At 73.8% G+C, this 226,703-nt stretch carries 213 protein-coding genes and 2 riboswitches (1 of these 215 only partly in view); of the genes, 117 read left to right on the top strand and 96 right to left on the bottom strand.

The genetic code is table 11. The features are described 5' to 3' along the window. The 9 genes from M8C11_RS07330 to M8C11_RS07290 all read right to left on the bottom strand — a co-directional run. On the bottom strand, positions 1-1,788 hold the 5' portion of the coding sequence (locus M8C11_RS07330; RefSeq protein ID WP_252448944.1) for an amino acid adenylation domain-containing protein. Its footprint begins 1,338 nt before the window's first position; 1,788 of the gene's 3,126 nt are visible here — the first part of the coding sequence; its start codon is at positions 1,786-1,788; the stop codon falls past the left edge of the window. Continuing rightward, entirely contained in the window at positions 1,785-1,973 is a 189-nt protein-coding gene (locus tag M8C11_RS07325; RefSeq protein ID WP_120570202.1) for an MbtH family NRPS accessory protein, read from the bottom strand. The genes M8C11_RS07330 and M8C11_RS07325 overlap by 4 nt, the downstream gene beginning before the upstream one ends. A gap of 1 nt (position 1,974) precedes the next feature. Continuing rightward, entirely contained in the window at positions 1,975-2,928 is a 954-nt protein-coding gene (locus M8C11_RS07320) for a TauD/TfdA family dioxygenase (protein WP_252448943.1), read from the bottom strand. A 31-nt stretch (positions 2,929-2,959) separates the two neighbouring features. Beyond that, positions 2,960-8,410 (bottom strand): type I polyketide synthase, encoded by a 5,451-nt coding sequence (locus M8C11_RS07315; RefSeq protein ID WP_252448941.1) that lies wholly within the window; start codon positions 8,408-8,410, stop codon positions 2,960-2,962. Positions 8,411-8,439: 29 nt separating this feature from the next. Continuing rightward, positions 8,440-11,943, bottom strand: coding sequence for an amino acid adenylation domain-containing protein (locus tag M8C11_RS07310; RefSeq protein WP_252448940.1), 3,504 nt, complete (start codon positions 11,941-11,943; stop codon positions 8,440-8,442). Beyond that, on the bottom strand, positions 11,940-14,246 hold the full coding sequence (locus tag M8C11_RS07305) for a lantibiotic dehydratase (RefSeq protein ID WP_252448938.1): 2,307 nt from the start codon (positions 14,244-14,246) through the stop codon (positions 11,940-11,942). Before M8C11_RS07305 ends, M8C11_RS07310 begins: the two co-directional genes overlap by 4 nt. Continuing rightward, positions 14,243-17,353 (bottom strand): thioesterase domain-containing protein, encoded by a 3,111-nt coding sequence (locus tag M8C11_RS07300; RefSeq protein WP_252448936.1) that lies wholly within the window; start codon positions 17,351-17,353, stop codon positions 14,243-14,245. Before M8C11_RS07300 ends, M8C11_RS07305 begins: the two co-directional genes overlap by 4 nt. Continuing rightward, a complete protein-coding gene (locus M8C11_RS07295; RefSeq protein WP_252448935.1) occupies positions 17,350-20,811 on the bottom strand; it encodes an AMP-binding protein in 3,462 nt (1,153 codons plus the stop codon). The genes M8C11_RS07300 and M8C11_RS07295 overlap by 4 nt, the downstream gene beginning before the upstream one ends. 328 nt (positions 20,812-21,139) lie before the next feature. Beyond that, a complete protein-coding gene (locus M8C11_RS07290; protein WP_091427199.1) occupies positions 21,140-21,532 on the bottom strand; it encodes a DUF2267 domain-containing protein in 393 nt (130 codons plus the stop codon). A 146-nt stretch (positions 21,533-21,678) separates the two neighbouring features. Between M8C11_RS07290 and M8C11_RS07285 the strand changes: the two genes are divergently transcribed. After that, the gene (locus M8C11_RS07285; RefSeq protein ID WP_252448934.1) at positions 21,679-23,793 is read left to right on the top strand and encodes a molybdopterin-dependent oxidoreductase; all 2,115 of its coding nucleotides are present in this window, start codon (positions 21,679-21,681) and stop codon (positions 23,791-23,793) included. A gap of 95 nt (positions 23,794-23,888) precedes the next feature. After that, the gene (locus tag M8C11_RS07280) at positions 23,889-24,593 is read left to right on the top strand and encodes a CBS domain-containing protein (RefSeq protein WP_252448933.1); all 705 of its coding nucleotides are present in this window, start codon (positions 23,889-23,891) and stop codon (positions 24,591-24,593) included. Positions 24,594-24,638: 45 nt separating this feature from the next. Here M8C11_RS07280 and M8C11_RS07275 read toward each other — a convergent pair whose 3' ends face one another. From M8C11_RS07275 to M8C11_RS07265, 3 genes are read right to left on the bottom strand one after another with little or no spacing between them, the layout of a single operon-like run. Continuing rightward, positions 24,639-25,976, bottom strand: coding sequence for a hypothetical protein (locus tag M8C11_RS07275; protein ID WP_252448932.1), 1,338 nt, complete (start codon positions 25,974-25,976; stop codon positions 24,639-24,641). After that, positions 25,973-26,791 carry a sugar phosphate isomerase/epimerase family protein gene (locus tag M8C11_RS07270; protein WP_252448930.1) on the bottom strand — a complete coding sequence of 273 codons (819 nt, stop codon included), beginning with the start codon at positions 26,789-26,791 and terminating at the stop codon, positions 25,973-25,975. The genes M8C11_RS07275 and M8C11_RS07270 overlap by 4 nt, the downstream gene beginning before the upstream one ends. Next, on the bottom strand, positions 26,791-27,828 hold the full coding sequence (locus M8C11_RS07265) for a zinc-binding dehydrogenase (RefSeq protein ID WP_252448929.1): 1,038 nt from the start codon (positions 27,826-27,828) through the stop codon (positions 26,791-26,793). The genes M8C11_RS07270 and M8C11_RS07265 overlap by 1 nt, the downstream gene beginning before the upstream one ends. A 121-nt stretch (positions 27,829-27,949) precedes the next feature. On the opposite strand from M8C11_RS07265, the gene M8C11_RS07260 reads away from it, so the two are divergent. The 5 genes from M8C11_RS07260 to M8C11_RS07240 are packed head-to-tail and all read left to right on the top strand — an operon-like array spanning position 27,950 to position 32,426. Beyond that, positions 27,950-29,341, top strand: a complete 1,392-nt coding sequence (locus tag M8C11_RS07260; RefSeq protein WP_252448927.1) for an ABC transporter substrate-binding protein — start codon at positions 27,950-27,952, stop codon at positions 29,339-29,341. Continuing rightward, on the top strand, positions 29,338-30,297 hold the full coding sequence (locus M8C11_RS07255; protein ID WP_047891261.1) for a carbohydrate ABC transporter permease: 960 nt from the start codon (positions 29,338-29,340) through the stop codon (positions 30,295-30,297). The genes M8C11_RS07260 and M8C11_RS07255 overlap by 4 nt, the downstream gene beginning before the upstream one ends. Beyond that, positions 30,297-31,163 (top strand): carbohydrate ABC transporter permease, encoded by an 867-nt coding sequence (locus M8C11_RS07250; RefSeq protein ID WP_013285935.1) that lies wholly within the window; start codon positions 30,297-30,299, stop codon positions 31,161-31,163. Before M8C11_RS07255 ends, M8C11_RS07250 begins: the two co-directional genes overlap by 1 nt. Positions 31,164-31,185: 22 nt before the next feature. Further along, positions 31,186-31,788, top strand: coding sequence for a phosphatase PAP2 family protein (locus M8C11_RS07245; protein WP_252448925.1), 603 nt, complete (start codon positions 31,186-31,188; stop codon positions 31,786-31,788). Between the two features lie 32 nt (positions 31,789-31,820). Further along, positions 31,821-32,426 carry a bifunctional 2-polyprenyl-6-hydroxyphenol methylase/3-demethylubiquinol 3-O-methyltransferase UbiG gene (locus tag M8C11_RS07240; RefSeq protein WP_252448924.1) on the top strand — a complete coding sequence of 202 codons (606 nt, stop codon included), beginning with the start codon at positions 31,821-31,823 and terminating at the stop codon, positions 32,424-32,426. A 22-nt stretch (positions 32,427-32,448) separates the two neighbouring features. On the opposite strand, the gene eccB is transcribed toward M8C11_RS07240, so the two are convergent. Beyond that, complete coding sequence (gene eccB / locus M8C11_RS07235) at positions 32,449-33,858, bottom strand: type VII secretion protein EccB (RefSeq protein ID WP_252448923.1); 1,410 nt, start codon at positions 33,856-33,858, stop codon at positions 32,449-32,451. Between the two features lie 397 nt (positions 33,859-34,255). Between eccB and trxA the strand changes: the two genes are divergently transcribed. From trxA to M8C11_RS07185, 10 genes are all read left to right on the top strand, one after another. Then, positions 34,256-34,606: a thioredoxin gene (trxA, locus tag M8C11_RS07230; RefSeq protein WP_252448922.1), complete on the top strand. Its 351-nt coding sequence runs from the start codon at positions 34,256-34,258 to the stop codon at positions 34,604-34,606. Between the two features lie 53 nt (positions 34,607-34,659). After that, complete coding sequence (locus tag M8C11_RS07225) at positions 34,660-34,929, top strand: metal-sensitive transcriptional regulator (RefSeq protein ID WP_120570221.1); 270 nt, start codon at positions 34,660-34,662, stop codon at positions 34,927-34,929. A 139-nt stretch (positions 34,930-35,068) separates the two neighbouring features. After that, a complete protein-coding gene (locus M8C11_RS07220; RefSeq protein ID WP_252448920.1) occupies positions 35,069-36,469 on the top strand; it encodes an MBL fold metallo-hydrolase in 1,401 nt (466 codons plus the stop codon). A gap of 86 nt (positions 36,470-36,555) precedes the next feature. Next, on the top strand, positions 36,556-37,140 hold the full coding sequence (locus M8C11_RS07215; RefSeq protein ID WP_252448918.1) for a rhodanese-like domain-containing protein: 585 nt from the start codon (positions 36,556-36,558) through the stop codon (positions 37,138-37,140). Beyond that, positions 37,137-38,033 (top strand): sulfite exporter TauE/SafE family protein, encoded by an 897-nt coding sequence (locus M8C11_RS07210; RefSeq protein ID WP_252448916.1) that lies wholly within the window; start codon positions 37,137-37,139, stop codon positions 38,031-38,033. Before M8C11_RS07215 ends, M8C11_RS07210 begins: the two co-directional genes overlap by 4 nt. After that, the gene (locus M8C11_RS07205) at positions 37,972-38,580 is read left to right on the top strand and encodes a bifunctional 2-polyprenyl-6-hydroxyphenol methylase/3-demethylubiquinol 3-O-methyltransferase UbiG (protein WP_120570225.1); all 609 of its coding nucleotides are present in this window, start codon (positions 37,972-37,974) and stop codon (positions 38,578-38,580) included. Before M8C11_RS07210 ends, M8C11_RS07205 begins: the two co-directional genes overlap by 62 nt. 81 nt (positions 38,581-38,661) lie before the next feature. Next, positions 38,662-39,372, top strand: a complete 711-nt coding sequence (locus tag M8C11_RS07200) for a spermidine synthase (RefSeq protein WP_091427232.1) — start codon at positions 38,662-38,664, stop codon at positions 39,370-39,372. Between the two features lie 72 nt (positions 39,373-39,444). Beyond that, complete coding sequence (locus tag M8C11_RS07195; protein WP_252448914.1) at positions 39,445-39,624, top strand: hypothetical protein; 180 nt, start codon at positions 39,445-39,447, stop codon at positions 39,622-39,624. A gap of 101 nt (positions 39,625-39,725) precedes the next feature. Then, entirely contained in the window at positions 39,726-41,405 is a 1,680-nt protein-coding gene (locus M8C11_RS07190) for a long-chain-fatty-acid--CoA ligase (RefSeq protein ID WP_121683961.1), read from the top strand. Between the two features lie 86 nt (positions 41,406-41,491). After that, on the top strand, positions 41,492-42,583 hold the full coding sequence (locus tag M8C11_RS07185; RefSeq protein ID WP_252448913.1) for a winged helix DNA-binding domain-containing protein: 1,092 nt from the start codon (positions 41,492-41,494) through the stop codon (positions 42,581-42,583). A gap of 4 nt (positions 42,584-42,587) precedes the next feature. On the opposite strand, the gene M8C11_RS07180 is transcribed toward M8C11_RS07185, so the two are convergent. Continuing rightward, positions 42,588-43,352, bottom strand: a complete 765-nt coding sequence (locus tag M8C11_RS07180) for a class I SAM-dependent methyltransferase (RefSeq protein WP_252448912.1) — start codon at positions 43,350-43,352, stop codon at positions 42,588-42,590. A gap of 37 nt (positions 43,353-43,389) precedes the next feature. On the opposite strand from M8C11_RS07180, the gene M8C11_RS07175 reads away from it, so the two are divergent. Genes M8C11_RS07175 through M8C11_RS07165 form a run of 3 tightly spaced genes read left to right on the top strand, consistent with a single transcriptional unit; the run spans position 43,390 to position 45,512 of the window. Beyond that, positions 43,390-43,944 (top strand): AAA family ATPase, encoded by a 555-nt coding sequence (locus M8C11_RS07175; RefSeq protein WP_252448911.1) that lies wholly within the window; start codon positions 43,390-43,392, stop codon positions 43,942-43,944. Next, complete coding sequence (locus M8C11_RS07170) at positions 43,941-44,711, top strand: maleylpyruvate isomerase N-terminal domain-containing protein (protein WP_252448910.1); 771 nt, start codon at positions 43,941-43,943, stop codon at positions 44,709-44,711. The genes M8C11_RS07175 and M8C11_RS07170 overlap by 4 nt, the downstream gene beginning before the upstream one ends. 33 nt (positions 44,712-44,744) lie before the next feature. After that, the gene (locus M8C11_RS07165) at positions 44,745-45,512 is read left to right on the top strand and encodes a trans-aconitate 2-methyltransferase (RefSeq protein ID WP_252448909.1); all 768 of its coding nucleotides are present in this window, start codon (positions 44,745-44,747) and stop codon (positions 45,510-45,512) included. On the opposite strand, the gene M8C11_RS07160 is transcribed toward M8C11_RS07165, so the two are convergent. Beyond that, on the bottom strand, positions 45,513-46,439 hold the full coding sequence (locus tag M8C11_RS07160) for a LysR family transcriptional regulator (protein WP_252448908.1): 927 nt from the start codon (positions 46,437-46,439) through the stop codon (positions 45,513-45,515). Positions 46,440-46,522: 83 nt separating this feature from the next. Here M8C11_RS07160 and M8C11_RS07155 point away from each other — a divergent pair, with 83 nt between their 5' ends. Beyond that, positions 46,523-47,791, top strand: coding sequence for an MFS transporter (locus M8C11_RS07155; protein WP_256485589.1), 1,269 nt, complete (start codon positions 46,523-46,525; stop codon positions 47,789-47,791). Positions 47,792-47,808: 17 nt separating this feature from the next. Here M8C11_RS07155 and M8C11_RS07150 read toward each other — a convergent pair whose 3' ends face one another. The 3 genes from M8C11_RS07150 to M8C11_RS07140 form a co-directional block, all read right to left on the bottom strand. Further along, positions 47,809-48,453, bottom strand: coding sequence for an alpha/beta fold hydrolase (locus M8C11_RS07150; protein ID WP_252448905.1), 645 nt, complete (start codon positions 48,451-48,453; stop codon positions 47,809-47,811). 39 nt (positions 48,454-48,492) lie between these two features. Beyond that, positions 48,493-49,464, bottom strand: coding sequence for a DUF1152 domain-containing protein (locus M8C11_RS07145; protein WP_252448904.1), 972 nt, complete (start codon positions 49,462-49,464; stop codon positions 48,493-48,495). Positions 49,465-49,548: 84 nt separating this feature from the next. Further along, positions 49,549-50,130, bottom strand: a complete 582-nt coding sequence (locus tag M8C11_RS07140; protein ID WP_252448903.1) for a carboxymuconolactone decarboxylase family protein — start codon at positions 50,128-50,130, stop codon at positions 49,549-49,551. A 62-nt stretch (positions 50,131-50,192) separates the two neighbouring features. Between M8C11_RS07140 and M8C11_RS07135 the strand changes: the two genes are divergently transcribed. Beyond that, positions 50,193-50,849, top strand: coding sequence for an HAD family hydrolase (locus tag M8C11_RS07135; RefSeq protein ID WP_121683968.1), 657 nt, complete (start codon positions 50,193-50,195; stop codon positions 50,847-50,849). Here M8C11_RS07135 and M8C11_RS07130 read toward each other — a convergent pair whose 3' ends face one another. Then, positions 50,850-51,503 carry an NAD(P)-dependent oxidoreductase gene (locus M8C11_RS07130; protein WP_252448902.1) on the bottom strand — a complete coding sequence of 218 codons (654 nt, stop codon included), beginning with the start codon at positions 51,501-51,503 and terminating at the stop codon, positions 50,850-50,852. It lies immediately after the preceding gene. Positions 51,504-51,564: 61 nt separating this feature from the next. On the opposite strand from M8C11_RS07130, the gene M8C11_RS07125 reads away from it, so the two are divergent. The 3 genes from M8C11_RS07125 (at position 51,565) to M8C11_RS07115 (ending at position 53,152) form a co-directional block, all read left to right on the top strand. After that, on the top strand, positions 51,565-51,933 hold the full coding sequence (locus M8C11_RS07125; RefSeq protein WP_252448900.1) for a helix-turn-helix domain-containing protein: 369 nt from the start codon (positions 51,565-51,567) through the stop codon (positions 51,931-51,933). A gap of 140 nt (positions 51,934-52,073) precedes the next feature. After that, the gene (locus M8C11_RS07120; protein WP_252448898.1) at positions 52,074-52,517 is read left to right on the top strand and encodes a diguanylate cyclase; all 444 of its coding nucleotides are present in this window, start codon (positions 52,074-52,076) and stop codon (positions 52,515-52,517) included. 29 nt (positions 52,518-52,546) lie between these two features. Beyond that, positions 52,547-53,152, top strand: coding sequence for a YdeI family protein (locus M8C11_RS07115; protein WP_252448896.1), 606 nt, complete (start codon positions 52,547-52,549; stop codon positions 53,150-53,152). Between the two features lie 41 nt (positions 53,153-53,193). On the opposite strand, the gene M8C11_RS07110 is transcribed toward M8C11_RS07115, so the two are convergent. Further along, entirely contained in the window at positions 53,194-54,069 is an 876-nt protein-coding gene (locus tag M8C11_RS07110) for an alpha/beta fold hydrolase (RefSeq protein WP_252448895.1), read from the bottom strand. Positions 54,070-54,185: 116 nt separating this feature from the next. On the opposite strand from M8C11_RS07110, the gene M8C11_RS07105 reads away from it, so the two are divergent. Next, a complete protein-coding gene (locus M8C11_RS07105) occupies positions 54,186-54,410 on the top strand; it encodes a hypothetical protein (RefSeq protein ID WP_252448894.1) in 225 nt (74 codons plus the stop codon). A 14-nt stretch (positions 54,411-54,424) separates the two neighbouring features. Here M8C11_RS07105 and M8C11_RS07100 read toward each other — a convergent pair whose 3' ends face one another. Next, positions 54,425-54,889 carry a MarR family winged helix-turn-helix transcriptional regulator gene (locus M8C11_RS07100; protein WP_252448893.1) on the bottom strand — a complete coding sequence of 155 codons (465 nt, stop codon included), beginning with the start codon at positions 54,887-54,889 and terminating at the stop codon, positions 54,425-54,427. A gap of 113 nt (positions 54,890-55,002) precedes the next feature. Between M8C11_RS07100 and M8C11_RS07095 the strand changes: the two genes are divergently transcribed. Genes M8C11_RS07095 through M8C11_RS07075 form a run of 5 tightly spaced genes read left to right on the top strand, consistent with a single transcriptional unit; the run spans position 55,003 to position 58,582 of the window. Beyond that, on the top strand, positions 55,003-55,779 hold the full coding sequence (locus M8C11_RS07095) for a hypothetical protein (RefSeq protein WP_252448891.1): 777 nt from the start codon (positions 55,003-55,005) through the stop codon (positions 55,777-55,779). A 40-nt stretch (positions 55,780-55,819) separates the two neighbouring features. Next, on the top strand, positions 55,820-56,563 hold the full coding sequence (locus tag M8C11_RS07090; protein WP_252448890.1) for a cyclopropane-fatty-acyl-phospholipid synthase family protein: 744 nt from the start codon (positions 55,820-55,822) through the stop codon (positions 56,561-56,563). A gap of 58 nt (positions 56,564-56,621) precedes the next feature. After that, positions 56,622-57,119 carry a YcxB family protein gene (locus M8C11_RS07085; protein ID WP_120570242.1) on the top strand — a complete coding sequence of 166 codons (498 nt, stop codon included), beginning with the start codon at positions 56,622-56,624 and terminating at the stop codon, positions 57,117-57,119. Positions 57,120-57,160: 41 nt separating this feature from the next. Further along, entirely contained in the window at positions 57,161-57,481 is a 321-nt protein-coding gene (locus tag M8C11_RS07080) for a PadR family transcriptional regulator (protein WP_120573821.1), read from the top strand. Positions 57,482-57,514: 33 nt separating this feature from the next. Next, on the top strand, positions 57,515-58,582 hold the full coding sequence (locus tag M8C11_RS07075) for a hypothetical protein (RefSeq protein ID WP_252448888.1): 1,068 nt from the start codon (positions 57,515-57,517) through the stop codon (positions 58,580-58,582). A 12-nt stretch (positions 58,583-58,594) separates the two neighbouring features. Here M8C11_RS07075 and M8C11_RS07070 read toward each other — a convergent pair whose 3' ends face one another. Beyond that, complete coding sequence (locus M8C11_RS07070; RefSeq protein ID WP_252448887.1) at positions 58,595-60,001, bottom strand: alpha/beta hydrolase; 1,407 nt, start codon at positions 59,999-60,001, stop codon at positions 58,595-58,597. Between the two features lie 200 nt (positions 60,002-60,201). Here M8C11_RS07070 and M8C11_RS07065 point away from each other — a divergent pair, with 200 nt between their 5' ends. Beyond that, positions 60,202-60,396, top strand: coding sequence for a DNA-binding protein (locus M8C11_RS07065; protein WP_091427275.1), 195 nt, complete (start codon positions 60,202-60,204; stop codon positions 60,394-60,396). Positions 60,397-60,409: 13 nt separating this feature from the next. Continuing rightward, a complete protein-coding gene (locus M8C11_RS07060; protein ID WP_199733109.1) occupies positions 60,410-60,790 on the top strand; it encodes a VOC family protein in 381 nt (126 codons plus the stop codon). A 22-nt stretch (positions 60,791-60,812) separates the two neighbouring features. Here M8C11_RS07060 and M8C11_RS07055 read toward each other — a convergent pair whose 3' ends face one another. The 6 genes from M8C11_RS07055 to M8C11_RS07030 form a co-directional block, all read right to left on the bottom strand. Continuing rightward, a complete protein-coding gene (locus M8C11_RS07055) occupies positions 60,813-61,211 on the bottom strand; it encodes a VOC family protein (protein ID WP_252448885.1) in 399 nt (132 codons plus the stop codon). 50 nt (positions 61,212-61,261) lie between these two features. Beyond that, positions 61,262-61,993 carry an alpha/beta hydrolase gene (locus M8C11_RS07050; RefSeq protein WP_252448884.1) on the bottom strand — a complete coding sequence of 244 codons (732 nt, stop codon included), beginning with the start codon at positions 61,991-61,993 and terminating at the stop codon, positions 61,262-61,264. A gap of 240 nt (positions 61,994-62,233) precedes the next feature. Continuing rightward, positions 62,234-62,704, bottom strand: a complete 471-nt coding sequence (locus M8C11_RS07045) for a hypothetical protein (RefSeq protein ID WP_252448883.1) — start codon at positions 62,702-62,704, stop codon at positions 62,234-62,236. A gap of 82 nt (positions 62,705-62,786) precedes the next feature. Beyond that, on the bottom strand, positions 62,787-63,155 hold the full coding sequence (locus tag M8C11_RS07040; RefSeq protein ID WP_091427285.1) for a YciI family protein: 369 nt from the start codon (positions 63,153-63,155) through the stop codon (positions 62,787-62,789). Positions 63,156-63,313: 158 nt separating this feature from the next. Next, positions 63,314-64,171 carry a PhzF family phenazine biosynthesis protein gene (locus M8C11_RS07035; RefSeq protein WP_252448882.1) on the bottom strand — a complete coding sequence of 286 codons (858 nt, stop codon included), beginning with the start codon at positions 64,169-64,171 and terminating at the stop codon, positions 63,314-63,316. A gap of 2 nt (positions 64,172-64,173) precedes the next feature. Next, complete coding sequence (locus M8C11_RS07030; RefSeq protein ID WP_252448880.1) at positions 64,174-64,773, bottom strand: TetR/AcrR family transcriptional regulator; 600 nt, start codon at positions 64,771-64,773, stop codon at positions 64,174-64,176. 105 nt (positions 64,774-64,878) lie between these two features. Between M8C11_RS07030 and M8C11_RS07025 the strand changes: the two genes are divergently transcribed. Further along, a complete protein-coding gene (locus M8C11_RS07025; protein ID WP_252448879.1) occupies positions 64,879-65,256 on the top strand; it encodes a DUF4267 domain-containing protein in 378 nt (125 codons plus the stop codon). 28 nt (positions 65,257-65,284) lie between these two features. Further along, positions 65,285-65,752, top strand: coding sequence for an SAM-dependent methyltransferase (locus tag M8C11_RS07020; protein WP_252448878.1), 468 nt, complete (start codon positions 65,285-65,287; stop codon positions 65,750-65,752). A 26-nt stretch (positions 65,753-65,778) separates the two neighbouring features. Here the strand turns inward: M8C11_RS07020 and M8C11_RS07015 are convergent, their stop codons facing one another. After that, entirely contained in the window at positions 65,779-66,576 is a 798-nt protein-coding gene (locus tag M8C11_RS07015) for an SDR family NAD(P)-dependent oxidoreductase (protein ID WP_252448877.1), read from the bottom strand. A gap of 78 nt (positions 66,577-66,654) precedes the next feature. On the opposite strand from M8C11_RS07015, the gene M8C11_RS07010 reads away from it, so the two are divergent. Both M8C11_RS07010 and M8C11_RS07005 read left to right on the top strand, forming a co-directional pair. Beyond that, positions 66,655-67,059, top strand: coding sequence for a helix-turn-helix domain-containing protein (locus M8C11_RS07010; protein ID WP_252448876.1), 405 nt, complete (start codon positions 66,655-66,657; stop codon positions 67,057-67,059). 96 nt (positions 67,060-67,155) lie between these two features. Next, complete coding sequence (locus M8C11_RS07005) at positions 67,156-67,653, top strand: DinB family protein (protein ID WP_252448875.1); 498 nt, start codon at positions 67,156-67,158, stop codon at positions 67,651-67,653. 39 nt (positions 67,654-67,692) lie between these two features. On the opposite strand, the gene M8C11_RS07000 is transcribed toward M8C11_RS07005, so the two are convergent. Both M8C11_RS07000 and M8C11_RS06995 read right to left on the bottom strand, forming a co-directional pair. Next, positions 67,693-68,070 carry an MmcQ/YjbR family DNA-binding protein gene (locus tag M8C11_RS07000; protein ID WP_252448873.1) on the bottom strand — a complete coding sequence of 126 codons (378 nt, stop codon included), beginning with the start codon at positions 68,068-68,070 and terminating at the stop codon, positions 67,693-67,695. A 126-nt stretch (positions 68,071-68,196) separates the two neighbouring features. Continuing rightward, complete coding sequence (locus M8C11_RS06995; RefSeq protein WP_252448872.1) at positions 68,197-68,940, bottom strand: SDR family NAD(P)-dependent oxidoreductase; 744 nt, start codon at positions 68,938-68,940, stop codon at positions 68,197-68,199. Between the two features lie 144 nt (positions 68,941-69,084). On the opposite strand from M8C11_RS06995, the gene M8C11_RS06990 reads away from it, so the two are divergent. Further along, positions 69,085-69,789 (top strand): hypothetical protein, encoded by a 705-nt coding sequence (locus tag M8C11_RS06990; RefSeq protein ID WP_252448871.1) that lies wholly within the window; start codon positions 69,085-69,087, stop codon positions 69,787-69,789. Between the two features lie 33 nt (positions 69,790-69,822). Here M8C11_RS06990 and M8C11_RS06985 read toward each other — a convergent pair whose 3' ends face one another. After that, the gene (locus M8C11_RS06985; protein WP_252448870.1) at positions 69,823-70,338 is read right to left on the bottom strand and encodes a hypothetical protein; all 516 of its coding nucleotides are present in this window, start codon (positions 70,336-70,338) and stop codon (positions 69,823-69,825) included. A gap of 105 nt (positions 70,339-70,443) precedes the next feature. On the opposite strand from M8C11_RS06985, the gene M8C11_RS06980 reads away from it, so the two are divergent. Further along, positions 70,444-71,385, top strand: a complete 942-nt coding sequence (locus M8C11_RS06980; RefSeq protein ID WP_252448869.1) for a hypothetical protein — start codon at positions 70,444-70,446, stop codon at positions 71,383-71,385. 139 nt (positions 71,386-71,524) lie between these two features. Here the strand turns inward: M8C11_RS06980 and M8C11_RS06975 are convergent, their stop codons facing one another. Beyond that, entirely contained in the window at positions 71,525-72,277 is a 753-nt protein-coding gene (locus M8C11_RS06975; protein ID WP_252448868.1) for a GNAT family N-acetyltransferase, read from the bottom strand. A 458-nt stretch (positions 72,278-72,735) separates the two neighbouring features. Here M8C11_RS06975 and M8C11_RS06970 point away from each other — a divergent pair, with 458 nt between their 5' ends. After that, complete coding sequence (locus tag M8C11_RS06970) at positions 72,736-73,224, top strand: DinB family protein (RefSeq protein WP_120570259.1); 489 nt, start codon at positions 72,736-72,738, stop codon at positions 73,222-73,224. Positions 73,225-73,297: 73 nt separating this feature from the next. Continuing rightward, positions 73,298-74,278 carry a hypothetical protein gene (locus tag M8C11_RS06965; RefSeq protein WP_252448867.1) on the top strand — a complete coding sequence of 327 codons (981 nt, stop codon included), beginning with the start codon at positions 73,298-73,300 and terminating at the stop codon, positions 74,276-74,278. Positions 74,279-74,337: 59 nt separating this feature from the next. Here M8C11_RS06965 and M8C11_RS06960 read toward each other — a convergent pair whose 3' ends face one another. The 3 genes from M8C11_RS06960 to M8C11_RS06950 all read right to left on the bottom strand — a co-directional run bounded on the left by M8C11_RS06960 (position 74,338) and on the right by M8C11_RS06950 (position 77,188). Then, positions 74,338-74,919: a dihydrofolate reductase family protein gene (locus M8C11_RS06960; protein WP_252448866.1), complete on the bottom strand. Its 582-nt coding sequence runs from the start codon at positions 74,917-74,919 to the stop codon at positions 74,338-74,340. A 66-nt stretch (positions 74,920-74,985) separates the two neighbouring features. Then, the gene (locus tag M8C11_RS06955; RefSeq protein ID WP_252448864.1) at positions 74,986-75,564 is read right to left on the bottom strand and encodes a helix-turn-helix domain-containing protein; all 579 of its coding nucleotides are present in this window, start codon (positions 75,562-75,564) and stop codon (positions 74,986-74,988) included. Positions 75,565-75,970: 406 nt separating this feature from the next. Next, on the bottom strand, positions 75,971-77,188 hold the full coding sequence (locus M8C11_RS06950) for an MFS transporter (RefSeq protein ID WP_252448863.1): 1,218 nt from the start codon (positions 77,186-77,188) through the stop codon (positions 75,971-75,973). 102 nt (positions 77,189-77,290) lie between these two features. Between M8C11_RS06950 and M8C11_RS06945 the strand changes: the two genes are divergently transcribed. From M8C11_RS06945 to M8C11_RS06935, 3 genes are all read left to right on the top strand, one after another. After that, a complete protein-coding gene (locus M8C11_RS06945) occupies positions 77,291-77,884 on the top strand; it encodes an ABATE domain-containing protein (RefSeq protein WP_252448862.1) in 594 nt (197 codons plus the stop codon). A 112-nt stretch (positions 77,885-77,996) separates the two neighbouring features. Beyond that, complete coding sequence (locus M8C11_RS06940; protein ID WP_252448861.1) at positions 77,997-78,359, top strand: nuclear transport factor 2 family protein; 363 nt, start codon at positions 77,997-77,999, stop codon at positions 78,357-78,359. 133 nt (positions 78,360-78,492) lie between these two features. After that, on the top strand, positions 78,493-79,146 hold the full coding sequence (locus tag M8C11_RS06935; protein ID WP_252448860.1) for a Type 1 glutamine amidotransferase-like domain-containing protein: 654 nt from the start codon (positions 78,493-78,495) through the stop codon (positions 79,144-79,146). A 15-nt stretch (positions 79,147-79,161) separates the two neighbouring features. On the opposite strand, the gene M8C11_RS06930 is transcribed toward M8C11_RS06935, so the two are convergent. Both M8C11_RS06930 and M8C11_RS06925 read right to left on the bottom strand, forming a co-directional pair. Continuing rightward, positions 79,162-80,094, bottom strand: coding sequence for an AEC family transporter (locus M8C11_RS06930; protein ID WP_252448859.1), 933 nt, complete (start codon positions 80,092-80,094; stop codon positions 79,162-79,164). A gap of 160 nt (positions 80,095-80,254) precedes the next feature. Continuing rightward, the gene (locus M8C11_RS06925; RefSeq protein ID WP_199733111.1) at positions 80,255-80,599 is read right to left on the bottom strand and encodes a helix-turn-helix domain-containing protein; all 345 of its coding nucleotides are present in this window, start codon (positions 80,597-80,599) and stop codon (positions 80,255-80,257) included. A 165-nt stretch (positions 80,600-80,764) separates the two neighbouring features. Between M8C11_RS06925 and M8C11_RS06920 the strand changes: the two genes are divergently transcribed. Then, positions 80,765-81,349, top strand: a complete 585-nt coding sequence (locus M8C11_RS06920) for a GIY-YIG nuclease family protein (RefSeq protein WP_252448857.1) — start codon at positions 80,765-80,767, stop codon at positions 81,347-81,349. 20 nt (positions 81,350-81,369) lie between these two features. On the opposite strand, the gene pyrE is transcribed toward M8C11_RS06920, so the two are convergent. From pyrE to M8C11_RS30695, 3 genes are all read right to left on the bottom strand, one after another. Further along, the gene (gene pyrE, locus M8C11_RS06915) at positions 81,370-81,894 is read right to left on the bottom strand and encodes an orotate phosphoribosyltransferase (RefSeq protein WP_252448856.1); all 525 of its coding nucleotides are present in this window, start codon (positions 81,892-81,894) and stop codon (positions 81,370-81,372) included. A 26-nt stretch (positions 81,895-81,920) separates the two neighbouring features. Beyond that, positions 81,921-82,094 carry a hypothetical protein gene (locus tag M8C11_RS06910; RefSeq protein WP_252448855.1) on the bottom strand — a complete coding sequence of 58 codons (174 nt, stop codon included), beginning with the start codon at positions 82,092-82,094 and terminating at the stop codon, positions 81,921-81,923. A 211-nt stretch (positions 82,095-82,305) separates the two neighbouring features. Continuing rightward, on the bottom strand, positions 82,306-82,482 hold the full coding sequence (locus tag M8C11_RS30695; RefSeq protein WP_199733114.1) for a hypothetical protein: 177 nt from the start codon (positions 82,480-82,482) through the stop codon (positions 82,306-82,308). A gap of 401 nt (positions 82,483-82,883) precedes the next feature. Between M8C11_RS30695 and M8C11_RS06900 the strand changes: the two genes are divergently transcribed. Both M8C11_RS06900 and M8C11_RS06895 read left to right on the top strand, forming a co-directional pair. After that, positions 82,884-84,014 (top strand): DNA-binding transcriptional regulator, encoded by a 1,131-nt coding sequence (locus tag M8C11_RS06900; protein ID WP_252448854.1) that lies wholly within the window; start codon positions 82,884-82,886, stop codon positions 84,012-84,014. Then, the gene (locus M8C11_RS06895; RefSeq protein ID WP_252448853.1) at positions 84,011-84,589 is read left to right on the top strand and encodes an HD family hydrolase; all 579 of its coding nucleotides are present in this window, start codon (positions 84,011-84,013) and stop codon (positions 84,587-84,589) included. Before M8C11_RS06900 ends, M8C11_RS06895 begins: the two co-directional genes overlap by 4 nt. A 152-nt stretch (positions 84,590-84,741) precedes the next feature. Here M8C11_RS06895 and M8C11_RS06890 read toward each other — a convergent pair whose 3' ends face one another. The 3 genes from M8C11_RS06890 to M8C11_RS06880 form a co-directional block, all read right to left on the bottom strand. Further along, a complete protein-coding gene (locus M8C11_RS06890) occupies positions 84,742-85,227 on the bottom strand; it encodes a GNAT family N-acetyltransferase (RefSeq protein WP_252448851.1) in 486 nt (161 codons plus the stop codon). A gap of 39 nt (positions 85,228-85,266) precedes the next feature. Then, positions 85,267-85,893, bottom strand: coding sequence for a VOC family protein (locus M8C11_RS06885; protein ID WP_252448849.1), 627 nt, complete (start codon positions 85,891-85,893; stop codon positions 85,267-85,269). 76 nt (positions 85,894-85,969) lie between these two features. Beyond that, on the bottom strand, positions 85,970-86,569 hold the full coding sequence (locus M8C11_RS06880) for a TetR/AcrR family transcriptional regulator (protein ID WP_252448848.1): 600 nt from the start codon (positions 86,567-86,569) through the stop codon (positions 85,970-85,972). Between the two features lie 89 nt (positions 86,570-86,658). On the opposite strand from M8C11_RS06880, the gene M8C11_RS06875 reads away from it, so the two are divergent. Beyond that, entirely contained in the window at positions 86,659-87,717 is a 1,059-nt protein-coding gene (locus M8C11_RS06875) for an aldo/keto reductase (protein WP_252448846.1), read from the top strand. Between the two features lie 73 nt (positions 87,718-87,790). Beyond that, entirely contained in the window at positions 87,791-87,994 is a 204-nt protein-coding gene (locus M8C11_RS06870; protein WP_252448845.1) for a hypothetical protein, read from the top strand. 80 nt (positions 87,995-88,074) lie between these two features. On the opposite strand, the gene M8C11_RS06865 is transcribed toward M8C11_RS06870, so the two are convergent. The 6 genes from M8C11_RS06865 to M8C11_RS06840 all read right to left on the bottom strand — a co-directional run bounded on the left by M8C11_RS06865 (position 88,075) and on the right by M8C11_RS06840 (position 96,929). After that, positions 88,075-89,895, bottom strand: a complete 1,821-nt coding sequence (locus M8C11_RS06865) for an acyl-CoA dehydrogenase (protein ID WP_252448844.1) — start codon at positions 89,893-89,895, stop codon at positions 88,075-88,077. Between the two features lie 16 nt (positions 89,896-89,911). Next, complete coding sequence (locus M8C11_RS06860; RefSeq protein WP_252448843.1) at positions 89,912-91,372, bottom strand: 26S protease regulatory subunit; 1,461 nt, start codon at positions 91,370-91,372, stop codon at positions 89,912-89,914. Between the two features lie 159 nt (positions 91,373-91,531). After that, complete coding sequence (locus M8C11_RS06855; RefSeq protein WP_252448842.1) at positions 91,532-92,731, bottom strand: alanine--tRNA ligase-related protein; 1,200 nt, start codon at positions 92,729-92,731, stop codon at positions 91,532-91,534. A 285-nt stretch (positions 92,732-93,016) separates the two neighbouring features. Then, complete coding sequence (locus tag M8C11_RS06850; RefSeq protein WP_252448841.1) at positions 93,017-94,513, bottom strand: glycosyltransferase family 4 protein; 1,497 nt, start codon at positions 94,511-94,513, stop codon at positions 93,017-93,019. A 169-nt stretch (positions 94,514-94,682) separates the two neighbouring features. Then, entirely contained in the window at positions 94,683-95,822 is a 1,140-nt protein-coding gene (locus M8C11_RS06845) for an acyl-CoA desaturase (RefSeq protein WP_252448840.1), read from the bottom strand. Between the two features lie 15 nt (positions 95,823-95,837). Further along, the gene (locus M8C11_RS06840; protein WP_252448839.1) at positions 95,838-96,929 is read right to left on the bottom strand and encodes a ferredoxin reductase; all 1,092 of its coding nucleotides are present in this window, start codon (positions 96,927-96,929) and stop codon (positions 95,838-95,840) included. Positions 96,930-97,012: 83 nt separating this feature from the next. On the opposite strand from M8C11_RS06840, the gene M8C11_RS06835 reads away from it, so the two are divergent. From M8C11_RS06835 to M8C11_RS06780, 12 genes are all read left to right on the top strand, one after another. Next, positions 97,013-98,236: a CdaR family transcriptional regulator gene (locus tag M8C11_RS06835; protein WP_252448837.1), complete on the top strand. Its 1,224-nt coding sequence runs from the start codon at positions 97,013-97,015 to the stop codon at positions 98,234-98,236. A gap of 106 nt (positions 98,237-98,342) precedes the next feature. Next, complete coding sequence (locus M8C11_RS06830; protein ID WP_252448835.1) at positions 98,343-99,338, top strand: nitroreductase; 996 nt, start codon at positions 98,343-98,345, stop codon at positions 99,336-99,338. A gap of 35 nt (positions 99,339-99,373) precedes the next feature. Beyond that, on the top strand, positions 99,374-100,111 hold the full coding sequence (locus M8C11_RS06825) for a serine/threonine protein kinase (RefSeq protein ID WP_252448834.1): 738 nt from the start codon (positions 99,374-99,376) through the stop codon (positions 100,109-100,111). Positions 100,112-101,033: 922 nt separating this feature from the next. Beyond that, positions 101,034-102,347, top strand: coding sequence for a DegT/DnrJ/EryC1/StrS aminotransferase family protein (locus tag M8C11_RS06820; RefSeq protein ID WP_252448832.1), 1,314 nt, complete (start codon positions 101,034-101,036; stop codon positions 102,345-102,347). Continuing rightward, on the top strand, positions 102,344-103,525 hold the full coding sequence (locus M8C11_RS06815) for an MFS transporter (RefSeq protein WP_252448830.1): 1,182 nt from the start codon (positions 102,344-102,346) through the stop codon (positions 103,523-103,525). Before M8C11_RS06820 ends, M8C11_RS06815 begins: the two co-directional genes overlap by 4 nt. After that, positions 103,522-104,493 carry a sulfotransferase gene (locus M8C11_RS06810; RefSeq protein WP_252448828.1) on the top strand — a complete coding sequence of 324 codons (972 nt, stop codon included), beginning with the start codon at positions 103,522-103,524 and terminating at the stop codon, positions 104,491-104,493. Before M8C11_RS06815 ends, M8C11_RS06810 begins: the two co-directional genes overlap by 4 nt. A 4-nt stretch (positions 104,494-104,497) precedes the next feature. Then, positions 104,498-105,328, top strand: a complete 831-nt coding sequence (locus M8C11_RS06805; RefSeq protein WP_252448827.1) for an SDR family NAD(P)-dependent oxidoreductase — start codon at positions 104,498-104,500, stop codon at positions 105,326-105,328. A 29-nt stretch (positions 105,329-105,357) separates the two neighbouring features. Then, positions 105,358-106,197: a methyltransferase domain-containing protein gene (locus tag M8C11_RS06800; RefSeq protein ID WP_252448825.1), complete on the top strand. Its 840-nt coding sequence runs from the start codon at positions 105,358-105,360 to the stop codon at positions 106,195-106,197. A gap of 15 nt (positions 106,198-106,212) precedes the next feature. Further along, complete coding sequence (locus M8C11_RS06795; RefSeq protein ID WP_120570291.1) at positions 106,213-107,091, top strand: family 3 encapsulin nanocompartment shell protein; 879 nt, start codon at positions 106,213-106,215, stop codon at positions 107,089-107,091. A 13-nt stretch (positions 107,092-107,104) separates the two neighbouring features. Further along, complete coding sequence (locus M8C11_RS06790) at positions 107,105-108,385, top strand: FAD-binding oxidoreductase (RefSeq protein WP_252448823.1); 1,281 nt, start codon at positions 107,105-107,107, stop codon at positions 108,383-108,385. Continuing rightward, entirely contained in the window at positions 108,382-109,083 is a 702-nt protein-coding gene (locus M8C11_RS06785) for an aspartate/glutamate racemase family protein (RefSeq protein ID WP_252448821.1), read from the top strand. Before M8C11_RS06790 ends, M8C11_RS06785 begins: the two co-directional genes overlap by 4 nt. A gap of 104 nt (positions 109,084-109,187) precedes the next feature. After that, positions 109,188-109,358 carry a hypothetical protein gene (locus tag M8C11_RS06780; protein WP_162959107.1) on the top strand — a complete coding sequence of 57 codons (171 nt, stop codon included), beginning with the start codon at positions 109,188-109,190 and terminating at the stop codon, positions 109,356-109,358. Between the two features lie 51 nt (positions 109,359-109,409). Here the strand turns inward: M8C11_RS06780 and M8C11_RS06775 are convergent, their stop codons facing one another. Continuing rightward, entirely contained in the window at positions 109,410-109,670 is a 261-nt protein-coding gene (locus M8C11_RS06775) for a hypothetical protein (protein ID WP_252448820.1), read from the bottom strand. 19 nt (positions 109,671-109,689) lie between these two features. Beyond that, the gene (locus M8C11_RS06770) at positions 109,690-111,474 is read right to left on the bottom strand and encodes an N-acetylglutaminylglutamine amidotransferase (protein ID WP_252449009.1); all 1,785 of its coding nucleotides are present in this window, start codon (positions 111,472-111,474) and stop codon (positions 109,690-109,692) included. Between the two features lie 233 nt (positions 111,475-111,707). On the opposite strand from M8C11_RS06770, the gene glnA reads away from it, so the two are divergent. Both glnA and M8C11_RS06760 read left to right on the top strand, forming a co-directional pair. Then, the gene (gene glnA, locus M8C11_RS06765; protein WP_252448818.1) at positions 111,708-113,132 is read left to right on the top strand and encodes a type I glutamate--ammonia ligase; all 1,425 of its coding nucleotides are present in this window, start codon (positions 111,708-111,710) and stop codon (positions 113,130-113,132) included. 141 nt (positions 113,133-113,273) lie between these two features. Next, entirely contained in the window at positions 113,274-114,419 is a 1,146-nt protein-coding gene (locus M8C11_RS06760) for a glutamate--cysteine ligase (protein ID WP_252448816.1), read from the top strand. 34 nt (positions 114,420-114,453) lie between these two features. Here M8C11_RS06760 and M8C11_RS06755 read toward each other — a convergent pair whose 3' ends face one another. Then, positions 114,454-115,281: a PIG-L family deacetylase gene (locus tag M8C11_RS06755; protein WP_252448815.1), complete on the bottom strand. Its 828-nt coding sequence runs from the start codon at positions 115,279-115,281 to the stop codon at positions 114,454-114,456. 73 nt (positions 115,282-115,354) lie between these two features. Between M8C11_RS06755 and M8C11_RS06750 the strand changes: the two genes are divergently transcribed. Then, a complete protein-coding gene (locus tag M8C11_RS06750) occupies positions 115,355-116,068 on the top strand; it encodes a hypothetical protein (protein ID WP_047894629.1) in 714 nt (237 codons plus the stop codon). Positions 116,069-116,121: 53 nt separating this feature from the next. Here M8C11_RS06750 and M8C11_RS06745 read toward each other — a convergent pair whose 3' ends face one another. The 5 genes from M8C11_RS06745 to M8C11_RS06725 all read right to left on the bottom strand — a co-directional run bounded on the left by M8C11_RS06745 (position 116,122) and on the right by M8C11_RS06725 (position 123,195). After that, positions 116,122-118,938 carry a glycoside hydrolase N-terminal domain-containing protein gene (locus M8C11_RS06745; protein ID WP_252448814.1) on the bottom strand — a complete coding sequence of 939 codons (2,817 nt, stop codon included), beginning with the start codon at positions 118,936-118,938 and terminating at the stop codon, positions 116,122-116,124. Between the two features lie 152 nt (positions 118,939-119,090). Then, a complete protein-coding gene (locus M8C11_RS06740) occupies positions 119,091-120,107 on the bottom strand; it encodes a nitroreductase (RefSeq protein WP_252448813.1) in 1,017 nt (338 codons plus the stop codon). A 2-nt stretch (positions 120,108-120,109) separates the two neighbouring features. After that, positions 120,110-121,192: a hypothetical protein gene (locus M8C11_RS06735; protein WP_252448812.1), complete on the bottom strand. Its 1,083-nt coding sequence runs from the start codon at positions 121,190-121,192 to the stop codon at positions 120,110-120,112. After that, on the bottom strand, positions 121,189-121,629 hold the full coding sequence (locus M8C11_RS06730) for a DUF4188 domain-containing protein (protein ID WP_135239671.1): 441 nt from the start codon (positions 121,627-121,629) through the stop codon (positions 121,189-121,191). Before M8C11_RS06730 ends, M8C11_RS06735 begins: the two co-directional genes overlap by 4 nt. A 3-nt stretch (positions 121,630-121,632) precedes the next feature. Further along, the gene (locus M8C11_RS06725) at positions 121,633-123,195 is read right to left on the bottom strand and encodes a phenylacetate--CoA ligase family protein (RefSeq protein ID WP_252448811.1); all 1,563 of its coding nucleotides are present in this window, start codon (positions 123,193-123,195) and stop codon (positions 121,633-121,635) included. 182 nt (positions 123,196-123,377) lie between these two features. On the opposite strand from M8C11_RS06725, the gene M8C11_RS06720 reads away from it, so the two are divergent. After that, a complete protein-coding gene (locus tag M8C11_RS06720) occupies positions 123,378-123,764 on the top strand; it encodes a hypothetical protein (protein ID WP_252448810.1) in 387 nt (128 codons plus the stop codon). Positions 123,765-123,771: 7 nt separating this feature from the next. Then, complete coding sequence (locus M8C11_RS06715; protein ID WP_252448809.1) at positions 123,772-124,815, top strand: polyprenyl synthetase family protein; 1,044 nt, start codon at positions 123,772-123,774, stop codon at positions 124,813-124,815. Here M8C11_RS06715 and M8C11_RS06710 read toward each other — a convergent pair. The 8 genes from M8C11_RS06710 to M8C11_RS06675 all read right to left on the bottom strand — a co-directional run bounded on the left by M8C11_RS06710 (position 124,812) and on the right by M8C11_RS06675 (position 134,040). Further along, the gene (locus M8C11_RS06710) at positions 124,812-125,780 is read right to left on the bottom strand and encodes an acetylxylan esterase (RefSeq protein WP_252448808.1); all 969 of its coding nucleotides are present in this window, start codon (positions 125,778-125,780) and stop codon (positions 124,812-124,814) included. The two genes, M8C11_RS06715 and M8C11_RS06710, sit on opposite strands and share 4 nt — an antisense overlap. Next, positions 125,771-126,460, bottom strand: a complete 690-nt coding sequence (locus M8C11_RS06705) for an N-acetylmannosamine-6-phosphate 2-epimerase (RefSeq protein WP_252448807.1) — start codon at positions 126,458-126,460, stop codon at positions 125,771-125,773. The genes M8C11_RS06710 and M8C11_RS06705 overlap by 10 nt, the downstream gene beginning before the upstream one ends. Further along, positions 126,457-127,395, bottom strand: a complete 939-nt coding sequence (locus M8C11_RS06700; RefSeq protein WP_252448806.1) for an ROK family protein — start codon at positions 127,393-127,395, stop codon at positions 126,457-126,459. The genes M8C11_RS06705 and M8C11_RS06700 overlap by 4 nt, the downstream gene beginning before the upstream one ends. Positions 127,396-127,397: 2 nt before the next feature. Further along, positions 127,398-128,336: a dihydrodipicolinate synthase family protein gene (locus M8C11_RS06695; protein WP_151498879.1), complete on the bottom strand. Its 939-nt coding sequence runs from the start codon at positions 128,334-128,336 to the stop codon at positions 127,398-127,400. After that, the gene (locus tag M8C11_RS06690; RefSeq protein WP_252448805.1) at positions 128,333-129,400 is read right to left on the bottom strand and encodes an ABC transporter ATP-binding protein; all 1,068 of its coding nucleotides are present in this window, start codon (positions 129,398-129,400) and stop codon (positions 128,333-128,335) included. The genes M8C11_RS06695 and M8C11_RS06690 overlap by 4 nt, the downstream gene beginning before the upstream one ends. Beyond that, on the bottom strand, positions 129,397-131,355 hold the full coding sequence (locus M8C11_RS06685) for a dipeptide/oligopeptide/nickel ABC transporter permease/ATP-binding protein (RefSeq protein ID WP_252448804.1): 1,959 nt from the start codon (positions 131,353-131,355) through the stop codon (positions 129,397-129,399). The genes M8C11_RS06690 and M8C11_RS06685 overlap by 4 nt, the downstream gene beginning before the upstream one ends. Further along, entirely contained in the window at positions 131,355-132,311 is a 957-nt protein-coding gene (locus tag M8C11_RS06680; protein ID WP_120570310.1) for an ABC transporter permease, read from the bottom strand. The genes M8C11_RS06685 and M8C11_RS06680 overlap by 1 nt, the downstream gene beginning before the upstream one ends. Positions 132,312-132,414: 103 nt before the next feature. Continuing rightward, the gene (locus M8C11_RS06675) at positions 132,415-134,040 is read right to left on the bottom strand and encodes an ABC transporter substrate-binding protein (RefSeq protein ID WP_252448803.1); all 1,626 of its coding nucleotides are present in this window, start codon (positions 134,038-134,040) and stop codon (positions 132,415-132,417) included. A gap of 138 nt (positions 134,041-134,178) precedes the next feature. Here M8C11_RS06675 and M8C11_RS06670 point away from each other — a divergent pair, with 138 nt between their 5' ends. From M8C11_RS06670 to M8C11_RS06650, 5 genes are all read left to right on the top strand, one after another. Further along, positions 134,179-134,910, top strand: a complete 732-nt coding sequence (locus tag M8C11_RS06670; RefSeq protein ID WP_120570312.1) for a FadR/GntR family transcriptional regulator — start codon at positions 134,179-134,181, stop codon at positions 134,908-134,910. A gap of 123 nt (positions 134,911-135,033) precedes the next feature. Then, entirely contained in the window at positions 135,034-135,981 is a 948-nt protein-coding gene (locus M8C11_RS06665) for a hypothetical protein (protein ID WP_252448802.1), read from the top strand. A gap of 60 nt (positions 135,982-136,041) precedes the next feature. Then, positions 136,042-136,536: a hypothetical protein gene (locus M8C11_RS06660; RefSeq protein WP_121684065.1), complete on the top strand. Its 495-nt coding sequence runs from the start codon at positions 136,042-136,044 to the stop codon at positions 136,534-136,536. A gap of 116 nt (positions 136,537-136,652) precedes the next feature. Beyond that, positions 136,653-137,651: a helix-turn-helix domain-containing protein gene (locus tag M8C11_RS06655; protein WP_252448801.1), complete on the top strand. Its 999-nt coding sequence runs from the start codon at positions 136,653-136,655 to the stop codon at positions 137,649-137,651. 183 nt (positions 137,652-137,834) lie between these two features. Then, positions 137,835-139,544 carry an exo-alpha-sialidase gene (locus tag M8C11_RS06650; protein ID WP_252448800.1) on the top strand — a complete coding sequence of 570 codons (1,710 nt, stop codon included), beginning with the start codon at positions 137,835-137,837 and terminating at the stop codon, positions 139,542-139,544. A gap of 43 nt (positions 139,545-139,587) precedes the next feature. Here the strand turns inward: M8C11_RS06650 and M8C11_RS06645 are convergent, their stop codons facing one another. From M8C11_RS06645 to M8C11_RS06615, 7 genes are read right to left on the bottom strand one after another with little or no spacing between them, the layout of a single operon-like run. Continuing rightward, on the bottom strand, positions 139,588-141,180 hold the full coding sequence (locus M8C11_RS06645) for an amidohydrolase (RefSeq protein ID WP_252448799.1): 1,593 nt from the start codon (positions 141,178-141,180) through the stop codon (positions 139,588-139,590). A 31-nt stretch (positions 141,181-141,211) separates the two neighbouring features. Further along, positions 141,212-141,610 (bottom strand): monovalent cation/H(+) antiporter subunit G, encoded by a 399-nt coding sequence (mnhG, locus tag M8C11_RS06640; RefSeq protein WP_121684067.1) that lies wholly within the window; start codon positions 141,608-141,610, stop codon positions 141,212-141,214. Then, positions 141,607-141,870, bottom strand: coding sequence for a monovalent cation/H+ antiporter complex subunit F (locus M8C11_RS06635; protein WP_091425167.1), 264 nt, complete (start codon positions 141,868-141,870; stop codon positions 141,607-141,609). The genes mnhG and M8C11_RS06635 overlap by 4 nt, the downstream gene beginning before the upstream one ends. Further along, positions 141,867-142,469, bottom strand: coding sequence for a Na+/H+ antiporter subunit E (locus M8C11_RS06630; protein ID WP_120570319.1), 603 nt, complete (start codon positions 142,467-142,469; stop codon positions 141,867-141,869). The genes M8C11_RS06635 and M8C11_RS06630 overlap by 4 nt, the downstream gene beginning before the upstream one ends. Then, positions 142,466-144,037, bottom strand: a complete 1,572-nt coding sequence (locus M8C11_RS06625) for a Na+/H+ antiporter subunit D (protein WP_013477154.1) — start codon at positions 144,035-144,037, stop codon at positions 142,466-142,468. Before M8C11_RS06625 ends, M8C11_RS06630 begins: the two co-directional genes overlap by 4 nt. After that, complete coding sequence (locus M8C11_RS06620; RefSeq protein ID WP_252448797.1) at positions 144,034-144,501, bottom strand: Na(+)/H(+) antiporter subunit C; 468 nt, start codon at positions 144,499-144,501, stop codon at positions 144,034-144,036. Before M8C11_RS06620 ends, M8C11_RS06625 begins: the two co-directional genes overlap by 4 nt. After that, positions 144,498-147,332, bottom strand: coding sequence for a Na+/H+ antiporter subunit A (locus M8C11_RS06615; protein WP_252448796.1), 2,835 nt, complete (start codon positions 147,330-147,332; stop codon positions 144,498-144,500). Before M8C11_RS06615 ends, M8C11_RS06620 begins: the two co-directional genes overlap by 4 nt. A 190-nt stretch (positions 147,333-147,522) precedes the next feature. On the opposite strand from M8C11_RS06615, the gene M8C11_RS06610 reads away from it, so the two are divergent. Next, positions 147,523-148,473, top strand: a complete 951-nt coding sequence (locus M8C11_RS06610) for a hypothetical protein (protein WP_252449008.1) — start codon at positions 147,523-147,525, stop codon at positions 148,471-148,473. Positions 148,474-148,553: 80 nt separating this feature from the next. Continuing rightward, complete coding sequence (locus tag M8C11_RS06605) at positions 148,554-149,780, top strand: CdaR family transcriptional regulator (protein WP_252448795.1); 1,227 nt, start codon at positions 148,554-148,556, stop codon at positions 149,778-149,780. A 26-nt stretch (positions 149,781-149,806) separates the two neighbouring features. Here M8C11_RS06605 and M8C11_RS06600 read toward each other — a convergent pair whose 3' ends face one another. Beyond that, positions 149,807-150,037: a hypothetical protein gene (locus M8C11_RS06600; RefSeq protein ID WP_013285820.1), complete on the bottom strand. Its 231-nt coding sequence runs from the start codon at positions 150,035-150,037 to the stop codon at positions 149,807-149,809. A gap of 462 nt (positions 150,038-150,499) precedes the next feature. Between M8C11_RS06600 and M8C11_RS06595 the strand changes: the two genes are divergently transcribed. The 3 genes from M8C11_RS06595 to M8C11_RS06585 are packed head-to-tail and all read left to right on the top strand — an operon-like array spanning position 150,500 to position 152,638. Continuing rightward, on the top strand, positions 150,500-151,327 hold the full coding sequence (locus tag M8C11_RS06595) for a rod shape-determining protein (protein ID WP_252448794.1): 828 nt from the start codon (positions 150,500-150,502) through the stop codon (positions 151,325-151,327). A gap of 2 nt (positions 151,328-151,329) precedes the next feature. Continuing rightward, positions 151,330-151,641 carry a TraR/DksA C4-type zinc finger protein gene (locus M8C11_RS06590; protein ID WP_120570322.1) on the top strand — a complete coding sequence of 104 codons (312 nt, stop codon included), beginning with the start codon at positions 151,330-151,332 and terminating at the stop codon, positions 151,639-151,641. Positions 151,642-151,690: 49 nt separating this feature from the next. Next, positions 151,691-152,638 (top strand): acyltransferase domain-containing protein, encoded by a 948-nt coding sequence (locus tag M8C11_RS06585; RefSeq protein WP_252448793.1) that lies wholly within the window; start codon positions 151,691-151,693, stop codon positions 152,636-152,638. On the opposite strand, the gene M8C11_RS06580 is transcribed toward M8C11_RS06585, so the two are convergent. Further along, positions 152,639-153,214, bottom strand: coding sequence for an adenylate kinase (locus tag M8C11_RS06580; protein ID WP_252448792.1), 576 nt, complete (start codon positions 153,212-153,214; stop codon positions 152,639-152,641). A gap of 50 nt (positions 153,215-153,264) precedes the next feature. Further along, positions 153,265-154,488 carry a multidrug effflux MFS transporter gene (locus tag M8C11_RS06575; protein WP_252449007.1) on the bottom strand — a complete coding sequence of 408 codons (1,224 nt, stop codon included), beginning with the start codon at positions 154,486-154,488 and terminating at the stop codon, positions 153,265-153,267. Between the two features lie 469 nt (positions 154,489-154,957). On the opposite strand from M8C11_RS06575, the gene abc-f reads away from it, so the two are divergent. After that, positions 154,958-156,595, top strand: coding sequence for a ribosomal protection-like ABC-F family protein (abc-f, locus tag M8C11_RS06570; RefSeq protein WP_252448791.1), 1,638 nt, complete (start codon positions 154,958-154,960; stop codon positions 156,593-156,595). Between the two features lie 56 nt (positions 156,596-156,651). Here the strand turns inward: abc-f and M8C11_RS06565 are convergent, their stop codons facing one another. Beyond that, positions 156,652-157,680 carry a sensor histidine kinase KdpD gene (locus M8C11_RS06565; protein ID WP_121684077.1) on the bottom strand — a complete coding sequence of 343 codons (1,029 nt, stop codon included), beginning with the start codon at positions 157,678-157,680 and terminating at the stop codon, positions 156,652-156,654. Next, positions 157,677-158,375: a response regulator transcription factor gene (locus tag M8C11_RS06560; RefSeq protein WP_252448790.1), complete on the bottom strand. Its 699-nt coding sequence runs from the start codon at positions 158,373-158,375 to the stop codon at positions 157,677-157,679. Before M8C11_RS06560 ends, M8C11_RS06565 begins: the two co-directional genes overlap by 4 nt. 101 nt (positions 158,376-158,476) lie before the next feature. Between M8C11_RS06560 and M8C11_RS06555 the strand changes: the two genes are divergently transcribed. From M8C11_RS06555 to M8C11_RS06545, 3 genes are all read left to right on the top strand, one after another. Beyond that, positions 158,477-159,064, top strand: coding sequence for a DM13 domain-containing protein (locus tag M8C11_RS06555; protein ID WP_252448789.1), 588 nt, complete (start codon positions 158,477-158,479; stop codon positions 159,062-159,064). A 30-nt stretch (positions 159,065-159,094) separates the two neighbouring features. Next, positions 159,095-159,302: riboswitch (cobalamin riboswitch) on the top strand. Positions 159,303-159,432: 130 nt separating this feature from the next. Beyond that, on the top strand, positions 159,433-159,945 hold the full coding sequence (locus M8C11_RS06550; RefSeq protein WP_120570330.1) for an acyl-CoA thioesterase: 513 nt from the start codon (positions 159,433-159,435) through the stop codon (positions 159,943-159,945). 3 nt (positions 159,946-159,948) lie between these two features. After that, the gene (locus M8C11_RS06545; RefSeq protein ID WP_252448788.1) at positions 159,949-160,572 is read left to right on the top strand and encodes a LysE family transporter; all 624 of its coding nucleotides are present in this window, start codon (positions 159,949-159,951) and stop codon (positions 160,570-160,572) included. Between the two features lie 64 nt (positions 160,573-160,636). On the opposite strand, the gene M8C11_RS06540 is transcribed toward M8C11_RS06545, so the two are convergent. Continuing rightward, the gene (locus M8C11_RS06540; RefSeq protein WP_252448787.1) at positions 160,637-161,482 is read right to left on the bottom strand and encodes a PrsW family intramembrane metalloprotease; all 846 of its coding nucleotides are present in this window, start codon (positions 161,480-161,482) and stop codon (positions 160,637-160,639) included. Between the two features lie 120 nt (positions 161,483-161,602). Next, a riboswitch (cobalamin riboswitch) is annotated at positions 161,603-161,819 on the top strand. A gap of 113 nt (positions 161,820-161,932) precedes the next feature. Between M8C11_RS06540 and M8C11_RS06535 the strand changes: the two genes are divergently transcribed. Then, positions 161,933-164,329 (top strand): ribonucleoside-diphosphate reductase subunit alpha, encoded by a 2,397-nt coding sequence (locus M8C11_RS06535; RefSeq protein ID WP_374667312.1) that lies wholly within the window; start codon positions 161,933-161,935, stop codon positions 164,327-164,329. After that, positions 164,320-165,348 carry a ribonucleotide-diphosphate reductase subunit beta gene (locus M8C11_RS06530; protein WP_121684152.1) on the top strand — a complete coding sequence of 343 codons (1,029 nt, stop codon included), beginning with the start codon at positions 164,320-164,322 and terminating at the stop codon, positions 165,346-165,348. Before M8C11_RS06535 ends, M8C11_RS06530 begins: the two co-directional genes overlap by 10 nt. Positions 165,349-165,369: 21 nt before the next feature. On the opposite strand, the gene M8C11_RS06525 is transcribed toward M8C11_RS06530, so the two are convergent. The 3 genes from M8C11_RS06525 to M8C11_RS06515 are packed head-to-tail and all read right to left on the bottom strand — an operon-like array spanning position 165,370 to position 169,234. Further along, entirely contained in the window at positions 165,370-166,605 is a 1,236-nt protein-coding gene (locus tag M8C11_RS06525; RefSeq protein ID WP_121684151.1) for an MFS transporter, read from the bottom strand. 38 nt (positions 166,606-166,643) lie between these two features. After that, a complete protein-coding gene (locus M8C11_RS06520; protein ID WP_252448786.1) occupies positions 166,644-168,083 on the bottom strand; it encodes a condensation domain-containing protein in 1,440 nt (479 codons plus the stop codon). Between the two features lie 14 nt (positions 168,084-168,097). Continuing rightward, positions 168,098-169,234: a glycosyltransferase gene (locus tag M8C11_RS06515; protein ID WP_252448785.1), complete on the bottom strand. Its 1,137-nt coding sequence runs from the start codon at positions 169,232-169,234 to the stop codon at positions 168,098-168,100. 126 nt (positions 169,235-169,360) lie between these two features. On the opposite strand from M8C11_RS06515, the gene M8C11_RS06510 reads away from it, so the two are divergent. From M8C11_RS06510 to M8C11_RS06450, 13 genes are all read left to right on the top strand, one after another. Continuing rightward, positions 169,361-170,635: a DegT/DnrJ/EryC1/StrS family aminotransferase gene (locus M8C11_RS06510; protein WP_252448784.1), complete on the top strand. Its 1,275-nt coding sequence runs from the start codon at positions 169,361-169,363 to the stop codon at positions 170,633-170,635. A 40-nt stretch (positions 170,636-170,675) separates the two neighbouring features. Then, positions 170,676-171,896: an inositol-3-phosphate synthase gene (locus M8C11_RS06505; protein ID WP_252448783.1), complete on the top strand. Its 1,221-nt coding sequence runs from the start codon at positions 170,676-170,678 to the stop codon at positions 171,894-171,896. Between the two features lie 76 nt (positions 171,897-171,972). Beyond that, positions 171,973-173,217 (top strand): acyl carrier protein, encoded by a 1,245-nt coding sequence (locus M8C11_RS06500; RefSeq protein WP_252448782.1) that lies wholly within the window; start codon positions 171,973-171,975, stop codon positions 173,215-173,217. Further along, complete coding sequence (locus M8C11_RS06495; protein ID WP_252448781.1) at positions 173,214-174,713, top strand: class I adenylate-forming enzyme family protein; 1,500 nt, start codon at positions 173,214-173,216, stop codon at positions 174,711-174,713. The genes M8C11_RS06500 and M8C11_RS06495 overlap by 4 nt, the downstream gene beginning before the upstream one ends. Further along, a complete protein-coding gene (locus M8C11_RS06490; RefSeq protein ID WP_252448780.1) occupies positions 174,706-175,953 on the top strand; it encodes an alanine racemase in 1,248 nt (415 codons plus the stop codon). Before M8C11_RS06495 ends, M8C11_RS06490 begins: the two co-directional genes overlap by 8 nt. A gap of 5 nt (positions 175,954-175,958) precedes the next feature. Then, on the top strand, positions 175,959-176,213 hold the full coding sequence (locus M8C11_RS06485) for a phosphopantetheine-binding protein (protein ID WP_114920141.1): 255 nt from the start codon (positions 175,959-175,961) through the stop codon (positions 176,211-176,213). Continuing rightward, positions 176,210-177,370: an acyl-CoA dehydrogenase family protein gene (locus M8C11_RS06480; protein WP_252448779.1), complete on the top strand. Its 1,161-nt coding sequence runs from the start codon at positions 176,210-176,212 to the stop codon at positions 177,368-177,370. Before M8C11_RS06485 ends, M8C11_RS06480 begins: the two co-directional genes overlap by 4 nt. A gap of 79 nt (positions 177,371-177,449) precedes the next feature. Beyond that, positions 177,450-178,490: an acyl-CoA dehydrogenase family protein gene (locus tag M8C11_RS06475; RefSeq protein ID WP_252448778.1), complete on the top strand. Its 1,041-nt coding sequence runs from the start codon at positions 177,450-177,452 to the stop codon at positions 178,488-178,490. 67 nt (positions 178,491-178,557) lie between these two features. Continuing rightward, complete coding sequence (locus tag M8C11_RS06470) at positions 178,558-180,048, top strand: amino acid adenylation domain-containing protein (RefSeq protein WP_252448777.1); 1,491 nt, start codon at positions 178,558-178,560, stop codon at positions 180,046-180,048. Continuing rightward, positions 180,048-180,581 (top strand): flavin reductase family protein, encoded by a 534-nt coding sequence (locus M8C11_RS06465; protein ID WP_120570346.1) that lies wholly within the window; start codon positions 180,048-180,050, stop codon positions 180,579-180,581. The genes M8C11_RS06470 and M8C11_RS06465 overlap by 1 nt, the downstream gene beginning before the upstream one ends. Beyond that, positions 180,578-181,450 carry an inositol monophosphatase family protein gene (locus M8C11_RS06460; RefSeq protein ID WP_252448776.1) on the top strand — a complete coding sequence of 291 codons (873 nt, stop codon included), beginning with the start codon at positions 180,578-180,580 and terminating at the stop codon, positions 181,448-181,450. Before M8C11_RS06465 ends, M8C11_RS06460 begins: the two co-directional genes overlap by 4 nt. After that, on the top strand, positions 181,434-182,390 hold the full coding sequence (locus M8C11_RS06455) for a Gfo/Idh/MocA family oxidoreductase (protein ID WP_252448775.1): 957 nt from the start codon (positions 181,434-181,436) through the stop codon (positions 182,388-182,390). The genes M8C11_RS06460 and M8C11_RS06455 overlap by 17 nt, the downstream gene beginning before the upstream one ends. A 101-nt stretch (positions 182,391-182,491) precedes the next feature. Then, complete coding sequence (locus M8C11_RS06450; protein WP_252448774.1) at positions 182,492-184,345, top strand: AfsR/SARP family transcriptional regulator; 1,854 nt, start codon at positions 182,492-182,494, stop codon at positions 184,343-184,345. 55 nt (positions 184,346-184,400) lie between these two features. Here the strand turns inward: M8C11_RS06450 and M8C11_RS06445 are convergent, their stop codons facing one another. Next, the gene (locus tag M8C11_RS06445; RefSeq protein ID WP_047891062.1) at positions 184,401-185,438 is read right to left on the bottom strand and encodes a hypothetical protein; all 1,038 of its coding nucleotides are present in this window, start codon (positions 185,436-185,438) and stop codon (positions 184,401-184,403) included. 399 nt (positions 185,439-185,837) lie between these two features. On the opposite strand from M8C11_RS06445, the gene M8C11_RS06440 reads away from it, so the two are divergent. Next, the gene (locus tag M8C11_RS06440; RefSeq protein ID WP_252448773.1) at positions 185,838-186,728 is read left to right on the top strand and encodes an SGNH/GDSL hydrolase family protein; all 891 of its coding nucleotides are present in this window, start codon (positions 185,838-185,840) and stop codon (positions 186,726-186,728) included. Positions 186,729-186,783: 55 nt separating this feature from the next. Here the strand turns inward: M8C11_RS06440 and M8C11_RS06435 are convergent, their stop codons facing one another. After that, positions 186,784-188,085 (bottom strand): glycoside hydrolase domain-containing protein, encoded by a 1,302-nt coding sequence (locus tag M8C11_RS06435; RefSeq protein WP_252448772.1) that lies wholly within the window; start codon positions 188,083-188,085, stop codon positions 186,784-186,786. Between the two features lie 210 nt (positions 188,086-188,295). Here M8C11_RS06435 and M8C11_RS06430 point away from each other — a divergent pair, with 210 nt between their 5' ends. Continuing rightward, positions 188,296-188,448: a hypothetical protein gene (locus M8C11_RS06430; RefSeq protein WP_252448771.1), complete on the top strand. Its 153-nt coding sequence runs from the start codon at positions 188,296-188,298 to the stop codon at positions 188,446-188,448. Then, positions 188,448-189,413 carry an N-acetylmuramoyl-L-alanine amidase gene (locus M8C11_RS06425; RefSeq protein WP_252448770.1) on the top strand — a complete coding sequence of 322 codons (966 nt, stop codon included), beginning with the start codon at positions 188,448-188,450 and terminating at the stop codon, positions 189,411-189,413. Before M8C11_RS06430 ends, M8C11_RS06425 begins: the two co-directional genes overlap by 1 nt. A 50-nt stretch (positions 189,414-189,463) precedes the next feature. On the opposite strand, the gene M8C11_RS06420 is transcribed toward M8C11_RS06425, so the two are convergent. The 3 genes from M8C11_RS06420 to M8C11_RS06410 are packed head-to-tail and all read right to left on the bottom strand — an operon-like array spanning position 189,464 to position 192,319. Continuing rightward, complete coding sequence (locus tag M8C11_RS06420; protein WP_252448769.1) at positions 189,464-190,693, bottom strand: epoxide hydrolase family protein; 1,230 nt, start codon at positions 190,691-190,693, stop codon at positions 189,464-189,466. Positions 190,694-190,715: 22 nt separating this feature from the next. Next, a complete protein-coding gene (locus M8C11_RS06415; protein ID WP_252448768.1) occupies positions 190,716-191,618 on the bottom strand; it encodes a redoxin in 903 nt (300 codons plus the stop codon). Beyond that, entirely contained in the window at positions 191,615-192,319 is a 705-nt protein-coding gene (locus tag M8C11_RS06410; protein WP_121684139.1) for a thioredoxin family protein, read from the bottom strand. The genes M8C11_RS06415 and M8C11_RS06410 overlap by 4 nt, the downstream gene beginning before the upstream one ends. 176 nt (positions 192,320-192,495) lie before the next feature. On the opposite strand from M8C11_RS06410, the gene M8C11_RS06405 reads away from it, so the two are divergent. Continuing rightward, positions 192,496-194,721, top strand: a complete 2,226-nt coding sequence (locus M8C11_RS06405; protein WP_252448767.1) for a hypothetical protein — start codon at positions 192,496-192,498, stop codon at positions 194,719-194,721. A gap of 13 nt (positions 194,722-194,734) precedes the next feature. Here M8C11_RS06405 and M8C11_RS06400 read toward each other — a convergent pair whose 3' ends face one another. Together M8C11_RS06400 and M8C11_RS06395 are read right to left on the bottom strand one after the other, a co-directional pair. Continuing rightward, positions 194,735-195,292: a GNAT family N-acetyltransferase gene (locus M8C11_RS06400; RefSeq protein WP_252448766.1), complete on the bottom strand. Its 558-nt coding sequence runs from the start codon at positions 195,290-195,292 to the stop codon at positions 194,735-194,737. Next, positions 195,289-197,325, bottom strand: a complete 2,037-nt coding sequence (locus tag M8C11_RS06395) for a penicillin acylase family protein (RefSeq protein WP_252448765.1) — start codon at positions 197,323-197,325, stop codon at positions 195,289-195,291. The genes M8C11_RS06400 and M8C11_RS06395 overlap by 4 nt, the downstream gene beginning before the upstream one ends. A 228-nt stretch (positions 197,326-197,553) precedes the next feature. Between M8C11_RS06395 and M8C11_RS06390 the strand changes: the two genes are divergently transcribed. Genes M8C11_RS06390 through M8C11_RS06375 form a run of 4 tightly spaced genes read left to right on the top strand, consistent with a single transcriptional unit; the run spans position 197,554 to position 202,788 of the window. Next, complete coding sequence (locus M8C11_RS06390; protein ID WP_252448764.1) at positions 197,554-199,107, top strand: aspartate aminotransferase family protein; 1,554 nt, start codon at positions 197,554-197,556, stop codon at positions 199,105-199,107. A gap of 23 nt (positions 199,108-199,130) precedes the next feature. Next, a complete protein-coding gene (locus tag M8C11_RS06385) occupies positions 199,131-200,417 on the top strand; it encodes a lysine N(6)-hydroxylase/L-ornithine N(5)-oxygenase family protein (RefSeq protein WP_252448763.1) in 1,287 nt (428 codons plus the stop codon). Between the two features lie 5 nt (positions 200,418-200,422). Then, positions 200,423-201,007, top strand: a complete 585-nt coding sequence (locus tag M8C11_RS06380; protein ID WP_252449005.1) for a GNAT family N-acetyltransferase — start codon at positions 200,423-200,425, stop codon at positions 201,005-201,007. Next, the gene (locus M8C11_RS06375; protein ID WP_252448762.1) at positions 201,004-202,788 is read left to right on the top strand and encodes an IucA/IucC family siderophore biosynthesis protein; all 1,785 of its coding nucleotides are present in this window, start codon (positions 201,004-201,006) and stop codon (positions 202,786-202,788) included. Before M8C11_RS06380 ends, M8C11_RS06375 begins: the two co-directional genes overlap by 4 nt. 63 nt (positions 202,789-202,851) lie before the next feature. On the opposite strand, the gene M8C11_RS06370 is transcribed toward M8C11_RS06375, so the two are convergent. From M8C11_RS06370 to M8C11_RS06350, 5 genes are read right to left on the bottom strand one after another with little or no spacing between them, the layout of a single operon-like run. Continuing rightward, positions 202,852-203,754, bottom strand: a complete 903-nt coding sequence (locus M8C11_RS06370; protein WP_120570362.1) for a siderophore-interacting protein — start codon at positions 203,752-203,754, stop codon at positions 202,852-202,854. A gap of 45 nt (positions 203,755-203,799) precedes the next feature. After that, positions 203,800-205,902, bottom strand: a complete 2,103-nt coding sequence (locus M8C11_RS06365; protein WP_252448761.1) for an iron ABC transporter permease — start codon at positions 205,900-205,902, stop codon at positions 203,800-203,802. Positions 205,903-205,907: 5 nt separating this feature from the next. Next, a complete protein-coding gene (locus M8C11_RS06360; protein WP_047891049.1) occupies positions 205,908-206,897 on the bottom strand; it encodes an iron-siderophore ABC transporter substrate-binding protein in 990 nt (329 codons plus the stop codon). Positions 206,898-206,925: 28 nt separating this feature from the next. Further along, positions 206,926-207,735: an ABC transporter ATP-binding protein gene (locus M8C11_RS06355; protein ID WP_252449004.1), complete on the bottom strand. Its 810-nt coding sequence runs from the start codon at positions 207,733-207,735 to the stop codon at positions 206,926-206,928. Between the two features lie 41 nt (positions 207,736-207,776). Then, the gene (locus M8C11_RS06350; protein ID WP_235437362.1) at positions 207,777-209,186 is read right to left on the bottom strand and encodes a PLP-dependent aminotransferase family protein; all 1,410 of its coding nucleotides are present in this window, start codon (positions 209,184-209,186) and stop codon (positions 207,777-207,779) included. Between the two features lie 347 nt (positions 209,187-209,533). Here M8C11_RS06350 and M8C11_RS06345 point away from each other — a divergent pair, with 347 nt between their 5' ends. The 14 genes from M8C11_RS06345 to M8C11_RS06280 all read left to right on the top strand — a co-directional run bounded on the left by M8C11_RS06345 (position 209,534) and on the right by M8C11_RS06280 (position 223,335). Then, entirely contained in the window at positions 209,534-210,994 is a 1,461-nt protein-coding gene (locus tag M8C11_RS06345) for an anthranilate synthase component I family protein (protein ID WP_252448760.1), read from the top strand. Further along, positions 210,991-211,581, top strand: a complete 591-nt coding sequence (locus M8C11_RS06340; RefSeq protein WP_252448759.1) for a gamma-glutamyl-gamma-aminobutyrate hydrolase family protein — start codon at positions 210,991-210,993, stop codon at positions 211,579-211,581. The genes M8C11_RS06345 and M8C11_RS06340 overlap by 4 nt, the downstream gene beginning before the upstream one ends. A 16-nt stretch (positions 211,582-211,597) precedes the next feature. Then, entirely contained in the window at positions 211,598-212,308 is a 711-nt protein-coding gene (locus M8C11_RS06335; RefSeq protein WP_252448758.1) for an SDR family NAD(P)-dependent oxidoreductase, read from the top strand. Between the two features lie 24 nt (positions 212,309-212,332). After that, positions 212,333-213,754: a phenylacetate--CoA ligase family protein gene (locus tag M8C11_RS06330; RefSeq protein ID WP_252448757.1), complete on the top strand. Its 1,422-nt coding sequence runs from the start codon at positions 212,333-212,335 to the stop codon at positions 213,752-213,754. Continuing rightward, positions 213,738-214,430 carry a prephenate dehydratase gene (locus tag M8C11_RS06325; protein ID WP_252448756.1) on the top strand — a complete coding sequence of 231 codons (693 nt, stop codon included), beginning with the start codon at positions 213,738-213,740 and terminating at the stop codon, positions 214,428-214,430. The genes M8C11_RS06330 and M8C11_RS06325 overlap by 17 nt, the downstream gene beginning before the upstream one ends. After that, positions 214,427-215,725 (top strand): amidohydrolase family protein, encoded by a 1,299-nt coding sequence (locus M8C11_RS06320; RefSeq protein ID WP_252448755.1) that lies wholly within the window; start codon positions 214,427-214,429, stop codon positions 215,723-215,725. Before M8C11_RS06325 ends, M8C11_RS06320 begins: the two co-directional genes overlap by 4 nt. Before the next feature lie 133 nt (positions 215,726-215,858). Then, the gene (locus M8C11_RS06315) at positions 215,859-216,644 is read left to right on the top strand and encodes a B3/4 domain-containing protein (protein WP_252448754.1); all 786 of its coding nucleotides are present in this window, start codon (positions 215,859-215,861) and stop codon (positions 216,642-216,644) included. After that, positions 216,641-217,876: an ATP-grasp domain-containing protein gene (locus M8C11_RS06310; protein ID WP_252448753.1), complete on the top strand. Its 1,236-nt coding sequence runs from the start codon at positions 216,641-216,643 to the stop codon at positions 217,874-217,876. Before M8C11_RS06315 ends, M8C11_RS06310 begins: the two co-directional genes overlap by 4 nt. Next, entirely contained in the window at positions 217,867-219,090 is a 1,224-nt protein-coding gene (locus M8C11_RS06305) for an MFS transporter (RefSeq protein ID WP_128137334.1), read from the top strand. Before M8C11_RS06310 ends, M8C11_RS06305 begins: the two co-directional genes overlap by 10 nt. A 28-nt stretch (positions 219,091-219,118) precedes the next feature. Next, a complete protein-coding gene (locus tag M8C11_RS06300) occupies positions 219,119-220,423 on the top strand; it encodes a TrpB-like pyridoxal phosphate-dependent enzyme (RefSeq protein ID WP_121682925.1) in 1,305 nt (434 codons plus the stop codon). 57 nt (positions 220,424-220,480) lie between these two features. Then, entirely contained in the window at positions 220,481-221,185 is a 705-nt protein-coding gene (locus M8C11_RS06295) for a flavodoxin family protein (RefSeq protein WP_252448752.1), read from the top strand. Continuing rightward, complete coding sequence (locus tag M8C11_RS06290; RefSeq protein ID WP_013477221.1) at positions 221,175-221,522, top strand: cupin domain-containing protein; 348 nt, start codon at positions 221,175-221,177, stop codon at positions 221,520-221,522. The genes M8C11_RS06295 and M8C11_RS06290 overlap by 11 nt, the downstream gene beginning before the upstream one ends. Beyond that, positions 221,519-221,875, top strand: a complete 357-nt coding sequence (locus M8C11_RS06285; RefSeq protein WP_252448751.1) for a chorismate mutase — start codon at positions 221,519-221,521, stop codon at positions 221,873-221,875. The genes M8C11_RS06290 and M8C11_RS06285 overlap by 4 nt, the downstream gene beginning before the upstream one ends. Continuing rightward, positions 221,872-223,335: a UbiD family decarboxylase gene (locus tag M8C11_RS06280; protein WP_252448750.1), complete on the top strand. Its 1,464-nt coding sequence runs from the start codon at positions 221,872-221,874 to the stop codon at positions 223,333-223,335. Before M8C11_RS06285 ends, M8C11_RS06280 begins: the two co-directional genes overlap by 4 nt. On the opposite strand, the gene M8C11_RS06275 is transcribed toward M8C11_RS06280, so the two are convergent. Both M8C11_RS06275 and M8C11_RS06270 read right to left on the bottom strand, forming a co-directional pair. Then, on the bottom strand, positions 223,280-224,788 hold the full coding sequence (locus M8C11_RS06275) for a PLP-dependent aminotransferase family protein (protein ID WP_121682922.1): 1,509 nt from the start codon (positions 224,786-224,788) through the stop codon (positions 223,280-223,282). The genes M8C11_RS06280 and M8C11_RS06275 overlap by 56 nt on opposite strands. A 145-nt stretch (positions 224,789-224,933) precedes the next feature. Further along, on the bottom strand, positions 224,934-226,568 hold the full coding sequence (locus tag M8C11_RS06270) for a cellulose-binding domain-containing protein (RefSeq protein WP_252448749.1): 1,635 nt from the start codon (positions 226,566-226,568) through the stop codon (positions 224,934-224,936). Positions 226,569-226,703: the final 135 nt, after the last annotated feature.

The following is a 226,703-nucleotide window of genomic DNA, read 5'->3' as shown; positions in this document are numbered from 1 at the left end:
CGCCGGGTGCTCCGGGCGCAGCGGCGCGACCCGGTCGGCGTCGGTGAGGTCGTCGCCGGCCTGGTCCGACCCGACCTCGCCGTCGAGCACCAGCGCGTCGCCGGGCACCAGGGCGGCGGTGTCCGGCGTGGTCGCCACCAGCGCCGGTGCGGCGTCGGCCAGGAGGTACGCGATCCGGCCGGCCGGGTACGCGGTGTCCACCGGCACGTACGCGGCACCCGCCTTCAGCACCGCGAGCATCGCCACGACGAGGTCGCAGGAGCGGGGCAGCGCCAGCGCGACCCTGGTCTCCGGGCCGGCGCCGCGCGCCACGAGCAGCCGGGCCAGCCGGTTCGCGGCGGTGTTCAGCTCGCCGTAGCCGAGCGTCACGCCGTCGCAGACCAGCGCCGCCGCGTCCGGGGTGGCGGCGGCCTGCCGCTGCACCTCGTCGACCACAGTGGTCACCGGCACGTCGTGGGCGGTGTCGTTCCAGGCGTCGAGCACCTGTTCCCGCTCGGCGTCGGTGAGCAGCGGCAGCGCGCCGACCGTACGCTCCGGCTCGGCGACGGCGGCGGCGAGCAGCCGTACGTAGCGGCTGACCACCGTCTCGGCCGTGGCCCGGTCGAACAGGTCGGTGCGGTAGACCAGGCGGCAGTCGCCGGTGGTGATGTCGAAGGCCAGGTCGTCCTTCGTGGTGCCCAGCTCCACCGGGTCGAGGCCGGAGTCCGGGATCCAGTTCAGCGCGGTCTGGAAGATCGGCTGCACCGACGGGTCACGCTGCGGGTCGACCGCCTCGACGATCTTCTGGAACGGCGTCTGCCCGTGCTCCATGGCGTCGATCAGGCCGTTGCGGACGCGGCCGAGCAGCGCCGCGAACGTCGGGTCGCCGGAGACGTCGCAGCGCAGCGCCACCGGGTTGACGAACATGCCGATCAGCGGCGTCAGCTCCGGGTTGTCCCGGCCCGCGGTGGAGACGCCGACCACCACGTCGGCGTCGCCGGAGATCCGCGACAGCAGCGCCGCGAAACCGGCCAGCAGCACCATGTACGGGGTGGCCTGCGCGCCGGTGGCCAGCGCGCCGACGCGGTCCAGCAGCCCGTCGGGCAGCGTGAAGCGCACCTCGTCACCGGCGAACCCGAGCTGGGCCGGGCGGGGCCGGTCCAGCGGCAGGCCGGTGACCGGCGGCGCGCCGGCCAGGTGACCGGTCCAGAACGCGAGCTGACGGTCCAGTTCCTCGCCGGTGAGCTGCTGGCGCTGCCAGACCGCGAAGTCGGCGTACTGGATGGGCAGCTCGGGCACGGCGGGCTCGGCGCCGGTGCGCGCGGCCTCGCAGAACGCGAGCAGCTCGGCGTGGAACAGCACCGCCGAGTGGCTGTCGAAGACGGCGTGGTGCACCACGAACGCCAGCGCCAGCCCTTCGGTCATGCGGATCAGCCGGGCCCGCCACAGCGGCGCCGCGTCCAGCGGGATCGGCAGGCGCGCCATCTCGCCGCGGATGCGCTCGAACTCGGCCCGCTGCTCACCGGCGGGCAGGTGGGTGACGTCGGTGACGGGCAGCGGCGCCGGCTCGTGGGCGCGTACGACCTGCACCAGCGCGCCGTCGTCGGTCCGCAGGTGGGTACGCAGCGCCTCGTGCCGGGCGATCACCCGGTTGACCACGTCACCGGCCGTGCCGGCGTCCACGCCGGCCGGGAACAGCCACGGGAAGGACACGTTGAACACCGGCGAGCCGGCGTCGAGCTGGTTGGCCATCCACACCCGCTCCTGGGCGTAGGAGGCCGGGAAGGTCCACTCCTGGCTCGTGCTCATGAGAGGGCCTCGCGCACGGAGCGGGGACGCATGTCGGTCCAGACCTCGTCCACGTGGGCCAGGCACTGCTCGCGGCTGCCGGCGAAGCCGGTGTCGTGCCAGCCGGCGGGCAGGTCCCGGTCGGCCGACCAGATCGAGTACTGCTCCTCGTCGTTGCGGACGACCAGGAATCGGGGTTCGGCCATGTCAGTTCGCTCCTGCGTTCTCGGGGGTGTGCGGCTCGGCCATCGCGACGGCGATCTTGCGGGGACCGGTGAACGGTTCCCGGCCGTGCGCGGCGGTCATGTTGTCCACCACCAGCACGTCGTCGCGCTGGTAGTCGAAGCGGACGGTGGCCGCCCGGTAGGCGGCGCGCAGGTGGTCCATGACGTCGGCGGGGATCTCGGCGCCGTCGCCGTAGTAGGTGTTCGAGGGCAGCCCGTCGGCGCCGAACATGGCCAGCAGCCCTTCCTGGTAGTCCTTCGGCAGGGTGCTGAGGTGGAAGAACGTGGCGTGGTTGAACCAGCGCGGTGTGTCCGACCCGGGCCGGTGGTGCACCACGTCGCGGACCGCGCGGGTACGCAGGCCGTCCTTGCCGACCCACTCCACGGTGATCCCGTTGTCCGCCGCGTACGCCTCGACCTCGACGCGGCTCTCGGTGTTGAACACCTCCTGCCAGCGGGTGCCGAAGTCGCCGTGGAAGTTGCGCACGAGCATCCACCGGCGGCGGATGAACTCCTCCCGGACCGCCGGGTCGATCAGCTCGTAGACCCGGCGCACGTCGGCCAGCGGCGTGGCACCCTGGGTCTGCGGCGGCGTGACGCAGTAGAAGAACAGCGTCAGCGGCCAGCGCGCCTGGTACGAGTTCTCGTTGTGCAGGAAGATCTCCTCGTCCGGCGGGTAGTCGGTCGAGGTGTAGACCCGGCCCTTGATGGAGTGCCGGGGCGAGGAGCGCTCGGTGTAGGTCAGCGGCTCGCCGGCGAGCGCGCGGACGGCCTGGTCGAAGCCGTCCACGCCGCCCACGTCGAAGCCGCGGAACAGCAGCCCCCCGCTGGCGACGAGGGTGTCCCGCAGCTCGGCGCGCCGGGCCGTGATCAGGTCGGTCAGCGCCCGGCCGTCGCTCTCGACGACCACCGGCAGCGTCGCGGTTGTCTCGCTCATGGTGCGGTGTCTCCTTGTGTGCGTCGGGATGTCAGCCGCGGGGCAGCCGCGGGATGGCCGGGATCGCCGCCGGGGCGGCCGGTGCGTCGGCGGGCGCCTCGGCGCGCAGCTCCTCGATCCGGGCGGCCAGTCCGGCCACCGTGGGGGTCTCGAAAAGGCTGCGCATCGGCAGCCGCACGCCGGTCGCCTTGCGCATGGCGGCGATGAGCTGCACGGCGACCAGCGAGTTGCCGCCGAGGGCGAAGAAGTCGTCGTCCACGCCGACGTCGGTGACGCCGAGGCCGTCGCGCCACACCTGGGCGATCGTCTTCTCCAGTTCGGTGCCGGGCGCCGCCGAACCGCCGCCGGTGGCGGCCGTCGTACCGGCCGGCGCGTCGGTCTCCTCCGCGAGGCTGTCGGTGGTGACCCGGGCCGCCCGGCGCCGGATGTCGGCGACGGTGCGGGTGGCGATCACCACCTGGGCGCCGAGACCGGCGGCCAGGCTGCGGCGGAACGCCTCCGCGCCGTCGACCGGGCGGATGTCCTCGGTGACCGGCGCCGGGGCGTCACCGGTCGCCGCCGGGGACTCGGCCAGGTTGCCGGCGACCGCGTCCTGGTCGACCCGGCGCAGCACGAAGTCGCTGATCGCGACCAGCTCCCGCCCGTCCGGGTCGCGCAGCGACAGGTCGGCGGCGACCACCTCGTCGGTGGCGGCGGGCCGGTGCCGCAGGTGACTGTGGAACGTCGCCGGCAGCGCGCCGCGCACCACGATCCGGCCGTACGACAGCGGCAGGTAGGTGCCGGAGCCCTGCCCGCGCCCGAACGCGGTCGCCACGTCCAGCAGCGCCGGGTGCATGCCCCAGGAGGGCAGGTCACCGAGCGCGGCGGCGGGTGCCTGCACCCGGGCCAGTTCCTCGCCGTCGGCGAGGTGGTGCTCGGCCAGCGCCGCCCAGCGCGACCCGAACGTGAGCATGCTGGTGCGTCCCCGGCCGAACGAGGCGTCGTCGTCGACCCGCCGCCCGGCCACCGCCGGGACGGCGGCCGGCGGGGCCGCGTCGGTGGTCCACCCGGCGGTGCCGCGTACGTGGGTGCGCGCCTGGCCGGCGGCGAGGCTGGCGACGGTGAAGTCGGTGCCGTCCTCGGCCGGGGTCAGCTCGACCCGGTACTGGGCCACGGTGCCGTCCGGCACTGAGAACGGCTCCAGGAACACCACGTCACGCAGCTCCACCGCGGCGTCCGGCCCCGGCGCGGGCAGCGCGGCCACCACCGCGGCGCGCACCGACTCCAGGTGGGCGGTGCCCGGCACCACCGGCACCCCGCCGATCCGGTGCTCGTCGAGCAGCCAGTGCGTGTCCGCCGCGACGAGGCCGTGCAGCACCGTGCCGTCCGGGCCGGCGACCATCGTGGTGAGCACCGGATGGTCGACCGCGGTGGTCACGGTGTCCCGCCCGGCGGCCCGGAACGCGGCCGGCGCGGCGGTCTCCACCGCCATGCCGACCTCGGCCCAGCCGCCCCAGTTCTGCGACACCACCGGCGCGCGGAACCCGGTGCCGGAACGCGCGAACGCGTCCAGGAAGTTGTTCGCGGCGCAGTAGTCGACCTGGCCGAACCCGCCGATCACCGCGGTGATCGAGGAGCAGAGCACGACGAAGTCCAGCGGCAGGTCACCGAAGACCCGGGCCAGCGCCAGGGTGCCGGCCAGCTTCGGGGCCAGCACGCGCCGCGCCTCGTCGCGCTCCTTCACCTCGGCCATGCCGCCGCCGGGCAGACCGGCGGCGTGCACGATGCCGTCCAGCCCGCCGAACCGGCGCTCCGCCTCGTCGCGGACCCGGCGCAGGTCGTCCGCGTCGGTGACGTCGGCGGCCAGCACCAGCACCTCGGCGCCCGCGGCCTCCATCCGGCGGATCGCCGCGATGGCGCGTCCGGCCCGGTCGGCGCCGCCGTGCACCGCCAGGTGGGCGTCCCAGTCGTCGCGCTCGGGCAGCCCGGAACGGGCCAGCAGCACCAGCTTGGCGCGGGCCCGGCGGGCGAAGTCCTCGGCCAGGGTGACGCCGATGCCGCCGAGACCGCCGGTGATCAGGTAGCGGCCCTCCTCGCGCAGCACGCCCGGCTCGTCCTCGGCGGCCACTGTGACCTGCTCGTAGCCGGCCAGCCAGCGGCGGTCGCCGCGCAGCGCCACCTCCGGGTGCTCCGCGTCGACCGGGCTGCGCAGCTCGGCCACCAGGGCGGCCACCCCGCGCGCGGCCGGGTCGGTGTCGAGCAGCCGCACGGTCAGGCCGGGCAGCTCGGCCGGGAGCACCCGGGCCAGGCCGGCCAGCGTGGCGTGCTCCGGGCGGACCAGGTCGTCGCCGCGTACGTCACCGATGCCGGCGGTGACCAGGTCCAGGCGTACGCCCGCCTCGTCGGCCGTCACACCGGCGCCGGCCAGGGCCTGCACCAGGTGCAGCGCGCCGAAGAAGCCGCGCTCCTGCGCCGCCCAGGCGGCCGCCGGGTCGGTCCCGGCCGGGTCGCCGTCGAGCGCGAACGCGTGCACGATCCGCCGGGGCAGGTCGGCGCCGAGCGCCGCGACCAGTTCCTCGGCGTCGGCGCGTACGCCGGGACGCAGCCGGAAGCCGTTCGCGGTGGCGGTGAACGCCTCGCCGGCGCGTACCTCGACCGGGTCGTCACCGGCGGCGCGCAACGCGGCCACGAGCGCCTCGCCGCGCGGGCCGTCGGCCAGCACCAGGCAGCGGCCCAGCGGCTCGGCCGTGCGGACCGGCGGGGCCTGCCGCCACGCCGGCACCGCGAACCACTCCGGCAGCGGGCGGGGGCCGGTCTCGGCGGGCGCCGCGGCGACCTCCTGCTCCGGGTCCGGGTCGATCCAGTAGCGGCGCCGCTCGAACGGGTACGTGGGCAGCGGCACCCGCCGCGCGTGCGGGTCGGCCGGGAGGCTCACCGGCACCCCGGCGCACCAGAGCGCGCCGGCCGTGCCGAGCAGCGCGGCCACGTCGCCGGTCTGCTCGCCGGGGCCGGGCAGGCTGCCCAGCGGCGTCAGCGCGCGCTGCGCCTCGCCGGCCTTGGCGACCTGCATCCGGGCCAGATTGGCCAACTGGCGGCCGGGGCCGCACTCGACGAGCGCCCAGGTGCCCTCGGCGAGCAGCGTGGCCACGCACGCGCCGAAGCGGACCGGGCGGCGCAGGTGCGCGGCCCAGTACGCCGGGTCGGTGGCCTGCGCCTCGGTGATCCAGGTGCCGGTCACGTTCGACACGAACGGCACCGCCGGGGCGCGCAGCGGCACCGTCGCCATCAGCGCGGTGAACTCGTCCAGGATCGGGTCCATCATCGGCGAGTGGAACGCGTGCGAGGTGCGCAGCACCTTCGACTTGTTCTTGCCGCCGAGGCTCGCCGCGAACTCCTCCACCAGCGCGGTCTCACCGGCGACCACGCAGGTGCCGGGACCGTTGACGGTGGCCACCGACAGGCCCTCGGGCAGCCGGCCGGCCACCTCCGACTCGTCCAGCGTGACCGCGAGCATCGAGCCGGCCGGCAGCGAGTGCATGAGCCGGCCCCGGGCGGCCACCACGCGCAGCGCGTCGGCGAGGTCGAGCACCCCGGCCACCGTCGCGGCCACGTACTCGCCGATGGAGTGGCCGATCATGGCGGCCGGGGTCACCCCGGCGGCCCGCCAGGCGGCGGCGAGCGCGTACTCGACGGTGAACAGGGCGGGCTGGGTCCAGCGGGTCTGCGTGAGCTTGTCCGCCGCCTCCGGGTCGCGGCCCAGGATCAGGTCGCGGATGTCCAGGCCCAGCTCGGGGCGGAGCAGCTCGGCGCACTCGTCGACGGCGGCGGCGTACGCGCTGTCCTGCGCGTACAGCTCGGCGCCCATCCCGGCGTACTGCGCGCCCTGGCCGCTGAACAGGAACGCCACCCGGGGCACGGGCCCCTCGGCGGCGCCCCGGTGACCCTTGCGCCGCTCGCGCAGCGCGGCGGCGGCGGACGCCGGGTCGCCGGCGACCACTGCGGCGCGGTGGGCGTACACCTGGCGGCCGACGCGCAGCGTGTGCGCCACGTCGGCCAGCGCGACGTCGCTGCCGCTCTCCAGGTGGTCGGCGAGCCGCCGCACGGCGGTGTCCAGCGCGGTCGGGGTCTTCGCCGACACCTGGAGCAGGTGCGCCGGGCGGACGGACGGCTCGGGCCGGCCCGCGGCCGGGGCCTCCTCCAGCACCACGTGTGCGTTGGTGCCGCCGATGCCGAAGGAGCTGACGCCGGCCCGGCGCGGACCGCCGTCGGTGTCCCACTTGGTCAGCGTGTTCGCCACGTAGAACGGGGTGTCGGCGAAGTCGATGGCCGGGTTCGGCGTCTCGTAGTTGATGGTCGGCGGGATCAGGCCGTGTTCCATCGCCAGCACCGTCTTGATCACGCTGACGATGCCGGAGGGCTGGCTGAGGTGGCCGATGTTCGACTTCACCGAGCCGATGCCGCACCAGCCGCGCTCGTCGGTGTCCTTGGTGTAGACGGCGGACAGCGCGGCGACCTCGATCGGGTCGCCGAGCGCGGTGCCGGTGCCGTGCGCCTCGACGTAGCTGATGCTGCGCGGGTCGACGCCGGCCAGCTCGACGGCCTGGGCGACGGCCTCCATCTGCCCGTCGATGCTGGGGGCGGTGAAGCCGACCTTCCCGGCGCCGTCGTTGTTGATCGCGTTGCCGAGCACGACCGCGCGGATGGTGTCGCCGTCGGCGATCGCGTCGGAGAGCCGCTTGAGCAGCGTCACGCCCACGCCGCTGCCCCACACCGTGCCGTTCGCTCCGGCGTCGAACGGGCGGCACCGCCCGTCCGGCGAGGTGAAGCCGTCCATGCCGAGGTAGCCGACGTGCGGCAGCTCGATGTTGACGCCGCCGGCCAGGGCCATGTCGCACTCGCCGTTGCGCAGCGCCTCGCAGGCCAGGTGGAACGCCACCAGGGAGGTGGAGCAGGCGGTGTGCACGGTCATGCTGGGCCCGCGCAGGTCCAGCCGGTACGACACGTTGGTGGCCACGTAGTTCGGCGAGTTGCCGGTGGCCAGCGAGACCGCGCCGTGCGGGTTCCCGCCGACCCGCTTGTTGCGCAGCACGTTGCGGTGCATGTACGTGTTGCCGCCGGTGCCGGCGTACACGCCGACCGCGCCGTCGTAGCGGCCCGGGTCGTAGCCGGCGTCCTGCAACGCGGTGTAGCAGGTCTCCAGGAACAGCCGGTGCTGCGGGTCGGTGATCTCGGCCTCGCGGGCGGTCATCCCGAACAGGCCGGCGTCGAACTCGTCGTAGCCGTCCACGAGCGGGGCGCGGTTGACCCAGCCCGGGTCGTCGACCTCCTGCGGCTGGGCGCCGCGGGCGAGCTGCTCCTCGCGGGTCAGCTCGGTCGTCGACTCCACGCCGTCGACCAGGTTGCGCCAGAACTCGTCGACGTCGGCCGCGCCGGGCAGGCGGGCGGCGAGCCCGACGATGGCGATGGGCTCGACGCCGTCGTCGGCCGGAATGTCGTTCTGCATGGGGGTTCCTTCATTCACAAGGGATCGCGTCACGGGTGAGGTCGGCGGGGTGGCGGGGTACGGCGGGCGCGGCCCCGCCGGGCTGCGGCGCGCATCGCGGCGCGGGCCAGCTCCGGCCGGTCGGCGGCCCCGTCGAGGCTGGCGGCGAGCGCCCGCACGGTCGGGTGGCGGAACAGGTCGAGCATGGTGATCGAGCGGCCGGTGGCCTCGGTGAGCCGGGCGTGCACGGCGGCCAGGGCCATCGAGTGGCCGCCGATGTCGAAGAAGTTGTCGCTCACGCCCACCTGGTCGCGGCCGAGCACGTCCCGCCAGATCCCGGCGATCAGCTCCTCGGTCGCGGTGAGCGCGTCCGAGCCGGCGGGCAGCGGCGCGCGGGCCGGTTCGGCCGTCGCGACGGTCATCGCGCCGAGCGCCGCGACCCGTACCGCCGGGCGGGGCAGCTCGGGCGCGACCTCGGCGGCCGGGGCGTCCGGGTCGGCGGCGAGCGCGCCGACCAGGGCGGCCAGGTCGGCCAGGAGCGCTTCGATCCGCTCGCCGGTGAACAGGTCCGGGTTGTGCACCACCTCGACGCCGGCCCGCCCGTCGCGCTCCACGACGTAGACGGTCAGGTCGAACGGCGACCCGGGCTTGGGCACCGGCACCGGCTCGACGGCCAGGCCGGTGAGCGTCAGCCGGGGCGCGACGAAGTTGAGCACGTTGAACAGCACCTGCACCAGCGGGGCGCGGGAGGTGTCCCGGCCCACGCCCAGCGCCTCGACGACGCGTTCCAGAGGCGCGCCCGGGTGGGCGGTGACCTCGTGCAGCTCGGCGGCGGCCCGGTCGACCTGCTCGGCGAAGCTCGCGCCGCCGGAGCGGACCCGCACCGGCACGGTGTCGATGAAGAACCCGATCACCTCGTCGAACGCGGCCAGCCGCCGGTCGGCGACGATCGCGCCGAGCACGTGCTCGTCGCCGCCGGTGACCCGGCGCAGCAGCTCGCCGAACGCGGCCAGCAGCACCGCCGCGACAGTGGTGCCGCGCCGGGTGGCCAGGTCGCGTACGGCCCGGTCGGCGGTCCCGTCCAGCCGTACCGCGGCCTCCGCGCCGGCGTACGTCTGCACGGCCGGGCGGGGACGGTCGCGGGGCAGGTCCAGCACTGTGGGCGCGCCCGCCATGTGCGCGGTCCACCAGGCCAGGTCGGTCTCGCCCCGGCGCCGGTCCCGGTCGGCGCGCCACACCGCGTAGTCGGCGTACGTGGCGGGCAGCGGCGGGCGGCCCGGCACGGACCGGCCGAGCGCGCGGGCGTACGCGAGCGCCAGCTCGTCGTAGAGCAGCGCCTCGGACCAGCCGTCGAAGACCGCGTGGTGCACCGTCACCGCGAACACGTGCTCCTGCGCGGCGAGCCGGTACACGGTCACCTGCCAGGGCGGGCCGGTGGCCAGGTCGAACGCGTGCCCGGCGCCGGCCGCGAGCATGCCGGCCAGCTCGCCGTCCGGGTCGGCGGCGCCGGACAGGTCGACCACCGGCACCGCCACGTCGGTGGGTTCCTCGCGGACCGCGTACGGCACGCCGCCGCTCTGCGGGATGCGCCAGCGCAGCACGTCGTGCCGTTCGGCGACGGCCCGCAGCGCGGCGCCGAGCGCGGTGACGTCCAGCGGCCCGCGCAGCCGGTGCGCGACGGCGATGTTGTACGGCGCGCTGGACGGGGCGAGCTGGTCCATGAACCACAGCCGCCGCTGCGGCGGGGACAGCGTCGGCGGGTTGCCGGTGGTGAGCCCGTCGGCGTCGGCGGGATCGGCGGCGCGGACCCGGTCCACGAGCGCGGCGAACGTGCGGTCGGCGAACAGCACCCGCGTGTCGACCTGCCGGCCCAGCTCGGCGCGCAGCGCGGCGACCAGCCGCATCGCGGCGACGGAGTTGCCGCCGGCGGCGAGGAAGTCGCTGTCCGGGGCGGGTGCCGCGCCGAGCAGCCGGGTCCAGACGCGCCGGACCGCGGCCGTCACCGGGTCGTCGTCGGCGGGGGCGTCGGCCACGCCGGCCGGGGCGGTCGCGGCCAGCTCGCGCAGCGCCGGCCGATCCAGCTTGCCGGTGGTGGCGCTGACCGGCAGCGCGTCCAGCCGCACCGTCCGGGCCGGCAGCATCGCGGTGGTCAGCCGCGTCGCCGCGTACGCCCGCAGCTCGTCGTCGTCCGGCGCGCCGGCCGGGGTGAGGAACGCGACCAGCTCGGCGCCGGCCGGGCCGGGCACCGCCTCCACCGCGACCCGCTCGACGCCGGGGCAGGCGGCCAGCACGGCCTCGATCTCGCCCAGTTCGATGCGCTGGCCGCGCACCTTCACCTGCCGGTCGGCGCGGCCGAGGTAGACGATCCGGCCGTCCGGGCCCTGCCGGACCAAGTCACCGGTGCGGTAGAGCCGCTCGCCGGCCACGTCGCCGAACGGGTCGGGCACGAACCGCTCGGCGGTCAGGCCGGGCCGGTTCAGGTAGCCGTCGGCCAGGCCGGGGCCGCCGATCAGCAGCTCGCCGGTCTCCCCCGCCGGCACCGGGCGCAGGTCGGCGTCGACCACGTACGCCCGGTGGTTGGGCAGCGGCCGGCCGATCGGCATCGGGTCGGTGTCGGCCGGGGTGAGGTCGCAGGTGACCGCCAGCACCGTGGTCTCGGTCGGGCCGTAGCCGTTGAGGAACCGCCGTCCCGGCGCCCAGCGGGCGACCAGCTCGGCCGGGACCGCCTCGCCGCCGCAGAGCAGCACCCGCCACGACGGGAACCCGGCCGGGTCCAGCAGCGACAGCACGGTCGGGGTGATGAAGCCCCAGGTCACCTCGTGCTCGGCGACGAACCGGGCCAGCCGTACCGGGTCGGCCCGGTCGTCGGCGCCCAGCAGCTGCACCGCGCCGCCGAGCGTGAGCGGCACGAACAGGTCCATGGTGGCCGCGTCGAAGCCGAGCGAGGCGATGCCGAGGCTGCGGACCGAGGCGTCGGCGCCGGTCAGCGCGCTCACGCCGGTGACGAACTCGACCGCGTTGCGGTGGGTGGTCAGCACGCCCTTCGGGCGGCCGGTGGAGCCGGAGGTGAACAGCACGTACGCCGGGTCGCCGGGGCGGGCCGGGCAGGGCGCGAGCGGGGCCGGGCCGGGCAGGCCGAGCGCCGTCACGCCGGGCTCGTCGCCGAACTCGGCGACCGCCGCGTCACCGACCACCACCCGGACGCCGGCGTCGCGGGCGATCCCGCGCAGCCGGGCCCGGGGGCCGCCCGGCTCCAGCGGCACGTACGCGGCGCCGGCGAGCAGCACGCCGACCACCGTGACCACCAGGTCGGGGGTACGCGAGCCGCACACGCCGACCCGGTCGCCCCGGCCGACGCCGTGCCCGCGCAGCGCGGCGGCCACCCCGGCGGCCCGGTCGACGAGCTGCCGGTAGGTGAGCCGGGTGTCCCACTGGCGCACCGCCACCGCGTCGGGGGTGCGGGCCGCCTGCGCGGTGATCAGGCCGGCGAGGGTGGCGTCCGGCCAGGGCAGGTCCGGGCCGTGGACGGCGCTGACGGTCAGGGTGTCGGTCACCGGAGTGCTCCAAGGTGCTCGGCCGGGTCGGTGATCTGGAGGCGCAGTTCGCTGACGTAACCGCGGCCCCGGGCGTCGGGCACCCAGGCCTCGGTGGGTGCGGGCAGCAGTTCGGAGACCACCACCGGCACGTCCGGCCCGGTCCGCAGCGCGGCGTCGACCATCGCGCACAGCGACTGCGCGTACAGCGGACCGGTCAGGTCCACGTAGCACGGTTTGACCTCGGTGCCGACCTTGACGAAGACCCGTTCGGGCAGGCCCGTCTCGGCCCGCCAGCGGCGTACCGCCAGGTAGCGGGCGGTCTCGTCGGGGTGGCCGCCCAGCCCGCACGCCCCGGCCGTGGTGCGCCAGGTGCGCCGGGCCACGACCAGCCGGTCGATGGTGATGCGGGGCGTGTACGCGGCGGCGCCGAGCAGCTTGAACGCATCAAGCAGCAGCGAGCCGAGCAGCGTGGCGAACACCTCCATCAGCGGCCAGCGGGCGCCGTCGGGGAAGACGGCGGTGAGCTGGTCGCCGGTGCGCTCGACCACCACGGCGGTGGCCGGGACCAGGCGGTCCACGTCGGCGCCGTGCGCGGTGTCGATGCCGAGCTGGCGGTCCTCGGGGCCGGTCAGCGCGTACGTGGTGCGGGTGGTGCGGCGGGGGAAGCTGTCCGGCCAGAGCACCCGCAGCCGGGCCGGGCCCAGGTCGGCGTCGAGGTCGGCGCGCAGCGCGGCCGGGTCCGGGTGGAACGGGCTGAGCACCGCGCTGTCGAAGGCGACCGAGGCCGGGTGCAGCTCGCCGAGCACCAGCAGGAAGTCGCCGCGCTCGACGGCCTCCGGGGAGACGGCGCTGAGCTGCACGTCCGGGTTGTGCAGGCGGGCCGACGGCCAGCCGGGCCGCGTCGCCGGGAACAGCTCCCGGGCCCGCTCGGTCAGGTCCACGGCGCGCAGCCGCAGTTCCGCCTGCCCCTCGGGCAGGTCGGCCAGGCCGAACAGCTCGGCCCAGCGTGCGGTGAGCGTGGCGCCGGCCCGGCCGATCGGGCCGTCCGGGGCGACGAGCGTGCCCTGGGCCAGCAGCCACAGGTCGGCCAGCCGCACCGGCCCGCCGTCGGCGGCGAGTTCCTCGTGCAGCTCGGTGAAGAGGTCGCCGCAGCGGGCGGCCACCTCGGTGGTGAACCAGCGGGCGGTACGCAGCACCACCGCCATCGGCTCGGCGAGCGCGTCGAGCACCGCCGACCCGATCCGGAACTCCAGGTCGCGGGCGGTCTCCTCGTAGCAGACGGTGCGGGCGGCGTACATCTGCCCGCTGTGCCGGGTGGCCGGGCGGCCGGTGACGGCGGTGAACTGTGCGTTGAGCGCGGCGAGCGCGGCGCCGAGCCGGTCCGGGTCGCCGGCCGCGGCGGCCACCTCGTCGCGGGCGGCGCACAGCCGGCCGAACTCGGCCGCCGTCGCGGCGCGCACCGGCTCGTCGCCGATCGCGGCGATCCGCGCGGTGAGCACGTGCTCGGCGTCCGGCGCGATCGGCAGGTTGGCGCCCCAGTTGAGCTGGCCGCGCTCGACCCAGCGGTCCAGCAGCAGGTAGACGTCGTCGGCGCCGTGCACCTCGCCGGCGTCGCACAGCCGCTGCGCCAGCTCCACCGCGGGCGTGCGTCCGTCACAGGCGCCGAGCACCAGCGCCTCGACCGGGGTGAGCGCGATCGGCGGGTGCAGCGGCCAGCGCAGTTCCCGCCCGGCGACGGTCAGGTGCGGTTGCAGGGCGGGCGCCCACCAGCGGCGCACCGCGAGGTCGTCGGCGAGCCGGTCGGCGTACGCGATGAGCGCCCAGGCCTCGAAGTACACCCGGCGCCGGTGCACGAGCGCCTCACCGGGCACGGTGTGCACGCCGCGCTGGGAGGTGTCGAACGTGCCCCAGCAGACCGGGCCGAAGAAGCCGATGGTCTCGGCCTTGCCGCAGTAGCGCTGCCAGTAGCGCAGCAGGCTCAGCTCGCGCTTGCGGCGGCGGACGTTGCGGACCTGCGGGTCGGTGCGCAGCAGCCCGTCCAGCGCGATGAGCATGTCCGGGTTCTGCCAGGTCACCGCCTCGCGCAGCAGCGGGTCGGCGGCCAGCTCGCCGGCCACCGCCGACGAATCGGCGAACGCCTCGGCCAGCGCCTTGCCGAACACCTCGGGGCCGGTGTCGCCGGCGAGCAGCGCGTCCGCGGCGGCGGCGCAGTCCGGCGCGGCGAACCGGTCCAGCCCGGCGGCCGGGAAACCGGCGGTACGCAGGACCACGTCCCGCCACACCGACCAGCCGGTCTCGCCCAGGGGCAGCAGGTGGCTCACCGGTGGTCCTCCCGCCGGGCGTCGGCGATGTGCAGGCGCAGCTCGCTGAAGTAGCGGCGGCCCTGCCCGTCGGGCACCCACGCCTGATCCGGTGCGGGCAGCATCTCGCTCACCGTGAACGAGACGTCGTCACCGCCGTCGACCCGGGCGGCGCGCACCATCGCGCAGAGCGTGGTGGCGAACGCCGGCGCGGACAGGTCCACGAAGCAGGGCTTGGTCTCGGTGCCGAGCTTGACGTACACCTGCTCGGGCAGGCCGAGGCGGCGGCGCCAGTCCCGGACGGCGAGGAACCGGTCCCGCTCGCCGTTGGGCACGGCGAGGCCGCTCTCGCCCACTGTGGTCCGCCACGTCTGCCGGGCCAGCACCAGCCGGTCCACGGTGATCCGGGGCGTGTACGGCGCGGCGGCGACCAGCTTGAACCCGTCCACGGCGTGCGCGCTGAGCGGCTCGGCGAAGATCTCGACGAGCGGCCAGCGCTGCCCGTCCGAGGCGGTGGCGACCAGTTCGCCGTCGACCTCGTCGACGACCAGGTCGACTGTGGGCAGCACGCGGGCCGGGTCGGCGCCCGGCGCGTCGAGGAACGCCAGGTGCCGGTCGGCCGGGCCGGTCAGCGACTCGGCGGTACGGCTGGTCCGCCGCGGCCAGTCCGCCGGGAACAGCAGCCGGACCCGCCGCTGCCCCATGTCCACCGCGAGCGCGTCGCGCAGCCGCTCCACGTCCGGGTGCGACGGGGTGAACACCGCGCAGTCGAACGACGACCAGGCGGCGTGCAGTTCGCCGAGCACCACCGTGTACTCGCCGCGCCGCAGCGCGTCCGCGTCGGTGGCGCAGATCTGCAGGTCGGGGCTGTGCATGGCGGCGTTGGACCACTCGGGCCCGTCGCCGGGGAACACCGCGTCGATCCGGCCGGCGAGGTCGGCCGCGCGCAGCCGCACGTCGGTGGTGCCGGCGGGCAGCGTGTCCAGGCCGAACAGTCCGGCCCAGCGGGCGGCGAAGTCCGCCGCGACCGCGTCGACCGGCCGGTCCCCGTCGCCCCAGAACATCCCCTGGGCGAGGAACCACAGGTCGGCCAGGGGAACCGGGGCGCCGGACTCGGCGCGCAGTTCCTCGTACAGGCCGCGCAGCACGTCCAGGTAGGCGCGGGCGAGCGCGTTGGCCAGCCAGCGGGCGGCGCGCAGCAGCACGTCCAGCGGGGCGGCCAGCTCGGCCAGCAGCGGCGCGCCGAACACCACGTCCAGGTCCCGGGCGCTGTCCTCGTAGCAGACCGTGCGGCCGGCGTACATCTGTCCGGCCCGGCGCACCGCGGGCACGCCGGTCAGCTCGGTGAACGTGGCGTCGAGGGCGTCCAGGGCGGTCCGCAGCCGGTCCGCGTCGCCGGCCGCGGCGGCGACGTCGTCGCGGGCGGCGCGCAGCCGGTCGAACCCGGCGCGGGCGGCCGCGCGGGCCGGCTCGTCGCCGATCGCGTCGATCCGGTCGGCCAGCACCCGCTCGGCGTCCGGGCTCACCGGCAGGGCCGCGTCCCAGGTGATCAGTTCCCGCTCGACGAGCCGGTCGAGCAGCGCGTAGCCGTCCTCCAGGCGGCGCAGCCCGATCGCCGGGTCGGCGACCAGGTCGGCGGCGGCGCGCCGGCCGTCGGCCGCGCGCAGCAGCGCGGCCTCCACCGGGGTCAGCGTCAGCGGTGGGCGGCCGGGCCGCAGCACGTCCCGGTCCCGGACCGCCAGGTGGGCCCGCAGCATGGGCGGCCACCACCGGCGCACCGCCAGGTCCGCGCCGATCCGTTCGGCGTACGCGGACAGCGCCCACGACTCGAACCACACCCAGCGCCGCCGGGTCAGGCTGTCGCCGGGGTTGACTCGGGCAACCTCCGGCTGCGCGGGATCGACTGTGACCCAGCAGCTGGGGCCGAAGAAGCCGACCGTCTCGTTCTTGCCGCAGTAGCGCTGCCAGTATTTGAGCAGGGCCCGTTCCCGGTCCCGGCGGCGCACGTTGCGGGCCGCGTCGGCGCCGCCGCGGACCAGCCCGTCGAACGCGACCAGCGCGCCCCGGTTCTGCCAGGTGACCGCCTCGCGCAGCAGCGGGTCGGCGGCCAGCTCGCTGAACCGCTGCGCGCCGGCGCGCAGCGCCTCCTCGAACTCCTTGGTGAACCGGTCCTCGCCGGCGCCGGTGGCCAGCAGCTCGTCGGCCGCCGCGGCGGCCCGGGGCGCGGTGAACAGGTCCAGCCCGTCGGCCGGGAACCCGGTGGTCCGCAGCATCGCGTCGCGCCACACCGACCAGCCGGTGTCGCCGAGCGGAACCCGGTGCGCGGCGCCGGCGGTCCCGCGACCGGCGGCGCGCACCGGGTCCGGACCCGCGTCCGGCGTGCCGGGGCGGGTGTCGATGGGCGCGGCGGTCAGGTCGGCCCGGATCAGCGCGGCCAGCTCGGTCAGCCGGTCGTGCAGGAAGAAGTGCCCGCCGTCCAGCTCGTGCAGGGTGAACCCGGCCGCGGTGTGCTCGGCCCAGGCGGCGCTCTGCTCGCGGCTGACCGCCCGGTCGGTGCGGCCGGCGAACACGACGATCGGCACCGGCAGCGGCTCGCCCGGCACGTGGCGGTAGTCGTCGACCCGGCCGAAGTCGGCGCGCAGCAGCGGCAGCAGCAGTTCCACCAGCTCGGGGTGGTCGAGCAGTTCGGCGGGGAGGCCGCCGCCCTCGCCGAGGCGGCGCAGCAGCTCGTCGTCGCCGGCCCGGGACAGGCCGTCGAACGGGCCGGGCGTGGCGACGTGCGGGGCACGGGCGCCGCCGACGTAGAGCCGCAGCGGCAGCGGGCGGCCGGTGCGGCGCAGCTCGCGGACCACGTCGAAGCCGAGCCGTCCGCCCATCGAGTGGCCGTAGATCGCGTACGGGCGGTCGGCGCGGGAGGCGATGGCGTCGGCCACCTCGGCGACGCTGAAGCGGGGGTCCTCGGTGATCCGGTTCTCCCGGCCGGGCAGTTGCACCGGCACCACGTCGACGTCCGCACCGAACTCGGCCGCCCAGCGCCGGAACGCGCTGGCGCCCGCTCCGGCGTAGGGCAGGCAGAACAACCGCACCGGCGCCTCGGGTCGGCTTCCGGCGGAGACGAACCAGTTCACCGCGGACCTCTCTGCACGGGGTCGATCCAGTGCCGGCGGCGCTGGAACGGGTAGGTGGGCAGTCCGGTGCGCCGGACCGTGCCCTCGGGGTGCAGCGCGTGCCAGTCGACGTCGCGCCCGGCGACCCACTCGGCGGCCGTCTCGCGCAGCGGGCCACCGTCACCGGCGATGCGGGCGCCGGAGTCCAGCAGCACGTCCAGCGCGGACAGCGCGGCCGGCAGGTCGGCGGCGACCACCGCCGCCCGGTGGGCGAACGTCCGCCGGCCCAGCGCCAGCGTGGCGGCCACGTCGGACAGTGCCGGGGCGGCCCCGGCGAGGTGGCCGCGCAGGCGGGCCAGCGCGGCCCGCAGCGCCGCCGGGGTACGCGCGGAGACGGGCAGCAGCCACGGTCCCTCGCCGGGCGGATCGGCCGGCTCGGCGGGCGGCGGCTGTTCCACCACGACGTGCGCGTTGGTGCCGCCCAGGCCGAACGCGCTCACCCCGGCGACCCGGCGCGCGTCGTCCGGCCAGTCCCGCGCCTTGGTGGGCACGTAGAACGGTCCGGCGGTCAGGTCGATCTCCGGGTGCGGGCGGGTGAAGTGCAGGTTCGGCGGGATCACCCCGTGCCGGACGGCCAGCACCGTCTTGATCAGCCCGGCGATGCCGGCGGCGGCGTCGAGGTGGCCGATGTTGGTCTTCACCGAGCCGAGCGCCGTGGACTCGGCGGGCGCGGCGCCCGCGTACACCTCGTGCAGCGCGGCCACCTCGATGGCGTCGCCAAGTGGCGTGCCGCTGCCGTGGCCCTCGACGAAGCGGACCTCGCCGGGCGCGACCTCGGCGGTGGCGAGCGCGTTCGCGACGGCGGCGGCCTGCCCGGCCGGGCCGGGCACGGCGAAGCCGGCCCGGTCCGGGCCGTCGTTGGTGACCGCCCAGCCGGGCAGGATCGCGTAGATGCGGTCGCCGTCGGCCTGCGCGTCGGCGAGCCGGCGCAACGCCACCACGCCCGCGCCGGAGCCGAAGCCGGAGCCGGCGGCGGCCTCGTCGAAGGCGCGGCACCGGCCGTCGGGCGAGGCGAGGCCGCCCGACCGGTGCCGGGGCCACATCACCGTGGACCCGCCGGCCAGCGCCAGGTCGCACTGGTAGTCGGCGAGGCTCTGCGCGGCCACGCACACCGCGACGAGCGAGCTGGAGCAGGCGCTCTGCACGGCCATCGCCGGGCCGGTCAGGCCGAGCCGGTAGGCCACCTGCCCGGGCAGGTGGTCGGTGAACTGGCGGCCGACGAGCCGGGCCTCCCAGTCGTCCGGGTCGACGTCGCCGACCACCGCCGGGTTGTCCATGAGGTGGAACAGGAAGTAGCGGTTGGCCGAGGTGGCGGCGTAGACGCCGACGAGTCCGGGGAAGCGCGCCGGGTCGTGACCGGCGTCCTCCAGCGCCTCCCAGGCGGTCTCCAGGAACAGCCGGTGCTGCGGGTCGGTACGGGCCGCCTCGTCGGCGCCGAAGCCGAAGAACTCGGCGTCGAAGTCGGCCACCCCGTCCAGGCGGCCGGTGGCGCGGACGTGCCGGGGGTCGGCGCGCAGGGCGGGGCCGACACCGAGCGCGGCCAGTTCCTCGTCGGTGTGGTCGTGCACCGAGTCGACGCCGGTGCACAGGTTCCACCAGAACGTGGCCACGTCGGGCGCGCCGGGGAACCGCCCGGCGACGCCGACCACGGCGATCTCGTCGCCGGTGTACTCGCGGGCGGCGCGCACCGGCGCGGCGGGCGCGGGCAGCACCGGGGCGCGGACCGCCTCGGGCGGGGCGTCCAGCAGCGCCGCCTGGGCGGCGACGCTCGGGTGGTCGAACAGGCGAAGCATCGGCAGGCGTACGCCGAACCGCTCGGCGAGGCGCTGCTGCACCTGACCCAGCAGCAGCGACTGCCCGCCCACGTCGAAGAAGCTGGCGGTGCGGGCGACCGCGTCGCGGCCCAGCACCGCGCACCAGATGTCGTGCACGGCGCGTTCGGTGTCGGTGGCCGGGGCCTCGCCGGCGGGCACCTCGGTGACCGGGTCGGGCAGCGCCCGCTCGTCGATCTTGCCGGTGACGGTGAGCGGGAACTCGTCGACCACCACCACCGCGCGGGGCACCGCGTAGCCGGGCAGCGCGGCGGTCAGCGCGGCGCGCAGCACCGCCGGGTCCGGGCGGGTTCCGGCCGGCCGGGCGTACGCGAGCAGTTCGCCGTCGCGGACGACGGCGCGGACGCCCGCGACGCCGGGCTGGGCGGACAGCACCGCCTCGATCTCGGTCAGCTCGACCCGGTGCCCGCGCACCTTGACCTGCCGGTCGAGCCGGCCGAGGCAGACCAGTTCCCCGCCGGGCAGCAGCCGGCCCAGGTCACCGGTGCGGTACGACCGCACCCCGTCGGCGTCGACGCCGAACCGGTCGCTGTCCTGGTTGAGGTAGCCGGGGGCGAGGTGGCGGCTGCGGACCACGATCTCGCCGGTGTCCGGGGCGAGGTCCAGCCGGTAGCCGGGGAACGCGACGCCCACCGGCAGCGGCCCGCGGGCGTCCGGGTCCACCTCGGACAGCGGCTGGACGTGCCGGGCGGCGAACGTCATCTCGGTGGCGCCATAGCCGTTGACGAGCACGCAGTCGGGGGCGAACCGGTCCCGGCCGCGGGCCGCGTCGGTCCAGGTGGCCTGCTCGCCGCCGAGCAGCACCGCCCGCACGGTGGGCAGGCGGCGCGAGCCGAGCGTGTCGAACAGGAAGCGGTAGACGGTGGGCGTGCAGTGCAGCACCGTGGCGCGGTGCCGGTCGAGCTGGTCGACGGCGTGCGCCAGCCCGTGGCGGCGCAGGTCGACCGGGACGACGGCGGCGCCGGTGAGCAGCGCCGGGTAGAGGTCGGGGATGGCGGCGTCGAAGCTGAACGACGCGAGCAGGCTGAGCCGGTCGTCCGGGCCGACGCCGAGCGCGGCGATCTGGTTGTCGACGACGTGGGCGAGGTTGCGGTGGGTCTGCCCGACCGCCTTGGGCACGCCGGTGGAGCCGGAGGTGAACAGCACGTACGCGAGCGCGTCCGGGTCGGCCGCGACCGGGTGCAGCGGGGCCGGCGGCACCTCGTCCAGCGCGACGACCGGGCGCTCGCCGGCCAGTGTGGACGCCAGGTCGCGGTGCTCGGCGGCGCAGGCCACGGCGGTGACGCCGGCGGCGTCGACCATGTGGCGCAGCCGGGCGACCGGGAAGCCCGGGTCCAGCGGCACGTACGCGCATCCGGTCGCGAGGGCGCCGAGAAGCGCCGCCACGGTCGGTGCACCGTGTGCGGTGAGCAGCGCGATCCGGTCTCCGGCGCGCAGGCCCGCGGCGGCGAACACGGCAGCGTGCCCGCCGGCCGCCCCGGCCAGCTCGGTGTAGGTGACCTCGTGGGTCTCACCGAGAAGTGCCGGACGTCCGCCGTGTACCGCCGAGATCGCGCCGAAACGATTGATGATCATCGTCTCTGCCATGTCAGGATGCGGGTTGCGCTCCACAGAGGGCAGGCAGGCAGCAATCGACGAATGTGATCATTGATCCCCCCCAGGACTTCACATTGGAAGCAGAATATGGCTCGATTCCTGCGCCGGAAGAGCGGCGATGAGGCTTGAGCCGAAGAGGGGACGGCACCTTGGAACCTCGGACGGAGGAATTCGTCCGATCATCCCTCTAGCGCGTAGACGATTTACAGCGTACGTGACGGGCGACAAGTTATTTTACGGTGAAAATACTTCCAGGCCGTCGAATCTTCGCCGCAGACGGCCTCGGTGCCGCAGCTCAACCCGCTCTCGGGGAGCCTGCTCAGACATCGTACGGCGGCCGTGGGATGGGGTCCACCATGGCGTCGAAGCCCTTCGGGAGCTGCGCGACGAGGTCGTGGAACTCCCCCACCGTCACCGTGTCGCGCAACGTGGCGAGCACCGCGACCGCGCCCACCTCGGCGACCGCCGGGTCCACCGCCGCGCGTTCGGCCACGCGGTACAGGAAGTCCACCGCGCCGCCGGTGGTGGCCGTGCCGCCGGGCTCCAGATAGCCGCCCACGTCGTCCGGCAACTGCGCGGCCAGGTCCGTCGCCTCGTCCGCGGTGATCCGGTCGGCGAGGGTCTGCAACACCGCACGCGAGACGGTCGCGGCCTCGTCGGTGGGCAACTCGGCCCGCCGCGCCACCGCCTCGACGAACAGGGGGAACCGCATCCCACCCCTCCCCTCGCCGCCGGTGGGCACCACGCCACGCGGTCGGCCCCGGCGGGTACCCGCCCCCGCTCCGGCCAAACGCCCCACCCACCGGGAGGCGGAAAAGCCGGAGGGCAGCCGGCCGGTCGCGTCGGTAGCATCCGCGCATGGGACCCGTCACCACCCACCCCGGCGCCTGCCCGCTGGACTGCCCGGACACCTGCGTCTGGCAGCTCACCGTCGACGACGGCCGGGCGGTCGCGTTGCGCGGCGACCGCGACCACCCGTTCACCCGGGGCGCGCTCTGCGGCAAGGTGAACCGCTACCTGGACGCGGTGAACGGCCCGGACCGGCTCACCACGCCCTGGGTCCGTACCGGCCCGAAGGGCGCGGGCCGGGTCGCGTACCGGCCGGCGAGCTGGGACGAGGCCGTCGACCGGGTGGCCACCGGGCTGCGCGCGAGCATCGAACGGGACGGCCCGGAGTCGGTGCTGCCCTACTACTTCGCCGGCACCATGGGACTGGTCCAGGGCTGGACCATGGGCCCCCGGCTCTTCGCCCACCTGGGCGCGTCCCGGCTGGACACCACCATCTGCACGGCGGCGGCGCGGGCCGCGCTGCGCTCGCTCTACGGCGCCTCGGTCGGCTTCGAGCCGGAGTCGATCGTCGAGGCGGGACTGATCGTGCTCTGGGGCGCCAACCCGCTCGTCACCAACCTGCACCTGTGGCCGTTCGTGCAGCAGGCCCGCGAGCGCGGCGCGTACGTGGTGACGATCGACCCGCTGCGTACCGACACGGCGGCCCGCAGCGACGAGCACGTCGCGCCGCTGCCGGGCACCGACGCGGCGCTCGCGCTCGGGCTGATGCGGCACGTCCGCGACGCCGGGGCGGCCGACGAGGCGTGGCTGGCCGCGCACACCACCGGCTGGCCGGAGCTGGCCGCCCGGCTCGATGACTGGCCGGTGGAGCGGGCCGCCGCCGAGTGCGGCCTGCCGGCCGGGACGGTACGCCGACTCGGCGACCGGATCGCCACCACCCGCCCGACGGCGGTACGCGTCGGCCTGGGCCTGCAACGGCACCACGGCGCCGGGCAGGCGATCCGGGCCATCTGCGCGCTGCCGCTGGTGACCGGCGACTTCCGGTACCCCGGCGGCGGGGCGCTGGTGACCACCAGCGGCCACCACCCGGTCGACAACGGCCCGGTGATCCGGCCGGCCGGCATGCCCGCCCCGGCGGCCCGGTCGCTGAACATGAGCCGGCTGGCCGCCGTGCTCACCGGGGAGGCGGACCCGCCGGTCACCTCGCTCGTGGTGTTCGACGCCAACCCGGTGGCGACCGCACCGGACCAGGCCCGGCTGCTGGCCGGGCTGCGCCGCGCCGACCTGTTCACCGTGGTGCTGGAGCAGCGCTGGACCGACACCTGCGACTACGCCGACGTGGTGCTCCCGGCGACCATGCAGCCCGAGCACCTGGACCTCCAGACGTCCTACGGGCACCACTACACGACGCTGAACCTGCCGGTGACCCGCGCGCCCGGCGAGGCGCTGCCGAACACCGAGATCTTCCGGCGGATCGCCGCCGCGCTCGGGATCGACCACCCGGCGTTCCGGGACAGCGACGAGGACCTGGCCCGGCAGTTGCTGGCCGGCGCCCCGATCACGTACGAGGAGCTGCGCGAGCGCACGTACGCCCGGCTCACCGGCGTGCCGGTGGGTTCAGCGCCGTACGCCGAGGGCGGCTTCCCCACGGCGGACGGGCGGGCCCGGCTGCACGACCCGGCGCTGGCCGCGCTCGGGGTGGACCCGCTGCCCGGGTACACGCCACCGGCCGAGGCGGCCGATCCGGAGCTGGCCCGCCGGTTCCCGCTGACGCTGCTCACCCCGGCCAACCGCTACCTGATGAACTCTACGTTCGCCTCGCTGCCGTGGCACACCCGCCGCGCCGGCCCGCCCCGGGTGCACCTGCACCCGGCCGACGCGGCGGCACGCGGGCTCGCCGACGGCGACGCGGTCCGCGTGCACAACGACCGGGGCGCGTTCCTCGCCGCGGTGGCCGTCGACGAGGCGGCCCGCCCGGGCCTGGCGTTCACGTACAAGGCGTACTGGGCGCGGCGCAGCCCCGGCGGGTCCACCGTCAACGCGGTCACCGGCGTCCGCGACACCGACCTGGGCGAGGCGCCGACGTTCCACGACTGCCGGGTGGAGGTCGAGCCGGTGCCGGCCGCGCTGCTGACCGCCGAGCCGCCCGCCGACGAGGTCGCCGAGCCCGTCGCGGCCGGGTGATTCGGGACCTCCGGCCCCCTCACCTGGTCTTTGCGCCCCTGCTCCGGCCCTGCTCCGCCGCCTAGCGTCGGAGGCGGACAACAGGGAGGTTCGCCATGCGTACGTGGCAGGTGCAGGACGTGATGACCAGGGACGTGGCGTCGGTACGGGAGGGCACGGCGTACCGGGAGATCGTCGACGTGCTGACCGGCCGGCACGTCACGGCGGCGCCGGTGGTGGACGAGACCCGCCGGGTGCTCGGCGTGGTCTCCGAGGCGGACCTGATGTACAAGGTGGAGTTCCTGGGCCGGCCCCGGGAGCGGCGGATCCTGCCCGACCGGCACCGCCGCGAGGCGCGGGCGAAGGCCGGCGCGACGCTCGCCGCCGACCTGATGACCGCTCCCCCGGTCACCGTCGCGCCGGATGCGACGATCGTCGAGGCGGCCCGGCTGATGGACGCGCGCGGCGTGAAGCGGCTGCCGGTGGTCGACGACCTCGGCCGGCTGGTCGGCATCGTCACCCGGGGTGACCTGCTCAAGGTTCACCTGCGCCCGGACGCCGGCATCCGGCGCGACGTGGTCGAGGAGGTGCTGTGGCGCAGCCTCGGCGTCCCCGGCGACGTGGTGGACGTGACTGTGGACCGGGGCGTGGTGACGCTCACCGGCCAGGTGGAACGCCGGTCCACCGCGCAGCTCGCGGTACGGCTGACCCGGCAGGTCAGCGGCGTGGTCGAGGTGGTCGACGCGCTCGGCTACGCGATCGACGACGCGCCGATGGCGGCGTTGCGCATCGGCGGCGGAACCCCGGCCGGCATCGCCTGAGACCCGGGCGGCGGTGGGCGCCGGGGTACCCGGCGTCCACCGGTGTCACTCCTGGGCGAGCGCGTCCAGCACCAGCGCGGCGGTCCAGCTGAACGCCGGTGAGCCGAGACCGGCGCCGGTGTCCGGGTGGAAGTACTCGTGGCAGCCGGCCCGGTCGACCAGGTCGAGCAGCGACTCGCGCAGCCCGGCGGCCAGGTCGGCGCGGCGGTGCGTCCGCAGGCCCTGCCAGAGCAGCCAGCCCGTGTTGATCCAGCTCGGGCCGCGCCAGTAGCGCAGCGGTTCGAAGTCCGGCGCGGTGCGGTCGTACGTGGGCAGTGGCCGGTCCATCCGGGCGGCCAGCCCGAAGCGCGGCGAGCACGCCTCGGCCAGCAGCGCGGCCACCTGCGCGGCGGGCAGTTCGGGCAGCGCGAGCGGCATCAACCCGAGCACGGTCCGGGCCGGCACGAGCCGGTCGGCGCGGACGTCGCGGGGGCGGAACGTGCCGGTGACCGGATCCCAGAGCCGGGTGACGAGCGCCTCGGTGATGCGGGCGCCCCGGTCGCGGTGCGGTCCCGGGTCGGCGCCGATGACTGTGGCGATGCGCGCGAGCGCGTACTCGGAGACGCCGAGTGCGGCGTTCACCAGCGGGCACTCCACCAGGAACGGGTGCCGCCCGAGCAGTCCCTCGTCCCGGTAGCGGCCGGCCCGGTAGCTCTCCACCAGCGCGACGTAGCGCGCGTAGTCCAGGTCGGTGGGGCGCTGCGAGGCGTCGGCGTGCGCGGTGTCGTGCCGGCGGTACGCGCGCATCACCGCCTCGTCGGCGGGCACCCCGGCCAGTGGCGCGTCCCAGGCGGGGCTGTTGTCCAGCCCGGACTCCCACGGGTGCACGATCGACGCCAGCCCGCCCCCGCCGGCGTCGCGCCGCCCGGTCAGGTAGCGCTGCTGCGCGACCAGCCTCGGGTAGAGCCGCCGCAGCGCGGCCACCGACGCCTCACCGGGCGCGCGGCGGTGCACCAGCCAGGCGGCCGGGGCGTGCACCGGCGGCTGGACGATCCCGGACGTGGCCCGGGCCGGCGCCCCGTCGGCGCGCGCCGAGTCCCAGAACTGCGGGCCGGGGAAGTACGGCCCGACGCGCGAGGCCGGGTTGAACACGATGTGCGGCACCCGCCCGTCGACCCACTGCGCGGCGAACAGCGTGCGCAGCTCCCGCCAGGCCCGGTCGGGACGGACGTGGGCCAGGCCGATCGCGATGAACGCCGAGTCCCAGCTCCACTGGTGCGGGTAGAGCGTGCGCGACGGCACGGTGTGGTCGTGTTCCCAGTTGGTGTCCAGGGTGGCCAGCGCGAGGCGGCGCAGCCGGGCGTGCCGGTCGGCGTCGGCGCGTAGCCCGGTGGTCAGCGTCATGCGGCGGCCCGCCGGGGACGGGCCTGGGCCAGCGCGGTGGCGGCCTGGCGCAGCGCGGCGACCGGCTCGCCGCGCAGCCGGCACTCCAGCGCCAGCCAGCCGGTGTAGCCGATCGCGTCGAGCGTGGCCAGCAGCGCACCCCAGTCCAGGTGCCCGGCGCCGGGCTGGTGCCGGTTGGAGTCGCTGACCTGCACGTGCCCGAGGTACGGCGCGGCGGCGCGCAGCGCGGCGTGCGGGTCGTCCTCCTCGATGTTCATGTGGTACGTGTCGGCGGCCACCCGCAGCGCCGGTGACCCGACCGCGCGGCACAGCTCGACCGCCTGGTCGAGCCGGTTGACCATGTGGTCCTCGTACCGGTTGAGCGGCTCCAGGAACACGGTGACCCCCTCGGCGCGGGCGTGCCCGGCCAGCTCGCCCAGGGCGTCGACGAGCACCCGCCGGTCGCCGTCGGCCGAGCGTGGTGGTTCGAACGGGGGCAGCCGGCGGGAGAACATGCCCCACGCGGCCGGCGTCATCGCGCCGGCGCCGCCCAGCTCGGCGATCACCGAGAGCTGGGAGCGCAGGTTGTCCACCGCGTCGCGGGAGCGGTCCGGGTCGAAGTCGCCGACGAAGTGGTCCATCTCGACGCAGACGGTCGGCATGACCACGCCGGCGGCGCGGGCGCGGCGCAGCTCCGGCAGCCGCCGGGCCAGCGCGAGATCACCGCGTCCGCGCAGCTCGATGCCCTGGTAGCCGAGGGCGACGGCGAGGGCGTACTTCCGGGTCAGGTCGGTGCCGGGAAGCAGTTGCTCCTGGCAGGCAAGCGGAATGTCCATCAGAACCTCAGCACCACTTGGAGGACGTCACCGTCACCGCGGTCGAGCAACGCCAGGGCGTCGGCCACCGCGCCCGCGTCGACGACGTGGCTCACCAGCGGCAGCGGGTCGACGCTGCCCTCGGCCACCAGGTCCATGAAGGTGTGTGCGATCCGCGTCCCGGACCACCGGCCGGCCGTGCCGGGTGCCGGATCCGGCCCGGAGACCTGGGCGGCCACGAGCTGGATCCGGTTGTGGTGGAACTCCTCGCCGAGTTCCAGCCCGTGGGCGTACCCCTGGTAGAAGCCGGCCGCGACGACGCGGCCGGCGTGCGCGGTGGCGCGGATCGCCTCGTGCAGCGCCGGGTACGACCCGGACAGCTCCAGGCAGACGTCGGCGCCCCGGCCGTCGGTGGCGGCCCGCAGCGCGGCGGCGGGCGACTCGGCGGCGACGTCGACCACCCGGCGGGCGCCGAGCCGGGTGGCGTGCGCGAGCCGGCCCGGCATCCGGTCGACGGCGACCACGCGGGCGCCGGAGAGCGCGGCCAGGCGCGTGCCGAGCAGCCCGATCACGCCCTGCCCGAAGACGCCCACCCAGTCGCCCAGGTGCAGGTCACCGGCGAGCACGGCGGTCAGCGCGATGGCGCCGGGCCGGGCGAACACGGCGGCGAGCGGGTCGAGGCCCGGTGGCAGCGGATGCGCCGCGGTCGCGGGGAGCACCGCTTCGGCGCGGTGCCCCCAGATACCCCAGACGAGCTGGCCGGGCCGCCGCCCGGCCACGTCTGGGGCGACCTCGACGATCTCGCCGACCTCCTCGTATCCGAAACCCACCACCGGGTACGCGGGCGTGGCCTGGCGGGGCACGAACATGCGGGCACCGGCGTCCCAGTCCTTGCGCAGGCGCGGGTTGCTGCCCCGGAAGAGCGTCAGTTCGGTGCCGGCGGAGATGCCCGAGTAGCGGGTGCGGACGCGGACCTGGCCCGGACCGAGCCGGTCCGTGGGGCAGGGCTCCAGGCGTACGTGCCGGGGCCCGGCCAGAGAGACAACCCAGTTGCTCATGGCGTCGCTCCGAGGGAAGTGCCGACCCCGATTCTAACCCAAAAAATGGGCATATCTGATTAGATTGATGAATCGATGGGTATTAGCGACAGGCCGTGCTCTTTCGAGAGGAGTGCCACCGATGTCATCACCCTCCACGCGGCGGCTCGCAATCAGCCTGATCCTGGCACTGGCCGGGACCGGCATGGCCGCATGCAGCGACGACGGGCAGAAATCCGACAGTTCCCAGATCACCGTCTGGAGCCTGGAAGACGTGGCGGACCGCGTCGCCGCCACCAAGGCGATCATCGCCGACTACACCGCCAAGACCGGCGTCAAGGTCAACCTGGTCACCGTCAACGAGGACCAGTTCCCGTCCCTGATCGCCTCCAGCGCCGCCGCCGGCGACCTGCCCGACGTGGTCGGCTCGGTCTCCCTGGCCGGGGTGCGCACGCTGTCCAGCAACGAACTGGTCGACGCCGACGCGAACGCCGCCGTCGTCGACCGGCTCGGCCGGGACACGTTCACGCCCCGCGCGCTGGAACTCACCGGCGACGGCGGCAAGCAGCTCGCCGTACCGAGCGACGGGTGGGGCCAGCTGCTCGTCTACCGCAAGGACCTGTTCGCCGCCGCCGGCCTGCCGGCGCCCGACACGTACGAGAAGATCGCCGCCGCGGCGGCCAAGCTGAACACCGGCGGCGTCGCCGGCATCACCGCGGCCACCTCCCCCGGCGACGTGTTCACCCAGCAGACGTTCGAGCACCTGGCGCTGGCGAACAACTGCCGGCTCACCGACGGCTCCGGCAAGGTCACGCTCGACTCCCCCGAGTGCGTCGAGGCGTTCCGCTTCTACGGCGACCTGATGCGCAACAACTCGGTCAAGGGCGCCCAGGACGTCGACACCACCCGGGCCACCTACTTCGCCGGCAAGGCGGCCATGCTGATCTGGTCACCGTTCATCCTGGACGAGCTGGCCGGGCTGCGCGCCGACGCCCGGCCGACCTGCCCGCAGTGCCAGTCCGACCCGGCCTGGCTCGCCAGGAACAGCGGCTTCGTCACCGCGATCAAGGGTCCGAACGGCACCGAACCGGCCCAGTACGGCGAGGTCAGCTCCTGGGCCGTGCTCGACGGCGCGGCCGACCCGGCGAAGTCGTTCGTGGAGTACATGCTCTCCGACGGCTACCCGCGCTGGTTCGGCATGTCCCCCGAGGGGCGTTTCCCGGTGCGCACCGGCACTCCGGAGGACAAGCAGAAGTTCCGGACCGCCTGGAACACCAGCCCGGCCGGGGTGGACACCAAGAAGCCGCTGTCGGAGGTCTACGGCGAGGACGTACTTGCCACGCTCCGGAAGAGTCCGGACACGTTCCAGCGCTGGGGCCTGACCGAGAACCAGGGCAAGCTGGTCGGCGCGATCCTCGGCGAGCTGCCCGTACCCAAGGCGCTCGCCGACGTCGTCGGCGGCAAGTCCGACGCCCGCGCCGCCGCCGAACGCGCCCGCAAGGACGTCGAGGCGATAGCCAAGGGCGTCAATTGACCACCACCGCGCCGGAGGCCGGCCGCTCCCCCGCACCGGAGCGACCCCGCCGACCCGGCCGACGCCCGCTGACCCTGCGCCGCCGCGAGTCCCGCGCCGGGCTCGCGCTGGTCACCCCGACCCTGCTCGTCGTAGTCGCGGTGATCGGCATACCCATCGTCTGGACGGTGGTGCTGGCCTTCCAGCGGGTACGCCTGGCGACACTGCGCAAGACCGGCCTGTTCGGCGAGCTGACCCTGGACAACATCGACCGGGTGCTGCACACGCCCGGGTTCGCCGACACGCTCTGGACCACTGTCCTCTACAGCGTCGGCGGCACCGCCGGCTCGATCGTGGTGGGCCTCGCGGCGGCGCTGGCCGTACGCGGGCCGTTCCGGGGCCGCACGCTGGTCCGCGCGTCGATGCTGCTGCCGTACGTGGCGCCGGTGGTCGCCATGACGTTCGTCTGGCAGGTGATGCTCGATCCGCAGCTCGGCATCGTCAACGACTGGGGGCGGCGCTTCCTCGGCTGGGATCAGCCGGTGCCGTTCCTGTCCCAGGAGTCCACCGCGCTGTGGACGGTGATCGCGTTCGAGGCGTGGCGCTACTTCCCGTTCGCGTTCCTGTTCCTGCTGGCCCGGCTCCAGGCGGTGCCCGGTGAGCTGGAGGAGGCCGCCCGGGTCGACGGGGCGACACCCACGCAGCGGTTCCGGCACATCCTGCTGCCGCAGCTCATGCCGGTGATCGCGCTGATCGGCGTGCTGCGGTTCATCATGACGTTCAACAAGTTCGACGACGTCTACCTGCTCACCGGCGGCGCGGCCGGCACCGAGGTGGTGAGCGTGCGGGTCTACCAGTTCCTCACCGCCCGTACCGACATCGGCGCGGCCGCCGCCCAGGCGGTCGTCCTGGCCGTCGTGCTGCTCGTGTTCGTGGCGATCTACCTGCGCTTCTTCGGCGCGCGACGGGAGGCGTGATGGACCGGGACCGGATCGAGACGGTCAGCCTGCGCTGGCTGCGCCGGCTGGTGATCGCCGGGTTCCTGGTGGTCACGCTGCTGCCGTTCTGGTACATGCTGGTGCTGTCGGTACGCCCGATCGAACGCCTGCTGCTGGAACCCGGCTCGCTCTGGGTGCCGTTCGGCGAGCTGACCGTCGCCACGTACGCCGAGGTGCTGAAGTCCGTCTCCGACGGCGGCCAGGGCTTCCTCACGTTCATCCGCAACAGCGGCCTGGTGGCGCTGGCCGCCACCGCGCTCACCCTGGTGATCGCCATTCCCGGCGCGTACGCGGTGTCCCGCCTGCGGTTCTTCGGCCGCCGGCAGGTCAGCGCGCTGTTCCTGGCGGTCTACCTGTTCCCGTCGATCGTCATCGCGATCCCGCTGTTCGTGGTCTTCACCCGGGCCGGGCTGCGCGGGTCGCTGACCGGGCTGGTGCTGGTCTACATCTCGCAGACGCTGCCGGTGTCGGTCTACATGCTGAAGAACTACTTCGAGACCATCCCGGTCAGCCTGGAGGAGTCCGCGGCGATCGACGGCGCCGGCCGCCTCGGCATCATCCGCCGGGTCAGCCTGCCACTGGCCGCGCCGTCGGTGATGGCTGTCGCGCTGTACGACTTCATGATCGCCTGGAACGAGTACCTGTTCGCGCTGCTGTTCCTGGTCGACCGGCCGGACCGGTGGACGGTGTCGCTGGGGCTGTCCCTGCTCGCCGACGGCGTGGAGGTGCCCAAGACCGTGCTGATGGCCGGCTCGGTCATCCTCACGCTGCCGATCGTGGTGCTGTTCTTCGCCGGGGAACGCCTGCTCACCGAGGGACTCACCAGCGGAGCCGAGAAGGGGTGAGGGTCCGTGCCAGGATGATCGGGTGCGAGCATCACGGGAGGACCGGACCGGTGCGCGGGCGGCCCGGCTGCTCACCGAGGCGCTCGCCCCGACCGTCCTGGTCACGGCGCTGCCGCTGATCGCCGCCGCCCGGGTCAGCCGCTCGCCCGGCCAGTTCCTGCTCTGGGGCGGCATCGCGCTGACGTTCTGCGCCGTCATCCCGATCGGCGTGCTCGTGCACGGCGTCCGCCGGGGACGGCTCACCGACCGGCACGTCGGCGACCGCACCCAGCGGGCCCGGCCGCTGTCGATCGGGCTGGCCTCGGTGGCGGCCGGGTTGCTGCTGCTGGCTGCGGTACGCGCACCCGCCGAACTGTTCGCCGTGATCGTGGTGGTCTTCGTGGTCGGCGCGGCCTGCGCGCTGGTGAACCACTGGTGGAAGCTGAGCATCCACGCCGCGGTTGCCGCCGCCACCGTCGCCGTGCTGGTCCCGCTGGCCGGCCCGGCCGCGAACGTCGGCTGGGCGCTCGTCGCGGCGGTCGGCTGGTCCCGGGTACGCCTGGGCGACCACACCTGGCCGCAGGTGCTGGCCGGTGTCGCGCTGGGCGGGCCGCTCGCCGCCGGCACGTTCCTGGCGCTCGCCTGACCCGCTGACGCAAGATCAGCTACGGTGGCCTCATGGGCAAGCCGACCCGCTGGGTGACCGACACGAAGCCCGGCCACTCGCAGTGGTACGTGGACCGCTTCCGTCAGCTCGCCGCCGAGGGCGCCGACCTGGCCGGTGAGGCGCGGCTGCTCGACGCGCTCGTACCGCCGGGCGCGCGCGTCCTGGACGCCGGCTGCGGCACCGGCCGGGTCGCCGCCGCGCTCGCCGCACGCGGGCACGACGTCGTGGGCGTGGACGCCGACCCGACGCTGGTCGAGGCGGCCCGCGCCGACCATCCCGGCCCCCGCTTCCTGGTCGCCGACCTGGCCGAGCTGGACCTGGCCGCCCAGGGCGAGGCCGAGCCGTTCGACGCCGCGGTGCTGGCCGGCAACGTGATGGTCTTCGTCGCCCCCGGCACCGAACGCGACGTGCTGGGCCGCGTCGCCGCGCACGTACGCCCGGACGGGATGGTGGTGGTCGGCTTCGGCACCGACCGCGGCTACCCGGTGGCCGACCTGGACGCCGACGCGGTCGCCGCCGGGCTACGCCCCGAGCACCGCTTCGCCACCTGGGACCTGCGGCCCTGGCGGGACGACGCCGACTTCGCGGTGACGGTGCTGCGCCGCCCCGCCGGCTGACCCTTCTCCTGCCGACCAGGGCTCACGCGGGCGCGGCGACAGTGCGTGCGGCCTCCGGGTCGAGCGGGCTGCCGGCCGGCAGCAGGTCCACCAGGCCCGCCGGCAACCGCGCCGGGCGCACGCCCGCGTACCCGAGCATGCCCGGCACGTCGGCGCCGGTCAGCGCGTACCGCCGGCCCAGGTCGGTGATCACGCAGATCGCGCCGCCGGTCGCGCCCGGCGCGGGCACCGCCTCCACCAGCGCGCCGCGTCCCGGCTCGACCACCACCTCGTCGGCGAGCCCGGCCCGGCCGCCCGGTGTGGGTGCGGCGGCGGACTGGTCCGGCGCGGTGACGCCGAGGCGGAGCTCGCGGACGCCGGTGTCGTCGCCGGCCCGCGCGCAGAGTGCTCCCTCCGCGGCGGCCAGCCGGGGCGGTACGGCGGGCGGAGCGGCCGGCCCGCCGGGCACCAGACCGGGCAGCTTCGGCAGCGCGGCGAACCGGCCGAGCGTGATCGGTTCCGGATCCCGCTGGCCGGTGCGGGCCAGCAGCAACGCGGCCTGCAACTCGGTGATCGCTGCCAGCCCGCCGCGCTGGGCCACCGCGTACTGCCGTCCGCCACCGGAGTTGCGCACCAGGTAGACGTCGCCCACGCTCGCGCCGGTGACCCGCTCGGACGGCTCGCCGAGGTCGGCCACCGGCGGCGGGGCCAGGTCGGCGCCGGCCGGGAGCGTGTTCAGCAGCGCAGCCGCCACCGGCACCGCCCGTTCCCGGGTGGCGGCGAGCGCGGCGAGCACCCGGTCGGTGTCGCGCAGCAGGTAGCGCCGGTCGTGCCAGAGCAGGTGCAGGCCGCCGTCCGGATGCCGGGCGAGCAGGCCCTGATCGCCGAGCGCCCGCCCGCCGGTGGCCTCCCGCCCGATCAGCAGCACCGAGCGGGCCTCGCCGCGCCCCGCCGCCGGCCGACCGGTCTCCGCGCGCCCGGCCTCGTCGCCCTCCACGGAACAGAGCGTCCAGGCGTCGCGGACGAGCCGGTTCGACGCGGGCAGCGAGTCCGGCGCGTCGGCGATGCCGAGCGGCAGGCCGCGCGGCACCCCGTCGATGGCGCGGCGGCCGACCAGCACCGTCTTCGGCCGTTCCGCTCCGATGATCAGCAGGGCGGAGGCGTAGTTGAGCACCGGGTGCAGCCTGTCGTCGCGGTAGACGAACCGCGCACCCGACTCCTTCTCCACGATCACCGCGCCGGTCTCGCGCCACGAGTCACCGCCGCCGGTGAACAGACCGTAGAGCGCGACGCCGCCGAGCGCGATCGCCGCGACCAGGACGCTCGCCAGACCCGCTCCGGCCAGCCGGCGGAACGGCGACTGCGGCGGGTCCGTCTCCCGCATGACGAGCGCGGCGACCGCCCGCTGGACGGTGAACTGGTACGAGTGCAGCTGGTCCTGCCGCGACGCCATCTGATCCCTTCCCGCCGGGATGGTCGGCGCACAGGATAAGCGCTCCGTCGATGCCCCGGCGACCCTGCGTGTCCCTGGCCGACCCTTCGTCGCCGCCCCGCTCCGCCAGTACGCCGAGGTGGCTGCATCCCACCGCCCCGGACCCCACCACCTCCCCGAGGTGGAGTCGATCAAGCCACGGGGTGAGCTCCCTCGGCGGGCCCCAGCGCGAGTACGCCGAAGTGGCTGCATCACACCGGCCCGGACCCGGCCACCTCCCCGAACTGGAGTCGATCAAGGCAGCCGGACCCATCAAGGGTGGAGTTGCATCGAGGCGCGCCGACCAGCACCCCACGCGGAATGGATACCCCCGGGGGTGTGTTACACATGCCGGAACCTGAAACCGACGGAGGTACTGATGGCCAGCGTGGCGTTGAGCACCACCGACTTCGCAGAGACCGTCAACCGGGACGGCATCGTCCTGGTCGACTTCTGGGCCGGCTGGTGCGGCCCCTGCCGGGCGTTCGCGCCGGTCTACGAGAAGTCCAGCGAGCAGCACCCGGACATCGTCTTCGGCAAGGTCGACACCGAGGCCGAGCCGGCCCTGGCGGCCGCGGCGCAGATCCGGTCGATCCCGACACTGATGGCGTTCCGGGACGGCGTGCTGGTGTTCGCCCAGCCGGGCGCCCTGCCGACGGCCGGGCTGGAGGAGCTGATCCGGGCCGTGCGTGACCTCGACATGGACGACGTCCGGGCCAAGACCGCCTGACGGGTGGCGACACGGGTACCCCCTGGGGTATCTTCGAGAGCAGGAGGTGGGACGTGAAGCTTCGACCTGAGATGACCGGCGACGCGCTGACCCGGCTCAAGCGGGCCCGGGGGCAGCTCAACGCCGTCATCGAGATGATGGAGAACGGCGAGGACTGCCGCGCCGCGTTGACCCAGCTCGCCGCGGTCTCCAAGGCCATCGACCGGGCCGGGTTCAAGATCATCGCCTCCGGCATGCGCTACTGCGACGCCGCCCGGCAGGCCGGCGAGGAGCCGGAGATGACCGAGGAGGAGCTGGAGAAGCTCTTCCTGTCACTGGCCTGACGGCGCCCGCCTGACCGGCTGAATCCCGCCCGGGTCGCGTGATCGCGACTCGGGTGGGTAAACACCTGCCTGGAGATCCCAGGCCGCAGACTGTCCCGCACATACCCCCGGGGGTATATAGGCAATGAGAGGAACCGGCATGACCCTCGACGTGTCCGTCATCGCGACCTCCTCGCTCGGCGACCGCAGCTACCTCGCCTCCGACGGCCGGGTGGCGATCGTGGTCGACCCGCAGCGCGACATCGACCGCATCCTGTACCTGGCCGGCGCCGAGGGCGTGCGCATCACCCACGTGGTCGAGACGCACATCCACAACGACTACGTCTCCGGCGGCCTGGAACTTGCCCGGATCACCGGCGCGCAGTACCTGGTGGCCGCCGCCGACACGGTCGAGTTCGACCGGACCCCGGTGTCCGACGGCGACACCGTGCCGGTGTCGGACACGATGCGGCTGCGGGTGATCGGCACCCCGGGCCACACCTTCCACCACCTGTCGTACGCGATCGACGAGGCCACCGACGGCGGCTGGACGCCGGCCGGTGTGTTCACCGGCGGCTCGCTGCTGTTCGGCACCACCGGCCGCACCGACCTGCTCGGCCAGCAGTACGCGCACGAGCTGGCGCACCACCAGCACGCCTCGGCGCGCAAGCTGGCCGACCTGCTGCCCGACGGCGCGCAGGTGTGGCCCACGCACGGCTTCGGCAGCTTCTGCTCGGCCAGCCAGGCCGACGCGCCCGAGTCGACCATCGGCCGGGAGAAGGAGGCCAACCCGGTGCTGCGGCTGGCCGCCGACCGGTTCGTCACCGAGACGCTGGCCGGGCTGGACGCCTACCCGGCGTACTACGCCCACATGGGCGTCGCCAACGCCGCCGGTCCCGCCCCGGTCGACCTCACGCCGGTGGCCCGCGCCGACGCCGACGAGCTGCGCCGTCGTATCGCCGCCGGCGAGTGGGTGGTCGACCTGCGCCACCGCAAGGCGTACGCGGCCTCGCACCTGGCCGGCACCGTCAGCCTCGGCCTGGACGGGCCGATGTCGACGTGGCTCGGCTGGCTGATCGACTGGGGCGTGCCGATCACGTTCCTGGCGCAGACCCCGGAGCAGGTCGCCGACGCCCAGCGGGAACTGGTCCGCATCGGCATCGACCGCCCGGCCGCCCAGGCCACCGGCGAGCCCGAGCAGTGGACCGCCGACCCGTCGCAGCTGCGTGAGCTGCCCGTGGCCGACTTCGACGCGCTCGCCGCCGCGCAGGCCGGGAACACCCCGGCCGGGCTGCCCGAGCCCCAGGTCGTCCTCGACGTGCGGATGACGAACGAGTGGAAGGCCGGGCACATCGACGGCGCGGTGCACGTGCCGCTGCCGGACGTGCCGAAGCGGCTCGCCGACATCCCCTCCGGGACGATCTGGGTGCACTGCGGCTCCGGCTACCGGGCCACCGCCGCCGCGTCCCTGCTCGCCAACGCCGGCCGTGACGTGGTGCTGATCGACGACTCGTACGGCCGGGCCGAGACGGCCGGCGTACGCATGGCGCCCACCGCCTGACCTCTCCCCCAGCGCCCGGCCGGCGTGTCCCCACGCCGGCCGGCGCTGGAACCTGCCCGAAAACACCCGCTGAAGGAGACCGAAGCATGACCACGACCACCCCCACCACCATCGACGCGGCGACCCTGCGCGAGCTGATCGCCGCCGGCCGTACGCCCCGGATGCTCGACGTGCGCACGCCCGGTGAGTTCGAGGCGGCGCACATCCCCGGCGCGTACAACGTGCCGCTGGACCTGCTCCGGGAGCACCGCGCGGAGCTGCGCGGCCACCTGGACGAGGACGTGGTGCTGATCTGCCGCTCCGGCGTCCGGGCGAGCCAGGCCGGTCAGGCGCTCGGCACCGTCGGGCTGCCCAACGTGAAGGTGCTCGACGGCGGCATGCTGGCCTGGCAGGCCACGAACGCCCCGGTCAACCAGGGCCGGCCGCGCTGGGACCTGGAGCGCCAGGTACGCCTCGTCGCCGGCTCGATCGTGCTCGCCGCGATTGTCGCGTCGGTGTTCGTCCCCGGCCTGAAGTGGGTCGCCGCGTTCATCGGCGCGGGCCTCACGTTCGCCGCGCTCACCAACACCTGCGCCATGGGCATGCTGCTGAGCAAGCTGCCGTACAACCGCGGCGCGAGCTGCGACCTGGACACGATCGTGGGGCAGTTGCGCGACGGGAGCCGCAGGTGACGACGCTGGCGCTGACGCTGGCCGGCGCGGTGCTGATCGGTGTGACGCTGGGCCTGCTCGGCGGCGGCGGGTCGATCCTCGCCGTGCCGCTGCTGGTCTACGTGGCCGATCTGCCCGCCAAGGAGGCGATCGCCACCTCGCTGCTCGTCGTCGGCGTGACCAGCGCCGTCGCCGTGCTGCCGCACGCCCGGGCGAACCGGGTCCGCTGGCGTACCGGGCTCGTCTTCGGCGTGGCCGGCATGACCGGCGCGTACGCGGGCGGCCGGCTGGCCGAGTTCGTCCCGGCGGGCGTCCTGCTCACCGGGTTCGCCCTGATGATGCTCGCCACCGCGGTCGCGATGCTCCGGGGCCGCCGGTCCGCCGAGGGCCGGCCGGCGCCGTGCGAGCTGCCGGTGCTGCGGGTGATCGTCGACGGTGTGGTGGTCGGCCTGGTCACCGGTCTGGTCGGCGCGGGCGGCGGCTTCCTGGTCGTACCCGCTCTGGCCCTGCTGGGCGGGCTGCCGATGCCGGTCGCGGTCGGCACCTCGCTGGTCGTCATCGCGATGAAGTCGTTCGCCGGTCTGGCCGGCTACCTGTCCAGCGTGCAGATCCACTGGGGTCTGGCCGCCGGGGTCACCGCCGCCGCCGTCGTCGGCAGCCTGCTCGGTGGCCGGCTCGCCGGGCGGATCCCGGCCGACCTGCTGCGCCGGGGGTTCGGCTGGTTCGTCGTGGTGATGGGCGTGTTCGTGCTCGCGCAGCAGTTGCCGCCGGTCTGGGGACTCGCCGTGGGAGCGCTTGCCGTGGCCGGTACGGTCACCTTGGCGGTGTGGGGCCGCCGAAGGAGGGAACACAGTGGACAGCAGCGCCTGGGACAGCCGGTACGCCGACACGCCCGGACTGGTGTGGAGCGCTGAGCCCAACCGTTTCGTGGTCGAGTCGGTCGCGGGGCTGACTCCCGGGTCAGCGTTGGACATCGCCGCCGGCGAGGGCCGCAACGCGGTCTGGCTGGCCGGTCAGGGCTGGCGGGTGAACGCGGTGGACTTCTCCGCGGTGGCCGTGGACCGAGGGCGGGAGATGGCGGCCGCGCGGGGCGTGACGGTCGACTGGCGGGTGGCGGACGTGACCGCGTACCGGCCGGTACCGAACAGCTACGACCTGGTGCTGATCAGCTACCTGCACCTGACCGCGCCGGAGTTCGCCGGGGTGCTCGCCGCGGCGAAGTCCGCGTTGCGCCCCGGCGGCACGCTCGTGGTGGTGGGCCACGATCTGGCCAACCTCTCCGGCGGCATCGGCGGCCCGCAGGACCCGGACGTGCTGCTCACGCCGGAGTCGGTGGTCGACGGGCTGGCCGGGCTGCGGGTGCAGCGGGCCGAGACGGCCCGCCGGCCGGTGCCGGCCACCGACGGCGGCACCGTCGACGCGCTGGACACCGTCGTGGTGGCCACCCGCCCCGCCGACTGACCGCCGTCCGCCGCCGTTCCGCCGGGCCGGTCCGGGACCGGCCGGTAGCATCCGGGGACGGATCGGCGGAGAGGACACCGGGTGGGCGCGCGTTTCGAGGAACTGGCCTGGCGTGAGACGCCGATCGGTGAGATCAGCCTGCGGCGGCGCCGTGACCCGGCGCTGGACGCCGAGGTGTACGAGGTGAAGCTCGACGACGAGTACCTCATGTCCAGCGCCTTCCCGGTCGCGGAGATCGAACTGGCGCGGCTCGGGCTGGCCCCGCTGACCGGGGACGCGCTGGACGTGGTGGTCGGCGGGCTCGGCCTCGGCTACACCGCGCGTACCGCGCTGGAGGATCCGCGGGTGCGGTCGCTGGTGGTGGTCGAGGCGATCGAGGACGTGATCGACTGGCACCGGCGGGATCTGCTGCCGTTCGCCGCCGGCCTGGCCACCGATCCGCGTACCCGGTTCGTCCGGGCGGACTTCTTCGCCGCGGTCGCCGGCGGCGGCCTCGACCCCGACGAGCCCGGGCGCCGCTTCCACGCGGTGCTGCTGGACGTGGACCACTCCCCCCGCCAGGTGCTGCACCCCAGCCACGCCCCGTTCTACACGGTCGACGGGCTGCGCCGGCTGGCCGCGCTGCTGCACCCGGAGGGCGTCTTCGCGCTGTGGTCGAACGACCCGCCCGACACGGCGTTCCAGCGCACGCTGACCGAGGTGTTCCCGACCTCGGTGGCGCACGTCGTCCGGTTCCCGAACCCGTTGCAGGGCCGGGAGGCGGCGAACACCGTGTACGTGGCCCGGCACTGACCCACCCGGCGGCGCATGGCCGCACGAGCAGCGGGAAAGCGCACGGCCCACCGTACGACGGGAGGCTGGGACATGCGCGCGTTGCTCTGGGTGGTCGGCGTGGTCGCCGGTGTGCTCATCCTGCTCGGGCTGCTGCTGGAGGCGGTCCGCTGGCTCGTCATCATCGGCGTGATCGCGCTCGCCGCGGTGATCATCTTCGCGATCGTGAAGGGCCGGCGGGTGGTGCAACAGCATTCGACCCGTCGACGCTGACCTGCGGAGAGTGTGACCCACCCGGCAACCTACGTAAGCGTAGGTTACCGGGCGGTCAAGTTAGGCTGGGGGCGTCAACCGCGCGACGAGGAGTAACGGCGATGGACGCGACCGCCCAGCGACCCTGGACCCGTAGCTACGCACCCGGCGTGCCGGCCGAGATCGCCGAGCCGGACGGCTCACTCGTCGACCTGCTCACCGAGGCGGCCGGGCGGTTCGGTCCCCGGGTCGCGCTCGACTTCTACGGCGCCACCACCACGTTCACCGAGCTGGCCGACCAGGTGGCCCGCGCCGCCGAGGCGCTGCGCCGGCTCGGCGTCGGCCCGGGTGACCGGGTGGCTCTGGTGCTGCCGAACTGCCCGCAGCACGTGGTCGCGTTCTACGCCGTGCTGCGCCTCGGCGCGGTGGTCGTCGAGCACAACCCGCTCTACACCGCCGACGAGCTGGACCGGCAGCTCACCGACCACGGTGCGACGGTCGCGATCGCGTGGGACAAGGTCGCGCCGCTGGTGGCGGGACGCGGCGCCGTGCGTACCGTGGTGGCGGTCGACCTGACCGCGGCGCTGCCGCGGCTCAAGCGGTGGGCGCTGCGGGTGCCGCTGCCGAAGGTCCGCGCCGCCCGCGCCGCGATGACCGCCCCCGCGCCCGGCGCGCTGGCCTGGTCGGACCTGGTCGCCGCCGCCGGGCCGCTACCCGCCGGCCATCCCGCGCCGGAGGCCGGGGACGTGGCGCTGCTCCAGTACACCGGTGGCACCACCGGCGAGCCCAAGGGCGCGGTGCTGACCCACCGCAACCTGCGCGCCAACGCCGCGCAGGGCCGGGCCTGGGTGCCGGGCCTGCGCGACGGCGCGGAGACGGTGTACGCGGTGCTGCCGCTGTTCCACGCCTACGGGCTGACGCTCTGCCTCACCTTCGCCGTGAGCATCGGGGCCACGCTGGTGCTGTTCCCCCGCTTCGACGCCGACCAGGTGCTCGACGCGGTCCGCCGCCGCCCGCCGACGTTCCTGCCGGCGGTGCCGCCGGTCTACGCGAAGCTGGCCACCGTCGCCCGCGAACGCGGCGTCGACCTCACCTCCATCCGGTACGCGCTGTCCGGCGCGATGTCGCTGCCACCGGCCACTGTGGAGCTGTGGGAGCAGGTGACCGGCGGCCTGCTGGTCGAGGGGTACGGGATGACCGAGACGTCCCCGATCACAGTGGGCAACCCGGTCGCGCCGACCCGCCGCCCCGGCACCGTGGGCGTGCCGTTCCCCTCCACCGACGTGCGCATCGTCGACCCGGAGGACCCGAGCCGCGACCGCGCGCCCGGCGAGGCCGGCGAGCTGCTGGTCCGCGGCCCGCAGGTGTTCTCCGGCTACTGGCACCGGCCCGAGGAGACCGCCAAGGTGCTGCTGCCGGGCGGCTGGATGCGTACCGGCGACATCGTCACCATGGACGCCGACGGCTTCGTGACAGTGGTCGACCGGATCAAGGAGCTGATCATCACCGGCGGCTTCAACGTCTACCCGTCCGAGGTGGAGGAGGCGCTGCGCCGCGTCCCCGGCGTACGCGAGGCCGCCGCCGTGGGGATGCCCACCGACGACGGTGAGGAGGTCGTCGCCGCGGTGGTGGTCGACCCGGCGGTGGCCGGCACGCCGGAGGCGATCCGGACCTCGTGCCGCACGCACCTGGCCGGATACAAGGTGCCGCGCCGGGTCGTGATCGTCGACGAGCTGCCGTACTCCCAGATCGGCAAGATCCTGCGCCGCGAGGTCCGCGAACGGCTGCTCGCCGCCCGCTGACGGCACCCGGCGCCACGCCGGCCCACGCGCTGCGCCGGACGTGTCGGTGCGCCGGACGTGTCGGTGCCGGCGCCTACGCTGTGGCGATGGTCGACAGACGTCAGGTCATGGCCTTCCGCGTGCGCGCCCAGCAGCTCGACCGGGCCGAGGGCTCGCTGGCCGACACCGCCGTGCTCGACATCGGCGTGCAGGACACCGGCCCCGACGGCGGCCGGTGGGCGCTCGCCGCGCGCGGTGTCGACGTGGCTCCGCTGACCGGCGACGACCTGGTCCTGCTCTGGACCGTACGCGGCGCCCCGCACCTCTACCGCCGTGCCGACGTGGGCGCGGTGGCCGCCGCGGTCGAGCCGTTCTCCGACGCCGACGCGGGCAAGCGCATCTACGACGCGGCGAAGCCGTTGAAGGCGGCCCGCATCGGCATCGTCGCCGCGCTCGACGAGGTGGCCGCGCGGATGCGGGAGATCGTCCGCACGCCGACGGTCAAGGGTGAGGTCTCCGGGCGGCTCGCCGAGGTGATGCCGGAGCCCTACCTGCGGTTCTGCCGGCCGTGCGACGCGACCCACCTCTACGAGATGCCGTTCCGGCTGGCCGCCGTGCGCGCCGGCTTGGAGCTGCGGCTCGACACGTCGCCGCCGATCCTGGAACGCATCCCCCGATTCCGTCCGGCCGACGCTCCCGGCGACCGGTTCGACCTCGTCCGCGCCTACCTGCGGCTGCTCGGCCCGGCCACCCCGAAGCACGTGGCCGACTACCTCGACGCCCCGGTCCAGGAGGTCAAGGCCCGCTGGCCGCGCGACACGGTCGAGGTGAGCGTCGACGGCGAGACGCGCTGGCTGCTCGCCGCCGACGAGGCCGCGCTGGCGTCGGCCGAGACCACGACGACGCGCCTGCTCGGCCCGTTCGACCTGTTCCTCCAGGCGAAGGACCGGGCGACGCTGGTGCCGGACGCGACCCGCGTCAAGGAGCTGTGGCCGGTACTGGGCCGCCCCGGCGCGGTGCTGGCCGACGGGGAGCTGGCCGGCACGTGGCGGCCCCGCAAGTCCGGCCGGACCTTCACCGTCGCCGTTCAGCAGTGGCGCAAGCTCACCGGCAGCGCACGCGACGCGGTGGTGGCGGAGGCCGAGCGCCTCGCCGCGTACCGGGGCGTGCCGCTGGCCGGCGTCGACTTCGCCGGCTGACCGTCTACGGTGTCCGGCCGATCGCCGTCCAGGCCGAGGCGCTGACCTCCACCGGCCACCGCTCGCCGAGCAGCGACGCGCACCGGTCGCGCAACGCGGCACGCCCCGCCGCGTCGAGCCGCTGGACGTGGTCCCCGGCCGGGCCCACCCCGAGCGTGTACGGCTCCCACCACTGGTCGAAGCTCGCGAAGCTCACCTCGACGGTGAGCATGGACGACCGCACGTCCCGCAGGCCGGCGGCGGCGAACAGGTCGGCGAGGTCGCCCTCCCGCGCCCCGGCGAGCCCCGACTCGTCGTGCGCGTCCGGGTCGAGCGACCGGACCGCCTGCCAGAACACGGTCAGCGGCCCACGCCCACCGGCGTGGTCCCACACACAGGCCGCCACCACGCCGCCGGGACGGGTCACGCGGGCCATCTCCCGCAGGCCGGCGACCGGGTCCGTCATGAAGTGCACGACGAGCTGGGCGAGGGTGACGTCGAAGCCGCCGTCGGGGAACGGCAGCAGCTCCGCCGACGCCCGCCGGATGTCGACCTGGGGCAGCCGTTCCCGGGCCGCCGCGACGAACGGCGCCGACGGGTCCACAGCCGACACCGCGGCGGGCCCCAGCCGGGCGGCCAGCTCCGCCGTCAGTGCTCCGGTGCCGCAGCCGACATCGAGCGCCCGCAGCCCCGGCACGACGCCCGCCACGTCGGCGAAGCGCACCGCCAGCGGCTCGGCGAAGCGGCCCATGAAGCGGCCGTACGCGTCCGCGCCGACATCGAATCCCACCGCGCCAGGCTAGCCGCCCACTGGCACGATCACCGTCATGATTGTCTGGATCAACGGTGCGTTCGGTGTCGGCAAGACGACCACCGCGCGGCTGCTCACGAGCGCGCTGCCGGACGCGCGGCTGTTCGACCCGGAGTTCCTCGGCTCGATGCTCACCGCGTTCGTCACCTCCCCCACCGGCGACTTCCAGGACCTGCCGCTGTGGCGTCACCTCGTCGTGCAGACGGTCACCGGGCTGGACCGGCACCACGCGGGCGTCTGGATCGTGCCGATGAGCCTGCTCGACCCGGCGCACCGCGCGGAGATCCTCGGCGGCATCCGCGCCGCAGGCGTCGACGTCCGGGAGGTCGTGCTCACGCTCCCCGAGGACCGGTTGCGGGCCCGCATCGACGCCGACCAGGTCGAGGTCGGCGCGCGCGCCTGGCGGCACGACCACGTCGTCCGGGCGCTCGCCACGTTCGCGTCGGTGACCGACGCCCGTCGGATCGACGCCTCCGCCCCGCCCGAGCAGGTGGCCGACGCCGTCGCCGCGCACGTGCGCGCCGAAACTCGCTGTCAGGCTTCCGGGCACGGTGGTAGACAGCCGGGGTGACCGAACCCCTGACGTTTACCGATCGGCTGCGGCTGATCGACGACCGGGCGGCCGCGTTCCGGGACGCGGTCGCCGCCGCGCCGGACCTCGACGCGCCGGTGCCGACCTGCCCCGAATGGACGCTGTTCGACCTGGCCCGGCACATCGGCGAGGGACGCCGCTCGTGGGCGGCCACCGTCGCGGCCGGACCGGAGGCGTCCGGACGGGCCGCGCCGGACGGGCCGGGCGCGCCCCGGGAGCGCACGGCGCTGCGGGACTGGCTGGCCGAGTCCACCGAGCGGTTGCTGGTCGCGCTGCGCGACGCCGGACCCGATCGGGGTTGCTGGACGTGGTGGGACACGTCGCAGTCGCCGCAGAACTGCGGCGCCGTCGCCCGGCACCAGCTCCAGGAGATCGCGGTGCACACCTACGACGCGCAGCTCACCGTGGGCGCGCCGCAGCCGGTGCCGGTCGAGGTGGCCCTCGACGGCGTGGAGGACTTCCTGTCCACCTGCTGCGCGACCACGGTGCCGTGGCCGTACGAGCCTGCCGTCCTCGACTACCACGTCACCGAGGGCGGATGGTGGCGCGTGCGGCTCTCCCCCGACGGCGTACGGGTCACCCGCCTGCCCGCCGGAGCCGATGCGGGCCCGGCCGACACCGCCGCCAGTTCCAGCGCCGGTGATCTGGTCCTAGCCTTCTACGGCCGGATACCGCTGGACGCGCTCAGCATCGAGGGCGACCGGCGGGTACTCGACCGGATCGCGGCGTGGGACCCGGACGCGTAGGGACGACGGCCTGATCGTGGGAGGATGGCCGGCATGCCGGGTCGTGCGTTGAGCTTCGGAGCGGCCGCGCAGGCGTACGAGCGGTTCCGGCCCGGCTATCCCGAGGAACTGGCCGACCTGGTGCTGGCGTACGCGGGCCGCCCCGTCCGGACCGCCCTGGAGATCGGCGCCGGGACCGGCAAGGCCACCCGGCTGTTCGCCCGGCGCGGCATCGCGGTCACCGCCACCGACCCGGACGCCGCGATGCTCGCCGAGCTGCGCCGGCACGTGCCTGCGGACGTCCGGGTCCGGCAGGCCGCGCTCGAGCAGTTGCGCGCCGGCGAGCGGCACGACCTGGTGTACGCGGCGGCGGCGCTGCACTGGACGGACCCGGACCGGCGGTGGGAGCGGATCGCCGGGCTGCTCGCGCCCGGTGGCGTGTTCGCCTCGTTCGGCGGCCCGCTGCGGCCGGCCGACCCGGCCGTGCGCGACGCGGTGGCCGCGGCCCGGTCCGAGTTCGTCGCCGACGACGAGATCCCGTCGCCGGACGGGACGCCGCCGTCGGCCGGCATGCAGTGGCCCGGCACCGAGCTGCGCGCGTCCGAGTGGTTCGCCGACGTGCGCCAGTCGGAGATCGAGCGGCGGGTCACGATCAGCGCCGACGACTACGTCGGTCTCCTGTCGACCGTCTCGGCCTATCTCGAACTGCCGCCGCACGTACGTGAGCAGGTGTTCCGCCGCGTCCGGGACGTCCTGCCCCGCATGGTCGAGGTAACCGCCGACGTCACGGTCCACCTGGCGCGGCGGACGTCGCAGCCCTGATCACCCGGGCCAGGCGGGCCGCCAGACCGGCCCGGGCAGCGCCGGCAGGCCCGCGAAGTGGCGGATCACCGGCCGCAGCCCCGGGTGCGGGCTGGTCCGGGGCAGCATGAGGTTGATCGGGTACGCGAGCACCGGACCCGCGATCGGGATGCGGCGCAGGTCGTGGCCGGCGGGCCAGAGGTAGCGGTCCCGGGTGCCGACGAGCGTCGCCACGTCCGCCGAGTCCGCGAGCGTGTCGAGGAGCACCTCGGTGCCGAAGTTCGGCCCGGTCGCGTCCACCCACAGGTCGAAGGCGTCGGCGAGCTGCTCGTAGAACTCGCCCCACTCGCTGCCCGGCACGATGCCCGGCACGCGGAGCCGGTGTCCGCGCAGCTGGGAGGGCGTGAGCGTGCGCGCGGACGCGAGCGGATGCCGGGGCCCGGCGAGCAGTTGCAGCGGCGAGTCGAAGGCGCGGACCATCCGTACCTCGGGCGGCAGCGCGCCCGCGTCGGTGACGGTGCGGAACGCGGCGTCCACGTCGCCGGCCCGGACCGCGGCGGCGACCTGCCGGGGGTCGTCGACCCGCAGCGTCACCACGTCCAGGTCGACGCCCGGGTGCGAGCGCCAGTAGTCGTGCAGCAGGACGGCCTGCGCGCTGCGCAGGCCGAGCACGTCGATGCGCGGCGCCCGCGCGCCGGGCCGGACCGCGGCGACCGCGCGGTCCGCGCCCACGACGACGCCCCGGGCGTGCGGGAGGAACGCCCGGCCGTCGCCTGTCAGCTCGACCCCCCGGGGTGTACGGGTGAACAGGCGCACTCCCAGCTCCCGCTCCAGCGCGGCGATCCGCTTCGACACGGCCTGCTGGGTGACGCCCAGTTCGTCGGCGGCGTGCCGGAACTGCCCGAGTTCGGCCGCCCGCACGAACGACCGCACCGCCTCGCTGTCCACCGGCCCACAGTAGGCGGGTCCAGCCGATGGTTGTGGCGCGCCGGGCGGCGGTTGTTTGCTGCGGCACCCGCGTGGCCGGTCTGATGCGCGGGGCATCGGTGACGGGGGCGGGCGTGCGGAGACGGGGATCGGATTTCGGGTGGCTGTGGTCGGCCTACGCGGTGAGCACGTACGGCACCTGGCTGGCGTTCGGCGCGTTTCCGCTGATCGCGGTGCGGGTGCTGGATTCGTCGGCGTTCGCGGTGTCGCTCCTGGAGGCGGCCGGGCTCGCCGTGGCGGCGGTGCTGGCGGTCCCGCTGGGCCCGTGGGTGGCCCACCGGCCCAAGCTGCCGGTGATGGTCGCGACGGATCTGGTCCGGTTCGCGGCGCTGGCGAGCGTGCCGGCCGCGTACGCGCTCGGGGTGTTGTCCTACGGCCAGTTGCTCGTCGTCGCGGTGGTCTGCGGGACGGCCGGCATCACGTTCACCGCCGCGTCCGGGGCGTACCTGAAGAGCCTGGTCCGCGGTGACGGGCTGCTGGCGGCGAACGGGCGGTTCGAGGCGACGAGCTGGGCCGCGACGGCGGCCGGGCCGCCGCTCGGGGGCGCGCTCGTCGGGTTGCTCGGCCCGGTCGTCACCATCACCGGCGACGCCGTGAGCCACCTGCTGTCGGCGCTCGCGGTACGGCGGATCCGGGCCGGCGACACGGCGGCGCCCCGCGTCCCGGCGGGCGGCTCGCGGGCCGCCGGCCTGGGCGCGGGCTGGCGGTTCGTGCGCCGCGACCCGGTGCTGTGGCGGCTGTTCCTCAACTCGGTGCTGGTCGGCGGCCTGATCATGGCGACCGCGCCGTTGCTGGCGGTGCTCCTGCTGGGTGAGTACCGCGTGGCGGCCTGGCAGTACGGGCTGGTCTTCGGCGTCTCCGCGCTCGGCGGCGTGCTCGGCGCACGCCTGAGCCCGCGCCTCGTGCGGCGGTACGGGCGGCAGCGGGTGATGACGGTGTCCGGCTGGCTGCGGTCGATCGTTCCGCTCGGTCTCGCGTTCACCCACCCGGGGACCACCGGCCTGCTGACCGTGATCGCCGTCGAGTCGGTGCTCATCACGTGCATGGGCGTGTTCAACCCGATCTACGCGACCGAGCGCCTGCGCCGGACCCCGCAGGGGCACACCGCGCAGGTCCTGACCGCGTGGAGCGTCACCGGCCGGCTCACCCAGGCCGCGTTGATGACCGTGTGGGGCGTCCTCGCCACCGTCGTCGGCCCGCTCGCCGCGATCACCGTGTCCGGGGTGCTGCTGCTCGCCACGCCGCTGCTGCTGCCGACGCGCCGGCACACACGCGACCCGGAGCCCGCACGCCCGGCCGCTGCGGTCTCCTGAACCCGGCGGCCGGACGGTCAGGCCGACAGGTAGGCGGTCAGCCGGTCGGCGAGCGGGCCGGGACGACTGAGCGCCACCGAATGGCCGCCGTCGATCTCGTCCGGAACCACGCCGAGCCGGTCGGCGGCCACCCGGCGTTGGAAGTCGGCGGGGAAGAACTGGTCGTCGCGGCCGATGAGCACCCTCGTCGGCACGGCCGGCCAGGTGGCCAGCGGCCACGGCTCGTCCCACTCCGCGCTGACCTGCTCCCGGCCGTGCGACGGCGCCTCGGCGACGATCCCGGCCGGCACGCCGTTGTAGAACTGCTGCTCCTCGCTGACTCCTTCCGGCTCGCGGTAGCCGGTGTTGCCCCACCACTCCCCCGGCTTCTCACCGGGCCGCGGGATCATCGGGGTGAGCAGGACCAGCAGCCGCACCGGCAGCCGGTCGGCGATCAGCGGTGCGGTGAACGCGCCGTACGAGTGCCCGACCACCACGAGGTCGTCGCGGTCGCCGGCGGCGTCGACCACCGTCCGGCGGAACTCGGCGAATCCCGCCGAACGGTCCCCGATCGGCAGCTCCGGCACCACCGTGTCGTGACCCCGGGCGGCCAGCTCGGGGACCAGCAGATGCCAGTCCCACGCGCTGCCCCCGCCACCGTGGATGAGCACGAACGTCGTCATCCCCGGACCCTCCCACACCGGTACGACATGTCGTGGCCGTCAGTGCGGATACGCCCGCGGGACCCGGGTGGCCCGCAGCTCGTCGCGGAACGCCTCGATGCGGGTGACGACCTGACGCCGCCCGATCGTGTTCTCGATCCGGTCGAGGTAGAGGCAGCGGGCGGCGAGCCGGGGCAGGTCGACGGAGAAGTAGATCGCCATGAGGGGGTTCACGAACAGGTCGCCGTGGCCGGTGCGCCGGCTGAACCGTACGTCTCCGCACGCGCCGGTGGCGGCGGCGATCTGCCCCTGGACGATGCTGGGCCGGTGCGGGGTGGCGGCCTGGGCCTGCGCGACCGCCTCCCGGTAGAGCACCGCCTCCCGGCTGGAGCCCGGAATGGACAGCGCACCGAGGTAGCCGCCCTCCCGGTCGAGCGCGGCCAGGTTCTCCAGCACCTCGACGTGGTTGACGCCGTCGTGCGCATCGATGCCGAACCCGAGGCTGCTCACCAACCGGATCGGCACGTCCAGCCCGGCCACGGCGGCCAGGCTGGTGATGTCCTCCACCGGGGTGCCCAGGCCGCTCTCGTCGCCGCGCAGCAGGATGTCGGTGCCGCCGTCGACGAGCACGATCGCGTCGAGGTCGAGCCGGTCGACCAGGTGCCGGTACGCCTCGCGCAGCGGCTGCACGCCCAGCGGCGGGAAGGCGTACACGGTCGGCGGCAGGTCCCGGCCCGCCAGCCAGCGGGCCAGGTGCGCCTCCGGGAAGTACCAGTCGGGGCTGAGGGTGTCCGGCCGGATCGCCGCGACGTGCTCGTCCACCCACACCTGCCGGCCGAGCAGTTCCAGCTCCGAGAAGGAGAAGCTGGCCAGGTGCACCCGCTTGCCGGCCTGCCACAGTGCCAGCGCCAGCGGCAGGCCGGCGTACACGTCGAAGCCGCCACCGGCGCCGGCGATCAGGACGTCGCGTGCCGGGGCCAGGGCGGCGAACAACGGCGGAACGGCCAACGTGTACGCGGCGGCGTCGGTCACCAGATGATGATCTCCGGTCGCATGGCGGACCGCTGCCCCGCGGCCGCCCGGTCGAGGCGCGGCCCGGGGCCGGGACCCGCTCGTTCAGACCGGGCGGCCGAAGGTGACCGCCTCCCGGACGAGCCGTGGCGCCTTCTCCGCCAGTTGCGCGTCCGGTCGCGCGCCGAGCGCGTCGTTCACTGTGGAGAAGGCCAGCCGGAACGCGATGAGCGTGGTCGCCTCGAAGATCTCCCGGTCGCTCAGGCCGGCGTCGCGCAGGCGCTGCGTGTCGGCCTCGATGGTGGCGTTCGGGTCCGTCACGACCCGGCGGGACCAGTCGGCGAGCGCCGTCTCCCGCTCGGACAGGTCCGCCTCGTTGCCGCGCAGCACCGCCGCGGCGGTCGTCTCGTCGCTCATCCCGGCCAGCCGCGCGCCCCAGGCCAGCGCGCAGTACGAGTCGCCCCGGGCGGCGGCCGTGGCGGCGACCAGCACCGCGACCTCCCGCGAGGACAGCGTGGACTCGGACAGCAACTCGGTGCGCGTGTTCTGGAACGACATCAACACGTCCGGGCGCCAGCACCAGACGCGGGTGAGGTTGTTGACGTAGCCGTCGGCGGCGAGGTCGTCCTCGTACGCGGCTTTCGCCGCCGGGCTCTGCGGCGGTTCGGGGAGGAAGGCGGGATTCATGCGGGCAGTCTGCGCCACCCGGGCGCCCCCCACTGGCTGATCAACGACAGTACGATCCGCTGATGATCCGGGCGGTCTTCTTCGACGTGGGCGGGACGATCCTCGACGAGACCCGCGAGTTCGCGACCTGGGCGGACTGGCTGGGCGTTCCACGGCACACGTTCTCCGCCGTCTTCGGCGCGGTGATCGCCCGTGGCCTGGACTACCAGGAGGTGTTCCGGGCCTTCCGGCCCGGCTTCGATCTCACCGCCGAACTCGCGCGCCGGGTCGCGGCCGGCGACCCGGAGTCGTTCGGCGCCGACGATCTCTACCCGGACGCGCGGGCGTGCCTGGCCGCCCTGCGGGAGCAGGGACTGCGCGTCGGCCTGGCCGGCAACCAGCCGGAGCACGCCGAGGCGACGCTGCGGGCGCTGGACCTGCCGGTGGACGTGATCGGCACGTCGGCGGCCTGGGGCGTGGCGAAACCGGCGCCGGAGTTCTTCGCCCGGGTCGTCCGCGAGGGCGGCGGCGACGCGTCGGCGATCCTGTACGTCGGTGACCGGCCGGACAACGACGCCGCCCCGGCGATGGCCGCCGGCATGGCGGCGTGCCTGATCCGGCGTGGCCCGTGGGGCCACATCCTCGACATGCCGGACGTGGCCGGCCGGTGCCTGTTCCGCATCGACTCGCTGGACGAGCTGCCGGACCTGGTCGCGCGGCACAACGGCGCGGGCGGCTAGCTAGCCGAACACGGAGACCCGGGTGCGGTGGTGGCGCGGCGCCTCGATCTCGTCGACCACCGCGACCGCCAGATCGGCGTACGACAGGTGCGCCGACTCCGGGGCCTGCTCGCCGCCGAGCCGGTACCGGCCGGTGCGAGCGCCGTCCACGTCCAGCGCGGCGGGCGGGGTGAGCACGAGCCAGTCGACTGTGGTCTCCGCCGCGTGGAGCCGGTCCAGGCCGGCGGCGTGGCTGAGCGCGAACGGCCGCAGCGCGGCGGGCAGAACGGCCGGGTCGTCGTAGAGGGGCCGGCCGTGCGCGTCGGTGAGCGTGGCGAACAGGCCGATCGCCACGAGCCGCGGCACACCTGAGCGGGCCAGGCCGTGCAGGAGCGCGTCGGCCGCCCGGACAAAGAACTCCGGATCGGGGCCGGCCGCGGCGAGCGCCTCCGGCCCGGAGGCCGGGCTGACCGCGTGGACGACGGCGTCGTGCCCGTACCCGATCGAGGCGACCGCCTCCGGGTCGGTGATGTCGCCGCGTACCGCCGCGGTGAGGTCGGGATGGCGGGCGGGGTCGCGGACGACGGCTGTGACGCGGTGGCCGCGGCGGTGGGCCTCGGCGGTGACGGCGCGGCCGGCCCGGCCGCCCGCGCCGAAGACGGCGATGCTGGTCATGGCGCGACGCTAGAGCGCCGGGTGCCGGTTACCGCAACGGTACCGGCGTTACGCTCGGGCGGTGACGCCGCTCGATCCGGACATGTTCGATCCCGCCTGTCCGTCGCGGATGATGCCGTTGCAGATCGGCGACAAGTGGACCGCGATGGTGGTGCTGTGCCTGGAGCACGGGCCGCGCCGGTTCACCGAGCTGCGGGTGCCGCTGCGCACGATCACGCCGAAGGTGCTGGCCGAGACGTTGCGGGCGATGGAACGCGACGGGCTGGTCACACGCACGGCCTACGACGAGAACCCGCCGCGCGTGGAGTACGCGCTGACGCCGCTGGGCCGCAGCCTGCTGACGCTCGTCGCGGCGGCCCGGTCGTGGAGCGAGCGGCACCTGGACGAGTTGCTGGCCGCCCGCCGGTCGCACGATTCGCGGACGTCGTGACGACACCGACCGGCGCCGGGCGTTGTGCCGGCCGCCCGGTCCCCCTAGCCTCCTGTTGACGGCATCGACGGCGATCGGGGGACGCCATCAGCGGCGACGACACCGGGCGCGGCGGCCTGCGAAGGTTCGTGGCGAACGTGATGACGAACGTCCTCGCGAACCTCATCGCGGCGGCGATCATCTACGTGCTCGCCGCGGCCGCCGGGCTGCTCCCCCGCGATCCCGCGCTGATCCTCTCGGCGCTGATCCTCATCAGCCTCGCCGCTGCCATGGTGCTGCTCCTCCTCATCACCACGAACGCCTTCGCCGGCAAGGAGGACATCCTCGGCGGGGGGATGGCGATCGCCCTCGGTACGCCGATCCTCACCTCGACCGTGGTGTACGCGTTCCGGGAACGCGATCCGGCGGCGGGGATCGTGGGCGGGCTGATCGGCGCGGGGCTCGCCGGCGCAGGCGTGGCGATGCTGGTGGCCGGACGGCGGCTGCGACGGGCGGCCGACCCGTCGCCCGACCGCGACCAGCGGGCGGGCGATTCGTCGCCCGACGGCGACCAGCGGGCGGCTGAGCCGCGGGCCCGGCCGTAGCGTCGTACCCCTGGCATAGCCTTCCCGCCATGGCGAGCGAGGAGTTGGACGAGCTGATCGTGCCCGACGCGGACGCGCTGCGCGAGTGGCTGTCCGCCAACCACGACACCTCGCCGGGTGTCTGGCTGGCGCTGGGCCGCAAGGGCGGCACGATCACCACGCTGACCTGGCAGCAGGCGGTCGACGAGGCACTGTGCTTCGGCTGGATCGACGGGCAGGGCCGCAAGCGCGACCACGAGAGCTCCTGGATCCGGTACACCCCGCGCCGGGCGCGCAGCTCCTGGTCGCAGCGCAACGTCGCGCACGTGGCCCGGCTGGAGTCGGAGGGGCGGATGACGCCCGCGGGCCGGGCCGCGGTGGAGGCGGCGAAGGCGGACGGCCGGTGGGCGGCGGCCTACGCGCCGCCGTCGGAGGCCGAGGTGCCCGCCGACCTGCTCGCCGCCATCGCTGCCGAGCCCGCCGCCCAGGCCATGTTCGACGTCCTGACCAGCGCCAACAGGTTCTCGCTCATCCACCGGCTCAACGCGGTCAAGCGCGCCGAGACCCGGCAGCGCAAGATCGGGGAGTTCGTCGCCATGCTGGCCCGGCACGAGACGATCCACCCGCAGAAGGCGAAGCCGCCGACCGCTCCGTGACGTCAGGTCGTACGGCAGGTCCAGGTCGGCGGCTTCCCGGCTCACGAGTTGTCCCGCACGAACGCGCGCATGAGCGCGGCGCACTCGGCCGCGTGGGTCTCCAGCAGCAGGTGGCCGCCGTCGTAGATGTGCGCGTCCATCCGGTCCAGCGCGCGGTGGTACGCGAGCACCTCGTCCACGTCGAAGTACGCGTCGTGCCGGCCCCACAGCACGAGCGCCGGCGGCTGGTGGGCGCTGTGGTACGCGGCGATCTCGCCGAACCGGGCGACGTGGTTCGCGTAGTCGGTGAACAGCGCGAACTGCGCCTCGACGTTGCCGGGCCGGGTCAGCCGCGCCCAGTCCAGGTGCCACGCCTCGGGCGCCTGCAACCGGCGTACGTGGCCGGGCAGCCCGGCGAGGTACTGGTCCCGGGTGCCGGCGAAGGTCAGCCAGTCCGGCAGCGCGGCTCGGGTGGCCTCGCCCGGGTCGGCCCAGTACGCCCGCGCGGTGTCCCACTGCGCGCCGAGCCCGTCGGCGTGCGCGTTGCCGCTCTGCACGACGAGGCCGCGGATCCGTTCCGGGGCGCGGGTGGCCAGGTGGTATCCGACCGGCGCGCCGAAGTCGTGCAGGTAGACGAAGAAGCGGTCCACGTCGAGCCGGCCGAGGAGCCGCTCGACCGTCCACGACAGGTTCTCGAACGTGTAGTCGTACTCGGCGACAGTGGGCGACGAGGACATCCCGAAGCCGGGCAGGTCGGGCGCGAGCACGTACGCGACCTCGGCGAGGGCGGGCATGACCTCGCGGAACGTGTGCGACGAGCTGGGAAATCCGTGCAGCAGCAGCACCGCCGGGTCGCCGGGGCGTCCGGCCTCGCGGAGGAACACCTCCAGGCCGTCGACGTCGGCGTGCCGGTGGCGGATCTTCTGACTGGCGCGCATCACCTCATCCTGGCGGCCCGGGCGTGCCCGTACGGCCGATTCCGGCAGTCGCGACGACCGACGGGGGATGGCCTGGGCGTACGCTCGAACGAGCCGACGGTGGGAGGTCGTCCGCGATGATCCCGGTGCTGATCCTGTTCGGGGTTCTCCTCGGGCGCTGGTGGCGGTCGTCGCTCGCCGTCGCGGCGCTGGGCTGGCCGGCCCTGCTGGTCGCGACCGACGTGATGGACGTCGGCGCCGGACCGCTCGGCGCGGCAGTGCTCGCCGTCGTCAACACCGGCGCCGGCGTGCTGCTCCATCAGGGAGTGCGCCTGGCCGTCCGGCGGCTACGGGCGTCCTGAGTCGGGCCGGTTCGCTACCCGGTGCCGCCGGTGTTGCGGATCATCTGCCGGAGCACCTTGAGCGTGGTGACGTAGTCCGCGTCGTCGACGCCCTCGTGGATCCGGGCGCGGATCGCCGGCGCGTGCTGCTTGAGGCGGACCCGGGCGGCCTCCCCCGCCTCGGTGATCCGCAGCCGGCCGTCCGCGTCGCGGCTGAGCCAGCCGCGTTCCCGCAGCACCTCCGCCTCGGCGTCCAGGTCGTCCTCGGCCCGCAGATACGAGGCCATCGCCTGCCGCAGTTCGGGGACGGTCAGCCCGCGGCCGCCGGGCAGCAGGTCGTTCGGGGACAGGTTGCGCAGGAGCCAGAACTGGGGCTGGGTGAAACCGTGCTCGGCCTGCCGGGCGCGGGTGAAGGCGATCAGCGACTCGTACGCGACGCCCGTCCAGTAGGCGGCCGGCTGGCCCGCGAGTTCGGCGTCGGACAGGTGCGGCGTCGTCATGGTGGTCTACCTCCGGCAGTGGTCGGGTGAGCACGACGCTACGACCTCAACCGCGCTTGAGATCAAGCCTCGCGGGGCACCGCGTGGCCGCCGACGCAGGCATGATGGGGCGCATGCGGGTAGCGATGGCGACCGACGCGGGGCATCCCGGCCGTACCAATGAGGATTTCGCCGGCGCCGTCCCCTGCGGCATGGTCCTGGTCGACGGCGCCGGTGGCATCTCCGGCGCGGACGAGGTCTGCCACCACGGCATCGCCTGGTACGCGACCCGGCTCGGCGGTGCGCTGCTCGGCGCGCTGTCCGAGGATCGGAGCCTGCGCGACGTGCTGGCCGAGGGCATCGAGCGGGTCACCGACCAGCACCGCGACACCTGCGACGTCACCCACCCGATCAGCCCGTTCGCCGCAGTGGCGATGCTCCGGTTCTCCGGCGGGACCGTCGAGCACCTGGTCCTCGGCGACGCGGTCGCGCTGGTCGGCCGGGCGGTGGGCGAGCCCGTCGTCGCCCACGATCCGCGGGAGGTGGTGATCGCCCGGTCCTTCGAGGAGCGGCTGAGGGACGTGCCCGAGGGCGGCGACGAGTACCGGCGGCTGTTCATGGAGTTGCGGGCCCGGCGGAACAGCCCCGGCGGGTTCTGGGTCGCCAAGGACGACCCCCGGGTGGTGGACGAGGCCGTCACCGGCGAATGCCCGGCCGACGACGTACGCACGGCGGCGCTGCTCAGCAACGGCGCGAGCCGTCTCGTCGACACGTTCGGCCTGACCGACTGGCCGGGGCTGCTGCGCCTGTTGGAGACCGACGGCCCCGCCGAGGTGGTCCGCCGGGTGCGCGAGGCGGAGGCACGCGAGGGCGTGGCCACCGATGACGCGACGGTCATCTGCCGCACCTGACCGGCACGACAATCCGGTTGTGCTCGTGTTGACTGCGACGATGGACCGTCAACGGCTGAGCAGCATCGCGCACTCGCACCACCCGATCGCGGCCCCGCTCTCCGGCGTCAACGTCAACCGGCTGCTGCGCCGGGCCGGTCGCCGGCCGGCGGCCCGGATCCTCGACCTGGGCTGCGGCGAGGCCGCCTGGGCGTTGCAGGCACTCCCGCACCACCCGGACGGGCACGCCGACGGCGTCGACCTCAACCCGCACGCGCTCGAACGCGCCACTGAGGCCGCCGCCGTGCGCGGCCTCGCCGACCGGCTCACGCTGCACGAGCGCGACGCCCGGTCGTACGTGCCGGACGGCGACTACGACCTGGTGCTCTGCGTCGGGTCGACGCACGCGTTCGACGGGTTCGGCGGGACGCTGGAACTGGCCGGCCGGCACGTGAACGCCGACGGCATCCTGATGGTGGGCGAGGGATTCTGGCAGGTGCCGCCGACGCCGGAGGCACTGGCGGCGCTGGACGCGAAGCCGGAGGACCACACCGACCTCGCCGGTCTGGTCGCGTCCGCGGAGCAGGCCGGCTGGACCCCGGTGTACGCGCACGTCAGCGACGCCGCCGAGTGGGACGACTACGAGTGGTCGTGGACCGGTTCGCTGACCGAGTGGGCGCTGGACAACCCGGGTCACCCGGATGCCGCCGGCGCGCTGGCCGCCGCCCGGGAGCACCGCGACCAGTGGCTGCGCGGATACCGCGGCGTGCTGGGCTTCGTGACGCTGGTGCTGCGCCGGATCTGATCGGCCGTCCCTTCACGGGCCGGGGCGGGACAGGCGGGCGGGGCACTATCGTTCGGGCGTGCAGATCCGTTTCGCCGTACCGGCCGACCCCGCCTATCCGGCCCGTGTGGCCGCCGCGCTCGCCGCCGCGCGGCTGCGCCGGTTCGGCTACATCGGCGCGGCCCTCGCCGCGATCGGGGTGATCGGTTGGGTCGCTTCGCAGGCGTCGGAGCGGGGTGACCGCTTCGCGTCGCTGTGGACCGCGTTCATCGTGGCCGGCGTGCTGTCGATGCTGTACGCGCCGTGGGTGCGGTGGCGCGCCCGGCGCCGCTCCGGCGGCTACGCCGTCGAGGGCGGCTACGACATCGACGACCGCAACATCATGATGCGCAGCGGCTCGGAGTCCGGCGGCATCGCCTGGGACGGCGTCACGCGGGTCACCGAGACCCCGGACTTCTGGATCGTGTACGTGGGACGGATGCCGGCCACCGTGATCCCCCGGTGGCTGATGTCCGCCGAGGACGCCGGGACGCTGCGCGCCTTCATGGCCGGACGGCATCTGCTCGACGACCGTTGACGATGCATTGATTGACTGTATATGTTGCCTCGGTGAGTGAGATGCGCGAGGCGACGTTCCTGATCCTGACCGCGCTGGCCGACGAGCCGCGCCACGGCTACGGGATCATCCAGGAGGTCGCCGGCCTGTCCGGCGGTCGCGTCAACCTGCTGCCGGGCACGCTCTACGCCGCCTTGGACCGGCTGGTCGCGCAGGGCCTCGTCGAACTCAGCCACGAAGAGGTGGTCGACGGCAGGCTGCGCCGGTACTACCGGCTGCGCGCCGACGGGCAGGCCGAACTGGCACGCCAGACCGAGCGGCTGCGGCAGCTCGCGTCCGCCGCCGAGACCCGGCTGCGCGCCCTGCGGCCCCGCACCGCCTGACCCCCACCGTCGCGGCCCCGTAGGGAGACGCCCATGCACCGCTGGCTGCTGCTGGCCTACCCCCGTGACTACCGCCGCGCGCGCGGGGCCGAGATCCTGGAGACGGTACGAGACGTCGGCGCGGCCCACCGGCGTACCCGGGTGGCGGCGAATCTCGTACGTCACGGTCTGCGCGCCCGGCTGGGACGGCCGGCGAGCCGTACCGTCGTGGCCTGGGCGTCGGTCTTCGCGATGGTCTGCGGGTTGTTCGCCGCGGCGTTCGGCACCTGGCTCGCCTGGCTCGGCTCCCGTCCGCTCGACCACCGGGATCTGGCCGCCGTGGTGGGACAGCTCTACCCGGACCGGCAGGCCGGCCACCTCGACCAGGACGACCCGCCCGCCGTGTTCCTCATCTACGGGCACCCGCTCGGCGAGGATCTCCTGTCCGAGCTGCTGCTCGGCGACGGCGGCGAGTACGCGCTGGCGGAGCTGACCGCGTCGTTCGACCAGACGCCGGCCGGCGGCCTCACCGACCTGCGGAAACGCCTGGACGCCGCCGGGTGGAAGCGCCACGAGCCCTTCTACGCCAACGCCTACGACTGCGTCCCCGACACTCCGCGATGCGACCCGGCGTCCATCCCCTCGGACATCACCGTGTACGCCGAACGCGGCGACCACATCCTCGCCGTGGAACTCACCGCCGACGGCTCGACGAACGTCACCCTCAGTCGCGCCACCCCCGGCACCGCCTACCCCGCCGGGCTGCTCGGCTTCGTGCTGGGCCTGGCCGGCGGCTGGGTGCTGTTCGGCTGGGCCAGCCGGCGCACCGAGGGACGGCGCCCGCTGGTGCAGGGGCCCGCGAAGGTCCTGTACGGCGTCGCGATGGTGTTCTGGGCCGCGCCGATCCTGCTGGGCGCGCCGCTGATGCTGACGCACCACCTGGACGAGCCGCATCCGCGCTGGCACGTGCCGTGGGAGTGGCTCGGCCAGCCCGCCCTGTCGCTGCCGTTCCTGGTCGGCACGGTCCTGCTGCTGCTCGTGCTGGGCCTGGCGGCGCTGCCGCACCGGCGCCCGGCGGGCCGTACGCTCGCCGGGGCGTCGGACCCGGGACCGGCGCTCTAGCGGCGCGCCGGGTCAGCTCGCCGGGCATCGCGTGCCGGGGGCGGGCACCGTCAGGTCGACGAGGTACCTGTCCACCACCGCCTCCGTGCAGGCGGTGCGCTGGTAGGTGCCGTGGCCCCAGCCCTCGTAGGTGACCAGGCGCCCGTGCCGGCCCAACTGCCGGGCGACGTTCTCCGCCCAGGCGTAGCCGGTGCGCGGATCGTGCCGCGCGTTGAGCAGCAGCAGCGGCGTGCGGGTGTGCACGTTCAGCGCGCGCGGCGGGTTGCGGACCGGGGACGGCCAGCCCAGGCAGGTCTGCACGGCCAGCAGACCGGCGCCGTACCGGACGTCGGGGGCGACGGCCACGGCGTCCCGGGCCAGGCCGGCGTAGTCGGTGTAGTCGCGCACCCGCGCCGGCCAGTCCGCGCAGAACGCCGCGACCGAGAGCGGGAGGTTCACCTCCGGTGGCGGCGTGCCGGCGTCCATGTCCCGCACGGTCGCGGCCAGTTGCGGCCAGCGCGGGCCGGCGAGCAGGCCGAGTGCCACGGCGGTGACGTCGAAGGCGCTACGGGGCGCGTACCCGCCACGGTCCGCGCGGGCCAGCACCCGCGCCCACACCGACCGCACGTCCCGTTCGTGGAGCGCACAGTCCGCCGACCTGTCGCACCAGGACACGAACTCGTCGAACGAGTCCTGCAACGCGGCGGCCTGTGTCCGCACGAAGGACCGCACGTCGAGACTGTGGTCGAACACGCCTTCCAGCACGACGGCCCGCACGTGGCCGGGGTAACGCTCGGCGTACTGCTGGCCCAGCAGTGTGCCGTACGAGCTGCCGTGGAAGGACAGCCGCCGCTCCCCCAGCGCCCGCCGCAACGCGTCGAGGTCACGGACGGTGCTGAGCGTGTCGGCGTGGTCGAACACCGGGCTGGTCGGGCGGCACCTGCTCCACAGGGCCCTGTTGTAGGCCACCGCGGCGTCGAAGTCGGCCTGACCGGTCAACGGGACGGGCGGCTTGCGCAGCGCCGGATCCGGCGTGCAGACGGGCGCGGCGGTGCGGGCCACGGCGCGCGGGTCGAAGCTGACCAGGTCGAACCGGTCCAGCAACTCGCCGCTGAACCGGTCGCCCTTGCGGATGCGCTCCACCCCCGAGTCGCCGGGGCCGCCCGGCCCGAAGACCAGCGTGCCCACCCGCCGCTCCGGCGCTCGCGCGAGCCGGCGTGCCACGGCGAGTTCGAACGTCGGGCCGTTCGGCCGGGCCCAGTCCACCGGCACGCGGAGCCGGGCGCATCGCACGCGCTCGTCCGGCGGGACGTTCGGCAGGTCGTCGGCGCACTCGCCCCAGACGAGCCGCTGCGGCGGACCGTCGGCGCGCGCCGCGCCGGGCAGTCCCGCCAGGACGGTGAGCGCGGCCAGAGCGACGGCCACGGTACGTCGGAACACGGCACCTCCCGGTGTGTGGATGCTCGTCGATTCTTCAACGGCGTCCCACCCGAGTCCCATACGGAAACGCCCCGATATGCCCCTCGGGCCTTCTCCCCGAGTCCGCCCTGAGGGCCACACGAAGGGGACGAGTTCGCGTCCGGGGCAGTCGGGCGCTCGGAGGGGCTTCGGGCCTGGTCCTAGCGGTCTAGCATCGGGCGATGACGTCGTCCCTGGACCGCCTGCCGAAGATCAGCGCACCGGCCACGAGAGCGCTGACCGCCGCCGGCTACACCACGCTGCGCCGGCTCGCCGGGGTGCCACGCGCGGAGCTGGCCCGCCTGCACGGCATGGGGCCGAAGGCGCTGGACGTCATCGAGGCCGCCCTCGACGAGCACGACCTGCGGCTGAGCTGACGAGGTGATCGCGATGCCGCTCGGCAGGCTCCACCACCTGATCGTCGACTGCCCGGATCCGATGACCGAGGCCCGGTTCTGGAGCGCGGTCCTCGGCGACCCGATCACGTACGCGGACGACGACTTCGCCGTCGTGTCGACCAGTACGGCGGCGTCCGGGCTGGCGTTCCAGCGCGCCTCCGGGCTGACGCCGCCGACGTGGCCGGATCCGGCGGTGCCGCAGCAGATGCACCTGGACGTGATGGTCGACGACCAGGACGCGGCGGGTGCGGCGGTGCTCGCGCTGGGCGCGCGGCGGTTGCCGGGCGACCACGTGTACGCCGACCCCGCGGGCCACCCGTTCTGCCTGATCCGGCGCCCCACCTGGGCGTCGCCGGTCGGCGGGCCCAGGTGAATCCCGCTCTGACCGGCCACCGTTACGGCGTCTCCCGGTAGGAGATGAACTCCAGCAGGCTTCCGTCCGGGTCGCGGAAGTAGACGCTGGTCCCGGCGCCACCGGCACCCACCCGCCGGACCGGTCCCGTCTCCACCTCGACGCCGTGCCGTCGCAGGTGCGCCACCGCCTCCTCGATCCGCCCCGCCCAGACGAAGCAGATGTCGCTGTTGCCCGGGCGGACCGGGACGCGGGCGACGTTGCCGCCGAGGTCGAGCCCCGGCCCGTGCACGCTCAACTGCTGGGTGCCGACCCGGAAGGCGACGCGGTCGCCGCCGACGCCGATCACCTCGGCGCCGACGACGTCGCGATAGAAGTCGGTGGCGGCCCGCCAGTCGGACACGGCGATGACGACGTGGTCCAGTCCGGTCACGGGCGCCATGTGTCCCACCCTAACGGCGGGTCCTGCCGGGGTCCGGCGCTTGCGCGCCGCTACCGCAGGTGCCGGGCGAAGAACCGGTTCGCGGGCTCCCCCTCGAACTGCGGTACGCCCGTGTGCCCACCCATGTTGGCGTGCAACGTCTTCTCGGTGGAGCCGAATGCGTCGAACAGGTCCAGTGCCATCTGCCGGTCGTTGCCCTCGTCGTCCCACTGCAGCAGGACGTGCAGCGGAATGGTGACCCGCCGTGCTTCCTCGATGATGGTGCGCGGCACGAAGCTCCCGGCGAACAGGAGCGCGGCCACGATGCGCGGTTCGACCAGCGCCAGCCGTACGCCGATCGAGATCACCCCGCCGGCGTACCCGACCGGGCCTCCGACCTCGGGCAGCGCGAGGAGGGCGTCCAGCGCGGCCCGGCACTCCGGGACCGCCTTCTCGACCAGCGGCAGGACGAGCCGGTCGACGATCTCGTCGGCGACCGGCTCACCGGCCGCCAGGGCTCGGCGCAGGTCGGCGCGGGCCTGCTCGGCGGCGGCGGACGCGGGGCGGTCGCCGCTTCCGGGAAGCTCGATGGTGGCCGCGGCGAAGCCCTGCGCGACGCAGCCCTCCGCACGGGCCACCAGGCGGGGATACATCCGGCGCAGTCCGCCGGGGTGACCGAGCAGGATCAGCGGGGCCGGCTCGGACGCGGATGCGGGGGTCCACAGGAGGCCGGGGATCTCGCCGAGGATGAACGTGCGCTCGCGGACGCCGTCGGCGAGGCGCTGTTCGGAGGTGAATCGCATGGTCGTGCCTTTCGGGAGTGCGACGGCGCTCCCGGACGACCTATCGCCCGGCCGTGACCCCCGAGGGGAGCACCCATGTCGTTACTGCGGTCACGGGTACCACCTCCCTCGTCCTCCGGCACGGCCACCGGAAAGCTAACAGCGCTCGCCGGGGCCGCCAACCGGTTTTCGCGGCCGGCCCCGGCCCGTCACCCCAGTCCGTCCGCGACCTGATCGACCGGCCGCCGCGCACCACCCGGCTCAGCTGCTCGCTGTCGGCGACGGGGCGAACGGCCACGGCTGCGGACCGAACAGGGCCGCACACGCGGCGAGGAGCCCGCGCTGCGCCTCGGCCATGCGCGCGTCGACCGGACCGGTGTCCTCGTTCGGGTCGTTCCGGATGAACATGTCTCCGGATTCCTTCGTCACCACCGCCAGTCGCTCGCCGGCCTCCCGGACGCCCGGGTCGGTCGCCCTACGGGCGCGCAGGGCGATCGGCGAGTTCGAGGTGAAGCGGACGTCCTGCTGCTCGATCACCCGGGCCACCATGTTGCACGCCCCGGTCGCGACCTTGTCCGCGGGCGCGGTCGAGCCGGCCTGCGGAGCGGCCGACGCCGCCGCGGCGGAGGAGGGCAACGACGACGGAGCGGCGGAGGACGACGACGGAGCGGGCTCCGCTGGTGCGCACGCGGAGACGAACAGCAGGGACAGTGCGGCGAGTTCACGTTTCACCGCACGAGGCTAGCGATCATGGTGGGCGCGGCTGCCGTCCGGGTGCCACGCCCACCCCGTCATCGCGTCGACGTCGGACCCGTCACCGGCCCGCCGCGCGGAGCATCGCCTCCGTCTCGGGGTCGGGCATGATCTCCCGGACCTCCTGGGCGCAGCGGCACGAGACGGCGATCTTGGCGGCCCACTTCAGCGCCTCGTCGCGTGAGGACACGTCGAGGACCACGAACCCGCCGATGACCTCCTTGGTCTCCGGGAACGGCCCGTCGGTGACCACCCCGTCCGTACCCACGATGCTCGCCTGCTGGCGTTCGAGCCCGGTGCCGTACACGAACACACCCGCGTTCACGGCCTCCTGGATGACCGCGTGCGCGTCCTTGCCCACCTGGGGGATCTCCTCGGCGGGGATGTGGTCCATCGCGCCGTCGTTGAACGAGATCAGGTACCGCGGCATGCCATGACTCCCTTGTCCGGGCGGCCCGGTGCGGCCGCCTCTCACCCGTACTACGAACGAGTCACCCCGGATCCGACAGGCGGCAGCCCGCGTCGGTGCACGCCTTCGTCATGACGTGCGACGGCCGGCGCCGGCAGGTGAGCGTGGCCCGCTGCCCGTCACCGCACGTCCTCCTCCGGGATGGGCACGGCGGTGCCTGTCACCGCGATCCCGGCGCCCGGTCCGGCGGGGATGCCGACGGTGAGCAGGCTCGGTCGGCCCATGTCCTCGCCCTGCCGCACGGTGACCGTCGCGGGCGGCTGCACCAGGCCCAGCTCGCGCAGGTAACCGCCGAACGCGGCCGCCGCCGCCCCGGTCGCGGCGTCCTCGACCACGCCGCCGGGCGGGAACGGGTTGCGCGCGTGGAACACCAGCGGAGACTCCCGGTGCACCAGGTCGATCGTCGTCCAGTCCCGCTCGGCCATCAGCGCGCCCAGCGCGGCCATGTCGTAGTCCAGGTCCGCCAGGCGCTTGCGGGTCGCGGCGGCCACGATCGGATGCCAGGCCCCGGCGTACGCGACGCGCGGCGGCAGCGTCGCGTCGAGATCGTCCGGTGACCAGCGCAACGCGGCGAGCAGCGCCGCCAGGTCGCCGGCGCTCAGGGGTACGGTGCGCGGCGCGACGCTGGTCAGCGTGGCGGTCGTGGTGCCGTCGGCCTGCACGCTCGTGGCGACCTCGACCAGGCCGGCGCGGGTGTTCAGGTGCAGCACGCCGGGGCCGTGCCGCTGCGCGTAGGCGACCGCCGAGGCGATCGTCGCGTGGCCGCAGAACGGCACCTCCGACTTCGGGCTGAAGTAGCGCACCGTGAACCGCCCGTCCCCGCCCGCGGGCACGAGGTACGCCGTCTCGGAGTAGCCGACCTCGGCCGCCACCTGCTGCATCTCCGCGTCGCCCGCCCCGGTCGCGTCCAGGACGACACCGGCCGGGTTGCCACCGGCGGGGTCGGCGGTGAACGCCGCGTATCGGAGAACGTCCATGATCACGATCCTAGGCCAGCGGCCCCGTCCTCGGCTGTCCCGAACCGGGCGACGAGGAAGTCGAGTCGCTCCTCCTGCCCGCCCGCCGGGACACGGCCGCTGCGGGACAGCACCGTGATGCCGTGCAGCGCGCTCCAGAGGACCTCCGCGGACAGCTCCCGCCGCTCGTCTGCGGGGTCGAAGCATCTGACGAACTCGTCGAAGCAGGCTCGCAGCGGCGGCGGGGTCTCGGCGCTGGCGAACCGCAGTTCGGTGGGCAGGACGAACATGGCGTCGTACAGGGCCGGCCGCTCGGTTGCGAAGTCCAGGTAGGCGTGGCAGACGGCGCGCAGGGACCGCCCGGGATCGGGCGCGGCCTGTCGTGCGCGGCTCAGGTGGGTGGCGAGTTCGGTGAACCCGTCCAGGGCGACGGCGGCGACGATGGCGTCCTTGCCGTCGAAGTGGCTGTAGAGCACGGGCTGGCTGTACTCGACCCGGTCCGCCAGCCGCCTGGTGGTGACCGCCTCCCAGCCCTCGGTCTCGGCCAGCTCCCGCGCGGTGGCGACGATCAATCGATGACGCTGCGCCCGTTCACGTTCGCGGCGCTCGCTGATTGCGGACATGACCCGATCCTAGCAGCGCTAGACATCCTGTCGGCGGCAACCTATCGTCGCTCTCACCGCTAGCGCCGCTAGCCGCCCGCCGCCGTCACCGAGGGGACACCACCCATGCTCACCACAGTCGCCACAGTGCTCGCCGGGCTGATCGGCGCGGGCTGCGTCCTCATGGGAGTGCTCGCCTTCCGGGCGCCGCAGGGCGCCGCCGGCTTCGGCATCCCCGACACGCCGACCGAGGACCCGACCTTCCGGGCCTGGCTGACCGTCAAGGCCGTACGCGACATCGCCTCGGGCGTCTTCATCCTCATCCTGTTAGTCGGCGCGACACCCCATCTGCTGGGCTGGTTCATGCTCGCCGCCACCGGCATACCCGTCGGAGACGCGCTGATCGTGCGCCGCAGCAACGGCCCCGCGACCGCCGTCTACGGCGTTCACGGCGCCACCGCCCTGGTGATGCTGGTGATCAGCGCCCTGCTGCTCGCCGCCTGACCGGCCACACGGAACGGAGAATCCGATCATGCGCAACTTCGAGATCACTTCCATCGGTACGGTCCGCAACGACCGGACGGACATCCAGCACAGCGACAACTGGGGCGCCGTCCGCAGCACGATCGTCGTCGACGAGCGCTTCGGCGAGGCGTGCCTCCAGGGCCTGGAGGAGTTCTCCCACGTGGAGGTCTTCTTCGTCTTCGACCGGTTCCCGGACGGCGGCGACTTCCGGGAACCCCGCCCCTACCGCGGCCGGCCCGACCTGCCGCCGATGGGCGTGTTCGCCGGTCGCGGCCCTCGCCGGCCGAACCGCATCGGCGTGACCTGCTGCCGGATCGAGTCCGTAAACGGCCGCGAGCTGACGGTGGTGGGCCTCGACGCGGTGTCGGGCACGCCCGTCGTCGACCTGAAGCCGGTGCTGAAGGAGTTCGTCCCCGCCGACGTCCGCCAGCCGGAATGGGTCGACGACATGATGTCCGAGTACTTCCAGCCGTAGCGTCGGCGCGGCGCGCGTACAGGCGCTCACCGCAGGAGCCTCTCGGTGAGATCCATCAACCGCTCGGCGTCGTGGGGGTCGAGGGTCGGGAAATCGGGCGGAAGCCGCTTCCCCCGGTCGACGGCGGTCACCGGCGCGGTCGGCGGCGCGTCCAGGAACCGGTGAATCGGCGCCACCGCGTCCGCGACGGGCCGGGCGGCGACCGCCGCCGCCACCGCGAGCAGCCCTCGTACCACGAACGGGAGCGCGCTACGGTCACCGCTCCTGGTGAACCCGGGATGGTAGAGCACGTATCGGGCGCGGCTACCGGACCGCTGGGCGAAGCCCACGCCGAGCAGGTCGTTTGCCCGGCCGGCCTGCAACTGCGCGGCGACGGCCGAGTAGCCCGCCGTCATCTGCGGATCGGCCCATCTCACCCCGCCTTTCGTGACCCCGACACCGGCGACGTTCACGATCACCGGTGCGGTCGCCCGGTCCAGGGCCGGACGCAGACCGAAACTGAGCAGGTAGCGACTGACGTAGTAGAGCGCGAACGTGCGCTCCAGTCCCTCCACCGTCACGACGCGACGCGGCGCCACCGCATTGGCGAACAGCGCCAACGCGTCCACGACCCGGTGCTCGCCGAGGATGTGCTCGACAGCCTGCCGCGTCTCGGCCATGCTGGACAGATCGACGGGAAGGAAGGCGATCAGGCCGCCGGCCATCGTCTCGCCACGTTCACGGTTGCGGCCGAGCACCAGGACGCGGTCGCCACGTTCGGCCCGCCCCAGGGCGAACGCACGTCCCATGCCGTTCGTGCCGCCACTGACCACCACGACGCCCACGTCGCCCCCTTATCGTCTTGCTCATCTGCCTGCCTCATCCTGGGCAGCAGGTCGGCGGAGGCGGAAGAAGGCACTTTCATGTCCACAGGTGACACCGATGTGAGCGCCTCGCTGCACGATCACCGGCTGCCGATGCCGGTTCCGGCCGGCGAGTACGATCGCTGTCCGGTCACCGACCTGCTGCGGCGGACGAGCGACAAGTGGACGCTGTTGCTGCTCACCCTGCTCGGCCGGCATCCGCACCGGTTCAACGAGTTGCACCGGGCCGTCGAGGGCATCAGCCCGCGCATGCTCACCCGGACACTGCGCGCGCTGGAGAGCGACGGCCTGGTCGAACGTGAGGTTTTCCCGACGGTGCCGCCGAGCGTCGAGTACCGGCTGACGCCGCTCGGTGTCAGCCTTCTGGAGCCGCTCTCCGCGCTGGCCGACTGGGCGGTCGCCCACCATGCCGAGATCGTCGCGGCACGTCAGCGGTCCGCCTGAGAAACCCTGCGCTCATCCGGCCGCACGAGGACACCCGCGACACCGGTCCGGCGTTCGTCGGCCGGGCGGCGGGCGTCGATCTGGAATGCTCCGTACATGCCGTCCTTTCCGCCCACGTTCTCCGCCGAGATCGTCGCGCAGCCGATCCAGGCCCAGTTCGAGGCGTTCCTCGACGAGCACCGCGACGCGCTCGACCGCTGCCTGGACGGGCTGACCGAGGAGCAGGCACGCCGATCGCTGGTGGCCTCCCGGACCACGCTGCTGGGTCTGGTGAAGCACGCGACCTTCGTCGAGAAGGTCTGGTTCGACGAGGCCGTCACGGGCCGGTCGCGTGCCGAGATCGGCATCCCCGAGCGGTCCGAGGACTCGTTCCTCCTCGACGACGGCGACACGATCGCCGGCGTCCGGCGGGCATACCGCGACGCCCGCGACGCGTCACGCCGGGCGACCTCCACGCGGGGTCTGGACGAACTCCTCACCGGGCACCGGCGGGGCCCGCTTCCGCTGCGCTGGGTGTACCTCCACGTCCTGCGCGAACTCGCCCAGCACTGCGGGCACGCGGACATCCTGCGGGAGCAGATCCTCGACGGATAGCGGGCGGCCGGCGGTGGCCCGTCGTCGAAACGGCCGGCGTCACGCGCCGGCGCCCGCGTCGGGGTCACCGGTCGACGAGTCGGGGGCACGCATCCGCCACGCGTCGGTGACCAGTTCCGTCAGGCGCTCGATGCCGACGTGCGCCAGCCGCAGCATGACCAGGGGTGACCCGTCGTACGCGGGCGTGGTGAAGAACAGGTCGGGCTCGCCGAGGAGCAACGCCTGCTTCTCCGCCTCGTCGCCCACGTACAGCACGGCGATGTCGGTGCGGATACGTCGCGGCCGACCGGGCGTGCGCTCGGGATACGACCAGACGAACCCCTTGCCGGCGACCCGGAAGTCGAAGCCGTCACTGTCGATCTCGACCACGTGCGGCAGCGACAGCGCCACCCGGCGGACGTCGTCCGCGTCAGCCACGACGGCCACCCCGGTACACCGCCCTCCGCACCGGAACAGCCTAGCTGCCGCCTCCGACAGGTGCGGCCCGTCCCCGGTGAGGCGAGTGGGGACGGGCCGCGGCCAGTACGCCAGGAAGGGAGCCGGTCAGATGGTGAATCCGCCGTCGACGTTCACCGTCGCGCCCGTGACGTAACGCCCGTCCGGGCCGGCCAGGAACGCCACGGCGGCGGCCACGTCGGCCGGCTGCGCGTAGTGGCCGAGCGCGGTGAACCCGTTGATCGTGTCCGCGTTCGGGCCGTCGGCCGGGTTCAGCTCGGTGTCCGTGGCACCGGGGTTCACCAGGTTCACCGTGATCGCTCGACCGCCGAGTTCGCGCCCGAGCGCCTTGGTCAGACCGATCAGGGCGGTCTTGCTCATCGCGTAGAGCGAGAAGCCCGGAAAGACCGTCCGCTCGGCCGTGTTGCTGCCGATGTTGACGATCCGTCCGCCCGCCGGCATGTGGCGCACCGCGGCCTGCGAGGCGACGAACGGCGCCCGGACGTTCACCGCGACTGTCTGCTCGAACTCGTCGAGACTCAACTGCTCCAGCGGCCCGAGCAGGAACGCGCCCGCGTTGTTGACCAGGATGTCCAACCGGCCCAGCTCACCGGCGGTCCGGTCCACCGCCGCGATCACCGCTGCCGGATCGGCGCTGTCGGCCCGCACGGCGATCGCCCGCCGTCCCACAGCCTTGATCTGTTCCACCACGTCGTCGGCGCGACGCTGGTTCTGCTGGAACGTCAGCGCCACATCGGCGCCGTCCTCGGCCAGGCGCAGGGCCACCGCCGCGCCGATGCCACGGCCACCACCGGTGACCAGAGCTACCTTGCCGTCAAGTGCGTTGTTCATGGTGGAAAGCCTGGTCGACAACGGGCCGGCTGTCCGGCGGGGATCGGACGCCGCGTTCGCGGCGCCGCAGGGACGCCGATTCGACCTCGCTCGGAGCCCCGCGTAACCGGCTGCTTCGCGACAGGGCAGGGATGGCAAGCTGCCATGGTGCCTGCAGAGCCGAGCGGTGACCATTCCTGGCTTTTCGACCTGGTAGCGACCGACCCGGGCACGCGCCACCAGGCGCTTGCCCGCCATCAGGCAACCCTCGCCGCGGCGAGCGACGCGCTGGACGAGTGGAACGGCCTGTGGTCGGCGCACTACCGGTCGAGGTCCAGTCAGGCTCGGCTCCAAGCGGCGATGGACCAGGCGCACGCCCGCCTCTACCAGCGTCGGGGGCAGACGATCTATGGTCCTCTCGACGCCTTCCGGGACTCCCCTGACGACGACGTCGACAGACGAGCCCGGTGGGCACCGTACGCCGCCCTGTACCTGCAGTGGGAGACGGACCATCCCGACGAGTGGGGAGCGCGGGAGTCGTCGATGTGGTCTCGCTGGGGGACGAAGGAGATGCTCCTGCACCGATTCCGCCGGGCCGGCGTCCCGAAGGGCGTCGAGCCGCAGCTCGCCGAACTGACCCTCGCGGCGCTGAGGCGCCCGTACCGGTGCAAGGACTGGAGGTACGTGAGCCTGGTCCGTCATTTCCACGACCCGCTGTTCTTCCACGAGGTGGAGACACTGACGTACGCCGACGATCCCCACGTCCGACTCCGGGCGCAGTTCGTGCTCCACGTGGCCGAGCACCCGGAGCGGAATGTCACCCGGGTGAGCTGGCGACGTTGGCTCGACGCGAACCAGCTGACCGCTTGATCACCCCCTCACGCCGGCACGCGAAGGGCTGAGTCACCTGGCCGGCCGCGCGGGCGCGCCCCCGTACAGCCGGACACGGTGGTCGACGTCGCGGTCCGGCTCGCCGTACCCGAAAGGCGCCTCCGTGCCGTGACCCACGTGCACGAGCCATTCCTCGTAGTACCAGCTCGGGCTGCACGCGCATCCGGTGAACCGGAAGTTGGCCCGGTAGCGGCCGACCTCCCCCGGTGCGAGCGTGAACAGCCGCGCCGACCCCGGCGCCCGCGGATACGCCGCCGATCCGGGCAGCCGGTCCACGACGACCGACGCCCGATCGTGCCCGAGCCACAGTCCGACCTCGCAGGCCAGCGCGACGCCTCCGGCGCGTACCCCTTCCCGGTGTTCGTAGCCGGCCTCCTGGTCGGCGAGCACGTCGTGGACGACCACCTCGGCGTCCGGAAGCGGCCGGGGCGGCGGCATCGCCCGGACGAGGCCGCGGCGGGCGTTCGCCGCGGGCGCGCCGCGGGCGGCGGCGGTCCACCGGACGCGGACCCGCTGAATGAGGATCACCGCTCAGGTGTACCCGGAGCGCGCGGCGGCGGCCAGCCGATAAGGCTCCCGAGCTGGCCGCGCGAGCGGGGCACCGTCCGCTCCGGGCGCCGCTACGATTCGGCGATGACCGACGCGGACCGCGCGGAGCAGCGACGGGAGCAACCGGTGTCCGGCTGGACTCGGGTGTCCGTCAGTTACTGCCAGTACGACGTGTCCGCAGTGCCGGGAGAGACGGGCATGCCCGTCTACACCCTCGGTGACGGGCTCCTGCACGTCGGTGGGCCGTACCAGTTCACCGGCTTCTGCGGCGTCCACACCGGTGGGATCGAGGTGCGTGCGCGTGTCCTGCCCGGCCCGCCGACCGAGGTCGAGGACGGGTGGGACGCGATCAGTGAGGCGACCCTGTGGAGTCCCTTCGGCGAGTTGTCGGTCGTCGGGCTCATGGGCGGTCCCCCGGACGCGCTCACCGACCTCACCGTCCCCCGCGGGCTGATCCGGGTGCGGGTACACGCCCGCAACCGGCTGCACGAGACGGTACGCACCGACCAGGACCCACCCGAGCAGCACGAGCTGCACATCTGGGCGATGACCGAGGAGACGCGACGGCGCACCGTACTGGCCGGTCCGGATGACCGCGATTGGGAGCAGAAACCGGCGAAGGCCGCCGAGTGGGCCCTGCTGTCCCTGGTCGCGGACGACGAGGACGGCGAGGACCTGGACCGGGTGACTGTGGTCCGTCACCGGCCCGCGCCCGTCGAGGTGCCCGCGGTGGTGCTGCCGGCCGGCGACCTGGCGATCCGGCTGGAGCACGTCGACGACGAGACCCTGCGGTGGACGTGGACGACCGCCGACGGGCCCGTCTCCCCTGAACCGGTAGTCACACTGCCGGACGGCGAGCCGAGTACGGTCCGGCTGACCTCCGGCCCGGACGGCTTCACGCTGCGCCACGAGGGAGTGCTGGGCCGGCACGCCTTCGCTCTCGGCGTGATCTGGGACCACCTGCTCGACAGCCCGGGGTCGTACCCGTGGGCCGAGACGCCGCATCGCCTGCCCTCCCCATCCTGATCGCCCCGGCCTGGACCTTTCTGCGGCACGGGGCACCGACCGCCGCCCCGTGCCGGCGGTGGACGGCGCAGCAAGGCCGGCCTGCCGCGGTGGCCCGGGCCTCGGTCGTCGAACCTCAGCCCGGGCGCCTCGGCGGGGCTCAGTCCATCGCTGTGTAGAGCCGTCGACCGCCGGTCCGGTAGCCGACGCGCTCGTAGACCCGCCACGAATCCTCGCCGCCGGCCTCCAGCCAGGCGACCTCCGCACCGGCGTCGAACAGCCGCCGGGTGACGTCGGCGGTGATCGCGGACGCCAGTCCCCGGCGGCGGTAGGGCGCGCGAACGGCGATGCCGGCCACCTCGCTGACCGCGCCGACGGGCGCCGCCGCACCGCCGCCGCCCGCACAGCCACCGTCCTCGGTGACGGCCGTGACGACCACGCCGCCGGCGTCCTGCTGGCGGCGCAGGCGAGCCACGTCGGCCCCGGAGACGGCCGGATCGCCGCCGAACGCCTCGTTCTGCACGCTGATCAGCGCCGCGCGCTGGGAGTCGGTAGCCGGTTCACGCAGGCTCAGGTGGTCCGGCACGGGTGGGGACGCCAGCGTGTCCGGCACGCAGACCAGGTAGGTGTGCCGGGCCTCCACGGTGAAGCCGGCGGCGGTCAGCAGCGCCTCCAGATCGGGGACGCAACTGGTGACGTACTCCAGGCGGGGTCTGCGGTCGGCGGCGTGAAACGCCGCGACCAGGGCGGCGACGTCGGCCGCGGTGACGGCGGCGCCGGGACGCGGCGTCGCGTAGTTGACGTACGGACTGGTCGTCGTCGGGTCCAGCCCGATCACGAACGGCCCCACCTCGACGGGCGCGGGCCGGCGCGACAGGTTGACGACGACTGACTGTTGGATGCGGGCATCCATGCTCAACGGGAGACCTCGATGCATGAGAGAAGCTGCGACGGGCGGAGGAAACATCGGGCCGCCCCACCGTGTCGCAGGCACGCGACGGCCATCCGTCGCGTGGTCGACACTCAGGCGGCCGCTCGGCCTACCCGGATCACAGGCGTCATTCCCTCATGCAGAGTGCCCACGCGGTGCGCGTGGCCGACCGCAACCTTGCCCCTCCCGACCCGGACGTGTCAATCGCGTGGCCGACTTCGCGGTTCTCCTCGATCGATTCGAGGTCGACGTTCCCGTCGAGAGGACGTCATCGCCGTCGAGTATCTGCGGGCGGCCGTCGACCTCCTCATCGAGGTGCGGGGCCGTTCCGCCGAGCTCGACGCCCTTCGCGACCGGACTGAGCGGGTGCTTGCCGGCTCGTCGATCGACTGAACGACCGCGGCGGAACTGTCGGTGCCGGCCGCTAGCCTGCCGGCGTGATGAAGGTCGAGATGGAGAAGGCCGCGCTGTGTGAGTTCCTCGAATATCAGCGTGTCAGCATCCGGGCCATCCTGGCGGATCTGGACGAGCCCTCGCTGCGCACGCCGGTCCTGCCCTCCGGATGGTCGCCGCTCGGGCTGGTGGAGCACCTCGGTCATGCCGAACGCCACTGGTTCCAGGAGGTCTTCCGCGGTTCGGTGGAGCCGTTGCCCTGGCCGGACGAGAACACACCACTGCGCACGACTCGATCGCCGTGGCAGGTCTTCGGCTTCTACCGCGACCAGTGCGACATCTCCGACGCGATCATCGCCGCGGCCCCGTTGTCGGCGACACCCGCGGGCCGGCATCCCGACGAGACGCTGGCGTCGCAGACCACCGACCTGCGACGGATCATTCTGCACGTCATCGAGGAGACCGCTCGGCACGCCGGTCACCTGGACGCCGTGCGCGAGCTGATCGACGGGCGCACCGGGCTCGGACCACGCTGAACCGAGCCCGACGGGTGCGGTATGCAGCGCAGACGGCCCGACGGGTTCGCCGAAGTGGCTCTATGCTGCCGCGATGCAACCCCGCTTGATCAACCAGGTGCGGCTTCCCGGCATTCGACACGTCACGCAGGCAACCGGCCTCGGCTGGGTGGTCACCGAACAGGACCGTTTCACTGTGCACCTGTTCGACCACGAACTGGGTCGCGTGGCGCGACTCGCGGCGCCTCTCGACGACCCGCGGATGAAGGTCAGCGCCACCCGTCGACTCGTCGCGGCGGGCGACGCGCACCAGATCGTCGTGCTCGGCCACGACGGCGTGGTGCGGTGGCGCAGCAGCTGGGATCGGCTCGGTGGCAGCGCCGGCGCCGACTTCCACCTCGACGGCGACCACGTCCTCTGGATCCGTCTCGGCGACACCGAGGAACTTGTCGCCGTCAACGGCGTGAGCGGCGCGGAGATCCATCGCACGCCGCTGCCCGGTCCCGGGACCGCGTGGTTCCTGCACGCACCCGGGGGCGTCTGGACCGGCTTGACGTTGCTCGATCCCGACCGGTCACGCGCCGTGCTGATCAGGCTGGACGCCGAGCGCATCGTGTCACGGCCGCTGGCCGGTGGCGATCTCGCCGGATTCAGCCCGGCCGGCGGCCGCTACCTGACCCAGACGCTCGACGGCTTCCTGTCCGTCCGCGACGTCGCCTCCGACGCCGTGATCACAGCACGGCACCTCGAAGATCTGCCGGGCGCGCCACCGGGCCTCGCGGGCTGCCGGCACGTGGACCGCGCGGTGTTCCTGAGCGAGGAGCTGATCCTCGCCGCTCCGAGCACCGAAGGCCCGCCGAACGATGCCGAGGGCCATCTGCTGCTGTCGGCGCTCAGCCTCCGGTGCCGGTCCCAGGTGCGCTACCCGCACCATCACGGATCCGGTGCCGTCCACCCCTCGTACCAGCCAGGCCGTTGGCTCACCCGCCATCACGAGGAGGATCGGCTCCGGCTGTGGCAGCTCGGTGCTCGCCTCGACGACGAGCCGATGCCGGGCCAACTCGCACTGCTCTGACCGCGATCCGATCCTGGATCACCGGTCGCGGTGGACCGGATGCGCACCCCACGGGTCGGTCAACGGCGCACCCGATAGCGCAGGTGCAGCACCCGATCGCCTTGGAGCACCACGTCCGGATCCTCCAGCAGGTGCTGCGCGTCGACCGACCCGAAGAAGCGCTTCCCGGACCCGAACACCACGGGTACGACGTCCATGCGTACCTCGTCGACCAGGCCCGCGGCGAGCGCCTGGCCTCCGACGTCGCCGGCGGCGACCTCGACGACGCGGTCCCCCGCCAGTTCCTGCGCCTTGGCCACGGCTGCCTCGACGCCGTCGACGAAGTGGAACGGCGCCTCGGCGTCCCAGCCCTCGGGTGCCGGCCGGTGCGTCACGACGACCACGTGGTCGATCCCGCTCGGCGGCGTCCCCTCCCAGCCGTCGGTCAGGTCGAAGACGTGCCGGCCGACGACCGTCACCGCGATCCGGTCCCAGTACGGCCGGACGTAGTCGTAGGACGTCTGCGACACCGTCAGCGCGCCGCCGTCGTCCAACGGGACGTCACCGCTCGTCAACCAGTCGAACAGCGGTCCGGGCTGGTCATTCTCGTCCGCGACGAAGCCGTCCACCGACACCGAGCTGTACAGGACCACAGTGCCCACACCGGCTCTCCTCTGCCTCGGGTGCCCCCAAGCTAGCGTGCCGTGAGCCGCCGTTCTTGTAGGAAATCAATCAGCCGGCAGCGGCCAGCCGTCCATCGCGTGGCCGGGGTGTTCACGCAGGAACCGCCGCCGGACCTCGAGGTACCGGGTCGGTGTGAGCCCGGTGAACGCCCGGAACTCGTGACCGAAGTGGGCCTGGTCGAAGTAGCCCGCCGCACTGGCGAGCGCGCCCCAGTCGACCGGGCCGGCGGGGTCGATGGCGAACACGGTGGCGGCGAAGCGGTAGGTGCGGGCCATCCGCTTCGGTGTGACGCCGATGAGGTGCTTGAACCGCTGCGCCAGATGGGTGCTGCTGACCCCGGCTGCCGTCCTCAGGTCGCCGATCGCCACCGCGCCGCTGGTCGCCGCGATGACGCCGCTCGTATGCCGGACGAGGCTCAGGCCTGCGGTCTCGCGCAGCCGTCGCATCAGCTCGTCTTCGAGCAGCGTCAGCGTCTCGTGCGGTCCGTCCGCCGTGGCCAGCCGGTCGCGCAGCTCGGCGACGGCGGGCCGGCCCCAGACCTGCTCCAGCGTCACCGGACGGTCGCACAGCTCGGCCGCAGGCACCGGCAGGAACGGCGCCAGGCCCCACGGCTTGACGTGCACGCCGACGGACCGGGTCGGGGCGTGGGTAGCCGAACTCGAACGCGCGGGTGGGCGTGGTGATCACGCAGCCGTCGGCGTACTCCGCGGTCTCGATGTCGGCGCCGCCGCGGATGCGGAACGGCGCCCCGAGGTTGACGATGAGCAGCGCCGCCGGCATCGGCGGCAGCGTCAGCCGCGCGTACGGGGGCGTGCCAGCCAGGTGGTAGAGGTCGTCGATCAGCCCGTCCAGCGGCGGTCGCGGCAATCTGGACACGTACTCCACGCCCACAGCATCGCGGACGCCCCGCCGTCATCGCCGACGCCCCGCCGGGATCGACTCACGAACGGCCCGCGCCGCGGGCGGAACCGATCACCAGGTCGGCAAGCCGCCGACACGCTCACGCCCGCGATCGGTGGACGTCCGCACCTATGGAAGGGAGGCGCGGCGGCCCACGGGCGCGGGCGTCGCCGCGCCGCCCTCGCCGCGCGGCGGCGGGATGAGTCGTTCGCCGAGGGCGAGCGCGAGGGCGAGAGCGCCGAGCAGGGCGCCGATCATCATCGTGCTGGCGGCACCGTGGCTTTCCAGCATGAGGCCGCCGACGAAGGCACCGCCGGTGATGCCGACGTTGACGGCGGCGGACAGCGTCGCGGCGGCGAGATCGGAGCGGCCGGGCGCCACCTGAAGGACGAGTCCGCCGAGCGCCGCGGTGAACGCGGCGAACCCCAGTCCGGCGATTGCGATCAGGACGACGGCGACCGCCGGATGATAGCCGAACGCGTACAGGCCGAGCAGCGCCACGCACTGCAGTGCGACCGTCGCGACCAGGGCGGACCACGGGCTGCGGTCGACGATCGGTCCGGCAGCGAGGATGCCGAAGACGCTGGCGACGCCGCGCGCCAGCAGGATGGTCGCGATCGACGCGGCGGGCAATCCGCTGACCTCGGTGACGAACAGGGCGATGTAGGTGTAGGCGGCGATGGCACCGCCGGTCGACAGGACGGCCACGACGACCAGGAGCCAGAATCGGCGGGAGTCGGGCGTTCTGCCCCGGGCGGCGTGCCCCTGCGCCGGCCCCGTCGACGGCAGCAACCAGGCCACCACGGCGAAGACGAGCACACCGAGCCCGGCCACCGCCAGGAACGACGCCCGCCAGCCGGCACGTTCACCCAGCCAGGTGCCGGCGGGCACGCCCAGGACCAGAGCGACGTTGCCGCCGGCGAACACGACCGCGACCACCCGTCCCTGCAGTCCGGGCCGGAACAGCTCGGCCGCGGTCGGCACAACGACCGCCCAGAACAGCGCATGAGTGGCCGCAGTGGCGATCCTGGCTGCCATCAGCATGGTGAACGTACTCGTGAACACCGTGATGGCGTTGCTGAGGACGAAGCCGGCCAGGAGCGCCGACAGCAACGGTCGGCGGGGGACTCTGCGCACCAGCGCCGTCAACGGGACCGAGGCGACCATCACCACTGCGCCGTACACGGTGACGAGCATGCCCACTTGGGACGGTGGCACGGCCAGGTCCACGCCCATCGGCAACAGCAGCCCGATCGGCAGCGCCTCGGCTGCGGTGTAGAGGAACGTTCCGCCGGCGAGGCCGATCAGCGCTCCCACTGCCCGCCGGTGTGCATGCGCCTGGCCCATCGTTACCCCCTAAACCGACTATGACGGAAACACTCTAGGAATGTTCCCGTCACGGGGCAACTGGTAAAGTGGGCTTTGATGGAAACAGCAGGGGTGACACGGATGCGCCTGGTGGGCGGCGACCTCGCGCTGGACTTCCTCAACACCCGCGCCGGCCCACCCGTCGGGCCTCCGGACGATGACGTGCTCACCGGCTACGCCGAGCTGATCGCCTGGAGCGTGTACGCGGGCACCCTCACCGAAACGCAAGCGGCGGCGTTGCGCCGGCTGTCCCGCGACAGTCCGGACAGCACCCGCACCGCCTTCGCACAGGCACTGCGCACCCGTGACTACCTGGACGAGGTGTTCCGGCCACTGGCCGCCGGCGAGGACCCGGGCGTGGCGGCGCTGACCCGGCTGCGCGACGACGAAGCCGACGCGCTAGCCCACGCACAGCTCGTGCGCGGGAAGACATTCGCCTGGTCCTGGCGGGACGACCACACGCCTGCCCGGCCCCTACGGCCGGTGGTCCACGCGGCGGTCCAGCTTCTCACCACGGGTGCGCTCGACCGGATCAAGCGATGCGCAGGCTGCCGCTTCCTGTTCATCGACGAGAGCAAGAACCGCAGCCGTCGTTGGTGCAGCATGGAGGACTGCGGAACCGCAGCGAAGATCCGCCGCTACGTCGAGGTAAGACGCATCCGCACAAAACGGTGAGCACACGTGGCCACGTCGACGACACCGCTCCCCCTACCGTCCGGCGCTGATCGCGTTCTGCTGACCGCGAAGAGGTCTTCATGCGCTCTCGTCCACCGGCCATGCTGGCTCGATGGATGTGCCGAGGCGCCCCACCTCCCAGGCCCTGCTCACGAACCTCTACGCGGCCTTCAACAGGCGTGACGTCCCCACGCTGCTGGCCGCCATGACGCCGGACGTCTCATGGCCCAACGGCTGGGAGGGAGGCGTCCTCCACGGCCGGGACCAGGTGGGTGCCTACTGGCGCCGGCAGTGGGAACAGCTCGAGCCCGTCGTCACGCCGACCGCGTTCAGCACGGAGGCCGACGGCCGCGTCGCCGTCACCGTTCATCAGGTCGTCCACGACAAGGCCGGAGCGAAGCTCGCCGACCACACCGTCACGCACGTCTACCGCCTCGACGACGGCTTGGTGACGGAGATGGAGATCCGCGAGTGACACCACGTCCTCGGAGGAACTTAGGGGTCGCGACAGCGATGAGTTTCGTTGCGGCCCCCGGTCTGCATACCCGTGCACCCGATCTCCCGACTCCCGGGGAGAGCGTCATGACCGCTACGTACAGGAGACAAGCGTGAAGCTACTTCTCACATCCGCGGGCGTCCAGAATCCGAGCATCAACGATGCGCTGGTCGGCCTGCTGGGCAAGCCGATCGCCGAATCCAGCGCCCTCTGCATCCCCACGGCGGCCTACCCGATGGGCGGACCGGCCTCCGCCTGGCGCTTCATCACCGGCCAGACGCCGCTACCCATGAGCGGGCTGGGCTGGAAGTCGCTGGGCGTCCTCGAACTGACAGCGCTACCGAGCATCGGCGAGGAGCGGTGGGTCCCCTGGGTCCGCGAGGCCGACGTCCTGCTCGTGCACGGCGGCGACGCGACGTACCTGTGCCACTGGATGCGGCAGTCCGGGCTGGCGGACCTCCTGCCGTCGCTGCCCGACACCGTCTGGGTCGGGCTGAGTGCCGGCAGCATGGTGCTCACCCCCCGGATCGGCACGGAATTCGTCGAATGGCAGTCCGCACCCGACGACCGCACGCTGGGGCTCGTCGACTTCTCGATCTTCCCGCACCTGGGCCTCGAACCGGACAACACCATGGCCGCTGCCGAGAGATGGGCGGCCGAGATCGCGGGTCCGGCGTACGCGATCGACGACCAGACGGCCATCACGGTGACCGACGGCACCGTCGAGGTCGTCTCCAAGGGGCACTGGAGGCGGTTCCCCTCGTAGCGGTGATCGGCCGACCTACCCGAGCAGCGTCGCCGTCGCGGCCAGGGTGGCCAGCGACAGCGTCGTGGTCACCACCACCGCCCGGTTGGCCACCGCCTCACCGACGCCGTACTCCTGGGCGAAGATGAACGTGTTCTGGGCCGTCGGCAGGCCCGCGCACACCACCACGGCGAGCAACTGTGGCGCGGACAGGTCCAGGGCCAGTCCGGCCGCGTACGCGATGACCGGCTGCGCGACGAGCTTCAGCGCGCTGATCGCGGCCAGCTCGGCCGGCCCGGCCAGCTCGGCCGGTTCTGGCCGCGACGGCGCCGTGCGGTGCAGCGACGCGCCGAGCGCGACCAGGGCCGCCGGAACCGCGGCACCCGCCAGCAGGGTGAGCGGCGCGGCGGCCGCCGACGGCAGCCGCAGGCCGGCAGCCGAGCAAGCGACACCGAGCAGCGACGCCAGGATCACCGGATTGCGTACGGGTAGGGAGGCGATCCGGCGGACCCGCACCCGCCCGGCCGGGTCGCTGTGCCGGTCCAGGGCGACCAGGATCACGGGCGTCACCACCAGGACCTGGAGCAGCACCACCGCCGCCAGGAACGACACGTCGCCGAGAACCTGCGTGGCGATCGGGATGCCGAGGTTCGCCGAATTCACGTACCCGGCGGCCATGCCCCAGATCGGCCGTTCGCCGGGCTCGCGACCGAACAGCCGGCTCGCGCCGGCCCATCCGAGCCCGACCACCGCGAGAGTGCTCACTCCGAAGGCGAGCAGCGAGCGGCCGGCGAACCCGGACAGCGGCATCCGCGCCAGGGCCAGGAACAGTGCGGCCGGCATCGCGAGGTGGAACACGAACCGGCCGAGCACCGACGCCGCCGCCTCGCCCAGCAGGCCCCGGCGACAGGCCGCGTAGCCGACCGCGGTGAGGATCCAGATCGGTACGAACGCCGACACCAGGCTCATGCGGGAGTCACCGAAGCGTCGCGCCAGGTCAGGGACCGGCGTGCATCCGGAGCGTACGAGTCGAGAGGCGCGCCGGCCGAGATCAGATGCGCTGATCCGCCGCGGATCGCGCGGGCACCTCGGTCACCTCGGTTCCCCCTGTCGAGGACGTCGCGAGAGATCACTCAACCTGGTCCTCCGCATGCGTGATCAGCTGCCGCACCTGCTGCGGTGAGAGCCGGCTGGCGACAGCCACCAGGCTGCCGATCTCCTGGCTCGCCGCGTAGGCCCCTTCCCTCGCGGGGACATCAGCGACTGGCAACCCAGCGATCACCAAGAGGTCCGCCACCGGCATCTGCAATGCGGGAGCGATGTCGTGGAGGACGTCGGCTTCTGGCGGGACGGCACCACTGAGAAGCTGCCGGATCGTCGATTCAGCTCGGCCGGAGGCACGGCTGATCGCTCGTGGGGTGAGACGACGGTTCGCCACGAGGCCACGCAGGATCGACGCGGCGTCATGGTTCACCCGGTCAGACTACCGACATGGACACCGTGGTTCGTCGGCGCTGCGCGTCCTGGCTCGCCCCGTGCCGCCGGCGCGTCGCATGGCGATCCGCTGTCGGCAGCCCGGGGCCCTGCGGGGAGCGGGCGGTCGCCCTGCCATCTGGTCGCGGTGCCCCAAGCGCCTAGGATGGTCCCGGTGACCATCCCCGAACGGCGACCCGCCGACGTCCCGACCGACGAAGACCGGCTCGACGAGGCCCTGCGGTTGCTCTCCGGTGCACCGGTCGCACTCGATGTCGCCGTCAAGCGGCTGGCCCGCGGCAGCGGCGTCTACGCCTGGTGGGCTGCTCCCTCGGTCCTCCCCGACCTCCCCGGACCGCCGAACGACAGCGACCCGTCGCGGCGGATGCTCTACCTCGGGCGAGCGACGAGCCTGCGCGGCCGGATCCTGCGCAACCACCTGAGGCGTTCGGGCAGTTCGACCCTGCGCCGCACGCTGGCCGGTCTCCTCGTGTCCGAGGGCTACCGGACGACCTGGACCGACCGGGTCGTCCTGGTCCCCGAGGACGAGGCACGGCTGACCGCCTGGATGCACGAGCACCTGCGCCTGACCTGGGCGGAGGACCCCGATCCGGCGGACATCGAGGCCGAACTCGTCCGGCGTCTGCACCCACCGCTCAACGTCCACGGCGTCGACCCCGAGCACATCCAGGCGGCCGTGGTCGCCGCCAAGAACTCGTACAACGGCAGCAGCGGCCCGGCCCAGCCCTAGCAGAGACTGCGGTTCGAGCCTCACGCCGTCAGTGCGGCTTCCAGGTCCCGGCGGGTGAGGGCGGCGCGGAGTCGCAGCCCTTCGGCCGCCAGGTTCTCCCGGCCGCCCTGCTCGCGGTCGATGGCGCAGACCACGGTCTCCACCTGTGCACCGACGGACCGCAGTTGCCCGCACGAGGCCAGGAGCGCGCCCCCGGTGGTCACGACGTCCTCGATCACCACGACCCGCAGACCGTCCACCGGCCCGCCCTCGGCCACCTTCGCGGTGCCGTACTCCTTGGCCTGCTTGCGCACGAAGACCGTCGGCAGACCCGTCAGCTGCGACATCACCGTGGCGAGCGGAATACCGCCCATCTCCATCCCCGCCAAAACGTCGCACTCCGGAAGCAGGGCCACCATCACCTCGGCGACCTCGCGCAACAACTCCGGCTTGCCCTCGAACAGGTACTTGTCGAAGTACTCGTCGCTGACCTGCCCCGAGCGGAGAGCGAACCGGCCCGTGAGGTGGCAGGTGTCGTAGACGCGGCGCGCGAGCGGGTGAGTCACCCGCTCAGTCTCGCACCTGGCTGGAATCAACCGATCCGTCGGATGCGTACCCTTGGGCGTTCGTTACGCAGGTGGCCCAGCTTGTGCTGGCGGACCTGCTCCTCCCACACCTCCTGGTCGTACTCCGGATCCGGCGCCGTCCACCGGTGCGACCCGTCGCTGTAGTGGAACTTCTCGTCGCCGGGCCGCAACACGCTCACCGCACCCACCCCAGGAACCGCCGGTGCAACGTCCCGGCCGGCGCCCAGCTCAGGTCCGCCGTGGCCCGCACCAACTGCGCCCCCAGGTACACCGCCAGCGACACCGGCGCACCCTCGTACTCCGCAAGAAGCTCCCGCCGCCGCGTCGCGCACGGCCAGGGCGCACCGCACCCACCGCACGACCAGACCGGCAGCACCGGCCCGTGGGTGCTCACCCGCGCACCCCCAGGAAGCGGGCGACGCTCGCGCGCGCCTGCCGGCTGGTCGCCCACGCGACCTGCCAGCAGGGGTACGGAGTCAGCCGCGCCCACCACAGCCGGCAACCCACGCACATCCCGTCCAGACCCCGTACGTGCACCGCCAGGATCGCCTGTTCCGCAGTTCTCACTGGTCCTCCTGCGACGGCCAGTGACCGCGATTGATCGGTACGCGGTGGCGGTTGCGGCACGGCAGCTCCGCACCACACCGGCACACCCACCGCCACTTCCGCCACGACCACTTCGGGCGGTGCCGCCTCGCAAGCGTCAAGGCAGCAGCGATCAGGTACTGGTCGTAGGTGACTCGTCTCCACGGTGGTGTCCTCTCCCGCATCGCCGTTTCCTCCGTAGGGCAGCGGAATTCGACCGGCCGCGAGTCGCAGACCGGATCTGGAACGTTCGGTAACTGCGACGCTACGATCACGGCGTCGATCACTGGACTCACCAGCGGTACGAGTGAGCCGATCAGGAACGCCACCTCGCGGTCCGCTTCCGGCGAAACGTCGACCACGGGTCAACGTAGGGATGTCAGTTGGCAGGTCACCGCAGTTCCATGCCGCAACGCGGCGAGGTGACGGGTTACCTCCTGAAGCTCATTCGGGAATCCGTGCCGCTCACCCAGGAACAACTCGCCGCGCATCTGGACGTGGACCGCGTGACCGTTCAGAGCTGGGAGTCGGGGCGCAGACCGTTCACCGCCGTGCCATTCGGTCAAGCCGTTGCGATTCGCCAGCGGCTCGGACGCCTCGGAGCAAACACGATGCTGCTGGCCGCTCTCGACGATGCCGCCGAGGCAGACCTCATTCTTGCGACGCTCCTGCGGGACGAAGCAGGCCGATCTCCCATCGCTGAACAACCCCTCGGCTGGTCGGTGCTGACGCACCGCCTGACCGATCTGATCCTCTGGAGCGTTCTCGGGCAGACGCCGACGTTCCTCCGGAGTATCTCCACGCCCCACCGGCGACGCGGCCCTGTGGCTGCTGCCCCACTCTTGTCCGCCGACGAGCGGCGTGCCTTCTTCGCACGCCTCCGCATGCTCGCCGAACGTTCGGCGTCCGAACGCAAGCCAGATGTTCTGCTGCACCGGCAGGCCTACTTCCTTGCTGGCATGGACCCCACAGGCGCGTCCGCCTCATGGCTCGCCGAAGGCACCGCCCGAACAGCTCGCCAGATCACCCGCTTTCACACCTGGTCACCGGTGTGGCCGGACATCCGGTCGATGGTGGCCTCCATGGCGAACCAGGGAGATCCGGAACCGCTAAGAGACTTCATCGACCGCGCTCACCCGGACGATGCCTGTGAGCGGGCCGCACTCAACTACTCCGCCTACTGGGTCGGCGAAGTTCCGTACCGGCATCGCGACGACTTGTTCATGCCGGCTGCTCTCGGCGACTGGCGAGGAGTCGTACTGTTCCGGCACCTGGTTGAGCGCCTCACCGTCGGCCACCCGTTCATCGACCTCAACGTGCACAACCTCTGGGCTCTTCTCATGGCGAGACGCGGCCTCACCCGCGCTGACATCGCGACCGGGCAAGCACTGACTGACCGGTGCGGCACGCTGCTCGACAGTGACCAGGTATCCAGGCAGTCACGACAAGAACTAACGTCTATCCTCTACAGCCTCCGTGCTGACGGAGTCACCGGTACAGGGACGGGCAGATGAGCGAGGACCAGGACGCCGCAGGAGCCATGAGCTTCATCTTCGAGGCTGGCGTACTCAAGCGTGCCGCCCGCACCGGGTGGTGGTTCGCCGGGGTGAAGCAGCCCGAGTCGATCGCCGAGCACTCGTTCCGCACAGCGCTCATCGGCATGATGCTCGCGGCCATGGAGGGTGCCGACCCGGCTAGGGTCTCGATGTTGTGCGTCCTGCACGACACGCAGGAAACCCGGATCACCGACATCCCGCACATCGCCAAGCGCTACCTCACCGCCGCGCCCAACACCGCCGTCACCGCCGACCAGGTCGCCGACTGCCCGCCGGCCGTCGCAGACGTGATCACCGCTGCCGTCGCCGAGTACGAGGCCCGCGAAACCCTCGAGGCGGTGGTGGCCCGCGACGCGGACAAGTTGGAGTGCCTTGTCCAAGCGGTCGAGTACCGGCACCAGGGCATTGCCGACGTTCAGCGCTGGATCGACAGCTCGCGGGCGGCGCTCAAGACCGCTTCCGCTCACCGCCTCGCCGACGCCGCCCTCACCGGCGCACCGATGGCGTGGCTGAACCCGCCCGCCCCGGCATAGACGCCGGATGCCGCCAACCCTCGCCAGCTTTCACACCTGCCGATGAGCGTGCGTTGCATGCTGTCGTCGCGGACCGCGATGGGAGGGCTCCGAGGTAGGTGTCTGCGACCCCATCCCTGTACGTCCTCGATCGAGGCCGGGTGGTGGAACAGTTAGGCCGTGTCTCCTGGATCCTGGTGGGTGGGATCGAAGGTGAGGTTGAGTAGTTCCAGGCCGGTGACGGGTTGGAAGCCGATCTCGGTGTAGAGCGTCAGGGCGGGGATGTTGTCGGTCTCGGTCTGGAGTGAGACGCGATGCGCACCGGCGGCACGGGCGTTGCGGATGACGTGCTGGAGCAGGGCGTTCGCGATACCGCTACGGCGATGGTGCGGGGCCACGTAGAGGTCGCGGATCGACCATGAGGTGCCCAGCCTGAGCGATGCCGGCGTGACCGCGACCGTGATGAAGCCGCGGACGCGGTCAGCTCGGATGGCGGCAACGACGGAGATGCGGTGTTGTGCGATCTGGTCGTGCAGCCAGGAGCGGGTGATCTCCGGGGTCGACGGTTGGCCGTAGTGCACCCGGTAGTCGTCGAACAGAGCAGCTACCTGATCGAACGCCGGATGGGCGGGGGCTACCGGCACGATCGTCGTTGTCATGCCGTGAGTGTGGCCGACGGTCGAGCCATTGGGCCGCTGTCATCGGCCGACCCAAGTGGCGACGCACGCCTCGTTGCCCTCGGCGTCGGCCAAGATCCACCACTTCGGTGCGTGCGCGTCCGAGACCAGCTGGCCACCCGCAGCCAATGCGGCGGCGATGCGGGCCTCGGCCTGGTCATGTGGGACGGCGACATCGAGGTGCATGCGGTTGCGTTGTGGACGCCGAGCATCCATTGTCTGCACCCCGAAGCCCGGACCTCGGCGCGCCGGGTCGGCCAGATAGTCGTCATCGATCTGGCGGTAACCCAGCAGCGCCCGCCAGAACGGCAGCACGTCCGCGCCGACCAGGGCGTCGAGGGTGACGTTGACGAGCTGCACGGCGGTCGGGTCGGCGGGGATGTCCAAGTCCCTGGCGGCAGCCGAGATCCGCCGGGCCAGCGCAACGTCGCGCGACAACAGGGACACCGTGACGCCCACATGACGCAGGTCGACGTTGACGTACTGCTGCTCCGCGCCACCGGCGAGCCGGCCGACCTCGTTGACGAACGCTATGCCCTTGGCCAGTGAGCCGGTGCGGAAATACGCCGAGACCACGTGGTAGAGACAGCGCCAGTCCTCGACACCGTCGGCCGCGTGGAACTGCCCGGCCGTGATCTGCACCGCCATGCGGGCGAACCTAGCATCGGCTGCGGGACGGAGCGCACCGTGGCGCTTCACGCATGGCCGGCCGACGGTGAATACGTCAGTGCGGGGATTCGCCGGACCGTAGTCCGTCGACGAGGAGCGCGACCATGCGCCGGCCGTAGTCGGGGTCCTCGTTGGGCATGGGCGCACAGAGTTTCGCCACCGCGTACAGCAGATCCTGGGCACTGATCTTGGCTCGGACCTCGCCGCTGGCTGTCGCGGCTTCGAGCAAGGCCTCGAGGGCCGGTCCCAGCTTCTGCATGAGATATCCGGGCAGGCCGTCGAACGCCGGATCGCCGGAGTGCAGGGCCGCGGCGAAGCCGCGTTTGGTCGCGACGAACGCGGTGAACCGATCGAGCCACTTCGCGAGGGCGACCCCCGGCTCGTGCGCGGCGGCCAGCGCCGGGGCCGCGTCGGCGCAGGCGTCGATCTCGCGTTCGATGACGGCCTTGATCAGGTCAGAGCGCTGCGGGAAGTGCCGGTAGAGCGTGCCGACGCCGACGCCGGCCAGATCGGTGATCTCTTTGGCGGGGGCGTCGACGCCGACGGTGCTGAAGACCGTCTTCGCCGCTTCGAGCAGGGACTCGATGTTGCGGCGTGCGTCAGTGCGCTTCCGACGCGGGGCGCGAACAACGAAGTCTGGTGTGTCGTCGGACACAGCTACGCCTCCCTTGCTTTTCCGGAAAGGCTTTCCGTATAGTTCCGGAAAGAGGTTCCGCATAACGACCCTACCGCAGGGAGACGCTCATGCAGTACCGCACCCTGGGGCGGACGGGCATCAAGGTCAGCCCGTACGCGCTCGGCACGCTGATGTTCGCCACGGTGATCGGGAACCCCGATCCTGACGACTCGATCAAGGTCATTCACAAGGCGCTGGACGCGGGCATCAACCTCGTCGACACCGCCGATGCGTACGGCGACTCGGAGGAGATCGTGGGCCGGGCCCTCAAGGGGCGCCGGGACAACGTCGTCCTCGCCACCAAGGTGGGCCTTCCCAGGCTGAACACGCTGCCCCGGACGCCGGGCGCGGCCGCGGCCACCGACCCCAACCAGCGAGGCGCCTCCCGCCGCTGGATCATGACCGCGGTCGAGAGCTCCCTGCGCCGCCTGCAGACCGACCACATCGACCTCTACCAGATCCAGCGTCCGGACCCCGACACCGACATCGAGGAGACGCTCTCCGCTCTCTCCGACCTGATCCGCAGTGGCAAGGTCCGGGCGATCGGGTCGTCCACGATGCCCGCATCCGACATCGTCGAGGCACAGTGGGTCGCCGAACGACGCGGGCTGGAACGCTTCCACACCGAGCAGCCGCCCTACTCGATCCTCAACCGCAGCATCGAGAGCGAGGTGCTGCCGACCGCGCAGCGCTACGGGATGGGCACGCTGGTGTGGGGCCCGCTCGGGCAGGGAATGCTCACCGGCCGGGTCCGCAAGGGCGAGCAGAACGACCTGCGCCGCGCCCGCTTCTCCAAGCACCTCACCGACGAGCGCCGGATCGACGTCGTCGAACAACTCGTCCCGCTCGCCGACGAGGCAGGCATGCCGTTGACCCACCTCGCCATGGCATTCGCCATCGCACACCCCGGCGTGACCAGCGCGATCCTGGGCCCGCGCACGATGGAGCACCTCGACGACCTGCTCGCCGGCGTCGACGTCACGCTCACCGACGAGATCCTCGACCGGATCGACGAGATCGTCGCGCCCGGCACCGATGTCACCCGGCTCGACCAGGCCTACCTGCCGCCGGCCCTGCTGAACCCGAGCCTGCGCCGCCGGCCGGTCAGCGAGCGTGGCGCCGCCTGATCGTCAGGAACAACTACGGTGGGACGACATCAGGCGTACGAATGCGGCGCGATGGCGTTTGAGGAGACGGGCGATGGCCGAGCGTGTGACTGCGGACCGGCTGCTCCTCGTCAACGTGGTGCATCACTGGTTCTACCTGCGACAGCCCACCTTCATCGGCACCGGACAGACCTACTGGATCGACCACGAGACCAGCGAACTGTGCGTCGACCGCGGTGACGATCGCGTGACCCGGCACCCCCGCGTAACCCGGCACGCAGATTGGATGGGTCGTTAACAAGATCCACAGCTCGCTGAGGCATGTGGCAGTGGCTCTGGTGGTGACAGCACCCGTCGGACTCACGCAACCCGAGCAGCTCAGAACCAGCTCTCGCGCATGTCCAGCGTGGTCCGGTCCAGCCCTTCCAGCAGGTCGAACTGCGCCCCCACCTTCGGCAACTCCCACCGGTAGAAGTACCGCGCCGCCTGCCTCTTCCCCGCCAGGAACTCCCCCTCGGCCCCCTCCGGCGTCCCCAGCGCCTCCACCACCAGCACCTGTTCCAGCCACATCCACGCGATCACCACGTGCCCGACCGCCTCCAGGTACACCGAGGCGTTCGCCAGCGCCAGCTCCGGGTCGCCCGGAGCCCACAACCGCCGCGTCACCACGGCGATCCGGTCCACCGCGGCGGCGAGCTGACCGGCCAGCTCGGAGGCGAACCCCTCCGCCTTCCACGCCCGGCTGACGGTGCCGCGGATGGTCTCCAGCAGCAGTTCCAGCGCGGCGCCGTCGCGCATGGTGACCTTGCGGCCGAGCAGGTCCAGCGCCTGGATGCCGTGGGTGCCCTCGTGGATGGCGTTGAGCCGGTTGTCGCGCCAGTGCTGCTCGACGTCGTAGTCGCGGGTGTAGCCGTACCCGCCGTGCACCTGGATGGCCAGGTCGTTGGCGGCCAGGCACCACTGCGCCGGCCAGCTCTTGGTGATCGGGGTGAGCAGGTCAAGCAGCAGCTGCGCCCGCTCGCGGTCGGCCTCGGCGGGCGCGGTCTTCTGCTCGTCGAGCAGCCGTCCGCAGTAGAGCACCAGCGCGAGCGCGCCCTCCACGTAGCTCTTCTGGGCCAGCAGCATCCGGCGTACGTCGGAGTGGGCCACGATCGGCACCTGCGGCGTGGTGGGGTCCTTGTCGGCGACCGGCCGTCCCTGCGGGCGCTGCCGGGCGTACGCGACGGACTTCAGGTACGCGGTGTAGCCGAGCGCTGTGGCGCCGGCGCCGATGCCGATGCGCGCCTCGTTCATCATGTGGAACATCACCGCGAGCCCCTGGTGCGCCTGCCCCACCAGGTAGCCGACCGCCCCGGCCCGCCCGTACGGCCGGTGCACGCCCTCGCCGAAGTTCAGCAGCGTGTTGGTGGTGCCCCGGTAGCCGAGCTTGTGGTTGAGCCCGACCAGCACCACATCGTTGCGCGGCCCGAGGTTGCCGTCGTCGTCGAGCAGCACCTTCGGCACGATGAACAGCGACAGGCCCTTCACGCCGGCCGGCGCGCCGGGAATGCGGGCCAGCACCAGGTGGACGATGTTCTCGGCCAGCTCGTGGTCGCCGCCGGAGATCCACATCTTGGTGCCGACGATCCGGTACGTGCCGTCGTCCTGCGGCTCGGCGCGGGTGGTGAGGTCGGTCAGTGAGCTGCCGGCCTGCGGTTCGGACAGGCACATGGTGCCGAAGAACCGGCCCTCGACCATGGGGCGGACCCAGGTGTCGATCTGCTCGGCGCTGCCGTGGGCGAGCAGCAGGTTGGCGTTGCCGAGGGTGAGCATCGGGTACGCCGACGTGCCCACGTTCGCGGCCTGGAACCAGGCGAACGCGGCGGCGGCCACGGTGTGCGGCAGTTGCAGGCCGCCCACCGACTCGTCCATGGTGGCGGCGAGCAGCCCGGTCTCGGCGAACGCCTCCAGGGCGGCCTTGACCTGCGGGATGGTCCGCACGCGCTGCCCGTCGAACGTGGGTTCGCCGGTGTCGGCGGCCCGGTTGTGCGGGGCGAAGCGTTCGGCGGCGACCCGGGCGGCGAGGTCCAGCACCTCGTCGACGGTTTCGCGGGTGTGCTCGGCGTAGCGGGGCCGCTCGGTCAGCCGCGCCACGTCCAGCCAGTCGTGCAGCAGGAACGCGAGGTCACGGCGGGACAGCAGCAGATCGGACGAGGACAACGTGGACTCCTTCCGGTCAGCCGCGGCGCAACCCGGCGACGGCCTCCCGCAGGTCATCCTGACCGATCGGAGCCGGTGGCGCACCCTCCGCCGCCTCCCGGAGCGCCTTGGCGAGTTGCACCCGGCGCAGCACCTCCCGGAGGTCCGCGCCGGTCAGCCCGGCCGTGTCGGCAGCCAGGGCGGCCGGGTCGACGTCGTCGGCGAACATCTTGAAGCCCGGCCGCTCGTGCCGGTCGATCAGCTCGCGGACCATCTTGGTGAGGATCTCGGCGCGTCCGGTCTCGTCCGGCGCCGGAATGGCGATCTTCAGGTCGAAGCGGCCGGAGCGGATCAGCGACGCGTCCACGCGCTGCGGGAAGTTGGTCGTGGCGACCACGATGACGTCGGGGTTCTCCTCGAACAGCGTGTTCATCTCCTGCTTGAAGATGCCCGCGACCGCGTTGACGGCCTGGCTGGCCGCGTCGCCGCCCGCCCCGGCGTAGCTGATGATCGAGTCGAACTCGTCGAACAGCATCACCGTGGGCCGCCGGTAGCGGCGTGCCTCCCGGAAGATGCGCTTGATGTTGCGTTCCGAGCCGCCGAGGTACTTGTCCAGGATCTCCGGGGTACGGATCTCCACGAAGTCCGCGCCGACCTCGTTCGCCAGCGCCCGGGCCAGCATGGTCTTGCCGGTGCCCGGCGGGCCGTACATCAGGATGCCCTGCGGCCGGCGCGCGCCCCAGCGGGCCATCGCCGCCGGGTGCCGGAACGACACCGCCACCTCGCGGAACCGCGCGACCACGTCGGACAGACCGCCGACCTGGTCGAGGGTCACCGCCGCGCTGCGCGGCCCGGCCGCCGCGACCGGTCGCCGCCCCACGAGGTACGTCCGTCCGCGCAGCACGGCCGGCTCCTCGCTGTCGCCGGACAACTCGCGCACGGCCTGGAGCAGCAGGCCCAGCATCGCCCGCAGGTGCGCCGGACCCACCTCGGCGCTGGGCACGTCGGCGCGGATGCGTACCGTGCCGGTGTCCTGGTCGACGCGGGGCCGCAGCCCGGCTTCCCGGGCCGTGCGCAGCACCTCCCGGCCGGCCTCGTCGCCCGGCGGCGCGGCGAGCGTGGCGACCGGTCGCGGCCAGATCCGCCGCCCGGCCTCCGCAGCCATCCGGCCCACCGCGGCGGCCGGGCCGTCGCCGCCGCGCGCGGCCAGCCGCTCGGCGAGCAGCACGCCGACCGGCCCGGCCAGACCGAGGGCGAGCAGGCCCGCCGGTGAGTTCTCCACCCGCAGGTACGCCTCGAAGCGGTGCACCGGCTGCCCGTCCGCGACGTCGGTGCGCACGGTGCAGCGCACTTCCCGCACCGGGGCCGGGAAGTCGCCGTCGACCAGCAACTCCACCGGCCCGTCGGTGGCGGCGGCGAGCAGCCCGGCCGCGTCGGCGATGCGCACCTCGGCGCCGAGCAGCGGCACCGTCTCCTCGTCCGGCCGAACCTCGGTCATCGGCAGCCCTCTCCTCGCGGCGGCGTCCGCTTCCCTCGCGTGGCGTCCGCCTCCGAGTCTGGCACCGGCCCGGCCGGGCGGCCACCGCTCAGCCGCCGCCGCTGACCTGGCCCCGGCTCACCCGGCCGCCGTCCTGGCCGCTGCTCACCCGGCCGCCGCTCAGCTCGCCTCGGCGAGCAGGCCGTCGACCAGGTCGCGGGGCAACCCGTGGGTGTCGTGCAGCCAGTGGTAGTCGCGCTCGGTCAGCGGCCCGCGCGCCCGCACCCGGTCCACGAGCGGCCGTCCGCGTCGCAGCAGCCCTCGGAAGCGACGTTCCTCGTCCACGAGCGTCGCGTGCAGCGAACCGACGTCGACCGGCTGCGCGCCCGGTGTTCCCGGATCGACCGGCCGGCGGAACCGGCGCAGCGTGTCCGCGTACAGCTCCGGCGGCAGGTCGTCCAGGGTGCGCGCCGGGTCGTCGCGCCACAGCAGGGTGAGCGCGCGGCGCAGCAGCCGCCGCAGCACGTACCCGCGCCCGGTGTTGCCGGGGCGTACCCCGTCACCGAGCACGACCACCGCGGACCGCAGGTGGTCGGAGACCACGCGCAGGTCCGTGCCACGCAGGTCCCAGGTGCCCACCTCGTCCACCCATCGGCGCAGCCCGTCGCCGGTGAACACGGACCGGTCGCCGCGCAGCACCATCTCCAGCCGTTCCAGGCCCATGCCGGTGTCGATGCTGGACACCGGCAGCGGCGTGAGCCGGCCGTCCGGGTGCCGGTGGTAGCGCATCTGCACGTGGTTCCACACCTCCACCCACCGCGCATCCGTGCTGGGTGTGCCGGTGGGCGGGCCGTCGCCGGTCCACACGAAGATCTCCGAGTCCGGTCCGCACGGGCCGGTCGGGCCGTTGGACCACCAGTTGTCCTCGCCCAGCGCCTCCACCGGCACGCCGAGCCCGGTCCAGGTGTCCCGCGCGGTGTCGTCCGGCCCTTCACCGTTGCCGCCACCGAAGACGGTGGCGTGCAGCCTCTCCACCGGGATGCCGAACCCGCCGGTGAGCAGGTCGAAGCCCCAGCGCAGGCTGGTCGCGATGTCGTAGTCGCCGAGCGACCACGAGCCGAGCATCTGGAACACGGTCAGGTGGGTGTCATCGCCCACCTCGTCCAGGTCCGTCGTGCGCAGGCACCGCTGCACGTTCGCCAGCCGCCGTCCGCCCGGGTGCGGGCGCCCCAGCAGGTACGGCGTGAGCGGGTGCATGCCGGACGTGGTGAACAGCACCGGGTCGCCGGGTGGCGGGACCAGTGAACTCTCCGGCGCGTCCTGATGGCCGTGCCGGTGGTAGTGGTCGAGGAACGTCCTGATGATCTCGTCGGGCGTCATGGCGGGTGCCTTCCGGGTACGGGTGACCGGACGGCCCGCCGCGCGCGTTGGCGTCGACACGACGACGCCGGCGGACCGTTTCCGGTCGCCGGCGTGGGTGTGGGGCAGGTCAGGCGGCGGCAACCGGCGAGCGGGAAGCTCGCGCGGCTGCGGCGGTAAGGGTGCGCCTGCTCTGCATGCCTCGACGGTAGCCCGGCCGCACACTCCCGCCCAGCCCTTTTCCCCCGCCCTCCCGTCTGCCCGCCCCCCGCGCAAGATCAACACCACTCCCCCGAAATGGCGGGGTCACGGGCACTCGGATGCCGCCACCTCGCCGAGATGGAGTTGACCATGGCCCCTGGAGGTGAGCAGGCGGCGGTAGAGGGCGTCCAGGCGTTCGGCCTGCGCCTCCCACGTCCACCCGGGGAGCGGGGAGTCCTCGCCCTCGTAGGCGGCGCGGTAACGGGCCGGGTCGGCGAGGACCGCCCGGACGGCACGGGCCAGGTCGGCGGCGTCGCGGGCGCGGAACACCTCGCCCTGGCCGGTGGCGCGGACCGTCTCGGCCATGGTGCGGACGTCGCTGACCACGATCGGCAGCCGCGCGTGCGCGTACTCGAAGAACTTGGTGATCAACGCGATCTCGTGGTTGGGCCAGCGGTGCAGCGGAATCAGCCCGATGTCGGCGGTGGCGAGGAACGCGACGAGCTGCCGGTGCGACACGTACGGCAGCACGTGCACCCGGTCGCCCACCCCGTGCCCGGCCGCGCGGGCGACGACCTGGCGGACGTAGGCGGCGGCCGGGTCGGCGACGACGAGCGCCAGGTGTACGCCGGGCAGCAGCGGCAACGCCTCGACCACGGTGTCCAGGCCGCGCTGGACGGCCATCGCCCCGCTGTAGACGAGCAGCGGGGTGTCCGGACGCAGACCGCAGCGCTCCCGCAGGCCGAGGGCTTCCGTGTCGGGGGTGGCGGCGACCGGGGCGTTCAGCACCACGGTCGGGCGCTCGGGCAGGGCGTGGTCGCGTACCAGCAGGTCGGCCAGCGCGTCGGAGACGGTGACGACCGCGTCGGCGTGACCTACGTACTCGCGGACGTAGCCGACGTGCGCGGGCAGCCAGCGGGCGTTGTCGCGGCGGGGACGCGCCCCGGGCAGCCACTCGTGCGCGTCCCAGACCAGCTTCACGTCGTGCCCGGCGGCGCGGGCACGGTCCACGGCGCGGGCGGCCACGCCGAGCATCCGGAAGTCGTGCGCGTGGATCAGATCGGGGCACAGCGCGTCGACGACCGGGCCGGCGACCCGTTCGTAGTCCCAGAGCCCCGGTTCCAGCCGCCGCCAGGCCCCGTCGCGCAGCCGGGCGCGCCAGTAGCGGACCTGGGCGTGTTCCACGGGCCGGCGGGCCAGCCGGGCCGCGCGCAGCGGCAGCCCGCCCCGGGCCACCAGTCGCGCCCGCAGCCCGGGCACGCCACGCAGGCGGGAGCCGTCGCGTGAACCACCGCCACGGCCCGAAGCGGAGACGCCGGCGCCCTCGGGGCCGGGGACACCGCCGCCCGGGCGGGAGACGACGGCCGGTGCGGTGGTGGGCGGAGCAGCGCGAGCGGCGGGCAGCGGCAGGACGCGTACCTCGGCGTCGCCGAGCCGCCACCGGCGTTCGGCGTCCACGTGGGCGCAGCCGATCAGCGTGACGTCCCAGCCGGCGTCGGCGGCCGAGCGGGCCGCCTTCTGCACCCGCGAGTCACCCTCGACCGCGTTGTCGACGAGCATGACCACCCGCCGGCGAAGCCGCGTCGTGCCGTCGCGCCCCATCGGCGTTCCACCCCTTCACCCGTACGCCCGGACGGGCGCGAGTGTACGGGGGCGCGGGACCGTCACGACGGCCGCGAAACCGGCACTGAGCTGCGGTGATGCCGACTGTGCAGACGATGGTCGGGTGCCGGCCGGTGGAAGTTCACCGGCCGTGCACCCGACGGGCGGGTCAGGCCGTGCCGGAGGAGGCCAGCGCGGCCGGGGCGACCGGCTGCCGGCCGTCGTTGCGGTTGGGCAGCGACAGGCGGATGACCTTCCACCAGGCGGAGGCGACCTGCTTGGGCAGCGGGCCGGTGGTGTAGTGCAGTCCGTACCTGTCGAACAGCGCCCGCACCTGCGGGGCGATCTCCTGGTAGCGGTTGCTGGGCAGGTCGGGGAAGAGGTGATGCTCGATCTGGTACGACAGGTTGCCGGTCATGATGTGCAACAGGCGGCTGCCGCTGATGTTGGCCGAGCCGAGCATCTGGCGCAGGTACCACTCGCCGCGGGTCTCGCCGTCGATGGAGGTCTTCTCGAACGTCTCCACGCCGTTGGGGAAGTGCCCGCACATGATCACCGAGTGGCTCCACACGTTGCGCAGCAGGTTCGCGGTGAACGTGGCGGCGAGCGTGGACAGGAACGACGGGCCGGACAGCAGCGGGTGCACCACGTAGTCCTTGAGCACCTGGCGGCGGATCTTGCGCCCGACGGCCCTGGCCTTGGCCCGGAACTTCGGGTCCTTGAGCCTGCGCTGCTTGAGGTGGTCGCCCAGCTCCATGTCGTACGCGGCGATGCCGTACTCGAAGAACATCGCGTTGAGCAGGTTCCACAGCGGCTGCCCGAGGTGCATCGGGTGCCACGGCTGGTCCTCGTCGACGCGCATGATGCCGTACCCGAGGTCGTTGTCCTTGCCGACCACGTTGGTGTAGCGGTGGTGCAGCTCGTTGTGCGACTGCTTCCACTGGTCGGCCGGGGAGACGTGGTCCCACTCCCAGGTGGTGGAGTGGATCTTCGGGTCGCGCATCCAGTCCCACTGGCCGTGCAGGACGTTGTGCCCGATCTCCATGTTCTCCAGGATCTTGGCGACCGTGAGGCCGGCCGTGCCGACGACCCAGGCCGGCGGGAACAGCGAGAACAGCAGCACCGCACGGCTGCTCATCTCCAGTGTCCGCTGGGTCTTGACCACCTTGCGGATGTAGCGGGCGTCCCGCTCCCCCCGGTCGGCGAGGACCCGGTCCCGGATCGCGTCCAGTTCCTTGCCGATGATCTCGATGTCCTCGGCGCTCAGGTGGGCGATCGGGTTGACGGCCTTCTTCTGGATCACGGTCACGTTGGGTGGCTCCTGTCAGAGATCGATGTCGCAGGTACCGGCGGCGGCCGACACGCACGTCTGGACGAGCACGCCGTCCCCCGGTACGGCCGTGGTCACGTCGCCGTTGCGCAGGTCGCGGACGGCACCCTGACGCAGCGGTACGACGCAGCCGAAGCAGATGCCCATCCGGCACCCGGAAGGCATCAGCACTCCGGCGTTCTCCCCCGCGTCGAGCAGGGTGGTGGCACCGTCGGACTCGACGGTCACTCCCGCCCCGGTGAAGGTCACCGTCCCTCCCTCGCCCCGCGTGATCACCGTCGGGCGGAACCGCTCGGTGTGCAACCGCTCGACGAGGCCGTTGGAGGACCAATACCCCTCAACCGCGTCGAGCATGCCGATCGGTCCGCAGGCCCACGCCTCCCGGTCGAGGTGGTCGGGCACCAGCCCGGCCAGTTCGGCGACGTCGAGCAGGCCGTCGGTGTCGGTGTGCCGCTCGATCAGCCGCAGCGCGCCGCGTTCGGCGAGCGCGCGCAGCTCCGTACCGAAGATGACGTCGTCGCGGGTCGGCGACGAGTGCACGAGCACCACGTCGGCCCGGTCGGCCAGCCCGGAGCGCAGCATCCCCATGACCGGGGTGATGCCGCTGCCGGCGGTGAGGAACAGGACGCGCTCGGGCGTCGCGGCGGGCAGCACGAACTCGCCCTGGGCCTGGTCGAGGTGCACGATCGTGCCGGGCCGGATCCGGCGTACGAGATGGTTGCTGACCTTGCCGTCGGGGATCGCCTTCACCGTGACGGAGATCCGGCCGTCGGGGGCACCCGGCGGCGAGGTGAGCGAGTACGCGCGCCACTGGCGCACGCCGTCGACGTCCACGCCGAGGCGGATGTACTGCCCGGGCGTGTGGCCCTGCCAGGCGCGACCGGGCTGGATCACCAGCGTGGCGGCGTCCCGGGTCTGCGGCCGCACGGCGACGATCCGGCCGCGCAGCGGGGCGCCGGCACGAAGCGGCGCGATCAGGTCGAGATAGTCGTCGGGCAGCACCGGTGTGGTGACCGTCTCGGCCAGCCGCAGCAGCCTGTCCCGGAAGGTGACCTTCTGAGGGCGGCGGGAGGCAGTTGTGGTCATATGACCAGCGTGACCGCCCGATCGCATAACATCTTGACCGACAAAGGTGAAAATGTCGCGGGTTTTTGTTCGGAGGGAACAACATGACGTCGGAGGCCGGTACGGGGCAGCGCGCCGCGCACCTCAACCTCGACGCCGGGATGGCCGAGACGCTGCGCGCCCGGCTGCCGATGGTGGCCGAGCGGACGGTCTCCGCGATCACCGCCGAGGTGCCGGACTACTCCGGCGCGCTCACCGGCGCCATGCGCGCGAAGATCGAGAACGCGGTACGCATCGCGCTCGGCACGTTCCTCCAGCTCATCGAGGGTACCCAGGCGTTCGACCCGAGCACTCCCCTGGCCCCGGCGCTGGAGGCCGCGTACGCGCTCGGCAGCGGCGAGGCCCGCTCGGGGCGCAGCATGGACGCGCTGCTGGCCGCGTACCGGGTCGGTGCCCGGGTGGCCTGGCGCGAGGTGTCCACCACCACGGTCCGCAGCGGGCTGGCCGCCGAGACGGTGGCCGAGTTCGCCGAGCTGATGTTCGCCTACATCGACGAGCTGTCCGCGGCGAGCGTGGCCGGGCACGCCGACGAGCTGGCCAGCGCCGGCCGGATGCGCCGCCGCAGCCTGGAACGGCTCACCCAGCAGTTGCTGGCCGGCGAGCCGGAGGAGTCGTTGCGGCGCAGCGCCGAACGTGCCGACTGGCCGCCGCCGCAGACGCTGACTGTCGTGCTGCTGCCCCGCCGGCACCTGCGCGCGGTGCTGGCGCTGCTCAGCCCGTACACGCTGGAGAGCGGCGAGGACCTGCCCGGCATGAGCCCGGTCGAGGAGCTGGCCGTGCTGCTGGTGCCGGACATGCACGGCGGCCGGCGTCGCCAGCTCACCCGGCTGCTGCACGGGCACCGGGCGGTGCTCGGCCCGGCCCGGCCCTGGCACCGGGTCGCCGCGTCGTACCAGCGCGCCACCCGGGCGCTCGCACTCGGCCTCGGCGAGCCGGACGCCGGGCCGGTCGACACCGAGCGCCACCTGTCCACGCTGCTGCTCAGCATGGACCCGGAAGCCCTCGCCGACCTGCGCGCGCAGGCGCTCGCGCCACTGGCCCCGCTGCCCCCGGCCACCGCGCACCGGCTGGCCGAGACGCTGCGGTCGTGGCTGCTGCACCAGGGACGCCGCGACGAGGTGGCCGCCGACCTGTTCGTGCATCCGCAGACCGTCCGGTACCGGATGGGCAAGCTGCGGGAGCTGTTCGGCGACCGGCTGCACGACCCCGCCACGGTCCTCGACCTCACCATCGCTCTCGCCGTACCCCCGGAGCCGGACGAGGCCTGACGCCGCGCCGGGGCGCACGGCCCGGTGCGGCCGGGACCTCCGGCCCTGTCCGCCCGCGACGGCGGCGGGCAGGGTCGGAAGGGGACGAGCAACCAGGAGGGCCGCCATGAACAGCTCATCGACCCGCACCGACCAGGACCCGGGGGTACGGGTGCTGGAGGCGGCCGCCCGGCAGTCCCTGCACGCCCCGTCGGTGTTCAACACCCAGCCCTGGCGCTGGCGGGTCACCGCCGACGCGCTGGAGCTGCGCGCCGACCCGGACCGGAAGCTCGCCCACACCGACCCGGACGGCCGGCTGCTGATGCTGAGCTGCGGCGCCGCCCTGCACCACGCGCGCGTGTCGCTGGCGGCGTTCGGCTGGACGGCGGTGGTCGAGCGGCTGCCCGAACCGTCGCTGCTGGCCCGGGTGCGCACCACCGGCCCGGCCGACCTGGACGTGCCGGCGGGCCGCCTGGTCGACGCCATCCCGCGCCGCCGCACCGACCGCCGCGCGTACGGGGACCGGCCGGTTCCGGAGGCGGTGCTGGCCCGGCTCGGGGACGCCGTCGAGGCCGAGGGCGCGCACCTGCACGTGGTCCGGCCGGACCAGATGCCGATGCTCGCCGTGTCCACGGGGCGCGCGGCGGACGCGGAGCTGGCCGACCCCGCGTACCGGGAGGAGCTGCACCACTGGACCCACCGCCCGGCAGGCAGCGGCGACGGGGTGCCCGCCGCCACCGCCGTGCGGCCGTCCCCGCGACGGGTGCCGCTGCGCGACTACGCCCCCGGCGGGGCGGCCGGGCTCAGCGCGGGCACGGACTTCGACCGGGGCGCGGCGTACCTGATCCTGTTCGGCGACTCCGACGAGCCGGCGGCCTGGCTGCGCGCCGGCGAGGCGCTGTCGGCGCTGCTGCTCACCGCCACCGCCGAAGGGCTGGCCAGCGCGCCACTCAGCGACGCCGTGGAGCTGGCCTGGCCGCGCCGGATGATGCGCGACCTGCTGGCCGGCATCGGCGAGGCGTACCTGGTGGTGCGCGTGGGCTGGGGCCCGGACGCGGAGCTGCCGCCGGCGCCGCGCCGCGCGCCGGCCGACGTCATCGAGGTGGTGGACCCGCTGCGGTGACCCGGTGCGGTCCGGCTTCGTCGTAGCATCGACGGGTGTGGAACCTTGGCCCGGCCGACGCGTTCGTGGTCTTCGGCGACCAGGACTCCGGGTGCGTCTCCTACGGCGTGGAGTCGGCGGGCCGGCGCTGGTTCGTCAAGCGGGCCGGAACACCTGACGCGCGGGCGTCGCTGACCCGTGCGCTGGGCCTGCACGCCGCGGTCCGGCACCCCGCCGTGGTCCGGCCCGAGCTGGTGCGCGACGGCACGGACGGCCCGACGCTGGTGTACCCGTGGTGCGACGGTGTCGTGCTCAACCACGCCACCACCGGCGGTGGCAGCGACCGGAGCGGCCTGGCGCGCTTCCAGCAGTTGCCGGTCACCGAGGTACGCGCGGCGCTGGACGCGATCCTCGACGCCCACCTGGCCGTGAGCGCGGCCGGGTACGTGGCGGTCGACCTGTACGACGGCTGTTTCCTCTACGACTTCGACGCCCACCGGATGCGGCTGATCGACCTGGACGAGTACCGGCCGGGACCGTTCGTGCTGGACTCCGACCGGCTGCCCGGATCCCATCGTTACCTGTCCCCCGAGGAGCTGACCCGGGGTGCGACGATCGACGAGCGCACCACCGTCCACGCGCTCGGTCGCACGCTGCACCACCTGCTTGACGGCCCGTCCGGCTGGCGCGGCACCGCCGCTGAGCGCGCGGTCGCCGATCGGGCCGGCCGACCCGATCCGGTGCAGCGGCACGCCACAGTGGCCACTCTGGTCCGCGACTGGCGGACCGCCTGATCCGTTCGCTGTCTGGCCGGGCCTGGCGCCCTTGCTGGCCGGGGATCGTGACTTAGCGTCATGCCGTCTCTCGTCAGGCCGCAAGTTGCTCAGAGTGACGGGCGCCTCCCCCGCCGATTGGTCCGATTGCTTCAGAGCGAGTTTCTGAGCAGCGGAAACGCAGGAGAGGTCGGCAGCGGCACTCATACCCCTGCGCGCCCTTTGCTCTGCAGCCACATAGGCAGTGGTGGCCATGAGTCACCGATGCGCCGATGGCTGCAGAGCAAAGGGCGCGAGGTGAGTTATGCCGGGGAAGCCCTCTCGCTACCATCAGTGACGGCATCCCCGCGCGGCAGGCCGGGCGCGGCCAGGCCCGGCGCGCGCCAAGGCTGGACACGGCCAGGCCCGATGCAGCCAGATCCGAGGCAGCCGGGCCTGAGGTAGCCAAGGTCGACGCAACGAGGTCCGAGGCAGCCGACCTCGGGGCAGCCGGCCCTGGGGCAGCCAAGGCCGCCCCGGCAACGCCCGACGCGAGCAGGGTCCGGCGCGAGGAGGCGCCGGCCCGACGCCGACGAGCGTTCCGGGCGGCGGGGCGATGCGGCGAGGCGACGTCGACGTTCGGCGGCAGGAGACACCGGAGACACCGGGGCGCCGGCGTGCCGATGGATCAGCGGGGCGGCAGCGACAATTCCGCATAGTCCACTGTCGGCACGGACCGACGCCGGAACATATTCACGTCTATCTGTTGACGAGTACGGGATCGACGACAATCATTACTCTCGCTGGATCGACGTACCAACGATGTCGGATCTGGTGGCATTTCTTACCCCTCGACGGGATCGCGCCGGGACTGCGATTCCGCCGGGCGACCATGCCCGGCGCACGCCCGGTTAATCCTATCGAGTCGCTAGGAATTGTCGCCGCTCGCCCGAGGAGTCCGCCGGTGGACGGGAACAACGACGCTCCCGCACCGAGCCCGCCGAGGCCGGTGCAGAACGGCTCTGAGCTGCCCGAACAGCTCGCCCTGCACGGCGGCCAGCCGGTGCGGGGCACGCCCTGGCCGACGTACGACAAGGGTGCGGTCTTCGTGCACACCGAAGACGAGGACGCCGCTATTCGCGCCGTCCGCAGTCACCTCTACTTCCGATACGACCACCGCCCACCAAACGAAACCGAATGTGGGCGGTTCGAGGACGACCTGTGTCGTTATTTCGGCACCCGGCACGCGCTCGCCGTTTCCAGCGGGACCGCCGCGCTGGCGCTCGCCCTGATGGGTGCCGGAGTGCCGCCGGGCTCATTGGTGGCCTGCCCCGGATTCACTTTCGTCGCCACCCCCAGCGCCATTGTGCTGGCCGGTTGCCGGCCATTCCTGGTCGAGGTCGACGACGACCTGCGGATGGACCTCGACGACCTGCGCCGCCGCTGGCGGCCCGAGATCCGCGCCGTCATGGTCGTGCACATGCGCGGCTTCGCCGCCGACGTCGAGGCGCTGTCCGCGTTCGCCGCCGAGATGGGCGTGCCGCTCATCGAGGACGCGGTGCCCGCGCTCGGCGCCGAACTCAACGGCCGCAAGCTCGGCACGTTCGGGGCCGCCGGGGCGTTCAGCACCCAGTCCGACAAGGCACTCAACTGCGGCGAGGGCGGTTTCCTGATCACCGACGACAGCACGCTGTTCGCGCGGGCGGTGGCGCTGTCCGGGGCGTACGAGGGGCGGCTGCGGCGGCACTTCCCGCACGGCGAGCCGCCGCTGACCGGCCTGGACCTGCCGCTGCTGAGCCTGCGGATGGACGAGATCCGGGCGGCCCTGCTGCGCGCCGAGCTGACCCGGCTGCCGCAGCGGCTGGCGCTGTTCCACCGCAACTACGCGCACGTCAGCGCCGCCCTGGCCGGGCTGCCCGGCATCGCGGTCCGGCGGCCGGTCGCGCCCGGGGCGTACCTCGGGGAGGCGTTCGTGTTCCGCGTGCCGGGCGGCGACGCGGGCTGGTTCGCCCGCGCGCTGCGGGCCGAGGGGATCGACGCCCGCAACATCGGCGCGGACGACGACCTCAACGTCCGGGCGTTCTGGAACTGGCGGTTCCTGTACGACAGCGCCGACCCGGGCGAGATCCGCGCGACGCTGCCGCGCACCGCACGGCTGCTGACCGAGACCGTCGACGTGCCGCTGTCGTCCAACCTCACGCCCGAGGACTGCGACGACCTGGTCCGCGCGGTCCGCAAGGTGGCCGCCGCCCGTGAGACCGCGCTGGTCGGGTCGTGACCGGCGCACAGACCCCGGCTCGGCCCCTGCCCCGGCTCGCGCTCGCCGGCCTGCTCGGCGGGCTGTTCACCGGCTACCTCGGGCTGACCGCGGTGATCCCGGTGCTGCCCGGCTTCCTGCGGGAGCGGCACGACGCCGGTGACCTGACAGTCGGCGTGGCGGTCACGGTGACCGCGGTGACCGCGCTGCTGGTCCGGCCGGTCGCGGGCGCGCTCGCCGACCGGCACGGCCACCGGACGGTGATGCTGGCCGGGGCGCTCGTGGTGGCCGGCGGCGGCCTGCTCTACCTGGCGCCGCTGGGCGTGCCCGCGCTGGTGGCGGTCCGGCTCCTGCTCGGCGCCGGTGAGGCGGCACTGTTCACCGCCGGTGCGGTGTGGATCGTGCAGCTCGCCCCGCACGAGCGGCGGGGCCAGCTCATCGGCCTGTACGGGGTGAGCATGTGGGGCGGCATCTCCGCCGGCACGTTCCTCGGCGCCACCGTGCAGCAGGCCGGATACGCGGCGGTGTGGGTGCTCAGCGCGGTCGCCCCGGCGGTCGGCGCGGCGCTCGTCGCGCTGGTGCCCACGCCGGCGCGTACCGCACCGGCGGCCAAGGGCGGTGGGCTGCTGCTGCGCCCGGCGCTGCTGCCCGGCATCGCGCTCACCTTCGGCGCCGCCGGGTACGCGGGCCTGGCCGCGTTCGTCGTACTGCACCTGGACGCCCGGGGCATCGGCCACGGCGTGGTGGTGCTGAGCGTCTTCAGCGCCGTGTACGCCGGCACCCGCCTGGTCATCGGGCACCTGCCCGACCGGCTCGGCCCCCGCCGCGTGGCCACCTGGTGCGGGGTGGGCGAGGCGGCCGGTCTGCTGATCATCGCGGTCGCGCCGAACCTGCCGGTCGCGGTGGCGGGCAGCGTGGTGATGGGCGTCGGGTTCTCCCTGCTGCACCCGTCGCTGGCGCTGATGGTGATGAACCGCACCGACCCGGCGCGGCAGGGTGCGGCGATCGGGGCGTACACCTCGTTCTGGGATCTCGGGCTGGCGGTGTGGGGGCCGGCGACCGGCCTGGTCGCGGCCGGTCTGGGCTATCCGGCGGTGTTCGTCGCGGGCGCGGCCGGCGCGGCCGTCGCCGCCGCGATGGCGCTGCGCATCGGCCGGCCCGCGGTCGCGCCGGCTCCGGCGGAGGTACGCGCGGCATGAGCGCACCGGTGACCGTCCTGAGCGTCAACGGCTGGTGCCGTAACGGCAGCACCATCATCGGCAACGTCCTCGGTGAGGCGCCCGGTGTGGTGCACGTCGGTGAGCTGCACTTCCTGTGGAAGAACTCGACCGGGCGCGGGGTGAACGACAGGTGCGGGTGCGGCGCCGCGCTGACCGGCTGTCCGCTGTGGTCGGCGGTGCTGCCGCTGGGTCGTCCGGCCGGGATGTCGGCGGACGCGCACGCCGCCGAGGTGATCCGGCGGCAACGGGCGCGGCTGCGGACCCGGCACACGTGGCGGGTGCTGCGCCGGGGCGCGTACGACGCGGACACCCGGGCGCACGCGGACCTGCTCGGCGCGGTCTACCGGGAGGTGGCCGCGCGCACCGGCGCCCGGGTGATCGTGGACAGCACCAAGATCCCCGGCGAGTCGGCGTTGCTGCCGCACGTGCCGGGCGTCGAGGCGTACTGGCTGCACCTGGTGCGCGACCCGCGCGCGGTGGCGCACTCGTGGCGGGAGCCGAAGGAGTACGTCTACGCGATGTCCGCGGCGCGCAGCACCGCTTACTGGCACGGGTTCAACCTCGCGTCGGCGGCGATCAACCGGCGGTATCCGGGCCGGTCGGCGTTCCTGCGCTACGAGGACTTCACCGCCGACCCGGCCGGCACGATCGGCGCCCTGCTGAAGCTGGTGGGTGTCGACCCGGCGGCCAACCCGGTGCGGGACCGGACCGTCGAGCTGCGCGGCAACCACACGGTCACCGGCAACCCGGACCGGTTCCGGACCGGCCCGACCGTGATCCGCGACCGCGACGACGGGTGGCGGCGCACGCTGACCGGCCGGCAGCGGCTGGCCGTGGCGGCGCTGGCCTGGCCGCTGTCCACCCGGTACGGCTACCGGTCCGGCGGGCCGGACGGCGACCCGGCGTACCCCGGCGCGGCGGCCCGCGTCGGCGAGACGGAGAGGTGAGGACGTGGATCTGGGGCTCAAGGGCCGGGTGGCGCTCGTCGCCGGCGGCACCAGCGGCATCGGGCTGGCCTGCGCGAAGGAGTTCGCCGCGGAGGGCGCGCACGTGGCGGTCTGCGGGCGTGACCCGCAGCGGCTGGCCGTCGCCGAACGGGAGCTGACGGCGGTGGCCTCCGGCCGGGTCAGCGCGACCGGCGTGGACCTCACCGACACCGAGGCCGCCGCCCGCTGGGTGGACCGGGTAGCCGCCGAGCTGGGCGGCGCGGACGTGCTGCTGGTCAGCGGCGGCAGCCCGCCGGTCGGCACCGCCACCGGGTTCGGCGCCGACGACTATCGGGCGGCCGTCGACCGGGTGCTGCTGCCGGCGGTAGCGGTGTCGCTGGCCGCGCTGCCGCACATGCGCGCCGCGGGCTGGGGCCGGCTGCTGCTGGTGGCCTCGGAGACCGCCTGCGTGCCGATCGGACCGCTCGTGCTGTCCGGGGTGACCCGGGCGGCGCTGGTCCGGTTCGCCCAGGGCCTCGCCGTCGACGTGGGCCGCGACGGCATCACCGTCAACGTGCTCGCGCCCGGCGGGGTGCGTACGCCGCCGATGGAACGCGCTGCGGCCCGGCTCGCGGGCGCGGACGGCGACGTCGAGGCGCGGCTGTCCGCGATGGGTCACCACAGCGCCGTCGGCCGGCTGGCCCGGCCCGAGGAGGTCGCCGCGGTGGCCGCGTTCCTGGCCGGCGAGCGGGCGTCGTACGTGACCGCCGGGGTGCACCTGATCGACGGCGGCGCCGCCGCGACCGGCCCCGACCTGCCCCACCTCACCGGCGTCCGCAAGGACACCTACGCCTGACCCACCGACCGCCGCACAAGGGAGTGCCCATGTCCACGACCAGCCGGTTCACCGAGCGGGACGTCTCCGAGTTCTTCGACCAGACCACGCAGACGTACCTCAGTTTCTGGGACAGCGAGGGCGTGCTGCACACCGGCTACTTCACCGGGGAGGACGACTCCGACTACCACGCGGCGGCCGACCGGACCTCCGACATCCTCGCCGCCGACGCCGGGATCGACGCCTCGGCGAACGTGCTCGACGTGGGCTGCGGCTGCGGCAACTTCCTGCTGCGCCTGGCCGGCCGCACCGGGTGCCGGGGTGAAGGGCTGGACCTGAGCATCGAGCGGGTGCGCTTCGCCGAGCAGCGGCGCGCCGAGCGGGGCGCCTCGCTTCCCGTGTCGTTCCGGCACGGCTCGGCCACCGCCCTGCCGTACGACGACAGCACGTTCACGCACGTGGTCAGCCAGGACGCGCTGTTCCTGGTGCCGGACAAGCCGCGCAGCCACGCCGAGATGTTCCGGGTGCTCGCCCCCGGCGGGGTGCTCGCGGTGTCCGACTTCCTCCAGCCCACCGAGCGGATCGGCGAGGCGGCCCGCAGGCACGTCTACGACCGGGTGCGCTGGAACGACGGCTACTCGCTCGACGGCTACCGCCGGGCACTGGCGGAGGCCGGGTTCGTGGACGTGATCGCGCGCAGTCTCGACGCGCACATCAGGCAGACGTACCGGGTGCTGGGCCGCACCGCCCGGGAGCGCGCGGAGACGACGGCGGACGACACGGCGCGGACCTGGATCCTCGGCTTCGCCGACTCGTGCGACGAGATCCAGGCGGCGATCGACAGGGGCGAGTTCGGCTGGGGCATGTTCGTCGCCCGCAAGCCGGCCTGAGGAAGGGGACAGCAGATGTCACAGCGCACCGACACCGTGAAGCGGACGATCGCCGAGGTGGTCGCCGAACGGAAGACGCAGATGTCGCCCGGCGCGACGTTCGTCGAGGCGTTCGCCAAGGACGGTTTCGACACGAGCGTCGACTACGACGTGACGATCACCGACTCGCTGACCAGTTCCCGGCGCAAGCCCCGCTACCCCTCGCGGAACATGCTCAAGGTGGTGGACCTGTCCCGGGATCCGCAGGACTACTACTGGCACGAGAGCCCGCCCCGGCCGGACGACCCGGCGGTGGACGGCGCGGACCTGCGCCGGGAGGCGGCGAACCACTTCCACCGCTCCCCCATCCCGCCGCTGCTCACCACCACCGCGTGGGTGCAGGTGCCGGACACGCTGTGGGAGGACCCGGTCAGCTTCGCCCAGTTCATCGACTACCGGCTGGTGGTGCGGCTGGCCACCGCGGAGAACCACACCATCCTGCGCGGCGAGGGCGGGCTGCTGACCATGCCGGACCTGGGCCGGCTCACCGACCCGGGGCCGTTCGCGTCCACCGTCCTGGCCGCGTGCAACGAGGTCGAGCAGATGGGCAGCACCGCCGACGGGCTGATCATCAACCCGGCCGACTACTACCGGCTGCTGGGCAGCGGCTCGCTGATGCGCGACGTGGAGGACAACGGCGTGTTCATCGTGCGTACCCGGCTGGTCGACCCGGGCACCGCGATCGTCGGGGACTTCGGCCACGGCGCGCTGCTGTTCGACGCCGGCCGGTCCACGATCGGGTTCGCCGAGCCGCCGCCGGGCACGTTCGCCGAACCCGGGGTGGCGCTGCGCGCCGAGATCTGGGAGCGGGTCGTGGTGAACCTGCCCACCTGCTTCTTCGTCGTCACGCTCTGACCGGCGGCGACGGATGACGACGCCGGCCCGTACCGACCCCGACGTGCTGGTCGTCGGCGCGGGCGTGGTGGGCCTGTGCTGCGCCTGGTTCCTGCGCCGCGCCGGGCACACCGTGACTGTGGTGGACCGGGGCGAGGTCGGCGACCCGGCGGCCTGCTCGGCCGGGAACACCGGTTTCGTCGGCACCCAGGGCTCGGCGCCGCTGGCCGAGCCGGGGGTGCCGGCCACCGGGATCCGCTGGCTGTTCAGCCCGGAGAGCCCGTTCGCGGTCCGGCCCCGGCTCGACGGCGCGCTGCTGGCCTGGCTGTGGCACTTCCGCCGGCACTGCACCGAACGGCACGCCCGCGCCGGGTTCGAGACGCTGCTCGCGCTCAAGCAGCGCAGCCTCGCGCTGCTGCGCGAGATCTGCGCCGAGGACGAGCTGGCCGGGACGCTCACCGAACGCGGCATGATCCTCGCCTGCCACACCGAGCAGGGGTACGCGAAGGCGCGCCGGACGATCCCGGCGGCGACCGCGCGCGGCGTGCCGCTGCGGGAGCTGGACCGGGCCGAGCTGGCCCGGCTGGAACCCGGTGTCGACTTCGCGGTGGCCGGGACGCTGCTCAACGAGGAGGGCGCCGCGCTGCGCATCCCGGCGTTCCTGGTGGCGCTCGCGCGGGCGCTGCGGGCCCGGGGCGTGGACATCGTCACCGGCGCGGAGGTACGCGACTTCGAGGTGACCGGGCGGCGGGTACGCGCGGTGCGGACGGCTCGGGGCGAGCTGCGCCCGGCCGAGGTGGTGATCGCCGCCGGGGTGTGGTCGGCGGCCTGCGCCCGGATGCTCGGCGTCGGGCTGACGCTGCAACCGGCGAAGGGCTACACCGTCACGCTGCCCGCCGGCCCGGGCACGCCGACCCGGCCGGTGCTGCTCAGCGAGGGCAAGGTCGCGGTGATGCCGCTGGGTGACCGGGTACGCGTCGGCGGCACGCTGGAGCTGTCCGGGCTGGACGCGTCGATCTCACCACGCCGCGTCGACGGGATCCTGCACACCGCGCGGCGGTACCTGCCGGCGCTGGACACCGGCCGGCGCCTCGACGTGTGGAGCGGGCTGCGTCCGTGCACCCCGGACAGCCTGCCGTTGATCGGGCGGGCCGGCGGCTACGACAACGTCAGCGTGGCCACCGGGCACGGGCACATCGGGATGGGCCTGGCCCCGGCCGGCGGGCAGCTGCTCGCCCAGCTCGTCTCCGGCGCCGAGCCGGACCTACCGCTGGACACGTTCGCCCTGGACCGCTTCCAGAGGGGGATCTCGTGAGCGATCGGCCGGAGATCGGGGTGCTCTGCCTCGACACCAGTTTCGACAAGATCCCCGGGCACATCCGTAATCCGGACACGTTCGACTTCCCGGTGCGTTACCGGGTGGTGCAGGGCGCGACCCCGCAGCGGCTGGTCCGCGAGGCCGACCCGACGCTGCTGCAGCCGTTCGTCGACGCGGCCCGCGACCTGGAGGCGGCCGGGGTCGCCGGGATCACCGGCGCGTGCGGGTTCCTCGTGCTGTTCCAGGCCGAACTCGCCGCCGCGGTGCGCGTCCCGCTGTGGTCGTCGAGCCTGGTGCAACTGCCGATGGTGCACCGGATGGTCGGTCGCACGGTCGGGCTGCTGGTCGCCGACGAGGCGGCGCTGACCTCGCGCCACCTGGCCGCGATCGGCGCGGCCGACGTCCCGGTGGCGGTCACCGGCATGGCCGGGCAGCCGGAGTTCCGCGAGGTGATGCTGGAGGGCCGGCGCGACGCCCTCGACGTCGAGCGGCTCGCGGCCGAGGTGGACGAGCGGGTCGACGCGCTGTCCCGCGCGCATCCGGAACTGGGTGCGCTGGTCGTCGAGTGCACCGACCTGGTGCCGTTCGCCCACCGGATCCAGGCGCGGCTGGGTGTGCCGGTGTTCGACATCGTCACGCTGACCACGATGGCGTACGCGAGCCTCACCCGGCGGCCGTACCGCCCCGGTGGGTGACCGCGGGGCCGTCGCGCGGAAACCCGCTCCCGGCGTCCGTCCGGCGCTTAGCGTGGGACGAGAGGCGGCCTGCCCGGGGCGCCGGTGAGCGGAGGGAGAACGCGGTGACGGAGCCGGAGGAGGAGCAGGAGAAGACCCGCAAGACCGATCGGGTGCTGTTCTCGCCCGACGGCGACCCGCACCACACGCTCGCCGAGGCGCCCCAGCCGGACGAGCACCTGCCGCCCACAGTCACCCGCGACGGCCACACGGAGGTACTCGACGACGAGCAGTGAGCGCACCGTCCCGTTCCGACCCGCTCGCGGGCCGGGCGGGACGTGCCGCGGTCAGACCGGCGGGATGCCGGAGCGGCCGATGTCCGACATGTCGTCGCCGATCTCGGTCCGGGTGCCGGCCACCGGCCCGGCGGTCGCCTCGGTCCGGTCCTCCAGGCAGGCGTCGCCCAGCCCGTGCATCAGCTCGCCGACCACGGCGAGCGCCGAGCCCTTGTCCGGGCAGGGCGCCCCGGTGGCGAGCACCTGACCGTCGCCGCCGACGACGGTGAATCCCACACTGCCGTCGGCCTCGCTCTCGATGACGAACTTCATCGTGCTCCTCCCGCCCCGCTCAGCTCACGCCGTGCGTCTGCAACCACAGCTCCAGCAGGCCCAGTTGCCACAGCTTGTTGCTGCCGGCGGCGGCCTGGGCCCGGTCCGGCTCGGCCAGCAGCTCGTCGACGTACGCCCGGCGGAACAGCCCCCGCCGGCGTGCCTCGGGCGCACCCAGCGCCTCGACCACCAACTCTCGCACGGGACCGTCGACGTTGCGCAGCGCCGGCACCGGGAAGTAGCCCTTGGGCCGGTCGATGACCTCGGCCGGCAGCACCTCCCGGGCCACCTCCTTGAGCACGCCCTTGCCGCCCTGCGCCAGCTTGTGCTCGGGCGGGCACGCCGCGGCGAGCGTGATCAGGTCCTGGTCGAGGAAGGGCGTGCGCACCTCCAGGCCCCACGCCATGCTCATGCTGTCCACCCGCTTGACCGGGTCGTCGGGCAGCATCAGGTGGGTGTCCAGGCGCAGCACCGCGTCCACGGCGGTCTGCGCGCCGGGCGCGGCCAGGTCCGCGGCGACCAGCTCGCCGCTGGCGTCACCGTCGCAGGCGTACGCCGGTTCCACCACCTCGGTCAGCTCGGCGTGGTCGCGGTCGAAGAACGCGGCGGTGAACTCGGCCGCCGCGTCCTCGCGGGCCGAGGCGGCCAGCCGGTGGTGGTAGCCGTAGCCGGCGAACACCTCGTCGGCGCCCTGACCCGACTGCGCCACCTTCACGTGCCGGGCGACCTGCTCGGAGAGCAGGTGGAACGCCACCACGTCGTGGCTGCCCATCGGTTCGGTCATGGCCGCCACTGTGGCGCGTACGGCCGGGCCGAGATCGTCGTCGGCGAGCCGGATGCGGTGGTGGTCGGTGCCGAACGTGCGGGCCACCAGGTCGGAGTAGTGGAACTCGTCGCCGCTCTCGTCGCCGCGGCTGTCGAAGCCGATGCTGAACGTCTGGAGGTGGTGCTGTCCGGCGTCGTCCAGCAGCGCCACGATCATGCTGGAGTCCAGGCCGCCGGAGAGCAGCACCCCCACCGGCACGTCCGCGACCAGCCGGCGGCGTACGGCGGTGCGCAGCGCGTCGCCGACGGCGGCCCGCCAGTCGGCGGCGTCCATGCCGTCGTGGGAGGGGTCGCGCCGGTACTCGGGCCGCCAGTAGACGCGCTCGCGGCTGCGCCCGTCGGCCTCGACCACCCGGACGGTGGCCGGGGGCAGCTTGCGGATCCCGCGCAGGAGCGTGCGCGGCGCTGGCACGATCGAGTGCCAGGACAGGTAGTGGTGCAGCGCGACCGGGTCGATGCCGGTGTCCACGTCGCCGCCGGCCAGCAGCGCCGGCAGCGTGGAGGCGAACCGGAGCCGGCCGGGCGACTCGGCGAGATAGAGCGGCTTGATGCCGAGCCGGTCGCGGGCCAGCACGAGGCGGCGGCGCCGCCGGTCCACCAGCGCCACCGCGAACATGCCGACCAGGTGGTCGACGAACCGCTCCCCCCACTGCGCGTACGCCACCAGGATCACCTCGGTGTCGCTGGTGCTGTGGAACGTGTGCCCGGCGGCGCGCAGCTCGTCGCGCAGCTCCGGGTAGTTGTAGACGCAGCCGTTGAAGACCAGGGCCAGGCCGAGGTCGTCGCGGACCATCGGCTGGGCGCCGGCCTCGGACAGGTCGATCACGGTGAGCCGGCGGTGCCCGAGGGTGATCCAGCCGTCGCTCCACGCGCCCTCGCCGTCCGGCCCGCGTGCGCGCATGGCCGCGGTCATCCGGTTCACCGCGTCGGTGTCGGGGGTGGCCCCGTCGAACCTGGCCTCACCGCTGATCCCGCACATCTCAGCGCCCACCGGTCAGTCGCGGAGCACTCACCATGCCAACCTCCCGCCGCGTCGTCTCCCGGGCGGTCCGCCGGGTACGGCGACTACCCGGCATGTGGCGAAGGAAACCCGGATGGGCGGTTGCCGAGCCGGGCACGGCGAGCCGTCGTACGGTGGCGGTACGGGCCATGTCCCCGGGCGGTCCGGCCACGGGACGTGGCCAGGATCAACGACGCCTGCCAGGAGGACGTGTGTTCGCCAATTCCGAGGAACTCCTGCGATACCTCACCGACGAGGACGTGAAGTTCGTCGACGTACGTTTCTGTGACCTGCCCGGCGTGATGCAGCACTTCAACCTGCCGGTCGAGTCGTTCGACGACAGCGTGTTCACCGACGGTCTCGCCTTCGACGGGTCCTCGATCCGCGGCTTCCAGTCGATCCACGAGTCGGACATGCTGCTGCTGCCGGACGTGTCGACGGCTTTCATCGACCCGTTCCGCACGCAGAAGACGCTGGCGCTGAACTTCTTCGTCCACGACCCGTTCACCCGGGAGGCGTACTCCCGCGACCCGCGCAACGTGGCGAAGAAGGCCGAGGCGTATCTGGCGGCGAGCGGGATCGCGGACACCGCCTACTTCGGGGCGGAGGCGGAGTTCTACATCTTCGACTCCATCCGCCACGAGACCTCCGCGCACCAGTCGTTCTACTACATCGACTCGATCGAGGGCGCCTGGAACAGCGGCCGGATCGAGGAGGGCGGCAACCGGGGTTACAAGACCGCCTACAAGGGCGGCTACTTCCCGGTGCCGCCGGTGGACCACTACGCCGACCTGCGCGACAGCATGGTCCGCCGGATGGTGGACGCCGGTTTCACCGTCGAGCGTTCGCACCACGAGGTGGGCACGGGCGGCCAGTCGGAGATCAACTACAAGTTCTCCACGCTGCTGCACTCGGCGGACGAGCTCCAGCTCTTCAAGTATCTGATCAAGAACGAGGCATGGGCGCACGGCAAGACCGCCACGTTCATGCCCAAGCCGCTGTTCGGTGACAACGGCTCCGGCATGCACACCCACCAGAGCCTCTGGCGCGGCGGCGAGCCGCTGTTCTACGACGAGACCGGCTACGCCGGCCTGTCCGACACCGCCCGCTGGTACATCGGCGGCCTCCTGCACCACGCCCCGTCGCTGCTGGCCTTCACCAACCCCACCATCAACTCCTACCGCCGCCTGGTGCCCGGCTTCGAGGCCCCGGTCAACCTGGTCTACTCCCAGCGCAACCGCTCCGCCTGCACCCGCATCCCGGTGACCGGCAGCAACCCCAAGGCCAAGCGCGTCGAGTTCCGCGTCCCCGACCCGTCCAGCAACCCCTATCTGGCCTTCTCCGCGATGCTCATGGCCGGCCTCGACGGCATCAAGAACAAGATCGAGCCGCCGGCGCCGATCGACAAGGACCTGTACGACCTGCCGCCGGAGGAGTGGGGCGACGTCAAGCAGGTGCCCGGTTCGCTGCCCGAGGCGCTGGCGGCGCTGGAGGCCGACCACGACTACCTGCTCGACGGCGGGGTGTTCACCGGCGACCTGATCTCCACCTGGGTCGACTGGAAGAACGCCAACGAGGTCGACCCGGTCCGGCTGCGGCCCACGCCGCACGAGTTCGCGCTCTACTTCGACTGCTGAGCCGGACCGTCACCGCCCCCGCCACCCGCGGGGGCGGTGGTCGGCGGAAACGGCCTCGGGCCGGCCTCCGCCCTCGTACCGTCGAGACATGACTCCGCCTCACGACGACACGCCGACCGTTCCGTGCCGGTGGAGCCGTCGGTGAGGCCGCGGCCCACCACCACCACCGCCACCACCACCCCGCAGATCCCCACCGTCCTGACCCTCGGGGTGGAAGAGGAGTTCCTGCTGCTGGATCCGGCCACCGGCGAGAGCATGCCGGTCGCCGACCGGGTGCGCGGCGCGCTCTCCGGCACCGCCCGCGAGCAGAGCCGGCAGGAGTTCCGGCACAGCATGGTGGAGATGGTGACGCCCGTCAGCCCGGACCTCGGGGAGCTGCGGGAGCACCTGGTCACGCTGCGGCGGGCGGCGGCCCGGGCGGCCGACGCGGCCGGGGCGCGGCTGGTCGCGGTCGGCGCCACGCCGGTCTGCGAGGCCCACCGCACGGTGCCCGACGAGCAGCGCTACCACGACATGTCCCGCCGGTTCGGCCCGGTGGCCCACGACCCGGCGGTCTGCGGCTGCCACGTGCACGTCGGCGTGCCGGACCGGGAACTGGCCGTGCAGGTCTGCAACCACCTGCGCCCGTGGCTGCCGGTGGTGCAGGCGCTCACCGCCAACTCGCCGCTGCACGACGGGCGGGACACCGGGCACGCGAGCTGGCGTTCGATGCAGCTGGAACGGTGGCCGAGCATCGGGCCGACGCCGCACTTCGACTCCGCCGCCGACTACGACGCCACGGTGGCGGACCTGATCACCGCCGGGATCATGCTCGACGCCGCGATGGTCTACTGGTACGCCCGCCCGTCCGCGTCGTACCCCACTGTGGAGGTCCGCGTCGGCGACGTGTGCCCCACAGTCGACGACACGGTGCTGGTCGCCGGGCTGGTCCGGGCGCTCGTGGCCACGCTGATCGACGACGTCCGCGCGGGCGTGCCCGCGCCACGCATCCGGGACTGCCTGGTCGCCGCCGCGCACTGGCGGGCCGCGCACGACGGTGTGGACGGCCGGCTCGTCGACCTGCGCACCGGGCGGCCCCGGCCCGCCTGGGACCTCGTCGACGACCTGTTCGTCACCGTCACACCCGCGCTGACCCGCCACGGTGACCTGGACCTGGTCCGGTGCGAGCTGGACCGGGTGCGCCGGGACGGCACCGGCGCCACCCGGCAACGACGGATCATGGCCGAGACCGACGGGGACGTCCGCGCCGTGCTCGATCACCTGGCCGCGCAGACCGTCTCGACGTGAGTCGATGACCTCCCCGGAGCGGGCCCGCGACCGGTCAGCGCAACCCGGCGAACAGGTCGTCCTCGGGTGTGGCCGCGCCGGTGGTGTCCCGCACCCGCACGAACGTCTCCATGCCCATCAGCTCGGTGAACCGCTCCTGCCCCAGACGCAGGAAGAAGATGTTCTCCGCCTGGCTGGCGTGCGCGGCGAGCGAGGCGAACTTCTGCCCGCCGTAGGCGCGGGTGTCGACCCAGGTGGTGATCTCGTCGTCCGGCAGGCCCAGCGCCGGCATCTCGTCGGTCGCCTCCGGCTCGGGGAACTCCACCCCGATCTCCCGCATGACGGTGCCGAACTGCTGGAACGCGCTGCGTGGCACGGTGGTCCAGTAGACCTTGGCCGGGATGCCGGTCTGCTCGACCGCGGCCATGGTGATCCGGTGGGCCTGGATGTGGTCCGGGTGGCCGTAGAAGCCGTTCTCGTCGTAGGTGACCACCACGTCGGGGCGGTAGCGCCGGATCAGCTCGGCCAGCCGGCCGGCCGCCTCGGCCACCGGCGTGTTCCAGAACGCGCCGGGCGCGTCGTTCGTCGCCCAGCCCATCATCCCGGAGTCGCCGTAGTCGAGCGTCTCCAGGTGCGTGACCTTCAGCGCCTCGCAGCTGGCGGCCAGCTCGGCGCGGCGCATGTCCACCACGGCCTTGGGGTCGTGCCCGGGGTCGCCCGGCTTGTTCCCGCCGGGACCGTCGCCGCACCCCCCGTCGGTGCACGTCACGAGCACTGTGGTGACGCCCTCGGCCGCGTAGCGCGCCAGGACGCCGCCGGTGCTCGTCGCCTCGTCGTCGGGGTGCGCGTGCACCGCCATCAGGGTCAGGGATCGATCGGTCACCCCGTCACCATACGAGCATCGGCCGACGAACTAGCATTGCCCGGTCCGCAGACGGCGACGGAAGCGAGGCGCGATGGGTTGGCTCCAGCGGTTGCTCGGTGGCGGACGGGTCGAACTGGACCCCACGCGTCAGCAGGAGCTGCTGCGGGACGTCCGGCAGTCCTACGGGGCGCACGCCCGCCTCCGGTTCCCGGAGCAGGCCGACGCGATCACTCGGCTGCTGTCCGATGACGACGGTCTCGTGGTGGCCGCCGGGATCGTCTGCGAGGCCGCCGACCAGGCGCACGCCGACCTGCTCGCCCAGGCGCAGGAGGTGTTCCGGCGCACCGGGCGGCGGCTGCTGGTGCACCGCCGCAACTACCGGCCCCTGTGGAAGGAGGCCGGGCCGGCGCTACGCTGGCCGCTCGGCGCGCTGCCCAGCGGGCTGCACCCGTACGCGCAGGTCAGCGCCGCCGTGGCGGTCGTCGGCGGGCGGGCCGACCGGCTGGACCGGGTGACCGACCCGCAGCCGTTCGTGACGCGCCTGTTCGAGGTGCTCGACCTGACCACCGCCGGCTGGGAGTTCGGCCGGGTGCGTGTGGACACCGACAGCGCGACGCTGGTGGAACGGCTGATGGGCACCGGTGCGCGGGTGCTCGCGACGATGGACGACCCGCCCCGGCTGCCGCCGGCGGTACGGGAGATGATGCGCCGCAACCACCGCATCGCCGTGTACGACCCGGCCGGTCCCCGCGTGGTCGGCGAGCTGAACCTGGGCGCGCGGCTGCGCGAGACGCTGCTGGCCTGACCGGCGGTGCGCCCGCCCCGGCCGGGTGGCCGCGGCGGGGCGCGTCGCGCGGGTCAGGTGGTCGTACAGGTGATGTTCGCCGGTGGGTTGTTGGTGCCGCCGGCCGTGCCGATGAAGCCGAACGTGGTGGAGCCGCCGGCCGGCAGTGAGCCGTTGTAGTCGACGTTGCGCACCGTCACGTTCGCGCCGTTCTGGGTGTGCGTGCCGCTCCAGATCTGGTTGATCACCTGGCCGTTCGGGAACGTCCAGGAGACCGTCCAGCCGCGGATCGCGGTGGCGCCGGCGGTCACCGTGACCTCGGCCTGGAAGCCGCCCGACCAGGAGCCGGTGATCGCGTACGTGGCACGCGCGCCGGACGGCGCCGGCGAGCTGGTGGTCGGGGTCGGCGTCGGGGTCGGCGTGGGTGACGGCGTGGACGTCGGTGTGGCCGTCGGCGACGGCGTCACGCCGGGCCGCGCCGCCCGGTAGGTGTGCCCGGCGCGGACGGTGAGCGCGACGACGTCGGACTCCGGGCGGGTGGTGGCGGGTGTGCTGCCGTCGGTGACGTCGGCGACGGTGAAGGTGCCGGTGAACAGCCGGGACCGCAGGCGCAGCGTGCCGTCGCGGTCGGCGCGGACGGTGATCTCGTCGGCCTGGCCGCTGCTCCAGGTCAGCCCCACCGTGTAGCCACCTCGGCCGCGCAGGCCCGCGACCTGCCCGGCCGGCCAGGCGGTGGGCAGCGCCGGCAGCAGGTGCAGCTCGCCGGTGTGGCTGTGCAGCAGCATCTCGGCGATGCCCGAGGTGGCCCCGAAGTTGCCGTCGATCTGGAACGGCGGGTGCAGGTCGAACATGTTCGGCGCGAGCCGGTCGGTGCGCACCAGGTCGCGCAGGAGCTTGTGGGCGCGGGCGCCGTCCTCCAGGCGGGCCCAGAAATTGATCTTCCAGGCCAGGGACCAGCCGGTCCCGTCGTCGCCGCGCAGCTCCAGCGTCTTGCGGGCGGCCTCGTACAGCGACGGGGTGCCCCGCTTGGTGATCTGGTTGCCGGGGTGCAGCCCGTACAGGTGGGAGACGTGCCGGTGGGTGCGCTCGGTCTCGACCCAGTCGGCCAGCCACTCCTGCACGTTGCCGCGGGAGCCGACGCGGCTCGGCGGCAGCCGGTCCTTGGCGGTGCGTACCTGGGACCGGAAGGTGGTGTCGACGCCCAGCACCTCGCTCGCCCGGGCCGCCGCGTCGAACAGGTCGCGCAGGATCTGGTTGTCCATCGTCGGGCCGGCGCAGACGCTGGCGTCGGCGTGGTGCGCCAGCTCCGGCGAGTTCGACGGGTTCGTCACCAGGTAGCCGAGCGTCGGGTGGGCGACCAGGGTGTCGAGGAAGAACTGGGCGGCGCCCTTGAGCGCCGGGTAGTTGGCCTGGAGGAACCCGAGGTCGCCGGTGAACAGGTAGTGGTCCCAGATGAGCGTACTCAGCCAGGCGCCGCCGGTCTGCCACATGCCCCAGAACGCGCCGTCCACGACCGACGCGCCCCGCCAGGCGTCGGTGTTGTGGTGGGTGACCCAGCCGCCGGCGCCGTACTGCGCCTGGGCGACCCGCGCGCCGGTCACCGTGAGGTCCTTGATCATGTCGAAGACCGGCAGGAAGCACTCGGACAGGTTCGTGGTGTCGGCCGGCCAGTAGTTCATCGGCAGGTTGGCGTTGACCGTGTACTTCGAGTCCCAGGACGGCGTCAGCGAGTCGTTCCAGATGCCCTGGAGGTTCGCCGGCTGGGTGCCCGGCCGCGACGAGGAGATCAGCAGGTACCGCCCGAACTGGAACAGCAGCGCGGCGAACTGCGGATCGTTCGTGCTCGCGTGCTGCGCGATCCGTACGTCGGTGGGCTGGTCGGCGGCGGCGGTGCGGCCCAGGTCGATCGTGACCCGGCCGAACAGTGCCTGGTAGTCGGCGCGGTGGCGGGTACGCAGCTGATCGACGTCGACGCTCTTGGCGGCGTTGAGCCGGTTGCGCGCGATGCCCTGGTAGTCGCCGTTGACGGTGCGGTAGTTGACGTAGCTGGACCCGATCGAGATCAGGACCGTCACGCTGGTGGCGCCGGACACCCGGAGCGTGCCGCCGGAACTGCTCACCGTGCCACCGGTGACGGCGGCGTGGGCCAGCGCGAGGAACCGCACCGAGCCGTTGACCCCCTCCATCGAGCCGGAGATGCCGTCGAGCGCGACTGTCGCGCCGTCCGGGCTGGACACGGTGGTCCGCTGCGGGCTGTCGAAGGTGGCGGAGAACGTGATCGAGTTCGCCCGGTCGGCGGTCAGCCGGAGCACGATCACCTGGTCGGGCGCGCTGGCGAACACCTCCCGCTGGTGCCGTACGCCGTTCAACACGTACGTGGTGGTGACAGTGGCGGTGGTGAGGTCGAGCGTCCGGTTGTACTGGCTCGCCCCGCTCGCCGACCCGAAGGCGAGCCGAAGGTTCCCGACGGTCTGGTAGGCGAGCTGACCGCCCGGGCTGCCCATCATGGTCTGGTTGATCAGATCCTGGGCCGAGGTCCACTGGTCGGCGAAGACGCGACGCCGGATCTCGGCCAGGTTCGCCGCGCCCCGCGTGTTGGCCGAGTCGTACGGGCCGCCGGCCCAGACGGTGTCCTCGTTGAGCTGGAGCCGTTCGGTGTCGACGTTGCCGAACACCATCGCACCGAGCCGCCCGTTGCCGATCGGCAGGGCGCGCAGCCAGTCGGTGCCGGCCGGCTCGTCGTACCAGAGCGCCAGGTCGTTCGCGGCCAGCACCTGCGGGGGCGCCGCCGAGCCGGCCCGGGCGGCGGCGCTCCAGGCGGCCGGCAGCAACGCGGCACCGGCGCCCGCCGCTGTGGCCTTGATGACGTTTCGTCGTGTCACTTCGGACATGGTTTCTCCCAACCGCGCGCATCAGAGGCGGATCCGGGTGCACGACGGTGCTGTTATCGCTAACAGACCTTTTCGCACACCCGGACGCCGCATTCCCTGCCACTACGCGCCCAGGGCTCCCGACCGGGCGACACATCAGCCAACGTGGACTCTCATGGATGAAGTGACACCGCGTCAAGGGGTGTTACCGCTAACAGACCCGATCCGTGGTCCACTCGCCGGGCCGAACGGGGCGCGGGCACGGCCGGCCGGCCCACCCGGACCACGTGCACGACGCGCTCCGGCGCCACGTCAAGCAGCGTCCCGAGCGCGTCCCGCGTGGCGGCCACGTCGATCAGCTGACTGAGCGGGTGCGCGGCCAGCCCGGCCGTGTGCAGCGTCAGCCACGTCCGCATCAGCACGCGTCCGAACTCGACCTGGCCGGCCGCGTCCAGACCGGGCGGGGCGACGAGCGCCAGCACCGTGCCGCCCTGCGCCAGCGGATCGCCGCTCGCGGCGGCGAGCAGCCGGGGCAGCCCCAGCGGGCGCAACGCCGGGTACGCCGCGAGCGCCGCCCGCAGCCCGGTGGCCGCCGCCCGGCCCAGCCCGAGGCAGCGGTCACTGAGCCCGTCGGTCCGGTAGCGCGGGCCCGACCGGTCCAGGCGCAGCCAGCGGCGCAGCTCCGCGACCACCGCCGGGTCGGCGTACACCTGCCGGTCGGCCGTGCGCAGCAGCGCGCGCAGCCGCCCGGCCGCCGGCACGACGCGGACCGCGCCACCGGCCCGCCGGGCGACCGCGTCCACGGCCGCGACCACGTCGGCGTCCGGGCCGCCGGTGAACCGGCCCCGGTGGGTACGCCGGTCCCACACGTCGGCGGTGCGGAACGGCGTCCGGTACGGCTGCCGTCCCGGCCGCAGTCGCCCCACCCGCCGGTCGGACTCGTCGTGGTCGGCGGCCCAGTCCAGCCGCAGCCCCGCGTCGGCGGCGACGATGAGGCAGGTCTCCACGAACGCGCCCAGCGACAGCCGCAGGTCCCGCCCGGTCGGGTCGCCCGCGGGCAGCGCGTCGGCCGGATCCCAGCCGACGGTGATCGCCCAGCGCTCGTAGCGCAGCCGCCACGGCTGGGTGTTGTGCGCGCTCGGGGCCCGCCAGCACAGCGGCTCCAGCGCGTGGAACGCGGCGAGGTCCATGCTCACCGCTCCTTGGCGTAGAACGTGTAGCCGTGCAGCGGGCGTCCGCCCAAGCGCCGGTACTGGGCCGCGGACGCCGGATTGTCCCGCCCGACGTACGTGCTGCGCAGACCCGTGTAGCCACCGGCGTGCAGGTTGCGGTGCAGGTGCTCGGACAGCAGCCGCTGGTAGCCGCGCCCCTGGAACTCCGGCACCACGCCCTTGACGATCAGCACCGCCTCCCGGCGGTACCGGCGGCGGGTCGCCAGCAGCCGGAGCCGGTTGACCGGGTTCAGGTCGCCGCGGACCGCGACCAGGAAGTCGCTGATGTCCGGCACGCAGAGCACGAACGCCACCGGACGCCCGTCACGGGTCAGGTAGAGCAGCAGTGACTCGTCCAGGAGGTACGCCAGCCCGTCGGTCTGCCGCCGCAGCTGGGCCGCCGAGATCGGCGTGTAGTAGCCGAGCTGGGCGAAGGAGTCGTTGAGCATCCCGCGCAGCAGGCCGAGCTGCTCGTCGAGCCGCCGGGTGCTCCCCCGGTGCAGTTCCAGCCGGGCGCCGTCGGGCTCGACACCCGGGCCGGGGGCCGGGCCAGCCGGCGGCGGGACCGGGCAGATCCAGGTGTCGGAGACGAACCGCCCGGTGAACCCGTACGCCTCGTACGCCTCCGGGTAGTGCGGCGGGTTCCACGCGCTGTCCACGAACCCCCGGTCGGCGTACCCGGAGGTGATCACGCCGCCCGCCTGGTTGGGCAGCAGCGCCACCGGCCCGAACAGCAGGTCCCGGCCGGGCGTGGAGTGCGTGGTGATCGCGTCGAACAGCGGCCCGGCGGCGGACGCGGTGAACTCGGTGAGCCCGAACAGCTGGCACCGGCGGCCCAGCTTGGCGTCGAGGTCCGCGTCGGTGTGCAGCGTGGTCCGCCCGACCACCGCGCCGGTGGCGTCGCGCAGCACGTACATCGGCACGCCGTCGCGCCACCAGCGGCGGATCTGCTGCCGGGGCGTCGGCACGTACCGGGACTCGTCGGCGTACAGCCGGTCGGTGAGCGTGAGGAAGTCGCGCAGGCCGCGCCGGCCGGTGACGCGCTCGAACCGGTGGCCGGTCACCGGCGCACCGCCGGTCCGGCCGTCTCCGCGCCCAGCGGCGTGAACCGCTCGATGTGGCCCATCGCGCCGTCCTCGGCCCGCCACGCGCCGTTGGAGTAGCCGTCCGGGGAGGCGGTGTAGAGCCGGATGAACCCGGCGGTGGCGTTACGGGTGCCGTCGGTCAGCCACATCATCAGCTTGCGGTGGTGCCGGGTCCGGGCGAAGCGCAGCAGCGCGTCCCGGTCGGTGAAGAACGCGATCGTGCCGAGCGTCAGCGGGAACTGCCAGTAGACGGTGTGCCAGCAGTAGCCGGACATCCGGCGCATGTCCCGCACCATCCGGATCCAGTCCGGGGCCAGGCGCAGCAGCACCAGCGGGTTCGCGTACCGGGTGCCGCCGATGAACATGGCGCCGGCGCGGGCCTGGGCCGGGGCGCGGGAGAAGTCACGGGTACGCATCACTCACCTCACCAGGTAGACGTTCTTGATCTTCTGCATGGCGGCGAACGGGCCGCCGTCCGGTTCGTGCAGCTGGACCCGCAGGTCACCAGCGGTCGGGTCCTCCACCAGGGACTGCGCGAAGTCCCGCGACACCGAGGTCAGGTGCGCGCGTACCCCGTCGCGGCAGGCGTCGGCGAGCGCCGCGCGTGCCGCGGTGTCCAGCGGGCGGCGCAGCTCGACGTGGATCACCGGCCGGGTCTCCAGCGCCGCGTCCTCGTGCAGCGTCAGGCAGAACCGGCTGATCTCGGCGGCGTACGGGTTGCCGGTGTAGAGGCCGTACTCGACGTCCTGGGGGTAGAGGTTCGCGCCCAGGTAGGACACGGTGGAGTCGCTGCGGCCGAACAACAGCAGCAGCGGCAGCGTCATCCGCTCCTCGGCCACCGCGGTACGGAACTCGGCGCGGCGTACCGGGTCGGCGTGGGCCAGCTCGACGATCCGCCGGTACGGCACCAGCAGCGCCTCGTCGCCCACGTTGTAGCGCAGCCGCGGCTGGAGCACGTGCGGGCTCGTGACGGTGCAGAGCAGTTCCCGCCGCTCGTTGGTCTCCAGGTAGGTGGCGAACGGGTTGTACTGGAACACCATCGGCAGCCGCTGCTCGCCGCGGCCGAGCAGTTCCGCGCGCAGCCCCGCGTCGGTGCGCAGCCGCCGCCGCAGCCACACCGTGAACCGGGTCTCCGCGCCGATGCCGATGGTCAGGTCCGACGCGCCGTACGCCGACCGCACCCGCACGAACCGCTGTTCCAGGTAGTCGCGCAGCGCCTCGGTCATGCCCTCGCCGCCGCAGCTGGCGAAGATCCGGTACCGCGACCAGGGGAAGTCCTCGGCGTCGAGCCGGTCCCGCAGATGCTTGAGGAACGGCGGGTACGCAGTCACCAGGTAGTCGTGGCCTGGACCGAACTCGCGCAGCGTGTCGACGATCTTCCCGAGGTCCGGACCGGTGTTCTTCACGGTCGCGATCCGGGCCATCGCCGCGCCGGTGGTGGTGCCCGTCGCCCAGGCGCCCATCGAGTACGCGTTGATCACGAACGGCCGGCGCATCGGGAACGCCAGTCCGGTGTAGCCGGCGATGTCGCGGTGCACCGCCCGCAGTTCCCGCTCGCCGCGCGGCCAGTTGAACGGCCGACCGGACGATCCGGCCGACTCGTCGACCACCACGCCGCGCTCCGGCAGCCGTCCGTCCCGGCACCGGGCGGAGGTGTCGTACGCCATGACGTACCCACGCTTGTCGGTCTCCGGGAAGTCCCGCAGCCGGCGGCGCAGGCCGCCCGGGCGGGCCCGCAGGAACGCCTGGTAGGCAGGCACCCGCCGGGCCGCCCGCACGCAGGTCGACCGCGCGTTCGCGGCGGCGAGCCGGTCGAGGACCGGGTGGTGGCGCCGGGCCAGCCACCGCCAGCCGGCCGGGTGGTGGGCGACGAGCCGGGCCAGCGCGGCGACCGCGCGGCCGGCGGGGGCCAGCGCGGCCTCGGCGGGCAGGGGCGTGTCGACGGTACGTGCAGCGGCGTGTCGGTGCAGCGTCTCGGCCATGAGAAGCATCCTGTCGACGCGGCAGCGTCCACACATGAGCGATGGGACGGTGATGCGCTGAGTACCCGTACCCAGTGAAGGGTCCGAATCTTGTCACGGTGAGTCACCATCTGGACACATGCCTGGCCTGCGTTCGCGGCCGGGTCGAGACTGCGCACATGGCGAATGGTGAGCGTGAGCGCATGAACGAGCGCTTCGAGAAGGTGGCCGAGGAGACCTCGGAGACCGTGACCCACGCGGCCACGGTGCTGGAGGAGGAACTCGCGGCGGGGCTGGCCGGCGCACGGCGACTCGAGGAGAAGCTGACCGAGAGCCGCCGGGTCGACCCGGAGGCGTTCGACGAACTGGTCGCGCGGGTCCGCACCGACGGGCACGCCCTCATCGACACCGTGGTCGGGCAGTTGAAGATGGCCGACGACCAGCGCGGCGAGGTGATCCGGCGGTACACCTCGGACGCGCACGACGCGCTGGACACCGTACTCAATCTGGCGCGGCTGGCCCCCAAGGTGGCCAACGGGCTCGCGGACCGGCTCGCGTCGCCGGCCCCGAAGCGGCCGACGGACCGGTAGCCGCGCGATGGCGCCGACCACCGGGGTGGCCGGCGGGCACGTGGAACGGATGCTGGAGCGCTATCGCGGGCTCGCCCTCGGCGCGCTGCTCGACGACGTGCCCGAGGGCGGCCCGCGATACCTCTACGACCTGGTCGCGGAATACCCCCGGCGCTGGGGCAAAGGGCTGCGCGCCGCGCTGTGCCTGGCCACCTGCCGGGCGTTCGGCGGCGGCGACGCGGTGGGCCTCAACGCCGCCGTGACGGTGGAGCTGTTCCACAACGCCTTCCTCATCCACGACGACATCCAGGACGAGAGCGAGCAGCGGCGCGGCGGGCGGACGCTGCACGCCGAGTACGGCGTCGGCGTGGCGCTGAACGTCGGCAACATGACCAACCTGCTGGCGCTGCGGCGGCTCGCGGCGAACCGGGCGGCGCTCGGCTCCGGGATCGCGTGGCGGCTGTTCACCGAGACCGAGCTGATGATGCGCCACTCGCTGGAGGGTCAGGCGATCGAGATCGGCTGGATCCGCGACAACGTGTGCGACCTGGACGCGGACGACTACTACCGGATGTGCCTGAAGAAGACCTCCTGGTACACGTGCATCTACCCGTGCCGCACCGGGATCCTCGCGGCGACCGGCCGGGAGAACGCGGTCGACGTGCTGGACCGGTACGGCTGGTATCTGGGTGCGGCGTTCCAGATCCAGGACGACGCGCTCAACCTGACCGGCGACTACGCCCGGTACGGCAAGGAGATCGCTGGTGACCTGTGGGAGGGCAAGCGCACGCTGATCCTGATCGACTTCATGCGGCGGTGCACGCCGGAGGAACGCGAACGGCTCGTGCGGTTGCTGAGCCGTACCCGGGCGCAGCGCACCGCCGCCGAGGTGCGCTGGCTGCACGGGCGGCTGCTCGCGCACGACTGCGTGGAGTCGGCGCGGCGCAGCGCCCGGGAACTCGCGCTCGCCGCCCGGCGTGCGGGTGAGCGGGCGCTGGGCGCCGCGGCCGACACCGAGGACGGCCGTTTCCTGCTGGAGCTGACCGACTACGTGGTGGAACGCGCGCGTTAGGCGCCCAGGACCCCGCGCAGCCAGGTGAGCTGTTCGCGCTGGTGCTCGGCCTCGCCGCCCTCGTGGTCGTTGAACTCGTACACCCGCACGTCCTTGTCGCCGCCGTAGCGGTGGTAGGCGGCGAAGCAGGTCGACGGCGGACAGACCTGGTCCCGCAGCGCGACGGAGAACAGCGCCGGAGCGGTCGCGCGCGGCGCGAGCACGGCGGCGTCCAGGTAGGACAGCGTGCGGAACACCCGGTCGGCGCGGTCGCGGTGCAGCGCGAGGTATTCGACCACCTCGGCGTACGGGCTGTCCGGGCCGGCGACGCGCACGCCCCGGCGGATGTCGCACAGGAACGGCACGTCCGGCATGACCGCCACGACGTCCGGGCACAGCGCGCCGGCCGCGAGGGCCAGGCCGCCGCCCTGGCTGAAGCCGGTCACCGCCACCCGCGCCGGGTCGACGGCCGGGTGCCGCCGCGCGGCCTCGGCGAAGCGCACCGCGTCGGTGATCAGCCGCCGGTAGTAGTGCTCGGCCGGGTCGTCGACGCCCCGGGTCAGGAAGCCGGGCACGGTGCCGGCCGGGTAGGGGTGCGGGTCGGGGGTGCCGCCGGTGGCGGCGCTCCACCCCTGGCCCCGGCTGTCCATGATCAGGTGCGCGAAGCCCGCAGCGGCCCAGAACAGCTTCTCGTGCGCCAGGCCGCGGCCCCGGCCGTAGCCGAGGTACTCGACCACGCAGGGCAGCGGCCCGTCGGCCCCGGCGGGCAGGTGCAGCCATCCGCGTACCGGCTCGCCGCCGAAGCCGGGGATCGTGGCGGCGTACGTCCGGATCTGGGTCAGCCCGGTGTCGACCGGTTCGTAGACCGCCCGCTCCGGGTCGCCGCCGTCGAGCGTGCGCGCCCAGAACACGTCCAGGTCCGCCGGCACGTCCAGCTCCGGCCGGTACGCCAGGCAGCCGGCCAGGTCGAGGTCGGTCAGCGGCACGACGCGGCCTCCTCGACGGCCGAGGCGAACCAGCCGGTGATCGTGCTCGGGTGGGTGATGGCGGTGCCCACCACGACCGTCCACGCGCCCGCCCGCAGCGCCTGCGCGGCCTGCTCCGGGGTGTGGATGCGCCCCTCCGCGACCACCGGGACGTCGACCGCGGCGGCGAGCCGGGCGACCAGGTCCAGGTCCGGCCCGTCGCCCTTGGTGGTGTACGCGGTGTACCCGGCGAGCGTGGTGCCGACCAGGTCGGCGCCGGCAGCGGCGGCGGCCACGCCCTCGTCGAACGTGGAGCAGTCGGCCATCACCAGCGCGCCGGTGCGCTCGTGCACGGCCGCGATCGTCTCGGCGAGCGTACGGCCGTCGGGCCGGGGCCGGGACGTGCCGTCGAGCGCGACGACGTGCGCCCCGGCGTCGGCGACTGCCAGCGCGTGCTCCAGCGTCGGGGTGATGAAGACGTCGTCGTCGCCGTCCTTCCAGAGCCCGATCAGCGGCAGGTCCACCGCCGCGCGGATGGCCGCGATGTCCGCCAGCCCTTGGGCGCGGATGCCGGCGGCGCCACCGCGTGCGGTGGCGAGCGCGACCCGGCGCATGGTGTCGGGGTCGCGCATCGGCTCACCCGGGTACGCCTGGCAGGAGACCACCAGGCGGTGACGGAGCTGGTCGACGAGCGCGTTCATGAGACCTTCCAGGCGAGCGAGGCGGCACCGAGCAGCGGCGCGTCGGGGCCGAGGGTGGAGGCGAGGACCGGTACGCCGGCCAGACCGGGCAGCGTCTCGGCGGGCACCGCGTCGCGCAGCGCCCGCCACCACGGCTCACCGAGGCCGGTGACGCCGCCGCCGACCACCACGGCGGCGGGGTCGAGCACGTTGACCAGGCCGCCGACGGCGGAACCGACGGCCGCGCCGCCGAGCCGGACGACCTCCCGGGCCGTCTCGTCGCCGCCCGCCGCGAGCGCGGCGACGGCCCGCAGGTCGGCCACCGGCCGGCCGGTACGCCGGACGTACTCGGCCGCGAGCGCGGGACCGGCGGCGATCGCCTCCAGGTGCCCGCGCCCGCCGCACGTGCAGGCAAGCGATCCGGCGTACGGGGACGGCTGGTGCCCGGCGTGCCCGGCGGCGCTGTGCGCGCCGGCGAGCACCGCGTCACCGAGGACGAACGACGCGCCGACGCCGGTGCCCACGGCGACGTAGAGCACCGTGTCGTAGCCGGCCGCCGCGCCGTGACGTGCCTCGCCCAGGGCGTGGGCGTGCACGTCGTTGATCACGGTGACCGGCACGCCCAGGCGCCGGCTCAGGTCGCCGCGCAGGTCCGTGCCGGTCCACCCGGTCAGCACGTCGGTGGAGGACAGCACCAGGCCGGAGGCGCTGTCGATGACCCCGGCGCTGCCGACGCCGAGCGCCCGTACGGCACCCGGCGCGTCCGCCCGCAGCTTCTCGACCAGGCCGGCGGCGGTGTCGAGCACCGCGGCGGCGCCGGAGCGACCAGGTGTCGGCGCGGTGTGCCGGCCGACGACCTCTCCCCCGGCGGTGACCAGTGCGGCGGTGGTCTTGGTGCCGCCGATGTCGAGCGCGGCGACCAGGTCGGCGGCGCCCGTGGTGCTCAGGTCGGGCATGGTCAGAGCAGCCCGGCCAGTTCCAGCTGGGTACGCACGCGGCCCGTCTCGGCGGCGTCGAGCGGCCGCAGCGGCAGCGACACCGCGTTGCCGGCGATGACGCCCAGCAGCGCCAGGGCGGTCTTGAACGCGCCGACGCCCCGGGTGGCGCCCGCCGAGGTGGCCGGGTCGGCCGCGTCGACGATGCGGAACAGCCGGGTCAGGCGGTCCTGCTCCCGCCGGGCCGCCGCCCAGTCGCCGGCCACGCAGGCGCGGTGCAGCCGCACGTATCCGGCCGGGTCCACGTTGCCCAGTCCGGGCACCGAGCCGGAGCCGCCGGCGAGCATCATCGCGTCGACCACCACCTCGTGGCCGGTGAGCAGGCTGAAGTCGCGCTCCGGCGCGTGCTCGGCGACGGCGAGCGCGAGCTGGCGGAACGCGACGTCGTCGCCGCTGGAGTCCTTGACGCCGGCCAGCACACCCTCGGCGGCGAGCCGGGTCAGCAGGTCGACGGAGAGCTTGCTGTGCACGCAGACCGGGATGTCGTACGCCAGCAGCGGAAGCTCGACCGCCGCGGCGACCGCGCGGAAGTGCCGCTCGATCTCGTGCGGGCCGACGATGGCGTAGAACGGCGCGGTCACGACCAGGCCGTCCGCGCCCAGCCGGGTGGACGCCTCGGCCCGCTCCACGACCCGGCGGGTGGTGGGTTCGATGCAGCCGGCGATGACCGGCACGGCGCCGCCGGCGGTCTTCACGATGGTCTCCAGGGCCAGGTCCCGCTGCCGGTCGGTGAGGAAGACCGTCTCGCCGGAGCTGCCGAGGGCGAAGATGCCGTCGACACCGGCGTCGAGCAGCCACTCGACCAGCCGTTCCAGGGAACGGACGTCGACCTCGCCCTCCTCGGTCAGGGGGGTCACGGCCGGCGGCACGACTCCGGCGAACCGCGGGGCTGGGGTGGTCACAGGTTCTCCTCGACAGACTCAGATGTGGCGCGGCCGGCCGCCGGGGTGGCGAGCGCGACCAGTTCGGTGTTCGCGGTTCCGGCGGGCACCGGGTGGTGGCAGCGGAACTCGTGGCCCTCGCCCTCGGCGGGGCGCGGCGCCGGCATGTCCACGGCGCAGCCGTCCGTGGCGGCCCAGCAGCGGGTCCGGAACGGGCAGCCGCTCGGCGGCCGGGTGGCCGACGGGACCGGGCCGACCAGGGGAATGGGCTCGATCGGTGACAGCAGGCCCGGCGTGGCCGAGAACAACGCCCGGGTGTACGGGTGCCGGCCGCCCTCGGGCAGCAGGTCGGCGGGCGTCTGCTCGACGATCCGGCCCAGGTACATGGTGACGACCCGGTCGCTGACCCGCTTGACGGTCTGGATGTCGTGCGAGACCAGCACCATGGCCAGCCCGAGCCGGTCCTTGAGGTCCAGCAGCAGGTTGAGGATCTGGGCCCGCACCGACACGTCCAGCGCGCTCGTCGGCTCGTCGGCGATGACCAGCCCCGGTTCCAGGGCCAGCGCGCGGGCGATGGACACCCGCTGACGCTGGCCGCCGGAGAGCTGGCTGGGCAGCACGTCGGCGACCGAGCGCGGCAGGCCCACCAGGGCCATCAGCTCGGACACCCGCTGCTCGCGCTGCTGCCGGGTGCCCCGGCGGTGCACGTCCAGCGGGTCACGCAGGATGTCGCGCACCGGCATGCGGCGGTTCAGCGAGGTGGCCGGGTCCTGGAAGATCATGCCGACGCCGGCGCCAATGTGCTCGCGCCGCTCGGCGGCGCTCATCGACCACACGTCCTTGCCGGCGAAGGACACCGTGCCGCTGGTCGGCCGTTGCAGGCCCACCAGCACCTTGGCCAGCGTGGACTTGCCGCAGCCGGACTCGCCCACGATGCCGACCGTCTCGCCGGCCCGGATCACCAGGTCGGCGCCGGTGAGCGCGTAGACCTTGTCCCGGCTGAACATGCCGCCGCCGCGCGCGGCGTGCACCACGTGCACGTCGCTCAGCTCGGCGATCGGCCGGTGCTCGGCGGTGGCGCTCATCGGGCCGGCTCCTTCTCGCTGACGGTGACGGCGGGGTGGTGGCAGGCGTACCCGTGGCCGTCCGTGCCCTCCAGGGCGGGCGCGGTGTCCCGGCAGATCTCGGTCGCCATCGGACAGCGGTCGGAGAACCGGCAGCCCTTCGGGAAGTCGGCCGGTGACGGCACCACGCCGCGAATCTGGGTGAGGCGTTCCGCACCGGTCTCCAGCGACAGGACGGAGCCGAGCAGCCCGCGGGCGTAGTGGTGGGCGGGCGCCTCCATCACGTCGGCGGTCACGCCGGTCTCCACGATCTGCCCGCCGTACATCACCACGACCCGGTCGGAGACGTCGCTGACCAGGGCGAGGTCGTGGCTGACCAGGATGAGGGCGAAGCCGAGCCGCTCGCGCAGGTCCAGGAGCAGCTTCATCACCTGGGCCTGCACCGTGACGTCGAGCGCGGTGGTCGGCTCGTCGGCGATGATCAGCTTCGGATCGCGGGACAGCGCCATGGCGATCACCACGCGCTGCCGCTGCCCGCCGGACAGCTCGTGCGGGTACGCGGCGAGCGTGCGCTGCGGGTCCAGCCCGACCAGCCGCATCAGTTCCTCGGCCGAGCGGGTGCCGCCGCGCCGGATCATCTGGGCGAGCTGGGCGCCGACGCGCAGCGCCGGGTTCAGCGCCGACAGGGCGTCCTGGTAGACCATGGCGATCTCGCGCCCCATCAGGGCCCGGCGGCCCTTGGCGTTCAGCTTCAGCAGGTTCGTGTCCTGGAAGCGGATCTCGCCGCGTACCCGGGCGCCCTTCGGCAGCAGGCCCATCACGGCCAGGACACTGAGCGACTTGCCGGAGCCGGACTCCCCCACCAGGCCGACGACCTCGCCGGGGCGTACGTCGAAGGAGAGCCCGTCGACGATGTCCACGCCGCGGTGGCGGCCCTCGAAACCGATGGACAGGTTGCTGACCTGAAGGACGGGCCGGCCCTGCGGCAGCGGGCGGGCGCGTTCGCGCAGCCGCCGCGCCGCCTCGGCCAGGCCGGGCAGCTCGACCACCTCGCCGGTGCCGGGCTGCGCCTGCTCCAGGGCGTCACCGCTGGTGGTGGACGTGGCGCGGCGCGCCGCCGGGGCGGCCCACGCGTCGGACATGCCCTCGGAGAGCACGTTGAGCGCCAGCACTGTGAGCAGGATCAGCAGGCCGGGGAAGAACGTGGCCCACCAGCCGCCGATCTGCACCATCTCCTTGCCGAACGCGATCACCGAACCCCACGAGGAGGCCGCCTCCTGCGGGGCGAGGCCGCCGCCGATGAAGGACAGCGACGCCTCGAAGACGATCGCGTCGGCGACCATGACGGTGACGAAGACGAGGATCGGCGCGGCGCAGTTGCGCAGGACGTGCCGCCAGAGGATGTGCGGTCGCCGGGCGCCGATGATCCGTTCGGCGGCCACGTAGTCCTCGCCGTACTGGGACAGCACGTTGGCGCGGACGATGCGCGCGACCGACGGGGTGAACACGAAGCCGATCGCGATCACGAGGACCAGCAGGCTGTTCTTGCCGAACGAGATGATCAGCAGCGCGGAGAGCACGATCGTGGGGAAGGCCATGACCACGTCGAGACAGCGCATGATGATCTCGTCGACGACGGTGCGGCTGCTTCCGGCGATCGCGCCGAGGATCGCGCCGACCACCAGCGCGATGCCGGCCGCGCCGAAGCCGACGATCAGGGAGCGGCGGGTGCCGGCCACCAGCCGGGAGAACACGTCGCGGCCGAGCTTGTCCAGCCCGAACCAGAAGTCGCCGTTCGGGCCGGTCAGCGCCGGACCGAGCCCGGTCTGGGTGGGGTCGTGGCGCAGCAGCAGCGGGGCGAGCACGCCGACCACGACGATGAGCGCGACGAAGCCGAGCGCGAACCGGGCCGCGACACCGAGCCGGGCGAAGGCCATGCCGGGGCGGGACAGCCGCGTGGTGAGGGACCGGCGCATCAGTGGCCTCCGCGCAGTCGGGGGTTGGCGAAGAGGTAGAGGATGTCGACGACCAGGTTCACCAGCACGAAGCAGAGCGCGATGGTCAGGACGGTGCCCTGGGCCAGCGCGGTGTCGTTCTGCTGGACGGCGCTCATGATCTGGGTGCCCATGCCGGGCAGCGAGAAGATGGCCTCGATGACGACGGTGCCGCCGATGAGGTAGCCGATCCGCAGGCCGAGCGCGGTGAGCGGGTTGACCAGCGCGTTGCGCAGCACGTTGCGGCCGACCACCACGCGCGGCGGCAGTCCGGCGCCGATCGCCGTGCGGACGTAGTCCTTGTCGAGTTCCTCGACCATGGAGGTCCGGACGATGCGGGCCAGCGAGCAGCCGACCGGTACGGCCAGCGCCAGCGCGGGCATGGCCAGCGACTGCAACCACAGACCGACCGAGTCGGCGGGGTTGACGTAGCCGCCGGTCGGGAAGATCGGGCGGCGGACGGAGAACTCCTGGATGAACAGCAGGGCCAGCCAGAACGAGGGCGTGGCGATGCCGGCCATGGAGACGATCCGGATGACCTGGTCGGGCCAGCGGTCCCGGTACAGGGCGGCCGGGATGCCGAGGGCCAGCGCGATGACGAGCGCGCCGACGACGCCGAGCACGGTCAGCTGGATGGTCAGCGGCAGCGCCATGGCGATCTTCTCGGCCACCGGGACCGACGGCGGGAACGTCATGCCGAGGTCGCCGCGGACGAGGTCGCCGAGGAAGTGCAGGTAGCGCAACGGCAGCGGGTCGTTGAGGCCGTTGGCGGCGCGGAACGCCTCGACCTGCGCCGGCGTGGCCTGGTCACCGAGGACGGACAACGCCGGGTCGATCGGGGAGAACTGCATGATCACGAAGACGAAGAGCGTGATGCCCAGCACCAGGGGGATCAGCGTCAGGAATCGTCGTGCGACCAGGTTCAGGACGGTCAGCATGGATTCTCTTTCTCGTGGCGGGGCGCCGGGACGCCCCGCCCGGCCGCACGGGTCACGTGGGGCCGGGCGGGACGCCTGCGGGGCCGGAACCCCGAGCGCGGGCTCAGCCGGTCCGGCCGGTGCCCAGGAAGTACAGGCCGGTGGTGGAGGCGCCGGAGAAGCCGTCCACCTTGGCCGGGTCGTACGCGGTGACGACCTTGGTGTGCAGGATCGGGTACAGCGGCACCTGGTCCGCCACCATGTCGAGGGCCTGCTTCCACAGCGCCTTGCGGGCCGCCTCGTCGGAGGTCTGCGCGGCCTTGTCCAGCAGGTCGCCCATGGCCTTGCGCTCGGCGTCGCTCCAGCGGTAACGCTGGCCCGGCCAGGTCTCGCCGAAGTAGTACCAGCGCATCAGCAGGTCGGTGTCCACACCGAAGACGCTCGGGTCACCGGTGGCCATGAGCACCCGGAAGGTGTCCTTGGGGACGATGTCGCCGTAGATGGCCGAGGACGGCACGGTGTTCAGCGTGGCGTTGACGCCGATCTTCTTCCACTGCTCGATGACCAGCGGGGCGACGTCCTTGACCACCGAACTGTCGGTGGTGTCGAGCCGGAACGACAGGTTGGTGACGCCGGCCTCCTGGAGCAGGGCCTTGGCCTTGTCCGGGTTGTAGTCGTAGACCGTGGCGGCCTTCTGGTACGCCTTGTTGCCCTCGTCGAGGTAGCTGGTCGCCGGGCTGCCGTAGCCGTTGAGCGCGGTCTTGATGACCGCCTCCTTGTCGATGGCGTAGTGCAGGGCCTGGCGCACCCGCTTGTCGCTGAACGGGGCGGCGGCGTTGTTGAACATGAGGAAGACCTGGTTGAAGGCCTGCTTCACGTCGATCGTGTACTTGTCCTTGAGCGAGTCCACGTTCAGGTACGGCACGGCCTCGATGGCCTGCACCCGGCCGCCCTGGAGGTCCGACACGCGGGCCGACGCCTCGGTGGTGGTGTTCCACGTCATCGTCTCGACCTTGGCGGCGCGCGGGCCGTTGTAGTTCGCGTTCTTGCTCAGCTTGACGCCGGATTCCTTGGACGCGCTGTCCACCTTGAACGGGCCGGAGCCGATCGGGGCGGTGTCGAACGCCTTGGCCGCGGCCGGGTCACCGGTCTTGGCCTTGGGGACGACCTTGATGACCGAGATCCGCTCGCTGAACAGGGCGAACGGGTACTTCAGCGTGAACTCGACGGTCGTCGCGTCCTTGGCGGTGACGCTGTCGAGGAACGACACGAAGCCCTGCATCAGCGGCGGCGCCTTCGGGTCCGCGGGCTTGAGCACGCGGGTGAAGGACCAGGCCACGTCCTCGGCGGTGACCGGGGTGCCGTCGGAGAACTTCGCCCCGTCACGCAGCGTCACGGTGTAGGTCCGGCCGTCGGCCCCGGGGGTCGGGTCGCTCTTCGCCAGGGCGTTGTAGGGTTCCCGCGTGATGGGGTCGAGGTCGACGAGGCCCTCGAAGACGTGCTGGTTGACCGCTGTCGCCACGGCCGAGGAGGCGTTGCTGGGATCGAAACCGCTGGAGAGCGTGAAGGCCAGCGTGGCCTCGATCGACGTGCCCCCCTTCCCGTCGCCCACGGCGTTGGTCGAGGCGGGACCGCCACTGCAGGCCGCCAGCGCGACCGCGAGGCCCCCCGCGAGGGAGGCGACGGCCAGGGAGCGGGCGCGGCCTCGCAGGACGCGCCGGCTCCCCGACGGCTTACCGGTGGTGCTCACGTAGCTGCCTCCATAGGCTCTTCATGCGCTCGCGTGACCGCTCGCGCTCGGGGATGTGAAGCATAAGGTGTATGACGTCTGACGTCTGATGCCGGTAGGGTGAGGGTGTCAGATTCGGGAACGAAGGGCAAGGGGCAGATGACGACCATTGACGCCAGTCCGCTACGCGGCGCCGAGCGGCCGAGCCCTCGCCGGCAGGAGGTCGCCACCAGGATCAAGGAGTACATCCTGCGCAACCGCCTGAAGCCGGGGAACCTCCTGCCCACCGAGACGGAACTGTGCGAGGCCGTCGGTGCCAGCCGCTCCAGCGTCCGCGAGGCCGTCAAGATCCTTTCCGCGCTCGACATCGTCGAGGTACGCCACGGCCACGGCACGTTCGTCGGCCGGATGTCCCTCAACGCCCTGGTGGAGAGCCTGACGTTCCGGGGTCTGCTCAGCGGCGAGGACGACCACCGCGTGCTGGCCCAGGTCGTCGACGTCCGCCAGACGCTGGAGCAGGGCCTGGCCGCCACCGTCATCGACGCCCTCGACGAGCAGCACCGGTCGGAGCTGTCCGCGCTCGCCGACGAGATGCACAGCCGGGCCGCCCGGGGCGAGGACTTCCTCGACGTCGACCGCGCGTTCCACCTGAAGCTCATGGAACCCCTCGGCAACGACCTGCTGGTCCAGTTGACCGAGGCGTTCTGGCAGGTGCAGGCCATCGTCGCACCCACACTGCAGACCGAGCCGGAGGACCGGGTCATCACCGCCCAGCGGCACCAGGCGATCGTCGCCGCCCTCACCGCCGCCGACGCGACGGCGCTGCGCTCGGCCGTCGCCGAGCACTACGCGCCCATCCGGGCCAGCATCGCCCGCGCCGCTCAGTCCTGACCCGCCGTACGCCGGGACCTGTCGTTCGAGCCTGATCGAAGGTCTCTGTCCCGGGGCACGCCCCGTGCCGAAGCTGTCTTCTGACGGGCGCATCGGGCGCCCCGGACGGCCGAGGTGCATGTCATGGCGGTGGTGTCGCGCCGAGCGCGGTCAAGGTGGTACGCCGTCGCGGTCCCCGCCGCCCTCGCGGCGGCGGTGGCCGGGGCACTGGGCGCGCGCCCGGACGTCGCGCCGCCGTCCGAGAGTCACCGCGCGCCCGCGGCGAGTGCCGCCGCCGTGCCGGTCCCGCCCACCGCCGCTCCGGCCGCCGACGTGCGGTACGCCGCCACGCAGGTGCTGATCCGGGACTGCATGCAGCGTCGCGGGTTCCGCTACTGGCCGGTTCCCCGGCAGCCGGTGCCGGAGCTGCGCGAGTTCCCGTACGTCCTCGACGACGTCTCCTACGCCCGCCGGTACGGATACGGCGGCGCCCTGGAACGCCGCCTCCAGGAGGCGATGGCAGCCGACCCGAACGCGCGGTACGTCCGGGACCTGCCCCCGGAACGGGGCGCCGCCGCCGTACGCGCGGTCAACGGCGACCCCGGCGAGCCCGACGCCCTGCGCGCGACGCTGCCGGCCGGCGGCGTGCTGCGCCGCAGCAGCCACAGCTGCACGTCCGAGGCGGAACGACAGCTCTACCGCGACCTGCCCGCCTGGTACCGCGCCACGAAGGTCACGGACAACCTGGCCGGCCTGCGCGTCGGCCGGGTGCTCGCCGACCCCCGCTACGCCGACGGCGTACGGGCGTGGCGGCGGTGCATGCGCGCCGACGGGCACGACGTGGCCGACCCGGCATCGGCCCGCGCGTCGGTGCCCGAGCCGGCTGCCGGCTCCGCCACGCCCGGCGAGATCAGGCTGGCGGTGGCCGAGGCGACCTGTGCGGCCCGCACCGGGCTCGGCCCGCTCGCCCGGCGGCTCGACGCCGAGCATCGGGGTGCCCTCGACAGGCGGTTCCGCGCCGAGGTCACCGAACGGCTCCGCCTGGAGGCCGCCGCGCTGCCGCGGGCGCGCGCCGTGCTGGCCGCCGGTTGACCCACCCCCACGACGTCCGTGGCGGCCCGCCACGGAAGGACCCGACCGAAGGGAAACACCATGAGAGCACTACGGTCCGCGCTGGCCACAGTGGCCGCGGCGGCAGCCGCGCTGGCCTTCACCGCCACCGCCGCCCAGGCCGCGCCCCGGCCGACCCCGCACGCGGACGCGACGCAGCGCGCCGCCGCGGGCAGCGGCTACCTGTACGTCAGCCAGGACGCCTACTGGGCGGGCCGGTGGTGCTGGTGGTACAACGCCGACAACAACTGGGACACGATCAACACGGCGGAGAACGCCAACTGCGACAACAACAACCGGGCCAGCATGCGCAACCTGGCGTCCTCGGCCTGGAACGACTCGAACGGCGGCCGGCCGGTCGCCCTCTACATCCACCCCGACTACACCGGTGCGTACGCCTGTCTCGGCGCCGGCGACGCGTGGGACAACCTCACCGGGGCCTGGTTCACCTGGGGCTCCAACCGGGACGGCTACATGGCGAACGCCAACGACAACATCGCCTCCCACCGGTGGCGCACGAGCTGCAGCGCGGGCTGAGACACCGCGGGGCGGCAGCCGTCCGGCTGCCGCCCCGCCTTACCTTCTTGCAGTGATACACGTCAATGTCGTGGACGAGACTGAGCACGGCGGCGCGCGTCGGAACACTGTGCGTCATGGGGACGCTACGCATCCACTTCACGGCCGGGGATCTCAGCCGCACCCGGCTGGCGGCCCGGCCGGATCCACTGTGGGAGATCATCTGTAGCCTGCACCGCCTCCAGACCCGGGCCGGTTACGCGGGTTACGCCCGGTGGCACCGGCAGATCCGTCCGGACCTGGAGCGCGCCGGTCTCGTCCCGGTCGTCCGCGAGCGGCTCCTGCCCGTCGCGCCGCTCAAGCGCTACTTCCCGGACTTCCTCACACCCGGCCCGGTCGCCGACCTCGACGAGGGGATCGAGCGGGTGCTCGGCACCCCGACCCGGCGGATCCGCACCGAACTCGGGCGGATGGTGACGCCCGTCGACGGCGCGTGGATGAGCGATCTGGCGGCCGGCCGGCTCGCCGCCCGGCACGGCCTCGGCGACGCGCTGCGCGCCTACTTCCGGGTGGCGCTCGCTCCCTACTGGACGCAGATCACCTCCGCCGTCTCCGGCGACCGGGCGCTGCGCGGAGCCTGGGTCCTCGACAGCGGCGCAGGGCAGATCCTCGACGACCTGAGCCCGGAGACGTCCTGGGATCCGCCGGTGCTGTCCGTGCACGGCTACCCCGAGGACCGGGACATGCATCTCGACGGCCGGGGCATCACGCTGGTCCCGTCGTACTTCTGCTGGCACGCGCCGATCACGCTGGCCGACCCCGACCTGCCGCCGACGCTCGTCTATCCGGCGCGCCGGCAGCGACCGGAACCGACGCCGCCGGCCGGCCCGCAACGCCGGCTCGGTCCGCTGCTCGGCCACACCCGGGTCGCGGTCCTGCGCGCCGCCGCGAGCGGCGCCACCACCAGCGAGCTGGCCCGGCGTGCCCGCATCTCGCCGGCCACCACCAGCCATCACACCACCATCCTGCGCGAGGCCGGTCTGATCACCAGCCAGCGGCACGGCAACCTGGTGCTGCACCGGCTCACCGCGATGGGCGAGGCACTGCTCGGCGAGTCGCCCGGGCCGGACCGCTGACGACTCCCGGAGCCGGACGGGGACGTCGACCGGAACCGATCCTTGACGGGCCGGGGTGAATCCGCCTAGCGTGCAGACATCGGACATCTGACGTCTTATAGCTAGTCCGATTCCCCTCCCCCGTCCGGAAGGAAACACGTGTCCCCTCGCCGCGCCATACCGCGCCGCGCAACCGTCCTCGCGGTGGCCGCCCTCACCCTCCTCTCCGTACTGCCCGCGACCGCGGCCCAGGCCGCCGCCCCCGCCGGCGTGACCGCCACCGTCGGCGCCGACTGCACCACCGGCCGGCTGCTGCTCGACCTCGACAACCGCAGCACCACGACGCAGACCTACACCGTCACCTGGCCGGGCCGCTCCGGCTCACCGTGGACCCGCACGGTCGCCGCCGGCGGCAACGCCGAGCTGTACTGGACGCTGTCCCCCGGCACGCCGTACACGCTGCGCACCACGACCCCGACCGGCCTGGACGAGACCACCAGCGGCATCTTCCACTGCGGCACCGGAATGTCCGCGCTGGCCGGCTTCGACTGCACGAACGGCCGCCTCCAGCTCGCCCTGGAGAACCGCACCACGACGGCCCGGGACTTCACAGTCACCTGGCCCGGACGCACCGGCTCACCGTGGACCCGCACCATCGCCGCCGGTGGCAACTTCCTGCACTACTGGACCGTCGGCGCCGGCACCCCGTACACGCTGCGGGTCACCGCTCCGGGCTTCGACACCACGCTGCGCGGCACCACCTCCTGCGACCTGGCCGCCGGCAACCCGCAGCTCGCCACCACCACGCTGCTGACCACGCAGACCGTGATCCGCGGCCTCAACGGCGCGAACGGCCGCTACGACGGCACCGTCGCCTCGGTCCGCATCCCCGGCCTGGCCGTGAGCAACAACGGCACCGTCATCGCCGTGGCCGACGCCCGGGTCAACGGCTCGTACGACCTCGGCGGCGGCACCAACAACATCCAGATCGTGATGATCCGCAGCACCGACGGCGGGCGCACCTTCGAGCAGCCCCGCGTCATCCACGCCCCGCCCACCACCAGCGAGGGCGTCGGCGACCCCAGCCTGCTCGTCGACCGCGCCACCGGTGTCGTCTACTGCTTCTTCACCTACTCCCCCCGGCCCGGCATCAGCTTCTGGTCCGGCGGCTCCGGCCTGAACACCGCCGACGACCCGAACAGCATGCACCTGCGCTACATCACCAGCCGGGACAACGGCGCCACCTGGAGCGCTCCGGTGGAGCTGAACCCGGCCGTTAAGGACCCGACCTGGCAGCAGGCGTTCTTCTCCTCCGGCCACGGCATCCAGACCAGCACCGGCCGCCTGATCCAGCCGATCGCCTACCGGGACGCGGCCGGCACGAGCCACGCCGCGAACATCTACAGCGACGACCACGGCGCGACCTGGCGGCGCGGCGGATCCGCCGGTGGCAACATCAACGAGAGCAAGGCCATCGAGCGCGGCACCGGCGCGGTGGTGCAGAACATGCGGCACAACTCGACCCGCAGCCGGTTCTACGCCACCTCCACCGACGGTGCCGCCACGTTCGGCCCGGCGACGGCGAGCGCCGTGCTGACCGACCCGCTCTGCAACGCCGACGAGATGTCCTACCTGCGGCCCGCTGAGGTCGGCGCGAACCGGGCGCCGGTACGCACCCGCACGGCGCTGTTCAGCAACAACGCGCACCCGAGCGCGCGCAACGACCTCACCGTACGGCTGTCCACCGACGACGGCGCGACCTGGCCGGCCCGAGCGCTGGTCAAGCCCGGCGGCGCCGGTTACTCGACGATGGCGGTGCTGGCCGACGGCACTGTCGGCAACCTGTACGAGGTGGGCAACACCGGCGGCATCTACTTCGCCCGGTTCAGCCTCGACTGGGTCAAGGGCGCCTGAGAGCCGTGTCCCGCCCGGACAGCGGCGTCCGGGCGGGACACGGTCAGCGCTGCCAGCGGACCACGCCGCCGACCACTGTCAGCTCCACGGTCAGGTCGCGCAGCTCCGCCGCGTCGACCCGGTACGGGTCGGTGGGCAGCACGATGAAGTCGGCGAGCATGCCGGGGCGCAACCGGCCCTTCAGGTGCTCCTCGTACGAGGCGTACGCGCCCGCCTCGGTGAAGCAGCGCAACGCCGTGTCCAGGTCGAGCCGCTCGTGCGGGTCGACGCCGCCGGGTGGGGTGCCGTCGGGCTGCTGGCGGGTCACCGCGGCGTGGATGCCGAAGAACGGATCGGGGTCCTCCACCGGGGCGTCCGACCCGAACGCCACTGTCGCCCCGGCGTCGAGCAGGCTGCGCCAGGCGTACGAGGCCAGGCCCCGGCCGGCGAGCATCCGGCTGGTCAGCGGGATGTCGCTGGTGCAGTGGGTGGGCTGCATCGAGGCGATCACGCCGGAGCGGGCGAGCAACGGCACGTCGTCCGGCAGCAGGTGCTGGGTGTGCTCGATCCGGTGCCGCAGCCGCGCCACCGCGCCGGGATCGGCCGACTCGCGCCAGCGCGCGTACGCCCGCAGCACCATCCGGTTCGCCGCGTCGCCGATGGCGTGCGCGGCCACCGCGATCCCCGCCCCGGCGGCGGTCGCCACCAGCCGCTCGAACTCCTCGGCCGGGGTGACGGCGATGCCGTGGTTGCCGGGCTCCCCGTCGTACGGCTCGGTCATCAGGCAGGTGTGTGAGCCGAGCGCGCCGTCGGTGAAGATCTTCACCGGGCCGGTGCTCAGCCAGCGGTCGCCGTCCCCGGTGGCCCAGCCGGCGTCGATCGCCTCGTCCAGGGCCGTGGCGGGGATCGTCTTGTGCACCCGCAGCGGCAGCTCGCCGCGCGCGTACAGCGTCTCGTAGGCGGCCCGGGCGTCCTGCCCGTCGAGGTCGTGGATGCCGGTCAGCCCGGCGGCGAGCAGCCGGGGCAGGTGGGTGCGCAACTGCGCGACCAGGTCACCGGCGTGCGGGGAACGCACCACCGCGTACGCCGCGTCCGCCGCCGCCTCGCGCAGGATGCCGGTCGGCTCGCCGTGCTCGTCCCGCGCGATCTGCCCGCCGGCCGGGTCGGGGGTGGTGGCGTCGATGCCGAGGCGGGCCAGGGCGGGAGTGTTCACCCAGATGGTGTGGCCGTCGATGCTGGGCAGCGCCGCCGGCCGGTCCGGGCAGACCCGGTCCAGGTCGGTGCGGGTCGGCTGCACCGGCCGGGTCCACTTGTTGCTGTCCCACCCGCCGCCGAGCAGCCAGGCGTCCGGCGGCAGCGTGGCGGCGTGCCGCGCGATCCGGGTGAGCGCCTCGTCGAGGCTCGCCGTGCCGCGCAGGTCCACCTGGTCCAGCCCGCGCACGTAGGACGCCGCGTGGATGTGACTGTCGATCAGCCCGGGCAGCACGGCCGCTCCGCCGAGGTCGACCCGGCGCGCGCCGGCGCCGGCCCGGTCCCGGCACTCGGCGAGGTCGCCGACGGCGACGATCCGCTCGCCGTGGACCAGCATCGCCTCGGCGTACGGGCGGTCCGGGTCGAGCGTGTGGATGCGGGCGTTCTCGTAGACCGTGCCGCTCATGGGCTCCCTGCCTCGGCGCTCGTACGGAGTCTCAGGACGTGTGGACCGGCGACGTCTCCTCCGGCTCACCGGCCCGGTCCGCGCGGATCCGGTCGATGTGGTCGGCCAGCTCGTCGGTGATCAGCAGATCGCGCCGGATGTCGTCGTGCGGGTACGCCGTCCGCCCGACCATGTGCGCCGCGACCGGTGCGGTGGCGAGCTGGAACAGGCCCACCAGGACCAGCGTGGTGATGTCCACGCCGGTACGCAGCCGCAGCGCGCAGCCGAGCAGCACCAGCAGCAGCCCGAGCACCTGCGGCTTGGCCGCCGCGTGCATCCGCGACAGCACGTCCGGGAAGCGGACCAGCGCGATGCCCGCGGCGAGGCAGAGCAGGGCGCCGGCGATCAGGCAGATGCCGGCGACGGTGTCCAGGATCGCGTCGATCATCACTTCGAGCTTCTCCGGGACGCGAACCGGGCGACGCTCACCGAGCCGACGAACCCGACCAGGGCGAGGACCACCAGGACCGGAAGCGCCGTGGCGTCCCGGCTGTAGGCCGCCTCGGTGGCGATGGCCGCGACCGCGACGGCGAGCAGCACGTCGGTGGCGACGGCCCGGTCGAGGATCGACGGCCCGCGGATGATGCGGACGAGGGTGAGCCCACCGGCCGCGACGAGCAGCGCGGTGACGATCACGGCGATGACGGTCACGTCGGTGCTCCTTCCAGGTCGACCGACCCGGACGGGCCGGTGGGTACGGATCGGCGGATCAGGCTCAGCTCCTCGGCCGAGCCGACGGCGGCGACGATGCGCTCCTCCAGCTCCAGCACGCCCTGCCGGAAGCGCTCCACCTCGTCGAGGCTGCGGATGCCGATGACGTGCACGTAGAGCGTGCCGGTGCTCCGGTCGGCCTCCAGGATCAGGCTGCCCGGCACCAGCGACAGGGCCTCGGCGTTGAGGGTGAGGTTGAGGTCGGTGTTCACCCGCAGCGGCACCGCGATGATCGCCGAGTGCGGGTGCTCGGACCGGACGGCCAGCCAGGCCACCTGCGCGGACGCCACCACCAGGTCGTACAGGAAGCGGACCACGAACCGCAGCAGCGGCACCGGCCGGATCCGGCCGGCGAACGTGACGGGGGGCAGCGGGAAGACCACCAGCAGCACGGCCGCGACCACGAGTCCGCTGAGCACGTTGGCCCAGCTGAAGGTGCCCCACAGCAGCACCCAGACGGTGACCAGGCCGGTCACCGCGATGGCCCGGTTGCGCCAGCGGTCACGGCGGGTCAGTGGCGCTTTCGGCTGACTGGTCACGGCGGTCCCTCCGGGAACACGGCCTCGACGTACGGGGCACGGCGCAACAGGTCGTCGGCGGCGTCGGTGCTGATGTCGAACAGCGGTCCGGCCACCACGGTCAGCGCCAGGCCGAGCACCACGAGGGCGGCGGTGGACACCGTCATCAGCCGGGGCAGCACCGCCCCGGCCGGCGCCGGGCCGTCGTGCGGCTGCTCGGCGCCGTCGGTGCGGGCCGCCTGGTCGGCGTCGCCCGGTTCCGGCATGTCCGCGTGCGGGGCCCGCCAGAAGGCGAGGTTCCACACCCGGGCGATGGCGTAGAGCGTGAGCAGGCTGGTGAGCAGTCCCCCGGCGACGAGCGACCAGGCCAGGAACCCGCCGTCGTCGACGCCGGCCTGGACCAGGCCGAGCTTGCCGAGGAACCCGGAGAACGGTGGTATGCCGGCCAGGTTCAGCGCTGGTACGAAGAACAGCACGGCGAGCAGGGGCGACAGCCGGGCCAGGCCGCCGAGGCGGTCCAGCGCGGTGCTGCCGCCGCGTCGTTCGACCAGGCCGGCGGCGAGGAACAGCGTGGTCTGGATGGTGATGTGGTGCACCACGTAGAAGATCGCCGCGGACAGGCCGAGCGGGGTGGTCAACCCGACCCCGAACAGCATGTACCCGATGTGGCTGACGAGCGTGAACGACAGCAGCCGTTTGATGTCCGACTGGGCCACCGCGCCGAGGATGCCCACCACCATGGTCAGCGCCGCTATCACCATGAGCAGGTCGGCGGTGCGGCCGCCGGGGAACAGCAGCGTCTCGGTACGGATGATCGCGTACACGCCGACCTTGGTGAGCAGGCCGGCGAAGACCGCCGTCACCGGGGCGGGCGCGGTCGGGTAGCTGTCCGGAAGCCACGCCGACAGCGGGAACACCGCCGCCTTGATCCCGAACGCGAGCAGCAGCATGCCCTGCAGCACCAGGCGGATGTCGTCGGGCAGCGCGTCCAGGCGGTCGGCGAGCTGCGCCAGGTTCAGCGTGCCGGTGGCGGAGTAGACCAGGCCGATCGCCACCAGGAAGATCAGCGACGAGAGCAGGCTGACCACGACGTACGTGGTGCCGGCCCGGATCCGCGTCTCGGTGCTGCCGAGCGTCAGCAGCACGTAGCTCGCCACCAGCAGGATCTCGAAGCCGACGTAGAGGTTGAACAGGTCGCCGGAGAGGAAGGCGTTGCAGACGCCCGCGGTCAGCACCAGGTAGGTCGGGTGGTAGACCGACAGCGGCGTCTCCTCGTTGCCGTCGGCCATGCCCTGCCCGATGGAGTAGACGAGCACGCACAGGGTGACCGAGGCGGACACCACGAGCATCAGCGCAGCGAGCTGATCGGCGACGAGCACGATGCCCATCGGCGCCACCCAGCCGCCCACCTCCACCACGAGCGGGCCGTCCAGCGAGGAGCGGACCAGGAGCATCGCGGCCACCGCGACGGTGGCGGTGAGCACGATGATGCTGACCCACCGCTGGGCGCGGGCCCGGCGGGCGAGCAGCAGGGTGAGGGCGGCGCCGAGCAGCGGCATCACCACCGGCAGCGGGACGAGCCAGGTCATCGGACGGCCTCCGCCTCACCGGCGGCGAGCACCCGGGCCTCGGGGCTGCCGTCGTCGGCCTCGACGGTGTCCGAGTCCGAGGTGCCGGGGCCCTCGTCCCGGTCGGCCAGCTCCATGATCCGGCGGTCCTCGACGTCGTCCTGCACCTCGTCGTGCCCGTTGAGGTGCCAGCTCCGGTAGGCCAGGGCGAGCAGGAACGCGGTCATGCCGAGCGTGATCACGATCGCGGTCAGCACCATCGCCTGCGGCAACGGGTCGGCCATGTCCTCCTGGGCGGTGGTGCCGACGATCGGCGGGCCACCGGCCCGGCCGCCGGTGAGCAGCAGCAGGTTCGCGCCGTTGCCGAGCAGGATGACCCCCATCAGGACACGGGTGAGGCTGCGTTCCAGCAGCAGGGTGACGCCGGTGGCGAACAGGACGCCGATCACCACGACGTAGACCAGGTTGGGGACGTTCGGGCTCATACCAGCTCCTCTTCCCGTACGCCGGCCGGTCCGGTCTCCTGTTCGTCGACCTCCTCCTGGCGGTCCATCTCGGCGCCCAGGCTGCGCAGGATGTCCAGTACGAGGCCGACCACGATGAGATAGACGCCGACGTCGAAGAAGACCGACGTCACGAAGTGCACGTGGCCCAGCAACGGCAGGTGGAAGTCGAGCGTCGCGCTCTGGAGGAACTCGCCGCCCAGCAGCATCGCGGCCACGCCGGTGCCGACCGCGACGAACAGCCCCGCGCCGAGCACCAGGCCCGCGTCCACGGGCGCGGCGCCGTTGAGTTCGGTACGCCCGCCCGCCAGGTACCGCACGGCGAGCCCCAGCCCGGCGACCAGACCGGCGGCGAACCCGCCACCGGGGGCGTTGTGGCCGGAGAAGAGCAGGTAGATCGAGAACAGCAGGATGGCGTGGAACAGCAGCCGGGTGACCACCTGGAGGATGACCGACTGCTGCCGGGAGGTCGCGCCGCTGGTCAGCCAGCGCGGGCGCGACGACTGCTGCCGGCCGGCGCCGGGGATGCCGCTGCGCAGGTCCAGCGCGCGGGAGCGGCGGAAGATAAGGCTGGCCACGCCGGTGGCGGCCACCACCAGCACGGCGATCTCGCCCATCGTGTCCCAGGCCCGGATGTCGACGAGCGTCACGTTCACCACGTTCTTGCCGCCGCCGTAGGAGACGGCCTCGTCCGGGAAGCCGACCGAGATCGGCGTCGCGGTCCGGCTGCCCGCCGCCACGTACGCCATGCCGGCGGTGACCACGCCGACGGCGACGCCGAGCGCGACGCGGAACCGCCGGGTGGCGCGGATCGGGCGGGCCGAGAACCGGCGCGGCAGCCGGCGCAGCACCAGCACGAACATCACGATCGTGACGGTCTCCACCAGGAACTGGGTGAGCGCGAGGTCGGGCGCGCCGTGCAGGATGAACATCAGCGCCGTGCCGTAGCCCGTGACGCCGACCAGGATCATCGCGGTCAGCCGGCGGCGGGCGCGCGCGGCCACCAGCGCCGCGACGACGATGACCGCGCCGGCGACGGCCTGCAACGGGGTGTCCCAGAGCTGGAACCGCCGGGCCCACGGCGCGCCGGCGAGCACCGCGCCGCCGGGCAGCACGACCAGGACCAGCAGGATGACGCCCAGGTAGAACGGCAGCGAGCCGCGCTGGGTGGCGCCGGTCAGCTCCACCGCCGCGCGGTCGACCGCGCCGGCCAGCCGGTCGTAGCCGCTGGCGCCGTCGAAGGGCAGCCGCGGCAGGTACGGCCGGCGCCGGTGCAGCAGCAGGAACAGTCCGAGGCCACCCGCCACCGCGAGCGCCGACAGGCCCAGCGCCGGGGTCAGCCCGTGCCAGAGGGCCAGGTGGTAGCCGGGGTCGGCGGTCGGGAACTGGTCGGCGTACGGGGCCAGCACCCGGTCCACCGCCGGGGCGAGGACGCCGACCGCGAGACCGGCGAGGGCGAGCACCGCCGCCGGGCCGATGAACGCCGGCTCGATCCGGTGCGGCCGGGTCTCCTTCACGCCGGGCTTGGCGGCGAACGCGCCCCAGAGGAAGCGCGCGGTGTACGCGACGGTCAGCGCCGAGCCGGTCACCACTCCGGCGAGCACCAGCAGTTCGGTCGTGCCGCCGTGCAGGAACGCCTCGAGCGCGGCCTCCTTGGCCACGAAGCCGATCAGCGGCGGCAGGCCCGCCATGGAGGCGGCGGCGAGCCCGGCGACCGCCGCCAGCACCGGCGCGCGGCGGCCCAGGCCGCTGAGTTCGCGCAGGTCGCGGGTGCCGGTGACGTGGTCGACGACGCCGACGACGAGGAACAGGGTGGCTTTGAACAGGGCGTGCGCCAGCAGCATCGCGGCACCGGCCAGCGCGGTGTCACGGGTGCCCGCACCGAGGATCACCATGAGCAGGCCGAGCTGGCTGACCGTGCCGTACGCCAGCAGCAGCTTCAGGTCGACCTGCCGCAGCGCCGTCCAGCCGCCGAGGAACAGGGTGATCAGGCCGCCGGCCAGCAGGACGCCGCGCCACACGGTGGCCTGGCCCACCGCGGGGCCCATCAGCGCGGCCAGGAAGACGCCCGCTTTCACCATGGCCGCGGCGTGCAGGTAGGCGCTGACCGGCGTGGGTGCGGCCATCGCGCGCGGCAGCCAGAAGCTGAACGGGAAGATCGCGGACTTGCTGGTCACGCCGAGCAGGACGAGCACCAGCGCGACGGTGAGGTAGCCGCCCTCGGGCAGGTTCCCGGCGATCTCCGACCACCGGTACGAGCCGGCGTGCTGGCCGAGCATCACGAAACCGGCGAGCATCGCCAGGCCGCCCAGCGTGGTCACCAGCAGGGCCTGCATCGCCGCGCGGCGGCTGGCCCGCTTGGTCGGGTCGCTGCCGATCAGCAGGTAGGAGAAGACGGTGGTGAGTTCCCAGAACACGTACAGCAGCAGCAGGTCGTCGGAGACGACCAGGCCGAGCATCGCGCCGGCGAACGCCACGAACACCGCGGCGAACCGGCCGAGGCCGGGATCGTCGGAGCGGAAGTAGCGCGCGCTGTAGGCCAGCACGAGGGCGCCGACCCCACCGACGAGCAGCACCAGCAGCCAGGACAGCGTGCCCATGCGCAGCGCGAGTTCCAGACCGAGCTGCGGCACCCAGGTGACGGTCTCGACGACGGGCCGGCCCGCGCGGACCGGTTCGGTACGGGTCACCGCCCAGATCAGCGCCGCCGCCGGGACGGCCGCCAGCAGATAGAGAGCCCGCCTGCCGAGGAGGCGTACCAGCACGGGGGCGGTCAAGGCTGCGAACGCATGGACCGCCACCAGAACCAGCACACACACTCCTCAAGATCGACCTGCGGTACGTCAACCCTAACCGGCGATGTGGCGAGGCGGTATGTCGAGAGAATCACGCGAACGTGTCGTGTCGGCTCCGCTCTGCTTCGGGTAAGGAGTGAGGTTTGCTCTGCCCGGTACGGCGGCCGCGTCCGGCGGGCGCCCCGATAGGGTGGTCGGCGTGCTGCCGATGCGAGCCGCCCTGGCGGGCACCACCGGGAACGCGATGCTGATGGGCCTCGCCGAGGTCAGCACGCCGGTCGGCTGGGTGCTGCTGCCCGGCCTGCTCGGCGTCTCGGCCCGGCCCCGGACGGCGGCGCTGGTGTCGGCCTGGGCGGGCGTGCTGGTCGCGCTGTCAGTCGTCGTACCGGTGATCCCCGGCCACCGCACTGATCCACAGGCGCTGCTCGCCTCCGCGGCCAGCCTGGCCGCGGTGCCGGTCCTGGCCTGGGCCCGCCGCCGGACGCGGACCGCCACCGTGGCGCGCGTCGCCGCGCCGCCGGACGTCGCGGTGTTCACCGTGCCGGCCGGTCCCGGGAGCGCCGCGCTGGCGATCTGCGGCACCGCCGGGGAGATCGGCGCCGCCGTCCCGGTCCGCGGCGGCGGGCTGCGCGTCCTGCTCGGCACCGTCACCGGCGCCACGCTGGACACGCCCGCCGGGCGCCGGGCGATCGAGCAGGCGTTCCACCGGGCCGCCGCCGGACCACGGCGCACAGTGCCGCACCTGATCGGCGCGCTGGAGAAGGTGGTCCGCGACCTCGCCCCGGCGGGCCACCTGCGCGCCACGATCGTCGACGTGGACCGAGCCGGGTCGGTACGGGCGGTGCGGTGCGGCTCGCCGGACCTCGTGGTCGCCGCCGGGCGCCGCGCCGAACCCGCCGCAGTGCCCGAGGGACCGGCGATCGGGTCGACGGAGCCGGGCGAACGCGCCGCGCCCGGCCCGGTCACCGGCCGCCGGATCGCCGTCGTCGGCACCGGCTTCACCGACGCGCACGGGGAGCGCTGGCTGCGCGTACTCGATCAGGTGGCCGCCGGCGACGACCCGGCACGGACGGCGCAGCTGCTGACCCGCGGCGCCCGGGGCGGGCGGCGCACCGGCCCGGCGCTGGTGATCGACCCGGAACCACTGTCGCGGGGATGACCGGCGGCGCACGCGGGCCCGCCGCCTAGGCTGGTGCGGTGGGCCGGCGTCCGGTGCCGGCCCCGTCCGGGGAGACCGCGATGACCGACAGCGTCCGCCGGCCGGCGCCGGTCGCGGGCGGCGAGGACGAGCAGTGGCTGGCCGACGTGGCCCGCGAGGCGGGCGCCGACGCCGGCGACGTGCCGGTGGAGCTGCTCGGCGACTATCTGCGGCTGCTGACCGACGCGGCGGTGACCGGCCGCCGCCCGCGCCGCGCCGAACTCGACGCGGTCGGCGCGCTGGGCCGGCGCGCGGCCGAGCAGGGGATCTCCGCCGGCCGCGCGGTACGCCTCTACCTGTCCGCGGCGCGGCGCGTCTGGCGGCAGCTTCCCCACCTGGACCGGTCCGACGACAGCGAGGCGGTCCGCGCGGCCGCCGACGCCGTCCTGCACGTGGTCGACACCGCGGTGGCCACGCTCGCCGAGGGGTACGCGGTGGCCCGCCGGGAACTGGTCCGGCGCGAGGAGTCGCTGCGCCGGGAACTCGTCGACGACCTGCTGCGCGGCGACTCCGACCTGGGCGGGCTGGTGGAGCGGGCCGAGCCGTTCGGCCTGGACCTGGCCCGGGTGCACCAGGTCGCGCTCGCCGCGCCGGGACGGCGGCTGCCGGACACGGAGGCGGCGATCAGCGCGCTGGAGCGGGTCATCTTCGACCGGCTCGGTGACCGGGACGTGCTGGTGGCCACCAAGGAGGGACTGCTCGTGGTGATCGCCCCGGCGGACCCGGTGGCCGCCGACCGGGGCCGCGGCGCCGGCCCGGCCGGCAACCTGGGCACCTTGATGCACGGCGAGCTGGACCGGCTGGTGCGGGGCCGGCCGTGGCAGGTGGCGGTGGGCCGCCCGCACCCGGGCGTCTACGGCATCGCCCGCTCGTACGAGGAGGCCCGGGAGGCGCTGACCACGGCGCGGCGCCTGCACAGCGAGGCGTCGGTGATCGACGCGCACGACCTGCTGATCTACCGGGTGCTGCTGCGCGACCAGCCCGCCATGGTCGACCTGGTGCGGGCGGTGCTGACGCCGCTGGCCCAGGCGCGCGGGGGCGCCGAGCCGCTGCTGGACACGCTGAACGAGTACTTCGCCTGCGGCGAGGTCTCCACCGAGGCCGCCCGCCGGCTGCACGTGTCGGTGCGCACCGTCACCTACCGCCTGGCCCGGATCCGGGCGTTGAGCGGCTACGACCCCGCCGACGCGCGGGACCGGTTCACGTTGCACGCCGCCGTGCTCGGCGCGCGGGCGCTGGACTGGCCCCACCGGCCGCTGCCGGCGTAGGGGCCGCCGCCGGTGTGACCGGCGTCTCAGGCCGGTACGGCCACCAGCTCCGGGAAGCCGAGCAGGTTGGCCAGGGCCGACGCCTCGTCACGGGTGAGGGTGAGCGTGACCATGCGGTCCGGGTCGTCCGGGTCGTCGTGGACGACGTCGCGCCGGCCGCCGACCTGGTAGTCGATCACGCCGATCCGGCGGCCCTCCTCCGTGGTCAGCGTGTGCCGGACCCCGATGCCGGGGAGGGTCGTACGTTCGATGATCACGGGGACCTCCTTCGGACGCGGTCGCCGCGGGCTCGCCGGAGCCGGCCGGCGTCAGGGCGACGCGATGGACGTTCGAGCTGGGCTCGCGTTCTCCATGTGTCAACCATAGCCACGGGGTATGGGCGGATCCGGGTTCCGGCCACCGGCAATCATTGCGCCCGTTGTTGGCCGGTGGCGTGCACTGCCGCGCGTGGTGTTCCCGGCGACGCTGGAGGTCCGAGGCGGTACCCGAGCAGCGAGGAGGTGGTGAGCATGACCCGCACGTCGATGGCTCCACCACCGGTGTTCGCCGGACTCGTCGCGTCCCGATCTGCGAGCGGCGACCAGAAGCGCGTCTGAGCCCCCGGCCGCCGGCGTCGTCGAGTGAATCCGACGCCCTGCGGCCCCGGCCACGCCCCTTCCCCGCACCGTCCACCGCCCGTTGGGCACCCTGATCCGAAAGAGGTCGGTATGCCGCACCCTGTGACCGCCATTCGTCCTCCGGCCCGTACCGGCATGCTGATCGGCCGCTCCCACGGCAGCCGCCCGCCGGTGACCGTCGACGCGGCGCCGCTCGCCGTGGACCTCGGCAGCAGCCTGCTGCGGATCTGGCTGGGACCGGGCCGGACGCTGAGCGTCCCGCTCGGCCACGGCCTGCGCAGCCCGGTCGTCCGGCGCGGCCGGATCGTCGACGGTCCGGCCTGCGTCTCCGAGCTGCGGCAGATCCTGCGCGACCACCGCACCCCGGTGCCGGTCGGCGCGCTGGTCGTGGCCTGCCGTCCGGTGCTCGCCGCGCCGGCCGAGCAGGAGGCGACCCGCCGGGTGCTCACCGCCGTGCTCGCCCCGTCCCGGCTGCTGTTCCTCGACAGCGTCCGGGCGGGCGCCATCGGCGCCGGCGCCGCCGCCGGCACCCTGCTCGTCGCCGACATCGGCGCCCAGCTCACCGAGGTGGCGCTGCTGGAGGACGGCCGGGTGGTCGCCGCCCGGCGGGCGGAGGCCGGCACCCGGGACCTGAACCACGCGACGACCGCCGCCATGCTCGCCGACACCACCTCCCGGCTGGTACGCGAGCTGCGTCAGGACGCGGCGCTGCGGCCCCAGGTCCGCGCCGCGCTGGCCCGTGGCCCGATCGTCATCGGTGACGGCGCCACCCGGCCCGACGTGACGGCCCGCCTGGTCGCCACGCTCGGCGCGACTGTGCACCGCGCCGCGTCACCCCGTACCGCCGCGCTGACCGGCGCCGGGATGGCCGCCATCTCGGCCCTGCGACACCCGCACGACACCGAGCGCCGCCCGGAAAGGAGCGCCTGATCATGACGCACGCCCTCAACCGCACCGACACGCTGCGCGAACTGCTGGACCGGCAGTTCGGCGAGTACACCGACCAGCTCACCGAGCTGACGCTGCACACGCGGCAGCCCGACTACGGCGGGCACGACCCGGACACGCTGCGCCGGCTGATCGAGACCGCCCGGCAGGGCGTCGCGGACACCGCCCAGGCACTGAAGCGGATGTCCGAGGGCACGTACGGCGCCTGCGAGCGCTGCGGGCAGGACATCCCGACCGCCCGCCTGGAGATCCTGCCCTCGGCCCGCTTCTGCGTGCCGTGCCAGCAACGGCGCTGAGCACCGCACGGGGCCGTCGGGGCGGGCGCCGGCCGGTAGCGTCACCGCCATGGATGTCGATGACGTCGCCGGCCGGCTCGGCGTGCCCGCCGAGGAGGTCGACCGGGTGCACCGGCTCGCCGGTGACCGGCCCTCCGCGCCGCTGCCCGCCCGGGCGCACGCGCCCGCGCTGCTGGACCGGCTCGCGGTCCGCCCCGACGACGCCGCCGAGATCCTGGCGGCCTGGCCGGAGCCCGGCTCACCACTGTGGACTCCCGAGCTGCGCTGGCTGCTCGACCGCTCGACCGCCCTGGTCCGCGCCGACCTCGGCGGCCACGCCTGGCTGACCCCGGGCCCGGCGCTGCCCCGCGACCGGGGTCCGGCCTGGCGGCACCTCTACGTCTACGCGTACCTCGCACTGGTCGACGCCGTGCGCGCCTACCACCGCGACCACGGCGTCCCCGACGACGTGTCCTGGGCGACGCTCGCCGACCTGGGCAACAACCTCGCTGTCGACCGGCGGATGAACGGTGACGGCTGGCCGGTCATGCAGAGCTGGCTGACGCTGCACGTGCGCGGTGGCCTCTACGAGCTGGGCCGGCTCCAGCACCAGCGCGGCGACGACGGCGCGATCGGCCTGCACATCCCGGACTCGGGACCGCTGACCCCGGAGGCGGTCGACGCGTCGCTGGAGCGGGCCCGCGCGTTCTTCCCGCGCCACTTCCCCGGCGAGCACTACGCCGCGTTCTCCTGCGGCTCCTGGCTGCTCGACCCGCAGTTGCGCGAATACCTGCCGGAGGACTCCAACATCATCCGGTTCCAGCGGCGGTTCACGCTGGAGCCCCACCGGGAGCAGGACACGCCCGACGGCGACGTCGAGGTGCTGCGGTTCGTGTTCCGCAGCCTCAGCACGCCGCTGGACCGGCTGCCGCGCCGCACCGCGCTCCAGCGCGCGGTGATCGACCACATGCGGGCGGGCCGGCACTGGCAGTGGCGCCAGGGCCGCTTCCCGATGTAGTCACGTCAGCGGCCGCGGGCCGCCCCGGCCCGGCCCGGCCCACGGTGTCACCGGCGCTCCGCGCGCCAACCAGTCGTCGAGAGCGGCCGGGTCGTCGAACAGCAGCACCGGCGGCCCGGCCGGGTCGGCCGCCCAGGCCCGCATCCGCCGCCGCGCCCGGCCGAACCCGGTCAGGTGCCACACCAGGATCGAGTCGCGGGACAGCACGCTGCGCAGCGTCTCCCGGTTGCCGTTGCAGATCAGCTCGCCGCTCGCCAGCCGCCGCCGCGTGCGCCGCAGCAGCCGCCGGAACGAGACGCCGCGCGGGTAGTCCAGGCCGATCACCAGGTCGGCGCGGCCCAGGACCACGTCCCGCCAGCCGTGGTACGCGCCGTCGACGATCCACCTGTCGCGCCGGCAGATCGCCTCGATCCGGCGACGCTGCTCGGCCACCGGCACCTCGACCCAGCCCGGCTCCCACAGCAGGTCGTCCACCGGATGCCAGGGCAGGCCGAACCGCTGCGCCAGATGCGCGGCGAGCGTCGACTTGCCGGAGCCGTGGATGCCCTCGACCAGGATGCGGGCCGGGGCGCTCATGGCAGCAGCGTAGGCACCGCGCGCGCCCGGCGCGATCCGGGGCGGCCGGGTCAGTGCGCGACAGCGACCGCCGGCGCCGCCTCCAGGCCGGCGAGCTGGGACGGCCGGACGACGACCAGCAGCACCAGCAGTGCCGCCACCATCCCGCCGGCCACCACCAGGGCCATCGCCACCGCGCCGGTGCCGAGCACGCCCACCAGCGGCGCGGCCACCGCGCCCACGCCGAACTGCACCGCACCGAGCAGGGCGGACGCGGTGCCGGCGGCCTCGCCGTGGCGGGACAGCGCCAGCGCCGGGGCGTTCGGCATGGCCAGGCCCGCCGCCGCCAGCACCAGCCACAGCGACACGAGCAGGGCGGGCAGCCCACCGAAGCCGGTCGCGGCGAACACCACCAGGGCCAGCCCGGCCACCGTGCCCGCCGCCAGCGACGTCACCAGGATCCACTGCGACGGGTAGCGGCGCAGCAGCCGCACGTTGTACTGGGTGGCGCCGATCAGGCCCACCGCGCCCGCGCCGAACGCCAGGCCGAACTCCTGCTCGTCAAGCCCGTAGGTGTCCTGGAGGACGAACGACGACCCCGCGACGTACGCGAACAGCGCGGCCATGGCGAGCCCGGCGACCAGGACCAGGCCGACGAAGACCCGGTCCCGCAGCAGTCCGCCGTACGTCTTCACGGTCGCGACGACTCCGCCACGCTGGCGACGTGCGGGTGGGAGCGTCTCGGGCAGCGCGAGCGTGGCCAGCACGACGAGCAGCACCCCGAAGACGGCCAGGACCACGAAGACGCCGCGCCAGTCGGTCCACCGCAGCACGCCGCCGCCCAGCGTCGGGGCGAGGACCGGCGCCGCACCCATCACCAGCAGCAGCCGGGACAGCATCGTGGCGAACGCCGACCCGCTGAACAGGTCACGCACCACCGCCATCGCTACCACGGCGGTCGCGGCGACACCGAGGCCCTGCACGACGCGCAGGACGCCGAGGACGGCGACGTTCGGGGCGACCACGCACAGCGCCGACGCCAGGATGTGCAGCAGGAGACCGGCGATCAGCGGGCGGCGCCGCCCGACCGCGTCCGACAGCGGCCCGATCAGCAACTGCCCGATGGCGAGCCCGGCGAGCGTGCCGGTGAGCGTCAGCTGGACCGCCGCCGACGTGGTCGCGAAGTCGCTGACGATGGCGGGCAGCGCGGGCAGGTACATGTCGATGGTCAGCGGACCCACAGCGATCAGCGAGCCGAGGACCAGCACGAGCTTGAGCCGCTGACTGCGGCTCATCAGGTCGCCCGGGGTGGGCGTCGGGGTGGCATCGGTCTTCTGGGGCGTCCCGGCCCGGTCGGCGTGCGGCCGGGCGCGAGAGGGTGCGGCACTCACACCCTGAGTCAAATACGCCTCCGGTGATCACATTCCCGTCTCGGCGAGAGGTAACGCAGGTCACGCGCTGCTCGGTGTCACGTCCCGCGGACCTGGCGCGGTCCGCCGGTTCCGGCACGCCCGTGTGCGGGACCGCCCGGCGAGCGTCGTCGGTGCTACGGTGGAGCGGAGTGATCCAGTCCAGGACTGGCAAGCAGGGAGATCAGACATGGCGGGTGACGACGACATCTCCGGGTGAGCCCGGGCATGTGACAGACCACCGGCACGCGCGGATCAGCGCCGTTCGCCGTGGTCGCCTCGTCGTTCCCCAAGACCATGTCCCCCTGCCGGGCGGCTCCGGTCCGCCTGCCCTCACTCCGAGGTTGTCTTCCCGATGTCCCGTTCCTTCATCGTCTGCTCGAACCTGACCTTCTCCTGGCCGGACGACACCCCGGTCTTCCAGGACCTCTCCTTCACGCTCGGCGGCGGCCGTACGGGCCTGGTCGCGCCGAACGGCGCCGGCAAGAGCACGCTGCTCAAGCTGATCGCCGGTGAGCACCGGCCCACCGCCGGGTCGATCACCGTCGACGGCGTGCTGGGCTACCTCCCGCAGAGCCTGCCGCTGGCCGCCGACCTGACGGTGGCCGAGGTGCTGGAGATCGCCCCGCTGATCGCGGCGCTGCACGCCATCGAGGCCGGCGACGCCGACGAGAAGCACTTCACCACCATCGGCAGCGACTGGGACATCGAGGAACGCACCCGGGCCCAGCTCGACCGGCTCGGGCTCGGCGACCTCGCCTTCGACCGTCGCCTGGACACGCTCAGCGGTGGGCAGGTGGTCTCCCTCGGCCTGGCGGCGCAACTGCTCAAGCAGCCCGACGTGCTGCTGCTGGACGAGCCGACGAACAACCTCGACCTCGACGCCCGGCACCGGCTCTACGACGTGCTGGAGCAGTGGAACGGCTGCCTGCTGCTGGTCAGTCACGACCGGGCGCTGCTGGACCGGATGGAGCGCATCGCCGAACTCGACCGCGGTGAGGTGCGCTTCCACGGCGGGAACTTCACCTCGTACGAGGCGGCGGTGCGGGCCGCGCAGGAGGTGGCGGAGAAGAACGTCCGCAGCGCCGAACAGGAGCTCAAGCGGGAGAAGCGGGAGCTGCAGGAGGCCCGTGAGCGCGCCGCCCGGCGGGCCGGGAACGCCGCCCGCAACCTGAAGAACGCGGGCCTGGCGAGGATCGTCGCCGGCGGCCTGAAGCGGGACGCGCAGGTGGCCGCGGGCAAGGCGAACGAGATGCACTCCGGGCGGGTCGACGACGCCCGGGCCCGCCTCGACGAGGCCGAGCGGGCGCTGCGCAACGAGAAGACGATCACCGTGGAGCTGCCCGCCACCACCGTGCCGGCCGGACGCACGCTGCTGACCGCCGAACAGGTCCGGGTCCGGCACGGCGAGCGGTCGCTGTTCGCCGCCGACGGTGTCGACCTGACGATCCGTGGCCCGGAGCGGATCGCCCTGCTCGGCGGCAACGGCGCGGGCAAGTCGACGCTGCTGCGCCTGATCGACGGCGACCTGGAGCCCGAGAACGGCCGGATCACCCGCGCCGAGGGCCGGATCGCGTACCTGTCGCAGCGGCTGGACCTGCTGGACCTGGACCGTACCGTCGCGGAGAACCTCGCCGTGTTCGCGCCGCAGGCCCCCGACGCGCAGCGGATGAACCTGCTCGCCCGCTTCCTGTTCCGCGGCCCGCGCGCGCACCTGCCGGTGGGGGTGCTCTCCGGCGGTGAGCGGCTGCGCGCCACGCTCGCCTGCGTGCTCGGCGCCGAACCGGCGCCACAGCTCCTGCTGCTCGACGAGCCGACGAACAACCTCGACCTGGTCAGCGTCGGCCAGCTGGAGAGCGCGCTCAACGCCTACCGGGGCGCACTGCTGGTGGTGAGCCACGACGAGCGGTTCCTCGCCGCGATCAACGTCGGCCGCTGGCTGCGCCTGACCGAGGGACGCCTGGTGGAGACCGGTCCCCCGGACGCCGGCTGACCGGCCCGCCGCGCCCGCAGGCGGCGGCGACCCCGCCCGGTGGGCCGGGCGGGCGGTCAGACCGCCGGCAGGCGGACGACGAACCGGCACCCGCCGGTCACGTTGTGCGCGTGCACCCGCCCGCCGTGCGCCTCGACCAGTCCGCGCACGATCGCCAGGCCCAGACCGCCGCCGGCCGGCGCCGCCTCGTCGGCGCCGGCCGGTGCGGGGGTACGGGCCCGGGTGCCCCGGAACGCCACGTCGAACACCCGGGGCAGGTCCGCTTCGGGAATGCCGCCGCAGGTGTCGGAGACGGCGAGCCACGCGTCGTCGTCGTCCCGGCCGGCGTCGATGCGCACGGTGCCGTCCGGTGGCGTGTACCGAACGGAGTTGACCAACAGGTTCGTCACGACGCGGGCGAGTTCGGCCTCGGCGGCCCGGACGGTCGGCCAGCCGGTCTCCGGGGCGAGCACCCGGACCCGCCGGTCGGCGGCCAGCGGCGCGGTGGCGGCGATCGCGTCGGAGACCACGTCGCCGAGCGGGACCGGGGACAGCGCGGGCCGCAGCGCTCCGGCGTTGATCCGGGACAGCTCGAACAGGTCGTCGACCAGGCGGGTCATCCGGTCCGTCTCGACCCGGATCCGGCGGTGGTACTCGGCCACCGCCGCCGGCTCGTCGACCACCCGGTCCTCCAGTGCCTCCGCCATCGCCCGCAGCCCGGCCAGCGGCGTACGCAGGTCGTGCGAGACCCACGCGACCAGCTCGCGGCGGCCGGCCTCCAGCTGCCGTTCCCGCTGCCGGGCCTGGTCGGCCCAGACCGCCGCCTGCGCCAGCCGGCGGGCGAACGCCACCCCGACGGCCAGGCTGACCGCCGCGGACGCCGCGACCGTGACGAGGACGACCTGGAGGTCGTGCGCGGACAGGAACATGGCCTGGGCGACGGCCGTGACGCCCGCCGTCACCGAGGCGATGGTGACCGCGAGCAGCACCGCGATGTGCGCGAGGATCGACCGGTGGCGCACCAGCCGCAGCGCGCCGACGCCGAGCGCGCCGACGACCGCGCCGGCGAGGAGGGCGTAGAGCCCGATGACCAGCAGCTCGTTCACCGGGACGTGTCCGACGGCTCGTACCGGTAGCCGACGCCCCACACGGTGACGATGCGGCGGGGCTGCGCCGGGTGGTCCTCGATCTTCTCCCGCAACCGCCGGACGTGGACGGTGACAGTGGACTGGTCGCCGAACCGCCAGCCCCACACGCGGTCCAGCAGCTCGGCCCGCGACCAGGCGCGTCCCGGGTTCGCCAGCAGGAACGCGAGCAGGTCGAACTCCCGTACGGTCAGCGACAGCGGCTGCCCGCCGCGATCGGCGACGCGCCGGTCGGTGTCCGCGGTGAGGTCCCCGTCGCGCAGCACCCCGGTCGGTCCCCGGTCCTGCGGGGCGGCGCGCCGGAGCACCGACCTGATGCGCAGCACGAGTTCGCGCGGCGAGAACGGCTTGGTCACGTAGTCGTCCGCGCCGACCTCCAGCCCGGCGACCCGGTCGGCCTCGTCCCCGAGCGCGGTGAGCATGACCACGGGCAGGCCGGGCAGCCGGCGACGCAGCCGCCGGCACACCTCGATGCCGTCGAGGCCCGGCATCATCAGGTCGAGGACCACCAGGTCGGGTGGCTCCTCCTCGGCCGCGGCGAGCGCGTCCGGCCCGTCGAAGGACAGCCGGACCCGGCAGCCGTCCTGTTCCAGGTAGCGCCGGACGACGTCGCTCACCGTCCGGTCGTCGTCGACGACGAGCACGTAGCGCCCCATGGGCCAGACGCTACCCACCGGCGGCCCGGTGCGGCGGCCCGCGGTCGAGCCGTAAGCGGACGGAAAGATCTTTCCGCCGGGTCCGCGCCTACCGTCGGGGCATGGGCAGAAGACGTGTGGTGTTGTCGGTGCTCGCCGTCGTGGCCGTCACCGGCCTCGGGGTGAGCCTGTACCTGTTCCAGCCGTGGCGGCTGGTGACCGACCGCGAGGTGCGCGAGGCGCTGCCCACTGTGGCGGAGCCGCTGCCGGCCGGGACGACCGGCCCACCGGAGACCGGCACTGCCAGCTCGTCGCCGACCGGCGCACCGCCCGCCGACGTGGTCCTCGCCGCCGGTGACTTCGTCACCCACGAGCACGACACGTCCGGCCGGGCGCAGCTGGTCCGCCTCGCCGACGGCCGCCGGCAGCTTCTGCTGCGAGGACTGGACACCTCGGACGGACCGGACCTGCGGGTGTGGCTCACCGACCGGAAGGTGCTGCCCGGCCGGGCCGGCTGGCGGGTGTTCGACGACGGCCGCTGGGTCGAGCTGGGCCGGCTCAAGGGCAACGTCGGCGACCAGGCGTACGACATCCCGGCGACTGTGGACCTGGACGGTCTGCGCAGCGTGTCGATCTGGTGCAAGCGGTTCGCGGTGTCGTTCGGCGCGGCCCCGCTGGCCGCCGCCGTGACGGGATCGGCGCCGGCCTGACGCCTGTGCCGCCGGCCTCGGACGCTGGGCTACGCTGCGGGAAGCGCTGGTTCACCCGGTCGGCGACGGCCGGGTGTCGTAAGAGGGAACCCGGTGGGAATCCGGGACTGCCCCGCAGCGGTGAGTGGGAACGACAGCCGTCAACAGCACTGGGCCACGGCCTGGGAAGCGGCGGCCAGTAGGCGACCTCGTGTCACGCCCGCGAGTCCGAAGACCTGCCCGCGTCGCGCGTACCACCGGTGCGCGCCGCCGTCGACCTCGCGGGTGGGTCGGGCGGGTGACACGCCGTACGGTGCGCCGTCGGCGTGCCCTCGACGTGCACACCCCGGCCGGTCGGCGGTCCGCTTCTGCGAGGACGGAACCGCACAGTGCCCGACACCATCACGCTCACCGGCCGACCACCGTCGGCCTCGCACCTGACCCTGTCGCAGATCATGGACCAGCACCACACCAACCTGATGGGCACGGTCCACGGCGGGCGCATCCTCAACCTGATCGACTCCGTCGCCGGCGTGGTCGCCGCCCGCCACTCCGACGGACCGGCCGTCACCGCCGCGATCGACGAGACCGCGTTCCTGCGCGCGGTACGCGTCGGGGACGTGGTCCACGTGGACGCCCGGATCACCTGGGCCGGCCGCAGCTCGATGGAGGTGGCGGTGAAGGTCAGCGCGGACCGGTGGGACCGCGCGGTGCCGCCGGTCGACGTGGCCACCGCACACCTGGTGATGGTGGCGGTGGACGACGACGGGCAGCCCCGGCCGGTGCCGCCGCTGCGCGCCGAGACCGACGGTGACCGGCGGCGTTACCGGGAGGCGCAGATCCGGCGCGAACACCGGCTGGCGCTGCGCCGGGCGCTGCTCGACGGCGCCGGGGAGGGCTGAGCGGTGCTCGGACTGTCCGCGGCCACGCTCGCCGGTTACCTGGCCGCGATCGTGGTGCTCATGCTCACCCCGGGGCCGGACATGATGTTCGTGCTCGCGAACGCCACCCGGTACGGCCCGCGGGCCGGCGCGGTGGCCGCGCTCGGGGTCGCCGCCGGGGAGGCGGTGCACGTCGCCGCCGTGGTGGCCGGGCTCGCCACCGTCATCGCCGCGTCCCCGGTGCTGTTCACCGCGATCCGGTGGGCCGGTGCGGCGTACCTGATCGTGCTGGGCCTGCGGGCGCTGCGCGGCACGGGCCGGCCCGGCGCCCCGGCGGACCGGCCGGACGGCGGCGCCGGGCGGGCGTTCCGGCGCGGGCTGCTGACGAACCTGCTCAACCCGAAGATGATCCTGTTCAGCGTGGCGTTCCTGCCGCAGTTCGTCCGGCCCGAGGCGGGCCCGGTGGCGGCGCAGCTGGTGCTGCTCGGTGCGATGTTCGTCGCGGTGCAGCTCACCGTGGACCTGGCGCTCGGGGTGGGCGCCGGGCGGTTCGCCGGCCGATGGGGCGACAGCCGCTGGTCGCGGCGCGTCGACCGGCTCTGCGCTGTCGCCTTCGTCGCGCTCGGCGTCCGGCTGGCCGCCGGCTGAGACGCGTCGGGGGTCGGCGATGCCCGGGCCGGTTGATCGACTCCATCACGCCGAGGTGGCGGCATCAGAAGTGCTCCGACCCCGCCACCTCGGCGAACTGGCGATGATCATGAGGCCGGTCCCGGTTCGACGCCGGCGGCGTCCCGGACGCCGGCGGCCGCTCGCGGTCCAGGTGCAGGCGCAGCAGCACCCAGCCCAGTGACACGCCGCCGATGAACACGTACGCGGGCTGGGTGCCGAACGTGTCCCAGCAGGTGTGCAGCGTGACGGCGGCGGCGAAGGTGAGCAGGAACGCCGCGAGTCTGCGGCCGCCGGGCGCGGCGGCGAACGTGAACAGCGCGGCGGCGGTCAGCCCGGTCCACGCCAGGTGCGCGGCGGGCGCGGTGAGACCGCGTACCAGCAGCGTCCGCTCGACCGCGCCGAGGTTGCCCTCCGACCCGACGAACGCGGCGAACGCGTAGCCCATGGTCTCCAGCGCGGCGAACCCGGCGCCGGAGGCCACGCCGATCACCAGCCCCTGCGCCGGGGACGGGTGCCGCCGCCACAGCAGCAGGATGCCGGCCGGCACGATCAGCTTGGCGGTCTCCTCGGCCAGGCCGACGAGCGCCATCGGCAGGACACCGAGGCGGTGCAGTGTGCCGTACTCCAGCCAGCCGGCGGCGACCACGCCGATCACACCGCCGAGGAGCGCGGCGACGCCGACGACGGAGCCGGGGACCGGGCGGCGGGCCGGCCGTCCCTGGGCGAAGGCCAGGAACGTGGCGGGTGCGACGGACGCGCCGAGCACGATCAGCGCCGGTACGAACGTGACGGTCCCGGTGCCGGCGAGTGTCTCCAGCACCAGCAGGTGGAGCCCGACGCCGACGAGCAGGACCGCCACCCACGCCCAGCGGCGCCCGGTATTCCCCATACCGCCGAGTATCGCGCCCGCCGGGCCGCGCCCGAATCGGGGGTGGGCACTGTGGACGGTGAGATCATTCCGACACGCCGACACGACATCTGGTGTTGCACGCAAGCCCTCACCGCCATATATGGTGGTGCCGCAGCTGGTTCGGCCGAACCCTCCGGGGCGGGGCCGAGGCAAGAGGGAACCCGGTGGAAGTCCGGGACTGCCCCGCAGCGGTGAGTGGGAACGACAGCCGTCAACAGCACTGGGCCACCGGCCTGGGAAGCGACGGCCGGTAGGCGACCGGCGACCCCGGTCGGGCCCGCGAGTCCGAAGACCTGCCAGCGCGCCGTGCGCCTCCGGCGTACGGCGGTCGGAGGTCGCGCGGGACGACCGACGCCAGCAGCCGGGCCGGCCGTGCCGCGCCCGTTGGCGTCTCCCGCCGTCTCCAGACGGTGACAGCGAGGAGAGGTCATGACTGTCGTACAGGAGAGTCCCCCGTCCGGGACCGCCGGGTCCGAGGCCCGCCGCCCGGCGATGCGGGTACGCAAGCGGGACGGCGACACCGAGCCGGTGGACGTCAACAAGATCGTCCGGGCGGTCGAGCGCTGGGTCGCCGACCTGGACGAGGTGGACCCGCTGCGGGTGGCCACCAAGACGATAAGCGGGCTCTACGACGGGGCGACCACCGCCGAGCTGGACCGGTTGTCGATCCAGACCGCGGCGGAGCTGATCGGCGAGGAGCCGCAGTACTCGAAGCTGGCGGCGCGGCTGCTCGCCGCGTACGTGGACAAGGAGGTCCGCGGCCAGGGCGTGGCGAGCTTCAGCCAGTCGATCGCGTACGCGCACGGGCTGGGCCTGATCGGCGACGAGACGGCCGCGTTCGTGGCCCGGCACGCCCGCAAGCTCGACGACGCCGTGGACCCGGACGGCGACCTGCGGTTCGAGTACTTCGGACTGCGCACGGTGGCCGACCGCTACCTGCTGCGGCACCCGCAGACCCGGCTGGTGGTGGAGACGCCGCAGTACTGGCTGCTGCGGGTGGCCTGCGGGCTGTCCCGCACCCCTGGCGAGGCGGTCGGGTTCTACCGGCTGATGTCCAGTCTGGCCTACCTGCCCAGCTCCCCCACGCTGTTCAACTCCGGCACCCGGCACACCCAGATGTCGTCGTGCTTCCTGGTCGACTCGCCGCGCGACGAGCTGGACTCGATCTACGAGCGGTACCACCAGGTGGCGAAGCTGTCGAAGTTCTCCGGCGGCATCGGCATCGCCTGGTCGCGGGTGCGCGGCCGGGGCGCGCTGATCCGGGGCACCAACGGCCGGTCCAACGGCATCGTGCCGTTCCTCAAGACACTCGACGCCGGGGTGGCCGCGGTCAACCAGGGCGGCCGGCGCAAGGGCGCCGCCTGCGTCTACCTGGAGCCGTGGCACCCGGACGTGGAGGAGTTCCTGGAGCTGCGGGACAACACCGGCGAGGAGTCCCGGCGTACCCACAACCTCAACCTGGCCAACTGGATCCCGGACGAGTTCATGCGCCGGGTCGAGGCCGACGGCGAGTGGTCGCTCGTCGACCCGTCGGACGCCCCGGAGCTGCCCGACCTGTACGGCGAGGCGTTCGACGCCGCGTACCGGGCGGCCGAGAAGAACGCGGTCCGCACGGTGCGGGCCCGGGACCTGTACGGGCGGATGATGCGCACGCTCGCGCAGACCGGCAACGGCTGGATGACGTTCAAGGACGCCGCGAACCGGCTGTCCAACCAGACCGGTGAGCCGGGCAACGTGATCCACCTGTCCAACCTGTGCACCGAGATCCTGGAGGTGAACGACGACACCGAGACCGCCGTGTGCAACCTCGGCTCGGTGAACCTCGGCGCCCACGTCACCGCCGACGGCGTGGACTGGGAGCGGCTGCGCGCCACGGTACGCACGGCTGTGCTCTTCCTCGACCGGGTGATCGACATCAACTACTACCCGGCCGAGCAGGCGGCGGCGTCGAACCCGCGCTGGCGGCCGGTCGGGCTCGGGCTGATGGGGTTGCAGGACGCGTTCTTCACGCTGCGCCTGCCGTTCGACTCGGCCCAGGCCCGGGAGCTGTCCACCCGCGTGCAGGAGGAGATCCTGCTGACCGCGCTGGAGACCTCCGCCGGGCTGGCCGAGCAGTTCGGCCCGCATCCGGCGTACCCGCAGACCCGGGCCGCCAAGGGTGACCTGCACCCGGACCTGTGGGGCGCGGAGCCGGCGCAGACGCAGCGGTGGGCGGCGCTGCGCGAACGGATCGCCGCCCACGGGCTGCGCAACTCGCTGCTGGTGGCGATCGCGCCGACCGCCACCATCGCCTCCATCGCCGGCTGCTACGAGTGCGTCGAGCCGCAGGTGTCCAACCTGTTCAAGCGCGAGACCATGTCCGGGGAATTCCTCCAGGTCAACACGTACCTGGTGCGGGAGCTGAAGGCCCGCGGGCTGTGGACGCCGCAGGTCCGCGACCGGATCAAGCGGGCCGAGGGCTCGGTGCAGGACATCACCGAGCTGCCCGCGCCCGTGCGGGAGCTGTTCCGCACCGCCTGGGAGCTGCCGCAGCGGGCGCTGATCGACCTGGCCGCCGCGCGGGCGCCCTTCGTCGACCAGTCCCAGTCGCTGAACCTGTTCCTGAGCGCGCCGACCATCGGCAAGCTCTCCTCGATGTACCTGTACGCCTGGAAGGCCGGGCTGAAGACCACCTACTACCTGCGTTCCCGTCCCGCCACCCGCATCCAGCAGGCCACCGTCGCGCCGGTGCTCGCCCCGGTCTCCGGCGTGGTCTCCGCCGTGAGCGACGACGAGGCGCTGGCCTGTTCCCTGGAGAACCCCGAGAGCTGCGAGGCATGCCAGTGACCACCACCGCACCGACCCGGCACATGCTGCTCGACCCCGGCATGGACCTGACCCTGCGGCCGATGCGCTACCCGCGCTTCTTCGACCGGTTCAAGGACGCCATCAAGAACACCTGGACGGTCGAGGAGGTCGACCTGCACGGAGACCTCGCCGACCTGGCGAAGCTGTCCCCCGCCGAACGGCACCTGGTGTCGCGGCTGGTGGCGTTCTTCGCCACCGGCGACACCATCGTCGCCAACAACCTGGTGCTCAACCTCTACCAGCACGTCAACTCCCCCGAGGGCCGGCTCTACCTGTCCCGGCAGCTCTTCGAGGAGGCGGTGCACGTCCAGTTCTACCTGAACCTGCTGGACACGTACGTGCCGGACGAGAAGGAACGCTTCGCCGCGTTCGCCGCGGTGGAGAACATCCCGTCGATCGCCCGCAAGGCCGAGTTCTGCTTCCGGTGGATCGACTCGATCTTCGAGCTGCGGGAACTGCGGACCCGCGCGGACCGGCGGGCGTTCCTGCTCAACCTGATCTGCTTCGCCGCGTGCATCGAGGGGCTGTTCTTCTACGGCGCGTTCGCCTACGTCTACTTCCTGCGGTCCCGGGGCCTGCTCAACGGGCTGGCCTCCGGCACCAACTGGGTGTTCCGGGACGAGTCGATGCACATGGCGTTCGCCTTCGACGTGGTGGAGACCGTGCGCGCCGAGGAGCCGGACCTGTTCGACGGCGAGATGGAGCGGCAGGTCCGGGAGATGCTGGCCGAGGCGGTGGAGTGCGAGGTGAGCTTCGCCGAGGACCTGCTCGGGCAGGGCGTGCCCGGAATGTCCCTGGCCGACATGCGCGAGTACCTCCAGCACGTGGCCGACCGGCGCCTCGCCGTGCTCGGCATCGCCCCGATGTACGGCAGCGGCAACCCGTTCGCGTTCATGGAGTTGCAGGACGTGCAGGAGCTGTCCAACTTCTTCGAACGCCGGGTGTCGGCGTACCAGGTCGGGGTGACCGGCTCGGTCACCTTCGACGACGACTTCTGACCGCCGCCCCCGCCCCGGCCGTCACGGCCGGGGCGGGACCGGGCTCTCGCCGGGCAGCGCCGTCGCCCGGACCCGCCCGATCAACGCCACCACGGCGACCGCCATCACGGCCACCACCACGAACGCGCTGCGCAGGTCCAGCGCACCGGCGAGCAGGCCGATCACCGGCGCCGCCAGCAACGCGCCCGGCCACTGGCCCATGGCCACCACCGAGACGCCCTCACCCGAGGTGAGGCCGGGCTGCTCGCCGGCGAAGCCGAGCACCGTCGGGGTCACGCACGCCAGGCCGAAGCCGAGCAGTCCGAAGCCGGCCATCACCGCGGCCGGATGGGGGTACGCCACCGGCAGCGCCACGCCGGCGGTGGCGACGAGCGCCGACAGCCGGACGAAGCGGATCCGCCCGAACCGGCCGGCCAGCCGGTCGCCGAACAGCCGGGCCACGGTGGCGGCCAGCGACAGGCAGGTGTACGTGGCCGCGGCCAGCACCGCGGCGGCGCCGGCCACCTCGGTCGCGTACAGCGCGCTCCACTGTGCGCCGGCCATCTCGATGAACGAGGCGAGGAACGCGATCACCGCGAGCAGCAGCAGCTGCGGGGTGAACCGGTCGCGCAGCCGTCGCCGTTCCTCGCCGTCCTTCGTCTCCTGCCGGGGCGTGTCCGGCAGCCAGCGGTGCGTGCCGACCAGCAGCGCGCCCAGCAGGACGCTGGTGACCGCCATCTGCGCCGACGGGGACATCCCGATCGCCGCGGCGCCGGTGCCGCAGAGGCCGCCGGCCAGCATGCCGATGCTGAAGCCGGCGTGGAAGGTGGACAGGATGGGCCGCCCGTACCGCTTCTGCACCTCGACCGACTGGGCGTTCATCGGCGTGGCCAGCAGGTTCGCCGCGAAGCCCCAGACCGCGAGCCCGCCGACCAGCGCCACCACAGTGGTGGACGCGGCCAGCAGCGGCGCGTTGACCAGGATCAGCGCGGCCCCGGCCAGCGCCAGCCGGCGGGTGTTGATCCGGCTGATCAGCACCGCCACCACGACCAGGGAGACCAGCTCCCCGGCGTTCGTGGCGATGTTGGCCAGGCCCCAGCCGGTGTTGCCGACGCCGACCGCGTCCCGCACCTCCGGCACGCGGGCCGACCACCCGCCGATGGCCAGGCCCATGATGACGAAGAGCAGCGCCACCGACCAGCGGGCCCGTACGGCCGAGCGTGGCACCGGCGGCGCGGGCTGCTCCGTCGTGTGCTGGTTCGTCGAGGTGTCCGTCATGGTCGTCGTACCTCTCTCCGATCGGTCCGTCGGATCTCCTACCCGATCGCGTGGTCGAGGAAGCACGCACCGTCAGGAAGGCGTACCCGTTCCGGGGTCGTGTCCGGGTCGGTGACGAGCGCCGAGACCACCGCGACGTAGTCGTCGATCAGCCCGCGTACCAGGTCGTCGCCGAAGACGCCGCGGTTGCGGATCACCACGCCGCCGGCCCGGTCGTCGTCCACCACGACGATCGGTGAACCCCGCTTGACCCAGACGGGCAGGCACTCGGGCGGCACGTCGGCGGCGACCACCGGCGACGGGGTGCCGGGTGCGGCCCGGGCGGTGATGTCGACCGGCTCTACCCGCAGGCCCGGGCAGTGCAGCACCGGCGACGCCGACGCGGCGGACTGGAACCAGGCGTCGAACAGGTGGTTGTCCGGCCAGGGGCGGATCGCCGCGAAGTCGGGGCGGACCGCCCGGGCCACCCGGTGGAACGAGGTGGCGTGCGCGACGGCCCCGGCCAGCGAGGCGTGCGCGGCGTCGACCACAGCGCTCATCGGCGCGTCCGGCGCGACGTCGACCGGCAGGTAGACGTTGTTGGTGAACTGACCGACGAGCTGCCGGGACAGCGGGCTCTCCCGGCCCAGCGTGGTGGTGCCCAGCACCACCCGGGACCGTCCGGCCCGCCGCGACAGCAGCACCAGGTACGCGGCGAGCAGCAGCACGTACGGGCTGGTGCGGGCCCGCCGGGCGGCCGGGCGCAGCCGTGCGGTGATCTCGGGCGGGAACGCGAAGCGGGTGGCCACCTCGGCGCTGAGCGCGACGTCCGGCGCCGGCGGCGACGCCGGGAAGAGCTGGTACGGCTCCACCGGCCGCAGCCGGTCCCGCCAGTACGCGGCCCGGGCGGCGGCGTCGACGCCGTTGCCGGCCTGCTCGGTCTCCTGGAGTGCGGCGAGCGCGGTGGGGTCCACGCCCAGCGGCGGCTGCGGATCGGCCGCGCCGAGCCGGGCCGCGTAGGCGTGGCACAGGTCCTCCACCACGACGCGGCACGACCAGCCGTCGGAGACCATGTGGAAGAAGCACAGCGCGAGCACGTGTTCGGTCTCGGAGAGCCGGACCAGGGCGGCCCGCCACAGCGGCGCCCGGCCGGGGTCGAACTCGTCGTTGCGGTGCGCGTACGCGATCCGCTCGACGCGGGCCTGCTGCTCGGCCGGCGGCAGCCCGGACAGGTCGACGTACTCCAGCGGCGACTCGACGTGCCGCAGGATCCGCACCTCGGGCTCCACGCCGATGCGGTCGAACCGCATCCGCAGCGCGTCGTGCCGGTCCACCACGTCCTGCATCGCCTGCCGCAGCACGTCGACCCGCAGCGTGCCCCGCAACCGGCGGAACTCGACCACCACGAGCCGTGAGGCGCCGGGGTGCGCCGGGTCGAGCGCGGTCATGAACTCCCACATCATCTGCTGGCCGGGGGCCAGCGGAAACGTCGTCGGCACTGCCACTCCCCCCGTCAGGCCGCCACCGGCGGCACGGCCACCGGCGGGACCGGTCGACGGTCCACCTCGTCCGGTCGGTGATCGGCCACGTCCAGCTGGTAGTCCGCCTCGTCCGGCGCGCGGAAGCCGGTGAAGAGCAGGTCGGGGCGGCCGAGCCGGAGCGAGGTGACGAACGCGGCGCCGTCGAAGAGCGTCTCGACGGCCGCGCAGGCCATCGACTCGGCCACCGCGCGGGGTCCCCGGTCCCCACCGAGCCGGCCGGGTGTCTTCGCGGCGATCACGGCGGCCGCGACGGCCGGCACCGCGAGCAGGCTGCGTCCGCCGCTGCGCCGGGCGGTCAGCAGCCCGGCCAGGGCCGTCACGGCGAGCGTGCTGGCGGTGTTGAGCACGAACCGGCGCCGGTGCGGGTGGGCGAGGCAGAGCCACTGCTCGGAGCGCCCGTACGTGGTGAACCGGTAGGCGACCGCGCGGAACGTGTCGGCGACGCCGGTGTCGTGCGTGACCACCCCGTCCGGGTCGGCGAGCAGCACGTAGCCGGCGTCGGTGAGGAGCAGCCCGAGGTGCAGGTCCTCCCCGCCCAGCGGCATCGGGGAGTCCTCCGGGAATCCGCCGACCGCCTCGAAGACGGAGCGCTTCACCGCCAGGTTCGCGCTGGCGCCCCAGGACACGCGCTCGTAGTGCAGCGGGCGGGTCAGGTCGCCGAGCAGCAGGTAGGAGCGGCGCATCACGCGGAAGAACGCGCTGTCTCCGGGCTCGACGATCACCGGGCCGGTGACGCCGGCGACCTCCGCGCCGGAGGCGCGCAGCCGGGCCGCGTACCTGGTGATCAGGTCGGCCGGCACCCGGCAGTCGGAGTCGGTGAACAGCAGCAGGTCGTACCGGGCGTGCCGGGCGCCCAGGTTCCGTTTGGCCCCGACGTGCCGGGGCCCGCGCACGTAGCGGGCGCCGTACTCGGCACAGGCGGCTCGGTGCGCGGCGGCCGCGGTGGGCGCCGAGTCGTCGACGACCACCACCTCCACCGGCTCCGGGCAGTTCGGGGCGGCGTCACGCAGGCTGCGGAGCTGGCGGCGCATCTCCGCCACCCGGTCCTTGACCGGGATGACGACGGAGACGCCACGCGCGACGGCGCGGGGTTCGGTCGGTTCACTCACAGGCGATACGGATCGGCTCATGCCCCGAGGTTCGACCACCCGGATACAACGCCGATACACAGCGCCGGCCGTCCCGGCAATCGCACGTGTACCGCTGATGTATCGATGACCATCAAGGTCGAAGGCATGACGACCTCCATTCCTCTCGACCGGCGGCTCGCCGTGGACGGTGGCCGGCCGGTCCGCCCACCCGACCGTCCATGGCCACGCTGGCCGATCCCCGCACCGGACGCCGCCGGCAACCTCTCCGCGGTGCTGACCGGCGGCCGGTGGGCGATCAGCAGCCCGTCCGTCGGCGACACCGGCCTGTTCGAGCGCCGCTTCGCCGCCGACTTCGCCCGCTACGTCGGCACCCGCCACTGCGTACCGGTCGACCACGGGTCGAGCGCCCTGGTGGTGGCCCTGGAGTCACTCGGCCTCGGCTACGGCGAGACGGTGCTCGTACCGGCGCTGACCTGGACCGCCTCCGCGACCGCCGCGCTGCGCGCCGGCCTGGTCCCGGTGCTCGTCGACGTCGACCGGGACACCGGCTGCGTCGGGCCGGACGACCTCGACCTGTCGGTGGACCCGCGCGCGGTGGTCGCCGTGCACTGGGCCTCCAACATGGCCGACGTGCCGGCACTCGACGCCGTCACCCGGCCGCGCGGCATCTCCGTCGTGGAGGACTGCGCGCAGGCCCACGGCGCCACCTGGCAGGGCCGTCAGGCCGGCTCGCTCGGCCGGCTCGGCTGCTTCAGCTTCCAGCACGGCAAGGTGCTCACCTGCGGTGAGGGCGGGGCCGTGGTCACCGACGACGACACGCTCGCGCCGGTGCTGCAGGAACTGCGGGCCGACTCGCGCCGCTACCGGGGCGACCGGACGCCGGCCGGCGAACTGGACCTGGAGGAGAGCGCCGGCGTGCAGGGCGCCAACTTCTGCCTGAACGAGTTCTCCGCGGCCGTGGCCTGCGCGCAACTGACCACCCTGGACGAGCAGCACGGCGTCCGCAACCACAACTACCGGCTGCTCGGCGAGATGCTGGCCGGCGTCGACGGCGTACGGCTGCTGCGACCCGCGGCGGACCAGACCCGCATCTCCATCTACGAGGGCACCGTCGTCTTCGACGAGCTGCCGGCCGGCATGGACAACGCCGCCGTGGCCGCCGCGCTCACCGCCGAGCTGGGCCGGCGCTTCTACTGCACCGACGAGCCGCTGCACCGCAGCCGGCTGCTCCAGCCCTGGACGAAGCCGCTGCTCGCACCGCTGGCCGAACGCTTCGCGGCGATCCACCGGGAGCGCACGTACCCGAACACCGAATGGCTCGCCGCCCACACCGTCCAGACGCACCACAGCACCTTCCTCGGCACCGAACAGGACATGGAGGACATCGCCGCCGCCGTCGCCAAGGTGTTCGCCCGCTGATCCGCGCCGCCACCGGCGCACCCACAGAAGGAGTCTTCCCGTGACCGTCACCCATCGCGAGACCACGCACGCCCCGACCTCGTCCCCCGACACGGACGCGCCCGTCGGCGTGTGGCTCAACGGCGCCCGCGGTTCGGTCGCCACCACCGCGATCACCGGTCTGCTGGCGCTGCGCGCCGGCATGGCCGACTCGACCGGCTGCGTCACCGACACCGGCATGCTGCGCGACGCGCCGCTGGCGAGCTGGACCGACCTGGTCGTCGGCGGGCACGACATCGTCGACACGCCGCTGGAGAAGAAGGCCGAGTCGCTCGTCGACTCCGGCGTCATCCCGGCACCCGTGCTGGCCGCCGTGCGCGGCAGCCTGCCCGAGGTCGAGCAGAACCTGCGCACCGGATACGACGCGCGTACCGAGACCGCACCGCTGGCCGAGGTGGTCGACCGGCTGGCCGGCGACATCGAGGAGTTCCGCAGCCGCAACGGGCTGTCCCGGGTCGTCGTCATCAACGTGTCCTCGACCGAGCCGCCGGCCGACCACCGGCCCGAGCACGACGACCTGGACGCGCTGACCCGCGCCATGGCCGACCCGGACGACAAGGCGCTGCCGGCCAGCTCGGTGGTCGCGTACGCGGCGTTCCAGGCCGGTTGCGGCTTCGTCGACTTCACCCCGTCCACCGGCGCCCGGCTGCCGGCGCTGGAGATGATGGCGCAGCGGGAGCGTGTGCCGTTCGCCGGCTCCGACGGCAAGACCGGGGAGACGCTGCTGCGTACCGCCCTGGCGCCGATGTTCACCTCCCGCGCCCTGCACGTGCTCTCCTGGGCCGGGGTCAACCTGCTCGGCGGCGGCGACGGCGCCACGCTGGAGGATCCGCGCAACGCCCGCAGCAAGCTCAGCTCGAAGTCGGGTGTGCTGCCCGCGCTGCTCGGTGAGGACGTCACGGCCCCGCTGCACATCGACAACGTGCCGGACCTGGGCGACCACAAGACCGCGTGGGACCACGTCTCGTTCGAGGGGTTCCTCGGCGTCCGGATGTCCATGCAGCTGACCTGGAGCGGGGTGGACTCGACGCTGGCCGCGCCGCTGGTGCTCGACCTGGCCCGGCTGACCGCTGCGGCGCACCGCGCCGGGCACGTCGGCCCGATCGAGGAGCTGGGGTTCTTCTTCAAGGACCCGATCGGCACCGACGAGCACGCCCTGGCCGAGCAGGCGCAGGCGCTCTCCACCTGGGCCAACGGTCTGGACGGCCGCGCCGACAGCTGACCTTCGCACCGGCCGCCGGCGCGGCACCCTCCGCGCCGGCGGCCCCGCCCCACGTATCCGCATCGAGGAGTTCCCCATGTCCCACCACGTCCCGAACGCGCCGGACCGGCCGACCACGGATCCGGTGTGGACACCGATCCTGACCGGTCTGCACGCGACCGCGCTGGACTGTCTCCAGACGAGCTTCGCCCTGCTGGCCGACCACGCGAACGGGTCCGGCAGCCACCTCGCCCTCGGCGCCCGGTACGGGTTCCGCACCCGGGACCAGGACGGCCTGGTCACCGTCGAGGCGACCTCGGACGACCGGGCCACCGAGGCGGTCGACCTGCTCGGCCTGCGGGTCGAGGGCCGGTGGATGCAGCTCGACGGCCCGCAGGTGCGCCGGCTGTGCGCCCCGGGCCAGCCGCTCTACGTCACCGCCGACGCGTACGACCTGCCGTGGTGCCCCTACCACGAGCACGAGCACATGCGGCACAGCTTCCTCGTCACGGCCGCCGGACCGGACGAGGTCACAGTGGTCGACGCGTACCACAACGACACCGCCTGGGGGCCCGCACGGCCCGGTGTGTGGCGGCTGCCCGACGCCGCGTTCGACGCGGCGCTGGCCGGGGGCGCGCACACACTGGCGGTGACCGCGCACCCGGCCCCGGCGATCGACGTGCCCGCCATGCTCGCCGGCAACGCCGCCCGGGCCGGCCGGGCCCGCCCGGAGATCGACAGCTACCTGGCCCGCACCGCCGCCGCCCTGGACACGGTGGCCGGGCTGCACCGCTTCGTACTCGACGTCTGGCTGCTGGCCCGCGCCCGCGACCTGCACGAACGCTGGCTCGCGGCGGTCGCGCCGGAGGCCGCCGCCGCGCTGGCCGGGCAGGCCACGCGCTGGCAGCAACTCGCCACGCGCAGCTACGTGGCGCTGCGGCGGGCCCAGGCGGGCCGGCCGGCCGCGCCGGAACTGGCGGACGCGCTCGGCGCGCTGATCGCCGACCACCTGGCCGCGCTGGAGTCGATCGCCGGACCGGCCGCCGAAACCGGCGACGACGCCGCACCGGCCGCGCCGGACCGGGCCGGTGACGACGGCGTACGCGCGGCGGTGCTCGGCGCGCTCGGCGACACCCTGGACCTGGACGGCTCGGCCCTGCGCACCACCGACGTGCTCCGGGAACTACCCGGTTTCGACTCGTTCCGGCTGGTCGACGTCATCGACCGGGTCGAACGCCGGCTCGGCGTCGAGGTTCCGGCCACCGCGCTGTCCGCGGCCGACCTGCGCGACGTCGGCTCCCTGTGCGCCATGTTCGGCGCCGCCACCGGAGGTGCCCGATGAGTACCGAACTCCTGCACGACCTGCTGGACCGCACCGCCGACGCGCGCCCCGACGCGCCCGCCGCCGGGGACGGGACCGTCGAGCGCACGTACCGCCAGGTGCGGGCGGACAGCCTGCGCCTCGCCGGGTGGCTGCGCGGGCAGGGCGTCCGGCGCGGCGACCGGGTGCTGGTGGCGCTGCCCACCGACGCGACCCTGCCGGCGCTGCTGTACGCGGTCGCCCGTACCGGCGGTGTCTTCGTCGTCCTGCGCACGCCGGCCCCCGAGGTCGCCCTCGCCCATGTGCTCGACGACGCCGAGCCGGGCCTGGTCCTCACCGACGACCCGGTCCTGGCCGGCCTGTCCCGCGTCCGCGGGGTCCCGGTGCGCGGTGCGGACGAGGCACGCCGCGCCGCGTCCGCCGCGGCGATCAGCGGCGCGCCCGCCGGTCCGGCCCCGCTCGCGGTCGACCCGGTCTGCCTGATCTACACCTCCGGCAGCACCGGCATGCCCAAGGCGGTGGTCTCCACGCACGCCCAGGTCACGTTCGCGGTGCGGGCGATCCAGTCGGAGCTGCGCTACCGGCCCGACGACGTGGTGCACGTCCTGCTGCCGCCCTCGTTCGACTACGGCCTCTACCAGATCTTCCTCAGCACCGTCGCCGGTGCCCGGCTGCGCCTGGGCGACGCCGGGGACACCGGTGGCCGCCTGCTGGCGACACTTGTCGAGTCCGGTGCCACGGTGCTGCCCTGCGTGCCGTCGCTCGCGATCAACCTGCTGCGGCTGCTCGGCCGGGCCGGCGCGCCGCGCCCGCCGCTGCGCCTGATCACCAACACCGGCGCGGCCATGCCGCCCGAGGTGCTGGCCGGCCTGCGCCGGCTGCTGCCCGGCCTGACCGTCCAGCTCATGTTCGGCCTCACCGAGTGTAAACGCGCGGCGATCATGCCGCCGGACGCCGACCTGCGTCGGCCCGGCGCCTGCGGGCGGGCGCTGCCCGGCACCGAGATCTTCACGGTGGACGCCGAGGGGCGGCGCCAGCCTCCGGGCGTCCGCGGCGAGCTGGTGGTACGCGGCCCGCACGTGATGGCCGGCTACTGGCGGCGGCCCGAGCTGACCGCCCAGCGGTTCCGCCGCGCCCACGGACTGTTCCCGCAGCTGCACACCGGCGACCACGGTCACGTGGACGCCGACGGGTACGTCCACTTCGCCGGCCGCCGCGACGACGTCTACAAGGAGAAGGGCACCCGGGTCAGCGCCACCGAGGTGGAGGCCGCCGCGTACCGGGTCGACGGCGTGGACGCGGCCGGGGTGCTGCCGCCGGCCGACGGCCGCGACGGCGCGACGCTGTTCGTGGTGGCCGAGCTGACCCCCGCCGACGTGCTGCGCCGGCTGCGGGAACAGCTGGAGGAGATGAAGGTGCCGGCGCACTGCGTCGTGCTGCCCGACCTGCCACTGACCGGCAACGGCAAGGTGGACCGGCGGGCGCTGGCCCGGCTGGCGGGTGAGCACGATGGCTGACCTGCCCTTCGACACCCCGGCGTACCGCTACGACCTGGCCCGGGTACGCGCCAACCACGCCAGCCTGGTCGCCGCGCTGCCCGCACCGAGCCGGCTGTTCTACTCGCTCAAGGCCAACCCGCACCCGGCACTGGTGGCGGCGCTGCACACGGCCGGCTGCGACGCGGAGATCTGCTCCGAGGGCGAGCTGGCCGCGGCGCTGCGGGCCGGCGTGCCGGGCGACCGCATGCTCTACACCGGACCGGGCAAGCGCGACGCTGAGGTGGCCGAGGCGGTGCGCGCCGGTGTCCGCTGGTTCTCCGTCGACTCGCCCGAGGGCCTGGACCAGGCCGACCGGATCGCCACCGCGCACGGCGTGGAACTGCGGTGCCTGCTGCGCGTCAACGACCGGGTGCCCAACCCGGGTCAGGGGCTCACCATGACCGGCGTCGCGTCGCAGTTCGGCGCCGACGCCGACTGGATCGAGCGGGATCCCCAGCGGTTCCGCTCCCGCCCGTCGGCCCCGGTACGGGGATTCCACCTCTACACCGGCAGCAACGTCGACTCGGTGGACGCGCTGGTGGCCCAGTTCACCGCCGCGGCGCGTACCGCCCGGCGGCTGCGGGACCTGCTCGACGTCGACCTGACCCTGCTCGACCTCGGCGGCGGCTTCGGCGCGCCGTTCGCCCGGCCCGGCCACAACGCGGACCTGACCGGCCTCGCCGACCGGGTCGCCCCGGCCCTGGACGAGCTCTTCCCCGGCTGGCGCGACGGGGCGCCGACAGTCGCCTTCGAGTCGGGGCGGTTCCTCACCGCCACCGCCGGCACGCTGCTGACGCGCGTGCTGGACGTCAAGCGGTCGCAGGGCACGCCGGTGGTGGTGCTGGAGTCCGGCATCAACCACCTCGGCGGGATGTCCGGCCTGCGCCGGCTGCCGCCGCTCGTACCCGCCCTGCACGCCGCCGACGGCCGCGACGGCCCGCCGCTGGAGGCCGCGATCGTCGCCGGGCCGCTGTGCACGCCGCTGGACACCTGGGCCCGCGCCGCGAACCTGCCGGACGTACGGCCGGGCGACGTGCTGGCCGTGCCGAACGTCGGGGCGTACGGGCTCTCGGCCAGCCTGCTGGCCTTCCTCGGCCACCCCGCGCCGGTCGAGGTCGTCTGCGACGGCGACCGCGTCGTCGAGACGTCCCGGCTGACCCTGACGCGGCACCCGGTCGACGCGCCGGGTGCCACTGCCGAAACCCGAGAAGAAAGGTGACGTCAATGAACGCCGAATTCACCGAGTTGCTCCGCCCGTTCCTCAAGTTCGCCGGCCCGGACGAGATCACCGAGGAGTCCCGCCTGCGCGACCTCGGCCTGGACTCGATGCGCGAGATCGAGCTGCTGTTCGCCATCGAGGACACGTTCGGTGTCGCCGTGCCCGACGACAAGCTCGTCGACTCGACCTTCGCCACCGCCGGTGGACTGTGGAGCGTGGTCGAGGAACTGCGCACCCCGGTCGGCGGTGGTTCCCGATGACCGCGCCCGCCGGGTACGCCCCGGCCGTCGAGACCGTCGCCGACGTGGCGGCGGAGCACGCCCGGGAGGCCGACGAGAACGCCGCCTTCCCGATCGAGGCGCTGGCCGCCATGCGCCGTACCGGGCTGCTGGGGCTGCTGGTCCCCGAAGCCGAGGGCGGCGCCGGCGGTACGCTGCCGGACCTGGTCGACGTCACGCTGGCGCTGGGCCGGGTGGACATGTCGGTGGCGATGGTCTTCGCCATGCACTGCCAGCAGGTCGCCGCGATCACCGCGTACGGCGGCGAGAAGCTGCGCGCCGAGGTGCTGCCGGCGGTGGCCCGGGGCGAGCGGTATCTCGGCTCGGTCACCACCGAGGCCGGCAAGGGCGGTCACCTGATGACCGCCGAGTCGGCGCTGGAGCACGACGGCGAGATGCTGCGCGTCGACCGGCAGGCGCCGATCGTCACCGGCGGCCCGTACGCCGACGCCTTCCTGATCACCACCCGCGCCCCGGGGGCCGACTCGGCCGCCCAGGTGGACCTGGTCTACGCCGACCGGGACCAGGTGGAGATCGAGGTGACCGGCGGGTGGCGCCCGCTGGGCATGCGGGCCACGCACAGCGTGCCGATGCGGCTGCGCGGCGCGGTGCCGCAGTGGCAGGTGGTCGGCGAGCACGGCGGGTTCCGGGAGATCGCCACCACGGTCTTCGCGCCGCTGGCGCACGTCGGCTGGGCGGCGGCCTGGATCGGGGCGGCGGCCGGCGCGTACGGCCGGGTGCTGCGGCACGCCCGCAGCGAGGCGGGACGGCGGCAGTTCGCCCCCTCCTCCGAGCTGGTGCTGCTGCGGCTGGCCGGCATCCGGGCCCGGCTGGACGCGGCGCACGCGCTGCTGCGTCACACCGTCTCGGTGGTCACCGACGCGCCGGACATGTCGGCGGCGCCGGTGCAACTGCTGCTCAACACGCTGAAGATCCGCGCGGCCGAGGAGTCCTTCGCCGCCGCGCACGAACTGGTCGAGCTGGCGGGCCTGCGCCACGGCTACCTGACCGACTCGCCGCTGACGCTGGAGCGCACGTTCCGGGATCTGCGCTCGGCCTCGCTGAACTACGCCAACGACCGGCTGCGCCTGGCCAACGGGGCGCTGTCGCTGCGCGACCCGGGGGTGCGTCTTGCCTGAGCCGACGACGCCGACACCGCCGCCGACGATGCCGCCGCCCGGGGACCAGGCCGCCTCCGTGCGGGCTGCGCTGTCCGGAGTGGACCTAGGCGACCCCGGCGCCGTGTGGCGCGCGCTGGGCGCCGCCGGGATCGTCGAGGCGCTCTACCCGGACGGCGTGCAGCCGGACCCCCGGCGGCTGTCGGTGCTGCTCACCGAACTGGACGCCCGGTGCCCGCTCGGCGTGACGCTGTCGGTCTGCGTCCAGGTCGCCACCGTGCTGCCGCTGCTGGCCGGCGCGACCGGGCCGGCGGAGCGCGCGCGGCGCGGGATGCTGCGCGGCGAGACGGTGGTGGCGCTGGCCGTCACCGACGCCGGCGGGTCGGGCTCGGACCTGCTCGACTCCGCGACCCGGGTGAAGCTGGGCGACGACGGCGCCGTCCTGGACGGCGGCAAGGACTGGATCACCAACGCGACGAGCTGCGACGCGGCGCTCGTGCTGGCCCGGCACCGCGAGGCGCGGCACTTCACCAGCTTCTGCTGGCTGCTGGTGCCGGCCGGTGCGCCGGGCGTGACGATCGGGTCCGCCGGCCGGGCGTTCGCCGGGTCCGGCGTGGGCCACCTGCGCTTCGCCGGCGTGGCGCTGGGCCCGGACGCCGTGCTGGGCCGCCCCGGCCGGGCGCTGGCCGGGTTCGCCCGGCAGGTCGGCGTCGAACGGGTCGCCGGAGCGCTGTGGGCCCGGGCGATGTGCCACCGGATGCTGGCGGGCCTGCGTGACTGGCTGCGGCGGCGACCGGCCGGGGCGGGCACGCTCTGGGACCGCCCGGCGGTCCGCGAGCGGTACGCCCGATGCCTGGTCGCCACGCACCAGCTCGACGCGCTGTGCGCGCCGCTGCTGGACGCGCCGGCCGCCGTCCCGTCCGCGGTCACCGGGATGCTGCTGAAGGTCAGCGCCGCCGAGACCGTGGACCGGGTCGCCGCCGAGGCGGTGCGCCTGCGCGGCGCGGACGCGTTCCGCGACGGCGGTGAGGCACAGCTGCGCACCGAGGCGGCCATGTTCGGCATCGCCGGTGGCGCCACCGGCGCGATGCTCGCCGGCATCGCCGACCACGCCGACGAACTGGCGGGCGCGGTGATCTGAGCGCGGCGTCCCACGCCGGCGGCGCCGCAAGACCGATCGACGACAGCACAGTGAAGGGAGCAACGCCGTGAGTCTCTACTCCTGGTTCGAGCGGACCGTCGAACGCGTGCCCGAGGCGGTCGCGCTGGAGGTCGGCGGGGAGCCGGTGACCTACCGCCGGCTGCGCGACCTCGCCGACGGCCTCGCCGGGCGGATCCACGCCGAGGTGGGCCGGCGCCCCCGCGCGGTCGGCCTGCTGGCCGCCCGCAGCCTGCCCGCGTACGCCGGTTATCTGGCCGCGCTGCGCGCCGGAGCGGTGGTGGTGCCGCTCAACCCGGCCTTCCCGCCGGCCCGCACCGCCCGGGCGTGCCGGGACGCCGGCGTGGACGCGCTGGTGGTCGACGACGCCGGCGCCGCGACGGCGGCGCAGGTCGCGGGCGACGCCGTGACGGTACGCCTCGACGGCGCGCCGGGCGTCCCGCCGCCGGCCGCCCCGGTGGCGCCGGACGACGTGGCGTACGTGCTGTTCACCTCCGGCTCGACCGGGCGGCCCAAAGGCGTGCCGATCCGCCACCGCAACGTGGACGCGTTCCTCACGCACTGCCGGGACCGCTACCCGGTCGGCCCGGGCGACCGCCTGTCGCAGACCTTCGACCTGACCTTCGACCCGTCCGTGTTCGACATGTTCGTCGCCTGGGGCGGCGGCGCCACGCTCGTGGTGCCGCAGCCGGACGAGGTGCTGACGCCGGTGCGGTTCGTCAACGAGCGGCGGATCACGCACTGGTTCTCGGTGCCCTCGGTGGTCTCGCTGGCCCGCCGGATGCGGATGCTCTCCCCCGGCGCCATGCCCGGCCTGCGGCACAGCCTCTTCGCCGGTGAGGCGCTGACGCTGGAGCAGGCGCGGGCGTGGGCGGCGGCGGCGCCGGGCAGCGTGGTGGAGAACCTCTACGGTCCCACCGAGCTGACCGTGACCTGCACCGGTCACCGGCTGCCCGCGGATCCGGCGGCCTGGCCGGCGACCTCGAACGGCACCGTGCCGATCGGCGACGCGCACCCCGGGCTCGACGCGATCCTGCGCGCGGAGGACGGCACGGTCGGCGGTGACGACGGCGAGCTGTGCGTGCACGGGCCGCAGCGGTTCGACGGCTACCTCGACCCGGCCGACGACGAGGGCCGGTTCGTCACGGACGCCGGCCGCCGGTACTACCGCACCGGTGACCGGGTCCGCCGCGAGCACGGCACGCTCGTGCACCACGGGCGCCTGGACGACCAGGTGAAGCTGCGCGGCTACCGGATCGAGCTGGGCGAGATCGAGATGGTCCTGCGTGGCCACCCGGGCGTGCAGGACGCGGTGGTGCTGGCGTTCGGCGCGGGCGACGACGTCTCCCTGCGGGCGGTCTACACCGGCGCCGACGGGATCACCGACGAGCTGACCCGCCGGTGCGCGGACCGCCTGCCCGGCTACATGGTGCCGGCCCGGATCCACCACGTGGCCGCCCTGCCCACGAACGCCAACGGCAAGACCGACCGGCGCCGGACCGCCGACCTGGTCGGCAGCGCGACGAGAGGAGCACGGTGATGACCAGCACAGGGAACGGACAGGACCAGGAACGGGCGTTCCGCTCGGTGGCCGGGCGCTTCGCCACCGGCGTGGCCGTGGCGACAGCCGTCGGACCCGACGGCCCGGTGGGGATGACCGTCAACTCCTTCACCACCGTGTCGCTGTCACCACGGATGCTACTGGTCTGCCTCCGGCGGGACTGCCGGCTGCTCGGTGCGGTGCGGCGTACCGGCCGGTTCGCGGTGACGGTGCTCGGCGACGACCAGCGCGAGGAGGCGGCCTGGTTCGCCAGCCGGGGCCGGCCGGCGGGCGCCGACGGCTTCGCGGGTGTGGCCTACGACCACGAACGGGCGACCGGCTGCCCGCGCCTGACCGACGGGGTGGCGTACTTCGGCTGCGAGGCGGTCTCCGCCGACCCGGCCGGTGACCACGCGGTGCTGATGGGCGAGGTCCGCTCCGCGGGCCTGCTCCGGCCGACGCCGCCGCTGCTGTTCGTGGACGGCGACTACGCGCGGCTCGCCGCGCCGCGGGAAGCGCAGGTGGCGCGATGAGCATCAGTGCCGCTCCCGGCGACCTGCGCCACCTGAGCCTGCGCGCGGCGCGGGCCGGTGCGGACGCGATCCGCGAGGCGCGGGGCCAGGGCCTGCAGACCGAACACAAGGGCGGCGCGGCCCAGGATCCGGTGACCAGCGCCGACCACGCCAGCGAGCGGGCCATCCTCGGCCTGCTCGCCCGCGACCGGCCGCAGGACGCCGTCCTGGCCGAGGAGTCCGGGGCCAGCGACGGCTGTTCCGGCCTGCGCTGGATCGTCGACCCGCTCGACGGCACGCTGAACTTCAGCCACGGCGCGAGCCGCTACGCGGTCAGCATCGCGGTGGCGACCGGCTGCGACGTGGGCGACGGGCAGGTGGTCGCGGCCACCGTCCTGCAACCGGCCACCGGCGCCTGCCTGGTGCTCGACGACGGCGGCGCGCTCGACGGCGACGCCCCGGTCGCGGTCAACCGCGAGGCCGAGCCGGGGCACGCCCTGGTGGCGTTCGCGGTACCGAACGCGCCCGGCCCGCGGCGGCGGGCGTACCAGGCGCTCGTCGGCGTCGCGCCGCGCGTCGCCGACCTGCGCAACACCGGCTCCACCGTCTGCGACCTGGCCGCGGTGGCCCGCGGGGAACTGGACGCGTTCCTCAGCTTCGACCCCGCACCGTGGGACATCGCGGCCGGGGCCGCGCTGGTGGAGGCCGCCGGCGGCGTGAGCCGGCGGTGGCGCCACGACGGGTTCGAGGTGTTCGGCACCGGCGCGCCGGCCGTGGTGGCCGCGCTGGCCGGCTGGCTGGGCGACAGCGGTACGGACGGCCGCGACGGCACCGACGGCACCGACGGCACCGACGAGGAGAGGGGAAGCGACGATGACCGGCAGCGATGAGTTCCGGCTGGCGCTGGTGGGAGCGGGCCGGATGGGCCACCACCACCTGCGGGCCCTGGCCGACCACCCGGCGGTCCGGATCCGGTACGTGGTCGACCCGGTTCCGGCGGCACGGGAGGCGGTCGCCGCGGCCGGGCTGCCGGCGTACCCGAGCGTGGAGGACCTGCTCACGGACGCCGTGCCGGACGGTCTGCTGGTGACCGCGCCCACCGGGCGGCACGGCGCGCTGGTCGCGGCCGCCGCCAAGGCCGGGCTGCCGGTGCTGTGCGAGAAGCCGGCCGGGCTAGACCCGGCCGAGGCGGCCGAGGCGGGACGGGTGGCCGCCGCCGCCGGGATCCCGTTCCAGGTCGCCTACTGGCGCCGGTTCGTCCCGCAGCTGCACCGGCTGCGGGAGCGGATCGCCGGCGGCGAACTCGGCGAGGTCCTGTTCGTGGCCGCGGCGCAGTGGGACGGCGAGCCGCCGGCGGCGGCGTTCCGCACCGGCAGCGGCGGGATCTTCGTGGACATGGGCGTGCACGAGTTCGACCAGATCCGGTGGCTGACCGGGCAGGAGGTCGATCGCGTCGCGGTGCAGCCGGCCGGGCCGGTCACCGACCCGGCGGTACGCGGCCGGGACGTGGACAGCGCCCAGGCGTTGCTCGGCCTGTCCGGCGGCGGCACCGCGCTGGTCTCGCTCGGCCGGCACCACCGGGGCGGCGACATGGCGACGGTGGAGGTCTTCGGCACCCGGGACCACGAGCGGCTGACCTTCCTCGACCCGGCCGACGGGGACGCCGTCATGTACGCGGCCCTGGCCCGGCAGGCGGAGGACTTCGCCGGGCTGGTCCGGGAGGGCCGGTCGGCGGGCGCCGGGGTGGCGGACGCGGTGGCGGTGCTCGACGCGGCGCGGCGGGCGACGGCGCAGCTCACCCGGGGTCACGAAGTACACACCGATCGGTGACTAGTTGCACCATCTGGGAGCGAGGTATTCCCCAGCCGAAGGTGGGAAATCCATCGGTACACCACACTGTGGACGGTACTGCGGAGCGGGGGAATACATCGATGCGGTTCAGTGTTCTCGGCCCGTTGACAGTTCATGTGGACGACCGCCCGGTCACGCTCACCGGCACCAAACCCCGCCTCCTGCTCGCCGTGCTGCTGCTGAGCCCGGGGCGCACGGTCGCCACCTCCCGGCTGGTCGACGGCCTGTGGCCGGACTCGCCGCCCGCGTCGGCGGTACGCAACCTGCGCACGTACGTGCACCGGCTGCGGCAGGCGCTGGACCGCGGCGGCGACTCGGCCGGCCGGCTGGTCCACGACGGCACCGGCTACCACCTGCGGGTCGACGAGGACGAGTTGGACCTGCTGCGGTTCCGGCGTCTCGCCGACGAGGCCCGCCGGGCCGCGCGGGGCGACCGGCCGGAGGCCGCCGCCGACCTGTTCGACCGGGCGGTCGAGCTGTGGGGCGGGCACCCGCTGGAGGATCTGGCGGATCCGGGCACCGACCTGGGCGCGACCGTCACGGCGTTGCGGGAGCAGCACCGCGAGATGACGACCGAGCTGATCGACCTGCGCCTGCGGCTGGGCCAGCCGGCCCGGGTCATCCCGTCGCTGCGCCGGCTGGTGGCCGAGGAGCCGCTGGACGAACGCCGGCAGGCGCAGCTGGTGACCGCGCTGACGCAGGAGGGGCGCGTGGCCGAGGCGCTGGCCGTCTACCAGCAGGCCCGGCGCGGCATCGTCGACGAGCTGGGCGTCGACCCCGGTCCCACGCTCCAGGGCGCCCTCCACACGGCGCTGGACGCGGACGCCGCCGAGGTCCGCCCGCCGGCCGGCCGGCCGGCGGCCGCCGGCGCCGGGCCCGCGTCGCCGCCCGGCCCGCCGCCGAGCCCGCAGGCCCTGCCGATGAAGCCGCCGTCCCTGGTCGGCCGGGACACCACTGCGGGCCAGCTGCGCGCGATCGCCGAGGGGATCGCCGACCCGGCCGACGCCGACGAGCACGCCGGGGTCGTGCTCGTCTCCGGCGCGCCGGGCGTCGGCAAGTCCTCGTTCTCCGTGACCAGCGGGTACGACCTGGCCGACCTCTTCCCCGACGGTCAGCTCTTCGTCAGCTTCGACAGCGGCGACGAGCCGCCGCGCGGCAGCGGGGAGCTGATCCGGGAGCTGCTGGTGGAGCTGGGCGTGCCGCTCGCCGACGTGTCCGAGGACATCCGGGAACGCTCCGCCGCGCTGCGCTGCGCGCTCGCCGGCCGGCGGCTGCTGCTCATCATCGACGACGTCGACTGCGCGCAGCAGGTGCGCCCGCTGCTGCCCGGGGCGGGCCGCAGCCTGGTGCTGATCAACAGCCGGCAGCGCCTGCTGGACCTGGACGTGGGCTGGCGGTTGACGCTCGGCTCGCTCGACCGGGCCGACGCAATGGAGCTGCTGGCCACGATCGCGGGCGAGCGCCGGGTACGCGAGCAGCCGGAGGTGTTCGGCCGGATCGCCGCGGCCTGCGACCAGCTGCCGCTGGCCCTGCGGATCGTCGGCAGCCGGCTCGTCACCCAGCCCGACGTCGCCCTGCCCGGCTTCGCCGCGCATCTGGAGGACGAGGAGAACCGGCTGTCGGAGCTGTCCGTCGGGGACATCTCGGTGCGCGACAGCCTCTCGGTCAGCTACCAGGCGCTGGACGTGGACGCCCGCCGGGCGCTGCACGCGCTGGCCCGCGCCGACTCGTTCATCACCGCGTCCAGCGCGGTGGAGATCCTGCGCCTGCCCCGGCAGCAGGCCAACCGGATGGTGGAGCACCTGATCCAGCACAACCTGCTGGTGCCGGTCGACTCCGGCGCCCCCGGCGAGCGTTTCCACCTGCCGGAGCTGCTGCGGATCTTCGCCCGCGAGTGCGTGGACGCGCACGGCCGGCCGCTGCCAGCGGCCTGAGCCGCCGTCCGCGGTGTGCGGGCCGGGCGGCCCGCACACCGCGATCCGGGTGTGGCTACTTGAGGAAGCGGTCCAGCGCCGCCTCGATGGTGCCGCTGTCCGGGGACGCGTACGACTTCATCGTCACCTTGTTGTAGGAGATGAAGCTCGGGCACCGGGCGGCGGGCGCGGTCACCGTACCGCCGTCGCCGACCTTCTCGCCGGTCTTGGCGGCGTGGAAGGTCAGGGTGTACCGCGAGGAGATGTAGTCGACCGTGACGACCTTGTCCTCGCTGTTCTTGTACTGGCACTTCTTCGGCGTGCCCTCGCTGCCCTCGACCATCTTGAGGCAGCCGATGACGGACACCGTGGCGAAGTCGGCCGACTTCGCGTAGTACGGCTTGGCCGAGCTGATCGTCTTCTGCGACCAGAACGACGGCCGGTCCGGGGAGTTGGAGAAGACGTACGCCTTCGAGCCGGCCGGCGCGGTGTACGGCGCGGCGTTGAGGATCGCTCCCCCGTCGCAGACCGCCGACATCTCGCTGGCGTACCGCGCGGTGATCGAGTCGTTGTTGGTGGGCCCGTCCGGCCCGGTCGACTCCGGCCCGCCCGCACTGGGGGTCGCGGACGGGCTGTTGTCCGGCCCGGGGGTGGCGCTGCCCGAGGCCACCGGCTTCGGGTCCTCCTCGTCGCCGTTGAAGGCGACGTAGGCGAGGCCGCCGCCGCAGCACAGCAGCGTCAGCGTGACCGCGCCGGCGGCGAGGCCGACGATGAGGCCCTTGCTCTTGCCGCCGCTGGGGGGCGGGGTGGGCGCGTACGGCGCCGGCTGCCCGGGGTAGCCCGGCTGGCCGGGGAACGGCGCCGCGGGCTGCGCGCCGTAGGGAGCGCCCGACCCGGGCTGGGCGCCGTACGGCGCTCCCGACGCGGGCTGGGCGCCGTAGGGAGCGCCCGACCCGGGCTGGGCGCCGTACGGGGCACCCGACGCCGGCTGCGAACCGTAGGGCGCACCGGAGGCCGGCTGCGCGCCGTACGGGGCGTTCGGGTCGGGCTGGTTGCCCCACGCTCCGGCGTTCGGGTCCGGATAGCCTCCGTAGGGAGGGTGATTGTCACTCATCTGAGGTTCTTCCACCTGTCGTCCGTGGTTCCGGCGATCAACCACCCCGCAGCGTAATGACGCCTGCAAATTCACGATCGCCGACACTCGATGCGTTCTTCACGAGCCGTGCCGGGGTCACTCCGGTGCGTGCGTGCCCGGATCCGGCATCCGGCCGCCTATCAGGCGCGACGCGCCGGGGACCGTTGTGACGCAACGGATCGACCGTTCGGCACCGGACCTGTACCCGACATCGCCGACGCCGAAAAGTGTGATGTACGCGACACCTCCGGCCGGCTGGACGGGCGGTGGCGGACCACATCCCGGAACGGGATTTAGTGAGGCTTATCGATATTGACGCATGTCACGGGCGCGGACAGAATCCCAGCACCACCACCAGGACCCCTCCGGGAGGGCCCCATGAACCGTCCCCGCCTGCCGCTCCTGCGGACCGCCGGCCGGATGACCGCGCTCGTCGCGGCCGCCGCCGGCGTGCTGCTCGCCGCCGCCGCACCCGCCGTCGCCGCCGCGCCCTCCGGGCGCTACGTCGCGCTCGGCGACTCCTACACCTCCGCCCCGCTCGTCCCCACCCAGGTCGACCTGAACTGCCTGCGCTCCAACCGCAACTACCCGTCCCTGGTCGCGGCGTCCGCCGGTTCGGCGTCGTTCGCCGACGTGAGCTGCTCCGGCGCCACCACCGAGGACATCCTGTACGGCGGCGACGGCGCGCTGGGCATCGCGCTGCCGCCGCAGGTCAACGCCGTCACCTCGACCACCGCGCTGGTGACCGTCCAGATCGGCGGCAACGACATCGGCTTCTCCGGCATCATCGGCGACTGCGCCGAGGCGAGCGTGAGCAGCCCGCTCGGGTCACCCTGCAAGGACCGGTTCACCGCGGGCGGCACCGACCAGTTGCGGGCCCGGATCGCCGCGACCGCGCCGAAGGTGACGGCGGTGCTGCGGGCGGTCCGCCAGGCCGCGCCGAACGCGCGCGTGGTGGTGCTCGGGTACCCGGCGATCCTGCCCGACAGCGGGTACGGCTGCTGGCCCGTGGTGCCGATCGCCTACCAGGACGTGCCGTACCTGCGCGGCGTCCAGAAGGCGCTCAACACGATGCTCGCCGACACCGCGGCGGGGGGCGGCGCGAGCTACGCCGACGTCTACACGCCGTCGATCGGCCGGGACACGTGCAAGAGCAGCGGCACCCGCTGGGTGGAGGGGCTGGTGCCGCAGAACGCCGCCGCACCGTTCCACCCGAACGCCCGGGGTGAGCAGGGCATGGCCACGGCCCTGCTGGCGCACCTGAACTGACCCGGCCGGGTGAGCCGGTCCCGCCGGAGCGGGACCGGCTCACCGTCCGGCGGGCTCAGACCCGGGTGATGCGTACCGCGTCGGCGACCACGTAGCCGGTCCCCGCGCTCCAGCGGCTCACCCCGACCTTGTCCCCGGTCCCGGCGGCGAGCGTGAACACGCCGAGCGAGACCCAGCGGCCGCCGCCGGCGCGCTGGTCGACGGTCACCGTCCGATTGCCGGTGGTGGTGGCCACCAGGTACGGGGTGCGGTCGTTGTAGCCGGGGTCGGCCGGGTACCACACCGAGACCTCGTAGGCGCCGGTCGCGGGCAGGGTCGCCCGGAACCAGGCCACGTCGCTGGACGCCACGGGTGCGGCGAAGCGGTAGTCGGCGCCGTGGCGCTGCGCGGAGTACGCGGAGGTGCCCCAGGCCGCGCCGGCGGTGAACCCGCCCGCCGTGGCGTTGTCGACCGTGACGCTCCACGACGCGGGCGGCGTACCGGCCCGTACGTCCAGGTAGTTGCGGTCGATCTTCATGGTCACGCCGCCCCACGTCTCGGTGACGTCGCCGGCGTACTGGTGCAGGCGCTGCTGGTCGGCGTAGCGGTCGTCGGCGCAGTACGTGCCCCCGTCGGTGTCCGCGACCCCGTTCCACCAGGCGATCCAGATCTGGTCCAGCCGCAGGTACCGGGTGTCGTGGTAGGCGGCGCAGACGTCGGTGATGCCGGACGAGCCGCTGGAGTACATGCCGGCGAGGTAGCCGCGCGTGTGCAGCCGCTCGACCCAGCCGGAGAGGAAGGAGAGCACCGCGGCCCGGCAGCTCGCGTTCGACGGGTACTGCTCGATGTCGTTGTAGAGCGTACTGCCCGCGCCGATGCCGAGCGCCGCCGCGGCGGCGGCCGCGCTGTCCGCCGCGGTCCTGCCCTGCCCGCGGGCGGTGGCCGGGTCGGCGGACATCTTCGGCGTACGGGTGCCGCACGGCGCCTGGTAGCCCAGCTCGATGGGGATGAGCCGCCAGCCCTTGCGGGTCTGGTCGGCGACCCAGGTCGCGGTCAGGTTCGGTTGGGCGCAGGTGCGGCTGCCGCCGCTGATGTAGACGCCGACCGCGCGGTACGGCGAGGCGGCGAGCCAGGCGTCCATCGCGGCCTGCGACGGCGCGGTGCAGGTGTCGAAGCCCTTGCCGGTGAACGTGCCGGGCTGCGGGCCGACCGCGGCCAGGGCGGACTGCGACTCGGCGGCGGGCTGCGGGCCGGCGACAGCCGGTGTCCCGGCGGCGGCCGGTGTCCCGGCCCGGGCCGGGACGGCCGATGCCGTTGCCGGGACGGCCGTGGCCGCGACCACGGTGAGAAACGTCAGGGCCGTGGCGATCGCTCTCATCGGCGCCCCTCCTGTGCGGGATTCCTCGCCCGACGGCGAGACATGGGCAGGATTTCTACCACGCATCGACGGATGACGACAGATGATCGTGGCGAAAGTTTTCACCGAAGAAACGATCAATGAAGGGTATCGACAAGACGCCGGAAGCCGGTATAGCGTTCCCGCACTCACATCCGTCGATCGGTGAAGCGCCGTCACCCGAGGAGCGCCATGCCCACGTCACGATCCCCCCGTCTGCGACGCCGAGGTCTGCTCGGCGTACCCGCCCTGGTGGCCGCCGCCCTCGCCGTGGTCGTCCGGCCCGGCACGGCGCTCGCGGCGCCGAAGGCCGAGTGCCTCGCCGACCTGCTCGGGGAGCAGTGATGGCCACCATTCCCTGGCTCGTGGACGTGCTGCGGGCCGCCGGTGTGCAGGTCGTGGTCGAGGGCGACTGGCTCAACCGGATGCGCCCCGGCTCCTTCGACCCGATCGGGGTGCTCTGGCACCACACCGCGGCCACCTCCAGCGCCACCAACCCGCACCCGGCGCTGAACATCTGCATCAACGGCCGTTCCGACCTGCCCGGCCCGCTCTGCCAGGCGCTCGTGGACTACCACGGCGTGTTCCACGTGATCTCCGCCGGCCGGTGCAACCACGCCGGCACCAGCGGCGGCAGCGGCCCGATCCCGGCCGGGGACGGGAACACGCTGATGATCGGGTGGGAGATCGACTACAACGGCGTCGACCAGCGGATGACCACCGCCCAGTACAACGCCAGCATCGCGGCCACCGCCGCCGTGCTCAAGCGGCTCGGCCGGGACTCCAGCTACGCCCGGGGACACCGGGAGACCAGCACCACCGGCAAGATCGACCCGTCCTTCATCGACCTGAACACGATGCGCGCCGACGTGGCCGCCAAGATGGCCGGCGGCGGCACCGGCTGGACGTCGATCGTGGACAACGCCACCGCGGGCCGGTTCACCGCGAGCGCCAACTGGGGCACCTCGACGTACTCCGGGCAGCGCTACGGCGCCGACTACCGCTACGCGGACCCGGTCGCCGCGAGCGACGCGGCCTGGTACAAGTTCAACGTCCCGCGTACCGGCAACTACCGGGTCGAGGCGTGGTGGCCGGCGAACGCGGGCTACAACGCGGCCACGCCGTACATCGTCGCCACGACCACCGGCAACCGGACGGTCGTGGTCGACCAGCGGGCGACCGGCGGGCAGTGGCGCTCGCTCGGCACGTTCACGCTGCCGGCCGGCGACGCCAACCGCGTCGCGGTCAGCCGGTGGAGCTCCGCCGCCGGCCTGGTCATCGCCGACGCGGTCCGGCTGACCGAGGTCTGAACCGGGGATGCGGCCGGGTGGCATCCCACCCGGCCGCATCCGTCCCGACGTCAGCGCAGCGACCGGAAGGCCGCCCGCATCTCCTGGGCGAACAGCTCCGGCTGCTCCCAGGCGGCGAAGTGCCCGCCCCGGTCCACCTTGTTGTAGTGGATCAGGTTCGGGTACGCCCGCTCGGCCCAGCTGCGCGGCGCGAGCAGGATCTCGTCCGGGAACTGGCTCACCGCGGCCGGCACCCGGATGCCCTTGGCGGCGAAGAACGACAGCGCGTTCTGCGCGTACAGCCGGGCCGAGGACACGCCCGTGTTGGTCAGCCAGTAGAGCGTGACGTTGTCCAGGATGTCGTCGCGGCTCAGCCCGCCGGGCCGGCCGGCGAAGGCGGCGCAGATCAGGTCCAGGCTCGCCGCGTCGTGGTCGAGCATGAACGTCGCCAGGCCGACCGGCGAGTCGGCGAGCGCCACGAGCGTCTCCGGACGGGTTGTCATGATCAGCGCGTACGCGGAGTGCTTCCAGAAGAAGTCGATCCGCTCGCAGGCGGCCCGCTCCTCGGCCGACAGCCCGGCCGGCAGCTCCGCGAGCGGGTTGTTGACACCGGTGATGCCGGTCTGCAACAGCGCGTCGATCTCCGGCGGCACCACGCAGGGCATGTTCGTGTGGATGCCGGCCAGTTCCGGCGGGGCCTGCACGCCGAGCATGTCGGTGATCAGCGCGCCCCAGTCGCCGCCCTGCGCCACGAACCGGGTGTAGCCCAGCCGCCGCATCAGCTCGGTCCAGGCGCGGGCGATGTGCTGCGGATCCCAGCCGGGCCGGTCCGGCTGACCGGAGAACCCGTAGCCGGGCATCGACGGGATCACCAGGTGGAACGCGTCCGAGGCGCTGCCGCCGTGCGCCGTCGGGTCGGTCAACGGGCCGATGATCTTCAACTGCTCGATCACCGAACCGGGCCACCCGTGCGTGACGATCAGCGGCAGCGCGTCGGGGTGCGGCGAGCGCACGTGGATGAAGTGGATGTCCAGGCCGTCGATCTCGGTGACGAAGTTCGGCAGGTCGTTGAGCCGCGCCTCGACCCGGCGCCAGTCGTACTCGGTGGCCCAGTAGCGGGCGAGCGCCTGACTGGTCTCCAGCGGCACCCCCTGCGACTGGTCGTCCACGGTCTGGCGCTCCGGCCAGCGGGTGGCCGCGATCCGGACCCGCAGGTCCTCCAGGTCCGCCTCCGGCACCTCGACGCGGAACTCACGGATGCCGGCACCGGTACGCGTCGGCGTCATGGTCTTGACGGCCACGGGTTGTCCTCCTCGGGTCGGGTCAGGGACCGAACGTGAAGACGTACGCGCGGAAGCCGGGCCGCTCGGCGCGCAGGGTGAGCCGGTGCTCCCCCGGCGTCGCGCCGTCGACCAGCCGGATCATGGCCGCCCGGTCGACGAGGGCCCGGTCGTCCGGGCCCACGTCGGCGCCGCGCGCGTCAGCGGCCGGTTTCCCGTCCAGCAGCACCCGAATCCCGGCCGGTCCCTCCGGTCCCGGGTCGGCCACCAGGTTCACCTCACCGGCGGTGAACGGCAGGACCAGCTCGGCGCCGGCATCGCCGGTCTCGACGTACTCGCCCTCGACCTGCCAGTCGCCGGTCAGCGCGTACGTGCCGGGCACACCGCGGTCGGCGCCGAGGTAGGTCTCCGGGGTGATCCCGGCGTACGTGGGCTGCGGGTCGGTCACGAACGCGGTCACCTCCGGGGTGACCGGCGGCAGCGCGGTCGCGGGCGCGGCGGTCTCGACCAGCCGCCGGATCAGCGCCTCGGTCCGGTCGTAGTCGCCCTCGCCGACCCAGCGGTCGGCCAGCCGCCCGTCGGCGTCGAAGAGGTACTTCGCCGGCCAGGCGTCGTTGCGCAGGGCACGCCAGAACGTGTAGTCGTCGTCGATGGCGATCGGGTAGGTGAGCCCGTGGTCGCGGATCGCCCGGTCGATGTTCTCCGGCAGCCGGCCGAACGCGAACTCCGGCGCGTGCGCGCCGACGACCGTGAGCCCCAGGTCGCGGTAGTCGCGGTGCCACGCCCGCACGTACGGGGCGGTGCGGATCCAGTTCACGCAGGTGTACTCCCAGACGTCGACGAGGACCACACGTCCGCGCAGATCCTTCGGCGTCAGCGGCGCGGAGTTCACCCAGCGGCCGACGTCGATCGGCGGCAGCCGGGTCGCCACCGCGGCCCGGGTCATCCGCGGTTCCCGTCGCCGAGGTCGACGGCGGTCGCGCCGACCACCGCCCGGTCGCCCTGCTGCACGTATCCGACGACCGAGGCGCGGCGCGGGTCGGGCGCCGCCGGCACGTCGATCTCCATCCGGCCCCGCTCCCCGTTCAGCTCGGTGGAACAGAACGCGCGCACCACCGTGTCCTGGCGCAGCCGCCGCCCGGCGTTCTCGCCCCGGGGGACGTCGTTCTCCAGGCCGCGCTCCACCACCGCCACGTTCAGCCGGGCCTGCTCGGGCAGCGCTCCGGTCTCGTAGTCGAGCACCACGTGCCCGGCGTCGGCCGTCACGACGGACAGCGTCACCGGCGTGCCGGGCGACGCGGCCAGCGCGGCGTCGATCGCCGAGCCGGCCTGCCGGCGATCCGACCCGACGAACTCGACCGTTCCGTTGACGATCATCTGCGGCGTGTAGAGCCCGCCGGTGCGCAGCGTCCGCGCGTACCGCTCCTGCCGCAGCGTGTGCGCCTGCGCGCCGTACGGGTCGGCCCAGCCCAGGTGGTCCCAGTAGTCGACGTGGAAGCCGAGCGTGTAGACCCGCTCCCCGCGCTCACGCGCGTCCCGGTCGATCTCGGACAGCACCTCCTCGGCGGGCGGGCAGCTGTCGCAGCCCTGGGAGGTGAACATCTCCACGACGGCGAAGCCGTCACGCGGGGACGATGCGCCGGTCATGCGGGCTCCCTTCGTCCGAGGACGTCCGCCGGCGGTTACCCGGACGGCACGGCTTCGAACGGGCCGCCCGCCGGGCCCACGGGCGTTTGCCCCCGGCCCGGCCGGGTAGGACGCTGCGCCACCCGAGGGCGGGCCGTGCCAGGCGGCGTGGGCGGCCGGGACGTCGCGGAGGGTCGATGACGGCTGGACCAGGGCGGGCACAGGCGCCGTCGGGCGAGGTGGTGGAGCTGCGGGTGCACGGCGTCTCCTCGGCCGGCGCCGCCGAGGTGCTGGGCCGTCCGCTGGTCCGGCAGGTCGCGGGCGACCGCAGCGCGGGCTTCTACCGGCCCCGCCCCGGACTCGCCGACGCGCAGGGCGCCGGCGGGGTGACGCTGGAGGCGTACCGGTGGAACGACCTGCCGTCCGGCACCGCGCTGCGTACCCTGTCGCTGCTGTTCCTGATGCCCTTCATGCTGCTCAACGTGGCCGTGTGGATGCGGCCGGGGGACGCGGTCGGCGGCGCGGTGGTGCGGGCGCTGTGCCGGGTGCTCGGGTTGAGCCTGACCGCGCTGTACGTGCTCGCCGGCGCCGGGGTGGCGCTGGACCTGGTGGCCTGGCAGTGCCTGTCCGTGCCGGCCTGCATCTCCGACCGCGAGTGGCTGTCCTGGATGGGCGGGCGGCCGGTCGGGTTGCGGCTCGTGGTGCTGGCGCTGGTCCCGGCCGCCGCGGTGAGCCTGGTCTGGTGGGGTGCCCGGCGTCCGGGACGCTCGTTCACCGCGTTCCGGGCGCCGGAGCGGGCGACCGCCGGCCCCCCGTTGAGCACGATCGGCCAGTGGGACACCGAGCCGCTGATGGGCCGGCTGCGCTCGATCCACATCGCGGCGGCCTTCGCCACCCTCGACGGCTGTCTCCTCGCCGCCCGGGCCGCGCAGGGCGTCCCGCCCACTGTGGCGGCGCTGCTCGCGGTCACCGGCGCGGTCCTGCTCGCCTGCGTGGTCCTGGTCTGCGTGCCGCCGCTCGTCGACCGGGCGCCCACCGACCCGCGACGCGACCGGGTCGCCCGGGTGCTGCGCGGCACCGCGGTCGGGCTCACCGTCGTGGTGGCCGGGCACCTGCTGTTCGCCCCGGTCCGCTGGCGTACCGGCGGGGGCCTGCCCGGCTACGGCTCGATCCTGACCTGGCTGCTGGTCACTCACGCGGTCCTGCTCGGCGGCCTGGGTGCCGTGCTGCTCCGGCACCGGCTGCGGGTACGCGGCCACCAGCCGCCGAACGGGCTCGGCGCGCTCGTGGTCGCGGCGGCGGCGGGCGGGCTCGCGGTGGCGTACTCCGCCGAGCTGGTCCAGCGCACCGCCGACCTGCTGGACCGGGGCATGTCCCCGGCGGACGACATACCGGGTCCGGCGCGCGCGTACACCTGGGCGATCTACGGTTTCTTCCGCGCCCTGCTGGTCACGCTGGCGGCCGCCGCCGTGGTGGCGCTGGTGTCCCGGCGCGGCCGGATCCGGGCCGCCCAGGCGATCGTCGAGCGCGACTTCCCGGCGCCGCCGGCCGAGGCGGCGCCCCGGCTGCGGCAGGTCCGGACGATGATCGTCCGGGCCCGCTTCACCGACCTGCTGGTGCCGTTGGCGGTGCTGTTCGCCGTCATGGCCGGGGCGGGCGCGGCGACCACCGCGATGGCGCTGGTCCACCCCGAGCCGGGCGAGGCCCTGGAACGCCGCACGCACGTGCCGGCCGAGCTGGTCATGTTCGGCATCGAGGTGGGCGGGGTGGCGCTCTCGGCGGCGGTGCTGGCCCTGGTCGTGGCCGGGATCTTCGCCTACCGCAGTCCCGGGTTCCGCCACCACGTCGGCGTGCTCTTCGACCTCGCCACGTTCTGGCCCCGGGCCGCGCACCCGTTCGCACCGCCCTGCTACGCCGAGCGGGCCGTGCCGGAGCTGGCCCGGCGCATCACGTACCTGGTGCGCAGCGGCAACGGGGTGCTGCTGTCCGGCTACAGCCACGGCTCGGTGCTCGTCGCCGCCACCGTCCTGCAACTGCCGGCGGAGATCAGCGCGCGGGTCGCCCTGCTCACCTACAGCTCGCCGCTGCGCCGGCTCTACGCCCGGCTGTTCCCCGCCTACGTCGGCGACGAGATGCTGCGCGGGATCGGCGGCCGGCTCGGCTGGCGGTGGCGCAACCTGTGGCGGGACACCGACGCGCTGGGCGGATGGATCTTCTCCCCGCACCGCGCGGACGAGCCGCCCCGCGTCACCGGCCCGGAGGCGACCGTGGACCGCCGCCTCCGGGATCCGGATGGCCTGGTGGCGCCGCCCTGGGACAGCGTCCCCCCGCCGATCAAGGGCCACCTTCCGTCCGAGGACGACCCGGCGTACGCCGAGACGGTGCGGGACCTCACCGGGCGGCTGCGCGCCGTCGAGCCCTGACGCGGGCGGGGCGTCACGCCGCCGGGTGGTCCGCCTCGAACCGTTCCCGGGTGAGGAACGCCAGCCTCGCCCGCTTGTCCGGCATGTCGATCTCGTCGCCGAGCGTGAACCCCTCGATCCGCAGCCGGCGCAGCATGACGTCGTTGCGCACGTCCGGCTCGACCACCACGCGGCGCGCGGCCGGGTCGCGCAGCAGGAACCGGACCAGGGCCGGGAAGACCGCCCCGGTCAGCGAACCGGGATACCGCCGGGGCGCGTCGAGCAGCAGGTGCGTCCCGACGTCGCCGGGCAGCACCGGGTAGCGCTCGCCGACCGGGTCCGCCTCCGGCTGGTAGGTCTGGAACAGCCCGATCGGCTCGCCGTCGAGCCGGATCAGGTACGCGTGGTGGGTGTCCAGCCCGTCGACGAACGCGTAGATCTCGCGTACCTCGTCGACGGTGTGCGAGCCCATGCCCCAGAACCGGTTGCGGGGCCGGACCACCCAGCCGTGCAGCAGTTCGGCGTGCCGGTCGGGGCGTACCGGCTCCAGCGCCAGCTCGCCGAGGCCGGGGATCCGTTCCAGGTGGATCACGTCGTCTCGTCTCCCGTCAGTGGGCCGGCGGGCACCGGGATGAGCGTCCCGGCGGCCCAGTGGGTCAGTTGGTCGGCGAAGTGCGCGTCGCCGGGGCGCCCGGAGGCGCCGAACGGGACGATCCAGCGGCTGGCCGCCCGGTCGGTCAGGTCCCACACGTAGCGGGCCACCGGGCCGCGCCAGCAGGCGTCGGAGACTCCCGGCACGCTGGAGGTGGCCAGCACGCAGTCGGTGTCACCGGCCAGCGCCACCCGCTGCCGCATCGCGGTGACCGCGTCGGTGACCGCCGGGGCGACGCCCAGGTGCACCGGGTGCAGCAGGTGCCGGCCGCCCCACTCACCGGGCGCCGGGCCGGCGGCCACCTCGGCCAGCGCCTCGGCGGCCGGTTCCGCGAGGTCGAACTCGGCGGCGAGGTGGTCCAGCGCCAGGCCGATCCGGGCCGCCGGGTCGGTCCAGGGCGCGAACAGCTCGTCGAAACCGCACGGCTCGCCGAGGGCACGCAACCTCGGGTGTACGCGCAACCGCCGGGCGAGCGCCGCCCGCCAGGCCGCGTACGCGCCCGCCTCGGCCGAGCCGGCCGCCATCGCCCGGTCCCAGCCGCGCAGCCGCAGCAGCAGCGCGCGGGCGGGTTCGTCGAGCCGGCCCGGGTCGAGCCGGTCGAGCAGCCGGTACAGCGGCCCGGCCGGGAGCCGGTCGTCGGTGTGCACGGTGGACGGTCCGGCGCCCTGGGCGAGCAGTTCCTGGATCCGGCGGGCCCGGTGCGGCGGGGCGAAGTCGGCGCCGTGCGCGGCCACGTCCTCGCGGCGGTCGTTCGCGCACACCGCCACGCCGTCGACCGGCTCGTCCACGAGCGGCAGGTAGTCGCCCCGCCACCGGTAGGCCGGTTCCCAGGCCGGTACGGGTTCCCGGCGGCACCGCACGTCGCGTACCGGGACCAGGCCGGCGACCAGGCGGCGGACACCGCCCCCGGTGTCGGCGGCGAGCACGCTGTTGACCGGCTCGACCCAGTGGCGCAGCGCCTCGGCGACGTCACCGGTGTGCCGGGCGCGCAGCAGTGGCAGCAACGCCTCGAAGCCGAGGCGGGCCTCGACCCGGCTCGGCGTGCGCAGGGCGATCGCGTCGCCGGTGACCCGGTCGTGGTCGATCACCGGCCCGCGCGGCGTCTCGATCACCTCGACCGTCTCCGGGGCGCCGCCGCGGACCTCGATTTCCTCGACGTGGCGCGCGGCGGGCGTCCAGCCGCCGGCGTCGCGCACCAGCACGCGGTCGCCGTCGCGGCGCAGCCGTTCGCGGTAGAGGTCCTGGTAGTCGGCCATCGCGTTGGTGACGGCCCAGGCCACGTGGCCGGTGTGGCCGAAGTGCGGCAGGCCGGGTACGCCGGGGAAGGCGAGGCCGATCACGTCGAACTCCGGGCAGGCGAGCCGGACCTGCTGGTAGACGCCGGGTAGTTCGAGCAGCCGGTGCGGGTCGCCGGCGATCACCGGGCCGCGCCCGGTGGCCGGGTCGGCGGGCAGCGCCCAGGCGTTGCTGCCGGAGGACGCCGGTCCCTCGACCGCGAACAGCCCGGCCGCCTCGGGGCCGATCGTGCGGGCCACGTGCGCGTGCCAGAGCTTGTTCGGGAACGTGGAGAAGAGCACGTGCTGGACGAGGAAGACGCCGAGCGGCGACCAGGGCTGCCAGGGTTCGGGCGCGGTGCCGGTGGCGGCGAACTCGGGCGCGTCGGCGGCACCCTCGGCGAGTCCGGAGTTCACCCCGTCGACGTACGCCTCGACCCACCGCCGGGTGTCCGGGTCCAGGCGCTCGTAGCAGCGCCGGGCGGTGTCGTCCAGCCGTACGCGCCGGGCGAACCGGTCCCACGCCAGCTCGGCCGCGCCGACGTGGGCGGCCAGCCGACCCTCGGCACGCCATCGTTCGACGCTGATCTGCCAGGCCCGGTCCAGCGCGGCGACACGCCCCTGCAGACGCGCGAGCGCGTCGACGTCGGCGGCCCACAACCGGGGCACACCCCACCTGTCGCGATCGACGTGCGTCATCGTCCCGCGCCGCCTCGGCGCGCCGGGTGCCGGTTACGTTCCACAGTCAACTTAGGATAACCTCCCCTAACCGAGGGCGACCTTACCGCGACGCGGCCAAGGCACCAACCGGCGGTACATCCGGGACAAAGCACCCCGAGTCGTGCTTGCTCGTTAGGCCAGCCTAACCTAACCTGATCGCCGCGGCTGTCGCCGCGTGTCCTGTCCGTACGACCGCTGGGAAGTCGCATGAGTTCGATCGGGAGCCCGACCGGCGCCGCGCCCACCGACACCGGCCGCGCCGCCGCCACGGCACGCGGCCACCTGTTCAACGCCGGCACGCTCGGGCGGTACCGGGACGTGCTGGCGCGCGGCGTCGACCGGGTCGCCCGCCGGGTGGGCGAGGCGGACCGGCCGTTCACCGGCGTCACCCCCGACGACCTGGCGCCGCTCATCGGCGCCATCGACCTGGACCGGCCGCTCGGCGACACCGACGCCGCCCTGGACGAGCTGTACGACGTGTGGCTGCGCGACGCGGTCTACTTCCACCACCCGCGCTACCTGGCCCACCTGAACTGCCCGGTGGTCATCCCGGCGCTGCTCGGCGAGGCCGTGCTCAGCGCGGTCAACTCCTCACTGGACACCTGGGACCAGAGCGCCGGTGCGACGTTGATGGAGCGGCGCCTGATCGAGTGGACGGCCGGGCGCATCGGGTTCGGCGCCGGCGCCGACGGCGTGTTCACCAGCGGCGGCACCCAGTCGAACCTCCAGGCGATGCTGCTGGCGCGCGAGGAGGCGTACCGCACGGTGGTGGGCGGCTCCGCCGGCCGGCCGGACCGGCCGCAGGTGCTCTCCCGGCTGCGCATCCTCACCTCCGCGGCCGGGCACTTCAGCGTGCAGAAGGCCGCCAAGCTGCTCGGCCTGGCCGCCGACGCGGTGCTCACCGTGCCCACCGACGCGACCCGCCGGATGCGCACCGACGAGCTGGCCCGCACCATCGACCGCTGCCACCGCGACGGCCAGGTGGTGATGGCCGTCGTCGCCACCGCCGGCACCACCGACTTCGGCACCGTCGACCCACTGCCGGAGATCGCCGACATCTGCGCCGACGCGGGCGTCTGGTTGCACGTCGACGCCGCGTACGGCTGCGGGCTGCTGGTCTCCCCCACCCGCCGGCACCTGCTCGACGGCATCGAACGGGCCGCGTCGGTGACTGTGGACTACCACAAGTCGTTCTTCCAGCCGGTCAGCTCCAGCGCGCTGCTGGTCCGCGACGGCCGGACGCTGCGCCACGCCACCTGGCACGCCGACTACCTCAACCCGGCCCGCGCGGTCGAGCAGGGCATCCCGAACCAGGTCGACAAGAGCATCCAGACCACCCGCCGGTTCGACGCGTGCAAGCTCTGGCTGACCCTGCGGATCATGGGGCCGGACGCGATCGGCGCGCTGTTCGACCAGGTCGTCGACCTCGCGGCGCAGGCGTGGCGGCGGCTCGACGCCGACCCGCGCTTCGAGGTGGCCGCGCCGTCGCAACTGAGCACAGTGGTCTTCCGGTACCGGCCGCCCGGACTCGCGCCCGACCTGGTCGACGAGGCCAACCTGCACGCCCGCGACGCGCTCGCCGCCTCCGGCGCGGCCCTGGTCGCCGGCACCAAGGTCGACGGCGCCCACCACCTGAAGCTCACCCTGCTCAACCCCGAGACCACAGTGGACGATGTCGCCCACGTGCTGGACCTCATCGCCGACCACGCCGCCTGGTACGCCCGGACCGCGGCCACCGCCGAGCTGTCCTGCCCGGTCTGACCCCCGCCGAGGAGAACGAGAACATGTCGACCTACGACTTCATCGCCGTCGGGCTGGGCCCCTACAACCTCGGCCTGGCCTGCCTCACCGCGCCGATCGACGACCTCGACGGGCTGTTCCTGGAGGCCCGCGACAGCTTCGACTGGCATCCCGGCATGCTGCTGGAATCCACCCGGCTCCAGACGCCGTTCATCGCCGACCTGGTCACGCTCGCGGACCCCACCTCGCCGTACTCGTTCCTGAGCTACCTGAAGGAGACCGGCCGGCTCTACCCGTTCTACATCCGGGAGAGCTTCTTCCCGCTGCGCGCCGAGTACAACGACTACTGCCGCTGGGCCGCCGGGAAGCTGCCGAACCTGCGCTTCCGGCACGCCGTCACCGCCGTCGAGTACGACGAGGCCGACGACCGGTACGTGGTGCACGCGGACACGCCGGACGGACCGGTCACCCACCGGGCGCGGCACCTCGTGCTCGGCACCGGCACCCCGCCGTACCTGCCGCCGGCCTGCGCCGGGCTCGGCGGTGACATGATCCACAACTCGCGCTACCTGGAGCACCGGGAGGCGCTGCGGGCCAAGGACAGCATCACCATCGTCGGCAGCGGCCAGAGCGCCGCGGAGATCTACCACGACCTGCTCGGCGACATCGACACGTACGGCTACGAGCTCACCTGGGTGACCCGCTCGCCGCGGTTCTTCCCGCTGGAGTACACCAAGCTCACGCTGGAGATGACCTCACCGGACTACGTGGACTACTTCCACGCGCTGCCCGAGCCGACCCGCTACGCGCTGGAGGCCGCACAGAAGCCGCTGTTCAAGGGCATCAACGCCGACCTGATCAACGACATCTACGACCTGCTGTACGCCAAGAGCCTGCACGGGCCGGTGCCGAGCCGCCTGCTCACCAACACCGAACTGGTCGAGGCGGCGTACGCCGACGACCGCTACCGGCTCGGGCTGCGCCACACCGAGCAGGACCGCGCGTTCACGCTCGACACGGCGGGACTGGTGCTGGCCACCGGCTACCACTACCGGGTGCCGGAGTTCCTCGCGCCGGTCCGCGACCGGCTCCGCTTCGACGCGCACGGCCGCTTCGACGTGGCCCGCAACTACAGCGTCGACCACACCGGCCGGGGCGTGTTCCTCCAGAACGGCGGCACCCACACGCACAGCATCACCTCGCCCGACCTGGGCATGGGCCCGTACCGCAACTCGTGGCTGATCCGGGAGATGACCGGCCGGGAGCACTACCCGGTGGAGAAGACCATCGCGTTCCAGGAGTTCGGCGCCCCGGCCGGAGCCCCGGCATGACCGGCATGACCGCGTTCAGCCGCGTCGACGACGCGCTCGGCGAGTTCACGCTGCGCCCGCTGGACCCGGACGCCGACGCCGCGCTGCTGCACCGCTGGGTCACCCACCCCAAGTCCGCGTTCTGGCTCATGCAGGACGCCGACGTGGACGCCGTCGCCGCCGAGTACCGGCGCATCGCCGACCACCCGCACCACGACGCGTACCTCGGGTCGTGGCGCGGCACCCCGGCGTTCCTGGCCGAGCGGTACGACCCGGCGCACGTCGAGCTGGTCGATCTCTACGACCCGGAGCCCGGCGACGTGGGCATGCACTTCCTCTGCGCGCCCGCCGACACGCCGGTCCACGGCTTCACCCGGGCCGTCATCACCACGGTGATGGCCTGGCTGTTCGCCGACCCGGCGACCCGCCGGGTGGTGGTGGAGCCGGACGTGCGCAACACCGCCGTGCACGCGCTCAACGCGGCAGTCGGCTTCACCGTCGTCGGCCCGATCCGCAAGCCCGAGAAGGAGGCGCTGCTCAGCGTCTGCACCCGGGACCAGTTCCGGGCCGCCACCGGCGCGCCCGCCAGCGAGGAAGGGGCACCGGCGTGAACGCCAGCGCATCCGTGGACCACCTGACCCCCGAGGCGTGGGCGACGGCCAACCGGCTGCTGGTGCGCAAGGCGCTCGCCGAGTTCGCCCACGAGCGCCTGATCACCCCCGAGCCAGCCGGCCCGGGACAGTGGCTGGTGCGCAGCGACGACGGCGCCGTCGAGTACCGGTTCGCCGCGCAGCGGCTGGCGCTCGACCACTGGCAGGTCGACGCGGACAGCATCGTGCGCCGTCGCGACGGCGCGGAACTGCCGCCCGACGCCGTCGACCTGTGCGTGGAGCTGCGCGGCGCGCTCGGCCTCACCGACGCGATCCTGCCGGTCTACCTGGAGGAGATCACCTCCACGCTGGCCGGGACCGCGTACAAGCTGGCCAAGCCCGCGCTGAGCGCCGCCGAGCTGGCCGCCGCCGACTTCCAGGCGATCGAGACCGGCATGACCGAGGGGCATCCCTGCTTCGTGGCCAACAACGGCCGCATCGGCTTCGGCGTGCACGAATACCACGCGTACGCCCCGGAGGCCGCCGCGCCGGTACGGCTGCTCTGGCTCGCCGCGCACCGCGACCACACCACGTTCACCTGCGCCGACGACCTGGACTACGACACGCTGGTCCGGGCCGAGCTGGGCGAGGAGACGCTGGCCGGGTTCACCGCCACGCTCACCGGGCTGGGCCTGGACCCGGCCGACTACCTGCTCGTCCCGGTGCACCCGTGGCAGTGGTGGAACAAGCTCGCCGTCACGTTCGCCGGTGAGGTGGCCCGGCGCTGGCTGGTCTGCCTCGGCGAGGGGCCGGACGAGTACCTCGCGCAGCAGTCCATCCGCACCTTCTTCAACGTCAGCGACCCGGCCAAGCACTACGTGAAGACCGCGCTGTCGGTGCTGAACATGGGCTTCATGCGCGGGCTGTCCGCCGCGTACATGGAGGCGACGCCGGCCATCAACGACTGGCTGGCCGGGCTGATCGAGGGCGACCCGGTGCTCAAGCGCACCGGCCTGTCGATCATCCGGGAGCGGGCCGCGATCGGTTACCGGCACCGCCAGTACGAGGCGGCGACCGACAGGTACTCCCCGTACCGGAAGATGCTGGCGGCGCTGTGGCGGGAGAGCCCGGTGCCCGGGCTGGAACCCGGGCGGCGGCTGGCCACCATGGCCTCGCTGCTGCACCTGGACCGGGACGGGCGCTCGCTGGCCGCGGCGCTGATCGACGAGTCGGGGCTGGCCCCGGCCGACTGGCTGCGCCGCTACCTGGACGCCTACCTGGTGCCGCTGCTGCACAGCCTGTACGCCCACGACCTGGCGTTCATGCCGCACGGCGAGAACGTCATCCTGGTGCTGGACGGCGGCGTGGTGGAGCGGGTCGTGTTCAAGGACATCGCCGAGGAGATCGTGGTGATGGACCCGGACGCGGACCTGCCCGAGCGGGTGCGGCGGATCCGGGCCGCCATCCCGGAGGACGAGAAGATCCTGTCCATCTTCACCGACGTGTTCGACTGCTTCCTGCGGCACCTGAGCGCGGCCCTGCACACGCAGGGCGTACTCGACCAGGACGGGTTCTGGCGCACGGTGGCCGAGTGCGCCGCCGGCTACGCCGCCACGGTGCCGCACCTGGCCGACCGGATGCGCCGGCACGACCTGTTCGCGCCGGAGTTCACGCTCTCCTGCCTCAACCGGCTCCAGCTGCGCAACAACCAGCAGATGGTGGACCTGTCCGACCCGTCGGCCGCGTTGCAGTTCGCCGGCACGCTGGTCAACCCGCTCGCCCCGTACGCGCCGCGCGACTGACGGGGACGACGAAGAAGCGGGCCGGCGCCGTGCGCCGGCCCGCTTCGACGGCGGTGGGGACGATCAGTTCTCCGCGCGACCGGCCCGCCAGTAGCCCATGAACGCCACCGCGCACCGGTCCATGCCCCGCTCGGTGACCAGGTGCCGGCGCAGGCCGCGGATCACCGCCGCCTCCCCGGCCAGCCAGGCGTAGAGCGCCGCGCCGTCGGGCCGCTCCGGCACCTCCCAGAGGATGTCCCGGTCCACGTCCACCTCGGCCAGCGGCGGCGCGCCCGGTCCGGCCGGTACGGGCACCAGCCGGCCGGCCAGGCTGGTCACCGCCGGGGTGAGCCGGCTGCCGTGCGGGGCGCCGTCGCGGGGCAGCCAGGTCACCGTGACGCCGGCCGGCGCCGCGCAGGGCAGCTCGTCGCCGGTCTCCGGCACCTCCACCAGCGCGTGCCCGCGCGCGTCGGCGGGCAGCCGCTCCAGGATCGCGCAGATCGCCGGCGCGGCGGTCTCGTCGCCGGCGAGCAGCAGCGTGGCGCCGGCCGGCGGCTGGAACTCGACCCCGCCGTGCGGGCCGTCCCACCCGGCGTCCGGGCCGACGACGGCGATCCGGTCGCCGAGGCGGGCCCGCCGGGCCCACCGGGTGGCCGGGCCGCCGTCGCCGTGCAGCGCCATGTCCACGTCCACCTCGTACGCCTCCGGCCGGACCGCGCGCACCGTGTAGGTGCGGATCGGGCTGCGCAGCCCGTCCGGCAGCTCACGCCACCGCGGGAACCAGTCCGGCCCGTCGGGCAGCTCCCCCGGCGCCCCGTCGACCGGCGGCAGGGCCAGCTTGATCCGCTGGTCGTACCCGTTGTCGGCGAACCGGTCCAGGTCCGGGCCGGTGAGCGTCACCCGCAGGAAGGACGGGCCGAGCCGCCGTAGCGCGCGGACCTCAACGGTGAAGACTCGCCAGGGCGCGACGGCCAGGGTGCTGGTCATGCGTCATTCCTCTCACGGCCGGTGGGCGGTACGTCGGTGAACGGGCTAACGGGCGGCCGCCGCGGCGCGGGAACGCCACAGCAGCCAGACGAAGTACGGGGTGCCGATCAGGGCGGTGACCAGACCGGCGGGGACCTGGGCGGGGGCGATCACGCTGCGGCCGAGCGTGTCGGCGAGGCTGACCAGGGTGGCGCCGAGCAGCACCGCGACCGGCAGGACGCGGGTGTGCCGCCCGCCCACGAGGGCGCGGGCCGCGTGCGGCGCGACCAGGCCGACGAAGCCGATCACACCGACCGCCGACACGGCGGTGGCGGTGAGCAGCGCCGCCAGACCGAGCGCGATCAGCCGGGCGCGTTCCAGCCGGACGCCGAGCACCCGGGGCGTGTCGTCGTCGAGCGCGAGCAGGTCCAGCTCGCGGCGCACGGCGGCCACCACCGGCAGCGCGATCAGCAACGCGATCAGCACCGGCAGCACCTGCGGGGCGGTACGCCCGTAGGTGGAGCCGGACAGCCAGGTCAGCGCCTTGCCGGTGTTCCACGGGTCGGACGAGACCACGATGAACGTGATGACCGCCGTCCCGCCCTGCCAGACCGCGAACCCGATCAGCACCAGCCGGTCGGAGTTGAGGCCGCGCCGCCGCGCCAGGCCGTAGACCAGCGCGAACGCGGCGACCGCGCCGAGACCCGCGGCGCCGGACAGGGCGAGCACGCCGGCCATCGGCGCGAACGTCAGCAGCGACACCGCGCCGATGCCGGCGCCGCCGGTGATGCCGAGGATGCCCGGTTCGGCGAGCGGGTTGCGGCACACCGCCTGCACCGTGGTGCCGGCCAGGGCCAGCGCGGCGCCGGCCAGCAGCGCCGCGGTGACCCGCGGCCAGCGGGCGTCCAGCACGAAGGTGTACGCCGGCCCGGTGCGGCCCTGCACCCAGTTGACGATGTCGCCGAGCAGCACCCACGTGTCACCGGCGAGCATGCCGAGCACCAGCGCGGCGGTGACGACGACCGCGCAGGCCGCGACGACGACGGCGACGAAGCCGCGGGAGCGGACGGCGGCGTGGCCGCCGGGCGCCTGCCGGGTCGGCCCGGCGTCGCGGTGGCGGCGGGCCAGCCAGATCAGCAGCACCGCGCCGAAGAGCGTGGTCACCACGCCGGTGGGCACGTCGACACCGGCCTGCCCGCCGAGCACGGCGCGCAGCAGCACGTCGGAGCCGAGCACGATGACGACGCCGACGATGCCGGCCAGCGGCATCAGGATGCGGTGCCGGTGCACCTCGGGCACCCACCGGCCGAGCAGCCGGACGATCACCGGCGCGCCGAGGCCGACGAAGCCGATCGGCCCGGCCAGGGTGACCGCCGCGGCGGAGAGCAGCACGGCCAGCAGCACCACGGTGAGCCGGGTACGGCGCACGTTGAGCCCGAGCACGGTGGCGGTGTCGTCGCCGAGGGCGAGCAGGTCCAGCCGGTGCCCGAGCGTCACGAGCAGCAGCGCGGTGACCCCGATCACGGGGGCGAGCTGGGTGAACGCGGCGAGGTCGCCCTGCACGAGCGAGCCGTTGCCCCAGGCGAACAGGCCGATGGTGGACTGCTCGAACAGCAGCAGGAGCAGCATGGTCAGCGAGGCGAGCGCCATCGCGGTGGCCGACCCGGCGAGGATGAGCCGGGTGGTGGCGGCCTGCCCGCCGGCCGAGAGCAGCATGACCAGGGAGGCGGCGGCGAGGCCGCCGCAGAACGCCAGGCCGCCCGAGGGCAGCGCCGGCAGCGCGATCCCGAACGCGGCGGTGGCGACGATCGCCAGGTGCGCGCCCGCGTTGACGGCGAGCGTGTCCGGCGAGGCGAGCGGGTTGCGGGTGGTCGACTGCAGCGCCGCGCCGGCGAAACCGAGCGCGACGCCGACGGCCAGGCCGGTGAGCAGCCGGGGCAGGCGGGAGGCGACAAGGATCCGGGCGGCCTCGTCGTCGCCGCCGGTCAGCAGCCGGAGCAGGTCCAGCGCCCCCACCGACGACGTGCCCTGGGTGAGGTGCACCGCGGTGATCGCGACGAGCACCACGGCGGCGAGGGTGAACGCGCCGGCGACCCGGCTGCGCCGGACGGGCGGCGGCCCGACCGGGGCCGGCCGGGTGGCCGGCCCCGGCGGGGCGGGGGCGGTCATCGCGCTCAAGCCGTGTAGACCTTCACCAGCTCGTCGATGTACTGCTTGGCGGACAGCGTGCCGCCGAACGTCCAGATGCCGTTGGGCATCTTGTGCAGCTTGTTCTGCTGGACGAACGGCAGGGAGCGCCAGATCGCGTTGCCGGCGAGGCCGTCGGCGAACACGTCGTTGCCGTCCGAGGCGTTGTAGAAGAAGTGCAGGTCCTGGCTCTTGAGGACGTTCATGCCCTCGACGTCGGTCTGGCCCAGGCCCCACATCTCGTCGGTCTTGCCGGTCCAGGCGTTCTTGAGGCCGAGCTGGATGCCGAGCTGGGAGACGAACGCGCCCTGGCCGAACATCCGGATCGAGACGGTGCTGCCTTCCTTCCAGCCGTCGGCGATGGCGAACTGCTTGCCGGCCGCCCCGGCGTCGGCGATCTTCTTCTTGCCGTCGGCGAGCGCGGCGTCGAAGTCGGCGAGCAGCTTGTCCGCCTGGGCGGTCCGGCCGGTCGCGGTGGCGATCATCTTCAGGTCCGCGCGCATCCGGCCGATGTTGTCGGAGGCGTCGCTGCCCTTGGTGACCAGCACCGGGACGTACTTCTCCAGCTGGGTGACGACGGCGGAGCCGCGCTCGGCCTCCATCACCACGAGGTCCGGCTGGAGCGCGACGATGGAGTCGACGCTCGGCTCACCCCGGGTGCCGACGTCCTTGACGCCCGCGTCGAGCGGGGCGGCGGTCACCCAGGTGGCGTACCCCTTCGGGTCGGCCACGCCGACCGGCATCACGCCGAGGCCGACGAGCATCTCGACCTCGCCCCACTCCAGGCCGACTACCTTGGTGGCGGGGCTCTTGAGGGTGATGGTCTTGCCCCGGCTGTCGGTAACGGTGACCGGGCCGGTGGACGCGGCGTCGGAGGGGGACGGTGCGGCGGCGGGCTCCTCGGTGGTGCCGCAGCCGGCGATCAGCAGCGCGCTGGCCGCGGCGGCGGCGAGCAGGGTCAGGCGGGTACGCAACATCGGTTTCTCTTCTGTGGGCAGGAGTCGGTCAGGCGGAGACGCGGGTCGTGTGCCGGCCGACGGGACGAGTGGAGAGCAGGTTGGTGACCGGGTCGACAGTCACCTCGACGCGAATGCCGTACGCCTCGGTGAGCGCCGCCTCGGTGAACACCTCGTGCGGCGTGCCGGCGCCGCGGACCCGGCCTTCGTGCAGGAGCACGACCTGGTCGGCGACGGCCGCGGCCTGGTTCAGGTCGTGCAGCACCACACCGACGGCGACGCCGGCGGTGTCGGCGAGTTCGCGCATCAGGTCGAGGATCTCCACCTGGTAGCGCAGGTCCAGGAACGTGGTCGGCTCGTCCAGCAGCAGGATCGCGGTGTCCTGGGCCAGGCAGGTGGCCAGCCAGACCCGTTGCAGCTCGCCGCCGGACAGCTCGTCGACCGGCCGGCCGGCCATGGCGTCGACGCCCGTCACCCGCATGGCCCGGTCGATCGCGGCCGGTCCGTCGAGGTCGTTCGCGCGCCACCGCTGGCGGTACGGGTGCCGGCCGTACCCGACCACGTCGCGCACCGTCACCCCGCTGGGGGTGGGGCGGCTCTGCGCGAGCAGCGTGACCCGGCGGGCGAAGTCCCGGGCGGACAGCGCCCGGGCCGGCGTGCCATCGGCCAGCACGATCTCGCCGTGCTCCAGCGGGTGCAGGCGGGCCAGCCCGCGCAGCAGCGTCGACTTGCCGCTGCCGTTCGGGCCGACCAACGCGGTCACCGCCGCGGGCCGAAGCGTGATGGCGGCGTCGTGCACCACCGTCGTGCCGTGGTAGCCCAGCCGCAGGTCGCTGCCGCTCAAGCCGTCGGCTCGCACCGTTCTGCTCGTCACGGAGGTTAGGCTAACCTAAGCGCTGATCACGCTGTCAAGCCGGTCCTTCGGTCGGATTCCGCGGCCCGCCGCACATTGACACCCGGCGCGTGGCGCGCGGTCACGTCGCGGTAGGCCGCGGCGACCCCGGCCAGTCCCCGCCCCAGCTCGGCGCCGCGCACCCCGGCGTACCCGATGACCAGCGCCGGGGGCCGGTCGTCGGCGCGCAGGGCGTAGAACCGGCCGCCGCGCACCAGCACGGACCGGCGCCGCGCGGCCGCCACCATGGACTCCTCCGCGCACCAGCGGGGCAGCACCAGGTACGTCTGGAGGCCACCACTGGCGTCGAGCGGCGCCACGCCGGGCAGATGGCGTGCGACGTGCTGGCGTACCGCCTGGCCGCGGCGCTGGAACTCGGCCCGCAGCCGGCGCAGGTGCCGGTCGAACGCGCCGGTGTCCACGAGCCGGGCGAAGGCGAGCTGGTCCAGCCCGGAACAGCCGATGTCCCAGCCGGCCCGGACCCGCTCGATCGAGGCGGCCAGCCCGGTCGGCGCGGCCAGCCAGCCGAGCCGCAGCGCCGGTGCGAGGACCTTGCTGGCGCTGCCGGCGTACACCACCCGGTCCGGCGCGACGCTCTGCAACGCGGGCATCCGCTGCGCCGGCGCCACGAACGCGGCGTCGAAGTCGTCCTCGACGACGTACCCGTCCACCGCACGCGCCCAGTCGACGAGCTGCTCCCGGCGCCGCCGGCTCAGCGGCGCCCCGGTGGGGAACTGGCTGGCCGGGGTGGTGAGCACGGCCCGTACGCCGGTCGCGGCCAGCTCGCCGACGCGGATGCCCTCCCGGTCCACCGGCACACCGACCGGCCGCAGCCCGGCGTCGGCGATGAACGCCCACTCCCCCGGGTGCCCGGGATCCTCCACGCCGATCGCCTCGTGTCCCTGGTCGCGCAGCACCCGGCAGAGCAGCGCCAGCCCCTGGGCGAAGCCGGAGGTGATCATCAGGTGCTCGGGGCGGACGCGGACGCCCCGGACCCGGCCCAGGTAGCCGGCGAGCGTGCGGCGGACCGCCGGCAGGCCGGACGGCGGGGCGTAGCCCAGCTCCTGCGGCCCGGCCGAGCGGAGCACCGAGCTGACGCAGCGGATCCAGTCCTGGCGCGGGAACGTCGACACGTCGGTGCCGCCGGCGCGCAGGTCCCACACCTCGGGCGCGGGTGCCTCGTCGGCGGTGAGCGCGGAGGCGACGCCGGCGTGCGCGGAGTCCGCCACCGAGGTGCCGGAGCCGCGCTGCGAGGTGAGGTAGCCCTCGGCGCAGAGCTGCTCGTACGCCTCGACGACCACGGTGCGGGACACGCCGAGGTCCGTCGCGAGCTGACGGGTCGACGGCACGCGCGTCCCGGGGCGCAGCGTGCCGTCGGTGATCCGCCCGCGCAGAGCGTTGCGGAGCTGCGCCGACAACGTTTCACGCGCATCGCCGTCAATTGACAGATTCAGATGCCACACCGATTGGTCCTCTCCCCGGTCTCCGAAGTGGTATGGACAGCGGGAACCGCACTTGGTGAAAGTGTTTCCCGGGACCGCAACCGATTCCCGGCCGCAACCGGGAGGTGCCGCGCGTCCTTTTCAACGGGGGAAGTCCGATCTGTCACCGAACGCGGTCCAGCCGGTCCGCGTCGGGACATCCGGGCTGCTCAAAGGGGGGTTCCACAGTGTCCTCATTGTCGACCACGGTGGGCGCGGAAACCGCAGACCACCGTTCGGAGACGCCGGGACGCACGACGCCGACCGGCCGCATTCCGATTTCCGTGACCTCAATCACACTGCCGTCGATCGATCCGCTCGCGTTGTACACCGCATTGACACAAAGCCATGCCGCACACGACGCGTACCTCTTCGAAAGCCTGGACGGACCGGCCGCCGACCGGCAGGCCGCGGCAGTGGGCTGGGGCCGCCTCGCCGAGCTGCGGTTCCTGGCCGACGGGTGCGAGCTGGCCGCCGCCGGGCCGCTGGGCGACGCGCTGGGCGCTGTGGTCACCGGCGTCCTCGGCGCACCGGCCCGGCGGCACGGCACCACGTCCGCCTGGCACGTGCCCGGCCCGGCGCAGCTCTGGTCCGTGGTCCGCGCCGTGCAGCGCGCCTTCACCGTCGAGACGCCCGTGCCAGCCGACCGGTTCGCCTTCGGCTTCCTCACCACCCTGGCCTACGAGGCCGCCCGCGACATGGACGAGCTGACCCTCGGCCGGGCCGACGACGACCTCCCCCGGTTCGCGCTGACGCTGTTCCGGCACACCGTCTGGTGGGACCTGCGGGCCGGCACCGCGCACCAGTTGCACGCCACCGGCCCGCACCTGCCGCCGCAGCCGGCGCCCCCGGTGACGCGGCTGCTCACCGGCGCGCCCGGCGACCAGCCGCCGCCCCCCGCGCCCACGCCGGCCCGGGTACGCGACACCGTCGACGAGGAGACGTTCGCCGAACGCGTGCGGCGCTGCCTGCGGCACATCCGGGTCGGCGACAGCTACCAGGTGCAGATCGGCCACCGCATCGAGGTGGAGACCGCCCTCACCCCGCTGGACGTCTACCGGCGCCTGCGGCACCGCAGCCCGTCGCCGTACATGTACCTGGCGCCCTGGGCCGGGCGCACCGTGATCGGCGCCAGCCCGGAGCTGTTCCTGCGCCTGAGCGGCGACCGGCTGTCGATGCGCCCGATCGCCGGCACCGCCGCCCGCTCGGCCGACCCGCTGACCGACCGCCGCCGGGTGGCCGAGCTGCGGGCCAGCGACAAGGAGCGCGCCGAGCACGTCATGCTCGTCGACCTGTGCCGCAACGACATCGGCCGAGTCTGCGAGCCGGGCACGCTGTCGGTGGACGCGATGCTCGACGTCGAGCCGTTCGCGTACGTGCACCACCTGGTCTCCACCGTCTCCGGCCGCCTCGACGACGGCGCCGACGTGTGGGCGGCGGTCCGTGCCGCGTTCCCGGCCGGCACCATGACCGGCGCGCCGAAGCTGCGGTCGATGGAGATCATCGACGGGCTGGAGGCGGAACCCCGGGGCATCTACGCGGGCGCGATCGGCCTGGTCGACGTCCGCGGGTTCGCGGTGCTCGCGCTCTGCATCCGCACCGTCGTGCACGACGGCCACCGCTACCACACCCAGGCGTCCGCCGGTGTGGTCGCCGACTCCACACCGGCCGCCGAGTGGCGGGAGACGCTGGCCAAGATGAGCGCCGCCTACTGGGCCCTGACCGGCGAGGAGCTGCTGCCGTGAAGGTCCTGCTCGTCGACGCGTACGACAGCTTCACCCACATCATCGACCAGTACCTGCGCACGCTCGGCGCCCGGACGGTCGTGGTCCGGTCCCGCGTGCGCAGCCCCCGGCAGCTCGCCGCGCTGCGCCCGGACGCGGTGGTGCTCGGACCCGGGCCCGGCCACCCCGGCGACTCCGGCCACGTCGAGCTGGTCCACGCCTTCGCCGGCCGGGTGCCGCTGCTCGGCGTCTGCCTCGGCCACCAGGCGATCGGCCTGGCGTACGGCGGCACGATCGCGGTGGCCCGGCACCTGATGCACGGCAAGACCAGCGAGGTCACGCACGACAGTCGGGGCGTCTACGCCGGGGCGGCGGCGCCGCTGACCGTCACCCGGTACCACTCGCTCGTCGTCGACGACCCGGTGCCGCCCCCGCTGGAGGTGACCGCCCGTTCCGGCGACGACGGCTACGTGATGGGCCTGCGCCACCGCACGCTCGCCGTCGAGGGGGTGCAGTTCCATCCGGAGAGCGTGACCACCCGGGACGGCCTGCGGTTGTTCGACAACTTCCTGCGCGGCGTGCCGGCGGCGCTGCCGGTCGCCGGCTGAGCGGCGGAGACCGATCATGTCCGACTCCCCACCCCCGCTCGCCGTGGTCACCGGCGGCGCGGGCGGCATCGGCCGGGCCGTCACCGCGGCCCTGACCCGGGCCGGGCACCGGGTGCTCAGCGTCGACCGCGAGCCGGCCGCCGACCCGTCCGCGTACGCGGCGCTCGTCGCCGACCTGGCCGTGCCGGTGCAGGCGCAGCGGCTGCTGGACGACGTGCACGAGCGGTACGGCCTGCCCGCCGTGCTGGTCAACAACGCCGGCGTCTACCCGGCCCGGGACTTCCTCGACTACGACCCGCGCACGTACGCCGAGGTGCTGGACACCAACCTCGGTGCGACGTTCTTCGGCACGCTCGCGTACGCCCGGGCGCTGGTGGCCGCCGGACGTCCGGGCACTGTGGTCAACGTCGCCTCGATCAGCGGCCGGATCGGCAGCCCGGACGCCGCGTACGGCGCCTCGAAGGGCGCTGTCGTCGCGCTCACCCGCAGCCTCGGCCGGGCGCTGGCCGTGCACCGCATCCGGGTCAACGCGGTGGCCCCCGGGCTGGTCGAGACGCCGATGGCCGCCCGGATCCCGGCGGCCCGCCAGGACGACTACCGGGCCCGCATCCCGGCCGGCCGCTTCGGCGCCCCGGACGAGATCGCCGCCGCCGTCGCCTGGCTGGCCGGCCCGGACAGCAGCTACGTCACCGCCTCCGTGCTGGACGTCGACGGCGGCCTGCACTGACGCACACCGAGAGGACCCCGATCCATGTGGCTTCCCACCACCGGCCCGGCGGCCGGCTTCGCCGCCGACTACCTGCGCCTGCACCGCGCGTTCTACGACCGCACGCTCACCGACGCGCAGCTCGGTGACTGGCGGGACCGGCAACTGCGCCGGGTGCTCGACCAGGTCGGCACCGGCTCGCCGTTCTACGCCCGGCACCTCGCCGGGATCGACCTGACCACGATCACCCCGGCCACGCTCGACCGGCTGCCCTTCACCACGAAGGCGCACCTGCGCGAGGAGATGCTCGACGTGCTCAGCCGCCCGCTGGCCGAGGCCGTCTTCTTCTACGAGACCACCGGCACGACCGGGCCCGCCACGCCGTGCCCCCGCGACGGCCGCGAGGTGGTGGCCAGCAACGCCCACGTCACCGAGTCCTGGGCGTCGATCTTCCGCCACCACTTCGGCGACCACGCGCCCCGGGTCGGGCTGATGGGCCCGACCGAGGTGCACTCGTTCGGCGACACGCTCGGCGACGTGGCCCGCAACACCGGCGCGATGAACGCCAAGATCTGGCCGTACTCGCCGGTGATCGGGTTCGCCAAGGCCCTCCAGCTCATGCGGGACCTGGAACTGGAGGTGATCTGCTGCACGCCGGGCGTGGCGCTGATGCTGGCCAAGGCCGCCGAGCACCACGGCTACCGGCTGCGCGAGGACTTCGCGGTCAAGCTGCTGTTCGTCACCGGCGAGATGTGCACGCCCGCGCTCGCGCACAACCTGGAGTCGGTCTGGGGCGCCGACGTCTACAACATCCTGTACGGCTCGCAGGAGGCGTTCGTGATCGCCACCGCCTGCCGCAACAAGCGGATGCACCTGTCCCAGACCAACTACCTGATCGAGGTGGTCGACCCGGAGACCGGCGCGTCGCACGGCCCGCGCGGCACCGGCGAGCTGACCGTGACCATGCTGGTCGACGGCGTGAAGCCGCTGATCCGCTACCGCACCGGCGACGCCGTGGTGGTCGGCGCGTCGGACTGCGACTGCGAGATGCCCGGCGACCTGGTGCAGATCGTCGGGCGGACGCTCGACCGCATCGACCTGGGCGGGCAGCGGCGTACCGCCGGGCAGATCGAGAGTGCGGTGCTCACCGGCGTCACCGGCTCGGCCGGCTACCAGGTGGTGATCGACAACGACCCGGCCGGCGGCGACCGGCTCACCGTCCGGCTGGAGCTGCTCAAGGACCTGGTGGACGACCCGGCCGCGGTGGCCGACGGGGTGCGCCGGCGGGCCGCCGCCGCGCTCGGCGTGCCGGTGGAGGTCGAGCTGAGCGACGGGCTGGACCCGATCGTCAGCACCGGCGCGTTCGTGAGCTGGAAGGCCGCGCGGATCGTGGACCGGCGGGTCGCCGACGACCACGAGACCCGGGTGGCCCGGCGGATGGCGGGCAGGCGTGGCTACGACACCTGACACCACGGCGACACCCGACACCACATCCGCCGAGCCGGTGCCCGCGCTGCCCGGGCCGCTCGCCGGGGCGTACGGGCGACGGTGGCGGACGGTGGTGGACCGGTGGGCGGGCCACCCCGGCACGGCGGTGGCGACGCTCGGCCCGGCCGGCACGTCCAGCCACCTGACCGCCGCGTTCCTGGCCGAGCGGCACGGCCTGCGCATCGAGCTGTGCGACACGTTCGACGAGGTGCTCGGCGCGCTCGTGGAACGCCGCGTGGACCAGGCGCTGGTGCCGAGCGCGTACCAGGGCGCCACCCGCTTCCACTGGCACCGCGACCTGCGTCTGGACGTCTACTTCGCGCAGGCCACCCCGGAGTACGGCATCGCGGCGCGGGAGCGGGACGCCGCCCCGGGCGACGGGGAGGTCACCGTCGCCGCGCTGTGGGAGGTCCGGCGGATCTTCGCCGACCTCGCCCCGCCCGCGCTGCGCGACCGTCCGATGCGGTGGCTCGACGCCGAGTCCACCCAGCACGCCGCCGAACTGCTCGCCGCCGGGGCGGCCGACCTCGCGGTGACGAACGCGCCGGGGGTACGCCGGCACGCGCTGCGCTGGGTGGTCCGCCGCCCCGGCGCGGAGATCGTCTGGCTGCTCTTCGGCCACCGCCGCCCGCACCTTCGAGGAGAACCGGAGTGACAGTCGTGTCCCGACGAACGTTGCTGCACCGCGCCACCGTCCAGGAAGGGCTGGGGGTGGCGTCCCGGCCGCACCACAGCGTGCTGCTCGACGGGGAGCGGATCGTCGCCGTGCTGCCCGAGGCACAGGCGCCGCTGCACGACCCGGACGTCGACGTGCTGGACCTGGACGGGCGGACCGTGATGCCGGGCATGACGCTCGGCCACACCCACATCGCGTACCTGAACGTGCTCGACGGCCGGGAGACGCTGTTCAAGCACTCGATCCCGGAGGTGACGCTGGGCGCGGCGGCGAACGCGGCGGAGATGCTCCGGCTGGGCTACACCGCGTTCGTCGGCGCCGGCTCGGTGGCCGGCATCGACATGGCGCTGCGCCGGGCGATCGACGCCGGGCGGCTGCCCGGACCGCGGATCACGCCGTGCAGCCGGGACCTGATGGTCTCCGGGCCGCCCCAGCGGCGTGATCCGGCGGTCAGGCAACGCATCCCCACCGACCTGATGCGGCTGGCCGACACCCCGGAGGAGCTGGTCGAGTACGTCGACACCGAGGTCGCCCAGGGCGCCGAGATCATCAAGGTGTTCTCCACCGGCGACGACACGTTCCCCAACGGCCGCTCGCACGAGCTGCTGTTCACCGCCGAGGAGCTGGTGGTCGCGGCCCGCGCCGCACACGAGCGGGGGGTACGGATCCGGGCGCACTCGCGCGGGCTGGGCGGCATCCGCAACGCGATCGCCGCCGGGGTGGACGTGATCGACCACGCCACGTACGCCGACGATGCGGCGCTGGAGGCGATCGCCGAGCGCGGCATCTTCGTGGTGCCGAGCCTGCACCAGCCCCACCGGCTGCTCACCACCGGCACCGCGCACGGCAAGACCCCGGAATACCTGGAGACGCTGGAGTTCCGGGCCGAGGTGGAGAACACGCTGCGGATCCTGCCGCTGATGGTGGAGATGGGCATCCCGATCGTGGCCGGTGACGACTTCGGCTTCGCCTGGACCCCGCACGGCCGGTACGCCGAGGAGCTGGAGACGTACGTGAGCATGGCCGGCATCCCCGCGCCGACGGTGCTGACCTGGGCCACCGCCAACGGCGCGCGGCTGGCCGGGCGCGGCGACGAGGCCGGGACGGTGCAGCCGGGCCGGCTGGCCGACCTGGTGGTCACCGACGGCGACCCGGCGCGGGACATCACCGTGCTGGGGCGGCCGGAGGCGATCGAGATGGTCCTGCTGGGCGGGCGGGTGGTCGCCGGGGACGCCGCCGCCTACCGGGACCGCCGGCCGGCCGGGGTGGCCTGATGCGGCCGGCGCGGCAAAGCGGCCCACAGTCCCGGATTGGCCTCACCGGATCGGCGGGGATTGGCCACAACCGGTGGCGGCGCCGCTTCGTACGGTCGGGGCGACCGTGTGAACCGAACCGACGGGGATGACGATGACCCAGCTCAGCGACGGCGCCGACCGGCTGTCCGTCCGGATCGACGACCGGGTGACGGCGAGCGTGCCGGACTACGTCCTCGGCCTGCTCGCCGTGCCGGCGATCGAGGTCGGGCCGGCCCACCCGGCCGTGGCGCGGCGGCTGACCGCCGCCGAGGACGCGCTGCACCGGGCCGGCCTGGACAAGGCCGGGGTGTCCGAGCTGCCGGGCATCGCCGGGTGGCGGGCGGCGTACCGGGCGGTGGCGGTGAACCCGAACCGGTTCCCGTGCGCCGCCGAGTCGATCGCCCGGCGGGTGGCCCGGGGCGACCGGCTGCCCCGGATCAACGCGCTCGTGGACCTCTGCAACGCCGTCTCGCTGGACTCGGCGCTGCCGGTGGCCTCGTGCGCGGTGGACGACATCGCGGCGGTCGCCGTCCGGCCGGCCGACGGCACCGAGACGTACCTGCCGCTGGGCGCGCCCGACGCGCCGGAGCGGCCCGAACCGGGCGAGATCGTCTACGCCGACGACCACGGGCGGGCCCATTCCCGGCGCTGGAACTGGCGCCAGGGCCACCTGGTCCGCACCGACCTGGGCCGGCGGCGGCTGCTGCTCACCGTCGAGGCGGCCCACCCGGGCGGCCGGGCGCAGGTGGAGGCGGCGCTGGACCGGCTCGACGCCGTGCTCGGCGAGCTGACCGCCGCGCCCCGGAAGCGGGCGGTGCTGGACCGGGACACCCGCGACGCCGTGTTCGCCGTCGAGGCCCCGCTCAGCCCCGCCGGCACCCCGGGAGGCCGCTCGTGAACCGCGCGATCCTGATCGTCTACCGGCCCGCGGCCGGCCGCTACGCCGCCCAGTTCCGCAGCGTGGTCGCCGCGGCCACCGACCTCGGCGTGGACAGCCTGGTGCTGCTGCCCACCGGCCAGCCGGCGCCGGAGACCGCCGGCCTGTCCTGCCACCGGGCCGACCTGGACGACCCGGACGCGGTCCGGGCGGCGGTCGCGGCGATCGTCGCCGACCGCCCGGTCGAGCGGATCTTCCCGCTGTTCGAGGGCGACGTGCTGACCGCCGCGCGGTGCCGGCGCGACCACGGCATCCCCGGCCTGGACCCGGAGCAGGCGCTCGCCTTCCGGGACAAGAACGTGATGCACCGCCGCGCCGTGGAGCTGGGCGTGCCGGTGGCCCGCTCCTGCCGCCCGGACACCGTCGGCGCAGTCGCCGAGTTCGCCGCCGAGGTGGGCTGGCCGGTCGTGGTCAAGCCGTACGCCGGCTGGGCCTGCGGCGACACCCACCGGGTGGACTCGGCCGACGACCTGGCCCGGGTGTGGCCGCTGGTGGCCGACGCGCGCCACGACTACCGGGTGGAGGAGTACGTCCGCGGCGCGGAGTACCACGTCGACTCGCTGCTGCGCGACGGCGAGGTGGTCTTCGAGCAGCTCTCCCGCTACACGTACTCGGTGCTGGAGTTCCGCGACGAGCCCGGCGGCACGATCTCCCGCAAGCACGACCTGACCCCCGCGGAGCAGCGCATCCTGGCCGCCAACGCGGGGCTCCTGCGCGGCTTCGGCATGCGTACCGGCGTCGCGCACGTGGAGTTCTTCCTCCGCGACGACGGCGAGGTGGTCTTCGGCGAGGCGGCGGCCCGGGCCGGCGGCGGGTCGATCGTCCCGGCCATCGAGGCCGGGCGCGGCATCAACCTGGCCGGCGAGTGGTGCCGGCTGGAACTGGACCCCGGGCACCGGCCCGCCGCCGCGCTGGGCGCGGAGACCGGCACCGAATACCTCTGCTCCGACCGGTACGGCCGGATCACCGCGATCACCACCGCCGACGAGCTGCGGGCGCTGGACTCGGTCCTCGACGCCGACGTGTGGAAGGGCGTCGGCGACGTGCTCGCCCCGCCGACCGCCTCCAACGACGTGCTCGGCTGGTACGTCTGCGAGGGCCGGGACTTCGACGACGTACGGGCCCGGTTCAAGACCATCCGGGACGCCTTCCAGGTGCGTACCGAACCGGCCGGGGAGGCGTCATGTGGCTGAGCCGGTTCCGGGCGCTGCCCCGCCCGCTGCGGATGCTGGTGCTCGCCTCGTTCATCAACCGCGCGGGCATGTTCGTCTTCCCGCTGCTCGCGGTCTACCTGGTGCGCAGCCGGGGGTTGAGCACCGGCGAGGCGGGTGTGCTGATCTCGGTCGGCAGCACCGGCCTGCTCGCCGGGAGCCTGCTCAGCGGCCCGGTCTGCGCCCGCGCCGGCCGGCGGGCCGCGCTGGTGTCCAGCCTGCTGCTCAACGCGGCCGGCTACCTGGGGCTGGCGGTGCTGGACGGCCCGCCGTGGACGTACGCGGCGCTGCTGTTCGTCGCGCTCGTCGGCATGGGCATGTTCGCGCCCGCGGCCAACACGCTGATCGCCGACCTCGCCGAACCCGAGCAGCGGCCGTTCGCGTACACGGTCAGCTACATCGCCAACAACCTCGGCATGGGCGTCGGGCCGCTGCTGGGCGGCCTGGCCGCCGCGTACTCGTACGGGCTGATGTTCGCCGGGAACATCCTGCTCGGGCTGCTCGCGGCGCTCACCATCCGGCTCAGCGTGCCCGCCGACACCCGCCGCGACGCGGCCGGGACACCGGCGAAGGCCGGGCTGCGCCGGGCGGCGCTGCGGCGCGACCTGGACGTCGCGGTGCTGGTGGTGCTCTCGTTCTGCTACGTGGCGCCGCTGATCGGGCTGGAGTACACGCTGCCGCTGGCGGTCACCGGGGTGCTGAACTCGTCGGTGGCGGTGGTCGGCGCGGTCTACACGATCAACAGCATCGTCGTGGTGGGCGCCGGCATGCTGATCGAGAAGCGGATCAAGGCGTATCCGACGCGCACGCTGCTCGTCGTCGCCGGCCTGCTCTGGTCGGCCGGGATGGCGGTGCTGGTGTTCGCGTTCTCGCTGCCCGCCGTGCTGCTGTCCACCGTCGTCTGGACGCTCGGCGAGATCATCGCCTCGGTGGTGGTGCCCACCTACATCGCCGACCACGTCGAACCACGCCGGGTCAGCGCCTTCATGGCGCTCAACGGTTTCGTGCTCAGCTCCGCCCGGCTGGTGGTGCCGATGGGGCTGGGCTTCGTCTGGCAGGCGCACGGCCACCGGCCCGTGCTGCTCCTGCTGCTGCTGACCCCGCTGGCCGGCGTCCTCGCGTTCGCCGCGCTGCGGATCCGGCCCGAGGCCCGGCCGGTGCCGGAGCCCGCCGCGCCGGCCCCCGCCCGTCCCTGACCGCCCGACCCCTCACCGGAAGAGGCCCATGACCGCCACGAAGTTCGTCCTGCCCGAGAGTGACATCCCGACGACCTGGTACAACGTGGTTCCCGACCTGCCCAAGGGGCTGCCGCCGATGCTGCACCCCGGCACCCGGGAGCCGATCACACCGGCCGACCTGGCGCCGCTGTTCGCGTCCGAGCTGATCGCGCAGGAGTTCTCCACCGAACGGGACGTGGACATCCCCGGCCCGGTGCTCGACATCTACCGGCAGTGGCGGCCCAGCCCGCTGGTCCGGGCCCGGCGGCTCGAACGCGACCTGGACACCCCGGCGCGGATCTACTTCAAGTACGAGGGGGTCAGCCCGGCAGGCAGCCACAAGCCGAACACCGCCGTCCCGCAGGCGTACTACAGCAAGCTCGACGGCGTGCGGCGGCTGACCACCGAGACCGGCGCCGGCCAGTGGGGCAGCTCGCTGTCGATGGCGTGCGCCTACTTCGACCTCGAGTGCGAGGTCTTCATGGTGCGGGTCAGCTACGACCAGAAGCCGTACCGGCGCGGCCTGATGGAGACGTTCGGCGCCTCGGTCACCGCCAGTCCCAGCGACCGTACCGAGGCCGGCCGGGCGGTGCTCGCCACCGACCCGGACTCCACCGGCAGCCTCGGCCTGGCCATCTCCGAGGCGGTGGAGGCCGCGCTGCACAGCGGCGGCGCCGCCCGGTACGCGCTCGGCTCGGTGCTGAACCTGGTGCTGATGCACCAGACGATCATCGGGCAGGAGGCGCTGGCGCAGATGGGGCTGGCCGGCGACTACCCGGACGTGGTGGTCGGCGCGGCCGGTGGTGGCTCGAACTTCGCCGGTCTGGCCCTGCCGTTCCTGCGCCGCCAGCTCGACGGCGGTCCCACCGTGCGGTTCCTGGCCGCCGAGCCGGCGTCCTGCCCGTCGCTGACCCGGGGCAGCTACGACTACGACTTCGGCGACACCGCCGGGCTCACCCCGCTGGCCAAGATGCACACGCTCGGCCACGACTTCCGGCCGCCCGCGATCCACGCCGGTGGGCTGCGCTACCACGGCATGGCGCCGATCGTGAGCGCGCTGCGCGAGGTGGACCTGATCGAGGCGCGGGCCGTGCCGCAGACCGCCTGCTTCGAGGCGGGCGTGCGGTTCGCCCGCAGCGAGGGGATCGTGCCCGCGCCGGAGTCCAGCCACGCGGTGCGGGTCGCCGTGGACGAGGCGCTGCGCTGCCGGGAGACCGGCGAGGAGAAGGCGATCCTGTTCTCCCTGTCCGGGCACGGCCACTTCGACATGCAGGCGTACATCGACTACTTCGCCGGAAAGCTGACGGACTGACACCGGGCGGGACGCGGCGCGGTGCGGCGCCGCGTCCCGGCCGACGAGCTCTCGGGGGTGCGATTGCCCAGCGAAGCAGCCACCATCCTGGCCATCAACGGTTCCGAACGGGCGGGCGGCAACACCGACCTCGCGGTCGCGCACGCCGGACGCCTGATCGCCGAGCGCGGGGCCGTCCTGCGCACCATCCGGCTGCGCGAGCACCGGATCTCGCCGTGCAGCCCGTGCGGCGACTGCAACAGCCGTACGCTGCCGTGCACCGTGGACGACGACGTCCCCGCCCTGGTGGAGCAGATGGTCAGCGCCGACGGGCTGATCTACGCCGCGCCGGTGCACGGGTTCGGCCTGGCCCACCTGATGCAGATCTTCATCGAGCGGGCCGGGGTCGGCTATCTGCGCTTCACCCGCCCGCTGGCCGACAAGGTGGGCGGCATCATCGTCACCGGCCGCCGCTACAGCGACTCGTCGGTGCACAACCAGATCGTCAACAACCTGCTGCTCAACCGCATGATCCTGGTGGGCAGCGGCTTCCCGGTCCTGCTGCGCAACACCACCGGCACGCCCGGCCTGACCGACCCCGAGGGCGTCGACGCGCTGGAGCGCATGGTGCACCGGATGGTCGACATGGTGCAGCTGCTCAAGCGCCACCAGCGGGTCACCGGCGGCCCGGTGCTGCCTTCCCGGGACCGCAACGAACGCGTGCCGCGGCCCCGCCGCGCCGAATCCCTTCCGACCAGAGGAGACACCGAGAATGTCCACTGAGCAGGCGACCGTCCCGGTCGGCATCGACTTCCCCGCCACCGAGTGGGAGAAGTGGGACAAGCCCGGCGCCGAGGGCCGGGTCAAGATCGCGTACGTCGGGGGGCAGCGGCTGCGCCTGCTGGAGCTGCCCGCCGGGTTCGACGAGCACCACTGGTGCCTGCGCGGGCACACCGGCTACGTGCTGCGGGGCGAGTTCACCATCCACTTCCGGGACCGCTCGGTGCCCTGCCGCCCGGGCATGGGCTTCGTCATCCCGGACGACGAGGAGCACCGCTCGCAGGGCAGCGCGGACGAGCCCACCGTCGTGTTCGTGGTCGACCGGGTCGACCAGCCGTGAGCGACGCGCCCGGCGCCGGGACCGACGGCGCGGCCCGCATCACCGAGCTGCGGGCCGCCGTGGACCGGCTCGACCAGCGCATCGTCGAGTTGCTGGCGGTCCGTACCCGGGTGGTCCGGGAACTGACCGCGCACAAGTCCGACGAGGCGGCCGTGCGGTCACCGGACCGGGTCCGGCAGGTGCTCGACCGGGTCGCCGAGCTGGCCGGCCGGCACGGCATGCCGCCGGAGGTCGCGGTGGCCACGTACCGCACGCTGATCGAGGAGCTGACCCGGATGCAGATGGACATGCTGGCGGACCGCCGTGCCGCCGGGACGGCGCCGGCCGCCCCGGCGGCGCCGGAGCGGCGATGACCGGCGGCCGGGCGCCGGTCGACCTGCGGCACGCGCTCGCCACGCTCGACCCGCTGCCCGGCGAACTGGTCCGCGTCGCCGAGGAGCTGCCCGCCCGCTACGGCGTCTCGGCGCACTACGCCCGCTGGGCCGGCGCGCCCGCCGCGCCGCCCACCGGGCCCGGCCCGGCGGTGCTGTTCGACCGGGTACGCCCCGCGCACGGCCCCACCCGGGCCGTGCTGATGGGCCTCTACGGCACCCGGCGCCGCGCCGCCGGACTGCTCGGAGTCACCCCGGCCGAGATGCCGCACCGGCTGCTCGACGCGGTGGCCGCGCCCCGGCCGCCGGTGCCCGCCGCCGCCCCGGCGCGCTGGCCCCGGCACCGGCTGCCGCTGGACCTCACCGCGCTGCCGGTGCCGGTGCTCACCGACGAGGACGCCGGTCCCTACCTGACGCTCGGGGCGGTGCTCGCCACCGACCCGGACACCGGGGTACGCAACCTGTCCGTGCACCGGATGTGCGTCCAGGGCCCGGACACGCTGACCATCTGGATGGTCCCCGGCCGCGACCTGGAACTGGCCCACCAGGCCGCGTTGCGCCGGGGCGCGGCGCTGCCGGTGGCGATCCACCTCGGGCTCGGCCCCGCGGTGCTGCTGTCCTCCTGCTGCCCCACCTCGCTGGTGCCGCCGGACGTCGACGAGCTGGCGGTGGCCGGGGCGCTCGCCGGCCGGCCGGTCGAGCTGCTGCCCTGCGCCACTGTGGACGCCGAGTTCGTCGCGCACGCCGAGTACGTCATCGAGGGCGAGCTGCTGGCCGAGCACGCGCCGGAGAGCCGGCACGGCGCGGTCGCCACCCCGGAGTTCCTCGGCTACCAGGGCCGCGCGCACCCGTCGCTGCCGCTGATCCGGGTCACCGCGATCACCGCGCGGGAGAGCCCGATCCTCCAGGCCGTCTCCGGCCCCGGGCACGAGCAGTCGGTGCTGCTCGGCTTCGGGATGGAGGCCGCGGTGCTGGACCTGCTGCGCCGCCGGGGCACGCCGGCGCTGGCCGCGCACTGCCACACCGCCGGCGGCGGCCAGCTCATGGTGGTGCTCCAGTGGCCGGCCAAGCGCGGCCCGGCCGACGACGACGCGGTACGGGACGCGGCGGAGGCGGTGCTGGACGGCTTCCGGATGGCCAAGCTGGTGCTCTGCGTGGACGAGGACGTCGACGCGGAGTCCGACCAGGACCTGTGGTGGGCCATGGTGACCCGGTTCCAGGCGGACCAGGATCTGCGGGTCCTGGCCGACCGGGAGGGCTTCCCGCTGGACCCGAGCCAGCACACCGGCTACTCCCGGTCGCTGTCCGCCGACGGGCGCACCGCGAAGGCGGTGTTCGACTGCACCGTGCCGTACGCCCAGCGGGACCGCTTCCGCCGGCCCCGGTTCACCGAGCCGTCGCTTCCCGTGCCGCGCCGGCCAGCAGCGCCACTCCCTCGCTGATCCGGGCGGTGGGCAGCGCCGCGTACCCGATCAGGAACGTCGGCTCCGGCGGCGGGTGGGTGACGTAGTAGCCGGAGGCGGGATAGACCCGGACGCCGCGCGCGGCGGCGGCGCGCACGATCGCCGCCTCGCCGGCGCCGGACGCGCCGCCGAGCGTGACCAGCACGTGCAGCCCGGCGGCGGCGCCGGACACGCGTACCCCGGCGCCGAAGTGCTCGTAGAGCGCCTCCAGCAGCCGGGCCCGCCGCTGCCGGTAGAGGCGGTCCATCCGGCCGATGTGCCGGGCGTACGCGCCGGAGTCGATGAACTCGGCGAGCGCCTCCTGGGTCAGCGTCGGGGTCAGCCGGTCGGTGATCCACTTGATGCCGAGGAACGGCCGGACCAGGTGCGGGGGCAGCACCGCGTAGCCGATGCGCAGCGACGGGAACAGCGTCTTGCTGAAGCTGCCCACGTACGCCACGTCCGCGCCCTGCGGGTCGGCCGCCAGCGACGGCAGCCGCTCGGCGGCGAAGGTGAACTCGTTGTGGTAGTCGTCCTCCAGCACCGTGACGGCGTGCTCGCGCGCCCAGCGCAGCAGCGCCCGCCGCCGCCGCTCGGACATGACGAACCCGGTCGGGAACTGGTGCGACGGCGTGACGTACACCAGCCGGACCCGGGCCGGGTCCAGGCCGTGGCCGCGTACCCGGTCCTCGATCTCGCCGACCCGCAGCCCTTCCTCGTCGACCGGCACCGGCACCACGGCGGCCCGGGAGTAGCCGAAGATCTGCCGCAGCACGGTGTGGCTGGGGTCCTCGATCACCACCACGTCGTCCGGGCCGACGAGCAGCCGGACCAGGATGTCCATGGCCTGGGTGGCGCCGCTGGTGACGATGGTGTGCTCGCGGGCGACGTCGAGTGCCCGGCTGCGCCGCAGCAGGGCGGCGATCTGGGCGCGCAGCGCCGGGGAGCCCTCGGCCGGGCCGTAGCCCAGCGCCACCGCGTCGGCGCGGCTCACCGCCGTGGCGAGCGACTGCCGCCAGCGCGCGACCGGGAAGCTCGCCAGCGCCGGGGTGCCGTGCCGGAAGTCGTACGCCCCGTCCGGCCGGTGCATGGGCGCCGGTTCCCACGGCCGCCACAGCGGGCTGCCGGCGTCGGTCGGCAGCGGCGGTTCCGGGCGCAGCGGGGTGCGGGCCGGCGGGTCGCGGTGCGGCAGGTCGGGCAGGGCGTCGCTGACCCGGGTGCCGGAGCCGCGCCGGGAGGTGAGGACGCCGTTGGCGCGCAGCAGCTCGTACGCGCGGGTGACCACGGTGCGGGAGACGCCGAGCTGGTGGGCCAGTTCCCGGCTAGGCGGCACCGGGTCGCCGGGGCGCAGCCGGCCGGCGCGGACGGAGCCGCTGATCTGGTCGCAGAGCTGCTGCTGCAACGGCACCGGGCTGTCCCGGTCGAGCACCACGAGCAGCTGCGACGACCCCACCCGCGACGCTCCCCCACCTAGCCGCCCCTGCCCGCGATCCTAGTCCCACCCCACCCCCACACCCCGTCGATCATGAAGTTGACGGCGATGTCGATCTCCGATTCGGCCGCCGACTTCATGATCGACCGGGTGAGGGCCGGGGGGGTTAGAGGGAGACTGGGCGGCCGCCGAGGGTTACCGTGAGGCGGCCGTCGGTGGTGGTGAAGGACCAGGCGAGGGCGCCGGAGTACGTGGCGCAGCGGGAGCCGTTGGTGCCGGACCAGAACTGGTTCGAGCCGTCCACGTTGCCGACCGTCTTGTCGTTGGAGCCGCTGCCGGCGAAGCGGCAGGAGGTGTTGCTCCGGAAGACCGAGGTGCCGGCGTCGAACGAGAAGTTGCGTTCGGTGTTGTCGATGCTCAGGTTGTTCGAGATCGTCATGGTGCCCGGGTTGCGGTTGTACGTGAACCCGTGCTTGCCGTTGCGGTACGCGATGGTGCGCCGGACGGTGTGGTTGACCGCGATGTCCTCGCCGCCGAGCTTGAAGCCGTTGCGGTCGCCGTTGCCGTTCTGCGTGCCGTTGCTCAGCGTGCCGTTGCTGTACGCGAGCGAGTCCTCGATGGTCACCGCGCCGATCGCGCCGGTGTCGGACTTCGTGTAGAGGTCCCACCCGTCGTCGATGTTGTGGTGCGACACCGCGTACCGGAAGACGTTGCCGCCGCCGACGGTGAGCTTGGCCGCGAAGCCGTCGGCGTCCTCGCCGTCGGAGTCGGCGTTGTCGTGCGACTCCACGCTGACCATCAGGTTGTTCGCGGGCCACTGGTCGCGCGGCGTGCTGGAGGCGATCCGGGACAGTTGCAGCCCGGTGTCGCGGTTGAAGCGGGTCACCGTGCGCTCGATGATGTTGTTGCTGCCGCCGACGAAGATGCCGTTGTCACCGGCCCGCTCCACCACGAGCCCGCGCACGTGCCAGTACGAGGCGTTGAGCGCCAGTCCCCGGTTGGCCGGGTCCTCGCTCATCGCCGAGAAGTTCAGGATGGGCGTCTCGCCCGGGTAGGCGTACAGGTTCTTGCGGGCGCTCGACGTGCCGTTGTTGCCGGCGGCGACGGTGACCGTCTGGGACAGGTTGTACGTGCCGCCGCGCAGGTAGATCGTGCCGCCCGCGCCGACCCGGGTGATCGCCGCGGCGATCGTGGTGGGGCTGGCCTGGGTGCCGGCGGCCCCGGCGGTGCCGTTCGGCGCGGCGTAGATCGCACCGCCGGTCGGCGGAGGCGTGCTGGGCGGAGGCGTGCTCGGGGGCGGGCTGCTCGGGGGCGGGCTGCTGGGCGGAGGCGTGCTCGGCGGCGGGGCGCTGGTGGGCGTGCCGGTGGTGGGGGTGACGCCGCCGGTGCAGGTGACGCCGTTGACCGCGAACGCGGAGGGTACCGGGTTGCTGCTGTTGTTCCAGGTGCCGTTGAAGCCGAACGACGTGCTGGCGTTGGTGCCCAGGCTGCCGTTGTAGCTGACGTTGGCGGCCCGCACCGAGGCGCCGCTGGCGGTGATCTCGGCGCCCCAGGACTGGGTGACGGTCTGCCCGGCGCCGAAGGTCCAGGTGACGGCCCAGCCGGTGAGCGGGTCGCCGAGGTTCGTCAGGTTGACGTTGGCGGTGAAGCCGCCGCCCCACTGCGCGGTGACGGCGTAGTCGACGCGGCAGCCGGCGGCCGCCTGGGCGGCGGTCGCGCCGACGGCCAGGCCGGACGCGGCGAGCGCGGCCGTCGCCGCGGCGGACGTCCACAACACCGTACGGCGGTGTCGGTTGATCATGCTGGTCTCCTGCGGGTGGTGGTGCCGTGCCCACGCCGGCACCGATGCCCGGTCGGTGTCGGGGGTGGGCCTTGATACCCGGACGCCAGTGCCATGCCGAACGCTCACGTCTCCCGCACAGTAAGCGCTTTCAGC

Source organism: Micromonospora sp. CPM1, assembly GCF_023896895.1.
Classification (GTDB): Bacteria; Actinomycetota; Actinomycetes; order Mycobacteriales; family Micromonosporaceae; genus Micromonospora; species Micromonospora tulbaghiae.
This window is presented reverse-complemented; position numbering and strand designations above follow the sequence as displayed.

Excerpts from the sequence above, each read along its gene's own strand:
- M8C11_RS06385 (WP_252448763.1), top strand. The coding sequence starts at position 199,131 with ATGTCGACCTACGACTTCATCGCCGTCGGGCTGGGCCCCTACAACCTC.
- M8C11_RS06495 (WP_252448781.1), top strand. The coding sequence starts at position 173,214 with ATGAGTACCGAACTCCTGCACGACCTGCTGGACCGCACCGCCGACGCG.
- M8C11_RS07185 (WP_252448913.1), top strand. The coding sequence starts at position 41,492 with ATGGTCGACAGACGTCAGGTCATGGCCTTCCGCGTGCGCGCCCAGCAG.
- M8C11_RS07140 (WP_252448903.1), bottom strand. The coding sequence starts at position 50,130 with ATGAATCCCGCCTTCCTCCCCGAACCGCCGCAGAGCCCGGCGGCGAAA.
- M8C11_RS06715 (WP_252448809.1), top strand. The coding sequence starts at position 123,772 with ATGGCGCCGACCACCGGGGTGGCCGGCGGGCACGTGGAACGGATGCTG.
- M8C11_RS06540 (WP_252448787.1), bottom strand. The coding sequence starts at position 161,482 with ATGGGGAATACCGGGCGCCGCTGGGCGTGGGTGGCGGTCCTGCTCGTC.
- M8C11_RS07190 (WP_121683961.1), top strand. The coding sequence starts at position 39,726 with ATGGACGCGACCGCCCAGCGACCCTGGACCCGTAGCTACGCACCCGGC.
- M8C11_RS07115 (WP_252448896.1), top strand. The coding sequence starts at position 52,547 with ATGGCGAGCGAGGAGTTGGACGAGCTGATCGTGCCCGACGCGGACGCG.
- M8C11_RS07120 (WP_252448898.1), top strand. The coding sequence starts at position 52,074 with ATGACGAACGTCCTCGCGAACCTCATCGCGGCGGCGATCATCTACGTG.
- M8C11_RS06645 (WP_252448799.1), bottom strand. The coding sequence starts at position 141,180 with ATGAGCGGCACGGTCTACGAGAACGCCCGCATCCACACGCTCGACCCG.
- M8C11_RS07215 (WP_252448918.1), top strand. The coding sequence starts at position 36,556 with ATGACCACGACCACCCCCACCACCATCGACGCGGCGACCCTGCGCGAG.
- M8C11_RS06390 (WP_252448764.1), top strand. The coding sequence starts at position 197,554 with ATGAGTTCGATCGGGAGCCCGACCGGCGCCGCGCCCACCGACACCGGC.
- M8C11_RS06440 (WP_252448773.1), top strand. The coding sequence starts at position 185,838 with ATGAACCGTCCCCGCCTGCCGCTCCTGCGGACCGCCGGCCGGATGACC.
- M8C11_RS06485 (WP_114920141.1), top strand. The coding sequence starts at position 175,959 with ATGAACGCCGAATTCACCGAGTTGCTCCGCCCGTTCCTCAAGTTCGCC.
- M8C11_RS06895 (WP_252448853.1), top strand. The coding sequence starts at position 84,011 with ATGAGCGAGGACCAGGACGCCGCAGGAGCCATGAGCTTCATCTTCGAG.
- M8C11_RS06700 (WP_252448806.1), bottom strand. The coding sequence starts at position 127,395 with ATGCCCGACCTGAGCACCACGGGCGCCGCCGACCTGGTCGCCGCGCTC.
- M8C11_RS06525 (WP_121684151.1), bottom strand. The coding sequence starts at position 166,605 with ATGACGGACACCTCGACGAACCAGCACACGACGGAGCAGCCCGCGCCG.
- M8C11_RS06745 (WP_252448814.1), bottom strand. The coding sequence starts at position 118,938 with ATGTCCGAAGTGACACGACGAAACGTCATCAAGGCCACAGCGGCGGGC.
- M8C11_RS07060 (WP_199733109.1), top strand. The coding sequence starts at position 60,410 with ATGCCGCTCGGCAGGCTCCACCACCTGATCGTCGACTGCCCGGATCCG.
- M8C11_RS07100 (WP_252448893.1), bottom strand. The coding sequence starts at position 54,889 with ATGACGACGCCGCACCTGTCCGACGCCGAACTCGCGGGCCAGCCGGCC.
- M8C11_RS06300 (WP_121682925.1), top strand. The coding sequence starts at position 219,119 with ATGACCGCCACGAAGTTCGTCCTGCCCGAGAGTGACATCCCGACGACC.
- M8C11_RS06330 (WP_252448757.1), top strand. The coding sequence starts at position 212,333 with ATGTGGCTTCCCACCACCGGCCCGGCGGCCGGCTTCGCCGCCGACTAC.
- M8C11_RS06605 (WP_252448795.1), top strand. The coding sequence starts at position 148,554 with ATGACCGACAGCGTCCGCCGGCCGGCGCCGGTCGCGGGCGGCGAGGAC.
- M8C11_RS07110 (WP_252448895.1), bottom strand. The coding sequence starts at position 54,069 with ATGCGCGCCAGTCAGAAGATCCGCCACCGGCACGCCGACGTCGACGGC.
- M8C11_RS06455 (WP_252448775.1), top strand. The coding sequence starts at position 181,434 with ATGACCGGCAGCGATGAGTTCCGGCTGGCGCTGGTGGGAGCGGGCCGG.
- M8C11_RS07025 (WP_252448879.1), top strand. The coding sequence starts at position 64,879 with ATGCTCACCACAGTCGCCACAGTGCTCGCCGGGCTGATCGGCGCGGGC.
- M8C11_RS06560 (WP_252448790.1), bottom strand. The coding sequence starts at position 158,375 with ATGGGGCGCTACGTGCTCGTCGTCGACGACGACCGGACGGTGAGCGAC.
- M8C11_RS07280 (WP_252448933.1), top strand. The coding sequence starts at position 23,889 with ATGCGTACGTGGCAGGTGCAGGACGTGATGACCAGGGACGTGGCGTCG.
- M8C11_RS06585 (WP_252448793.1), top strand. The coding sequence starts at position 151,691 with ATGGATGTCGATGACGTCGCCGGCCGGCTCGGCGTGCCCGCCGAGGAG.
- M8C11_RS06970 (WP_120570259.1), top strand. The coding sequence starts at position 72,736 with ATGAAGGTCGAGATGGAGAAGGCCGCGCTGTGTGAGTTCCTCGAATAT.
- M8C11_RS06610 (WP_252449008.1), top strand. The coding sequence starts at position 147,523 with ATGCGAGCCGCCCTGGCGGGCACCACCGGGAACGCGATGCTGATGGGC.
- M8C11_RS07005 (WP_252448875.1), top strand. The coding sequence starts at position 67,156 with ATGCCGTCCTTTCCGCCCACGTTCTCCGCCGAGATCGTCGCGCAGCCG.
- M8C11_RS06530 (WP_121684152.1), top strand. The coding sequence starts at position 164,320 with ATGCCAGTGACCACCACCGCACCGACCCGGCACATGCTGCTCGACCCC.
- M8C11_RS06840 (WP_252448839.1), bottom strand. The coding sequence starts at position 96,929 with ATGACCACAACTGCCTCCCGCCGCCCTCAGAAGGTCACCTTCCGGGAC.
- M8C11_RS06860 (WP_252448843.1), bottom strand. The coding sequence starts at position 91,372 with ATGACCGAGGTTCGGCCGGACGAGGAGACGGTGCCGCTGCTCGGCGCC.
- M8C11_RS06885 (WP_252448849.1), bottom strand. The coding sequence starts at position 85,893 with ATGGCGGTGCAGATCACGGCCGGGCAGTTCCACGCGGCCGACGGTGTC.
- M8C11_RS06950 (WP_252448863.1), bottom strand. The coding sequence starts at position 77,188 with ATGGGCCAGGCGCATGCACACCGGCGGGCAGTGGGAGCGCTGATCGGC.
- M8C11_RS06335 (WP_252448758.1), top strand. The coding sequence starts at position 211,598 with ATGTCCGACTCCCCACCCCCGCTCGCCGTGGTCACCGGCGGCGCGGGC.
- M8C11_RS07175 (WP_252448911.1), top strand. The coding sequence starts at position 43,390 with ATGATTGTCTGGATCAACGGTGCGTTCGGTGTCGGCAAGACGACCACC.
- M8C11_RS07035 (WP_252448882.1), bottom strand. The coding sequence starts at position 64,171 with ATGGACGTTCTCCGATACGCGGCGTTCACCGCCGACCCCGCCGGTGGC.
- M8C11_RS06535 (WP_374667312.1), top strand. The coding sequence starts at position 161,933 with ATGACTGTCGTACAGGAGAGTCCCCCGTCCGGGACCGCCGGGTCCGAG.
- M8C11_RS06830 (WP_252448835.1), top strand. The coding sequence starts at position 98,343 with ATGAACAGCTCATCGACCCGCACCGACCAGGACCCGGGGGTACGGGTG.
- M8C11_RS06280 (WP_252448750.1), top strand. The coding sequence starts at position 221,872 with ATGACCGGCGGCCGGGCGCCGGTCGACCTGCGGCACGCGCTCGCCACG.
- eccB (WP_252448923.1), bottom strand. The coding sequence starts at position 33,858 with ATGGCGTCGCGGCAGGACCAGCTGCACTCGTACCAGTTCACCGTCCAG.
- M8C11_RS06800 (WP_252448825.1), top strand. The coding sequence starts at position 105,358 with ATGTCCACGACCAGCCGGTTCACCGAGCGGGACGTCTCCGAGTTCTTC.
- M8C11_RS07155 (WP_256485589.1), top strand. The coding sequence starts at position 46,523 with ATGCGCGGGGCATCGGTGACGGGGGCGGGCGTGCGGAGACGGGGATCG.
- M8C11_RS06270 (WP_252448749.1), bottom strand. The coding sequence starts at position 226,568 with ATGATCAACCGACACCGCCGTACGGTGTTGTGGACGTCCGCCGCGGCG.
- M8C11_RS07165 (WP_252448909.1), top strand. The coding sequence starts at position 44,745 with ATGCCGGGTCGTGCGTTGAGCTTCGGAGCGGCCGCGCAGGCGTACGAG.
- M8C11_RS06810 (WP_252448828.1), top strand. The coding sequence starts at position 103,522 with ATGAGCGCACCGGTGACCGTCCTGAGCGTCAACGGCTGGTGCCGTAAC.
- M8C11_RS06775 (WP_252448820.1), bottom strand. The coding sequence starts at position 109,670 with ATGAAGTTCGTCATCGAGAGCGAGGCCGACGGCAGTGTGGGATTCACC.
- M8C11_RS06435 (WP_252448772.1), bottom strand. The coding sequence starts at position 188,085 with ATGAGAGCGATCGCCACGGCCCTGACGTTTCTCACCGTGGTCGCGGCC.
- M8C11_RS06665 (WP_252448802.1), top strand. The coding sequence starts at position 135,034 with ATGGCGGTGGTGTCGCGCCGAGCGCGGTCAAGGTGGTACGCCGTCGCG.
- M8C11_RS06705 (WP_252448807.1), bottom strand. The coding sequence starts at position 126,460 with ATGAACGCGCTCGTCGACCAGCTCCGTCACCGCCTGGTGGTCTCCTGC.
- M8C11_RS06690 (WP_252448805.1), bottom strand. The coding sequence starts at position 129,400 with ATGAGCGCCACCGCCGAGCACCGGCCGATCGCCGAGCTGAGCGACGTG.
- M8C11_RS06460 (WP_252448776.1), top strand. The coding sequence starts at position 180,578 with ATGAGCATCAGTGCCGCTCCCGGCGACCTGCGCCACCTGAGCCTGCGC.
- M8C11_RS07275 (WP_252448932.1), bottom strand. The coding sequence starts at position 25,976 with ATGACGCTGACCACCGGGCTACGCGCCGACGCCGACCGGCACGCCCGG.
- M8C11_RS07240 (WP_252448924.1), top strand. The coding sequence starts at position 31,821 with ATGGGCAAGCCGACCCGCTGGGTGACCGACACGAAGCCCGGCCACTCG.
- M8C11_RS07065 (WP_091427275.1), top strand. The coding sequence starts at position 60,202 with ATGACGTCGTCCCTGGACCGCCTGCCGAAGATCAGCGCACCGGCCACG.
- M8C11_RS07265 (WP_252448929.1), bottom strand. The coding sequence starts at position 27,828 with ATGAGCAACTGGGTTGTCTCTCTGGCCGGGCCCCGGCACGTACGCCTG.
- M8C11_RS06720 (WP_252448810.1), top strand. The coding sequence starts at position 123,378 with ATGAACGAGCGCTTCGAGAAGGTGGCCGAGGAGACCTCGGAGACCGTG.
- M8C11_RS06855 (WP_252448842.1), bottom strand. The coding sequence starts at position 92,731 with ATGACGCCCGACGAGATCATCAGGACGTTCCTCGACCACTACCACCGG.
- M8C11_RS06835 (WP_252448837.1), top strand. The coding sequence starts at position 97,013 with ATGACGTCGGAGGCCGGTACGGGGCAGCGCGCCGCGCACCTCAACCTC.
- M8C11_RS06655 (WP_252448801.1), top strand. The coding sequence starts at position 136,653 with ATGGGGACGCTACGCATCCACTTCACGGCCGGGGATCTCAGCCGCACC.
- M8C11_RS06990 (WP_252448871.1), top strand. The coding sequence starts at position 69,085 with ATGGTGCCTGCAGAGCCGAGCGGTGACCATTCCTGGCTTTTCGACCTG.
- M8C11_RS06425 (WP_252448770.1), top strand. The coding sequence starts at position 188,448 with ATGGCCACCATTCCCTGGCTCGTGGACGTGCTGCGGGCCGCCGGTGTG.
- M8C11_RS06975 (WP_252448868.1), bottom strand. The coding sequence starts at position 72,277 with ATGGATGCCCGCATCCAACAGTCAGTCGTCGTCAACCTGTCGCGCCGG.
- M8C11_RS07055 (WP_252448885.1), bottom strand. The coding sequence starts at position 61,211 with ATGGCGCCCGTGACCGGACTGGACCACGTCGTCATCGCCGTGTCCGAC.
- M8C11_RS06660 (WP_121684065.1), top strand. The coding sequence starts at position 136,042 with ATGAGAGCACTACGGTCCGCGCTGGCCACAGTGGCCGCGGCGGCAGCC.
- M8C11_RS06315 (WP_252448754.1), top strand. The coding sequence starts at position 215,859 with ATGACCCAGCTCAGCGACGGCGCCGACCGGCTGTCCGTCCGGATCGAC.
- M8C11_RS07260 (WP_252448927.1), top strand. The coding sequence starts at position 27,950 with ATGTCATCACCCTCCACGCGGCGGCTCGCAATCAGCCTGATCCTGGCA.
- M8C11_RS06890 (WP_252448851.1), bottom strand. The coding sequence starts at position 85,227 with ATGACAACGACGATCGTGCCGGTAGCCCCCGCCCATCCGGCGTTCGAT.
- M8C11_RS06415 (WP_252448768.1), bottom strand. The coding sequence starts at position 191,618 with ATGACCCGGGCCGCGGTGGCGACCCGGCTGCCGCCGATCGACGTCGGC.
- M8C11_RS07290 (WP_091427199.1), bottom strand. The coding sequence starts at position 21,532 with ATGCGGTTCCCCCTGTTCGTCGAGGCGGTGGCGCGGCGGGCCGAGTTG.
- M8C11_RS06995 (WP_252448872.1), bottom strand. The coding sequence starts at position 68,940 with ATGAACAACGCACTTGACGGCAAGGTAGCTCTGGTCACCGGTGGTGGC.
- M8C11_RS06395 (WP_252448765.1), bottom strand. The coding sequence starts at position 197,325 with ATGACGCACGTCGATCGCGACAGGTGGGGTGTGCCCCGGTTGTGGGCC.
- M8C11_RS07075 (WP_252448888.1), top strand. The coding sequence starts at position 57,515 with ATGCACCGCTGGCTGCTGCTGGCCTACCCCCGTGACTACCGCCGCGCG.
- M8C11_RS07250 (WP_013285935.1), top strand. The coding sequence starts at position 30,297 with ATGGACCGGGACCGGATCGAGACGGTCAGCCTGCGCTGGCTGCGCCGG.
- M8C11_RS06580 (WP_252448792.1), bottom strand. The coding sequence starts at position 153,214 with ATGAGCGCCCCGGCCCGCATCCTGGTCGAGGGCATCCACGGCTCCGGC.
- M8C11_RS06770 (WP_252449009.1), bottom strand. The coding sequence starts at position 111,474 with ATGTGCGGGATCAGCGGTGAGGCCAGGTTCGACGGGGCCACCCCCGAC.
- trxA (WP_252448922.1), top strand. The coding sequence starts at position 34,256 with ATGGCCAGCGTGGCGTTGAGCACCACCGACTTCGCAGAGACCGTCAAC.
- M8C11_RS06725 (WP_252448811.1), bottom strand. The coding sequence starts at position 123,195 with ATGGCCGAGACGCTGCACCGACACGCCGCTGCACGTACCGTCGACACG.
- M8C11_RS06575 (WP_252449007.1), bottom strand. The coding sequence starts at position 154,488 with ATGAGCCGCAGTCAGCGGCTCAAGCTCGTGCTGGTCCTCGGCTCGCTG.
- M8C11_RS06360 (WP_047891049.1), bottom strand. The coding sequence starts at position 206,897 with ATGTTGCGTACCCGCCTGACCCTGCTCGCCGCCGCCGCGGCCAGCGCG.
- M8C11_RS07010 (WP_252448876.1), top strand. The coding sequence starts at position 66,655 with ATGTCCACAGGTGACACCGATGTGAGCGCCTCGCTGCACGATCACCGG.
- M8C11_RS07020 (WP_252448878.1), top strand. The coding sequence starts at position 65,285 with ATGCGCAACTTCGAGATCACTTCCATCGGTACGGTCCGCAACGACCGG.
- M8C11_RS06510 (WP_252448784.1), top strand. The coding sequence starts at position 169,361 with ATGACGACCTCCATTCCTCTCGACCGGCGGCTCGCCGTGGACGGTGGC.
- M8C11_RS07095 (WP_252448891.1), top strand. The coding sequence starts at position 55,003 with ATGCGGGTAGCGATGGCGACCGACGCGGGGCATCCCGGCCGTACCAAT.
- M8C11_RS06450 (WP_252448774.1), top strand. The coding sequence starts at position 182,492 with ATGCGGTTCAGTGTTCTCGGCCCGTTGACAGTTCATGTGGACGACCGC.
- M8C11_RS06445 (WP_047891062.1), bottom strand. The coding sequence starts at position 185,438 with ATGAGTGACAATCACCCTCCCTACGGAGGCTATCCGGACCCGAACGCC.
- M8C11_RS06680 (WP_120570310.1), bottom strand. The coding sequence starts at position 132,311 with ATGCTGACCGTCCTGAACCTGGTCGCACGACGATTCCTGACGCTGATC.
- M8C11_RS06290 (WP_013477221.1), top strand. The coding sequence starts at position 221,175 with ATGTCCACTGAGCAGGCGACCGTCCCGGTCGGCATCGACTTCCCCGCC.
- M8C11_RS06670 (WP_120570312.1), top strand. The coding sequence starts at position 134,179 with ATGACGACCATTGACGCCAGTCCGCTACGCGGCGCCGAGCGGCCGAGC.
- M8C11_RS06405 (WP_252448767.1), top strand. The coding sequence starts at position 192,496 with ATGACGGCTGGACCAGGGCGGGCACAGGCGCCGTCGGGCGAGGTGGTG.
- M8C11_RS07320 (WP_252448943.1), bottom strand. The coding sequence starts at position 2,928 with ATGAGCGAGACAACCGCGACGCTGCCGGTGGTCGTCGAGAGCGACGGC.
- M8C11_RS07270 (WP_252448930.1), bottom strand. The coding sequence starts at position 26,791 with ATGGACATTCCGCTTGCCTGCCAGGAGCAACTGCTTCCCGGCACCGAC.
- M8C11_RS06625 (WP_013477154.1), bottom strand. The coding sequence starts at position 144,037 with ATGACCTGGCTCGTCCCGCTGCCGGTGGTGATGCCGCTGCTCGGCGCC.
- M8C11_RS07325 (WP_120570202.1), bottom strand. The coding sequence starts at position 1,973 with ATGGCCGAACCCCGATTCCTGGTCGTCCGCAACGACGAGGAGCAGTAC.
- M8C11_RS06305 (WP_128137334.1), top strand. The coding sequence starts at position 217,867 with ATGTGGCTGAGCCGGTTCCGGGCGCTGCCCCGCCCGCTGCGGATGCTG.
- M8C11_RS06490 (WP_252448780.1), top strand. The coding sequence starts at position 174,706 with ATGGCTGACCTGCCCTTCGACACCCCGGCGTACCGCTACGACCTGGCC.
- M8C11_RS06500 (WP_252448782.1), top strand. The coding sequence starts at position 171,973 with ATGTCCCACCACGTCCCGAACGCGCCGGACCGGCCGACCACGGATCCG.
- M8C11_RS07105 (WP_252448894.1), top strand. The coding sequence starts at position 54,186 with ATGATCCCGGTGCTGATCCTGTTCGGGGTTCTCCTCGGGCGCTGGTGG.
- M8C11_RS06465 (WP_120570346.1), top strand. The coding sequence starts at position 180,048 with ATGACCAGCACAGGGAACGGACAGGACCAGGAACGGGCGTTCCGCTCG.
- M8C11_RS06940 (WP_252448861.1), top strand. The coding sequence starts at position 77,997 with ATGGATGTGCCGAGGCGCCCCACCTCCCAGGCCCTGCTCACGAACCTC.
- M8C11_RS07090 (WP_252448890.1), top strand. The coding sequence starts at position 55,820 with ATGGACCGTCAACGGCTGAGCAGCATCGCGCACTCGCACCACCCGATC.
- M8C11_RS06870 (WP_252448845.1), top strand. The coding sequence starts at position 87,791 with ATGGCCGAGCGTGTGACTGCGGACCGGCTGCTCCTCGTCAACGTGGTG.
- M8C11_RS07315 (WP_252448941.1), bottom strand. The coding sequence starts at position 8,410 with ATGCAGAACGACATTCCGGCCGACGACGGCGTCGAGCCCATCGCCATC.
- abc-f (WP_252448791.1), top strand. The coding sequence starts at position 154,958 with ATGTCCCGTTCCTTCATCGTCTGCTCGAACCTGACCTTCTCCTGGCCG.
- M8C11_RS07080 (WP_120573821.1), top strand. The coding sequence starts at position 57,161 with ATGCGCGAGGCGACGTTCCTGATCCTGACCGCGCTGGCCGACGAGCCG.
- M8C11_RS07130 (WP_252448902.1), bottom strand. The coding sequence starts at position 51,503 with ATGACCAGCATCGCCGTCTTCGGCGCGGGCGGCCGGGCCGGCCGCGCC.
- M8C11_RS07150 (WP_252448905.1), bottom strand. The coding sequence starts at position 48,453 with ATGACGACGTTCGTGCTCATCCACGGTGGCGGGGGCAGCGCGTGGGAC.
- M8C11_RS07285 (WP_252448934.1), top strand. The coding sequence starts at position 21,679 with ATGGGACCCGTCACCACCCACCCCGGCGCCTGCCCGCTGGACTGCCCG.
- M8C11_RS06370 (WP_120570362.1), bottom strand. The coding sequence starts at position 203,754 with ATGACCAGCACCCTGGCCGTCGCGCCCTGGCGAGTCTTCACCGTTGAG.
- M8C11_RS06850 (WP_252448841.1), bottom strand. The coding sequence starts at position 94,513 with ATGGGGCGCGACGGCACGACGCGGCTTCGCCGGCGGGTGGTCATGCTC.
- M8C11_RS06555 (WP_252448789.1), top strand. The coding sequence starts at position 158,477 with ATGGGCAGAAGACGTGTGGTGTTGTCGGTGCTCGCCGTCGTGGCCGTC.
- M8C11_RS07050 (WP_252448884.1), bottom strand. The coding sequence starts at position 61,993 with ATGCGATTCACCTCCGAACAGCGCCTCGCCGACGGCGTCCGCGAGCGC.
- M8C11_RS06685 (WP_252448804.1), bottom strand. The coding sequence starts at position 131,355 with ATGCGCCGGTCCCTCACCACGCGGCTGTCCCGCCCCGGCATGGCCTTC.
- M8C11_RS06790 (WP_252448823.1), top strand. The coding sequence starts at position 107,105 with ATGACGACGCCGGCCCGTACCGACCCCGACGTGCTGGTCGTCGGCGCG.
- M8C11_RS06380 (WP_252449005.1), top strand. The coding sequence starts at position 200,423 with ATGACCGCGTTCAGCCGCGTCGACGACGCGCTCGGCGAGTTCACGCTG.
- M8C11_RS06740 (WP_252448813.1), bottom strand. The coding sequence starts at position 120,107 with ATGGACCTCGCCGCGTTCCACGCGCTGGAGCCGCTGTGCTGGCGGGCC.
- M8C11_RS06590 (WP_120570322.1), top strand. The coding sequence starts at position 151,330 with ATGACGCACGCCCTCAACCGCACCGACACGCTGCGCGAACTGCTGGAC.
- M8C11_RS06795 (WP_120570291.1), top strand. The coding sequence starts at position 106,213 with ATGTCACAGCGCACCGACACCGTGAAGCGGACGATCGCCGAGGTGGTC.
- M8C11_RS06620 (WP_252448797.1), bottom strand. The coding sequence starts at position 144,501 with ATGAGCCCGAACGTCCCCAACCTGGTCTACGTCGTGGTGATCGGCGTC.
- M8C11_RS06945 (WP_252448862.1), top strand. The coding sequence starts at position 77,291 with ATGCGCCTGGTGGGCGGCGACCTCGCGCTGGACTTCCTCAACACCCGC.
- M8C11_RS07135 (WP_121683968.1), top strand. The coding sequence starts at position 50,193 with ATGATCCGGGCGGTCTTCTTCGACGTGGGCGGGACGATCCTCGACGAG.
- M8C11_RS06410 (WP_121684139.1), bottom strand. The coding sequence starts at position 192,319 with ATGACCGGCGCATCGTCCCCGCGTGACGGCTTCGCCGTCGTGGAGATG.
- M8C11_RS07295 (WP_252448935.1), bottom strand. The coding sequence starts at position 20,811 with ATGGCAGAGACGATGATCATCAATCGTTTCGGCGCGATCTCGGCGGTA.
- M8C11_RS06980 (WP_252448869.1), top strand. The coding sequence starts at position 70,444 with ATGACCGACGCGGACCGCGCGGAGCAGCGACGGGAGCAACCGGTGTCC.
- M8C11_RS06730 (WP_135239671.1), bottom strand. The coding sequence starts at position 121,629 with ATGCGTACCCGTGACTTCTCCCGCGCCCCGGCCCAGGCCCGCGCCGGC.
- M8C11_RS06875 (WP_252448846.1), top strand. The coding sequence starts at position 86,659 with ATGCAGTACCGCACCCTGGGGCGGACGGGCATCAAGGTCAGCCCGTAC.
- M8C11_RS07040 (WP_091427285.1), bottom strand. The coding sequence starts at position 63,155 with ATGCCGCGGTACCTGATCTCGTTCAACGACGGCGCGATGGACCACATC.
- M8C11_RS06365 (WP_252448761.1), bottom strand. The coding sequence starts at position 205,902 with ATGACCGCCCCCGCCCCGCCGGGGCCGGCCACCCGGCCGGCCCCGGTC.
- M8C11_RS07030 (WP_252448880.1), bottom strand. The coding sequence starts at position 64,773 with ATGTCCGCAATCAGCGAGCGCCGCGAACGTGAACGGGCGCAGCGTCAT.
- M8C11_RS06930 (WP_252448859.1), bottom strand. The coding sequence starts at position 80,094 with ATGAGCCTGGTGTCGGCGTTCGTACCGATCTGGATCCTCACCGCGGTC.
- M8C11_RS06430 (WP_252448771.1), top strand. The coding sequence starts at position 188,296 with ATGCCCACGTCACGATCCCCCCGTCTGCGACGCCGAGGTCTGCTCGGC.
- M8C11_RS06480 (WP_252448779.1), top strand. The coding sequence starts at position 176,210 with ATGACCGCGCCCGCCGGGTACGCCCCGGCCGTCGAGACCGTCGCCGAC.
- M8C11_RS06920 (WP_252448857.1), top strand. The coding sequence starts at position 80,765 with ATGGTCCCGGTGACCATCCCCGAACGGCGACCCGCCGACGTCCCGACC.
- M8C11_RS06965 (WP_252448867.1), top strand. The coding sequence starts at position 73,298 with ATGCAACCCCGCTTGATCAACCAGGTGCGGCTTCCCGGCATTCGACAC.
- M8C11_RS07195 (WP_252448914.1), top strand. The coding sequence starts at position 39,445 with ATGCGCGCGTTGCTCTGGGTGGTCGGCGTGGTCGCCGGTGTGCTCATC.
- M8C11_RS07220 (WP_252448920.1), top strand. The coding sequence starts at position 35,069 with ATGACCCTCGACGTGTCCGTCATCGCGACCTCCTCGCTCGGCGACCGC.
- M8C11_RS06750 (WP_047894629.1), top strand. The coding sequence starts at position 115,355 with ATGGGTTGGCTCCAGCGGTTGCTCGGTGGCGGACGGGTCGAACTGGAC.